This window comes from Streptomyces sp. 1331.2 (assembly GCF_900199205.1).
Lineage (GTDB): Bacteria > Actinomycetota > Actinomycetes > Streptomycetales > Streptomycetaceae > Kitasatospora.
The window spans coordinates 6,083,163-6,310,222 of the sequence record NZ_OBMJ01000001.1 but is presented as its reverse complement, the minus strand read 5'-3'; the positions used below and the strand labels follow the sequence as shown (position 1 = coordinate 6,310,222).

Sequence of the window (227,060 nt, the reverse complement as noted above, 5' to 3'; positions counted from 1 at the left end):
TTCGCGCTCAACGGCTACTACGTCGCGCGCTGGCAGCTCCAGCCGTACGACATACCCGTCGGGACGGACCAGCTCAGCGTCGAGGCGACGGTCACCCAACAGGACCCGAACACCGGGCGCCTGGCGGGCGACGTCAACTACCAGTGGATCGTCGAGCGGGACGCGGACCAGAACTACTTCGTCTGCGGCTGGCTCAACCAGCGCTGACCGCCGCCCGCGGGCATGTCAGGCCGGCCGCCCGGCGAGCCGCGCACGGCAGCAGTCGGCGAAGCAGTCGGAACTGAAGCAGACCCCGGTGCGGTCGTCGAAGAACCCGACGGTCGCCGGGTTGTCGAACAGTGGCGGCCGGAACGCGGTGAGCGTCCGGTCCCCCACGTCGATGGACTGACCCGGGTTGAGCAGGTAGATCCGGTCCATGGGCAGCGGATGCTCCGTCGATATGATCCCGGCGCCCACGAAGGTGGTGATCACCCGCGCCTGCGGGGCGGCGTCGCAGCACGCGCCTCGAACTGGAGCTCAGGGATCCGGTGGCCTCGCCTGGACCGTCAGTCGGTGACGCCGGCCAGATGGCGAGCGAAGTAGGCGGTGAGTTTGCCGACAGCGGGGTCGATGTACTCGGCCTTGTCGTAGAGGTCGACGTGGCCGGGACTTCAGTCGTACGACTCAAGTCAGCGGATCTCGGTCGGTGCATCCGGACAGCCGCCCGCGCTTGGACGTCCTGAGGCTGAGGAAGCGGCCCTTTCACTGCTGCCTGGACACATGGAGCTGAAGGATCATCAGCCAGTTGTCATCGGATGTCAGGTGACGAGGTGCCGCCGCGCCATCTCGCCGAATGTGGGGTCTCGGTGTCGCCGCCTGCCGCGCAACGGACGGTCGAGCTGACGGAGCAGGAGAGCCGGATCGCCAGGCACGCACGGGACGGCCGTTCGAACGCGGAGATCGGAGCCGAGCTCTTCCTCAGTGCACGGACGGTCGAGTGGCACCTGCGCAAGGTGTTCACCAAACTCGGCATCAGCTCACGGCGGGAGTGGCACACCGTGCTGCCGTAGCCGTCCCACGGGCCCGCCGGGCATCGGCGATCACCGCATGGCGGTCACCGCTCCGACAAGGCGCCGTCGATCTCTCGACGGGAGGAGATCCCCATCTTGGCGAAGACCTTGCGCAGGTGCCACTCGACCGTACGAGGGCTGAGGAACAGGTGTGCGCCGATCTCCACGTTCGGGTGCCCTGCGGCCGCGAGGCGGGCGATCTGCGCCTCCTGCGGGGTCAGGACCGGCGCGCCGACGGTCCGCTTGCGCACCGTCTCACCGGTGGCGAGCAGCTCACGCCGGGCCCGCTCGGCGAACGCCTCCATGCCCATGCGCGCGGCCGCCTCGTACGCCGCCCGCAGCTCGGTACGGGCCTGCGCGCGCCGGTTCCGGCGGCGCAGCCACTCCCCGTACAGCAGTCGGGCCCGGGTCTCGAACACGCCGAGCCCGCCGCGGCCGAAGTGGTCGATGGCCTCGCGGTAACGGTCTTCGGCCCGCTCGGGCGCTCCGGTCAGGGCGTCGGCGACCGCATGCGCGCCCAGGGCCCAGGGCGTGCCGGCCCGGCTCCAGTCGGCGAGCCGCTCGCGCGCCCCGGCCGCCACGGCCGGCTCGCCGGCCCTGGTCGCGGCCTCGACCAGCTCGCTGCACGTCCAGAAGTGCACCACGAGGTCCTTGTGCCCTCCCCCGCGCAGCGCCGCTTCCATGGCGAGCGGATAGTTGCCCAGGCCGTTGTGGAGCACGGCCCGCTCGCACGCGGCTACGCGGATCAGCCGGCCCAGGCCACGCTGCTCGCCGTCCCGTTCCATGGCCCCGAGCAGTTCCAGGGCCTCTCGCTCCCGTCCCCGGTACGCGCCGATCAAGGCCGCCGTGGCCGTGCGCATCGCCACTCCGGTGGCCGTGTCCATGGCTGCGGCCTCGGCCAGCAGGTCCTCGGCTTCGGAGAGACGCCCCGCATGGCCCAGCGCGCCCGCCCGGTAGGGCAACGCCGTCGAGAGGACCGACAGCGTGCCCGTCGTCCGGGCGAAACGGACCGCCCGATCGGTGACGTCCAGCCATGCCTGGAGATCGCCCAGCTCCGCGGCAGCGTTCGTGGCCGCCCACAGGACGGACGGCTCCTCCTCGTCGGCGAGGGAGCGCAGCGCCCGCGCCAGTAGCGGGAAGGCGGCGGCCTGCCCGTCCGTGGTCCATGCGACCAGGGCACGGAGGAAGATTCCGGCCGGCTCGTCGCCGGGTGTCAGGCCACGAGCGACCTCGGCCGCTCGCCGTATTCCGCCTTCGTCGAGCGGCCAGGCCCAGATGGCCGCGTCGAACGCCGCGAGGCAGGTCTCCCGCGCGACGGCCGGGTCGAGGTCCCTGAACTGGCGCGCCGCGTCGAGCAACGGCTGCACCGCGCCCTTCCCCGAGTCGGTCATGGACGACGCCTTGGCCCGCAGCCGGCCGGCATGGGCCTGCTGCAACCGGTCCAGCGGCCCCAGCTCCGCGGCGGCGAGCAGGTCGGGCACCCGGGTCGGCAGGCCGGCGGCGACGTTGGCCGCTGCGGCCGCCAGTGCGCGCCGCGCCCGCTCCTTCCGGTCGGGGGTGAGCGCGGCGGCCCGTTCCAGGAAGGAGGCGGCGGCCGCCCGCCCACCGCGCGCCAGGGCCCGATCGGCGGAGCCCTCCAGTGCGGTGGCGACCTGCTCGTCCGGCCCGACCGCGGCATGGGCCCGGTGCCAGGCCCGCCGGTCGGGGTCGCGCTCGGCGTCGGTGGCCTCGGCCAGGGCGCGGTGCGCCTCCCGCAGCTCGGCGGGCTCCGCGCCCCGCCAGACGGCGGAGCGCACCAGCGGGTGCCGGAACCGCACCGAGGCTCCCAGCGTGATCAGGTCCGCGGCCTCGGCTGCCGCCGCTGCCTCCGGACCGACTCCCAGCAGGCGCAGAGCACGCCACAACAGCGACCCGTCGCCGACCGGTTCGACCGCCGCGACCAGCAGCAGGGCGCGGGTGTCGCCCGGCAGCGCGTCCACGCGCCGACGGAAGCCGTCTTCGAGCCGGGTCGCCAACGGGCCGGCGCCGGGCCCGCCGAAGCCGAACGCCAACTCCGCCGGCGACAGGCCCCGGGTCAACTCCAGCAGGGCGAGCGGATTCCCGCCGGTCTCGGCGACGATCCGGTCCCGCACCCGGGCGTCGACCGGCCCCGGCAGCACGCCGTCCAGCAGCGCCCGGGCGTCGGCATCGGCCAGCCCGCCCAGAGGAAGGTCCAGCAGACCGGAAAGGCCCTCGTCCTCCGCCTTCCCGTCCGTGATCCGCTCGGCGAACACCAACGCCACCGATTCCGCGTCCAGCCGGCGTCCGACGAACGCCAGGATCCGCTGGGACATCAGGTCCAGCCACTGCGCGTCGTCGACCAGGCACACCAGCGGAGACCGGGCCGCCGCCTCGGCGAACAGGCCGAGGACCGCCATCCCGACCAGCAGCATCTCGGGAGGGTTCCCCGCGCTCAGGCCGAACGCGACCCGCAGTGCGTCCTGCTGCACCTCCGGCAGCCTGTCGAGGTGCGACAACAGCGGGGCGCACAGCCGTTGCAGAGCCGAGTACGCGAACTCAGCCTCGGCCTCAACGCCGGCCGCGCGCACGACCTGCCACGGCCCCGCCTGACCGGCCAGATGGTCGAGCAGCGCCGACTTGCCGACGCCGGCCTCACCCCGCAGCACCAACACCCGGCTGCGCCCGTCGCCCACCTCGCGCAGCAAGCCGGCCAGCACGTCCAACTCCCGGGCGCGCCCGAGCAGCTGGTGTTTCGCGCGCTGTGCCATGAATCCTCCGGTACGAGTTCCTCCCGGAGGAGCTACACCCATCCTACGAAGAGCGGGGCCGGCTGAGCCGCACGGATCCGGTCGTCCCCGGCCGTCCCCGGGCCGGTGGCGCGGGAGGTACGGACACGGTGTGTCCCTTCGGGGCGGGCGTGCGTTCTCCGTCGTCGGTTCCGCACCACCGTTCGACATCGGTCATTTGACGGTACGTCCGCTCCGTCAAGCCCCGAACCAGGCCCGCTCACCCCCCGGCCGTGGCTCACCGCCCGACGTGCAACCGACGCGATCAACCAGTCGGCTCCCGCAGTCAGATGACTGATGTGCCGACGCGCGGCGGTGAAGCACGGTTGGCCAGCGGTTCCGCTCGATGCGTCGTGCCCCCTCTGCCCGACCGTACCCCTCGATGGCCGCGCGCAAGCAATGTCACCCAGCCTGTATCGGCTCTACAGGCCGACCCCCGAAAGCGAGTTCCACCATGGCCCGCACATCCCTCCGGCTGAAGTCCGCCGCCGTCGCGACCGCCCTCGCCGGCGCGGCGCTGATCGCCACGGCGACTCCGGCGTCCGCGGCGAACCCGCCCTACGACGGCTGCCCCGCGTGGGCGCTCTGCCTCTACCAGCACGAGGGCGGGACGGGTTCGAAGGCGATCGTCACGCCTCCCCCGGCCGGTGGCAACGCGGCGATCGTGCGCCTCACGCAGGTCCACTTCCTGAACGGGGAGATCGCCGACAACCAGGTGTCGTCCTGGATCAACAACTCGCAGTGCTCGGTCAAGTTCATGGACGACCCGTACGGCGAGCTCCACCCCTCCGACCTGGACTACACCGAGACGTGGCACTGGGGTGCGACGGCCGACTACGGCACCGGAAGCTCCAAGTACTACGTCAACGACCGGATCTCCTCCCTCCAGTTCTGGTGCCCATAGCAGCAGAGTCCGGCCCGAGAGCGGTGCCTGACGGATCCGCCCCGCTCGCCACTGCCCCCGGCACCCGCCCCGGAACCATCCGATGACACGGAAGGAACTCCCATCAAACGTCTTCGACCAGCGGCCGCGCTGCTGTCCGGCCTGCTGCTCTCCCTCACCGTCCCGGCCCTCGCCTCGGCTGCGCCCGTCCTCGAAGCGGCAGCCCCCGCCACCGCGGTGACGGCCGGCCCCGGGGCCGACGGCCCGGACCTGAGCTTCGCCAACCGCACGTCGCCGCCCCCCGGGATGCCGGACTGGTCCCGCGTGGGCTTCCGGGGCGGCCAGCAGCTGCCCAGTGACGGTGACCTGACCGACGATCCCGGTTGCCGCATCACCCCGGACGTGCTCGCCGCCCGATACGGCGTGCGGGCGAACGACGGCGCCGACGACACCGCCGGGCTGCAGAAGGCCATCGACGAGGTCAAGGCCAACTGCTCGCCGAACGCCAACTTCAACCGGCTCTCGCTCATCTCCCTGCCGGCCGGGCGGATCGACGTGTCCCGGCAGATCTACGTCGACGCCGACTACCTGGTCCTGCGCGGGCAGGGCTCCGGCGACGGCGGCACCCGGCTGGTGTTCCGGCCGGACGTCAACACCCGCTACGACACCCTGGTCAACGGCCGCTGGGACCAGGACAGCATGAAGGCCGGCAGCGGCAGCGACGTCGGCACCGGCGGCTGGATCTGGCCCGGCCGCGGCCTGTTCCGGGTGCAGACCCACGACATCGCCGACCGCTACCAGGACGACTGGGCGGCCGCCCCCACCAACCGCAAGGACATCTTCGAGGGCAGCGTCAACCAGCACTGGGCCTCCGGCATCAAGGTCGCCGCCCCGGCCGCCGACCCCGGCTACGCGGCCCGCCAGGGCCAGAGCACCGTGCAGCTGGACGCCAAGGCGGACATGAAGAAGTTCTCCCCGGGCGGCTACGTCTGGGTCGGAGCGGCCAACAGCGTCAAGTTCTACGAGCAGCAGGGCGTGTCCGACCGCAGCCAGATGGACAACCTGCACATGCGCCAGCAGATGTTCCGGGTCAACTCCCTGGACGCGGCGGCCAAGACCGTCACTCTGGACCGCCCGCTGGAGTGGGACCTGCCCGTCGACTCCACCTCCGACGGCTCCCCCGCCCTGGGCGACAAGCCGTACGCCAGCAAGGTCACCCCGCTCAAGGTCGTCCAGGGCGTCGGCTTCGAGGACTTCGCCTTCACCCAGGACATGAACGGCCTGCCCAAGCTCGGCGGCGGCACCTACCAGCTGACCCCCGACCAGGCCGTGCACAACTACGGCAACATGGCCCCCGAGTACGCGATGCACGGCATCGTCTTCAAGTGGGCCGCCAACGACTGGGTACGCGGTCTGAAGGCCGAGATGACCGGCTCGCACCCGATCGTCACCGAGGACGCCCGCAACCTCCAGATCGAGCGCAACAGCTTCGACGGTGCCTGGAACAAGGGCAAGGGCGGCAACGGCTACCTGCGCGGCAGCCGCGTCTGGGACTCGCTGTACGCCTACAACCTCAGCCGCAACCTGCGCCACTTCACCTTCCAGTGGTCGGCCAGCGGCAACGTCGCCTTCCGCAACGACCTCGACTCGGACCTGAACCTGCACGGGGGCTGGGAACACAACAACCTCTTCGAGCAGAACAAACTGAGGGTCCCGTACGAGCACCGCTCGGGCAGCTGCCAGACCAACTGCGGTGGCGAGGGCGGCGAGGTCGACGAAGGCACCTGGTACCCGATCTGGTGGGCGGCCGGCCCCAAGGCGGTCAAGTGGTCCGGTTCCTCGGGCCCGCAGAACGTCTTCCACGACAACACGATGGTCAAGCAGACCACACCGGGCGGGGCGTACGAGCCCTACGCGCCCTACGGCACGCAGTCCGGCACGGCCTTCCAGTTCGGCTCCGCCGCCGGCGCCCCCGACCGGTTCCAGCCGCTGAGCCAGGACGGCCAGGCGATCCCGGACTGGGGCGGCCGGGAGACCCTCGACTACACGAACAAGGGTGTCGTGCCCCTCGACACGGGCAAGCGGCCGTCGCTGTTCCTGGCGGACACCGGCGGACTCGAACCGCGCGACGACAACACGCGCAAGGTCGCCACCTGGAACATGCAGGGGGCGGACACCCCCGACGCCAACGGCAACAAGTACGCCAACGACCTGCCACAGCTGTACGGGCGCGGCTTCGGGCAGGCCGGAGCCGACGTCATCGCCCTGCAGGAGGCCGGCGCTCCGCCCCGCGGCGCCACGTTCCTGGGGGACATCGCGACCGCCAACACCCAGTGGTTCGACAACGGTGGATTCACCGTTCCGGTCCAGGAGTACCGGATCGGCAGCGCCGCCCGGCCCACGGGGTTCCTGTACTGGCTGCACACGGACACCAGTCCCAGGCCGGGAACGGTCGGGCGGGTGAACATGGCAGTCTTCAGCCGCACCCGGGTCGACCGCAACGGCGTGTACACCACCCGGGAGGGCAGGATCACCGACGGCACGGACTCCCGCCCCGCGCTCGGCATCAACGTCGGCGGCGTCGTCTACTTCTCGGTGCACGGATCCTCGGGCAGCGGCAGCGACGACCCCCAGCTCCTGCACAACATCCGGGAGCAGTTGAGGGGCACCGACCTGCCCTGGATCGCGATGGGCGACTACAACCGCGCCGTGGACAGCCTGCAGGCCGCGATCGCCCCGGACTTCACCATCCACTCCCAGCAACTGCCCACGCGCCCGACGCCGCTGGTCACCAGCACGGCGCCGTCCTCGACCATCGACTACGCGGTCGTTCCCGCGGTCCAGGCGCAGCCCAGCGTCACCGGAGCCGTGCGGGTCAACCTGACCACGTCGGACCACTACCCCGTCGTCTTCACCCTCGCCAACCTGCCCGACCAGCAGGCGCCGGCGCAGCAGCAGGCCGCGCAGGCCGTGCCCGCCCAGGTCGTGGTGCGCAGCGCCGCCACCACCAACGTGGCCGGCCCCTCCGGCACCAGCCACGTGGTCGCCGATCAGCCGATCGACCAGGCGAACCTCCCGTCGCAGGTGTTCAGCCTGACGCCCGACCCCGAGTACCCCGGCTACTACCGCCTGTTCCACGCGAACGTTCCCTTCAGCGGCCGCTACCTGGGGCAGGAGGGCGGCACCCGAAACGCGCGGACGGTGCTGTGGCCGAACGCGGCACTGGACCAGCTCTGGGCGCCGGTCGACCAGCTCGACGGCACCTGGACCCTGCAGAACTACGTCACCCGGCAGTTCCTCACCGACGTCGGCAGCGGCCAGGCGCTGGCCGGCCGCGACTACGACGGCTCGGCCGCCCAGCGCTGGTTCCTCCAGGACCCCCGCGAGGCCGCGGGCCTCAACGAGATCGTCTCCGGGGACAACGGGTCCCAGCCCTCGGCGCTCACGGTGGACGATCTGGAGACCGCGCCCCACCCGCTGTTCTTCGCCCCGAACGGGCACAACGGCAACCAGCGGTTCGGTACGGTCTCCGCGGGTCGGATCGGCTCGGACGCCTGCTTCTACCTGGTCAACCAGGGGCAGTACGTCAACTCGACGGCGGCCCATCCGGGGCAGCCGCTGGACGGCAGCGCCGTCACCATGGGCGGCTTCCGCCCCAACGACGACGGCTACCTGTGGTGCGCGACACCCGACGGCTCGAACGGGACCCTCCTGACCAACCGCACCACCCCCGTGGAGCAGCTGAACCTCACCCGGAGCGCGTCCTCCGACGTGGCGACGATCAGCAGCCCCGCGTCCACCGCACCCAAGCTCCACTGGAGCTTCCTGCCGGTCACCGGCTGACCCCCGTGGCGCCCGGCCTCCCCCGGGCGCCACAGCATCTCCCCACCTCCGGCCGCTCTCCGCGGCCGGCCCCGAGCGTCCGCCCCGCCGGCTGCAGTCATACGAACACCGCGGTCGGCTGAGCTGCACGGATTCAGTCACGCTCGACCTGGCCGGCATCGCGGACTCAGCGTCATATGACGGATGTGCGACGGATTCACCGCACGGGACAGTGATGACCGATGGTCTCACCACAGACAGAAGGGGCTTGACATGACTCGCACGTGGTTGATCACCGGCGCGTCCCGGGGCTTCGGGCGGCGCCTGACCGAAGCGGTTCTGGAGAACGGAGAGCAGGTCCTGGCGACGGCTCGGCGACCGGAGCAGCTGGCGGACCAGGTCTCCCGCTACGGGGCGCAGGTCCGCACCGCGGCCTTGGATGTGACCGACGCGGCTGCGGCCCGTGCCGCGGTGGACAGCGCGGTCACGGCGTTCGGGCGGCTGGACGTGGTGGTGAACAACGCCGGATACGCCAACAGCGGCCCGATCGAGGAGATGACGGACCAGGACTTCCGCGAGCAGTTCGAGGCGAACTTCTTCGGGGTCGTCAACGTCACCCGGGCCGCGCTGCCGGTGCTGCGCGAGCAGCGGTCGGGAGTGTTCGTGCAGTTCTCGTCTCTGGGCGGCCGGGTCGGAGGCACCCCGGGCATGGGCGCCTACCAGAGCGCGAAATTCGCCGTCGAGGGCTTCTCCGAAGTACTGGCCGGCGAGGTCGCCCCGTTCGGGGTGAAGGTGGTCATCGTCGAGCCCGGAGCCTTCCGAACGGACTGGCAGGGCTCGTCCATGGAGCTGCACCCGGTGGGGCCCGACTACGAGGAGACCGTCGGCGCCATGAACCGGTACCGGCGGGAGAACACCGGCACGCAGCCCGGCGACCCGGCCCGCGCCGCCCAGGTGATCATCGACGTCGTCGGCCACGACGACCCGCCGCGCCGGCTACTGCTCGGCGCCCAGGCCGTGACCGTCGCCCTGGCCGCCGGTGAGGCGCGCGCGGAGGAGACGCGGAAGTGGGCCGAGGCGAGCGCCGCCGCCGACTTCCCGGCGGGGCAGTGAGCTACCGGTGCCCGCACGGCCTCGGCGCCACCGGTACAGGCCCCGGCAGACAGCCGGGCCTCCGGGCAACACCGACCCCAATGCCGTCACAGGCCGTCGCGGCGGCCGACCAGGAGCAGACGTGAACAGCAGCCAACTTTTCGACGGTGTCGCACACCACCCCCGGCAGCACGCTTCTCCCGCCACCGGTCGCGCGGGCTCACCGCTGCGCGACTACGTCCTGTGCAGCCTTCCCGCCGCCCTCAGCGACCTCTCGGCAGGACGCCTGACATATGATCAACTCACCGACTCGTACGAGCAGATGCTCCGGAAAGTCACTCCGCAGTGCCTCTCCGAGGACGACGAGCGGACCGCGCGGCTCCTCCAGCTCGATCTGCTCTTCCTGCTCAGCGGCTACGCGCCCGCAGGGCCGCACGCCGCGCCCCGCGCCCTGGCCGAGCTGATATCCGCCCAGTGCGCCAGGTTCCCCGCCCTGGATCCCCATCTGAGCTATGAACTCCTGATCGACGTCAACTGCGAGGAATACCGGCGCAGCGGGGACATCCGGGTGTTCTCCGCAGGCCGGGACGCCGCGCTCGAACGGGACTTCTACCTCGGCCACCACCTCTCCGAACCATGGGCCAAATCGGCCGCCTACGGCCTGCGCTCGCTGGTCCTGCCGGCGGCCGCCGCCCGACCGGCCGCGGTCCTGGACGACGTCGTCGAGTACCTTGCGGAGTTCACGCGGCACATGGCCAGGTACCGCAAGCTGTCGCAGCAGGCGTTCAACCGGTTCCGCCCCTACCACATGGGCCATCCCGGCGGCCCGCGCGGCGCGAGCGGTGCGTTCATGCCCAGTGTCCACCTCCTCGAACTGGCCCTGCTGCCGCCGTCGAAGGAGTACGGCATCTTCCTGGACCAGTCGATGTCCTACTTCCCCTCATGGTCCCGGCCCGTCATCGCGCGGTGGCGGGGGGACTCCATCCGCGGGGCGAACGTGTCCCAGCAGCTGCGGGACGGACGGCTGGTGCTCGACCCCGCGGGCCGCGACCGGTTGGTCAGGGTGATCGACAAGTTCGTGGACTTCCGGATGGCGCACCTGGGCGTCACCCGGCACGCGCTCCCCGAGGCGTTCCGGGAGCGGACCGGGCTGACCCGTCGCGACATCCGCGAGCAGGGCGGCGAACACGACATCCTGGACGGCCGGGACCCCGGCACGTCGGGGTTCAGTGTCCGGAACGTGCTCACCAATGCGGTGTACCGGCTCCTCGCGCTTCGCGCCGATCTCGCCCGCCCCGGCTCCACTCCGGCCAACCAGTAGGCAGGCAACCGATGTCAGCATTCCGTGTCGCGGTCGTCGACGCGTTCGGCACGTCCTTCGGGTTCACCGGCGCGTTCGCCTCGGTGGGCGGCGAGGTGATCCAGGTCCGGAGCTCGCCCGCTCCTCCGGTCGGAGTCGATCCGGTGGACAACCGGGCCTTCGCACATGTGCTGCTCCACGACGGCGAGTTGGACGTCCTGGCCGCGCGGCTGGCCGCGCTGGGGCCGGCCGCGGTCGTGGCCGGTCGCGAGACCGGCGTGGAGCTCGCCGACGCCCTCTCCGAGCGGCTGGGGCTGGCCTCCAACGGCACGGCCCTGAGCAGCGCCCGACGCGACAAGTACGTGCAGATCGAAACGATCAAGGCGCAGGGCGTCCCCGGCATGCGGCAGCTGCGCACCGGCGACGAAGCCGAACTACTGGCCTGGCACGAGAAAGCGGGCGGGACCGTGGTCGTCAAGCCCCTGCGCGGCTACTGGGGTGCCGGCGTGTCGTTCTGCGACCTGCCGCAGGACTCGGTCGCCGCGCTGCGCAGGCTGCGCAGCCGCCGTACGGTGCTGGGCGAGCCGATCACCGAGGTCGTCGCCCAGGAGTACCTGGTGGGCGCCGAGTACATCGTGAACACGGTCAGTTGCGCGGGTGTGCACCAGCTGACCGACGCCTGGCGCACCGAGCGGATCCAGGCCAACGGGGTGCGTGACCTGGTGACCGCGCAGGTGCTGCTGCGCTCCGACGAACAGCCGGTCGGCGAGCTCTTCGGCTACGGCCGCCGGGTGCTGGACGCCCTCGGCATCCGGTACGGCGCGGCGCACCTGGAGATCAAGCTGACTCCGGACGGCCCACGGCTGGTCGAGGTGGGCGCCCGCGTTTCGGGGCTGCCGTACTACACGGCCGACGTCCTGGGCGAGGGCCAGCTGGAGTGGACCGTCGACGCCTACGTCCGGCCCGAGCGGTTCCGCGCCCGGGCGGGCCGGCCCTACCAGCGGCGGCACGCGTTCGCCTGGGCGGCGCTGGTCGCTCCCGCTTCGGGCCGGCTCCGGGGCTACCGCGCGCTGGACCAGCTCAAGCAGCTGGCGAGCTTCCGCTCCCTCACCGTGCTGGTGAAGCCCGACGACGCGATCACCGCGACAACCTACGATCGCGAATACCCGGCTACCCTGACGCTCAGCCACCCGGTGGACGCCGTCCTGCAGCGCGACCTCAACACGGTGCGCTACCTGGACGGCCCCGGGATGTACGAGATCGCCCCGGCGGCCGACTGACAGGTTCGCCGTCCAGATCGCCATCACCCCGACGGCCGGCTCGAAGGCCCGTTCTCCGCGCGGCCGGACAGCACGCCGCTGCGGTCGACCGCGGCGGTAGTTGCACAGGCAGGCACGCAGCACGGTGCGTCAGGGACGGACGAGTTCGGCCAGCAGGCGCGACTCGCGGCGGAACACCTGGTGGATCATCGCCATATCGCGGGTGCAGGTGGACGGTGGCATCGGAGGAGTTGCTCGACGTCATGACACCCAGTCTTCGGAGCCCGGTTGCAGGGCACTTGCACCCGACCTGCCGCGCTGCACCGGTCGCCGCAGACCGCCGCGCTGGTGGCGGGAGCGGCGGTGGGCATCCCCGTCCGGCTGCTACGCGGCCGGTCGATGGGAGTGCGGCGCGGGACGGTCGGGCACCGAGACCCGCGATGCGGGGGGCTCAGGCCGGCGGCAGGGCCCGGGCGAGGTCCTCGGCCTCGCGCAACTGCTCGACGCCCAGCCGCCGGAGGTCCCGGAGCAGCAGGGCGGCGTCGGTGACGGCCTCGCCCGGCGCCGGGGCGGCCGCCGGCAGCGGGAGGCCGAGGACCGCGGCGAGGTCCGCCGCGGGCAGGGCCAGCACGGTGGCGAGGTCGGCGACCAGCTCCGGGGTCAACTCGGCCTCGCCGGACGCGATCCGGCCGTAGGCGGTGGCCATCCGGGAACGGCCGGTCAGTAGCTGGACGACCTTCGCCGCGCCGTTCCAGCCGAGGTTGCGGTTGGCGACCATCCGCATCAGCAGGTTCCCCGGCGTGTGCCGGTCCGGGAGGGCGGCGGGCAGGCCCTCGATCCGCCCGCGGTGCCGTGCGGACGGCAGCTCGGCGACGCCGGCGCGGAGTTCGGCCCGGGACGCGGGCGGCAGCGCGAGGACGAGCCGCACCAAACCGGTGATCGAGGTGGTGGCCATGCCACCGGCCGGGGCGAGGTCCTCCGGCAGCGGGAGGGCGGCGAACTCGAAGAGGTCGGCGGCGTCCAGGCCGAGGGCGGGCGCGAGCCGGCGCAGCAGCGCGGGTCCGGGCGCGGCGCCGGCGAGGACCGCAGCCACCTCGGGCTCGGCGGCCTCCGCCCGCCGGGCCAGGTCGGCGGGCGCCAGGCCCCGGTGGTCCAGCAGACGGGCCAGCAGGACGGCGAAGCCGGGGAGCTCGATCATGGCCCCAGCCTAGGGCGCGGCGGGTCCGGCCGGCGCGGACGGGCGCGGCGGGAGGCGACCGGACGTAACCGGCCGCCGGCCGGGCGTGCCCGCACGGGGGAGGTTCCGGTCGGGTCATTCGGCAGTGCCCCCTCCCTGCGCCCCGTCCGGGCGCAGTACCAGGGCGGGGTCGAGTTCGAGCAGCCGCTGACGATGTTCTTGATGGTTCGTGCTTGCGGCGCGCGGGGTTGCCCGTGCGCACCTGGCCCTCCTTCACGGGCGCTGAAGCCGCAGGAGTCCCTGCCCGAGGCCGCAACCCGCACCGATCCCTGAGGAACAACCCCTAAGGGCGTAGACACGCCGGCTGGCGGGCATGGCACGGTCGTCATCAAATGCCATCGGCCGTGAGAAGGTAGCAAGAATGAGTACAGTGAAATTCATCCTGAATGTCATCTGGTTGATTTTCTGCGGCATTTGGATGGCTCTTGCCTACGCGGTCGCCGGAATCATCTGCTGTCTGCTCATCATCACCATCCCATTCGGCATTGCTTCGTTTCGGATCGCCGGCTTCATCCTCTGGCCGTTCGGACGAGCAGCGGTGGAGCGGCCGGACGCCGGGGCGGCGTCCTGCGTCGGCAACGTGATCTGGCTGGTCTTCGCCGGCTGGTGGCTGGCGCTCGCGCACCTGATCACCAGCGTTCCGCTGTTCCTGTCGATCATCGGGATCCCCTTCGGCTGGGCCAACCTCAAGATGATCCCGGTCTCCCTCACACCGCTGGGCCGCGAGATCGTCTCCACCGACAAGGAATGGGGCACCTTCTAGCCGGCCGCCGCGAGCAACGATGGCCGGCGAGGGCGGGGTCCTCGCCGGCCGTCGGCGTTCGTGCGCTCAGTCCCGGCGGGCGAGGGCCCGGCGGAGGCCGTACGCGGCGGCGCCGAGGGCGAGCACCGTGGCGCCCCACAGGACGGAGGTCGCCGGAAGGGCGAACGCGAGGGCCAGGCAGCCGGCCGTACCGACGATGGGGACGGCCCGCGGCGGGCGCCCCTCGGCGCGGGTGAGGGTCCAGGCGGAGGCGTTGGCGACCGCGTAGTAGGCGAGCACGCCGAAGGAGGAGAAGCCGATCGCGCCGCGCACGTCACCGACGGCCGCGACCGCGGCGACCACCGCGCCGACGGCCAGTTCGGCGCGGTGCGGGACGCCGAAGCGGGGGTGGACGGCGGCGAGCGAGTGCGGCAGGTGCCGGTCGCGGGCCATCGCGAGGGTGGTCCGGGAGACGCCCAGGATCAGCGCGAGCAGCGAGCCGAGGGCGGCCACCGCGGCACCGGCGCGCACCACCGGGACGAGGCCGGCCGCCCCGGCGGCCCGGACGGCGTCGGCGAGCGGAGCCCCGGCGTGGGCGAGGCGTTCGGGGCCGAGGACGGCCAGGGCGGCGAGCGCGACGGCCGTGTAGACGACCAGGGCGATGCCGAGCGCGAGCGGGATCGCCCGGGGGATCGTCCGCCGCGGGTCGCGGACCTCCTCGCCGAGGGTGGCGATCCGGGCGTAGCCGGCGAAGGCGAAGAACAGCAGCCCGGCGGCCTGCAGCACGCCGTGCGGGCCGGCGTCGGTGCCGACCGCCCAGCGGCCGGTGTCGGCGTCGCCGCTGGTCAGACAGGTGACGACCACGGCGGCGAGCACGGCCAGCACGACGGCGACGATCGCCCTGGTCAGCCAGGCGGCCTTCTGTACGCCGGCGTAGTTCACCGCCGTCAGCGCCACGACGGCGGCGACCGCGACGGCGTGGGCCTGAGCCGGCCAGAGGTAGGAGCCGACGGTGAGCGCCATCGCCGCGCAGGAGGCGGTCTTGCCGACGACGAAGCCCCACCCGGCGAGGTAGCCCCAGAAGGCGCCGAGCCGTTCCCGGCCGTAGACGTAGGTGCCGCCGGACTGCGGGTAGCGGGCGGCGAGCCGGGCGGAGGAGGTCGCGTTGCAGTACGCCACCACGCCGGCCAGCGCCAGCCCTGGCAGCAGCCCGGACCCGGCGGCGGCCGCCGCCGGCGCCATCGCGGCGAACACGCCCGCACCGACCATCGAGCCCAGCCCGATCACCACGGCGTCGAACACGCCCAGGTGCCGCCGCAGCTCCCCCGGAGCCGTACTCGTCACTGCAGCCCCAGGATCCGCAGCGCCGCCTCGCGCATCTCGACCTTGCGGATCTTCCCGGTGACCGTCATCGGGAACTCCTCGACCACGTGCACGTAACGCGGGATCTTGAAGTGGGCGAGCCGGCCCGCGCAGTACTCCCGGACGGCCTCGGCGGTCAGTGGCGCGGCGCCCGCCCGCATCCGCACCCAGGCCATCAGCTCCTCCCCGTACTTGGCGTCGGGGACGCCGATGACCTGGACGTCGAGGATGTCCGGGTGGGCGTGCAGGAACTCCTCGATCTCGCGCGGGTAGAGGTTCTCCCCGCCGCGGATGACCATGTCCTTGATCCGGCCCGTGACGGCGAGGTACCCGTCCTCGTCCATCACCGCGAGGTCCCCGGTGTGCATCCAGCGGGCGTTGTCCACGGCTTCGGCGGTGCGCTCGGGGTCGTTCCAGTACCCGAGCATCACGGAGTAGCCGCGGGTGCACAGCTCGCCCGGTTCGCCGCGCGGCACGGTGCGGCCGGTGGCCGGGTCGACGACCTTGACCTCCAGGTGCGGGCCGACCCGGCCGACGGTGGAGACCCGGCGCTCGACCGGGTCGTCCACCCGGGTCTGGGTGGAGACCGGCGAGGTCTCGGTCATGCCGTAGCAGATGGAGACCTCGGCCATGCCCATCCGCTCGATGACCTCCTTCATCACCTCGCTCGGGCAGGGCGAACCGGCCATGATGCCGGTGCGCAGGCTGCCGAGGTCGTGGCGCTCGAAGTCGGGGTCGGCGAGTTCGGCGATGAACATGGTCGGCACGCCGTACAGCGAGGTGCAGCGTTCGGCGGCGACGGCGGCCAGGGTGGCACCGGGGTCGAAGGACGGGGCGGGGATGACCGCGCAGGCGCCGTGGGAGGTGGCGGCGAGATTGCCCATCACCATGCCGAAGCAGTGGTAGAACGGCACCGGGATGCAGATCCGGTCCTGCTCGGTGTAGTTGAGCAGCTCGCCGACGAAGTACCCGTTGTTGAGGATGTTGTGGTGCGACAGGGTCGCGCCCTTGGGGAAACCGGTGGTCCCCGAGGTGTACTGGATGTTGATCGGGTCGTCGGGCGCCAACTCGCCCTGGCGCCGGGCGAATTCCGCGCGCAGCGCCTGGTCGGCACGACGGCCGGCCGCCAGCGCCTCCTCCCAGGCGGGGCTGCCGGTGAGCAGGACGCGCTCCAACTCTGGGCAGCGCGGCCGGACTTCCTCGATCATCGCGGCGTAGTCGGAGGTCTTGAAGCGTTCCGCGGCGACCAGCAGCCGGATCCCGGCCTGGTTCAGCACGTACTCCAGCTCGTGGGCGCGGTAGGCCGGGTTGACGGTGACCAGGATCGCGCCGAGCTTGGCGGTGGCGTACTGGGTGAGGGTCCACTCGGCGCAGTTCGGCGCCCAGATGCCGACCCGGTCGCCCTTGGCGATGCCGAGCTCCAGCAGGCCCAGGGCCAGGGCGTCGACGTCGGCGGCGAGCTCGGCGTACGTCCAGCGGCGGGCGGTGGGACGGTCGACCAGGGCGTCACGGTCGGGGAAGGTGCGGACCGCGCGGTCCAGGTTCTCCCCGATGGTGTCACCGAGCAGCGGGACGCCGGAGGCGCCGGAGGCGTAGCTGCGCGGGGTCGGCGTGGTCGGCACGTTCTGACTCCTGGGTACGGCGGTGCGGGTCGGGGACCATGGTCCCGGTCCCGCGGCCGTACCGCCACCCCCGAACGGGGGTACCGGGGCCAGGCACGAGCACGACACCGGGGCCGCCCGTCGTCTCCGACGGACGGCCCCGGCGCTGGGGTCAGGCGTTGATGCAGGTGTTGCCGAAGGCCGGGTTCAGGATCGAGATGATGCCGATCGAGTTGCCGCAGACGTTGAGCTCGGCGTTGATCGGGATCTGGATCAGGTTGCCGGACAGGACACCCGGCGAGCCGGCGGCAACACCGTTGGCGGTGGCACTGCCGGCGGCGGCGGTACCGGCACCGGCAACGACGCACACCGCGGCGACGGCCGTGGCGGCGAGGTAGGTGCGAATACGCATTTGCGTCACTCCTTGAGAGGGTGGCGGAACTCCGTGTGACGATCACACTCGCACCGATCGAAACCGACCGCAGGCCGGGAGCGTCCGAATTGGTCACTCAGAGGGCGTGTCGCTCTCCCGTCCCGCCGCCGCGACCCCGCCGGAACCGGCCACGCTGAGTGATTCCAGCAGCTCACGCGCCTGGTTCAGGCCCGGCTCGGCCTCCAGCGCCCCGCGCAACCGACACCGCGCGGCGGCCGCGTCCCCGGCCTCCAGGGCGTCCAGCGCCCGGTTGTAGTCGATCCGAGCGGCGTAACGCAGCCGGAACAGCACCGACAGGTCCTCCCGGCAGGAGGGGCAGCACAGGCTCTGGCGGTCCGCCGCGACCCGGCACAGCGGGCAGGAGACCTCCGGCTCGGTCAGGGTGCTCATCGCGGCCCCGCCTCCTCCGGGCGCACCGGGCCGAGCGACTCCGCGGTCGGCTCGCTGCCGAGCTCCCGCTGCGCCTGCGCGTACAGCGCCAGCAGGTTCGACATGTGCCTGTTGACCTCCTCCATGTTGGGCGCCTCCACGGCGGCGTCCAGGCCGCGCAGCTCGGCCATGATCAGCTGCGCCAGGGCGGGCGAGACCATGTTCTGGGTCACGTACACGTTGCACATGGTCAGCATCCGCATGGTGTGCCCGAGCGAGTCGCAGAGCTCGTCCGCCCGCTGGGCGGCGCGCATCGCGCCCTCCCAGTCGGCCGCCTCGCGGCGCAGCCGCAGCTCGGCGGAGACCGAGCGGAGCCGGTCCAGGTCGCTCGGGTCCAGGTGCTTCTCGCAGTAGTGGATGAACAGGCTCAGGTACGCCTCCGAGCCGCGCACCCAGCGCTGAGCCTTGAGCTGCAGCTGGGCCCGCTCCAGCGCCTCGTCCACCGACCGGCCGCGGGTCTGGCCGGCCGCCAGGTCGTCCAGGGTGTCCATCAGGCGCTGGGCCTCGCGCATCTCGGCCTCGGTCAGCTCGCCGCCCCAGCGGTCGGTGAAGGACTCGATCTGTCGCTGCTGCTCCTCCACCTGGACCTTCAGCTCGGGGTCGAGGGTGACCCGCTCCAGCTTGACGGTCTTCTCGGCGCCGCCCTGGATCCGTACGGACAGGGTGATGGTGCGGTCGCGGTCGAGGCCGAAGGAGACCTCCACCGGGGTGCGGCCGCCCAGGCCCTCGGGCAGGCGCAGGGTGAGGTGGCCGATGAGCTCGTTCTGCTGGGCGATCTCGTGCTCTCCCTCGTAGACCGCGATCTCCAGGCGCTGGCGGCCGCTGCCGGAGACCACGAACTCCCGGCTCACCGGCGAACTCGTCGGGTAGCTGGTGTTCTTGGGGATGATGACGGCGAGGCGGCCGTCGTTGAGCTCGATGCCGAGGTTCTTCGGGGTGATGTCGAAGGGGTTGGTGACCTGCATCAGCTCGCCGCAGCCGGTGCAGACCTCGGTGCCGGGCGGGTTGACCACCGCGCAGGAACCGCAGCGCAGACCGACGTCCTCGGCGGCCGTCGAGGACACCCTGGTCCCGCCCGGGGCGGCCGAGTTGAGCGGTTCGCCGCAGAGTTCGCAGGCGGTGACGCCGGGGGCGGCCGGGGTGCCGCAGCGCGGGCAGTTGTCGCTGCGGACCACGGTGGTGGCCTGCGCCTGCTTCGGGACGGTCGGCCCGGAGCCGCCCGAACCGTCCATGGACTGACCGCACTTGGGGCAGTCGGCGGCCTCGGAGTCCACCGGGATGTGGCAGGTCGGGCAGGGGACGCGGTCCCCGCCCAGCAGGGTGGTCGCGCAGTTGGCGCAGTTGGAGGCGGACAGGTCGCCGGGGGCCCGGCACTCGGGGCACTCCACCTCGCCGACCAGCGCGGACTGCACGGCCGCGCCGAGCGCCACGCACTGCATCGGGTTGACCCCGCGCCGGATCCGACGCGGGCCGAACACCTCGCCGAGCCGCCGGGCGACCAGCGGGATCGCGGTGGAGCCGCCGACCAGCACCACCTCGTCGATGTCCCCGACGGTCAGGTTGGCCTGCATGATGGCCTTGTGGGTCAGCTCGATGGTGCGCTCGATCCGGGCCTCGATCAGGTCCTCGAAGCGGGCGCGCTCGAACTCCGTCTCCAGCACCAGCTGTCCGGCGCCCAGGCCGGGCAGGATCACCTCGGAGGCCTCCTGGTTGGAGAGCTCGATCTTGATGGTCTCGGCGGTGGAGGCGATCTTCGGGCGGTCGCGCAGGTCGGGCTGGTAGTCCGAGCCGTACTCCTCGCGGATGTCCTCCAGCAGCGCGGTGGTGATCGCCCGGTCGAAGTCGTCGCCGCCGAGCAGGTTGTCGCCCTCGATGCCGAGCACCGACACCGAACCGGGCACCAGCAGCAGGATGGAGATGTCGAAGGTGCCGCCGCCGAGGTCGTAGACCAGGACGGTGCGGCCCTCGTCGCCCGCCTCGGAGGTGATCCCGTACGCGAGCGCGGCGGCGGTCGGCTCGTTGATGATCCGCAGCACGTGCAGGCCGGCCATCCGGCCCGCCTCCTGGGTCGCCGCGACCTGCCGCTCGCCGAAGTAGGCGGGCACGGTGATCACGGCCCGGTGGAAGGGCTCGCCGAAGCGCTGCTCGGCGTCCTCCTTGAGCCGGTGCAGGATGATCGCGGAGATCTCGATCGGCGTGTAGGAGCGGCCGTTGAACCAGACGTTGACGTCGCCGTCGGTGCCCGCGGTGACCTTGTAGTCGACCTCCTTGAGGGCTGCCTGGACCTGCGGGTCCTTGAACTTGCGGCCCATGAAGCGCTTCACCGAGCGGATCACGTTGGCGCCGTCGATGGCGATCCGGCTGCGCGCGGTGGAGCCCACCAGCAGCTCGCCCTTGCGGCCGCTGCCGACCACGGAGGGCGTGGCCTCCTGGTTCTGCCGGTTGAAGATGATCTCCGGCTCGCCCCGGCGCAGGTGGGCGACCACGGAGTTGGTGGTGCCCAGGTCGATGCCGAGTGTGCGGTACATGTCGTTCCCCTCTTGCCCCTCGTGGTCCTGGCTACTTCTTGCGCTTGGCCCGCTTGCCCGCGGCGCCCTTGCGGCGGGCCCGGGGCGGGGCCGCCTTGGGCCGGGCGCGGGTGACCGGCGCGGCGGCTTCGGCTTCCGCTTCGGCGTCGGCTTCGGGCTCGGGCGTCGGTTCCGGCGTCGCTTCGGGCGTCGACGCGGGCGCCTCGGCCGCGGGCAGCTCCCACGGCTTCTCCGACTCCGGTGCGGCGACGACCACTTGGGCCCGGCGCAGCACCTCGTCCTCCCAGAAGAACCCGGTGAGCACCGTCCGCACCACCGTCTCCGGGGCCACCCCGGGCCGGGCCTCCGTCCCGACGATCTCGGTGAGGTCCGGGTCCGCCGTCATGCCCTCCAGCCGCATCGGGCGGACCTTGGCCTTGGCGAGCTGCCCGAGCAGCCGCCGCCGGGTGGCCTCGATCCCGGCCCCCCGCCCGAGCGCCACCAGCTCGCCGTCCAGCCCGAGGGCGGCGAGCGCGTCGTCCACCTCGACCAGGATGCCCAGCAGTTCGCGCTGCTCGGCCCGGGCGGCCTGCCGCTGCTCGGTCAACTTGCTGCCCAGCAGCGAGGCCCGGAAGAGCAGCTGCCCGAACTTCCGCTCCAGATCGACCTCTTCGACACCCGGCGGGATCTCCAGCCGCCGGTGGCCGTCGAGCAGGGGTGCGGCCGGTTCGGTGGGCGCGGTCGGCGCGGTCGGTGCGTCGGTCATTCGGGAACCTCGATCTGCGGCAGGACGGACAGGTCGGCCGCGTAGCGGGCGTGGACGGGCGGTTCGGGGTCGGCGCCGGACGGGGCCGGATCGGCGTAGTCGGCGGCGAGTTCGGCGCGGTGCAGGGCCGGCAGGGCGGAGGCGGGCGGCAGTGGCGGGCGCTCGATCACCAGCAGCGGTTCGGCGAGGGCGGGGGCGAGCAGGTCGGCGGCCTGGTCGACCGGCTCCGGCGGGAGGGGCTGTTGGAGGTCGGCCTCCAGCCGCCGGTCCGGGTTGCGCAGCAGTGCGGCGGCCTCCTGGACCTGCTGGCGGGTGTAGCGGCCCGCCCTCGTCGCCGTTCCGACGGCGAGGTTGATCTCGCGCACACCGGCCGTGAGCGGGATGCCCAGGACCTCGTACGGCGACGGTTCGTGCAGTGGCATGGCGGGCGGCCCCTCTCCTCACGGCGACTGGAACGGCGGTACTGCGGTATGGCGGTGCGGCTGAGCGGCGCGGCGATGACAGGTCCTACGGCTGAAGGACGATGCCGACTGCCGTGCGGTTGCCGTCAGTAGAGCCCGTTGATACGCCGCTGCATGGCGCGCAGCTCGGCGTCCTCCGGGCTGTGCTCGACGGCCTGGCGGGCCAGCTCGCGGGCCTCCCGCAGTCGGCGGGCGTTGGCGCTCTGGACGGCGTACGAGCCGTAGACGATGCCGAGTTCGCGGTGCAGCTTGGCGACGTCCTCCGGTGTGCGGGAGAGGCCGAGCGCCTCCTCCAGCAGTCGGATCGCCTGCACGTAGCTGCGGGCCTCGTAGTGGCCGATGGCCTCGCCGCGCCAGACGCTGACCATCAGTCGGCGGATGTCGTCGGAGTCGTCGTAGGACTTGGCCTTCTGCAGCAGGGCGGCCTGGGTGGTGAACGGCTTGTCCTGCAGGGCGTCCACGACGTGGTTGGCGAGCATCACCGCGACCCGGCGCGGGGCCTCGCGGCGGGCGTCGCCCTCCCATTCCGGGTCGGCGTCCAGGGCTTCGGCCATCCGCTCCACGGCGCGGACGCGGTCGTCGGCGAAGGCGGCGGAGCGGGCGAGGTGGCGCAGGACGAAGGCGAGGCCGAGCCTGTTGTCGGGGTCGGGTTTGAGCGCGATCAGGGCCCGCCAGGCGTCGGCGGCCTCTTCCAGTTCGGCGTCGGTGGCTTCGGGGTGGCTGAGCTGTCCGGCCCGGTTGCCGAGGGCGGCTTCGAGGAAGTGCCGGGCGGTCGGGTCGCCGGGGACGAGGTCGAGGCTCTTCTGCAGCAGGTCGAGGGCCCGGGTGTAGTCCTTGTCCTCGTTGTTGATCTTGCGGGCCCACTGGGCGTAGGTGGCGCCGAGGTCGCCCCGGACCTCGGGGTCGTCGGGGGCCAACGCCAGGGCCTTCTCCAGGAGTTCGGCCGCTCCGGGCTGGTCGTCCAGGCTGTTCTTGAGCAGGGCGCGCGCTGCCCGGACGCCGGACTCGGCGGCGATGGCGGCGGCGTCGGCGGGCAGCACGGCGCCGGGGACGGCCCGGGCGCGGGTGAGGCAGTCCAGGGCCTCGCGCCAGTCCTGGTTGCGGTGGTGCTCGCGGGCCTGGGCGACCAGGGAGTCGCGGAGCAGGGCCTGCCATGCCTCGCCGCGCTCGTTCTCGGCCACCGCGTCCAGGGCGGCGACGGCGGCGGCCTGACGGCCCTGGAGCTGCAGGTAGTACTGCGGGCCGAGGGCGCCGAAGAGGCTGAGGGCCCGGGTGAGCGGTGCTGCGCCGGGGCCGGGGGCGCTCTGCCGCCAGGGCCGTACGGCCCGGTCGAAGGCCTCGGCCCACCCGGTGGGGCCGGATTCGGCTGCGCCTGGCTCGGCCTGTCCGGACTCGGCCGCGCCGGGTCGGGCGCGGAGCAGCCGGTCGAGGGTGGGGCCGGCGGTCAGCCGGCGGGCGGGGCGGCCGGGAAGGGTGATCCGGACGTCCTCTTGGGCGAAGGCGTCGGCGCCGTGGGCCTCCATGCCGAGGCGCAGCGTCCAGGCGGTGATCTCGTCGCCACCGCGCCCGGCCGCCCGGTCGAGGGCGCGCAGGTCGTCGCGGAGGCGGTCGATCAGCCCGGCCCGGGCGGCGGCCAGCCGCTGCGGTTCGGCGGTGCGGCCGGTGGTCCGGGCGGTTTCGGCCCACAGCTCGGGCTGGTACAGGGCGGCGACGAGGCAGCCGAGCGTCCAGGCCCAGACCTCCTCGTCCGCCGTGCCGGGCCCGTCGGGTGCGCCTGCGGCGGCCGCGAGGCGGTAGCCCGCCAGGCCGAGGGCGTGCAGCAGCCGGGGGTGGGCCGGGTCCTGGCGCAGCAGTGTGCGGTAGGCCTCCCAGGCCTCGCGGTGGCGGCCGTCGAGGGCGTGCTGGTGGGCCTCGTGCTCGGCGAGCAGCACCAGGGCGCCGGCCGCCTGCGGGTGGTCCGGGGTGAGGGCGAGGGCCTGGCGCAGGTCGACGGCGGCCTGGCCGGGCCGGTCGGCGGCGAGGGCGGCGCCGGCCCGGCGGACCAGGACGGCGGCGCGCAGGGCGGTGGCGTCCGGCGGGAGGTCGGCCAGTGCCTCGTCGTGGCGGCCGAGTTCGGCGCGCAGCAGGGCGAGGTCGAGGCGGACGGGCGCGGCAGCGGTGCCGTCGCCGTCGCCGTCGCCGAGGACAGTGGCCCAGGCGGCGAGGACGGGCTCGGCCTGGTCGGGGGTGCCCGCGCGGCGGGCGCAGTCCAGGACGGCGCGCAGCGCGGGGCCGGCGCAGCGGATGCAGCGGGGTGAGGCGGTGCCTTCGGGGGCGTACAGGTGGTCGGTGCAGGCCTCGCGGCCGCAGCCGCCGCAGGCGCCGGTGGCGGGGCGGTCGCAGCCGGTGCAGTCGCCGAAGGCGGGCGGGGCGTCGTCCCGGGGGGCCGTACCGGCGGACAGGAAGTGTCGGTACCAGTCCAGGGCGACGGCCCAGTTGCCGGCCCGTTCGGCGAGCAGGGCGCGCAGTCGGGCGGTCGCCGGGTCGCCGGCCGGGTCGGGCGGGCCGAGCAGGGCGATCGTCTGGGCCGGGCGGCCGGCCAGCAGGGCGACGGCGGCCAGGTGGTAGCGGTCGCGCAGGCCGCCGGTGGCATCCAGCAGGGTGCTGACGGGTTCGGTCGTACCGTCGGCCAGGGCCAGGGCTGCGCGCAGCCGGGCCTGACGGTGGGTGAGGGCGCCGGGCAGGGTGTCGGCGAGGGCGAGCGCGGCGGTGGCGCCGTGGCGCTGCTCGGGGCGGTCGCGGCCGGTGACCAGCAGGTGGGCGGCCTCGCGCAGGGCGGCCTCGCGCAGCGCGGCGCGGTAGCCGGGGGCGGCCGGGTGTTCGGCGGCGGCCTGCTGCCAGAGTTCGCGGGCGGCGGCGGGGTCGGTGGCCAGGCGGGTGCGGGCGAGCCGGTCGCGGGCCAGGGCCCGGCGTTCGCGCAGGTCGGCGTCGTCCAGCGGCTCCCAGCGGGCGAGGGCGCCGGCCGGGTCGTCGGTGCGGGCCAGGGCGAGGCCGTGGTGGAAGGCGGCGATCGTGGTCCAGCGGGTGCCCGGTTCGGTGTCGGCTTCGGCGCGCAGGACCGGCTCGGCCTCGGCGGGCCGGCCGGCGGCGAGCAGGGCGGCGCCGAGCCGGATGCGGGCGGGGCGCCAGTGGGGGGCCTGGTCGAGGCCGGTGCGGTAGTCGGCGGCGGCCTCGGCGGGGCGGTCGGCGCGCTCGTGCACCAGGGCGAGGCCGAACCGGGCCGGGGCGAAGGAGGGTTGGACGGTCAGGGCGGCGGTGAACTGGTCCCGGGCCTGGTCGTCGGCGCCGAGCAGCAGGGCGAGCCGGCCGAGGGCGTAGCGGGGGCGGGGGTCGGTGGGGGTCTCCACGGCGGCGGCGGCGAGGTCGCCCCAGGCCGCCTCGGTGGCGCCGAGCCGCTGGCGGGCGAGGCCGCGGAAGAGCAGGGTGTCGGTGCGCAGCGCCGGGCCGCGGCCCCACGGGGAGGGTTCGCCGGGGCCGCGGCGCAGGGCCTCGTCGAAGGCGGTGACGGCGGGTTCGTCCCGGTGCAGGGTGTACAGCTGGGCGCCCCAGCGGAACCAGAGTTCGCCGCTGCCGCCGGGGGCGGTGGCGGCGAGCAGGGCCTCGGCTTCGGCGGCCCGGTCGGTGTCGCGCAGCAGGGCGGCGCGGGCGAGGACCGGCCAGTCGCGGCCGGGCAGGGCGGCGAGGGCGCGGGCGGTGGTCTCCTCGCGCTGCGCGGGGGTGCCTTCGCGGCAGCGGCGCTGCAGCCAGTCCAGGGTGCGGGCGGCGGTGTCGGCTTCCTCGCCGGGTTCGGCGCCGGCGGCGGTGGCCTGGAGGAAGGCGAGCGGTGCGGCGAGGGCGAGCGGGTCTGTGGGGGTGCGCGGTGCGGCGGGGTCGAGCGGTGTGGCGGGGTCGGGCGACGGCGCGAGGTCGCCGTCCGCGGTCCGTATCCGTTCCTCGGCGAGCTGGCGCAGGCTCCACCGGGGCAGTTGGCGGGCCGGGTCGGCGAGCAGCGGGAAGGCCTCGCGGTGCAGGGCGAGGGTGGCCTGCCGGTCGCCGGTGGGGATGGTGGCCTCGGCCTGGCCGAGCAGGGCCAGGCCGCGTTGCGGGCGCAGTTCCGCGGGCCCGGTGGCGAGTTGTCGGGCCAGTCGCGCGTAGCGGCGGCGGGCCTGGGCGGCCTTGCCGGCGGCAAGCCGTTCGGCGGCCGTGGCCAGGGCTTTCGCCACCGCCTCGGCGTCCGGGGAGGTTCTGCGGCGGACCAGTACGACGGTGGCCGCACCGGCCAGTGCCACCACGATCAGCAGCACCGCTAGTAGCGCCATGCACCGTCCCCCTGTGGTCGGATTCCGCCACTCCATGATCAAAAACCGTCGGGCAATCATGAGTTGACGTCGTGTCGTGATGTTGCTCGGGCGCCATCAGAATAGGCCCTCGCCCGGACAGACGAACAGGAAAGAGCACTATCCTGGGCGGCGCACCACCTGTCCATTCACCTGTCCAATCACCTGTCCGTGCACAAGGGCGTCAACAGCGGTCAGAACCGTCGGGGGTCGTGTGTCCGAGTCGCGTTGGGTGCCCGGGCTCCGGTTCGGGCCGGAGTTCGACCCCGAGCAGTACGAACTCCTGGAGTTCCACCACCGGGGCGGCGAGGCCGAGGTGTGGCGGGCGGTGCGCACCGGCCACAACGGGCGCAAGGAGCTGGTCGCCGCCAAGATCATGCTGGAGCGCGACCCGTCCGAGGTGCGGCGCTGGCTCGGCCGCTGGGACGACGTCTCGCACAACGCGCACCGACTGGGCGTCACCGACCTGGTCGTGCCCAGCTTCCTGCTCGGCCCCTCCCCGCACCGGCCCGGCACGGTGCCCTCCGGCGGGCTGCTGGGCTACCAGATCTCGCCCTGGGTCGAGGGCGTGCCGCTGCACACCTGGGCCCGCACCCAGCGCGGCGGGCCGCCGGCGGTGGCCGAGGTGCTGACCCGGCTCTGCCGGATCGTCGACGAGCTGCACCGCAAGCGCTGGGTGCACCGCGACATCTCCCCCGCCAACGTCCTGGTGGACGGCCAGGGGCAGGTCAAACTGATCGACCTGACCTTCCTCGCCCCGCTCGACCACACCCTGACCGTCGCGGTGTTCACCCCCGGACACGTACCGCCGGAGGCCGAGCAGGTCGGCGGGTTCCCCACTACCGCCAAGGACCTGTTCGCAGTCGGCACCCTCGCCCGCACCCTGCTGCTGCCCGACCACGGCCGGCTCGACCACCGGCTCGCCGCCGAACAGGCCCGCGCCGAACTCCTCGCGGCGGGCTACGGCGAGGAGTTGACGCGCTGGGCCTGCGAACCGCTGGCCCGCGACCCGGACCGCCGCCCCGCCCCGCTCGGCCCCTGGGTCGGCCGCGGCCGCGAACTGCTGCGCGCCCACCGGCCGGTGGCCCGCACCGCGGGCCTGACCGTGCTGCCCGACCGGGCCGGGCGCCCGCTGCTCGTCACCGGCGGCGCCGACGGCACCGCCCTGGCCGGCCCCGGCGGCACCGGCCGGCGCCTGCCCACCGGCCAGGGGCCTGGCGCCGTACGGGAGTTGACGGCCGGCTGGGCCGGGCGCCAGGACGAGCTGGTGGTCTGCGTCGAAGACCGCGGCGGCTCCCTCTGGGTCGGCACCGCGGGCGGTTGGTGGGAGGCGGCGCGCGGGGTCAGCGGCCTGGCGGGAGCGGTCAGCCCGGCCGGGGAGATGACGGTCTGGACGGCCGCCGGCGGGGCACTGCGCTCCTACCGCTGGGCGCCCGGCCTCACCCTCACCGGCCAGGAACTGCCCGGCTGCCCCGCCGACCGCGTCCTCGCGGCCGTCGAGGAACGCCCCGGCAGCTGGCTGCTCCTGGTCGAGCACCGCGAACGGGTGCTCAGCTGGCGGCCCGGCGCCACCGAACCGCCGCTCCCGCTCGGCCCGGCCGGCCCGCTGCGCGCCGGGGCCCTGGCCCGCACCTCCGCCGGACCGCAGGCCGCCACCCTGCGCCCGGACGGCTCCGTCCAGCTGCACACCCTCGGAACCGCCGGGCCCGGCACCGAGATCGGTGACGGCGAACCCTCCCTCGACATCGCCATGGTGGGCCACCGCGGCGGCCCGACCGTCGCCCTGGCCGGCGCGGGCGGCGTCCGGCTGCGGCTGCCGGCCGGCGGCGCCTCCCGCCGCCCGCGCTGGTGGCGCCCCACCCTGCGCCCGGCCACCCGGGTCGCGCTCGCGATGGGCGACGACTGGCGGCTCTGCCTGGCCGCGGTGGTGGAGGGCGAGCTGCAGGTCTGGCAGGAGGACGCGGCGTACCGCTGGCAGGCGGTGGAGCTGCCGGAGGAGGCGTGAGGCCTGGGGTTCGCTGCGGGGTTCACCTCGGGGGTTCGCTGCGGGGTTCACCTCGGGGGTTCACCGCGGGGTTCGCTGCGGGGTTCACCGCGGGGTTCGCGCCGGGGTTCGCACGGCACGGGCGGGGCGGGATCCTTTCGGCCGCCGAGCGAGTTGGTACCCCCGATCGGGCCCGCACGGGGCCCCGACGGAGGGGGCGTGAAGCCGGATGGAAATCGGGACGGGACGCGGGACGGAACGCCGGAGGGTGCCGGACAACCCGGCGCAGCGGCAGGTCGAGGCGCTCCTGGCTGAGGTCACCGGCTCCGGGGCGGAGCTCGGCGTACAGGTCGCCGCGTGGCTGGACGGCGAGTTGGTCGTGGACGCCTGGGCGGGCGTGGCCGATACCGCCTCGGGCTGCCCGATGGGGCCGGACACACTGGTCCCGGCCTGGTCCACCGGGAAGGGCGTGGCGGCCGCCCTGGTCGCGGTCCTGGTGGACCGGGGCGTGCTGGCGTACGAGGAACCGGTGGCCCGGTACTGGCCGGAGTTCGGCGCGGCCGGCAAGGAGCGGATCACGCTCGGGCAGGTGCTCTCCCACACGGCCGGACTGCCGCAGTTGCCGGCCGACATCACCCCCGAGCGACTGCTGGACCTCCCGGCCACGGCCGACTGGCTGGCCCGGCAGCAGCCGCTGTGGGAGCCCGGCAGCGCGGTCGGCTACCACGCCTGGACGTACGGGGTGCTGGTCGCCGAGATCCTGCGCCGCGCCACCGGCCGGAGCTGCGCGGAGCTGCTGCGGGAGGAGCTGGCCGGGCCGCTGGGGATCGCCGACGACCTGCTCTTCCACGTCCCCGAGCACCTGTCGGCGCGGGTGGCCACCTGCTACGACGGCGGCTGGGCGGCCCGGCTGGAGGGGATCCCGGCCGGGGCGCCGTTCTTCGTCTGCGCCCCGCCCGCCGTGCTCCCGGTGGCCGCGCTGGCCAACCGCGCCGACTTCCGGCGCACCGCGCTACCGGCCAACGGCGTGATGACCGCGCGTGCGGTCGCCCGGCTGTACGCGGCACTGGCCTGCGGCGGCGAGCCGGGGGGGTGCAGTTGCTCTCCCCGGCGACCCTGAAGGCGGCGACCACCGGCCGGGCCGGCGGCGTGGACCGGATGCTGGGCATCCCCTGGACGATGGGCCTCGGCTTCGTGGTCGGGGACGACTCCGGGGCGCCGGTGCGCCCGGCGGACGGCTTCGGGACCAGCGGGTCGGGCGGCAGCACGGCCTTCGCCGACCCGACGCACCGGTTCTCCTTCGCGCTCGTCAAGAACCGGATGACCGTCGGCGGGCTCGACGCCCGGCTGGTCGGCGGGATCCGGACGGCGCTGGGCATCGCGGACGGCTGAGCGGGCGGTCTGCCGGCGGCGTCGCGGGCGGTCTCGCGTCAGGCCTCGCGTCCGGTCGGGGAGCGGCGGTCCGCCGGACACACCGCGGGCCCCGGCACCGCTGGGTAGCGGTTCCGGGGCCCTGGGGGCCAGCGGTGGAGGGCCTGGGGGCCTGCGCCTGGGAGGCTCAGCGGAAGCGGCGCAACCGGAGGCTGTTGCCGACCACGAAGACCGAGGAGAAGGCCATCGCCGCTCCCGCGATCATCGGGTTGAGGAGGCCGGCGGCGGCCAGCGGCAGGGCGGCGACGTTGTAGCCGAAGGCCCAGAACAGGTTGCTCTTGATGGTGCCGAGGGTGCGGCGGGAGAGCCGGATGGCGTCCGCCGCGGCCAGCAGGTCGCCGCGGACCAGGGTGAGGTCACCGGCCTCGATGGCGGCGTCGGTGCCGGTGCCCATGGCCAGGCCCAGGTCGGCCTGGGCGAGCGCGGCCGCGTCGTTGACGCCGTCGCCGACCATCGCCACGACCCGGCCCTCGGCCTGCAGCCGCTTGACGGTGTCGACCTTGTCCTGCGGCATGACCTCGGCGATCACGTGCTCCGGCGCGATGCCGACCTCGGCCGCCACCGCCTCGGCGACCAGCCGGTTGTCCCCGGTCAACAGCACCGGGGTCAGGCCCAGTTCGCGCAGCCGGGCGATCGCCTCGGCGCTGGTCGGCTTGACCGCGTCGGCCACCTCCAGGACGGCCCGCGCCTCGCCGTCCCAGCCGACCGCGATCACCGTACGGCCGGCCGCCTCGGCGTTGAGCTTGATCTCGGCCAGGCCCTCCGACAGGTACTGCGACCACTGGTTCAGCAGCGCCTCCCGGCCGGCCACCACGGCGTGACCGTCCACCACGCCCTGGACACCCAGGCCCGGGACGTTCTCGAAGCCCTCGACGGCGGGCAGTTCACCGGCCCTGGCGGCGGCGTCGGCGATCGCCCGGGCGATCGGGTGCTCGGAGGCGTGCTCCAGGGCGCCGGCCAGACGCAGCACCTCGGCCTCGGTGGTGCCGGCGGCGGTGTGGACCGCGAGCAGGGTCATCCGGCCGGTGGTGACGGTGCCGGTCTTGTCGAGCACGATGGTGTCGACCTTGCGGGTGGACTCCAGCACCTCCGGGCCCTTGATCAGGACGCCCAGCTGGGCGCCGCGGCCGGTGCCGACCATGAGGGCGGTCGGGGTGGCCAGGCCCAGGGCGCACGGGCAGGCGATGATCAGCACGGCCACGGCGGCCGTGAAGGCGGCGGTCCAGCCCTCGCCGGTGCCCAGCCAGTAGCCGAGGGTGGCCACCGCGAGGGTGATCACGATCGGGACGAAGACGGCGGAGATCCGGTCGGCGAGCCGCTGCGCGGCGGCCTTGCCGTTCTGCGCGTCCTCCACCAGCTTGGCCATCCGGGCGAGTTGGGTGTCGGCGCCGACCCGGGTGGCCTCGACCACCAGCCGTCCTCCCGCGTTGACGGTCGCACCGGTGACACTGTCGCCGGCCCCGACCTCGACCGGGACGGACTCGCCGGTCAGCATCGAGGCGTCCACCGCCGAGGCGCCGTCGACCACCGTGCCGTCGGTGGCGATCTTCTCCCCGGGCCGGACCACGAAGCGGTCGCCGACGGCGAGTTCGGCGACCGGGATGCGCACCTCGGCCCCGCCGCGCAGCACCGTCACGTCCTTGGCGCCCAGCTCCAGCAGCGCCTTGAGCGCAGCACCGGCGGTGCGCTTGGAGCGGGCCTCGAAGTAGCGGCCGGCCAGGATGAAGGCAGTGACGCCGGCCGCCGCCTCCAGGTAGATGTTGGAGGCGCCGTCGCTGCGGGCGATGGTGAACTCGAAGCCGTGCCGCATGCCCGGCATCCCGGCGTCGCCGAAGAACAGTGCCCACAGCGACCACAGGAACGCGGCTCCCGTACCGAGCGAGACCAGGGTGTCCATCGTCGCGGCGCCGTGCCGGGCGTTGGTCCAGGCGGCCTTGTGGAACGGCCAGGCGGCGTAGGTGACGACCGGGGCGGCCAGGGTCAGGGACAGCCACTGCCAGTTGTCGAACTGCAGCGCGGGCACCATCGCCATCGCGATCACCGGCACGGCGAGCGCCAGCGCGGTGAACAGCCGCTGCCTCAGCGGGGCCAGTACGTCGGCCGGCTCGGCCGGCTCCTTGCCCTGCCCCCGGCCCTGCTCGGCCGGAGGCCTGGGCACGGCGGCGGTGTAGCCGGTGGCCTCGACGGTGGCGATCAGGTCGGCGACCTCGACGCCGTCCTCGAAGGCGACCTTCGCCTTCTCGGTGGCGTAGTTGACGCTGGCGGTGACCCCGTCCATTCGGTTGAGCTTCTTCTCGATGCGGGCCGCGCACGAGGCGCACGTCATTCCGCCGATGGAGAGTTCCACCTCCGCGGAGGCGGGTGCCTGCGTAGTCATCGTTGCTCCTCGTGACGTTCCGGGGCCGGTACCGGGGTGGGGTATCGGGTGGTGTTGCCGGTGGTGCCGAGATCCATTTATACCCCCGAGGGGTATCTGCAGCAAGCCTTGACCGATACCCCGGGGCGGTATTTTTCCCCGGCCCGATCGGGCTTGACCTGATACCCCCATGGGGTATTCACTCAAGGCACCCCACCCACCACCGGAACCCGAGGAGGCACGCATGACCGGCTACCGCACCGAGAAGGACCAGCTCCTGCGCAGACTGCGCCGCGTCGAGGGCCAGATCCGCGGCCTCCAGCGCATGGTCGACACCGACACCTACTGCATCGACGTCCTCACCCAGGTCTCGGCCGCCACCAAGGCCCTCCAGTCCGTCGCCCTGCACCTGCTCGACGGCCACCTCGCGCACTGCGTCCAGGACGCCATCGCGGGCGGCGCCGGCAACGACGAGGCCGACACCAAGATCACCGAGGCCACCCAGGCCATCGCCCGGCTCATGCGCACCTGAGCCGGCATCCGTGACGCCCCCTTTACGCCCCGAGGAGCACCCCGCCATGAACACCGCGCTGCGCGTCACCGCCTTCACCGCCGGCCTCGCCGCCGCCTTCGGCCTCGCCCTCGGCGTCGGCCACGCCACCGGCAGCGGCCCCTCCGCCGGGCCTGCCCCTGCCACCCACGCCGCCGGCCACGCTGCGCACGCCGAACACTCCGAGGACGGCCCGGGCGCCGACCACCTCCCCGGCGGGCTGGAGATCTCCGAACGCGGCTACACCCTCAACCTGGACAGCCCCTTCGTCACCGCCGGCTCCCCCACCGACCTGCGGTTCCGCATCCTCGGCACGGACGGCAAGCCGGTCACCGCGTACCAGCAGCAGCACGAGAAGGAGCTGCACCTGATCGTCGCCCCGCGCGACCTGTCCACCTTCCAGCACCTGCACCCCACCCTCGCCGCCGACGGCACCTGGAGCGCCCCGACCGCCGTACCCGCCGCCGGCGAGTACCGGGTCTTCGCCGACTTCACCCCCGCCGGCGCCGCCGAAGGCCTCACCCTCGGCGCCGACCTCCACGCCGCCGGCGACCTCCGCCCCGCGCCCCTACCGCAGACCGGCCGCACTGCCACCGTCGACGGCTACACCGTCACCCTCACCGGCGACCTCACCCCCGGCCGCAGCAGCCGACTCACCCTGAACGTCAGCCGGGACGGCAAGCCCGTCACCGACCTCCAGCCCTACCTGGGTGCGTACGGCCACCTGGTCGCACTGCGCGCCGGCGACCTCGCCTACCTCCACGTCCACCCGGACACCAGCACCCCCGGCCCCGAGATCGCCTTCACCACCACCGCCCCGAGCGCGGGAAGCTACCGCCTCTTCCTGGACTTCCAGCACGGGGACACCGTCCACACGGCGGCGTTCACCGTGACCACCGGGCAGGCGTAGCCGGAAGGTGCCGGGCGGTCCCTGCGGGGGTCCGCCCGGCACCTTCCGTTGTCCGTTCACGCGAGCGGGTTGCGGGCGGCGGCCTGCCGGAGCACGGCGCGAAGGAGGGCTTCGGCGTTGCCCGGGGTGGCCGCCCAGCGCTGCATCTCGGTGTGGGCGGCATGGCGGCGGGGGCTGATGGCGCGGATCGGGCGGGAGAACTGGGCCTTGAGGCACCACCACATCTCGATCCGCGTCCAGCTGAGTCGCCGCCCGGTCAGGCGGGCGCCGCCGCACACAGGTAGATCGGATGGATCGATTCGATGCCGATGTAGGCGATCGCGCACACCACGCCGAACTCGACCAACCGGTGGGCGATCCGGGCGGCAGAGGCCTCGCCGAAGAGGTCGGCGAGGTAGGCGGACTGATCGTCGTCCAGCGGGAGCCGGGCGAGGCTGGCACGGATGGCAGCCAGGGCGTCGGAGAGCTCGGTGAAGGTGGCGACCTCGGTGACGCCCTTGATCTCCACGGTGACAGGGAACGGGAGTTCGGGGAGTTCGACGTTCACTCCGTACCCCCGTCGATCAGCGCCCACATCACCTTGCCGATGCCACCCACCCGCGGGCAGCAGCCCCAGCCGGCAGCGAGCTGGGAGACGAACCAGAGCCCCCGCCCCGTCTCGTCCTCCTCGGAGACGGGACGCGGCACCGAGGGTCGGTTGGAGTCCGCGTCGTGCACCTCGATGCGGAGGGCGTCCGGGCGGAACTCGAACTGGACGTAGATGAGCCGCCCCCTGGGGGACTTGGCATGCAGGACCGCGTTGGTGACGAGCTCGCCGAGCACCAACTCACCGGTGTCGAGAAACCGTTCACCGTCGGGCTGGGCGGTGAGGAAGGTTCGGAGCAACCGCCGGGCGAACCCGGCGGACTTGTGGTGCCTGGGCAACCACCAGGAGAACGGATTGGTGGGGGCGGGCGGCTTCTCCAACATTCCGGGCATGGCGGGGCCTCCTCCGGGGGTGGTGGGAAAGATCGCGATCCGAAGGACGGCGGAGGGCAAGGGAATGCCCGAGCAATGAGCCGCGAGGATCACGCTGCGTGGTGACTTGCACCACACTTCGTAAGCATGCTCCTTGGCGGTGGATCGGTGCAACGCGATCCATCAAAGTGCATATGCTTCTTCGGACCTGATGTGACGAAACCACTTCCGCTACGCCAGACTGACGCGACGACAGAGCGCGACGAGGGGAGGCCGGAGCGTGGCCGCAACGCCAACGGTGCGCCGCCGAATGCTGGGCGCGGAGCTTCGAAGGATCCGAGAAGGACTCAACCTCAAGGTCGATGACGTGGCAGCACGTCTCGGATGGCACCAGTCCAAGGTCAGCAGGCTGGAGAACGGCCGCCACGGAGTACGAGCGAACGAAGTCGGGATACTGCTCGACGTCTACGAGGTCACCGATCCGGAAACCCGGGAGGCACTCGCAACGCTGGCACGCGAGGGCAAGCGCAGAGTGTGGTGGCAGCCGTACTCGGATGTGATCTCGCAGCGCTATGCCTCGTTCATCAGCTTCGAGGCGGAGGCCGTGTCGATCCGGAACTTCGAATCGTCTCTGATCCCTGGATTGCTTCAGACCGCCGACTACGCACGGGCGGTGACTCGAAAGCTCCAGCCAGAGGGCACAGCCGACGAGGTCAACGCCCTGGTCGACGTGCGCATGGCGCGGCAGAACGCCGCGCTACGGCGGGAGGAACCACTCAAGCTCTGGGCGATCGTAGACGAAGCCGCACTTCGACGGGTCGTCGGCAGCAAGGCCATCATGTCGAAACAACTGCAACAGCTCATCGCAGCCTCCAAGGAACCGAACGTGACCTTGCAGGTCGTGCCGTTCGAGGCCGGCGCACATCCCGGCGTTCTGGGCTCGTTCGTGATCATGGAGTTCCCCGTTCGGAACGATCTCGATGTGGTGTACACCGAGGCTCTGACGAGTAGCCTCTACCTCGAACGGGATGACGATGTAACAGCCTACGACCAGGCCTTCGACCGGCTTCGGGCAGCGGCCCTCGACGTAGGACCGTCGCGGCGGCTCGTCACACAGATTGCAAAGGAACTCGAATGATCGACCCTGGTCGGGACAGCCTGAAGTACGCGGCTTGGCGCAAGAGCAAGTTCAGTGGCAACCAGGGAAACTGCATCGAAGTCGCCGACGGCTTCACCGGCATCGTTCCGGTCCGGGACTCGAAGGACCCCAGCGGGCCGGCGCTCGTCTTCCCCACCGACGCGTGGACGGCCTTCGTCGCCGCCATCAAGAACGGCGAACTCCCCACCGCCTGAACCATCATGTGCGCGAGAAGTCGGCCAGGCCGACTTCTCGTGCACACCTCTCCACTTCGAGCGACTAATCAAAATCTGCTTCGAACCGGGCCAGGGCAGTCCAGTCCAGCGATCGCACGATCTCGGCCAACCGGCCGAAGGGGTCATCGCCGGCCCGCTGGAACCACACCACGGACAGTTCGCTGTGACCGGGGTCGGTCACCCCGTCGGGGCACCAGGGCGCGCTCAGCCGGGCGTGCACCCTGATCCGTGGCAGCCAGGTGTCCACCCGCGCCGCGGCGTCGGCCCGGATGCCGTCCAGGTCGTGCACGTACATGCCCGGCGTCTTTGCGAGCTGCTTCTCCAACTGCATGACCCTGAACCGGCGGTGCAGGTACGGCGTGCCCTCGATCATCCCTTCGAGGTCGTCCGACATGTTCAGCCCGCGCAACTCGGCGTGCATCTCGCCCACCTGAAACGTACGCAACTCAAGATTCCCGGTCACGACCTCAGCCTAGGCCGTGCGTCAAAAGTGAATCTTGACGCGTGAATCAGTGGGCGACACTGGAGGGGCTGTGACCACGCTCGACCTTGAGCAGAGGGCGGACGGGCCGGACGAGGCATCACCCCACCCGGCCCGTCCGCGCTTTCAGCACGGTCGCAACAGACCCTGATCTGGGCGGTCAGGCGGTCAGCGCAGCAAGCTCCGCGTTGGCTCGCTCGGTGACCAGGGCGAGGACGCGGCCGGCGGCGGCCAGGTCCTCGGCGGGTATCCCGCCCCAGATGCGTGCGGTGATCGGGGCGGTCTCCGCGTCGACGGCGGCGATCAGCTCGCGCCCGGCGTCCGTGGGACGAAGGCGCGCGCCGTCCGCGACGAGCAGCTGCTTGGCCAGCAGTTCGTCGAGAGTGGCGTGGATGTCGGCCGGATCGGCCTTGAGGGAGCCCCGGACCTGGGTAACGAGATCGTCCGGCGTCTGCGGGGCATCGACGGTGATCGCGGCGCGTAGCGCGATCTGCTGCGGGAACGTGATGCCGTGCCGGGTCAGAACGTGCTCCAGGACACCGCGGGCGGCGTAGTGGGCCAGGCCGAGGGCGCGGCCGTCGGCGACGGATGCGGTGGTGAAGTCGGTGGTGGTCATGATGTTGTCCCCTGAGTGGTCTCGTCGTTCGGTACGGATGGTGCGAGAGGCGCGTCGAGCAGAGTCGTCAGCTCGTCGGTGAACGCGCGCGTCCGTGGGGCGTCGAGGCCGCCGAGCGGTTCCAGCAACTGCTGGAGCAGGTCCTGCACCACCGCGATGGCCCGCCGCGTGACGGCCTGGCCCTGCTCGGTGAGGGCGAGCTGTACGGCGCGCGGGTCGCGGGGATCGCGGGCACGCTCGATCAGGCCGGCCGACTCCAAGGTGCGCGCCAGCTTCGAGACGTACAGCGCCTCCAGGCCGGTGCGGTCGGCGAGTTGGCGCTGACTGGGCCGCTCGCCGGCGCGCTGCATGCCGTACAGCGACGCGACCAGTGCGTACTGCGCGTGCGTGAGGCCCAGCGGAGCCACCGCGCGATCGACTGCGACGCGCCACTTGTTGGCGAGCCGCCATACCAGGAAGCCGGGCGTGGGACCCAGTGAACCCTTGCTCATGTCGAATAGAGTACATGGATACTATGTCCATGGCTACTATTTTCTGGCGGACGCGACGGCACCCCTCGCGCGCAACGGCTGGTATTACTGGGGCATGCAGGAAGAGACGGCACGCTCCGCGATCGACACGTTCATCTCCGCGTTCAACGCCTCGGACGACAGCTATGTGACTGCCCTGCTCTCCCAGGCCCTGACCTCGGACGTGGTCTTCTGGGGGCCGTTGGGCCGCAGCGAAGGACTCGCGGCGGTCGAACGGTTCGTGCTGGACATCCGGCGCCACCCGGCGGGGACCGGCACGATGGCGCGCTGCTCGGCGGTGGACATGCCTGACGAGTGGGCCCGGTACCGGTGGGTCTTCACCACACCGGACGGAGGCCCCCGCCTGGCGGGAACGGACGTCGTCCATCTGCGGCGGAACCTCATCGACCAGATCATCGTCTTCGCGGGGGAGATGGAGCCGTCCGCCTCCGGGCCGTCCGCCTCCGAGTCGCCCTCCTGAGTCGTCCTTCTGGCGCTGTCCTCCTCGTGAGGTCGTCCCTGTCGGTCACCGCACCGGCGGCTACTCAGAGCCGCATGAGCCCGGCGGCGGTCGGCCGGAATCCGCACTGGCCGTAGAAGGACTCCAGATGCGGCTCGTAGTCGACGTGCAGCCACTCGGCGCCGCGTGCCCGCGCCTCCTCGGCAGCCGCACGCACCAGCCGCATCCCGAGCCCCTGCCGGCGCTCGTCCGGGTGCACCGTCGTGTCCAGGACGAAGGCGTGCGCACCGCCGTCGCCGACGACGTTGACGAAACCGACCAGCCGACCGCCCCGACGCGCCGCGATCCAGGCCAGACTGCGGGCCAGCACCGGCACGAAGGACGTCGACCGGTGGTCCGGCCACGACGCGCCGAACAACTCGTTGAGCTCGGCATCCGTCAGCTCGGGACACACCACCAACACCTCGTCACCAACCTGCGACGCATCACTGATCACCATGCGGAGCAGCCTGCCATGCGTCCGGGGCCGTGATCACCCCTCCTTCGATCGGTGCGCGGGAAGTCGGCCGGGGCGGCCTCGATCGTCGCCGACGGTGCTCTGGTGTCGCTGGGGTAACTCTGACACCATTCTCAGCTGAGGTGAACGAACTGTTCGCAGGGGTTCACTTCAGCTCAATCAATCCCCCGTGCGCGTAGCGCGTCGAGAAGAAGCGAGACAGACCTTGAAGACCTTACGGAACCACTTCCCGAAGCTGCTGACGGTCGTGTTGATGCTGCTGGGCACGGTGACCGTCGCGACCGCGCAGGCTCAGGCGGCGCCGCAGCGGGTCACCGGCAGCATGACCGTCTGCTCCAACTCGCCCATTCCGGCGGGGTGGGTCATCACGAACTCCTACAGCAGCTTCAACTGTCCCGGCACCGGTGTCTCGTACACCATCACCGATTCGAACGGGCAGACCAGTCTGGGCGTGTGTTCCTTCTCGCCCATCCCGGCGGGCTGGGTCGTCACCAGCTCCTACGGCGGTGCGGTCAACTGCGCGGGCAGCGGCGTGAATTACTCCATCATGAACTCCGCCAACCAGACGAACCTGGGCGTCTGCTCCTTCTCGCCCATTCCGGCGGGCTGGGTCGTCACCACCTCCTACGGCGGCGCCAACAACTGCGCGGGCAGCGGCGTCGCGTACACCATCCTCAACGCCGCCAACCAGACCTATCTGGCCGTGTGCTCCTTCTCGCCGATTCCGACCGGATGGGTCGTCACCAGCTACTACAGCACCACCACCTGCGCCGGGAGCGGCGTCGCCTACTCCATTCGCAAGGCCTGACGGGCCGCAGCGGCCACCGGACGCGTCAGTGGTGGTCGTGCGCATGGTGGGCGGACTCCGGCGAGCCGCCCATCATGCGCAGCATGGCCGCGCCGCCCGTGCGGAAGAAGCGGACCAGCAGGGCGGCGGCGAGCAGGAGGAAGGCGATGTTGAGCCAGGTGGTGTAGTTCCACTCGACGCCTGACATGGGGACTTCGGCCGTCCGCTGGTCGGGGATCAGCCCGAGCCCGCCGAAGAGGAGTTCGACGGCGTACCCGGCCAGGACCATCGCCGTGTAGAAGGTGCCGAGGAGGAAGAGGGCCGTCCGGCGGCCGTAGTACTTCCGGTAGATGGTGAGGATCGGCAGGATCAGCAGGTCGGCGAAGATGAACGCGACCACACCGCCGAAGCTGATGCCGCCATTCCAGAGGACCACGGCCAGCGGCACGTTGCCGATCGAGCAGACGAAGGACGCGATCGCGACCAGCGGACCGATCAGTGGACCCCAGAGTTTGCCGGCGAGGGGGTGGTCGGCGAAGAAGAAGGCCTGCCAGAAGGAGTCGGGCACCCAGGCGGCGATGGCGCCGGCGATGAGCAGGCCGAGGACGAGGTCGCGCAGGATCGCCGCCCACTCCATGACGAAGACGTGCGCGACGGACGTGACGCCCTGGCGGGACCGCAGCCGGCGCACGAAGGAGCCCTCCCCGGCGACCGACATGTCCATCGCCGCGTGGCCCTCCATCGCGCCCGCCCGGCCGAACTCGGCCTCGTGGCGGGCCTGGCGGACCAGGGAGTCGCGCAGCAGGAGCCGGAAGAGGACGGCGAGCACCAGGATCATCACCGGTCCGCCGACGAACTCGGCCGCGGTGAACTGCCAGCCGAGCAACAGGGCCAGGATGACGCCGAGTTCGACGACCAGGTTGGTGGAGGCGATCTCGAAGGCCATCGCGGCGGTGAAGTTCGCGCCCTTGCGGAACAGCGAGCGCGCCAGGGCGACGGCCGCGTACGAGCAGGAGGAGGACGCCGCTCCGAGGGCGGCGGCGACGGCGAGGGTGCGCGGGCGGTCGTCGGCGAGCAGACGGACGACGGTGGACTTGTGGACCACGGCCTGGACGACGGCGGAGAGCAGGAAGCCGAGGATCAGGGCCCAGGTGATCTGCCAGGTCATCGCTCCGGCGATGGACAGTGCGTGCAGGATCGCGTGCATGGCGGTCCGCCTTCCCCGCGGCGTGGTGGGACTCGATCGGCGCGGCCACACCATATACCCATGCGGGGTATCCAAGCCCATGGCGCGCCGCGAGGCATTCAGGGGCCATCAGAAACTCGTGGATACCCTAGGGGGGTAAGGTATGTTCAGAAGCGAAGCAGCCGCCGGGGCCTACTCCCCGTGCGGCGCCGGGCACTTGACGACAGAGGGAGCACACCCATGAGCGAGACCACCGCCACCGTCCAGCCGGCCACAGTCGAGGCCTCCTCCTGCTGCGGCTCGTGCAGCACCGGCGCCGCCGAGGCCCCCGCCGCGCCGTCCGCGTCCGCCCTGAGCTCGGCCTTCCAGGTCAAGGGCATGACCTGCGGACACTGCGTCAGCTCCGTCACCGCCGAGCTGAAGAAGCTCGACGGTGTCACCGATGTCGCCGTGGACCTCGCCACCGGCAAGGTCACCGTCGGCAGCACCCGGCCGCTCGTCGACGCCGACGTGGCTGCCGCCGTCGACGAGGCCGGCTACGACCTGATTGGCCGCCTGGACGGCTGATCGCCCAGTCGTCGGCCCGGGCGACCCCCACGCCCGTCCGGGCCGACTCCCCTTCCCTCACACGCCGGTAGGGTGGAGAACCGCCTCACCGCACAGGAACCGGTCCGATCCGGCCGCTTGCGGGTACGGGGTGGGGGTATCGGGGGGTATCCAAGGGAGGGCGGCCCACAGTGCCGGGAATCGAGTTCGTTCGCCGCCTGGACGGCCTGGTCTACCACTTCGTCCCGGACGGCACCTTCAACGGCCGGCCGTCGTTCAAGCGCACCGACCTGGACGTCTGGTGCCGCTGGCTCCCCGAACGCGGCTGGTGCACCGTCGGCGCCGACGGGGTGCCCAACTCCGCGCCACTGCCGGGCGGAACGGCCGGGGAGCCGTTCCCGCCGCTCTGCCCGTGGCGCAGCTGGAAGGCCGGCAAGTCGTACCTCTACGACCTGCGGCACGCTGTCGCATAGGAGTTGACGAGACGTCAACTCTCTGACGGTGCCCGCAGCAGCGGCATGACGACCTCGTCCAGGACCTCCGCCACCACCCGGTCGGACGGCACGGTGCCGCCCGTCAGGAACGCGTCCCGCAGCAGGTCGAGCGGGAGCGAGACGACCCGCGGGGTGACCCGGGCGGGGTTGATCTCGCCCCGGTCGGCGGCGCGGCGCATCATCGCGCCCAGGCTGTCGACCGGCCCTCGGGCGGTCAGCCCGTGGGTGAATCCGGCCCGTAGTTCGGGGTCGCGCAGCAGGTCGACCAGGAAGCCGTGGACGGCGTCGGTCGGCAGGTCGTCGAAGCGGTGCAGCAGGCTGCCCAGGAAGAGCGCCAGGTCCGCCCGCAACTCGCCGGTGTCCGGCGGCTCCTGGTAGTCGGGGGCGTTGCGGCCGAGGGCGGCGATGACGAGCGCGGCCCGGTTGGGCCAGCGGCGGTAGAGCACCGGTTTGCTGGTGCGGGCGCGGGCGGCGACGCCTTCCATGGTGAGCCGGTCGTAGCCGTGATCGGCGAGTTCGGCCCAGACGGCGTCCAGGATCGCCCGCTCCAGTTCGTCACCGCGCCGCCGCGAGGCGCCCGATGCGCCCGAGGTGCCTGATGCCTCCGAGGTGCCCACCCGCTCGTTCATCCCGACCCTCCCGCGCCGACTCTCGTAGATACGTTGCGTTTCTTACCGGGCCGAGTCTACAGTCGAAGACAAGAAACGCGCCGTATCTTATGACCGAATGGCCAGGGGGAGTCCGCCTTGCACACCGCCATGCACACCCACGATCAGACGAACACCATCGACGTCCTGGTGGTCGGCGCCGGCCCGGTGGGCCTCGCGCTCGCCCTCGGGCTGGCCCGCGCCGGGGTGGGCTGCCGCGTGATCGAGCGGGAGCCGCGCTTTCGCGACCGCGGCGTCCGCGGCAAGGGCGTCAACCCGCGCACGCTGGAGGTCTTCGACGATCTCGGCGTCGTGGACGCGATCCTCGACCGCGGCGCGCTCGACCTCAAGGTCCGGACGTACGAGGGGAGTCGCCTCCTCGGCGAGGTCGACCCGGCGGCCGGCAACCGCCCGGCCCCCGACCGCCCGTACCCCGGCATGCTGCTGCTCAGCCAGCACCACACCGAGGAGGTGCTGCGCTCACGGCTCGCCGGGTACGGCGTCACCGTCGAGACGGGCACCGAGCTGATCGACTACACCCAGGACGCGGACGGCGTGCTCGCCACCGTCCACCGCGCCACCGGCCGCGACAACGACGGCCGCGACACCGCCGGCCGGACCGAGCAACTGGCCGCCCGCTACCTGGTCGGCTGCGACGGCGGGCGCAGCACCGTCCGCAAGCTGGCCGGCATCCCCTTCCTCGGCGAGACCTGGGAGGAGGAACGGTTCCTCATGGCCTCCATGGACGTCGACGGCCTGGACACCGACGCCATGCACATCTGGAACGACCCCCGGCTCGGCGTCGGCGCGCTGGCGATGATCCCGATGCGGGCGGACGCCAACTGGGCCGTCCACCTCTCCGTCGCCCCGGACGAGCACGGCGCGATCCCGGCCCCGACCGGGGACACCTTCCGTCGGCTCTTCGCCGAACGGGCCGGCCTGCCCGGGATCACGCTGCACGAGCCGGTCTGGTCCACCGTCTGGCGGCCCACGGTCCGGATGGTCGAGCGCTACCGCGACGGCCGGGTGCTGCTCGCCGGGGACGCCGCGCACTGCCACTCCGCGGCCGGCGGCCAGGGCATGAACACCGGCATCCAGGACGCGCACAACCTGAGCTGGAAGCTCGCCGCCGTGCTGCGCGGGGCCGCGGACAGGCTGCTCGACAGCTACCAGGCCGAACGGCTTCCCGTCGCCCGGGCCGTCCTCGCCGCCACCTCCGCCCAGCACCGGGTGCTGTTCGGCGCCGACGGCGCCCGCGCGCTGACCGAGCAGTTCGTCCACCTGGCCGCCGCCGGGAACGACTTCACCGGGCTCTCCGTCGGCTACCGGGGCGGGCCGCTCGGCCGCGATCTCGACGACACCACCGGCATCCGGGCCGGCGACCGCGCCCCCGACGCCCCCTGCACCACCGCCGACGGCACCCCGACCCGACTGTTCGACCTCTTCCGCGGCCCGCACTTCACCCTGCTGACCGTCGGCGCCCACCCGGCGCCGGAGACCTCCGCCCCGCTGCCCGTCGCCACGCCGCTGCGGCGGGCCGCGGTGCTGGACCCCGGGGGCCACGTGGCCCGGGCGTACGGGCTGCGCGGCCCCGCCGTCGTCCTGGTCCGGCCGGACGGCTACGTCGCGCTCACCGGCGCCACCGCCGATCCGGGCACCCTCGCCGAGCAGCTGCTGAGCTACGGCGCGCGCTACGCCCCGGTGGCGTGAGCCGGGGCGGCAGCCCGCGCCCGCTCGTCGGCGCCGGAGAGCCGGAAGTACACCGGGGCGAGCCCGAGTTCGATCCCCATGAGCACCAGCTGGAACGCGTGCGGCCGGCCGTCCACCGCGAGGGACAGCACCCGCCCGAGGCCGCCGAGCAGCAACACCGCCGCCAGCCACCGCACCGCCCGGGCGGGCACCGGCGTCTGCCGGGCGACCGCGATCCAGGCCGCGCCGTACCCGGCGAAGACCGCCCCCATGAAGCGGCCGAAGCTGCCGACCGTCGGGCCGGCGCCCGGGGTGTGAAGACACGCCCCGGGGCTGTGACGCTTAGGGCCTGTCCGGCGGATCTTGCCGGGCGCACGACGCCGGATCATCCCGCCTGGACGCACGCCCGAATCGTCCAAGTACACCCAGTACGAGGGCGATTCGGGCGCACGCCCAGACGGGCGCCCGACGCCGCGCGCTGATCCGACAAGATCCGCCGGACAGGCCCTAGCATCGGTCCGTAACGGGAAATACCGCCTGAAGCCTCCAACTGCGGTTGAAAATATGACAGTTGAAGGCGAAGGCCGCACCTCACCCGAAGGGCCCCATGGACTCCGCCGCAGCCGACACCCGGACCACCCTCCCGCCGCTCCACCGGCTCCCCGTCTCCCCCGCCCGGCCACCCCACCCGACCACCCTCCCCGACGGCACCCCCGCCTGGCTGGTCACCCGCTACCACGACGTCCGGCAGGTCCTCGGCGACCCCCGGATCACCCGGGCCGACCTGCACGACGTCGGCACCGCCGGCACCACCGCCGACGTCGCCGCCAACCCGGCGTCCCTGTTCAACCAGGACGGCCCCGCCCACCGTCGCCTGCGCGGCACCGTCCAACGCGCCTTCACCCCGCGCGCCATCGCCGGTTGGCAGCCCTGGGTCGCGGCCGCCGTCCAGCAGTCCGTGGACGCGCTGGTCGCCGCCGGACCCCCGCCGACCTGGTCACCGCCTTCACCCGGCCGGTGCCCTTCGCCGTCACCACCCGGCTGATGGGGCTCGACGGCGACGGGCCCGACCGCCTGGACGAGGCCCGGCTGCAGCGCTGGACCCTCGCGCTGCTCGCCCAAGGTGACGGCGAGAACCAGGGCAGCAGCGCCGCCGACCACGCCGAAGCCCTCGCCGAGTACGGCGAGTTCACCACCGAGCTGATCCGACGCCGCCGCCGCGAACCCGGCGACGACCTGGTCAGCCGACTCGTCCAGGCCGCCGACCAGGCCGGTGGCCACGACGACAGCCAGGACGGCGGGATCCCCGAGGAATCACTCGTCTACCTCACCGCCGGACTCACCGCCAGCGGCAACGAGAGCGTCGCCGGCGCCCTCGGCAACGCCCTCCTCTACCTCCTCGGCGAACGCCCCGACCACTGGCCCCGCCTCGCCGACCCGGACACCGCCGAGCGCACCGCCGAACGGCTGCTGCACTTCATCCCGCTCGGCGACGACGAGGCCACCATCCGCCGCGCCACCGCACCCGTCGAACTCGGCGGCACCACCATCCCGGCCGGCTCCGTCGTCGCCATCAGCCTCGGCAGCGCCAACCGCGACCCCGCCGTCCACCCCGAAGGCCTGGACGCCGACCTCGACCTCCCGCTCGCCGCCCCCACCCTCGCCTTCAGCGCCGGGCCGCACTACTGCATCGGCGCCTGGCGGGTCCGGCTCGAAATGCGCGAATCCCTCCACCGCCTCGCCACCGCCCTGCCCGGCCTGCGGCTCACCACCCCGGTCGCGGACATCGCGTGGCAGCTCGGCGGCACCACCCGGAGCCCGGCCCGGATCCCCGTCGACTGGTGACGCCGCCGGGCCGTGCCGCCGGGTCAGAACAGCCACGGCGGCACGGCCCGGACGCTCAACCGAACAGCCCCTCCCCCAGCACCCGCCCCTCCGGCGCCCCCGGCAGGACGTACGCCACCGCCGACGCCGTGTGCTCCAGGAACGGGTTCAGCGCGTCCCGCGCCGCAAGCCGGGTCTGCACCCGGGTGAACTGGGCCGGATCCCGGACGAAAGCGCAGAACAGCAGGCCCCGGTCGCCCGGCCCGTCGTCGTAGCTGTAGCCGCGCCGCAGCATCCGGGCGCCGCCGTCCAGCCGGGGGCTGGAGAGCCGGACGTGCGCGGAGGCGGGGATGACGTACGAGCCGTCCGGGTTCTTCGCGTAGATGTCCGGCTCGTCGTGCTCCGCCGTCCCGGTGAGCGGCGCGCCGTCGCCCGACCGGCGGCCCATCGCCAGGCCCTGCCGGTCCGCGGGCAGGGCCGCGAAGGCGCCGGTGTCCATCCGGATCCGCCGGTAGACCAGCACCGTGCCGTGCTCGTACGGCCCCGGCGGGCCCCAGACCCACTGCCGGGCGGCCTCCTCGTCCGGGTTCGCCGTACCGTCCTTGAAGCCGAACAGGTTCCTGGGCGTCGCGCCGCCGGCCGTGCGGGGCAGGAAGCCGGACTGCGTCCACCGCATGGAGGCCCCCGCCGCCGTGGCCGCCGCGGCAAGCTGCTCGGCGACGACGGACAGCGGCCACCGGTCCGCCGCGCACAGCTGGACCAGCAGATCGCCGCCGCCGCGCGCCGGGTCCAGCCGGTCCCCGGGGAAGGCGGGCAGCTCGGTGAGGACCGGCGCCGGAACGTTCAGCCCCAGCCGGGCGGCGAGCCCCGGGCCGACGCCCACCAGGCCGGTGAGCCGGGCCGGCTCCCCGCCCCGCAACCGCTGGTCCGCCGAGGTCCCGCCGGCCGCCTCGGCGAGCACCCGGGTCACCTCTGCCAGCAGACCCCGCAGGGCGGTTCGGCCGTCCGAGATCGCGGCGGGGGCCAGGTCGAAGGCGAACAGCTGAGTGGCCGGCTGCTGCGGGGCCGTCACCCCGGCCTGCCGTTCGCCGTGGAAGGGGACGGCCGGCTCGGGCGGCGGCGCCGCGGCCGGTGCACCGTCGCCGCCGCGGGCCAGCGCCGCGACCCCGGCCCCCACCCCCGCGCCGACCCCGGCGGCCAGCACCGCCCCGCCCGCGAGCAGGGCCCTGCGGTCCACGCCGCCTCCGACAGTTCGTGGCCGGTCCTGCGCCTTTCCGGTTTCGGCATGCATGGGCGACATTGGAGACGATAGAACACGCATTATGCAACTTTTGACCACACGTCACTTTCCTCGCCCCACAACACCCGCACCCAGGCGGGGAGTCCGGGCACTGATTCCCGCTCTGCTCACCTCCGCCGCCCTCGTCATCTCGACCGCCGTCTCCGGCTGCGCGTCGGCCGGTTCGACCTCGTCCGACGCAAAACATCCCGAAGGCACGGTCGTTCGCGTGCCGCAGCACTTCCCGACCATCCAGCGGGCCGTGGACGTCGCCCGCGAGGGGGACACCGTGCTGGTCGACCCGGGCACCTACCGCGAGAGCGTCCGGATCACCAAGCCCCGGATCGTGCTGCGCGGCAGCGACCGCAACGCCGTGGTCCTGGACGGCGGCGTGCGCCTGGTCAACGGCGTCACCGTCACCGGGCCCGGGTCGGTGGTCGAGAACCTCACCGTCCACGGCTACCTGGCCAACGGCGTCCTGTTCACCGGCGTCACCGACGAGAAGCTGCAGCAGCGCGGCGCCGGCGGCTCCGCCTACGACCCGCTGGACACCGCCCGCTTCCCCGTCGTCCAGGGCTTCCGCGCGACGCGCGTCACCGCCTACGACAACGGCCTGTACGGCATCTACGCCTTCGACGCGCGCGGCGGAGTCATCGAGGAGTCGTACGCCTCCGGCCAGGCCGACTCCGGCATCTACGTCGGCCAGTGCAGGCCCTGCGACACCCTGGTGCGCGGCAACACCGTCGAGCGCAACGCCGTCGGCATCGAACTCACCAACGCCTCCGACGGATTGACGATCCTCGGCAACCGCGTCACCGGCAACCGGGTCGGTGTCACCGTCAACTCCAACGACCTCGAAGCCCTCGCTCCGCAGCACGGCGCGGTCATCGCGGGCAACGTCGTCGCCGACAACAACGCCGCCGACACCCCCGAACAGGCCGACGGCGGTTTCGGCATCGGCATCGGCATCGGCGGCGGCACGGCCAACCGGGTGCAGCGCAACCTCGTCCAGGGCAACCGCGCGGTCGGCATCATCGTCACCGACCCGCCCGGCCACCCGGCGAGCGGCAACCGCATCGAGGGCAACCGCGCCACCGGCAACGGCACCGACCTCACCCTGGCCTCCGTCGACCCGGGCAACTGCTTCACCGGCAACCTGCCCGCCGTCCAGAGCCCGGAGAACCTGGAGACCCTGGCGGCCTGCGGGGTCCAGGGCGGAGCCCAGGGCCGCGGGCCCGTGCCGGCCGGCCACACCAGCCCGGTCCAGGCGCCCCCCGGCATCCCCTTCAGCCAGGTGCCCGCCCCACCCGCCCAGCCGTCTCTGCCCGACCCGGCCGCCCCGGGCCGCCCCGCCACCGACCTCCCGGGCCCGGTCGACCCCGACGCCTACCCCCTCCCGACGAGCACCGACACCGTCCCGACACCCTGACCGCCCCCGCGCCGCCGCGTCCACAACCGCCGGGGCCCGTCTCCGGACCCCCGTCGTCCACCGGGGGTCCGGAGACGGGCCCCGGCCGCAGGAGTGCCACGCTCGTCAAGGGCGCCTCGGGGCTCGGACAGCCGGAGGCCCCGCCCGCACGGCCGCGAAGCCCCCGCCCGCACGGCCGCGAAGCCCCCGCCCGGACGGCCGCGAAGCCCCCGCCCGGACGGCCGTGAAGCCCCCAAGAGTTCGCAAACCCGCAGGACAGTCCGGGCGCCCCGGGGCGACCCGGACTTCCTTGCCGACACGGGCAGTTCGGGACAGCCCGGGCACTTCGGAATCCATCCCGACCGCCCTCCGCGGACATGACATACTGCCTCGGTGACCGCAGCAGACCTGGCCGAGAAGCCACCCAAAAGCCGTCCGCAACTGGGCCGGAAATTCACCCTGCTGTGGTCGGCCTCGGCGATCTCCTCGGTCGGCGACGGCATGCGGGACTCGGCCCTGCCGCTGCTCGCGGTGGCGGTGTCGGACTCGCCCAGCGCGGTCTCGGTGGTCTCCGTCGCCGGGTCGCTGCCCTTCCTGGTGATGTCCCTCTACGGCGGGGTGCTCGCCGACCGGAGCGACCGCCGCCGGCTGATGTGGACGATCGACGCCCTGCGCGCCGCCGTCGTCCTCGGCTTCGCCTGCTGGGTCTTCCTCGCCGACCCGCCGCTGATCACGCTCGCCGCCCTGGCCTTCCTGCTCGGCTGCGGCGAGACGGTCTTCTCCAACGCCGCCACCTCCGCCGTCCCGGAGGTCGTCCGCCCCGACCAGCTCGACGCCGCCAACGGCCGGATGCAGGCCAACATGCTGGTCGGCGGCAACCTGATCGGCCCGCTGCTGGGCTCCGCACTGTTCGCCGTCGCCGCCGGCTACCCCTTCACGGTGGACGGCATCTCCTTCGCCCTCGCCGCCGCCCTGGTCGCCGCCACCGGCCGCTCCACCGCCACCCGCGCCCGGACCGGCCGCCCCGTCCTCACCGAGATCCGCGAGGGCGTCAGCTGGCTGGCCCGCCACCGCGAGGTGCGGATGCTCGCCGTCCTCTCCACCCTCGGCGCGCTGACCTGCTTCATGGGCACCACCATGATGGTCCTGATGGTCACCAGGGTCATCCACGCCCCCGCCGCCTCCTACGGCATCGTCCTCGCCGCCGGCGCGATCGGCGGCACCGCCGCGAGCACCCTGGCCGGCCGGATCAGCCGCGTGCTCAGCCGCGGCACCCGGATCGCCCTCTCCTTCCTGCTGATGGGCGTCTCACTGATCCTGATGGCGTTCAGCACCTCGGTGTTCGAGGTCGCCGCCCTGTACGGCGTGATCGGCTTCGGCATCGTCACCTGGAACATCCAGGCCATCTCGCTGCGCCAGCAGGCCGTCCCGAAGGAACTCCTCGGCCGGGTCAACAGCTGCTACATGCTGCTGTCCCGACTCGGCATCATGACCGGCGCCGCCCTCAGCGGCTGGATCGCCTCCACCACCAGCATCCGCGTGCCCCTGCTGCTCGGCGGCGGCCTGCTGCTCGCCCTCCTGGTCGCCGTGCTGCTCCTGCTCCCCCGGATGACCGCCATGGAGTCCCGGGCCCAGACCGCCGAACCGGCCGCCGACCGGGCCGCCGCCGAGGACGTTTAGGACCAGCCCGAGGGCCCTGATAAATCGCTACCAGGCGGGCGGGGCGCGGTGATAGACATCCGGGGTGCACAAAACCCTGAACTTCGCTGACCACCTGCGGCTGATCGACGAGCGGTCGACCGTCTTCCGTGCTGCCCTCGCCGCCGCACCCGACCTGGACGCGCAGGTGCCCTCCTGCCCCGACTGGACGCTGTTCGACCTGGCGCAGCACATGGGCCAGAGCCGCCGGCGCTGGGCCGCCACCGTCGCCGCCGGGCCCGCCGACACCCCGCCGGCCGGGTTCGAGCCGGGGCGCGGCCCGGTCGCGCCGCGCGGCCGGGAGGAACTGCTCGCCTGGTCGGCCGAGTCGACGGAGCTGATGCTGGAGGCACTGCGGGAGGCCGGGCCGGATCGCGGCTGCTGGACGTGGTGGGGCAAATCGCTGTCGCCGCAGACCTCCGGTGCCGTCGCCCGGCACCAGTTGCTGGAGATCTCGGTGCACACCTACGACGCGCAGCTCACCCTGGGCGCCCCGCAGCCGCTGCCGGACGCCGTGGCGCTCGACGGGGTCGAGGATTTCCTGCACACCTGCAACGCGACCACGTCCCCGTGGCCGCACGAGCCGGCCGTCCTGGACTACCACATCGCCGGGGGCCGTTCCTGGCGCCTGCGGTTCGACGCCCAGGGCGCACGGCCGATCCTGCTGCCCGCGGAGGGCGAGGCCCCGGAGGCGGCCGACCTCTCGGCCCGCGGCACGGCCGACGAGCTGGTCATGACCATGTACGGCCGGGCCCCCTTGGAGTCCCTGAAGCTGGACGGCGACCGGCGGGTCCTGGACCGGCTGGTGGAGTGGGTGCCGGAGTGAGTCGACCCTGATCGACCATGATCGCCTGCGATCGAACGGGGGCGGAACCGACCGGTTCCGCCCCCTTCGCGTTCCCCGTTCAGCATTCGCAGCCCGAGAACCGTCGTATCCGACCTGTCCGGATCACGTCATGCCGGTTCCGGAAGCGCGGATCCCTTGAACGCCGTGGTCATGCCGAATGACGATGGTCGTCGCAGGAGCGACCCTCCGGCCGCGCCGAAAGGCCCGGGACCGGTACCTCCTGCCCTCCCCACGTGGTCTCCCTCACGTCGTCTGACACCCCACAGAACGGCTGGCTTCCGCATGGCGCTCGACGAACGGCACTACCGGTTCTTCCCCGTCCCGAAACTCGACGATTCCGTCCTCCGCGAATTCCCGACCCTGCCCGTGGACCGGTACTGCGACGGCAAGTTCCGCCACCGCCGGTTCTCCCAGTACCGGATCGCCCACTCCGCCACCGCCGGCTGGCAGTTGGAGCTGCTGCCGCACCGCCCGTTCTGCCAGGCGACCAAGTTCAACGGTGTGACGGGCGGCCAGCTGCGCGACTTCGACCCGCTGCGGATCGACCCCGGCCCGCTGGTGCGGGCGGGCGCGGAGGAGGTGCCACTGGACACCGCCACCGACTGGCAGGTGGACGTGCACCAGTGGCGGATCGTCTCGGACGACAGCACCCGCGGCGTCTCGGTGCCGGAGGGGCCGCACCAGGACGGGCACACGTTCAGCGTGATCGCGGTCATCGACCGGGTCAACATCACCGGCGGCGAGACCCAGTTGCTGCCGATGGACAGCGACGAACCCTTCGTGCGGACGGTCCTCCGGCCCGGGCAGGCCGTCGTGCTGGACGACCGGAAGATGCGGCACTACGCGACCGACATCGCCGCGCCGCCCGGCGAGCACGGGCACCGCGACATCTTCCTGCTCGCCTACAACACCTGGCCGGAGCGGCGCTACGGGGAGGCGTACGAGAAGGCCGTGCTGGCCGGAACCTGGTGCTAGGGCGTGCCTGACGACCCCTAGGGTCCGGTCCGCCGCAGGACAGCTTCCCGAGAGGACGCACGCCATGGCCCACCCCCCGTCCCCGCACCCTTCGCCGGCCCCGCAGCTGCCGGAGCACGACCCGGACGACCCCGTCGAGAACGCCGTCATCGCCCGGCTGGCCGGCAACTGGGCCCGGCGGGCCTCGGTGAAGCGGGCCGAGCCGGACCTGGACGACCTGTTCGAGCCCGACCGCCCGGACTACCCGGAGCACCTGCTCCCCTTCCACGACCACCCCGCCTACCTCGCCCTCGACGGCGGGCAGCGGGCCCGGCTGCTCGCCTGGGCCTGGGTGGCGTTCAACAAGAACGTGATGGACAACGAGCAGCGGGTGGTGAACCCGGGCTTCGAGCTGATCACCCGGGACGCCTTCGGCACCGGCCTGTCCGAGACCACCGTCCTGGCCGCGACCCAGGCCATGGTGGACGAGCAGTACCACACCCTGATGCACCTCAACGCCAGTGCGGTGACCCGGCGTCGGCGCGGCTGGCAGCTGCCGGAGAGCGCGCTGCCGGTGGCCCGCAAGGCCCGCCGGCACGCCGAGCGGCTGGCCGAGGCCGGGCAGCCGTGGCAGCGGGAGCTGACCACGCTGGCCTTCGCCACGGTGTCGGAGCTGTCCATCAACGCCTACCTGAACCTGATCGCCGAGGACCCGGAGGTCCAGCCGGTGAACCGGGCCACCGCGACCATGCACAACCGCGACGAGTACTGCCACTCCGCGATCTCCAAGGAGGTCGCCAAGGAGGTCTGCGCCGGCCTGGACGCCGAGCGCCGGGCGTACTTCCTGGACGCCGTGGGCGACGGCATGCGGGCGTTCGGCGCCAACGACTTCACCACCTGGCGCCGGGTGGTCCGGCTGGTCGGGGTGGCGGACGGCGAGCGGATGATGCGCGACGTCGAGCAGGACCAGGGGCGCACCATGCTCGTCCAGGACTACAGCGCGCTCTACGCGCTCTGCACCGAGCTGGGGGCACTGGAGGAGATCGACTTCGACTGGGGCGGGGTGACACTGCGATGACCGTCAACTCCGGTCGTACCAGGGTGAGTCAGCCCACCCTCCCGGTCCTGGACGGCACCTGGCTGCGCCCCGGCGATCCCGGCTACGACCGGGCCCGCCGGGTCTGGAACGGCATGCACGACCGCCGGCCCGCCCACATCGTCCGCTGCGCCAGCGTGGCGGACGTCCGCCGGGCGCTGCGCTTCGCCGCCGGGGCGGGGTACGAGGTGACGGTGCGCGGCGGCGGGCACAACGTGGCGGGGACGGCGGTGGCCGACGGCACCGTGATGGTCGACCTGTCGCTGCTGCGCGGTGTCGAGGTGGACCCGGCGGCCCGGACGGCGCGGGCGCAGGGCGGCTGCCTGCTCGGCGACCTGGACGCGGCGACCGAGCCGCACGGGCTGGTCTGCCCGACCGGGATCATCTCCCGCACCGGCCTGGCCGGGCTCGCCCTCGGCGGCGGGTACGGCTGGCTGAGCCGCCGCTGGGGCCTGACCTGCGACCACGTGCTTTCCGCCCAGGTGGTCCTGGCGGACGGCTCGGTGGTCGAGGCGACCGAGCGGGACCACCACGAGCTGCTGTGGGCGCTGCGCGGCGGCGGCGGGAACTTCGGGATCGTCACCCGGTTCACGCTGCGGCTGCGGCCGGCCGTCCCGGTGCACCGCCGCACCGGGGTGTACGAACTCGCCTCGGCCGAACAGGCGTTGGCGAACTACCGGGCGTTCGCGGGCGAGCTGTCGGCGGACCTGCACGTGGCCGGCGCGCTCAAGGTCGCGGGCCAGTACGGCGGTTACGAGACCTGGCTGCCCGAACGGCTGCGCGGCCGCCCCGCGCTCTACCTGACGGCGGTGTGGTTCGGCGCGCCCGAGCGGGCCGAGGCCGCCTCCGAGCCGCTGTTCGCCGCCCTGCCGCCGGCCGCCGCGAGCAGCGGGCCGATCGGCTACCGGCAGCTGCAGAGCGGCGGCGACCACGAACGCCCGGACGGCAACCGCTACTACACCAAGACCCGCTACCTGGCCGACGTCCCGGCGCCGGCCGCCGCCGAGATGGTCGACTCGCTGGCCGCGATGCCCTCCCCGCTGTCCTCGATCAACTTCGAGTACCTGCGCGGCGCGATCGCCGACGTCCCCGACCAGGACAGCGCCTTCCCCGGCCGGGAGGCGCCGTTCATCCACACCGTCTCCGCGCAGTGGAGCAGGCGGGCGCAGGACCTGGAGAACATCGCCTGGACCCGGCGCTCCGTCGAACGGCTCGACCCGTGGAGCCACACCGGCGCGTACGTCAACTACCTGGTGGACGAGCGCCCCGACCGGGTCCGGGAGGTGTACGGGGACGCGCGCTACCGGCGGCTGGCCGCCGTCAAGGCGGCGTACGACCCGGGCAACGCCCTGCACCACAACCAGAACATCCGCCCCGGCCAGGGGAACCCCGAGTGAGGAGCCTCGCATGCGCATCGCGGTAGTGGACGGCTTCTCGACCTCCCGGCTCCTGGTCGGACAGCTCGCCGAGCACGCGGTGGAGTGCGTCCACCTGCGCACCCAGCCGGCCTTCCGCGAGTCCTACACCCGCGGCTTCGACCCGGACGCCTACGCCGTCGACCTCGGCCACCTGCCGGAGGACGAGGCGGTCACCGCCCTGCGCCGGCTGGGGGTGGACCGGGTGATCGCGGGCGGCGAGTCCGGGGTGCTGCTCGCCGACGCCCTGGCGCACCGGCTCGGCCTGCCCGGCAACGACGTGCGCACCGCACCCGCCCGCCGGGACAAGGCCCGGATGGCGGAGCTGCTGCGCGCGGCCGGGCTGGCGGCGCCCTCCGGCACGCTCGCCGCCGACGCCGGGCAGGCCACGGCCTGGTTCACCGCGAACGGCGGCACCACCGTCGTGGTCAAGCCGCTCGCCAGCGCCGCGACCGACGGCGTCCGGGTCTGCACCACCGCCGCGCAGGTGCGCGAGGCCGCCGAGGACGTCCTCGGCCGGCCGAACTTCATCGGCGCCGCCAACCGGGCGGTGCTCGTCCAGGACTACCTGGAGGGCGACGAGTACATCGTCAACACCGTCTCCCGGGACGGTGTTCACAAGGTCGCCGAGATCCTCAAGTGCACCAAGAACAAGGGCCCTCACGGCTCGCCGGTGTACGACTACCACGAGCCGGTGCAGCGCTCCGACCCGCGCGGCGAGCAGGTAGTGGCGTACACCAAGGAGGCCGTCACGGCGCTCGGCATCGCGCACGGCGCGGCGCACAGCGAGGTGATGCTCACCCCTGCCGGGCCGGTGCTGATCGAGACCGGCGCACGGCTGATGGGATCCATCCACCCCTGGGTGCACGAGAAGTACCTTGGCACCTCGCACGTCCACCTGTACGCCCTGGCCCTGACCGACCCGGAGGCCTTCAAGGCCTTCCCGGACGAGGACCTGCGCTGGTCGCAGGAGCTGCGCCAGGTCTACCTGTCCAACCACCGGGCCGGGGTGGCCGGTTCGGACGCCTGGCAGGAGCGCTACCGCGCGCTGGAGTCCTTCGTGGAGCTGAGCGCGCCGCTCTCCCCCGGGCAGCCGGTGCCGCGGACCGTCGACCTGGCCACCGTCCCGGGCTACGTCTACCTCGCCGCGCCCTCGCTCGCGACGGTCGACCGCGACCGCGCCCGGATCCGGGCGTACGAGGACCAGGGCGTCTACGTCCTGCCGTGAAAGCGTCACCCCGTCCCTGCCCCACCCCGCCCTCGCCCCGCCCCGCAGACGCCTCCCGCACGCCCCCTCCGAAGGGAACCGCCATGCCCAGGCTGCTGATCGGCAACTGCTTCACCGACGAACTCGCCGGCGACCCGGCGCTGCTGCCGCAGGCGCACCTGCAGACGGCCGCCGCCTCCGCCCAGCTGCTCATCTGGTTCGCCCGGCCGGACGACATCGTCGTCCTGCCGCAGGAGCCCGAGGAGGAGCTGGTCGACTACATCACCGCCCTGACCGGCACCCCGCGCTCCTCCTTCCAGGTGCTGGTGCCCCCGCCCGGCGTGGTGGGCACCGACCTGCTCACCGCCGACCGGCTGGCCGACCCGGAGTTCCGCGGCGACCTCGCCAAGGCCATCGCCGACCGGCCCGTCGAGGACGTGATCCCGCTGACGCCGGAGGCCTCGGTGGTCGAACTGGGCCGCGCGCTCGGCTTCCTGCAGGCCGTCCCCGGCCACGCCTTCGTCGGCCAGGGCGGCGGGATGCTGCTCAACAGCAAGGCGGTCTTCCGCGCGGTGGCGGCCGGCTCCGGCGTGCCGCTGCCGGAGGGCGGGGTGTGCACCAGCAAGGTCGACGCCGAGGAGGTCATCGCCGGCCTCTTCGCCAAGGGCTACCCGGTGATGGTCAAGCGCGACTACTCCTGCGGCGGGCTGGGCAACGAGATCGTCAGCCCGGTCGACGGCTACCGCCCGGTCGGCGCCGAGCGGGTGCTCGTCCTGCCCGACCGCGCCGCGATCCGGGCCTACCTGGACGAGCGGTGGGAGTGGGCCACCAACGGCAGCCGCTACCCGGCCGTGGTCGAGCGCTACGTCCCCGACAGCCGGGGCATCTTCGTGGAGTTCGTCATCACCGACGACGGCCCGGTCTTCTCCGAGCACGGCGAGATGCTCTCCGCGCCGGTCGCCAACGCCCAGGTGATCCCCTCCCCCGGGCTGCCGCCCCGCGCGCTGCCCGAACTGGTCGCCGCCGGCGGCCGGTTGTGCGAGACGCTGCGGATGATGGGCTTCCGCGGGCAGTTCTGCGCCGACGCCATCGTGACCGGCACCGGCGAGGTGATGTTCACCGAGTACAACGGGCGGATCACCGGTTCCACCCACATCTACACCGTCATCGGCCGGCAACTGGTGGGGCCGGACTACGCCGACAGCCGGGTGCTCGTGGAGTACTGCAAGTGGCCGGTGCCCTCGTTCACGGCCGCCGCCGAGAAGCTCGCCGCGGCCGGCCTCGCCTACGACCGGGCCAGTCGCACCGGCGTCGTCCTGGTGAAGGCGTTCAGCCACGCCGACGGCACCGTGCGGTTCTGCGTGATCGCCGAGGACTTCGAGGCCGCCGAGGTGGTCCGCGAGCGGGTCGAGTCCCTGTTCCTGCCCACCCCGGCCTGACCGCGAGCCCGCACCCGCGCCCACGGCGCGTACCGACCTGACGAAGGATCAACCATGGCACTGCTGAACAGCTACGACGAGTGGTCGAGGCTGCGCGAGGTGGTCGTCGGCTCCGCCGAGAACTACACCTCGCACGAGCGCGAGCTCTCCTTCGACCTCTTCCACCACGACAACCTGATCCGCTCCGAGTGGTACTACCCCCGGCTGACCGCCCCCGGCTCCACCTCCGGCGCCGACGGCGGGGCGAACGGTGGCCAGGGCCCGGGCCGCCGGAGCGGCCAGTCGCCGATCAAGCAGCGCTACGTCGACGAGCTCACCGAGGACATCGAGGGCATCGCCGCCACCCTCCGCTCGCTCGGCGTGAAGGTGCTGCGCCCGCTCCCCCTCGACAAGGCCACCGTCGAAGTGCGCACCCCCGCCTGGTCGGCCGCCGTCGTACCGCCGCTCAACCTGCGGGACAACACCCTCGTCCTCGGCGACGAGATCGTCGAGACGCCGCCGATGATCCGCTCCCGCTACTTCGAGACCCAGCTGCTCACCCCGGTCTTCGCCGAGTACTTCGCCTCCGGCGCCCGCTGGACGGTCATGCCGCGCCCGCTGATGACGGACGCCTCCTTCGACCCGTCCTACGCCAACAGCACCATCGGCGGCCCCACCGAGCCGGTCCGCGACCCGCAGCCCTCCCCGTACGACGTCGGCTTCGAGATGATGTTCGACGGCGCGCAGTGCCTGCGGCTCGGCCGCGACGTCGTGGTCAACATCTCCACCGCCAACCACGCCCTCGCCGTCGACTGGCTGGAGCGCCACTTCGAGGGCCGGTTCCGCTTCCACCGGGTGCACCGGCTCAGCGACAGCCACATCGACAGCATGGTGCTCGCGCTGCGCCCGGGCACGCTACTGGTGCGCTCCGAGAAGGTCGCCGAGCTGCTGCCCGAGCCGCTGCGCACCTGGGACCTGATCGTCCCACCGGTGCCGGAAGTGAACAACTTCCCGCAGTACGAGGACGACGACCTCATCCTCACCAGCAAGTACATCGACCTCAACGTGCTCTCGGTGGACGAGGAGACCGTCCTGGTCAACGCCGCCTGCCCGGAGCTGATCCGCACCCTGGAGCAGGCCCGCTTCACCGTCGTCCCGGTGGTGCACCGCCACCGCCGGCTGTTCGGCGGCGGGTTCCACTGCTTCACCCTGGACACCGTGCGCGACGGCGGACCGGAGGACTACCTCGCATGAGCGCGATGCGCGAGACCCCAGAGGCCTACGAGGCCTACGACCACGACCGGGTGCTGGAGCGCTTCCACCTGATCGCCAACGGCCCCGCCCTGTTCAACGCGGTGGTGGCCGGCGCCGAACTGGGCGTCTTCGACCACCTGTCGCGGCACCCGAAGTCCTCCTTCGAGGAGATCCGCGCCGCCCTCGGCCTGCCCGCGCACCAGCTGCGGGTGCTGCTGTTCGCGCTGTGCACCACCGAACTGATCCGGCGCGACGGCGGCGCGTACCTGAACACCCCGGTCGCCGAGGACTTCTTCGCGGGCGAGGGCGAGGACGGCTGGCAGGACATCCTGCTCGGCTGGCAGCGGATCTACTACCCGGCCTTCGCCCACCTCACCGAGGCGCTGCGCACCGGCCGGAACACCGCCCTCGCCGCCTACCCCGGCAGCGAACCCACCCTCTACCAGCGGCTGGAGCACCGCCCCGAGCTGCAGGACGTGCTGCACCGCTCGATGACGGCGTTCACCCTGCGGTCGATGAGCGGCATCGTCGACCACCTGGACCTGGCCGGCGTGGACCACGTCCTGGACGTCGGCGGCGGCGACGGCACCACCGCCAAGGCGCTGGCCGCGGCCCACCCCGGCGTGCGGTTCACCGTCTTCGACATGCCGGGCGTCGCCGAGATCGGCACCCGCCGGATGGCCGCCCCGCTCGCCGACCGGGTCGCCCTGCAGCCCGGCGACATCTTCCACGACCCGTTCCCGCGCGACGCGCAGTGCGTGCTGTTCAGCCACTGCCTGGAGGTCTTCGACGCCGACCAGATCCTGGCCCTGCTGGCCAAGGCCCACGACGCCCTGCCGCCCGGCGGGATGGTCGCGGTGTACGGGTACCACGCGGCGCAGGACGAGCAGCGCGGCCTCTACGGCGCCCGGCTCTCGCTCTACCTCAACGTGCTGGCCACCGGCCAGGGGATGTCCTACCCGGCGGCCGACTACGAACGCTGGCTCGCCGAGGCCGGGTTCGTGGACATCGGCACCGTGCCGGACCTGCCGTACGAGCACGGGCTCGTCACCGGCGTCCGGCGGTGAGGTGTGCTGCGGTGAGGCGGCCTTCGGTGAGGCCTGCTGCGCTGAGGCGGCCGGCGGTGAGGCGGCCTTCGGCGGGCCCGTCACAGGAGGGGCGGCCGTGCGCTTCGGCATCGTGATCCTCCCCGAGCACCGCTGGCCCGAGGCCCGCGAACGGTGGCTGCGGGCCGAGGAGTTCGGATTCGACCACGCCTGGACGCACGACCACCTGAGCTGGCGGTGGCTGCGCGACGAGCCCTGGTTCGGCTGCCTGCCGACCCTGGCCGCCGCGGCCGCCGTCACCTCGCGGATCGGGCTGGGCACGCTGGTCGCCACCCCCGAGTTCCGCCACCCCGTCCCGTTCGCCAAGGAGGTCATGACGATCGACGACGTCTCCGGCGGCCGGATGATCTGCGGGCTCGGCGCGGGCGCGGGCGGCTTCGACGGGACGGTGCTGACCGGCCGGGAGCGACCGCCGGCCGAACGGGCCGACCGCTTCGCGGAGTTCCTGTACCTCACCGACCTGCTGCTGCGGCAGCCGGTCACCGACCACACCGGCCGCCACTACGGCGCGCACGGCGCCCGGATGATCCCCGGGTGCGTCCGGCGGCCCCGCGTCCCGCTCGCGGTGGCCGCCGGGGGCCGGCGCGCGCTGCGGCTGACCGCCGAGTACGCCGACCTCTGGATCACCAACGGCACCCCAGGCCGGTTCGACGCGCTCCCCTATCGCGAGGCCCTGCCGCTGCTCGCCCGGCAGCAGGCCGCGCTGGACGAGGCCTGCGCGGAGGTGGGACGCGATCCGGCGACCCTGCGCCGGCTGCTGCACACCGGCGCGACCGTCGGCGGCGTCCTCGACTCCCCGGCGGCCTTCGAGGACGCGGCCGGGAGCCTCGCCGAGCTCGGGTTCACCGACCTGGTGGTCAACTGGCCCCGGGAGCAGCACCCGTACGCCGGGTCCACCGCCGTACTGGAGAAGATCGCCGCCGAGCTGGCGCGGATCGCCACCGCCCTGCCGACCGACCCGCCGAGGTGACGCCCGTGTTGAGCATCGACGACCTGCACGCCAGCGTGTCGGACCCGCTCCTGGACACGATGAACTTCCTCAACGAGATCACCACCCGCTACCCGCAGGCGATCTCCTTCGCCCCCGGGCGGCCGTACGACGGTTTCTTCGACGTCGAGCAGGTCTTCACCCACCTGCGCCGCTACCTGCGCCACCTGGAGGAGACCGGCTGCTCCCCCGGGCAGGTGCGCGACGCGCTGTTCCAGTACGGCCCGACCGCCGGGCGGATCCGGGAGCTGATCGCCGACTCGCTGCGCAAGGACGAGGGGATCGACGTCCCGCCGGAGGCCGTGGTGGTCACGGTCGGCTGCCAGGAGGCGATGCTACTCGCGGTGCGCGCGCTGCACGCCCGCCCGCAGGACGTCCTGCTGGTGGCCGACCCGTGCTACGTGGGCATCGCCGGGGCCGCGCGGGTGCTCGGCGTCGAGACCGCGCCCGTCCCCGAGCGCGACGGCGGCTTCCACTGCGACGAACTGCGGGCCGCGGTGCTCGCCGCACGGGCCCGCGGGCTCCGGCCCCGTGCCTGCTACCTCGTCCCGGACCACGCCAATCCGCGCGGCACCACCGTCCCGCTCGCCACCCGGCGCGAACTGCTGGACCTGGCTGCCGAGTTCGACCTGCTGATCCTGGAGGACAGCCCCTACCGGATGGTCAGCCCCGGGCCGCGGATCCCCACCCTCAAGGCGCTGGACCGCGACCGGCGGGTGGTCCACCTCGGCTCCTACGCCAAGACGCTGTTCCCCGGCGCCCGGGTCGGCTACGCCGTCGCCGACCAGCCGGTGGCCGACCGGGCCGGGCGCACCGGGCTGCTGGCCGCCGAACTCACCAAGATCAAGAGCATGGTCACGGTGAACACCTCCCCGCTCAGCCAGGCCGTGGTCGCCGGGATGCTGCTCGCCGCCGACGGCCGCACCGCCGAGCTCAACACCAAGACCTCGGCGTACTACGGCGACACCCTGCGGGCCACCCTGCGCCGCCTGGACGCGTGCTTCCCGCCCGAGCGCCGCGACGCCCTCGGAGTGCGCTGGACCCGGCCCGAGGGCGGGTTCTTCCTGGCCCTGGACGTGCCCTTCGTCGCGGACAACGCGGCCCTGACCCGCTCGGCCCGGCAGTTCGGCGTGATCTGGACGCCGTTGTCCTACTTCCACCCGCACGGCGGCGGCACCCACGGCATCCGCCTGTCCACCAGCTACCTCACCGAACACGACATCGCCGAGGGCATCTCGCGTCTGGCCCGCTTCGTCGAGGCGGAGGCGGCGGAGGCGTCCGGTGAAGGAAGGCCTCTTCGTTGACCCCGGCACCCCGTATCCGCAGCCCCCGTACACCGCGCGGCACCCGCCGCCAGTGGGGATGGACCCTCCGATGACCCTCAGCACCGTCGATGCCGCCATCGATGACCCTGCCGACGTCCGCGACGACACGGCGGGCTCCACGGCCGTGCCGCCCCCTGCCGTCGCCGTGCGCCGCCACAGCCGGCCCTCGGTGCTGGCCGGGCCCGGCCGGCCGGGCCGCGCCCCGGCCGCGCCGCGCATCGCCGGGGTCGGCACGGCGGTGACGGCAGACTCGTACAGCCAGCGCGAACTGCTCGACATCTTCCGGATCGAGGACCCCAAGGTCCGCTCGGTCTTCCTGAACAGCGCCATCGAACGCCGCTACCTGACCATCCCGCCCCGGGACGAGGACGGCCGCTGCCAGCCCGAGTCCCAGGGCGAACTGCTCGCCAAGCACCGCCGGCTGGCCGTCGACATGGGCTCGCGGGCCCTGCTCGACTGCCTCGCCGACGCCGGACTCGGCCTCGCCGACATCGACTACCTGTGCTGCGTGACCACCACCGGCTACCTCACCCCCGGCCTGACCGCCCTGCTGATCCGCGAACTCGGGATCGCCCCGGACTGCCACCGGGTGGACGTCGTCGGCATGGGCTGCAACGCCGGGCTCAACGCCCTCAACGCGGTCTCCGCCTGGGCCGCCGCCCACCCCGGGCAGGTCGCCGTGATGGTCTGCGCCGAGGCCTGCTCGGCCGCGTACGCCTTCGACGACACCATGCGCACCGCCGTCGTGAACAGCCTGTTCGGCGACGGTGCGGCGGCGATCGCCGTGGTCGCGGGCGAGGAGGCCACCCCGGCCGGGGATCCCGCAGCGGAGCCGGTCCGGGCGCCGGGCCCGCGGATCCTCTCCTTCGCCAGCCACATCATCACCGACGCCCTCGGCGCGATGCGCTACGACTGGGACGACGAGCAGATCCGGTTCAGCTTCTTCCTCGACCCGGAGATCCCGTACGTGGTCGGCGCCAACGCCGAGCGGGTGGTGGACGGCCTGCTCTCCGGCGCGGGCCTGCGGCGCAGCGACGTCGCCCAGTGGCTGGTCCACTCCGGCGGCAAGAAGGTCATCGACGCCGTCCGGCTCAACCTCGGCCTCACCCGGTACGACGTCCGCCACACCACGGGCGTCCTGCGGGACTACGGCAACCTCTCCAGCGGCTCCTTCCTGTTCTCGTACCAGCGGCTGCTGCGCGAGCGGGTCGTGCAGCCCGGGGAGTACGGCGTGCTGATGACGATGGGCCCGGGCTCGACGATCGAGACGGCGCTGGTGCAGTGGTGACCGACGGAACGGGAAGGGCGACGGAGATGGACGACGCGACCGCAACGGACGTGGTGACCCTCGCGATCGACGGCACGCAGCCGCTGTCGGCGGCCTCGGTGGCCGCCGTGGCGCAGGCCTGCGACCGGGTCCAGCACGGCCCCGGAGCCCGGCTGGTGCTGCGCGTCGCGGGCACGCCGGGCCCCGGCTGGACGGACGGCCTGACGGTCGGCCTGGTGAGCAAGTGGGAGCGCGGACTGCGGCTGCTGGAGCGCCTGCCCGCGCTCACCGTGGCCGTGGCGGACGGCGACTGCGGCGGCACCGCCCTGGACGCCCTGCTCGCCGCCGACTACCGGATCGCCACCACCACCGCCCGGCTGGTCATGCCGGTGACCACCGGCGGCGCGAGCGGCACCTGGCCGGGCATGGCCCTGTACCGGCTCGCCCGGCAGGGCGCGGGCGTGGCGACCGTCCGCCGGGCGCTGCTGTTCGGCGAGCCGATCGACGCCTTCCGGGCCCGGTCGGTGCAGCTGGTGGACGAGGTCTCCGACGACGTGCCCGGCGCGCTGTCGGCCGCTCTGGGACGGCTCGGCGCATCGACCGGGACGCCGGCCGGCAGGCTCTGCGGGGCCGAACTCGCCATCCGGCGCCAGCTGATGTTCGACGCGGGCACCGTCTCCTTCGAGGAGGCGCTGGGCGTGCACCTGGCCGCCTGCGACCGGGTGCTGCGCCGGACCGCGGACGGGGGGACGGCGTGACCGACGTGACCGACGTGCGTGACGTACCCGACGCGGCCGGCTTCGCCGCGGAGCTCGCCGCCGTCCGGGGTGAACTCCCCGCCGCCCGCAAGGCGTTGGCCCTCGCCGCCGAACGCTGCGAGGCCCGCCTCGCCGTCCTGCGCCCGCCCGGCCGCCGCTCGGACGCCGACCGCGCCGCCGCGGCCGAGGCCCACGACGAGGCCCGCACCCTGCGCCACGCCTTCCTGACCGCCCACGTCGACGCCGTCCACGACGAACTGACCGCCGGCCGCACCGCACACCTGCGGATCGGCGAACTCGCCGCCGCGGCGGCCCTCGCCTTCCCCGGGCTGGTGCCCGGCGCCGACGCCCTCACCGCCGAACACGCCCTCCCGCAGGCCGAGAAGGAGGGCCGGGAGATCGACCAGGGCCTGTTCTTCCGGCACGTCCTGGCCTCGCCCACGGCCGGCCCCCACCTGCTGGACGCGATGCTGCGCCCCACCGACCGCGCCCTGGCCCTGCTGCCGGAGTTCACCGCCACCGGCCGCGCGGACCTCGGCTCCGTCCGGATCGAGCGCACCGACGGCGCCGCCCGGCTCACCATGGTGCGGGAGGACTGCCTCAACGCCGAGGACCCGCGCCAGGTCGAGGACATGGAGACCGCCGTCGACCTCGCCCTGCTCGACCCGGGCACCGAGGTCGGCCTGCTGCGCGGCGGCGTGATGAGCCACCCCCGGTACGCGGGCCGGCGGGTGTTCAGCGCGGGCATCAACCTCAAGGCCCTGCACGGCGGCGGCATCCCGCTGGTCGACTTCCTGCTGCGGCGCGAACTCGGCTACATCCACAAGCTGATCCGCGGCATCCTCCCCGCCGACGGCCCCGACGACGGCCCCGCAGGCCGCCCGCGCTGGGACCGCCGGACGGTGGAGAAGCCGTGGGTCGCCGCCGTGGACACCTTCGCGATCGGCGGCGGGGCACAGCTGCTGCTGGTCTTCGACCACGTGATCGCCGCCGCCGACGCCTTCTTCAGCGTGCCCGCCGCCCAGGAGGGCATCGTCCCGGGGGCGGCCAACTTCCGCCTCGGCCGGGCGATGGGCGCCCGGCAGTCCCGCTCGCTGGTGCTCGGCGGCCGCCGCATCCGGGCCGCCGAGCCGGACGCCCGGCTGTTCGCCGACGAGGTGGTCGAGCCCGCCGAGGTGGACGCGGCGGTGGAGCGGGCCCTGCGGGCGCTACGCGGCCCGGCGGTGCTCACCAACCGGCGGATGCTCAACCTGGCGGAGGAGCCGCAGGACGCGTTCCGCCTCTACATGGCGGAGTTCGCCCTCCAGCAGGCGCTGCGGCTGTTCGGCGAGGACGTCCTGGCGAAGGTCGGCCGCTTCTCGGCGCGCTCCGCCCCGCAGCCGTCGAACCCGGAGACGGCGGCGCCGTGACCGAACCCCCGCGCGTGCTCTACGCCAAGGACGGGCACGTCGCCCGGGTCACCGTCAACCGGCCGGAGGTCCTGAACGCGATGGACCTGCGCACCCACGCCGAGCTGGCCGAGGTGTGGGACGACGTCCAGGCCGACGACCGGATCCGGGTGGCCGTGCTGACCGGCGCGGGCGACCGCGCCTTCTCGGTCGGCCAGGACCTGCGCGAACGCGCCCGGCTCGACGCCGAGGGCACGCCGCGCAGCTCCTTCGGCAGCCGCGGCCTGCCCGGCCACCCGCGGCTGACCGAGCGCTTCGGACTGGTCAAACCGGTGATCGCCCGGGTGGACGGCTACGCGCTCGGCGGCGGCTTCGAACTCGCCCTCGCCTGCGACCTGGTGATCGCCTCCGACCGCGCCGTCTTCGCGCTGCCGGAGGCCGGTCTGGGCCTGATGCCGGGCGCGGGCGGCGTGTTCCGGCTGGTCCGCCAACTGCCCCTGAAGGCCGCGATGGGCCACCTGCTGACCGGCCGCCGGCTGGACGCCGCCACCGCGCTGCGCTTCGGCCTGGTGAACGAGGTCGCGCCGCCAGGGGAGCTCGACGCCCGGACCGAGGCCTGGGTGCAGGACGTGCTGCGCGGCGCGCCGCTGTCGCTCTACGCCATCAAGGAGGCGGCGCTGGCCTCCCTGGACATGCCGCTCCCGGAGGCCTTCGGCACCCGCTTCACCTGGGAGGAACGGCGCCGCCACAGCCGGGACGCCATCGAGGGGCCCCGCGCCTTCGCCGAGAGGCGCGAACCCCACTGGACCGGGCTGCCCGCCGACAGCCCGGAGTAGGAAGCCGACTTCCGGCGCCTTCGGGCGTCTTCGGGCGCCTTCAGTCGTCGGCGAGCGCCGGTGCCTGGGCGGAATCCGGTGCGGCCGCGCCCTGCTCGGAGGCCGCGCCCTGCTCGGAGGCCGTGCCCTGCCCTCCCGTGCCCTGCTCGGCGGGCTTCGGCTCGGCCATCCGGTAGCGGGTGAACTCGGGTGCCGCCTTGGCCAGCGCCAGCGCCCCGAGCACGCAGGCCACCCCGCCGGAGACCGCCGCGACCGCGGGCCCGACGGCCGCCGACACCAGGCCCGCCCGGACGTCGCCGAGCCGGGGGCCGCCGGCACCGACCACGGTGAGCACCCCGGAGGTCCGGCCGCGCAGCTCGTCGGGCGTCTCGTGCTGCAGGATCGAGGACCGCTCGACCGCGCTCACCGTGTCGGCGTAACCGGCGACCGCCAGCAGCAGCATCGCCGTCCACAGTGAGCCGGCCAGCCCGAGCGCCCCGAGCGAGAGGCCCCAGGCGAACACGGCCAGCAGCGCGGCCCGTCCGAGCCGGCGGACCTTGGGCATCCAGCCGCCGAACATCGAGCCCAGGAAGGCGCCGGCGGCCAGCGCCGCCGAGAGGTAGCCGGCCAGTTCGGGGCCGCCGTGGAAGCGCTCCACCGCGAGGATCGGGAACAGCGCCGTGGGCATCGCGAAGACCGTCGAGTTGAGGTCCAGGACGTAGCACATCCACAGCACCGGGCGGGACTTGAGGTACCGGATGCCCTCGACCACCGAGGACAGGTCGGCGCGGCGTCCGCCGCCCTCGGGCAGCACCGACGGCAGCCCGGAGATGAAGGTGATGGCGAGCAGGAAGCACACCACGTCCACCGCGTACGCGGCGCCGTACCCGCCGAGCGAGACGGCCGCGCTGGCCGCCAGCGGGCCGCCGACGATGCCGACGGTGAAGACCAGCAGCAGCAGGGCGTTGGCGGCGGGCAGGTCCTCCGGTGCGACGAGCCGGGGCAGCAGCGCCCGCCGGGTGGGCAGGTCGATCGCGAAGAACGCGGCCTGGACGGTGACGCAGGCGTACAGCACCCAGAGGCTGTCGGTGTGCACGAGCGCCTGGACGGTCAGGGCCACGCTCACCGCCGCCGAGCCGGTGGAGGTGATCAGGATCAGCCGGCGCCGGTCCATCGAGTCGGCGATCGCCCCGCCGTAGATGCCGAAGACGACGATCGGCAGCAGGGCGGCGAGGCCGACCAGGCCGAGCGCGACCGAGGAGTGGGAGGCCGAGTAGACCTGCCAGGGCACCGCCACCTGGGTCACCTGGCTGCCCACCATGGTCAGGCACTGGCCGACGAACAGTCTCCGGAACGCCGGGGACCGCCGCAGCGGTGTGACGTCGGCGAGCAGTTCCTTCATCGGTGCTTCCCCCTGTGCAGAGCGAGCGCGGGCGCGGACCAGTCTTCGGCCGTACGGCGGCCGACACATCGGGAGATCACGTCGTGTCGGGCGGGCGCCGGTGGGGCGGGGTAAGGGGCGGGTAAGGGCGTGCGCTCAGGGCTGCGGGGGCGGGCCGAGCAGGCGGCGGCGGTGGGCGGCGTCGACCGCCTCGGTCCGGCTGCCGGCGTCGAGCTTGGCCATCACCCGGGTCAGGTGGACGCTGACGGTCTTCTCGCTGATGAACAGCCGCTCGCCGACCTCCCGGTTGGTGAGGCCCTGGGCCACCAGGGCGAGCACCGACCGTTCCCGGCCGGTGAGCGGGCCGTCCGCTGCCTGCGGCGCCGCCGGCGACCGGACGCCGATCCGGCCGGCCAGGTCCTCGACGGCGGCCAGCAGCGGCGCCGCACCGAGGCGACGGGCGATCCGGCCGGCCTGGTCCAGGTCGGCGCCGGACTGCGCCCGCAGCGCCTGGCCCGCCCGGCGGCCGGCGCCCGCCGAGCGGGTGCGGACCAGCACCTCCGCCCGCCGCCAGAGCGCCTGCGCCCGGCGGTAGCGGTCGCCGCCACCGATCCCCTCCGGGGCGGGGAAGGCCGCGGGCGCGAAGGCCGCCGCGACCTCGGCCCACTGCTCGGCCGTGGCCTCGCCGAGCGCCGTCCGGTGCTCGGCGTCGATCCAGGCCAGCCAGCCCCGGGAGGGCGCGTCCCCGGCGCGCGAGCGGGCCCGCCGCGCCAGCGCGGCCACCCCGTCGGCGTCGCCGAGCCGGCCGTGGGCGGTCGCGCCCAGCGCGCACAGCGGCAGTTCCTCGGCCCGTCGGGCCGCCGAGTCCTCGCCGCAGTCGCGGTCGAGCGCCCGGCGGACCAGGTCGGCGGCCGCCTCCGGCCGGCCCTGCCAGAGCGCCGCCTCGGCCCGCGCCTGGGCGGCGAGCAGCGCGAGGTGCGGGGGCAGCGCCCCGTCGCCGAGCCCGGCCACCTCCTCACCCCTCGCCGCTGCCAGCACCGTTGCGGCAGCGTCCAGTTGACGAGTGATCAGCTTCGACCCCGGGACGTGCTCGGGTCGCAGTGCCCGGTCGGCCCCGGCCCAGTCGCCGGCCCGGAACAGCGCGAGCGCGCGGGCCGTCCGCAGCCGCAGCCCGTACTCGCTCCAGGTCGTCCCGGTCCGGTCGGCCCGCTCCTCGCCGGCCGCGAACTCGGCCACCGCCCCGGCCGGGTCGCCGGCCAGCAGCCTGGTCAGCCCCAGGCCGTAGTGGGCGCGCAGCTCTACCCCGAAGTGCCCGGACACACCGCCGTGTTGGCGCATGTCGGCCAGGACGGCGGCGGCGCCGGGGCGGCCCAGCCCGGCGAAGGCCAGCGTGATGCGCGCGTCGGCCTCCGCGCCCAGGGCGTCGCACTCCGGCCCGTACGGGTCCGTGCCGGGCGCGAACGCCTCCTGCGCACCCGCCGCCAGGGCGTCCCGGACGGCGCTCGCGGCCTGTTCGGCCGCCTCCTCGGCCCGGCCCAGCCGGTGCAGTGCGCGAGCGAGCAGCGCATGGCTCCAGGCCCGGTCGGCGGACGGCGGTGCGGGGGCCAGCAGGCGCAGCGCGATCTCGGCCTGGCGGGCGGCCCGTTCGGCCCGGCCGGGGAACTCCAGCAGGCGCAGCCCGTACCGCAGCCGGGTCGCGGCCGCGACCGCCGGATCGCCGTCCGCCTCGGCGAGTTCGACGGCCTTCTCCTGGAGCGCCAGGGCCCGTTCGGGTTCGCCGCTGTCGCCCGCGCCCATCGCGGCGAGCCTGGTCAGGCCGACGGCGCTCGCCCCGGTGACGGCGGCCGCATCGGGCACGGCCGGCCAGAGCTCCAGGGCGCGTTCGCCGTGCGCCAGGACCTCGCCGAAGGCGCCCCGGTGCGCGGCGTCCCGGGCGGCGCGCACGCTGGCATCGAGCGCCAGCGGGAGGTCGTGCGCGGCCAGCGCGTGGAAGGCCGTGTCCGCCGCGCTGCCGCCGGCCTGCTCCAGCAGGGCGGCGCACCGGGCGTGCAGGCGGGCGCGCGGGCCGGGGAGCAGCCGGTCGTACACCGCTTCGCGCAGCAGGGCGTGGCGGAAGCCGAAGTGCCGGACGGCGGCGGTGCGGGCCGCCGGGGCGGTCGTGGGGGGTGACTCCGGGATCAGCACGCCGTGGTCCAGGGCCTGTTGGAGTGCGTCGTCCAGGTTCGCGCCGTCCAGTTCGGCGAGCGCCCCCAGGGTGCCGGCGGGTGTCGGGTGGCCGATCACGGCGGCGGCCCGGAGCAGGAGCCGGGTCGGGTCCGCGAGGTGGTCGACCCGGGCGGCCAGCACCTCGGACAGGCCACCGGTCAGGGCGCTCGTCCCGGCCGTGACCAACTCCTCGGCGAAGAACGGGTTTCCGTCGCAGCGCCGGGCGATCCGTTCGAGCTCGGCGGCGCTCAGCGGTGGCCGTCCGGTCTCCGGGGCCGCCAGGGCGCGGACCAGGTCGAGGGTCTTCTCCCCGGTCAGCGGGGCGAGTCGGAGCCGGTGCACGCGCGGGAGCCGGTAGAGCTCGGCCAGCACCCGGCGCAGCGGGTGGTGCGGGCCCAGGTCGTCGCTGCGGTGGCTCACGACGGTCAGTACCGGCCCGATGCCCGGCCGGGAGAGCAGGTAGGACAGCAGGTCGAGGCTGGAGCGGTCGGCCCAGTGCAGGTCCTCGACCACCAGCACCACCAGGGTCTCCCGCGCCAGCTCCCGGACGGCCGCCTGCACCGCCGAGAACATCCGCACCCGGCCGGCGCCCGAGCGCTCGTCCTCGGGCGTCGGCCCGGCGGTCAACAGCCTGAGCGCGCCGCGCCGTTCGGGAAGTTCAGGTAGTTCGGAAGGTTCGGGAAGTTCGGGCAGCCGGCCGGCCGCCGCGGCCTGCTGCACCAGCTCGGCGAACGGCAGGTACGGCAGGGCCGAGCGGGTGTCCACGCAGCGTCCGGTCAGGACCAGCGCGCCTTCGCGCCCGGCGGCGGCCGCGAACTCCGTGATGAGCCGGGTCTTGCCGATGCCCGCCTCACCGGACACCAGGACCGCCCCGGGCTCTCCGGCCCCGGCACGGGCCAACGCGCCGAGCAGGTCGCGGAGTTCGCCGTCCCGCCCGACGAGTTCGGTCCCGGTCCGGCGTCGCAGCACGGCGTCGAGCATGGCACGGGCGCCGGAGGTGATCAACGAACCGCGCCCCTCACCGACCCGCTCCTTTCTGCTCCGACCCGCCCGTCACCGGTCCGACCCGCTCGTCACCGACCAGCCCGTCACGGGTCCAGCCAGCCCTCGCGCGAGGCCAGCGCCCCCGCCTGGAACCGGCTCCGGGCGCCGAGTTGGGTCATCAGCTTGCCCGCGATCCGGCCGACCGTGCGGCTGGAGATGCCCAGTTTGCGACCGGCCTGCTCGTCCGTGTAGCCCTCCTGCAGCAGTTGCAGCACGGCCCTGGTGTCCCCGGCCAGTTCGACCCGGGTGTCGCCGGCCTCCCGCTCCCGGTCCGGTGCCCCGAACGGCGCGGCCTGCTGCCAGGACTGGTCGAACAGCGAGGCCAGCGCCACGATCGCGGCCGTTCCCGGGCCGGAGAGCAGGATCGCGGCCTTGCCCTGCGCGTCGTCCGGGTCCACCGAGAGGAGTGCTTGCTCCTGGTCGAAGAGGATCATCCACGGCGGCAGCAGCGCGGTCGTCCGGACCTCGACCCCGCGTTCCTGGAGCCAGCGCAGATGGGCACGGGTGGCCGGGTCGTTGCAGGCGGTGTTCAGGTAGATGGACCGGGCCTCGACCCCGCGCGAGCGGAGGTCCTGGTGGGCGTCCCGACTGGTCACCAGCGCCTCCGGGGGCTGCGGCCCGCCCGGCACGAAGGCCAGGATCTCGTGCCGGGCCTCGCGGGAGAGCCGCCGCACCTGGTCGCAGACGGTGTCGGTGCCGGTGAACTCCTCCACGTCCATCGTCGTCAGCCGCCGGTCGGCGAACTCGCTGCGGAGCACCTGGAGCGCCGCGTTGCCCTCCTCGATCCGACTGCGGCTGCGCGCCAGCTCGACCCGCTGCCGGGTCAACAGGTCCTGCAGGCCCACCTCCGGGCTGACCGCGTAGAGCGTGTCCGGGGCGTCGTACGAGGGCCGAAGCAGGCCCAGGCCGGCGAGCTTGGCGATCTCGGCCGCCGTCCGGTTCTGGTCCCACCCGAGGCTGCCCGCGATCCGCGCGATGTCCGTGGCGGGATTGCGGAGCATCGTCAGGTAGAGGTTTTCGCTTTCCGGCCCGAGGCCGAACGGTTCAAGCATCAGGAAACCCCCGTGACACATCCCTGATAAACCCGATCTTCTCTATGCCTAACATCGGAGTCGAGACCTCCGCAATACCCGCACCTTGATCGTCGAATTCCGGGCTCGGTGTCCCGCCCGTCGACCGATCCGTCCGGATCCGGGCGCTATTCCCGTAACAACCCGATAATCATCCATTCGCACACCGGACTTGAGGTGTCTGCAACAAGCCATGTCCGGATCCGGAAGCCCCCGCTTCCTTGCCGCCACCCCGACTCCACGGCTACAAACGGCTATATGTCCAGAATTGCCGTCCAGACCCCCTCCGCCCCCACCCCGGTCGGCAGCTACTCCCAGGGTGCCCGCCGCGGCACCCTCCTCCAGGTCGCCGGCCAGGGCGGCACCGACCCGGCGACCGGAAAACTCGTCCCCGGCGGAGTCGCCGAACAGACCACTCGTACACTGCGCAACATCGAGGCCATTCTCCGCTCCGAGGGAGCGAGCTTCGCCGACGTCATCATGGTCCGCGTCCATATCGCACACGCGCACGATTTCCCCGCCATGGACGCCGCCTACGCCGCATTCCTCGGCCAGCCCTTTCCGGCCCGCACCACCGTGATCGTCGGCCTCCTCTCCGGAATGCTCGTGGAGATCGACGCCCTCGCCGCCCTCCCCGACCACTGACCCGGCGTGGATCCGTATGTCCGCCAGGACAGGCCCTACGGGAGCCGGACCGGCGGGAAGACGCCGGGCGGGGTGTCGGCGAGGGCGCCATCCAGGGCGTCGCGCCGGACGGGCCCGGCGAGGGTGCCGCCGAAGGCCTGGGGGACGATCGTTCCGCCGATGCGCCGGCCGTCCAGGGGCTTCGGGTTGTCGGTGTCGCTGACGACGGTCGCGCCGGCCATCTCGGGGTTGTAGCGCCGCGCGGCCGACCGTCTGCCGCTGCGCCTCCGCGACCTTCCGCGGATCGTCCCCCGCCTCGTCGACGAACACGTTCTTCACGTACTGGCGGACAGGGCGATGCCCGCCGCCACCACACCGGCGATCACGCTGATGCCGATCAGCCGCGCCCCGTGCCCGGTCCTCCGTACGCCCGTTCCCACCCGCTTCTCTGCCACGGGCCGGACCGTACGGGCACGTCATGAGGAAGCCGTAAGGATTCGACGCCGCATGGTCACGGCCGGGGCGACAGTCGGTTCCCGGCCGTCGCCCCGGCCGTCACCGCCGTTCGCGGGTGGTCAGGATCCTGTTGCCGCGCGCGGCTTGACGGCCGCCGCGCAGCGGTCGTCGATCACCGGGTGCCCGCCATCAACGGCGTCACCCGCTCCTCGCCGATCCGCGCCCGCAGCCCGCCGTCCGTGACGCCGAGGCCCGCCTCCGGGGCCAGGCAGAGGATGCCGACCTTGCCGGTGTGCCGGTTCTGCTGGATTGCGCGGGCGGCCTCGCCGACCGCCTCCAGCGGGTACGCCCCGGAGATGATCGGGAAGATCCGGCCCTGCTGGATCAGCCGGTTGGTCTGCCACTGTTCGTGCAGGTTGGCGCCGTGGCTGCCGACGATCTTCTTCAGCCGCATCCACAGGTAGCGGTTGTCGAAGGTGTGCTGGTAGCCGGTGCTGGACCCGCAGGTCACGATGGTGCCGCCGCGCCGGGCCACGAACACCGAGACGCCGAAGGTGTCCCGGCCGACGTGCTCGAAGACGATGTTGGGGTCCTCGCCGATCTTCTCCCGGATGATCCGCCCCAGGCGCTTGCCCGCCTTCAGGGTGACCTCCGGGTCGGCGGAGAGCTCCCCGATCTCGCGCCGGTCGATCACCAGCTCGCAGCCCAGGCGCTTCGCGATGTCGGCCTTCTCGTCCGAGCTGACGATCCCGACCGGGATGCCGCCCCCGTTGCGCACGAACTGGGCGGCGTACCCGCCGAGTCCGCCGGCCGCGCCCCAGATCAGCACGACGTCGCCCTGCCGCATGTTGGCGCCGCGCTCGCTGACCAGCATCCGGTAGGCCGTGCCGGCGCACAGCGGGTTGACGGCCGCCTCCTCCCAGCTCAGGTGGGCGGCCTTGGGCAGCAGCTGGCTGGCCCGCGCCACCGCGTAGTGGGCGAGGCCGCCGAAGTTGGTCTCGAACCCCCAGGCCCGCTGCTCCGCGCCGAGCATGCCGTCGGCGTGGGTGACCGGGTCCTGGTCGTCGACGTGCGCGGTCGCCACCACCACGTGGTCGCCGATCTTCACGTTGCGCACGCCGCTGCCGGCCCGCACGACCACGCCGGCCGCGTCCGAGCCGATCACGTGGTACGGCTGGTCGTGCCGCGCCGCCCAACCGCCCTGCTTGCCGTAGTACTGCAGGAAGTTGAAGCTGGGCAGCGGCTCGAAGGTCGCCGACCAGATGGTGTTGTAGTTCAGCGCGGAGGCCATCACCGCGATGAGCACCTCGTCGGGGGCGAGCTCCGGCATCGGGACCGGGCCCAGCCGGATCGACTGGCGGACGTCCTTGTCCTCCTGGCCGGAGAACAGGCCGACGTCCTCGATTCTCAGGTGGGCGGCCAGGTACTCGGCGGGGAGCGGCGTGCGCTCGATGACCTCGGGAGAGGCTCCTGTCACCACGGCGCGGGCGAGTTCGTCCATCATGTCCGTCCTGTCGTTGCGGTGTCTGTGGTGTGTGCGGGCTTTCACGCGGTTCGCTGTACGGGGTTCACGCGGTGCCCAGCCGGACCGGCAGGGAGACCAGCGAGCGGGCGATCAGGCTCGGCTGCCAGCGCAGTTCACCGGCGGGCACGGCGAGCGAGAGGTCGGGGAAGCGGTTCAGCAGGGCGGAGAGCCCGATCCGGGTGTCCACCCGGGCCAGGGCGGCGCCGGGGCAGCGGTGGATGCCGTGGCCGAAGGCGAGGTGCCGGTTGTCCGCGCGGTGCGGGTCCAGCTCGTGGGGCCGGTCGAACTGCCGGGGGTCGCGGTTGGCGGAGGCCACGGCGACCAGGAGGATCTGCCCGCCCTCGATGGTCCGCCCGCCGATCCGGACGGGTGCGGTCGTGAAGCGGTAGCTGGAGATGTTCCCCGAGCTCTCGTACCGCAGCACCTCCTCCAGGAACGCCGGCGTCAGGCCCGGCTCCCGCAGCAGCTGCGCGCGCAGCTCGGGGCGGTCCTGCAGCATCAGGACCGCGTTGCCGATCAGACCGGAGGTGGTCTCCTGGCTGCCGAGCAGGATGACGTTCACCATGGCGACGAGTTCGCGCCGGTCGAGCCGGTCGCCGTCGTCGGCCGGGGCCAGCAGCTCCGACATCAGGTCGTTGCCGCCCGTGCGCTCCCGGGCGTCGATGAGGCGGTTCACGTAGTTCCCGAAGGCGGCGGCCGCGGCGTGCCGTTCGGCCGCGTCCGCGGTGGACACCTGCGTGGTCAGGGACTTCTCGAACTCGCCGCGGTCGGCGGCGTCGATGCCGATCAGCTCGCAGATCACGGTGCAGGAGAACGGGTACGCGTACTCCGCCAGCAGGTCGACGGTCTCCTTGCCCTCGATGCCGTCGAGCAGTTCCTGCGCGATCCGCTCGATCCTGGGGGTGAAGTCGTGCACCACCCGGCTGGACAGCGCCTTCATGGCGGTCTTCCGCAGCCGGGCGTGGCGCGGCGGGTCGGAGTAGAGCATGTGGTCGTTGACCGGCGGGTCGAGCCGCAGCACGGCGTTGCCGTTGGCCTGCGCGAGCTCGCCGGCCGGGCCGTAGAGCTCCTTGCTGACGGTGGGGTCCGTCAGGGCCTGCTTGGCTTCCTCGTAGCCGGTGACGAGCCAGGCGCGCACGCCGCTGGGGAACTCCACCCGGTGGACCGGGCCGAGTTCGTTCAGCCGCCGGTACTCGGCGTGCGGGTCCTGGAAGAAGTCCTCCGTCAGCCGGTGCACGGAGTCCGCGGGTACGGAGTCCGCGTTCACGGTGCTGCTCATCGGTCTCCCGTCTTCGAAGAGTCGGTTGCTTCCGCAGTTGCCGTCGCAGTCGCCTTCGCGGAACGGAAGGCGAAGGTCCCCAGGAACGCCAGCGCGGCCATCACGGCGGCGGCGGCGAACGCTGCGGTGATGCCGCTGACCATGGCGTCCTTCGGGGTCCCGGTCGCGTCCCGGGAGTACGCCCCGAACACCGTGGTCAGGATGGCCACGCCGAGGGTGACCCCGGTCTGCTGGATGGTCTGCATCGCGCCGCCGGCGGACCCGGCCGCACTGGACGGCACCTTCGCCATGATGATCACGGCCAGCGGCATCAGCCCCAGGCCGGTGCCGCAGCCCATCAGCACGGTCGCCACGAACACCAGCGGGAAGTAGCCGGTGTCGACGGTCAGTCGGGTCAGCAGGAGCAGCCCGGCGAGCAGCAGCACGGTGCCGGTCATGGTCACCGGCTTCGGTCCGAAGCGCCGCAGCAGTGTGGGCGCCAGCCGGATCATCGCGAACATCAGCACGGCCGTCGGGAGGAACGCGAACCCGGTCGCCAGCGGGCCCGCGTCCCGTACGTCCTGCATGAACAGGGAGAGCACGAAGAACATCGACATGCTCGCCATGTAGCCGACGAACACGTTGGCGTAGGCGGTGGCGCGGTCGCGGTCGGCGAACAGCACCAGCGGCAGCAGGGGTTGGGCCGCCCGCTGCTCCACCAGGACGAAGGCCACGAGCAGGGCCGCGCCCGTGAGCAGCGAGAGGTCGATGCCCAGCCCGCCCCAGCCGTGCGTCGCGGCCTGGATGAAGCCGTAGACCAGGGCGGCGACCCCGCCCGTCGCGGTCAGCGCGCCCAGCAGGTCCAGCCGGCCCTCCCGCCGCGGCACGAGCGGCAGGTACCGCCAGGCCAGCAGGACCGCCGGGACGCCCAGCGGGACGTTGATGAACAGCACCGCCCGCCAGCCGAGCCACTGGGCCAGCAGTCCGCCGAGGATCAGTCCGACGGCGAAGCCGGCACTGGCCATCCCCGAGTACAGCGCCAGGGCGCGCATCCGCGCCTTCGGCTCGGTGAAGACCGTGTTCAGCAGGGCCAGCGCGTTCGGCCCGGCCATGGCGGCGCCCACGCCCTGGGCGACCCGGGCGCCCAGCAGCCAGCCCGGCGACTGTGCCAGGCCGCCGGCCAGCGAGGCGGCGGTGAACAGGGCGACACCCGTGATGAACAGCCGCCGCCGGCCGAAGAGGTCGCCCGCCCGGCCGCTGACCAGCAACAGCCCGCCGAAGGCCAGGGTGTAGGCGTCGAGGACCCAGGGCAGCGTGGTGGCACCGAAGTGCAGGTCGGCGCGGATGCGGGGCAGCACCACGTTCATGACCGTGACGTCGAGGACGATCAGCAACTGGCAGCTGAGCAGGGTGGCCAGCACGATGCCGGGGCGGAGCGGGCGGACGTCCCGGCCGGTTCCGGTGGCCGGGAGCGCTGCGACATCAGACATGGGGAGACTCCGAGAGGGGGGCGGTACCAGCGGGCGTCAACCGACCGAGATGCGGCGCAGCTTTCTCGGCGAGTCCGCGGGGTAGGCCGCGCGCGCGTGCACGACCCGCCGGTTGTCCATGACCAGCACCTGGCCGGCCTGCCACCGGTGCGGGTACATCACCTCGGGGGCGGTCAGCCAGCGGTCCAGCACCTCGAACAACGCGGTGCTCTGCTCCGGGGTGTAACCGCGTACGGCCGCACCGAAGTTGCGTTCCGGGTCCGGCGGGTAGTCCAGTCCGACCCACAGGGCGTCCCCGCCGGTGACCGGGTCCACCTGGACCGGCGCCACGACCGGGTTGCCGTCGGGCCGCTCCACGTAGAAGCCCGAGACCCGGGACCAGTACTCGATCTCCAGGCCGCGCAGGGTCTCCACCAGGTCGGCGGGGGCGGCGGCGAAGAACGCGGCGCTGCCGGCGACCAGCGTCTCGCCGCCCTCGTACGGGGCTTCCAGGCACTCCAGCCCGATGTAGCTGACCTTGTTGGCGTTCAGGTGCCCGTCGACGTGCATCGGGATGGCGCCGGTGCGGAACTGGGAGTTGTCCGTGCCGGGCCGCTGCTCCTGGATGAGCTGGCTGCCGAAGCCGTACGCCGCCCCCTCGCCGAGCGGCGCCATGATGTCCTCCAGGGACATCTGGTCCGGGCCCTCGGGCTCCAGGACGACGAAGCCGTGGCGTTGCAGCTTCTCCAGGTACGGCGAGGGCGCCGCCCGGCCGCAGCGGGCGTCGGCGGCGGCGAGCCGCATGTCGGTGGTGGGGTCCATGGTGTCCCTTCTTCGCGGATCGGTGACGGTCGGTGACGGTGCGTCAGGCCCTCGGCGTCCGGCCGCCGGTGAGCTCCGTCCGGGCGTAGCCGGCCGCGGCCGGGCCGAACTGGAGCGTCGCGTGGGAGCCCGCGGTGTGGATGTCGCGCCACAGCCGCTGCAGGACGGACCCGGTGCTGTGGCCTGCGGCGCCGGAGGCCCGCATCAGCCGGTCCACCGCGCCGACCAGCAGTTCGGCCGCGAAGGCGCAGTCCCGCTGGTTGCGCGCCACCTGGGCGCGGGTGACGGCCGGCGCGGTGTCGATCAGCTGCGCGATGCGGTCCAGCAGCAGGTCGGCTGCGTCGATCTCGGCGGAGCTGCGCGCGAGCACGTCCGCGAGGTGGGCGACCACCGGGTCGTAACCGGCCGGGCGGGCCTGCAGCTTGGCCGAGGTGAGCTCCTGCCAGTGCCGCAGTGCGCCGCGGGCGGCGCCGAGCATCGGCAGGCAGAACAGGAAGGTGTTCACGGCTTGCAGCGGCACCGCACGGCCGTCCGGGCCCGGCTGCGGGGCGTCCAGGTCGGCGAGGACGGCGACCGGGAAGGTCAGCTCCTCCGGGACGAAGACCTCCTCGACGACCACCGTGTGGCTGCCGGTCGCCTGCATCCCGACGTCGTCCCAGGTCCGCTCGATGCGGACCTCGGCGCGCGGCACCAGGCACACCAGCGGCCCGGCGGCGGCCCCGCCCGCGGTGGCTCCCTCCCCTGCGGCGGCGCTGTCGTTCCCCGCGAGGGCGAACAGCAGGATCCAGTCGGCCCGTTCCGAGGAGGAGACCAGCGGCCAGGCGCCCGACAGCAGCCGGCCGCCCGCCACCGGGACGGCGCTGCCCCGGGGCGTCACCCCGCCCGCGATCAGGGTGTCCGGCCCGTCCGCCCAGAGCCGCTGCTGCCCGGCGGGCGGCAGGTGGGCCGCGGTGCGGGTCATCAGCCCGGCCACGACCGTGCACCAGGCGGTCGCCGGGCAGGACGCGCCGAGGACGACGGCCGCCTGCTTCAGCTCCGCGAAGGTCCCGCCGGAGCCGCCGAAGGAGGCCGGTACGAAGTGGCGGGCGGCCCCGGCCGCGACGAGCGCGGTGACGACGTCGAGGTCCGGGGTGCGGGCGGCCTCGGCCTTCTCGGCCTGACGGCCGGCCAACTCGGCGATCTCTCCGGCTCGTTCGACCAGCAGCCGCAGGGGACGGATGGCGGTCACCGCGGCGCTCACCTGCGCACCGCCCGCTGCGCGTCGGTCTGCGCGTCGGCCTCCGCGTCGATCGGCTCGCCGATCTGCGCGTGGATCTCCGCGGCGAGGCGGGCGACCGTCACCGGCTCGCGGAAGAGCTCGGCGACGGCGAACTCGACGTCGAACTCCTCCTCCAGGACGGATAGCAGCCGGACCAGGTTCACCGAGTTGACCCCGGCGCCGACCAGGTCCGCCTCGTACTCCTCGGGAGCGATCCGGTAGCCCTGCCGCGCCAGTTGGTCCACGATCGTGCCGGTCACGTTCGGCTCGTTCGCTTCGTTCGCTTCGTTCACTGCCGTCACTGCCATCCGCCCTCGATCTCGTCCTGGACCCGCCGTACGTTCTCCGGCTCGAACACGTCGAAGTGCCCGCCCGTCAGCGCGACGGTGCGCACCGTCGGCGCCCACTCCCGCCAGGCCTGCGGGTCCGGCTCGGCCGGCCGTTCGGCGGCCCGGAACTGGACGAGCGGGACCGGCACCCGGCCCGGCTGCCAGTCGCGCAGCAGCAGCATGTTCTGCCGGTACACCTCGAACCTGCGGTGCAGCGCCGGGTCGCCGGCCACGTCGCCTTCCGACGCCACCACGCCGCCCGCCCGCCGGATGTCCTCCACGAACTCGGCCACCATCGCCGGGTCGGAGTCCGCGCAGCGGCGCGCCGCCTCCGACACCGGGGTGTCGAGCACGACGACCCGGGTGACCGGGTACGAGGAGGCCCGCGCGGCCTCGGCGGCGAGCGCACCGCCGAAGGACCAGCCGACCAACACGCACGGCACCTCCGGGTCCTCGATCCGGGCCTCCAGGTGCCGCAGGCACTGCTGGGCGGCCGCCGCCAGCGTCGGGGCCGCGTCGGGATCGAAGGGCCGGTCGAAGCCGAGCAGGTGGACGTCGAGGTCGCCCGGCAGGCTGCGGACCAGTCCGGCGTAGCAGGCGACGCCCCCGCCGACCGGCGGGAAGACGAGCACCCGGCCGCGCGGCTCGGCCACCGGGCGCGGGGTGAAGCTCCACACCGCCTCGCTCGCCGAGCCGCGCCCGGTCCGGCACAGCCGCGCCAGTCCGGTCACCGTCGGGTCGGCGAGGAAGCGACCGAAGGCGATGTCGTACCCGAACCTGCCGCGCAGCATCGACAGCAGCCGGATCGCGTCGAGCGAGGAGCCGCCGGACTCGAAGAACCCCTCCGTGCCGGGCGGGCGGCCCAGCAGTTCGGTCCAGCAGGCCGCCACCTCCTGGGCGTGCGGGCCCCGGTCGAGCGGCGCGGCGGCCGCGGCCGGCGCGGCGGGCGGCGGGGCCGCGGAGCGCAGCCGGCGGTGGTCGACCTTGCCGTTGGCGGTCAGCGGGATCTCGTCCAGGTCGACGAGTGCGAACGGCACCATGTAGGAGGGAAGTTGGTCGCGCAGCGCGGCGAGGCTGCGCTCGCGCCAGTCGGCGGGGGCGTCGGCGGCGAGCGTGACGTAGGCGAGCACGCCGCCGCCGTCCGGCGGGACGCAGACGGCGCTGCGGCCCACGTGTTCCATGGCGTTGAGCTGCGCCTCGATCTCGCCCAGCTCGACCCGGTAGCCGTTGACCTTGACCTGGGTGTCGGCCCGGCCGAGGAACTCCACCACGCCGTCCGGGCCGCGACGGCCGCGGTCGCCGGTGAGGTAGATCCACCCGTGCTGCGGGTCGTCGAGGAAGGCCTCCGCGGTGCGCTCCGGGTCGTTCAGGTACCCGTCGGCGACGCCGTCGCCCGCGATGTGGATCTCGCCGATGTGCCAGTCCGGGCAGACCCCGCGCCGGGGGTCCAGCACCAGGATGTCCTGGCCGGCCAGCGGCTTCCCGTACGGGATCGACCGGCCGGTGCAGTCGGCGGGCGTGATCCGGTGGTGGATCGACCAGATCGAGCCCTCGGTCGCGCCGCCCAGGCTGGTCACCTCCGCCCCGGGGGACAGCCGCTCCAGCCCGGCGGGGAGGTTCAGCGGGATCCAGTCGCCGCTCAGCAGGTAGGAGCGGATCGACGGCAGTGCGGCGCCCTCCTCGGCGAGCAGGGCGGCCAGCGCCGGGGCCGAGTTCCAGACCGTCACCGCGTGCTCCGTGACGGTCCTGGTCCAGGCCGACGGGGTGCGCGCGGTGTCCTCCGGCAGCATGACCACCGCGCCGCCGACGAGCAGCGGGCCGAAGACGTCCCACACCGACAGGTCGAAGCCGATCGAGGACACCGAGAGCACGCTGTCGGACGGCCCGAGCTTGACCAGGTCGTTGACGGCGTCGACGGTGTTCAGCACCGCGTGGTGGCGGATGACCACGCCCTTCGGCTCCCCGGTCGAGCCGGAGGTGAAGATCACGTAGGCGACGTCCGGCGCACCGCGCTCCGGCAGCCGGCGCCCGCCGCGGGCCGCGGCCTCCGCCTGGGTGGGCACGGCGATCGGCTCGACGCCGCGCTGCTGCCAGCCCTCGGCGGTCTTCCGTTCGTCGGCGGTCTTCGGTTCGCCGGCGGTCACGGCAAAGCGCAGCCGGGCCTGGCGGGTGATCCGGTCGAGCCGGCCCGGGGGCAGGCTCCAGTCCAGCGGGACGTACACGCAGCCGGCGAGCAGGGCGCCGAGGATCCCCACCACCTGGCCGCGGCCGCGCGGCAGGTGGATCGCGACGTGGTCGCCGACGACGGCGCCCGCGGCCGTCAGCCGCTGCGCCACCTCGGCGGCGGCGTCGGCCAGTTCGGCGTAGGTCAGCACGCCGTCGGCGTCCCGGACGGCCGGCGCGTCGGGGGTCCGGTCGACGGTCGCCAGCACGCGCTGCTGCAGCGTCGCGTCGCCGTGCAGCGCGGGGCGGGGGCGCTCGGGGCGGACGGCCGCCGGGAGGGCGGGCTCCTCCGGGAGGGTCCAGTCGGCCCCGTCGGCCGCCAGCCGCTCGACGGCCCGGGCGTACTGGTCCACGAAGTCGTCGAGGAAGCCCTCGTCGAAGGCGTCGGTGCGCCAGTCGAAGCCGAGCCGGATGGTGCCGTCCCGGTCCACGCCGACCTGGTGGTCCACCAGGACCTGCGGCACCCGCAGTTGCAGGGTGTCCCAGTCCCGTTGCAGGCCGAGCGCGGCCTCGCCCGGCGTGTCCAGTTCGGTCGCGGTGAACGCGAACGGGTACAGCAGCCGACGCCGGTCGCCGGCCGGGTCGGCCAGCCGGGCGATCTCGGGGCCGCTGAGCGAGGAGTGCAACGACTGCTCCAGGACGCGGCCCTGCACCTCCCGTGCGAGCGAGACGAAGTCGCGTCCCTCCAGCGCCGGTACCGCCACCGGGAGGGGGGTTCCGTGGTTGCCGAGCCGCCCGTCGCCCGCGGCCGGGTCCTGCTGGGAGCGCACCAGGGTGACGGTGTGCGGCCGGCCGCCGCCGACGCTGCCGAGCAGCGCCCCGTACACCGTGAGGAGCACCATCGGCACGGTCAGGCCGTGTTGCTGGGCCCGCCGGGTGACGGCCTCGGCGGTGGGGCGGTCGAGGTGCAGCATCCGGTGGGTCACGGCCCGGCCGACGTGCCGCCAGTCGGGGCGCAGCGGTGCCTCGACGGTCTCCGGCAGCGTCGGCGCCACGGCGCGCCAGTACCGTTCGTCCCGCTCCCGCCGCCGCCGGCCGACCGGCTGGGCGGCTCCGGCCTCGGCGTCGGCCGGTACGGAGTCGGACGGTACGGAGTCGGCCGGCTCGCCGTCGATGCCTTCGCCGGCCAGCGCCCGCAGGAAGCGGGCGAGGGAGGCGGCGTCCATCAGCCACAGCGCGTAGACGAGGTGGAGCCGGGCCCGCCCTCCGGAGCGCACCGCGGTGACCTTCAGCTGGGGCCAGGCGTCGAACTCCAGGGTGTCCGAGCGGAATTCGTCCCGGACCGCGCCGTCGACGGTGTCGAAGGCGGCCTCCGTCGCGTCCAGCACGGTGACCGGGACGACGGGCTCCTCGGTGACCGGCGTCCGGGTCAGGTCGGCCCCGACCCGGGTGCGCAGGATCGGGTTCTCCCGCACCAGCCGGTCCAGGCGCTGCTGGAGGGAGTCCACGGCGGACACCGGCAGCTCGCAGGCGAGGTAGTACCGGGCCGGGCCGCGCAGTTCGAGCCCGTCCTGGTCGCCGACCAGGTAGGCGCGCTGGAGCGGGCCGAGCCCGTGGTCCGCCGCCGCCGTCCCGGCCGGCAGCTCGGCGTGTTCGGACACGGCGTGTTCAGGCACGGCGTGTTCAGGCACGGCGTGTTCAGGCACCGGTCGCCTCCTCGCCGGAGCGGATCGCCCGCAGCAGTGCGCGGTGCACCCGCCCGATCTCGTCGGCGCCGGAGATCCCCTTGCGGTAGTAGTACGTCATGACCATCTCGGGCCCGGACATCTGAAGTTCCCCCTGCAGCTGGTAGCGCAGTGCACGGCCGAGTGCCCGCGGGCTCCACGCCCCCAGGTCGCGGGCCCGCAGGTCCCGCGGCATCGGCCGCTGGTTGAACAGGACCGTGGACAGCGGGAAGCGGCTCGTCGCGGCCAGTCCCAGGTCGGCGATGCGCTGGTCGAACTCCCAGTCGCCGTACCGCGTCCCGTCGGCGAGCTGGCTCGCCATGGCGCCGATGTTCTCCCGCAGCGAGGCCGCGCCCGGTCCGCGCACGATCAGGCTGGTGGTGAAGTTGCCGACCACGGCGGCGTCGCTGTCGCCGCGGTTCTGGCTCACCACGATGACGGCGGGGCGGTCGAGGCCGAAGGTGTCGGCGACGGCCCGCTCGAAGGCGGCCAGCGCGACGGTGAAGGCGGAGACGCCCGACTCCTGCGCGATCGTGTGGATCCGGCGGGTGCACACGGCGCCCAGCGGGAGGGAGAGCAGTTCGCCCTGTTCCGTTCCGGGGCCGGTGGCCTCGGGCAGCTCGACCTGGGTGGCGCCGGCCAGCAGGCTGCGCCAGTACGCGGCCGCCGGGCCCGGCTCGGTCTCCCGGGCCGTCGCCAGGCAGAACGCCCGGTAGCCGCCGCCGTCCCGGTCCCCACCGGAGTCCACACCGGAGTCCTCGCCACCGTCGAGGCTGCCGACCTCCGGCCCGCCGGACAGCGCGGCCCGCAGCTCGCCGGCCAGCACGTCCAGCCCCAGCCCGTCCACGAACAGGTGGTGCGCCACCAGGACGACCGAACTGCCGGTGCTCCCCCGGACGAGCGCTGCCCGGATCGCGGGCGCGGCCTCGGGGTCGATCGGCTCGGCGACCAGCGCGGTCCGAGTGGCCTGCACGCAGTCGCGGAAGGCCGGGGTGTCCGTCGCGGCGTCGGTGTCCACGACGCTGACGGCGCAGGACAGTTCCTCCGGCGCCGTCCAGGTCTGCTCCTGCCAGCCGGGGGCGAGCGCCAGCCCCAGCACGTCGTGCCGGGCGAGCAGCCGCCCGATCGCCTCGCCGAGCTCCGACTCGGAGGGCCGGTGCGGGAGGGGGATCTCTCGGGAGATGTTGCACCAGTTCGCGTTGCCGCCCGCCATGCAGACCCACATGTAGGCCAGTTGACGGGAGGACAGCGGGTAGCGCTCGGGCGCCGCCACTGTCGCGGCCGGGAGGGAGACCCGGTCGGTGCCGACGGCGCCGCCGCGCGGCCGCCGGCGGCGGTCGATCTCGCGGGCCAGCGCGGGAACGTCGCGCAGCCCGAAGGACTCCGCGACGGTCAGGCGCACTCCGTAGGCCCGGTGGACACTCGACACCGCCGCCAGCATGTCCAGCGAGGAGACCCCGGCGTCGACCAGGCTGAGGGTGCCCTCGTCGGTGCCCAGCAGGGCGTGCAGGTGCTGCTCGACCTCGTGCCCCTCGGCCGCGGCGGTCTCCTCGGCCGGCCCGGCGGCGAGCCGGTCCAGGGAGGCCAGCAGGGCCCGCCGGTCGATCTTGCCGCTGCGCAGCATCGGCAGGTCCGCCCGCAGCCGCAGGGTGAACCGCGGCAGCCGCCGGCCGCGGCCGAGCCCGTGGACGGTGGCGGCCAGCAGGTCCTCGGCGGGTGCCGCGCCCGGCACGGTGGTGACGAAGAGCTGCGGGCCCCCGTGGTCGACGACCACGCACTGCCGCACGCCGGGCAGCGCCTCGATGTCGTCGATCAGCGGCTGGAAGGAGACCCTGCGGCCGCCGAACTTGAGGTCGTTGCCGGCCCGGCCGACGATCACCAGGGCGCCGTCCTCGCTCCGGCGGCCGAGGTCGCCGGTGGGCAGCGGGACGGGGAACGGCGTCAGCTCGTGCCGGTCGCCGGTGGCGGCGCCCAGCAGGCCGAGCGCGGGCGCCGGTGAGGTGACGAGCACTTCGCCGACCCCGGTGTCGTCGGGGTCGCGCAGGTCCACCCGGACGCCGGGGCGCGGCACCCCGACGGGGATCGACCGCGCGTCGCCGTGGTCGAGGTCCTGGACGTCGCGCCGGTACAGCTGGGCGAGCGTGGCCTCGGTCTGGCCGTACAGGTTGACGATCTCGGCGCCGGGCGCGATGGCGGCCCACTGCTCCACCACCCGCCGGCCCAGGACCTCGCCGGCGAAGAAGAGCAGCCGCAGCCGGGGCAGTGCGGCCGGCCCGAGCCGCGGTTCCTCGGCCAGCCGGGTCGCGATGGACGGCACCAGGAAGGCCACCGTCGGGTCGCTGTCGACCAGGTGGTCGGCGAGCGCCGGCAGGTCGAGCTGGGCGTCGACGGGCGGCAGCGACAGCACGCCGCCCGCGCCGAGGACGCCGAACAGCTCCCGCAGCGAGGGGTCGAAGTTGACCCGGGTGACGGCGGCGCAGCGGTCCGTGTCGGTGAGCGCGAACTCCTCGCGGAACCAGTCGAGGAAGAGGTCCAGGCCGTGCCGGCTGCCGACGATGGCCTTGGGTTCGCCGGTCGAACCGGAGGTGGGGATGACGTAGCCGGCGTCCGGGTCCGGGAACCGCCGGGTCGGCCGGGCCGGCCGTTCGGTGGGCGGGGCGGCTTCGAGGAGGACGGCCCCGGTGGCGGAGTCGAGGACGAGCTCGGTCACTCCCCCGCTCGCCCCCCGGTACTGGTCGGCCGGGGTGGCGTCGTGGCTGACCACGGCGGCGGGGCAGGTGCGCTGTTCGAGCCAGCCGTACTGCTGCGCGGTCAGTCCGGCGTCCACCGGGACGGGCACCGCGCCGGCCCGCCAGGCGGCCTGCAGCCCGACCAGGTACGCGGGCGACAGCGGGCCCATGACCAGGACGCTCGCGCCCGCCGCGCCCGCTGCGGCCAGCCGCTCGGCCAGGGCGGCGACGGCGGCCTCCAGCTGCCCGTACGTCATCGACCGGCCGCACCACTGCACGGCGGTCCGCGCCGCCCGTTCGCTGCCGGTGGCCGGACATCGCAGGCCCGCGGCTTCCACGGTGGTCATACCGTGAGCACCCCTTCCTCCTGGAGGGCGCGCTTGACCGCCGCGTAGTCGGTCTTCCCGACCGGGGTCCGCGGCAGCGCGGCCGCGAAGCCGTACCGCTGGGGCAGCTGGTACGGGAGCAGGTGCGCGCCGGCCTGCCGGCGGACCGACTCCGGGTCGCACCCGGGCTCGGCCACGACCAGCGCGGCGACCTGTTCGCCGCCCTCCCCGTCGGGCAGCCCGACGACCCCGCAGTCGATGACGCCCTCGCACCTGCGCAGGGCCGTCTCGACCTCGATCGGCGCGACCTTGTTGCCGGTGACGTTGATGAAGGTGGACTTGCGCCCGCGGATGTACCAGCCCTCCGGCCGTGCCACCACGAGGTCGTGGGTGCGCAGCCAGCCGTCCACGAACATCGCCGACTCCGCCACCGGGTCGCGGTAGTACCCGCGGGCCATGGCCGGTCCACGCACCAGGAGTTCGCAGACCTGCTCCTCGCCGTCGGAGCCGTCGGAACCGTCGAGGCCGCCGCTGCCGTCGACCGGCTCCAGCTGCCACTCGATCCCCGGCAGCGGCAGCCCGATCGTGCCCGGTCCCGCGTTGTCGGCGTCGTAGGTGATGGTGCCGATCTCGCCCAGCCCGTAGCCCTGGCGCAGCGGCAGGCCGAAGCGCTCGCCGAAGCGCGCCTGGGTGTCGGCGGCGATGGGGGCGCTGCCGGTGAGGGCGAGCCGCAGCGAGCGCAGCATCGCCGGGTCGACCCCGTCGGCGGCGACCAGCATCTGGTACATCACCGGCAGGCCGCTGACGAGGGTGACCTCGTGGTCGGCGATGGCGCGGGCCAGGCCGCGGCCGGTCAGGTGCGAGCCGCGGGTGAAGACGACCTTGGCCCCGCTGAGCAGGCTGGGCAGCGTCAGCACGTCGATGCCGTGGCCGTGCCAGAGCGGCAGCGCGCACAGCACCACGTCCGAGGGCCCCAGGGCGCCCTTGCCGGCCCAGGAGCGGACCCGCTCCAGGACGGCCGCCTGGCTCATCACGATGCCCTTGGGCTCGCCGGTCGAGCCCGAGGTGCAGTGCACGACGAAGTCGGCGGGCAGGTACGCGTGCGGCAGCCGCGCCGTGGGGTCCGTGTCGCGGCCCGGGGCGGTCGGCTCCGCCGTGACGGAGCCGATGCCGTCGGGGCCGTCGCGCAGCACCGCGTCCAGGTCGAACTTGGCCGCGAGGCGGGCCGTCTCCTCGGGTGCCGCCCGGCCGTCCAGCAGCACGATGACCGACTCCGCCTTGGCGGCGGCGAAGTAGGCGGCGACGAAGGTCACCGGGTCGTCCAGTGCCAGGCCGAGGACGGAGCCGAGCCGGCCGGCGGCGAGCCGGTCGTAGCCGAGCCCGTCGGCGTCCAGCTGCTCGGCGATGGCGTCGGCGTGCTCCACGAGGCGTCCGTAGGAGACCTCGGTGCCGTCGTAGGACACCACGGCCGTCGCCCCGGGCCGGCGCCGGGCGACGCCGAGCAGTTCCTGATACAGCGTCATGAGGCGGCACTCGCCCCGTTCTTGGCCTCCGTGCCCAGCACGTTGTGGAAGTGCCCGTGCATCGCCTTCGCCGCGAAGGTCCGGCGGTGCACGGCCTTGGAGTCCTCGCGGCTCTGCTCCAGGGCGGCCCGCATCCGGCCGGTGAGCACGTGCTTGGTGGCCGAGAAGGCGACCTCGGGGTAGCGCGCCATCCGCCGGGCCCGCTGGAGGGCCCGGTCGAGCAGGAACTCCGGCTCGCAGGCCTCGTCGGCCATGCCCCAGCGCAGGGCGGTGTCGGCGGGGATCGGGCGGCAGCCCATGATGACGTGCCGGGCGATGTCGTACCCGGTGCTGGTGGAGAGGATGGTGGCGGCCATGGAGGCCCCGATGCCGTGCTCCAGCTCCGGCATCAGCAGGTTCGCCCGGGTGGACATGATCTTCCAGTCGAACATCATGGCCAGTTGGAATCCCAGGCCGACGGCGTAGCGGTCGATCGCCGCGATCGTCGGCTTGTGGGTGTCCAGGACCGACAGGTAGAGGTCGGTGCACCAGTCGATGGTCTCGTTGACGGCGTCGTCCGTCCCCAGCTGCAGGGCCTCGTTGAAGTTCCCGCCGGCGCTGAAGCTGCGGTCGTGGCCGCCGTGGACGACGATCGCGCCCACGGTGTCGTCCCCGTCCGCCTCGCGGACGGCGGCCATGAAGGCCTCGGCCATCTCCTTGCCGAACGGATTCGTCGGCTTCTCGTGGGCCAGGGTCAGGACCCGGACTCCTTCGACGTCCTCGATGTCGATCAATCCCACGACGTTCTCCCCCGTTCTCAGTGGTACTCGCGGACGTAGGCGGCCACTGCCGCCTCCAGGCACTTGTCCGAGTCGATCGGCTCGTGCGGTGAGTCGACGAGCGCGCCGGCCTGTTCGGTGGCGACGAGCTCGTAGAAGCGCTCCACGTCGACCTCGGCCCGGCCGATCAGCCGGGCCACCGCGCCGTCCAGGTTGGCCTGGACGCCGCTGCCGTGGTGCAGGGCCTGCTTGGGCCGCCAGGCGATCTGCGGCGGCAGCAGCGCCTCCGCGGCGACCCGCATGTGGCCCTTCTCCCGGTCGCGGTGGCGCATGACCAGCGGATCGGTGTCCAGGGCGGCCTGGATGACGGGCGTGTTCCAGTACATGTGGCGCAGCGTGTAGCCGTACGCCGCGGCCGCCACGCCGGACAGCTCGCCGGCCGCGGCCGCGTCGGCCAGGCACTGGGCGACGGCGCGCTGCAGGTCGGGCACGGTGCCGGCTTCGGTCCGCAGCCCGGAGTTGATGAAGTCGGCGCCGACGCCGGTCAGTACGGTGCCGGCGGGGATGCCGCCCTGGCGGTAGACCGCGACGAGGTTGACCCCGCCGGCGACCATCTCCCGGTTGGGGACGCCGAGCATCCGGACGGTCTCCGGGATCGCCCGGAGGATGTCCTCCTCGGAGAGCGCCAGGTGGCGCACGGGCAGGCCCAGGTGGGCGCCGAGCTCGTCGGCGGCGGCGTACTCGTCGCCCCACGGGGTGCCCAGGGTGGCCAGGTGGTCGAGGATCCCGGCCTGCTGGGCCAGCGCCGCGACGAGCCCGGAGTCCACGCCGCCGGAGACGATGGCGGTCACCGGCCCGGGCGTGCCGGAGGCGGCGATCTCCCGGCGCAGGGTCTCGATCTGCCGGGCGCCGGCCTCGACGGCGCTCTCGCCGGTGATCACGGCGGCCTGCCAACTCTGCGACACCGTCTCGGTGATGGCCGTCGGGCCGCCGTTCGCGGAGCGGGAGAGGACGACGGTGCGGCCGCCGCCGATCGCGCGGATCGAGGCGCGGACGGCGCGGATCTGCGCGACGCGGTCGGGTCGGGCGCCCTGCAGGGCGATGGCGCGCGCGGTGAGCTCGGCCAGGTCGGTGCCGATCAGGACGCGGCCGGTGCCCGGCTGCTGCCAGTGGCGCAGGATCGTGGGGTTCTGCCGGCTGGTGCGGACGGTGACCTGCTCACCGGTCCACTCGACGGTGTTGCAGTCGTCCACGCCGCCGGAGGGCAGTGCCTGCCCGCGGCCGAACTCCTCGACCACGAGTCGGCCGGTGTCGGGGAGTTGACCGGCACCGTCGAGCCGGATCACCAGGCCCGCGCGCTCGCTGCGGACGTCCAGAAGGAGCGAGGGAAACGTGTTCATCGTGCCGTCGCCGCTCAGGCGACCGACAGCCGGACCAGCTTGCGCGGCTGGTCGGGGAAGGCGGCACGACCGTGGACGACCTGCAGGTTGTCCTGGACGATCACCTCCCCGACCTGCCACTTGTGCGCGTAGAGCACGCTCGGCTGGTGCAGGACGGTCTTGATCCGGTCGAGCAGGTCGGCGCTCTCCTCGGCGCTGCGGCCCACGATCGCCGCGTCATGCGTGCGCATCGGGTCCTCGGGGTCGGTGAGGCCGATGACCAGCCGCTTCTTGCCGGTGACCGGGTCGTCCTGGATCGGGGCCACCCGGGGGTGGTCGCCATCGGCCCGGTCGCGGTAGTAGCCGGCGATCCGGTTGCGGTACTCGATGGTGACGCCCTGCATGTCCGCCAGCAGATCGGCCGGAGCCTGGGCGAAGAAGGCGTCGTTGCTGGCGATCAGCGTCTCGCCGCCGACCGCGGGCGCCGTCTCGCAGTACATGCCGATGTACCGGACGGCCGGCCCGGCGTTGAAGTTGCCGTCGGTGTGCAGCGGCATCGCGCGGGTGGTGAACTGCAGGTTGTCGGAGCCCTCCTTCGGCTGGAGGTCGAGCTTGGGGCCGAAGCCGTACTCCACGGGTTCGCCCAGCTCGCACATGATGTCGTCGAGGCTGCGGTCGTCGGCGCCGCCCGGCTGGAGGACGACGAACCCGTACTCGTCCAGCTTCTTCCGGAAGTCCTGGTGCTGTCCGGCGGGACAGAGCGCGTTGCGGGCGATGTCCCGCATGTCGAGCGAGTTGGCCATTTCCACTCCTAAGCGATCCGAAGCAACGCATGCGCGGCGCACCGACCCGGTGGACGTCCCTGACACCGGAGCGGCGATCCGTGAGCGAGTGAGTGAACGAACGAATGGACAGATGAACCGGCAGTACCGCCGGGGGGCAGGGCAACACGGCCTGGCCGCACCGGAGTTCACACGGCGCGAGCAGGAGCGGCGGCGGAGGCGGCAGCCGAGGCCCAGAGGCCTAGGACCTGGGAGTTCTCCCGGACGACGACCCGAACCGTACGCCCGGACACGACACCGACGCTCGTCCCATGATTCCCCCCGTGGTCATTGATGATGAACCGTCAACCAAGATCCGTGAAAAGCGCCCCGTTGTCCCCACGGATCCTCGAATACCCCTGACGGGCAATGCCCCGCCGCGGTCGGGGAGTTGACCCGACCCTTCATACCTGGGGTGCTCTCTCCCGCCGGGCGACCGCGCTCGGCAGGATCGATCACCACCGTAAGCGCCCCGATCGCATACCGTCAAGGAACTCATGCACGACATGACGTGCCATCACCTCGGCCGTGGCACAGTCGAAGTGACGCATCCGACAGCGCACTTGACACAGCTCGCGGACCCGGCCGGCTCACCGCCGCTCGACCGCCGCGCAGACCGCCTCCAGGGCCCGCCGCTCGTCCTCCCCGGCCTGCCGGAGCAGCCGGCGGGCGGCGTCGAGGAACACCGCGCTCTCCGCGTGCAGGAACTGCAGCGCCCTCATCCGCAGCAGCCCGACCGTGGTCACTCCGTCCCGCCCGCGGCCATCTGCCGGGCCAGGGAGCGGATTTCACCGAGCAGGTCGGCCGGCCCGCGGCCGAGGTCCAGCGCGTGCTGGTGGAGGACGATGCCGGCGTGCCGCACCCGGTGGGCGGCGTGCGGGGCGTTGCCCTTGGCGTAGATCAGGTGCCCTTCCCGCAGGTGGAGGGCGGTGCAGTAGGCCAGCATCTGGTAGAGGTCGCCGTCGGGGTAGCCGCCGGACTTCTCGGCCTTGTACTTGGCGTCGGCCACCGCCTGCGGTTCGCCGTCCGGGCCGTACAGGACGAAGTCGGGCTTCATCCGGATCCCGCCCGCCTCGTCGAGGTGGTGCGGATCCTGGAACCGGCAGGTGCGGTCCGTGCCCCGGAACGCCTCGCGCAGGGCGACCGTCACGAAGTCCTCGAAGAGCTTGTTCATGTCGAACAGGAAGCCGTCGATGCGCAGTTCACCGGCCACGTGCCCGGGTGACGATCCGTCGAGGACCACACCGGCCAGCTGGAGGGCGTGCTGGTAGCGGGAGTTGAGCCGGGTGGCGTGCCATTCCGGCAGCTCCTGGCCGCGCACCAGCGGGGTGACGTCCGCGAGGCGTACCCGCTGGTGCAGCAGGCGGCGGCGCACGTCCTGGGGTACGCCCGGCAGGCGGAGCAGGCGTTCGACCGCGGCCCGCAGGATGCGGTTCTCCGCGATGTCGGTGGTGAACTCGTCGTACGCGATCTCCACGGGCAGGGCGGCGCCGAACCTGCGGCGTATCTGCTCGGCTTCACGGATCCGGCCCCGGACCACGAGCGCGGACTCCTCGACCGCGGTGTATCCCTGCAGGAGGCCCTGGCGCAGCGCCCGGTCCACCTGGCGCTCCACGGCGTGGGCGAGGGCCGGCAGGAGTTCGTCGTGGTCACCGGCCTCGACGTCGCCGTCCCGCCAGCCGCGCGGGTCGAGGCTGTACCCGATGAGGAAGAACAGGCGGGCGATCGGCACCTTGGGAGTGATCCGCACGGTGACCGGGTCGCCGCCCGGCACCGGCAGGCTCACCGCGCCGACCTTGCTGCCGGCCCGCAGCGTCCAGTGGCCCGTCCGGTACGGATCGGGGGCGGCGGTGTCGAGGATGCGGGAGGCGGCGACGGCGCGGCCGGCGGCGTCCGGGAGGGGAACGGACACCGCCGGGGCGTGCTCGGTCAGGTGGACGACGGTCACGACTCGGCCGGGGACTGGCCGTCCCACCGGATGTCGCCCGGCTGCACGGCGAACCTGGAGCGCTTCGCGGCCACATCGGCCTGCAGCGCTTCGAGGCCGTACCGCTTCTCGATGTCGACGCCCTCGCCGTAGTGGTGCTCCTCCAGCAGGGGAAGGATCTTGGTCCGCCAGGTGCGCTCCAGACCGCCCTCGCGGTAGACACCCGGCTTCATCAGGTACGAGGGCCCGATCCGGAAGTCCGCGTCGTCGATCCGGGCGTTGAGCGCGGCCAGCAGGTCGGCCGGTTCGCCGTCGCGCTCCTGTGCCGCGAGCCAGCGCCGCAGCAGGCCGCTGGTCGGCTCGGTCCGCGGCGACAGTTCGACGAACGCGAACCGGCGCCGCATCGCCGCGTCGACCAGGGCGATGGAGCGGTCGGCGGTGTTCATGGTGCCGATGACGAACAGGTTCGGCGGGAGGGCGAAGTCGTCGCCGGAGTAGGTGAGCCGGACGGCCTTGTTGCGGTACTCCAGGAGGAAGTACAGCTCGCCGAAGACCTTCGCCAGGTTGGCCCGGTTGATCTCGTCGATGATCAGGAAGTGCGGCACGTGCCGGTTGCCCTCGCGGGAGGCGAGGTCGGCGAGTTCGCGCAGCGGGCCGGCGGTGAGGCGGAAGGCGACCTCGCGGGTCTCCGGGTCCTCCTTGGGGCGGAAGCCCTCGAAGAAGTCCTCGTAGGCGTAGGAGGGGTGGAACTGGACGAGCTTGACCTGCTCGGGCCCGCCGCCCAGGAACTCCGCGAGCTTCTGCGCGAGGTACGTCTTGCCGGTCCCCGGAGGGCCGTAGAGGACCAGCTGGCGCTCGTCCCAGAGGAGGTCGCGGACCTCCCGGAGCCATGCCACGTCGTGGACGAGCAGGTCCCGGGCGAGCTCGGGGGTCGGCTCGGGCAGCTCCAACTCCCGCCGGGCGATGAGGATCTCCGCACTCGGGTCACGCTCGGTGGCCTCGGCCTCCTCCGCCAGCTCCTGGTCGCTCACCCCGAGGCCCTTGACCAGGGCCTGTACGGAGGTGAGGTCCACGACGTCGTGCTGCACCGAGAGCCTCTGTTGAAGCTCCTCGGGCAGCTGGGAGTACGGGTACCCCTCGCTCTGCCACTCCACCGGCCGGCGCAGGTTGGACCGCCCGTCCTCCGACGCCGTCTGCTCCACCGGCCCGGTCACCTCGCCCACGTGGAGCCGGCCGCCGGACAGGGTGCACACGGTGTCACCGGGCTTGATCCGGGACAGGAAGGCGTGCAACTCCTCGACCAGGTCCTGCTTCTGGCTGTACGTGGCCGTGGACTCGTAGTCCTCCTGCACGAACGCGCGCAGCCTCTCCTTGCTCTCGCCCTTCTCGACGCCCTGCCGCAGCCGGGACGCGGCCAGCGTGACCAGCCCCTCGGGAAGCCACAGCCCCTGGACGAGGTCGAGGCCCGAGACATTGGAGCCGCGGACCAGCCAGGCCCGGTTCGGGCCCATCCAGACGCCCGGCATGAACTCCGACAACGGCCGGTCGTCGTCCTCCGTCCGCCACCGCGACCACCCGTTGGCCGCACGGCCCATCAGGATCTCGGCGGCGGCGGACGGCGAGCCGCACTCCACGTCCGCGACCAGTTCGAGGTGCCCGGGCCACCGTTCGGAGGGCCGCAGCCTCCCGTCCTCGATCAGCTGCGTCCGGAGCCGATGCGAGGACGCGTTCCGCACCGAGAAGGACGGCACCACGCTCCCCCGAGCCGGCGCCCCCGCGTACACCAGGAACTTCTGACTCCCGTTACTGCCCTTCTCCGGCAACAGCCGCCCCCGCGCCACCGGCCCCCCGTTGGGCAACCGCAGCCGAAACTCCTGCTCCTCGTCCTGCACGGACAACTCCCGCCCCTCGTCCTCAGAGATCCCGTACGCACCATAGGCCCTACCCCTGACAAGAAGGCAGGCGGATCACGAGGTCCGAGGACACCCGCACGGGGAGTGCGCGGCGGTCGGCGGGCGGACGGCGGGTCAGCGTTCCCGGCCGCGCGGCTTCAGGGGTAGTGCGGGGAGGTCCGGAGCAGGCAGTCGGGCCCCGTCGTAGCCGTGCACCTCGCCGAAGCGGGTGCCGGCCGTCCAGTCGGCGCGGGCCCGGGCGATGTCCTCGGTGGTGCGCCCGATGAAGTTCCACCACATGAGGATCTTCTCCTCGAAGGGCTCGCCGCCGAGCAGCAGGACGGCCGCGTCGGTGTGGGCGCGGAGCGGGAGGTGGGGGCGGCCGCAGCCGAGGTAGAGCATGGTGCCGGGCTCGACGGGGACGCCGTCGACGTCGACCCGGCCGGACATGGCGAGGACGGCGTACTCGAAGTCGGGGACGAGCGGGAGCCGCAGGTCGGCGCCCTCGGTGAGGGCGAGGTCGGCGCCGACGAGAGGGGTGTGGGTGGTGCCGGGGGAGGTGGCGGTGTCGAGGGTGCCGAGGATGACGGTGGCGCGCAGGCCGCCGGCGGTGACCACGGGCAGGTCGGGGTGGTGCTCGAAGCGGGGTTCGGTGTGCCGGTGGGCGTCCGGGAGGGCGACCCAGAGCTGGGCGCCGTGCAGGTAGCGGGCGTGCGGGCGCGGGGACTCCTCGGAGTGGGAGATCGCCCGGCCGGAGGTCATCAGGCCCAGTTCGTACGGCCGGACGGTCTGCAGGCTGCCGAGGCTGTCGCGGTGCAGCACCTCGCCCTCGTGCAGCCAGCTGACCGTCTGCAGGCCCATGTGCGGGTGCGGCGGGACCTGCATGCCGGGTTCGTCGGCGATGTCGTCCGGGCCGTAGTGGTCGACGAAGCACCAGGCGCCGACCATCCGGCGGCCCAGGTTGGGAAGCAGTCGGCGGACCACCGTGCTTTCGCCGAGCGGGACGTGACGTGGCGCCAGCAGATCCCGTACCGGGCCGCCGCCGGCCTCGCGGCCGCAGACGGTCGGGGTGGGCTTGAGGTCGAGGTTGCTCATCGCGGTTCCACCACCGTACGAGGAGGGCCGGGCGGGGAGTGAAGGGGTCCGTCACCGATCATGCGCCACGATCGGCGGTTCCTCCACCCACGCCCGGCCGTCCGGCGGTCCTGCCGCGCCGAGGAGACGGGGAGCCGGGAGCCGGCCTCAGTGCTCGCAGGCCCACCAGGCGTCCGCCGAGGCCTTGTCGGCGAGCTCCCGCAGGTTGCGGACGGCCGCCGCCGGGTCCTGCGCCCCGTACACGGCCGAGCCGGCCACGAAGACGTCCGCGCCCGCCTCGGCGCAGCGCTCGACGGTACTGGCAGCCACGCCGCCGTCCACCTGGAGCCAGAGCTCCAGGTCGTGCTTGGCGATCAGCTCCCGGGTGCGGCGGATCTTCGGCAGCATGATGTCCAGGAACGCCTGGCCGCCGAAGCCGGGTTCGACGGTCATGATCAGCACCATGTCGAGCTCGGGCAGCAGGTCCTCGTAGGGCTCGATCGGCGTGCCCGGCTTGAGCGCCATGGAGGCCCGGGCGCCCTTGGCGCGGATCTCGCGGGCGAGCCGGACGGGCGCGGCGGCGGCCTCGACGTGGAAGGTGACGGAGCCGGCACCGGCCTCGACGTACTGGGGGGCCCAGCGGTCCGGGTCCTCGATCATCAGGTGGCAGTCGAGCGGGATGTCGGTGGCGCGGGCCAGCGACTCGACGATCGGGACACCCAGGGTCAGGTTGGGCACGAAGTGGTTGTCCATGACGTCCACGTGCAGCCAGTCGGAACCCCGGACGGCCTCGGCCTCGTCGGCGAGCCGGGCGAAGTCCGCGGACAGGATGCTGGGGTTGATCTGGGCCATGACCGACTACCTTCACATGAGGGCTGGGGCGCCCCGGGATCGGGCACCTCGTCCCATCATCTCGCGCCGCGCAAGCGCCGACCGCCCCACCCCCGGCCCGGCCCGCCACCGCCGCGCCCCGCCGACCCCCGCCCGCCCGGGTCCGCGCGTGACCGTCATCACACCCCGCCCGGGGTTACCGGGCCCCCCGCCGTGGTCATCAGCACTTGAGCGGTCCTCGCACCCGCCCCGCACGGTCCGCGACCCGGGCCGTCCCGGCGCCCGTCGGGCCGTGCCCGTCCAGCCGAGCCCCCGCTCCGTCGGGGAGCTCCGTCCGAGGAAGGTCTGCCGATGACCGATCTCGTCCACCCCGCCCGCGCCCTGTGGTGGCTCTTCGAGCCGGTGCACGCCGTCTCCGGCTTCCAGCCCGAGACCCGCGAGGCCTACGAGGCCGCCGGGCTGCACGGCGCCTGGCGCGGCTACTTCGCCGGGCGCTCGGCCCCGCTGGGCGCGGTGGACGCTCCGCCGGTGATCGCCGCCTTCTTCAACTTCGCCCCGTCGCTGGTCGAGCGCGTGCTGCCGGAGGCGTGGACGCACGCCGGCCCGGAGGAGGTGCTGACCGCCCGGCTGAAGGGCGCGGCGGCGACGCTGGCCCGGCTGCTGGAGCACGTGGACCAGGAGCAGGTCGAGCAGGTCACGCAGACCCTGGAGCAGGCCGCGGCGCGGCTGGACTGCGCGGGCCGGGTGCTGGCCGCCGCCAACGCCGCGCTCCCCCGGCCGACCGGCCTGTACGAACGGCTCTGGCAGGCCGCCACCGTGATGCGGGAGCACCGCGGGGACGGCCATGTCGCCGCCCTGGTGGCGGCCGGGCTGGACGGCTGCGAGGCACTGGTGGTCCGGTGCGCGATGGACATGCGGCGGGAGATGCTGCAGCCGCTGCGCGGGTGGACGGACGCCGAGTGGGAGGCCGCCACGGGGCGGCTGGTGGAGCGCGGCTGGCTGACGGCGCAGGGCGCGGTCACCGAGCTCGGCCGGATCCGCCACCAGGGCCTGGAGGCGGCCACCGACCTGGCCGCCGCCCGGGTCTGGGAGGACTACCCGCGCGCCGAACTCGACCTGCTGGCCGCGGCGTTGAAGCCGATATCGGCGCTCTGTCGCGGCGCACTGCCGGTCAACCCGATGGGGCTGCCGGACAAGATCTGACCGGCAGCCCCGAAGTCCACTGCTACCGGCCGCCGGGCGGCCCGAGCACGATCCCCCGCCCGGCGTAGAACTGCCCGAACGAGCGCCACGGCACCCGCGCGAAGGCCTGCGACTCCCCCGGGAACCCGGACGGGTTGTGGACCAGCAGCGCGGTGTCCGTGGCGCCGACCGCCAGCACCAGGTGCCCGCCGCGCCGCACCGGCTCGGGCCCGCCCGGCTCCCGGATCGAAGGGTGCACCGACACCATCACCAGCCGCCCGCCGACCACCTCGGCCGCCACCTCCTCGGGCGTCAACTCCGCTTCCTGCGCGGCCAGTCCCCAGCGCCGGCGGACGTACCCGGCGAACGGCGCGTGGATCAGCCCGCGCAGGCTGTCGCCGTCCCGCACGTACGCGCCGGCCGCCACGCACTCGCCCGCGAGCGCCATCGCCGTCGGCGTCACGCCCCACCAGTGCTCCAGCGCCATCCGCAGGCAGGCCACCCCGCACAGCCGCCAGGACCACCACGCGTACTCCTCCGGGGTCGCCGCCCCGGACTGCCCCCAGCGCGGGTCCGCCGCCGCGTCCAGCCGCCCGTCCACGATCTCCCGGACGAGTTCCGCGGACTCCCACTGCGCGCGGTACGGCACCTCGTGCACCACCCGCGCCCCCTGTACGGCGCGGGCCGGCCGCTCCGGCCGGCCCGCCCGCACGCTGCCCTGATCAACCATCCCCCGACGCTCTCACGCGGCGGCGGCCGGACGACTCACGACACTCCCTGGGCGCCGCCCGTGTCCCCCACGGGCTCGCCGACCTGCGCACCGGCGGCGGCCTCCGCACCGGCAGTGGCCTCCGCACCGGCCGCGACCGGCGCGCCCGCCGCGTTCGGCTCCCCCGCCGCACCCGCCGCACCCGCCGCACCCGCCGCGGCTTTCCGGCCCGACCGGTACGCCAGGCGCTGCGCCGCACGCCGGCCGCGCTGCTCCACCGGGATCGCGCCGGTGGCGCCGGCCAGGCCGAACGGCGGCATGTCGAAGTAGATCGACTCGTACCCGCCCTCCGGCACGATGTACGTCTCGTGCCAGAGCCCGACGTGCCCGCGGGTCCTGCCCTCCGCCAGCTTGCGGTTGGCGATGCTCCACGCCCGGTGGTGGAAGCCGTCCGGCGCGGTCGCGTAGTCGTACAGCTTCTCCTTGGACTCCCAGTACTGGACGACGTAGTAGGTGCGCGGCGAGGCGGTGAGCAGGATGCGGCCGAGCATCCCGCGTTCGGGGCCGCGGCTCAGCTCGTACAGCATCCGGAACATCGCGAACATCACCGGGCCCCACTGGTGCACCGCCCAGAACCGGTTGATCCGCATGCCGATGAGCAGCACCACGGTGTCGCCGCTCGCGGCGGCGGTGGTGAAGCCCGGCAGCGGCTTGACGAACAACGGCATCTGCGCCTCCCCGTACGGCTGATGTAATCGGTGATTACATCAGCGCGCGATACCCCGGTCAAGGCACGCCACAGGCACAATTCGGCTACGGGACAAGCGGGTTGACCGCCATGGACAAGTTGACGGCCATCGCCGGGTCGGCGGCCACACGCCAGCCGGCGTCTACGGCGCAGGCCGGTTGGCGATGCCCTGGCCGAAGCTGTCGAGCACCCGACCGGCCACCTCCTCCGCCTTCTCGGCCGGCAGGTAGCCGTCCACGATCATCTGCGCCAGCCCGTACACCAGCGCCTGCCCCGCCAGCGCGACCAGCGCCGGGTCACCGGGGCGCAGCCGGCCCGCCTCCTGGTCCGCGACGATCAGGTCGGTGAACGCCCGGTCGATCCCGTCCAGTTGCTCGCGCAGCTCGGGCTCCCGGGTGGCCGTGAACACCCGCGAGCGCACCAGCTCGAACCGCTGCGGATGGCGCACCGCGTACCGGACGAACCCCATCCCGATCGCCCGCATCACCGACCTGCCGTCCGGGCCGGCCGCCGCGACCTGCGCCTCCTGCCAGCGGGTGAAGTCCGCCAGCACCCGGTCCGCCAGCGCGGTCAACAGCGCCTGCCGGTCGGCGAAGTGCCGGAACGGCGCCCCCGCCGACACCCCCGCCCGCCGCGCCACCTCCCGGACGCTCACCTTCTCCAGCCCCTGCTCGTCCAACACCTCGAACGCCGCCGTCACCAACGCCTCCGGCAACGCCCCGTGGTGGTAGCCACCCCGCTCTCCGGCGCTTTCCCTGATCTCCCTCATGTCTGTCTTGCTACCACAACCGGCCGGCACCGCCTTCTCCCCGAAGGCGGTGCCGGAGCCGGACGCCGAACCGCACGTTCTACCAGGCGTAGTCCTCCGGGGCGGGCCGGTGCCCGGGGAAGAGTTCGTCGAGGCGGTCGAGGGTCTTCTGGTCGAGCTTCAGGTCGAGCGCCACCAGGGCGGCGTCCAGGTGGGCCGGGGTGCGGGGGCCGATGATCGGGGCGGTGACGGCGGGGCGGGAGAGCAGCCAGGCGAGGGCGAGGTCGGCCGGGTCGACGCCGAGTTCGTCGGCGAAGTCCTCGTAGGCCTGGAGCCGGTCGCGGTGCTTGGCGAGGAGTTCACTCGCGTAGCCCATGGCGCTGCGCGCCCGGGTGCCCTCGCGCTCCTTGCGCAGGACGCCGCCGAGCAGGCCGCTGCGCAGCGGGGACCACGGGATGAGCCCGAGGCCGTAGTGCTGGAGGGCGGGGATGACCTCCAGCTCGATCGCGCGGTCGAGCAGGTTGTAGAGGGACTGCTCGCTGACCAGGCCGAAGAAGTGGCGGGAGCGGGCGGCTTCCTGGGCCTGGGCGATGTGCCAGCCGGCGAAGTTGCTGGAGCCGACATAGATGATCTTCCCCTGGGCGACCAGGACCTCCATCGCCTGCCAGATCTCCTCCCAGGGCGTGGCCCGGTCGATGTGGTGCATCTGGTACAGGTCGATGTGGTCGGTCTGCAGGCGGCGCAGGCTGGCCTCGACGGCCCGGCGGATGGCGAGCGCGGAGAGCTTGCCGTCGTTGGGCCAGTCGCTCATGTTCGCGTAGGCCTTGGTGGCGAGGACGGTCCGCTCGCGGCGGCCGCCGCCCTGGGCGAACCAGCGGCCGATGATCTCCTCGGTGCGGCCCTGGAGCCTGCCCTCGCTGTCGCGGCCGTAGGAGTTGGCGGTGTCGAAGAAGTTGATGCCGCGCTCGTGGGCGGTGTCCATGAGGTGGTGGGCGTCGGCCTCTTCGGTGTGCGGGCCGAAGTTCATGGTGCCGAGGCAGAGGCGGGAGACGGTCAGGCCGGTACGGCCGAGGTGGGTGTACTCCATGGGGCCCACCTTCGGCCGCACCGGGCCCGGTGTCCAGCACATTTCACGTCCGGACGGGGCGAACGAGCCGGACGAGCCGGACCAGCCGGACCAGCCGGACCAGCGGGTCACCGCCCGTGCGTGGCGAACTTCCGTACGGCCAGCGGCCCGCAGACCGCGAGCAGAAGTCCGCTCCAGAGCAGCGTGGCCAGGACGGCGTGCTGCATCGGCCAGGCGGCGCCGGGTGCGGACGGGTTGCCGAAGAGCCCGCGGGCGGCCTCGACGACGGAGCTGATCGGGTTCCAGTCGGCGACCGTCCGCAGCCAGCCGGGCATGCCGCCGGTGGGCACGTACGCGTTGGTGACCATCGCCAACGGGAAGACCACAACGGAGAGTTGGCCGGCTGCCTCCTCCTTGCCGACGGCCAGGCCGAGCAGCGTGCCGAGCCAGGTCATCACGAACCGGAACAGCAGCAGCAGCGCGAACGCCCCCAGCGCGTCGGCGACTCCGTGCCGGGCGCGCCAGCCGGCGGCGAGTCCGACCAGGGCGAGCAGGGCCAGGACGACCACGCTGACCAGCAGGTCGGCGAGGGTCTGCCCGAGCAGCAGCCCGGTACGCGAGACCGGCATGGAGCGCAGCCGGTCGGTGACCCCGCGCCCGACGTCCCGGGCGGCGCCGACCATGGTGGGCATGACGCCGTTGGTGGCGACCATGGCGAACAGCCCGGGCATCAGGAACTCCCGGTAGTCACCGCCGCCCGGCACCTGCATGGCACTGCCGAAGACGTACCCGAAGACCACCACCATGACCACCGGGACGCCCAGCGAGGCGGCCAACAGGCCCGGCGAGTGGCGGTAGTTGAGCAGAACGCGGAGCATCGACGTCCAGGTGTCGGAGGCCAGCCGGCCCCCGACCGAGGGGCGCCCGGCGCCGTACGCGGCGGTTTTGACGGTGTTGGCCATCAGGCGGCCCTCCCCATCGCAGCGGCGGACTCCTTGGTCAGCGCGAGGAACACGTCGTCCAGCGAGGGCGCCCGCACCGCGACGTCCTCCGCCAGGACGCCTGCGCCGTCCAACTCCCTCACCAGCGAGGGCAGCTGGACGGACACCCCGGGCACCGTCAGCACCGTGACGGTGCGCTCGGCCACGTCCACCTGCGCGTCGCCGCCGGTCAGGGCGGACAACACCACCGCGGTGGAGGCGAGTTGGTCCGGGTTGGCCAGGGTGACGGAGACCTGGCTGCCGATCGCCGCCTTGAGCCGGTCGGGCGGGCCGGTGGCGATGGCGGCGCCGTGGTCGACGACCACGATCTCGTCGGCGAGCCGGTCGGCCTCCTCCAGGTACTGGGTGGTGAGCAGCACGGTGGTGCCGCCGTCCGCCAACTCCTTGACGGTGTCCCAGATCTCCAGTCGGCTGCGCGGGTCGAGCCCGGTGGTGGGCTCGTCCAGGAAGAGCACGGGCGGGCTGGTGACGAGGCTGGCGATGAGGTCGAGGCGTCGGCGCATGCCGCCGGAGTAGGTGCGGACCAGCCGGTCCCCGGCGTCGGCGAGGCCGAAGCGGGTGAGCAGTTCTTCGGCGCGCTGCCGGGCCCGGCGGGCGCCGAGGCGGTGCAGCCGGCCGAAGAGGTGGAGGTTGTCGCGGCCGGTGATGCCCTCGTCCAGGGCGGCGTGCTGCCCGGCGAGGCCGATCGCCCGCCGGACCTCCTCGGGGTGGCGGACGGCGTCGTGCCCGGCGACCCGAACGGCGCCCCGGTCGGGGGCGATGAGGGTGGCGAGAACGTGCACGGCGGTGGTCTTGCCGGCGCCGTTGGGGCCGAGGAGGCCGCAGACGGTGCCGGTGGGGACGGCGAGGTCGAGGCCGCGCAGGGCCTCCGTGGCACCGAACCGTTTCTCCACACCCGCCATCTCGATGGCCGGTCGACTGGCTTCGGACATGGCTGATCCCTCTCTCTAGGTACAGCGTACGTAGAAGCGCGCGCAAGCGCATCCTACTACGTACGCCGTACGTATCTAAGATGGGGAACCGAGGTGATCTTCCAGTGCCGTCCAGCAAGCCCAGCCCGTCCGGCGACGCCAGCCCGTCCGGCAAGCCCGGCCCGTCCGGCCCGTCCGGCCCGTCCAACGAGCCCCGCCCGTCCAGCCCCTCCGCCAGGCCCACGCCCCCCGAGGCGCCCGAACTGATCTGGCTGCGCCCCGAGCGCACCGGCCGCGGACCGCGCCCGGCCCACAGCCGCGAATCGATCGCCGCCGCGGCGATCGCGATCGCCGACGCCGAGGGCCTGGACGCCGCCTCCATGCGCCGGGTCGCGGCCGCGCTCGGCGCGGGCACCATGTCGCTGTACAACTACGTGCCGAAGAAGGAGCACCTGCTCGACCTGATGCTCGACGCCGTCATCGGCGAGTACCGGCTTCCGGCCGAGCCGAGCGGCGACGTCCGGGCCGACCTCACCCGCCTCGCCCACGAGCAGCTGGCCATCCTCCGCCGCCACCCCTGGGTGCCCGCCGTGGTCCTGGCCCGCCCCGGCATCGGCCCCAACGCCCTGCGCTACACCGACCACTTCCTCGCCGTCACCGCCCCCACCGGCCTCGACGGCGCTGCCCGGATGGAGGCGATGTCCCTGTTCAACGGCTTCCTCACCCAGTACGCGCAGTACGAGCAGACGGCGGCCGCGGGCGCCAAGTGGCAGGCGGAGCTGGTCGGTTACCTCACCCAGGCGGCGACGAGCGGCGAATACCCGCACCTGGCCCAGGCATTCGCCACCTCGGGGCCGCCCGCCGACCCGGACCGGACCTTCGACCGCGTCCTGGAACGGGTCATCTCCGCCGTCCTGGCCTCGGCGGCGGGGCACTGAGGGCAGGGGCTCGGGGGGTTGATCACCCGTCCGAGTGGTTTGAGGGGCGCGCCACCGGAACCCCAGAGGCTTGGCACGCCAGACTGAGCCGCTGTTGCAGAGATCAACTCCCCTCACCCATGGAGGCTTTCGATGGCCGGCTGGGACTACTCCGACGTCGGGCTGCCGACGGACCCGCTACAGATCACCAGCATCACCGTCACCCCGGACCCACCCCTCCCGGGTAAGACCAACGTCTTCACCATCAACGCCACCGCCCAGGAAGAGATTCAGGACGGTGCCTACCTCGACGTCGTCATCAAGCTGGGCCTGATCAAGCTGATGGCCAAGAAGTTCGACCTCCTCGCCGAACTGCGCGGCGAGGGCAGCCTCCAACTGGCCTGCAGCACCAGCGACGGCAAGAGCCCGATCCCGAAGGGCCCCACGACGCTGACCCTCACCCTGGACCTGTCGAGGGAGACACCGCGGGCGAAGTTCAGCATCAACGTCCGGGGCTACACGGTGGACGACGACGACCTGCTGGGACTCGACGTCAAGGTCGACTTCCTGACCGCCTGACCGCCTGACCCGCGACGCCGCAGGACGCGTCTCTATCCGACGGCCAGAGCCGCCCTCGGCAGCACCGCCGCGACCCGTCCGTCCACCAGCACCGCCACCCCGGGCCGTGCCTCCCCCAGCGCCGCCCGCGCCTCGGCCGGCGACTGCCCGACACCCACCGTCGGCAGCGCCGGCCCGAGCAGCGCACCGCCCACCGGGTCCCCCAGCGGGTCGCCCGGCTTTGCGGAGCCGTCCGTGAGCGCCGCCGCCAGCTCCGCCCGCTCCACCGAGCCGACCACCTCCGCCGCGGCCACCCCGAACGGCCGCGAGGCCCGCGCGAGCACGACCGGCGCCAGCCCGCCCGGCGCGTCGCGCAGCGCCTCCAGCGCCTCGCCGACGGTCGCCCCGGCGTCCACGGCCACCAACCGGCCCCCGTCGAGCAGGCCCCGCAGGCTCTCTCCCTCCTCTTCCAGGAACCCCCACTGCCGCATCCAGGCGTCGCTGTGCACCTTCGACAGGTACGAACGCCCCGAGTCCGGCAGCAGCACCACGACCAGGTCCTCCGGCCCGAGCTCCCGCGCCACCCGCAGCGCCGCCGCCACCGCCGTCCCGGAGGACGGACCGGCCAGGATGCCCTCCTCCCGCGCCAGCCGGCGCGCGGTCAGCAGCGATTCACGGTCCGGAATCCGCTCGAAGGCGTCGACCACCTCCGGCCGGTAGGCCTGCGGCCAGCGGTCCTCGACGGTCTCGGGGTGCAGGAAGTGCCCGATGCTCTCGACGTACCAGGGGCTCCCGTCGCCGCCCCCGTACATCGAGGACTCCGGGTCCGCGCCGACGACCCTCACCGCACCGCCCGAGGCCTCCTTCAGGTACGAGCCGGTGCCGGTGACGGTGCCGCCGGTTCCGACCCCCGCGACGAAGTGGGTGATCCTCCCCTCGGTCTGCTCCCAGATCTCGGGGCCGGTGGTTCGCACATGGGCATCGGGGTTGGCCAGGTTGTCGTACTGGTTGGCCAGCCAGGCGCCGGGGATCTCCTCCTCCAGCCGCCGGACCAGGTTGAACAGGTGCTGCGGGTCCTCCTGCGGCACGGAGGTCGTCGCGTGCACCACCTCCGCGCCGTACGCCCGCAGGATGTCGGACTTCTCCGCCGACGACTTGTCGGACACCCCGACGATCACCCGGTACCCGCGCTGCCGCCCGACGATGGTCAGGCCGATGCCGGTGTTCCCGGAGGTCGCCTCGATGATCGTCCCGCCGGGCTTCAGCAGACCGTCCCGCTCGGCGGCCAGGATCATGGAGAGCGCGGCGCGGTCCTTGACGCTGCCGCCGATGTTGAGGAATTCGGCCTTGGCATAGATCGGCGCGGCGCTGTCCGCGCCCAGCCGGGCGAGGCGGAACAGCGGCGTCCCGCCGATCCCGTCGAGAACGGATTCGTGAACTGCGGCCATCTGGCGGCCCCTTTCGCTAGTCGTCCGCCCCAGACTGCCCAGGCCGGCGGCCCGTTATTGAGGCTTCGCCACATTGTCGGTGGCGGCAGGTCGCGGGAATGAATCACAGGACCTCGTGGCTGTCGGATCACGTCGGGGTGATCACAGTGCCCCGACCCCGTGTGAGCAGTCTTGAGGGAGTGTCAGCGTCATGTCCGATACACAGCCTGCCGCCGAGCGCGTGCGCGTCTCCGCGGAGCCCGACTGGTACGAGTCGGCCGGCATATCGCTCGGCGTCCGGGTCGGGAACCTGGTCTTCACCTCGGGGCAGGCGCCGATCGATGCCCAGGGCGCCACGGTCGGCGCCGGGGATTTCGAGGCGCAAGCCCGTCAGGCGCTCGCCAATCTGTCGACGGTCCTGACGAACGCAGGTTCCAGCCTGGCCGAGGTGGTCAAGGCGACGGTGTTCGTCACCGACATCACCCAGCAGGACGTCTTCGCCAAGCTGCGCGCGGAGCACTTCCCGGACAAGCCCCACCCCGCGGAGTCGTTCGTGGAGGTCTCCTCACTCGCCGACCCTGCGTGGATGATCGAGATCGAGGCCATCGGACTCGTCCGGTGATGCCGGGCGTCGACACCCGTCTCTGCCTCTGGGCGTGAACAGGGGCGCGCGGCCGCCCGTACGCGCCCTGCAGCTCAGCCGCACTCCAAGGTGCGCAACGCTGCGGCCCGCGCCCGCCCCACCGACGGGGTGTGTGCAGAGAGTGACCGATCGTCAGATCAACGGACCGAAGACACCGCGCTCCCAGTGGCCGAGCCAGGAGGCCGTACGGGAGGGCAACTCCTCGTCCTCCGTGGACTCGTCGTAGGGGAGCATGGCGGTCGGCGCGAACCAGCCCTCGCGCGGCTCGATGCGGATCCGCAGCAGGCCGACCGGCTTGTGCTGGGACAGGCACATCCGCAGGTCTTCGGTGTGCGGGTGGTGGGTCTCGTAACGGTCGCGCACGGTACGGCAGATCGACAGGATGTTGCTGGTCGAGAGGAGCAGGTACCGGGTGCCGGGGCCGAGGTTGACGCAGAGCCGGCGGCGGGAGGTCCGGCGCTCGGCGTACGGCAGGTTCTCGTGGTGGTCGATGTGCACGCCGGGGCGCAGGCCGGACTCGGGAAGGCGGTGGGTGACGGGCTCACCGGGCGGGTCGTCGGTCTCGCCGAGGGGGACGGGGTGGGGGTCGCCGAGCTCGCCGACCAGGGCGGCGAGTGAGTGGCGGTCGGTGACGGTGTCGGGGAGGCGGAAGAACTCGACCAGGCCGCTGTCCTGGGTGAAGATGCTCGGCGCGTACCGCTCGGGGTGGTCCTCGGGCAGCGGGGACCAGTCGCCGGCGGGCAGCACGGCACCGCTCTCGTAGCCGGGTTCGAGGTGGAGGCGCTGTCGGACGCCGCCGATCTCGCACCGGTCCAGGAAGGCGGCGGGGTCGCGGAAGGCGATCGCGGCGGGGTGGATGTTGACCATGGGTCTTCCTCGGTCAATCGTCGTGGTCGGAACGGTCGTTACGGTCGTTGGGGTCGTTACGGTCGTCGTCGTTGCGGCGGGTGATGCCGGTCATGAGGGCGGCGGCCAGGGTGGTCCACCAGACGACGTCGGCGGTGGCCGGCTCGCGCGCGGGGACGAGGTCCGAGGCGAAGCAGGCGAGGGCGAGGCTGGCGACGGTGATCGCAGCCGTGGACGTGACCTTGATCGGGCTCAACTCCTGAGCAGGACGCGCGCCCAGACCCGCTTGCCCGCGTCACGGCGGGCGATGACGCCGAAGTCGAAGGCGAGCTGACGGACGAGTTCGATGCCGCGGCCGCCTTCGGTGAAGCGGCACGGCCGGGGCCGGCGGAGCGAGAGGTCGCCGCGCGGATCCCAGACTTCGAGGCGGCAGTCGCCGTCGAACTCCTGGAGGTAGAGGCGGACTTCGCCGTGCCCCTGACAGGCGTGCACGACGGCGTTGGTCACGAGCTCGGAGGCGATGAGGACGAGGTCGTCCACGGGTTCGCCGCTCCAGCCCCAGGAGGTCAGTTGGGCGTGGATGAGGCGGCGGGCGGTACGGACCGAGGTCGAGTGCTCGGTGAGGACGGTCTCCCAGGTCTGGAGGACCGGGTTACGCATGGTGGACATGGGTCACCCCACACCTTCAGTGGCGTGTTCGTGCGGTCACGTTGAGTGTGGGGCACCTCAATTCGAACCTGCAACCCGAACGGAACAACAAATCCGTGGATCTTGAAACGAGTTGAGCCACCTGCGCATCATGGCGACACTGGACCCACACTCAGAGGGAGGGGCGCCACTTGAGCAAGGACCTGTCAGCGATCAGGCAGATCCGCCTCGGCGACGAGCTGCGAAACTGGCGGCTGGACAACAACAAGACCCTTGCCGATGCCACAGCAGGCCTGAAGGGTTGGAACCCCGCCCGTCTCAGTAGAATCGAGCGCGCCCACCAGCAGATCAGCGCGGCTGACTTGAAGACGCTGTTGGATCACTACGGCCTCGAAGGGCAAGAACGCGAGGACTTCGAGGTCCTGCTCAATGATCGTCCTACCAAGCGCTGGTGGCGTGGACTGGACTTTGCTGACAGCATCACCGCAGCCTTCGCGGAGTATCTCGACCTCGAAGCCGATGCCTCACACATCTCCGAGTACTTCCCTGCAGCGTTCCCTGGTCTGCTCCAGACCGAGGGCTATGCAACCGAAATGATCGCAGCCAGCCTCAGCGCGCCCAATGACGAGCAGATTGAAGCAGCGACAGAGCTTCGGATTCGTCGCCAGCGCAGGCTAACCGACAGCCACCCAGTCAACTTCGATGCGTACTTCGGAGAGGTCGCCCTACTGGTGGCCGGGGACCGGCAAGTTCTGGCCGATCAGATCCGGCATGTCATCAAGGTCGCTCAGTACCCCAACGTCAGCGTTCGCATGGTGCCACTCAGTGCAGGACGGCCCGGGATTCTGGCGTCAGGTGTGGTGCTGATGCGCTTCCCTGGAGAGCCAGAAGGAGGCTTCGTCTTCATCGAAGCGGTCGGCGGTATGCTCCCACGCAGAACGGGACGCGACGTACGACGAGCCGAGCGGGCCATCGCCCGAGTTGAACGCCACGCGCTGTCACCCGAGGACACCATCGCTGCCCTTGAACGCAAGCTGGAAGAGCTGACGTGAGCAACCTGAACGACCCCTATGACCACAAGCCCGCCGACGCCGAATGGGTCAAGTCCCCGTTCTCTGCTGACGACAACGGCAGCTGCGTGATGATCGCCCGCTTCCCCAACGGTGACGTCTGGGTCGGCGACGACAAGAACCCCGACCGCCCCCACCTCGCCTTCGACCAGGCCGAATGGACCGCCTTCGTCCAAGCCATCGAAGCCCGCGACCCCCGCTTCACCGCCTGACAGCCTGCCCGGAGTGGGAAGTCGGACCCGCCGACTTCCCACTCCCCCGCCCGGGGGTGCCGCCCGGTCCCCGCGCATGACGCCCGCACTGCCCGCGGTACCGCAGAGTGAAGTCGACGACACCGACGGCACCGAAGTGGGCGGGCATGGCTCCCCAGTTGGCACTCCGTTTGGCACCGAAGACCGCGCGCAGCGCCGTCCCCCTGGCGGGCGCCCTCGCGCTCCCCTACATCGCGCTGAAGACGTACTGGGCGGCGGGCGGCCGGGCAGGCGTGGCCGACGGCTTCGACGTGGCGGACGAGTTCGCACGCAACGGCGCGCCCACCGCCCTGGTCTGGCTGGAGCGCCACGGCGTCGACTTCACCGCCGTCCTCGCGCTGATCGGCGTCGCGCTCGCCCCGGCCTGGGCCGGCACTCTGCTGATCCCGTACGGCCCGCTCACCGGCTGGGTGGCTCCGGTCGGAGCCGCCGCCTTCGTCGGCATCGGTACGGCGCTGGGCATCGCCACATGGTCGCACCGCCCGTCGGCCGGGGGATGACCATCCGTCACCACCGTCCCGGATTCGGCGAATACCGCTTCCATCTGCTCGGGATCTGCCCTGCGGCGCAGGGCAGATCCCGAGCCGTGGTCACCGTGCGCGGGGCGTGTCACCTCCGGTACCGCTGCGCCACTGCGGCGAAGGCGGCCTTGGGTTCCCATTCCATGTCGGGGTAGGTCTGTCCCCGGCGCCCTTCGAGGAGTTTGACGATGCCCAGACCGGCCCGGTCGAGGTCGTCCCGGGGGTCGCCGTCCGGGCGGTGGGGGTAGCCGGGCAAGGCGAACAGGAACACGAACGCGCTGTCCACGCCCTCGGTCTCGAAGATCTCCAGCAGTTCGCTCAGGTATGCAGCCTGGCCGGCCTCGTCACGCTCGTACACGCCGTTCAGCCGTACCGGGGCCTTGGTCTCCGGGTCATGCTCGACCACTTCCAGTACCCGCCCACCGCGGTCTCCCGCGCCGCGGTAGGCCGCGGTGCCGAACCCGGTGATGGCGAGTGGCTTCGGGCCCTGGGCCAGGGTGCGCACCGCTTCCCGGAACCGGTCGGCGACCTCGGCGGAGCGGATCAGCTCGAACGTCATCATGTCGAAGGGGGTCCAGTCGACCTGTTCGAACTGGATGGATGCGTAGGTGAGCTTGCCCTGGAAGTGCTCGCGGACCGTGGCCGCGGCGTCGCGGAGGAATGCGTTGATGCGCACGCCGAGTTCGCGCATCGCAACGGATCGCTGCTCGGGTCGGCTCATCAGCTGCTCGACCCGCTCCTCGGGGCTCTCTCCGGGCAGGAACCCGCGGTTCATCACGCTCAGCTCGACCCCTGCGACGAACACGACGGTGGCCCCCTGCTGCCGGAGCCGTTCCGCGCGCTCGGCGCAGTCGCGGAAGAGCGTGAGGATCTGGTGCGGATTCAGCTCCAGCGGATAGGGCGAGAACCAGACCTCCAGGCCGAGTTCGGCGGCGGCATCGGCGGCCAGTTCCATTCGGTCCGGGTCGCCGCCGATGATCTGGACCGCGTTGCAGTGCAGGTCGTCGCGGATGATGGCGAGTTCACGCCGGACCACCGCGGGGTCTAAGTGCTCGCGGGATGTCTGGCCGTGCACGACGAATCCGGTGTCGTAGGTCATTCCTCTTGCTCGCATGGCGACGTCCTCTCGGTCGGTCTCGGTCGGGTCGAGGCTGACAGGGAACTTGCGTGCGCGCAAGTTTGCGTGCACGCATCCCTGTGTGGAACGCTGGCACCGTGACGACACCACCACCAGGGCTGCGGGAGCGGAAGAAGCAGGCCACGCGCGAGGCGCTACGCGAGGCGGCCCTGCGCCTGGCTGTTGAGCGCGGACTGGACCAGGTGCGGGTCGAGGACATCGCGGGGGCGGCCGGGGTCTCGCCGCGCACCTACAACAACTACTTCGCCAGCCGCGAGCAGGCGATCGTCTCCGCTGTCACCGCGGACCGGGAGGCGCGCATCGCGGCATCCGTCGCGGCCCGGCCCGCAGGAGCCCGCCTGGCTGACGCCGTCACCGAAGCAGTGGTCGAGCAGTACACGAACACCGGTGAGCACGAACACGAGGCGCTGCTGCTGATCACCACCCAGCCCGCGCTGCGCGACGCGTTCCTCGACGCCACCGCCGGCATCGAGCCCCCTCTCACGGCGGTGATCGCCGAACGCCTGGCTGACACCGGAGCACACACAGCCCGCGTGCTCGCGGCGAGCGTGGCCGCGGCGGTTCGCATCGCACTGGAAGGCTGGCTCCAGCCGGCCGGGAGCGCAGGGGCCGCCGGGAGTTTCTGCGCCGGAGGACTGGTCGTGCCCTCCGGCTCACTGCCCGACCAGCTCCGCACGGCACTGGCCCCGCTCGCACCCGCGTTCGACGCCGCCGAGCGACGCACCCAGCGGTGAAGTCGACCCACCTGGGGCATCCGCTGGACAGACAACCTGCCGCTTCAACGTAGATGATGGTCGCCGGGCACCGAGGCGGCCACGCTGATCGTGCCGAGCCTGGCCGGCTCCCTGCGGGCCGTCCTCGACCAGCGCAAGGTCCTGGAGAAGCGGATCCAGGAACTGCTGGACGAGCACCCGCTGTCCAAGATCCTCACGTCCATCCCGGGCATCGGGACCAGGACCGGTGCCCGGGTCCTGAACGACGTCGGCGACGCGAGCGCCTTCCCGACCGCCGCCCACCTCGCCTCCTACGCCGGGCTTGCCGCCGCGACCCGCAGTTCCGGCTCCTCCATACGCGGCGAGCACCCCTCGCGCCGGGGCAACAAGCAGCTGAAACGGGCGTTCTTCCTGGCTGCGTTCGCCTCGCTCAGCGACCCGGCCTCCCGCGCCTACTACGACAAGAAGATCGGCCAAGGAAAACGGCACACCCAGGCCCTCCTCTGCCTGGCCAGACGCCGGGTCGACGTCCTGTTCGCGATGCTCCGCGACGGAACCTTCTACGAATCCCGGGTGGCGGCAGAGGTCAGCTGAACTGCGGGTCCGCCATCAGCACCACGCGATCGGCCGCGGGGTCAAACCCGAGCACCGGGTTCCCGTAGTCGCCTTCGGCGGTCATGGCCACCGGCTTGCCCAGTCGCCGACCGACCGCCGCCAGGAACCGGCACAGAGTGTCCACTCCCTCCTGGCCCTGCAGCTCGCGAAGGTCGACATCGAAGTCGATCTCCTCGGCAGACATCGGACGGAAGATCGCCAGCACGCCCGGAACCGGCCAGACCTGAAGGTTGACCGTCTCGGCGCCGGCCGGACGCGACAACACCTCCGCTGCGGGAGGCAGCGGCACGGCGACGCGGCCCTCCAAGTACTCCCACGCCCAACCGCTCGACCGGACCAGATCGAACACCGCCTGCCAGTCATCCACCGAAGTGCCTTCCACGGACACGTCCGGCAGAGCACCCATCAGGTCAGGATCGAAGAAGTTCCTGACGTCGTCCCACAGCAGATCCGGCATCCCGCCATGCTGCCCTCCAACGCCACCCGAACGCAGCCCGATTTTCCTTGACGAACCCCATAGAGGCGCCCCCGGCGAGGAGTGGGAAGTCGGACCCGCCGACTTCCCACTCCCCCGCCCGGGGGTGCCGCCCGGTCCCCGCGCAGGACGCCCGCACTGCCATCGAGCCTGCAGGGTGAAGTAAGGCCCTTCGTCGGCATAGGAACGGCAAGGCATGCCGAAGGGCGGCCCCGGCCGGTTTGCCGGGGCCGCCGAAATCACCTGTCCTGTCCGTGACTCCACGGATCCGCAGGGACCTTCCCGAGCAGCGCGCCGGCGTCAGGCCATCCGGATCCGATCCCGCCGCTCCGACCGCGCCTCGAACCCACCACTACCAGCGGCAAGCCGCCCGAGCGTCATAGACCACCTTCAAGCACGTGGGCTAACGTTGGTCGCATGTCGGGAGAACCGCCGGAGCTGCGAGCCTCGCACGCGGACCGGGATCAGGCCGTGGACGTCCTGCGTCTGGCCGCCGGCGACGGCCGGCTGAGTACCGATGAGCTCGAAACCCGTGTGGAAGCCGCGCTTTCGGCTCGGACCATCGGCGAACTCGCCTCGCTCACCTCTGACTTACCGGCCGCCAAGCAGGCCGAGGAGGTGCTCCACATCAACCAGCGCTTCGGCCGGTTCGAACGCACCGGCCGATGGACCGTGCCTCGGCGGATCGCGTTCGGCACCCACTTCTGCCGCGTCATCCTCGACTTCACCGAAGCAGAGATCACTCATAGCACCCTGCACATCGACATCGATGCGCAGGGCGGGAAGCTAGTCCTGGTCACCAAACCCGGCATAGTGGTGGACACCACCGAGCTCAATGTGGAGTTCGGCAAGATCAAGGTCAGGCCGCCCGTCGACTCAGGCATACCACTCCTGGTCCGTATCGAACTGGTTGGCGCGGCCCGCCACATCCGCGTTGTGGAGCAGTTCGTCACATCCGAGGTGGCGCGCAGGGCCCGGCGCACATAACGATCTACGGCAGCCGCACCTTCCCGAGCGCCGTCGTCGCTACCCCGGACGCCTGCGCGTACCGGACCGGGCAGCACTCGCGGGCGTGATGTACGTGCTGCGTATCGGCGTTGCCGGCGGCGGCTCCGCCTCCACCCGGTAGGCTTCTGTTACAACTACTGGTCCCGCCAGGAGACTTCAGCACATGCGGCGGTCCAACCGGCTCGTGGGCACGGCACTTCTCCCCACGGCCGGCCTCGCGACCGCACGCACCGGCGGCGGCACCGCACCTCAGGGCGGAGACGGGCCGTGGGCCTTGAACGGGCTCGTCGCCACGTCCGCCAGTGAGCCGATCCAGCGCAGCATCGATGCGCGGCCGTCCATGGGGGCTGCGAAGGTCCTTGGGATTGCCGGGATTTCGGGCACCGACGCGATCCTCTCGGTGAGGGACGGTGCCTGCCAGGTGGCGCTCCTGCCGGACTCCCTGACCGAGCCGACCACGACCGCTCCGACGTCGCTCGGATCACCTCGACCGACTGGCCGTACCGGATAGAAGTCAGGTGATTCGCTGCAGTTCTGGCGGGAAGCCCAGGACGCGGTGCTCGCCGTCGGCCTCCCCGAGGCCATCCATCGGCCGGCCCCGTAGCACAGCAGCTCCTGAGGAACCCTGGCCAACCCGCACACCCCTCCCGATCGCCGCCCGAGTCCGTCACACCCGCCCCACCCGCCCCGACGTGGCGAAATCCCCTCGTCACGACCGCTCCGCTCCCGTAGCGTGGTCCGGTCGATCTTGAGGTCAGAACGGGGCACCACATCATGCAGCAGTACCAGGGCTGGGCCGACGAGCGCTTCGGTGCCGTCGCCGACGTCTTCGCGCGCAACTTCGCCGAGTTCCCCGAACTGGGCGCCGCCGTCACCGTCTTCGTCGGCGGCCGCAAGGTGGTGGAGCTGTGGGGCGGCACCGCCGACGAGCGGACCGGGCGGGCCTGGACGCAGGACACCCTCGTACCCGTCTTCTCCTGCGCCAAGGGCGCGGTGAGCATCAGCGCCCACCTGCTCGCCCAGCAGGGCCGCCTGGACCTGGACGCCCCGGTCGCGCGCTACTGGCCCGAGTTCGCGCGAAGCGGCAAGCAGGAGATCACCACCCGGATGATCCTCGGCCACCGCGCGGGCATCCCGGCCCTGGACGCGGTGCTCTCCTTCGAGGAGATCGCCGCGTGGACGCCGGTGATCCGGGCGATCGAGGCGCAGCAGCCGCTCTGGGAGCCGGGGACGACGTACGAGTACCACGGCCATGTGCTCGGCTTCGCGGTCGGCGAGGTGATCCGCCGGATCACCGGCCTCACCCCGGGGGCGTTCCTGCGCAAGGAGATCGCCGAACCGCTCGGCGGACTGCCGGTCTGGATCGGCCTTCCGGAGAGCGAACTCCGGCACGTGGCCCGGCTGGTGGAAGCCGAGGGCCGTCGTCCGATGCCCGGCCCGGAGCACCTGCTGACCCGGATCGTGACGATGAACGGCGCGCTGGTCTTCCCCGGCCTGGACGTTCCGCACGGGTGGAACGACCCGGCGCTGCACGCGATCGAGCTGCCCGGTGCGGGGGCCGTCGCCTCCGCGACGGGGCTGGCCGGCCTGTACGCGGCGGCGGTGACCGGCCTGGACGGCTCGCCCCGGCTGCTCTCCCGCGAGACGGTGACCGACGCGGTGCGCGAAGTCTCCGCCGGTGCGGGCTTCCTGGGCTTCGACATGGGGGCCCGCTGGGGTTCCGGGGTGCTGCTCGACTCCCCCGCCTTCCGCAGGCTGCTCGGCGCGCGCAGCTTCGGCAATGACGGCGCCGGCGGCCAGTTCGCCTTCGGTGACGACGAGTTCGGCGTCGGCTTCGCCTACGTCGCCAACCGGATGATCGGCCACGGCGACGCCCGGGCGAACCGGCTGATCGAGGCGGTGCGCGAGTGCCTGGGGTGACGGACTTCCTCGGCCGGCTGACCGCGCTCGCCCTCACCGGCGGCCTCGGCGATCTGCGCTACGACGCCTCGCTGCCCGAACTCGCCGCCCGCTACGGCGATCCGTGGGACGGCGGGCGGGTCCACAAGGAGTCGCGCTGGCCGCACGCCTTCGGCTGGGGAGACGCCCAGACGGTGTTCTGCCGCTGCCGCCGGCTCCGCAGTCTCTCCCTGCCCACCTGGCACGGAGAACTCGAACTCCCGGAGGGCGACGGCGGGTTCGGCACGCTGGACACCCGTGTCACCGAGTCCGCCCTGGTCGCCGCGCTCACCGCCGCCGGCTGCACCTGGGAGACGGTGACCTACGAGAACATCCCCGGCCAGCGCACCCTGGAGGTGGCCCCGGCCGAGCAGCTGCGGGTCGCCTTCGTCCTCGTGGACCGGATCGGCCACGACGAACCGCCCCTGGGCGACTGGCTGTTGCACAAGACCGGCCTCTGGGGTTACGACCACCCCGACTGCCCCGAGCCGGACCGTACGCTGCCTGACGACGGCTGGGGCGCGGCCGAATCCTGAGCCGACGGCGGGCCGTTCCCACCCCCGTGAGGAACGGCCCGCCGCCTGGCCCGGTACGGGGGCCCTACTTCAGGAGGAAGTCGTACACCGCCTGTCGCCCGGCCGGGTTCGCCGCCCGGGACTGCACCGAGTGCGCCGCCCCGGGAACGATCACGATCTGCGGGTCGTGCGCCTGCGCGGCCTCCTCGTACAGCCACTCGTACGGCGTGGAGAGGTCCCGGTCACCGCCGATCAGCAGCACCGGCACGTTGGGCAGCTTGCGGTGCGCGGGCGGCGTCGGCGGCACCGGTTCGCGCGGCCAGTCCAGGCAGACCAGCAGGCTGCCGAGCCCGGTGGCGGTCGCCGCGTCGTACGGCCAGGTCTGTTCGGTGGTCAGCCGCTGCCGGGTGCGTTCCAGTGCGGCCGCCCGGCCGGCGACCGGGGTGTCGGTGGTGCCCCACGGGAAGTGCGAGTCGGCGCACAGGGTGGCGGCGTGCAGGCCCTGGCTGAGGAATTCGGCGGGCGCGGCGTCGTTCTTGTGCACCTCGTCGATGAAGGCCTGGAGCTTGGCCGGCTGCCCGGCGGCGGCCTCGTGCAGGGCTTCCGGCACCCCGCCGTAGTCGGGGTCGGCGAACTCGTAGCTGGTGAGCGCGTCGAGGATCTGCGCCCCGTTGCCGTACCTGCGGACGGTGGCGGCGAGGTCGGCGGCCGGGTCGGTGGTGCAGCCGGTGGCCTGGCAGGCGGTGTGCAGGACGCGGGCGGTGGCGGGCAGCGCGCCCAGGTCGAGCGGGTCGAAGCCGCGTTGCGGCACCACCGAGTCGAGCACCAGGCGGGCCACGTGGGCCGGGTGGGCGAGGGCGTACCGCTCGGCGACGAAGGTGCCGTAGGAGACGCCGTCGATGGTGAGGCGGCGGTCGCCGAGGGCCTGGCGCAGGAGGTCCATGTCGCCGACGGTGTCCGCGGTGCCGTAGTGGCGGGCGTTCGGGCCGAGGGCGGCGGCGCAGTCGGCGATGGACTGCTTGCGGGGCACGGCGAGGTCGGAGGAGCCCATGTCCTCCTGCAGCCCGGGGCACTGCAACGCGCGTTCACCGGTGCCGCGCTGGTCGAACATGACCAGGCGGTAGTCCTTGAGGACGGGCGTCAGCTTGCTCGCGACCCGCCGGATCAGCGGTACGCCGGGCTGGCCGGGTCCGCCGGTGAGGAACAGCAGGTCGCCCTTGGGGGCGTCGGCGTTGCCGGTCATCGCCACGTCGAGCTGGAGGGAGCCGGGGGTGGCGCCGCTGTGGTCGAGCGGCACGGTGATGGTCCCGCAGGTGAACTCGGGCGCCCCCTGGCAGGGCGCCTGCCCGGTGATCCCGCCGGACTGCCCGGTGATCCCGCCGCCGGGCCGGGCCGCTCCTGCGGCCGGCGCCGCGACGGCGGGGGCGGCCAGGGTGGTGCCGGCGACCACCGCGGCAGCGCCCAGCAGGGCGGCGACACGGCCGCGCGTGCTCGTCATGTTCGTCCTTCCGTTCGCACCGCGTCCGTGCTGACGCGGTCACGGAAAACAGCTTGAGCCGGGGCGGTCCCGAACGCGAGCATTCGTGTCAGGATTCGACCAGAGTCGAAAGGTCGGAGCCGAAAGGGCGCCGCACGGCAGTCGAATCCGGCGGTCCCCAGGCGATCTCCCACGGACAGGACGGCATGATCCGACTCACCATCGACTCGGCCGGGCTCGCCCGCACCCGCTTCGTGGTCTCACCGCTGCACGAGGCCGTCAACACCCTGATGGCCTTCTCGCTCAACTCCCGTACCGGCCCGTACGCCTGGGTCGGCCGCACCCGCCGGGTGCTGCGCCGGGAGAAGCTGGAGCTGCTGTCGGGGCTGGCCCTGGACCAGCCGGGCGGCTACATCCCGGACTTCCTCTCCCCGCACCCGGCCGGGCCGGAGCCGACGGTGGCGGAGCAGCTGGAGGCCGTCCGCCGGGCCGACCCGGAGCGGGTGCGGGCGGAGCTGGAGACCGTCCGGCACGGCCTGCCCGCCGCCAACCTGGTCGGCCGTCAGGTGCCGGACGTGGTGCTGCGCGCCGTGCAGCGCGGCCCGCGCTACTTCGCCGAGCGGGTCGCCGACGAGCTGGGCCGGTACTGGGAGGCGGCGCTCGCACCGTACTGGCCGGACGCCCGGGCGGTGCTGGACGCCGAGGTCGACGAGCGGGGCCGCTTCCTGGCCCGGTACGGGACCGGTTCGCTGTTCAACTCGCTCTCCCCGGAGCTCTCCTGGGCGGACGGGCTGATCCGGTTGGAGAGCCGCTTCGAGGTGACGATGCCGGCCCGGATGGTGCTGCTGATGCCGACGCTGGTGAGCCGGCAGATCCACGTCATCCTGGACCCGGTCGACGGCTGCCACCGGGCGCCGACCCTGATGTACCCGGTCGCCAAGCCGCCGGCCGTCCCGCGTACCCCCACTCCGGCGCTGGCCCAACTGCTCGGGCCGACACGGGCGGACCTGCTCGCCGCCCTGGTCGACCCGACGACCACCGTCGACCTGGCAGCCCGGCACTTCCTGAGCGCGGGCACCGTCTCGTACCACCTGGGCGTGCTGCACCGCTCGGGTCTGGTCAGCCGGATGCGCAGCGGCCGGGAGGTGCTGTACCGGCGGACGCCGCGCGGCGAGGAGCTGCTGGCGACCCGCTGACGCCGCAACCGGTCCCGGGCGTTCCGTCGCGTCAGGCCGGCGCCCGCCCGCGGCTTCAGGCCAGCGCCCGCGGCAGGACCACCCGCACCCACTCCTCCGGCTGCGACAGGTGCGGGGCGTGCCCGGCGCCGACGTACAGGTGCCGCTCCGCCTTCGGCAGGGCGAGGTCGATGAGGTCCAGCACCTCCCCGAACATCGGGGCGCTGTCGTCGCTCTGCGTCAGCAGGGCCGGGTCGGGGTAGCGGGCCAGCCCGGTGAGGTCGAGGTCGAGCGCGTCCGGGTCGCGCAGCTCGTCGAGGTAGGTCGGCGCGTTGCGGATGTAGGTGTGCCGGATCGGCGCGGGCAGCTGCTCCCAGGCGCCGGGCCCGAAGGCGAGGCTGTCCACGTACAGTTCGGCGGCCGCGGCCGATTCGGCCTGTTCCAGCAGCTCGCGGACGGCGGCGATCCGGTCGGCGAAGGCGGTGCCGATCGGGCGCAGGTCCGGGTCGGCGAGCAGGATGCCGGTGCCCGGCGGCTCGTGCCCGGCGATGCCGCGGAGCAGGTCGGGGCGGGCGGCGGCGAGCCGGAGCGTGACCAGCGCGCCGTAGGAGTCCCCGTAGACGAAGGCGGGCCCGAGGCCGAGCTCGTGGATCAGCCCGGCCAGGTCGGCCGCGTCCTCGTGGACCGAGCCCTGGGTGAGGGAGTCCTCGCTGCGGCTGTGTCCCCGGCGGTCGTAGGCGACGACGGTGGTGGACTCGGACAGGCCCGGCATCACCCGCGCCCAGGAGTCCCCGTCGCTCCACGAACCGTGCACCAGGACGACACCGGGGCCCTGCCCGCGGGCCTCGTAGTGCAGCGTCACCCCGTTCACGCTGATCTCGGCCATCAGAGCCTCCCGATCTCGGCGGTGCTCCCCCACCAGCCTGACACAACCGCCCGGAAGGCTCAGGTCCCGCCGGTGGGAGGCCTGCTCCCGCGTACCGGGGAGGACCGGGACGAAGATCATCCTCACGTGTGATCCCGCTGCGTCACGGCCGTGCCAGGCTCGGTGCATGCCCTACGTCGTACGCCGGATCGCCGCCGAGGAGTGGCGGGAACTCCGCGAGATCACGCTGGAGGCGCTGCAGGACTCCCCCGGCGCCTTCCACCTCTCCTATGCCGACGCCGCCGCCCGGCCCGACGGCCACTGGCAGCGGCAGGCCGCCGCCGAGGCCACGGCCGAAAACGGCTCCGCCACCCTCACGGTCCGTGACGAGGCCGGGAGCTGGGTGGGAATCGCGGGGGTCGAACCCGTCCCCGACGTCCCCGACACCGTGTGCGTCCGCTCCGTCTACGTCGCCCCGGCCCACCGCGGCGCCGCCGGCCCCGCCGTCGACCTCGTGCACGCGACGATCCGCCACGCGCGGGACCACACGGACGCACGGTGGCTGACCCTCGGGGTCAACGAGAGCAACGGGCGGGCGCTGGCCTTCTACCGGCGGCTGGGCTTCGAGGACACCGGCAAGGTGATTCCTTACGTGCGGAACCCGGCCGAGCGGGTCTTCATCCTGGGCTACCCGGACTTCCGGTCCTGACCCGTCCTCGCGTCACCCGGCGTCACCAGGTCACCCGCGTCACCCGGCGTCACCTGGTCCCCCGGCACCACCGCGTCACCCGGCACCACCCGCAACGGGCCCTCAGCCCATCCCGCGCACCGGCGGCTCGTCCCGCGTCCCGTCCTCCGCCACCACCGCGAACCGGTCCGGCCCCGCGACCGACAGGTCCACCGGGTAGAGCGAGGACGTGCCGTTCACGTCCAGCTCGGCGCTGCGCCGTCCGGTCGCCGCGTCGACCCGGACGATCCGGCCGCGCGTCATCGCCCACACCGAGCTCCCGTCCACCACCAGGCCGGTCACCTGGTCGTCCAGCCCCGCCGTCCACCGCTGCCCGCCGTCGGCGAGCGAGTACGCCACGAGGCGGCCGGTGGCGCTGCGGCTCGGGTGCTTGCCGCCGCTGATGGTGACGTCGCCGGGCTTCTCGCCCGGCACGATGAACAGGTCGCCGACGACCACTCCGCCGAACAGCGGCCGGGCGTCGAACTCGTCGAAGGCGTGCAGCCCGCCCAGCATCACGTCCAGGTCGTACTCCTCGCCGGAGACCGGGATCGACGCCCGCTGCCGCCCGTCCCGGTCGTAGCCGAGCACCGCGTGCGTCCCGCGCTCGCCCTGGGCGTCGACCCAGACCGCGAGCGGGTCGACCGACACCACGGCGAGGTTCTTCAGGCCGCCGTCCGCCGGCAGGGCGATCCGCGACCGCTCCTGCCCGTCGACGGCCGCCAGCGACCGCAGCACGGGCGGCGCGGCGCCGCACTGCGCGACCGTCACCACGTCCTGCGCCCCGCCCGCGACCTGCAGCGGGGCGCAGCCGGGGTCGGCCGTACCGCGCCACAGGTCCGCGCCGTCCGCCAGGCGGACCGCCCGCCAGCCGTCCTTCTCCTGCAGGACGGCCTGCGGCCCGGCGACGGCGACCACGTCCGGCGCCGCCGAGTCCCCGTCCCGGGCGGGCGTGTCCACGGCGGCGGTCCAGCCCTCCTTGCCGTCGGTGAGGCCGAGTGCGGTCACCGCCGCGCACGGCTTGTCGTGCGGCGAGTGGCCGATCAGCCCGATCCCGCCGGCCTCGCCCTGCCCCGTCCCCCGGCTCATCGCGCACACCGAGTCCTGCCCGGGCGGGGTCCACCGCCACACCACGGCGCCGGTGGCGCTCCGGTACGCCACCACCAGGTCGGGCCGGACCCGCACCACCAGGTCCCCGGCCGTCCAGCTGCCCAGCGCGCGGGTCGTGGACGGCCGGTCCAGCGGTGCCGTCCAGGTGTCGTTGACGCCGTCCCCGGCGAAGCAGAGGAAGATCCCCAGCCCGAGCAGTGCTCCCACGGCGGCCGACGGAAACCCGACCCGGGGGTGAATCAAAGCCCAGACGAAGCCCGCACCGCAGGGCATCAGCCCGAGGATGCTGATGATGCCCATGAACGCGAGGCTGTCGCCGCCGAACCCGTTCGCCGGCCCGAACAGCACCGCCAGCCCCATGCTGACGAACATGGCCCCCAGCACCCCGCCGGAGACCACCATCCAGGTCTCCTTGTCCCAGGCGAACCTGTTGCCCCAGGCGAACCTGGCCCTCCACCCCGCCCGGACGACACTGTCCTCGGGCCCACCGGCCATGCCCGTCTCTCCCCTGCGACGCGTCGCCCACCGCAACGAGGCGACGATCTTCGGATCGTCGCAGAGCCCGCCATGATCCGAAACAAAGAGCAGGGAAAACCCCAGCCATCACCTGCACATGAAAGGCCCAAGGTGGGGTGATCCGCACGAATCCCCACTCCGCCCGCGCAGCTCCGCCGGCGCTCCTACCAACGAAAACGGGCCAATCTTGGCCCCTCAGCCTGGGCCGCCCAACCCGCTGGACTGCCGCGCTCCGCAGCCGAGGAGAGTCCGCCATCAGCGACCCTGCCCGCCGCCTGACCCGACCGCGCGCACCCGGGGAACCCGCTGGATCCCCTGGTCACCGACCGGGTCCCCTGGCCCCGGCCGGCGCACCGCGCCCCGTCGCCGGAACCGTAGAATCCGCCTGTACACATCAGGGAGGATTTCGCGTGTTCCGAGCGCAGCGTCCGCGCACCGCAGAGTTGACCCCCCGGCAGGGGGACGGGCCCGTCAACGGCGTCGCCCTGCTGCTACCGGGCGGGTTCATCCGGAGCCACAGCGGACCGCTGAAGGTCGCCGAACGCGGCCTGCGCGACCTCGCCGTCGAACTCACCGACCGCGGCCGACCGCACGGCACCGCCGTCCACCTGCTGCGCTACCGGTACAGCGGCTGGAACGGCGCGGACGCCGACACCGCCGTCGACACCCGGTGGGCGCTCGACGAACTCGCCCGCCGGTACGGCGACGTACCGGTGGTCCTGATCGGCAACTCGCTCGGCGGGCGCGCCGCGTTCTGGTGCGCCGGGCACCCGTCCGTCGTCGGCGTCGCCGGGATCGCCCCCTGGCTGCCCAGCGGCGACGCGGTCGACCAGCTGGCCGGGCGGCGGGTCCTGATCGTCCACGGCACCGGCGACCACAGCGCGGCCAACGCCACCCAGTCCCTGGAGTACGGGCTGCGCGCCCGCGAGGTCGTCCCGGACCTCGCCCGCTACGAGGCCCCGGGCGCCAACCACTACCTGCTCCGCGAGGCCCGCGACATCAGCGCGCTCACCACCGCCTTCACCCTCGCCGCCCTCGGCGCCGAACCCGCCCCGCTCGCGACGGGCAGCGTCTGCACTCGCCTCCCCGTCCGGGTCTGACCCACCCCGACTCCCGGGCCTCCCCTGCCGATCGGCAGGGGAGGCCCGCCGCATTTCCCGCCGGATTCCTGCCGATCGGCACATACGCAACCGCCCCCCCGAACCCCCACCCTTGACACCACCAAGCCCAGTCAAGGAGCCCCCATCATGCGCCCTACCCCCACCCCCACTCCCCGCCTCTCAGCCCACCACCACCGGCCGACGCATCACCTCCTCCAGCCAGCCATCACCCCACCCCAGCACCCCCGTCGCGGCCGCCACCCACCACTCTCCACCCCTCCCCCTCTCCACCCACCGGCCCCAACGCCGCCGGAGGCGCGGGCGGGTTCACCTTCGCCTGCTCCGCGAGGAGGTCCGCGAAGGCGACCGTGAGCGGGTCGGGCCGGGTGCGGGTGTAGGCGGTGAGGGTGCGACGGATCGGCGGGTCCGGGCGGAGCAGGGCGCCGTCGAAGTGCGGCGGCACGATGTTGGCGGGCACCAGGGCGGGGCCCAACCCTGCCGCGGCCAACAGCGGTGCGGCGGAGGTCTGTTCGGCGCGGACGGCCGCGCGGGGCTGGAATCCGGCCCGGGCACCGACGCGGTCGAGCAGGTCTGCGAGGCCGTTGTCGGGGGCGTAGTGGACCCAGTCCCGGTCCGCGAGCCGGGCCGGATCCACCGTGCCGCCGGGGCTGTCGGCCAGCGGGTCGTCCGCGGGCAGGACGATCACGAACTCCTCGACCCCGAGTTCGCGGATCGGCCCCTCCCAGCCGGTCGGGGCAGGGCCGATGGCGACGTCGGCGCGGCCCGCGCTCATCGCGGCCTGGAGGCGATCGGCGTGCGGGTACTCGCGCAGTCGGATCCGCACGCCGGGGTGCCGGCGCCGCCAGGCCCGCAGCACGGGCGGCAGGATGCCGAGGCTGACGGAGTAGACGGCCGCGACCTCCAGCTCGCCCTCCTCCAGCCCCGCCGTACGCCGGGCCACGGTGCGCAGGCGTTCCGCTTCGGCGAGCGCGGCACGGGCGTGCGGCAGCACCGCCCGCCCCATCGGGGTGAGCCGTACCGTGCGCGGCAGGCGTTCCAGCAACGGGCCACCGACGGCCTTCTCCAGGGCCCGGATCTGGTGGGAGAGCGCGGGCTGGGTGACGTGCAGCTGCTCGGCCGCGCGTGTGAAGGAGCCGGTGTCGACCACCGTGACCAGGTATTCGAGCTGCCTGAGCGTTGCCATGAACACATTTTATCGTCGGCGTAGAAAACAATCCTTGGACTCATCACCGCAGCTCAGGCGAGGCTCATGGGGTACCGCCGCCGCCCGCAGAACAGCAAAGCGGCGGCTCCTGACCCGAACCGAAAGGAACACTCCCGTGTCCGAGCTCCCCGACCTCCCCAACCCCAGCACCCCCACCGCCCTCACGGGCCGGCGCCTCATCGTCGTCGGCGCCGGCTCCCGCACCGGCCGTGCTCTCGCCAGGGCCGCGTCCGCCGCCGGTGCCGAGCTCGTGCTGGCCGGTCCGGATCCGCGCAAGCTGGAGTGGACGGCCGGTGAGCTGTCCGGCCCGTCCGAGGTGCTCGCCCTCGACCTCGCGGAGGAGCGGTCGATCGCCGAATTCGCCGCCCGGGCCGGCCGGTTCGACCACCTGGTGTCCACCGCCGCGATACCGGCCAACGGCCCGCTGCAGGAGCTCGAAGTGGCCGACGTGCAGCGGGCGTTCTCGGCCAAGGTGATCGGCCCACTGCTGCTGGCCAAGCACCTGGCCGGGCAGGTGTCCGAGGACGGCTCGTTCACCTTCTTCTCCGGTGTGGCCGCCTGGCGCCCGTCCCCCGGCCGCACCGTGATGGCCACCACCAACGGCGCCCTGGCCTTCCTGGTCCAGGCGTTGGCGGTGGAGCTCGCGCCGGTGCGGGTCAACGCGGTCTCCCCCGGCATCGTCGACACCGGTTCCTGGGACGGCCTGGGCTCCGACAAGGAGGCGTTCCTGCGCGGCGTCGCGACTCGCAATCCGGCCCGCCGCGTGGGCAGCCCGGAGGACCTGCTCAAGGCCGTGTTCTACGCGATCGACAACCCGTACGTCACCGGCACCGTGCTGCACGTCGACGGGGGTGGCCGCCTTGTCTGAGCCCCGGCCCGGCACCGCCGCCACCACCACCGCCAGCTCCGCCACCGCCAGCTCCGCCACCCGCCGGCGCCTCGCGCCGCGCACCGCCGCCGTGGCCGCTGCCTTGACCGTCCTGCTGGGCACCACCGCCGCCGCTGCCCCGGCCCACTCGCCCACCCACTCGCCCACCCATCACCCCGACCCACAGCCCTGGCCCCAGCGCCTGGTCGACCGCTCGCCCGACCTGGTCCAGCCGAAGGCGCTCACCGTGGACCGCTCCCTCGGCGCCCGGCGCGCAGCCCAGGAGGTGCACCTGGCCCAGCAGTTGTACACCTTCTGGAACACCGGGCAGCAGCGGTACCTGGACGCGGCGATCAGCCCGGCCTTCCGGGACAACACGCTCCCGCCCGGCCGCCCGCAGGGCCCCACCGGCCCGGTCCTGGCCTCCCGGACCTTCCGGGCCGCCGTGCCGGACCTGACCTGCGAGCTGTCCGAGGCCCTGGTCACCGGGGACCGGATCACCGCCCGGCTGGTCTTCCGCGGTCACTTCACCGGCACCTTCGACGGTGTCCGGGGCAGCGGCCAGCGCATCGAGTTCAACGCCATCGACATCCAGCACGTCGGCACCGACCGGATCGTGGAGGACTGGCACATCGAGGACAACACGGCCCTGCTGTCCCAACTGGGCGTCACCGGCTGACGCCCGCCTCCCCGACGAGCGGCCGCCGACCGACGCACCGCCACACCGCCACACCGGCGAAATCGCATTGGCGGTCGGCGGCCCCTCCTGCCTATCGTCGGGAGATGACCACCCGAACCTTCCGCATCATGGTGCGCGGCGTCTTCGACGGCCTCACCGAGGAGCAGCGCGCCGAACTCGTCGCCGCCGCGCCCGAGCACGACGTCCTGCGCGCCGCCTTCACCCGTGAGGGCCACCTCAGCTACGACCTCTCCGCCCGCACCGCCTTCACGTTCCGCTTCCTGGACGAGGGCGAGGCCGAGGAGGACATCCTGGAGGCCACCGAACGGGCCGAGCAGTCCGCAGAGAACTGGCTGACCGAACGCGGCTACGGCTACAAGAACCTGCGTTCCCAGGCGGAGGACCTCTCCCAGGCGCCGCTCGGCAAGCGACAGCGCCGCGCCGCCTCCACCATCCGCTGATCCGACCCCCCTCCCCCTCCGCCACCTCCTTGGCGGCTCCCTCCGGGGATATACTTGAGCAGTCAAGGAGGTGGCAATGACAGAGCGCACAACCGACCGTACGACCGAGCACACCGAAACCGACCCGAGCCCCGACCCGCTGGACACCGCCCTGCGGCTGGTCCGCGCCCAGACCGCCCTGGTCAAACGATTCGACGCGAGCCTCAGCGGCCTGCACGGCGTGAGCCTGTCCGACTTCACCATGCTGCTCCACCTCGCCCAGGCCCCCGGCGGCAGAATGCGCCGGGTCGACCTCGCCGAAGCACTCGGCCTCACCGCCTCCGGTGTGACCCGCGGCCTCGCCCCACTGGAACGGATCGGCCTGGTCACCCGCGAGGCCGCCGCCCGCGACGCCCGCGTGGCGTACGCCGCCCTCACCCCCACCGGCCGCGACCGGCTCGCCGAGATGCTGCACACCGCCCGCCAGGTCGCCGCCGACCACTTCGCCGCCGCCCAGTGGAGCCCCGACGACCTCACCCGCCTGTCCGCCCTGCTCACCCGCCTCGGCGGCACCGCCCCCGGCCAACGCCTCACCTGACCACCACCCTCCGACGCCACCCCCACCCGACGCCGCCCCTCACCCGCCACGCCGCCTAGGCTGAACCCCCATGACCCGCCCCATTACCACCCCCGACCTCACCGTCGACGGCACCGGCCTGCTCTGCGTCCAGCTCCTGCTCCGACTGCGCGCCCACATCGCCCACCTCCCGGCCGGCGCGGTGGTCCACATCCTCACCACCGACCCCGCCGCCCCACTCGACCTGCCCGCCTGGTGCCACCTCACCGGCCACGACTACCTCGGCCAGGTCCCCCACGAGGCCCCCGGCCATGAGATCTACGCCCTCCGCCTCACCTCCACCCCCACTCCCACGCACCCCACCCGCCCCTGGCACCCCACCCCCACCCCCACCACCCCCTGACGCCCCCACACCCCAGCTCCCCAGCCCCACCTCCCCGACGGAAAAATCCCCGCGCACCCACCCCGACCGCCGGTGCAGACGTCCGCCATGCCCGCCGCCGGCCCACCGGGTGATCGCCGAGCACGGCGTCACCGTCCTGACTACCGTCCGCTGCGGAACGTCTGGCAACGGGCCCGAGAACGGCTCAGTCCCGACTTCCGTCGGCCGCCCGGTGTGCCACGATGAGGGAACACGAACGGCCCATGCCCACAGGGAGGTTGACCACCATGGACCCGACCCTCCACTGCCACTGGCACGACAAGAACGGTCAGTGGGCGCTGACCGTCAGCCACAACGGTCACGACTGGGAGCTGTTCGCCGCCACACCCTTCGGGTCCGAGTCCCTACCGTTCGCCGACCCGGACGAGGTCCGCCAGCTCGCCCAGGCCCTGCTGGACCTGCCCGCCGAGCCCGAGCCCTACGAGTTCGAATGGGAACTCTCCCGAACCGAGAGCGCCCGGACGGAGCGCGAGCGCACCCGCTTCGCGACCTTCGCCGTCGGGCTCGACCCCACCGACGACCACCGGCCGTACCTCGCCTACCAGTCCTACACCCACACGGGCCAGGCGACCGCACTCGACCTGGAGGCGGTCTGCGAGGACCCGCCGGTCGACGAACTCCGCGCCCAGGCCCACGCCTTCCTCACCAACCTCCCCTGCCCACCCCCGACACAGCCGAAGCAGAAGCCGAAGCCGTAGCCGCAACCGAGCCGCCACCACCACCGCCCACGGCGCGCACCGCCCACTCCACCTCCGCAGCCCAACTCTCCGGCGCAGCCCACCCGTTGACCACCGCCAGCAGCTCCAGGTACCGCTCCCGCCGCGGATCCGCCATGGCCCGCAGCCGCTCTCCCAGCCGGCCCCGCAGCACCCCGGCAGAGCCCGGAACCATCTCCCCGTACCGCTCCAGCAGCTCCGCGACGACCCGCGCCGCCGTCTCCGACCCGGGCTCCGCCGCCACGGCGACCGCAGGCCTCGCCAACTCCCGTACCATCACCGCCAGTCCAGGCCCCGGCAGCCCCCCGCTTGCCTCCGCCGCTTCCGCCTCGACGAGCCCGCGCAGCAGCGCCCGGAACTCCACGTCCCCCGCCAGCTGCGCCAACTCCACCCACGCCTCGACCTGTTCGGCCGACGGGTCTTCCGGCAACTCCGGCGTCAACGAGCGCGCCGCGGCCGCGAACCGGCCACCGGGCCCACCACCCCCAGGCCCACCACCACCGAACACCCCCGCCAGGAACTCCCCGATCAGGCGCCCCCGTTCGTCCTCCGACAGCCGGGCCAACCGATGCACGAACGTCAACTCCTCGGGTGAAGACCCGCGCCTGGCCACCGCCCCCAGCACAGCCCGTCGCAGCCGCAGCACCCGAATCTGCATGTCCAGCGCCTCGGCATGCGCCGCCGCCACGGCGGGCAGCGCGAGTTGGCGCTCCAGCACTCCCCGGATCGCGGGCAGTCCGAGCCCGAGTTCCCGCAGGGTGCGGACGAGTTCCAGGCGTGCGACGGCGTCCGCGCCGTACCGCCGATGGCCGGCCGGGTTGCGGTCGGCCGGCGACACGATCCCCTGGTCCGAGTAGAAGCGGACGGTCTTGACCGTCACCCCCGCCCGCCGGGCCAGCTCACCGATGGTGTACGTCGCGTCGCCGTTCATGGCCACCACCCTGCCGCCTCCCCCTACGGGAGATGCAACCACCCGCTACCGATCAGGCCGTCCGCCGCAGCAGCGCCAGGTACATCGCGTCCGTCCCGTGCAGGTGCGGCCACAGCTGCACGTCCGGCCCGTCCCCGAGCGCCGGGACGCCGGGCAGCAGCGGGCGCGCGTCGATCCACTCGACCCGGCCGCCCTCCTCCCGCAGCACGTCGTCCACGACCGCCCGGGTCTCCGCCAGGTGCGGCGAGCAGGTCGCGTAGCCGACCACGCCGCCGACCCGGGTGGCCTCGATCGCCGAGCGCAGCAGGTCCCGCTGGAGCGGCCCGAAGGCCGCGACGTCCGCCGGGCGCCGCCGCCAGCGCGCCTCCGGGCGGCGGCGCAGCGCGCCGAGTCCGGAGCATGGCACGTCGACCAGCACCCGGTCGAAGCCGCCGGCCTGCCAGGCCGGGCGCGTTCCGTCCGCCGCGATCACCGTGTACGGGCCGGGGTTGCCCTCCAGCGCCCGCGCCACGAGCCGGGCCCGGTGCGGCTGCTTCTCGCTCGCGACGAGCGCCGCCCCGCGCTCGGCGGCCAGCGCGCCGAGCAGTGCGGCCTTGCCGCCGGGGCCGGCGCAGCCGTCCAGCCAGAGCCGGTCCGGGCCGTCCACCGGCGCCGTGGCCAGCGCCAGCGCGACCAGCTGGCTGCCCTCGTCCTGCACGCCGGCCCGGTTCTCCCGGACCGCGTCGATCGAGGCCGGGTCGCCGCCTTCGGCGAGCCGCAGCGCGAACGGGGACCAGCGCCCGGGCTGGGCCTCGGGCAGCGCGTCGGCCAGTTCGCCGACGGTGGACCGGCCGGGGCGGGCGACCAGGGTGACCTCGGGCCGCTCGTTGTCGGCCCGCAGCAGTTCCTCGACGGCGCTGCGCCCGGAGGCGTCCGGCTGCCAGCGGCCGAGCGAGTCCCACAGCGCGGCGACCACCCAGCGCGGGTGCGAGTGGACGACCGCCAGGTGGTCCTCGGCGTCCTGGTCGTACGGCGGGGCGACCTGCTCGATCCAGGCGTCCAGGTCGTGGGCGCTGATCCGGCGCAGCACGGCGTTGACGAACTTGGCCTTGCCGTCGCCGAGCACCACCCGGGCGAGTTCGACGGTCGCCGAGACGGCGGCGTGGCTGGGGATGCGGGTGGTGAGCAGCTGGTGGGCGCCGAGCGAGAGCACGTCCAGGACCGGCGGGTCGACCTTGCTGAGCGGCCGGTCGATGCAGGCCGCGATGATCGCGTCATAGGTGCCCTGCAGGCGCAGGGTGCCGTAGACGAGTTCGGTGGCGAGGGCGGCGTCGCGCCGGTCCATGCCCTTCTGCTCGGCTTCGCGCAGGAGCGAGGGCAGGATCAGGTTGGCGTACGCGTCGCGCTCGTCGACGGCGCGCAGCGCGCGGAACGCGACGATCCGGGCCGGGTCCTTCTTCGGACGGCGGTGCGGACGGGGGGCGCGCTTGGCGCCGGGGGTGGGGGTGCTCACTGGTGCCTCGACTGCTTCAAAGTGCTGCGGTGGTTATCGGGGTCAACGATATCCCCTGCGAGATGCCCGACTGCGCGATGCCCGACTGTGAGACGTCCGGCCCCCTCTCGCCCGACAGGTCCGACCCCCTCTCGCCTGAGAGGTCCGGCCCATTCTCCCCGAAGGGGCCGGCCTCCCGTCCCGGACGGCTCGTCAGTCCGCCTCGCAGAGGGCGAGCGCCCGGGCTCCGTCGATGCCCACCGCGATGACCTCCCAGGTGTTGTTCTTGTCGACCGACGGTGCGTTCCGCTCCACCACCAGGGCCGGCGGCGAACCGCTGGAGGAATCGACCTGGACGGTCCCCAGGTCGTAGCCGCCCGAGATCAGGTGGTGGTCCGCCGGGCAGGTGGCGGAGGAGAGCGTGCCCGTGGCGGCCGGGTCGCCGGCGACCACCGTGGTGGTCACGGCACCGGCCGGTGGAGCGGTCGCCAGCCCGTAGGTCGCGGTCACCAGCAGTGCACCGGCCACGGCGGTCCAGGTGCGCGGGCTCGTCCAGGTGAGTCGGGCCATGGGGATCAGCCTTCCTGGTGAGGAACCCCCCACTCGGACCAAGGTAGGCCCGCCCGCACCACCCCGCGCGGCGAATCTCAGCGCCCCGGACGAACCGCCCCCGAGCCCTCAGCCCACGGGTGGGCCCTCAGCTCGCCGCCCCGAACCGCTCCCCCGCCGCCAGCCGGGCGCCCCGGGCCCAGTCCGCGGCCCGCATCTCCTTCTTGCCCTGTGGGCGGACCTCCCCCAGCTCGATGTCGTGGCTGCCGGTCCCGACCCGCACGCTGTTCTTGCCGACCATCGCAACCTCGCCGGGCGCCAGCTCGGCCGACTCCGCCAGCAGCTTCACCGGCCCGGTGACCTTCAGCCGCTCGCCCCGGAACTCCGTCCACGCCCCGGGCGCCGGCGCGCAGCCGCGCACCACGCGGTCGATCCGCAGCGCGGGGTGGTTCCACTCGATCCGGGCGTCCTCGACGGTGATCTTCGGAGCGAGCGTGATGCCTTCGGCGGGCTGCGGCACGGCGTGCAGGGAGCCGTCCGCGATGCCGTCCATGGTGGCCGCGAGCAGCCGGGCGCCGGAGACGGAGAGCCGGGTGAGCAGTTCGCCGCTGGTGTCGGTCGGGCGGACCTCCTCGGTGATGACGCCGTAGACCGGGCCGGAGTCCAGGCCCTGCTCGATCAGGAAGGTGGACGCGCCGGTGACCTCGTCGCCGGCCAGCACCGCGTGCTGGACGGGGGCCGCGCCGCGCCAGGCGGGCAGCAGCGAGAAGTGCAGGTTGACCCAGCCGTGCTTGGGGATCTCCAGGGTGCCGGGGCGCAGCAGCGCACCGTAGGCGACCACCGGGCAGCAGTCGGGGGCGAGTTCGGTGAGCCGCGCGACGAACTCCGGGTCGCTGGGCTTCGCCGGCTTGAGGACCTCGATCCCGGCCTCCTCGGCGCGCTGCGCGACGGGGCTGGCGACCAGCTTGCGGCCGCGCCCGGCGGGGGCGTCGGGGCGGGTGACCACCGCGACGACCTCGTGCCGGTCGGAGGCGAGCAGAGCGTCCAGGGCGGGAACGGCGACCTCGGGGGTGCCGGCGAACACGAGGCGCATCAAGTGCCTTTCTGTAAAAGGGAATTCAGGAAATCAGCGCGCAGCGCCGAAGGTGCTGTGCGGCGAGACCTTGACGACCGGAGCCGGCCCGCCGCCCCAGTCCGCCTCCCGGATCGCCTTCAGCGCGGCCTTGCGCTGCTCGCCGTCGAGGCGGTCGATGAAGATGATGCCGTCCAGGTGGTCGGTCTCGTGCTGGATGCACCGGGCGAGCAGCTGGGTGCCCTCCAACGTCACCGGATCGCCGTACATGTTGAAGCCCTTGGCGACCACGCCGTACGCGCGCCTGGTGTCGTAGCGCAGGCCGGGCAGCGAGAGGCAGCCCTCGGGGCCCTCCTGCTCGTCCTCGCTCAGCGACAGGTCCGGGTTGATCAGGTGCCCGGTGACGCCGTCCACGTGGTACGTGAACACCCGCAGCGAGACACCGAGTTGGGGCGCGGCGAGGCCGGCGCCGGGGGCGGCCGTCATGGTGTCGGTCAGGTCGCGGACCAGGTTGCGCAGTTCCTTGTCGAACACGGTCACCGGCTGGGCGGTGGCCCGCAGGACGGGGTCTCCGAAGAGACGGATCGGCTGGATCGCCACGGGGTACGGGTCCTGTCCGTCGAGGTGTCGGGAGTCGCTCGGGGGCTGCGGGCAACGGCTGTTCGGCCAAGTCTATGCAACGCGCCGACCCCGCCCCCCATGCCCTCGGACCATGCCCCGGCCACACCCCGGAGCATGCCCCGGAGCCTGCCCTCGGACCGACCGAACACCCGCTGGCATATCCCGAGTCCGGCGAGCCGCGTTACCCCGGCCCCCGATTCGGCGTTGGTCAAGAGAGATTGACCGGGGCCGGGCGCACGGGACACCGCGCCCCGGCCGAGCTGAACCGTACGGAAGGTGGCACGTAGGCCATGGCCGAGCAGATCAACCACGACGCCCGGGCGCGGGCGAGCCTGCACCTGCTGGTGCGGGACATCGAGCGGGTGAGGCGCCAGGTCGACGCGCTGCGGACGCTCACCGCCCAGCTGGGCAACGTCTACCGACCGCGGCGCCCCAGCACCTCGGCCGGCTTCGTGGTGTACGGGCGGGCTCCGGCGCCGACCGTGCGACTGGCGCAGGAGTTGCGGGAGAGCGTGGAGACCCTGGTGGCGGCGGCGGTCGAGTTCGACCGCGCGCTGGGCTTCTCCTGGGACTCGGTGGGCTCCGCCCTCGGGGTCACCAAGCAGGCCGTGCACCGCCGCTACGGCATGCGCCGCCCGACCAGCGAACTCCTCGCCGCCAGCGGCGCCGTCCCGGGCCCGAGCCGCCCGGATCGCTCCGAGGACCTCCCCACCACTCCGGCCGGCGGCCTGACCCCCACCGTCCCCGCCGCCCGCCAGGGCGGCCTGGACCGCAGCAGCCTGGACCGCACCCCCATGGAGCGCAGCAGCCTGGACCGCAGCACCTTGGACCGCCCCGCGCTCGACCGCACCCCCGTCGACCGCCCCCAGCCCGACCGCACCACCCCCGTCGACCGCACCGGCATCCCCCTGCGCGGCTGACGGGCACCACCGCACGCACCACCGGCCGTCCGGGGCGGGGTGGCCCACTCACCCCGCCCCACCGGCGCCGCACGCGCCCCTCCCGGCGCCGCACGCCCTCCACGCCCCCACCGGCGCCCGGCGCCGCACGCGCCCCTCCCCGAAGCACGCCCCTCCCCGAAGCCCTCCCGAGACCCCGCCCGCGCCGCTCCCCGGCCCGACCTCAGCCGATGTCCGTCGGATCCACCCGCACCCGCACCGGTTCCGCCGTCCGCAGCGCGATCCGCGCGATCTGCGCCGCCTTGAGCGCCGCCGCCAGCGCCGCCCCCTGCCCGGGCGACACCCGCAGCAGCGCCCGCTCCTGCTCCTCCCCCCGCAGCGCCGGCACCGGCACCGGCCCGAGCACGTCCGCCCCCTCCGGCAGCCGGATCAGCCCCAGCAGGTCGGCGACGGCCGCCGGGCTGCCGCTGACCGACGCCATCCGCGACACCGGCGGGAAGTGCAGCTGCGCCCGCTCGTCCCGCTCCAGCCCGGCGTGCCCCAGCGGGTCCCACCGCACCAGCGCCTGCACCGGTCGGGCGGAGGGCTCGGCGACCACGACCACCGTGCCGCCCTCGGTCGAGGGCCGCACCAGCGCGGCGGCCGCCAGCCAGAGCCGCAGCGCCTCCTCCCCGGCCCGCAGGTCGGGCCGGCTCAGCAGCGCCCACCCGTCCAGCAGCAGCGCGGCCCCGTACCCGGAGCCGCCCTCCACCAGGGGCTCCGCACCCGGTGTGGAGATCACCAGCGAGGGCTCGTCCGGCACGGTGGCCAGCACCGCGTCCCGGCCCGAGGTCCGCACCGGGATCCGCGGGAACGCCTTGCCCAGTTCCTCCGCCGTCCGCCGGGCGCCGACCACCTGGGCCCGCAGCCGGAACGACCCGCACTCGGGGCAGTGCCAGTCGTCCTCCGTCTGCCCGCACCACCCGCAGGTCAGCAGGGCGTCCGCCGAGGGCGCCTCCAGCGGCCCCTCGCAGCGCCGGCACCGCGCCGGGGTCCGGCAGCGCCCGCAGGCCAGCCGGGGTACGTAGCCGCGCCGGGGCACCTGGATCAGCACCGGGTGTCCGGCCGCCAACGCCTCCCGGGCGGCCTCCCAGGCGACGGAGGGCAGCCGGGCGGCCTGCGCCGCCGCGTCCCGGTGCTGGTCCTGGTCGGTGACGGTCCGCACCCTGGGCGCGACCTGCCGCACCGTCTCCCGGTCCGCGACGAGCGGGCGGGCCCAACCGGTGCTGACCAGCTGCGCGCCCTCCACCGTCACCGCGTGCCCGCCCAGCAGCACCGCCGCGCCCTCCTCGGCGGCGCGCAGCAGCGCCACCTCCCGCACGTGCGGGTGCGGGGCGCGCGGGTCGCTGTGGCTGCTGTCCCCGTCGGACCAGACGACGACCAGCCCGAGGTCGCGCACCGGGGCGAACATGGTGGCGCGGGTGCCGATCGCGGCGTGCACCGAGCCCCGGCTCACCGCGAGCCAGCGCTTGTAGCGCTCGCGCGGGCCGAGCTCGGCCTCCAGCGCCACGTGCGTCCCGGGGCCGAGCAGTTCGGTGAGCGCCTGGTCGACCTGGGCGAGCGAGCGCCCGTCCGGCACGACGACCAGCGCCCCGCGCCCGCCTGCCAGCGTCGCCGCCACCGCCCGCGCGATCTCGTACGGCCAGCCGGGCCCGGGCAGCGCCGTCCACACCGCGCGCGGCGAGCCGCCCCCGGCCAGTGCGGCGAGGAAGTCCGGCCCGGCCGGGTAGCGCTGCCAGCCGCCGGGGGCCGGGGCGGCCGGGCGCGGCTGCGGCGGCGGGGAGGGCTCGGCCTCGGCCTTGGCGTGCCGGGGCGGGACGGCCAGCTGGAGCACGTCGGCGAGCGTCCCGGCGTAGCGGTCGGCGACGGTTCGGCAGAGCCGCAGCAGCTGCGGGGTGAGCACCGGCTCGGGAGAGAGCACCTGCGCCAGCGGGGCGAGCGGCCCGGGGAAGTCGCTCTTCTCCAGCCGGGCGACGATGAACCCGTCGTGCAGCTCGCCGCCCTCGCGCTGGCCCTTCACCACGCGCGCGCCGAACCGCACCCGCACCCGCACCCCGGGGCGGGCCTCCTCGGCCATGGCGGCCGGCACCTCGTAGTCGAAGAACTTGTCGATGGTGAGCACGCCCTTGTCCACCACGACCCGGGCCACCGGCAGGTGCTCGGCCCGCTTCGCCCCGCGCCAGCTGCGCGGCTTGGCGCGCTTGACCGTCTCCCGGATGAAGGCCAGCTGCTCCGGCTCCGCGGCCCCGTTCTCCCCTGTGCTGCTCATCGCTCCCAAGTACTACCAGGTCACACCGACAACGCACACACACCGACGACCCACACGGCCGACCCGCCCGCACACGGAAGCGGCGCCCGCCCCGAAGGGACGGGCGCCGCCTCACGACGTCCGGACGTCAGTCCTGCACGGCAGCCTTCAGCTGCTCCACCCGGTCGGTGCGCTCCCAGGTGAAGTCCGGCAGCTCACGGCCGAAGTGGCCGTACGCGGCGGTCTGGGAATAGATCGGCCGCAGCAGGTCCAGGTCGCGGATGATCGCGGCCGGGCGCAGGTCGAAGACCTCGGAGACGGCCTTCTGGATGCTGAGGACCGGCACGGTCTCGGTGCCGAAGGTCTCCACGAAGAGGCCGACCGGCTCGGCCTTGCCGATCGCGTACGCGACCTGCACCTCGGCGCGGCGGGCGAGGCCGGCGGCGACGATGTTCTTCGCCACCCAGCGCATCGCGTACGCGGCCGAGCGGTCCACCTTGGACGGGTCCTTGCCCGAGAAGGCGCCGCCACCGTGGCGGGCCATGCCGCCGTAGGTGTCGATGATGATCTTGCGGCCGGTGAGGCCGGCGTCGCCCATCGGGCCGCCGATCTCGAAGCGGCCGGTCGGGTTGACCAGCAGGCGGTAGCCGTCGGTGGTCAGCTTGATGCCCTGCTCGGCGAGCGCCTTGAGCTCGGGCTCCACCACGAACTCCCGGATGTCCGGGGTGAGCAGCGACTCCAGGTCGATGTCACTGGCGTGCTGGGTGGAGACGACCACGGTGTCGAGGCGGACGGCCTTGTCGCCGTCGTACTCGATGGTGACCTGGGTCTTGCCGTCGGGGCGCAGGTAGGGGATGGTCCCGTTCTTGCGAACCTCGGTCAGCCGGCGCGAGAGGCGGTGGGCCAGCGTGATCGGCAGCGGCATGAGCTCGGGCGTCTCGTCGGACGCGTAGCCGAACATCAGGCCCTGGTCACCGGCGCCCTGCTTGTCCAGGTCGTCGTCGTCACCCTCGACCCGGGCCTCGTACGCGGTGTCGACGCCCTGCGCGATGTCGGGCGACTGGGCACCGATGGACACCGAGACGCCGCAGGAGGCGCCGTCGAAGCCCTTCTTGGAGCTGTCGTAGCCGATCTCCAGGATCTTGTCCCGGACGAGCTGGGCGATCGGCGCGTACGCCTTGGTGGTCACCTCGCCGGCCACGTGCACCTGGCCGGTGGTGATGAGCGTCTCCACGGCGACCCGGGAAGTCGGGTCCTCACGCAGGAGAGCGTCAAGGATGGTGTCGCTGATCTGGTCAGCGATCTTGTCGGGGTGTCCCTCGGTGACGGACTCCGAGGTGAACAGGCGGCGAGACACAGCGCTCCCTGGGGTTGCAGCGGCTGCTGACTGAAGTTCCCCGGGTGGACCGGGAGACTCCGGAAAGACTTGATTCCTGGATTCTAACGGTCTGGTTCCGTCGAACGTCACCCGCTTCTGGAATTCTCGAACGTTCTGAGATCGATTTCGATCAGTTGCCGCCCGTTTCCAGCCGCTTTGCGACGAGGTCCCAGACCACGTCCGCAAGGACCTCCTTCGGGCCGACCGGAACGGCCGTCTCACTGCCGTCCGAGCCCAGGACGACGGCCTCGTTGACGTCCGTGCCGAAGGCCTTGCCGTTGCCCACCTCGTTGACGACGAGCAGGTCACACCCCTTGCGGGCGAGCTTGGCGCGGCCGTTGGCGAGCACGTCGTCGGTCTCCGCAGCGAAACCCACGACCAGTTGACCCGAACGGGGCCGGTGGGCCGACAGCTCGGCCAGGATGTCGGGATTGCGCACCAGTGCGACGGGCGCCGGCTCGATCCCCTCGACCTTCTTGATCTTGCCGGTCGCGTACTCGGCGGGTCGGAAGTCGGCCACGGCGGCGGCCATCACCACCGCGTCCGCGTCCGCGGCGGCCTTGAGCGCCGCCTCGCGCAGCTCCAGCGCGGTCGAGACGTGCACCACGTCCACCCCGGCCGGCTCCGGCAGCTCGGCGTTGGCCGAGAGCAGGGTCACCCGGGCCCCGCGGGCCGCGGCCGTCACCGCGAGCGCATAGCCCTGCTTGCCGGAGGAGCGGTTGCCGAGGAAGCGCACCGGGTCCAGCGGCTCCCGGGTGCCGCCGGCCGAGACCACCACGTGCCGGCCCGCCAGGTCGGTCGCGACCGCCCCGCCGCGGCGCAGCACGGCCCGGCAGGCGTCGAAGATCGCGGCCGGCTCGGGCAGCCGCCCCTTGCCGGTGTCCTTGCCGGTGAGCCGCCCGACGGCCGGCTCCAGCACGATCACGCCCCGGCGGCGCAGCGTGGCGACGTTGTCCCGGGTGGCGGGGTGCTCCCACATCTCGGTGTGCATGGCGGGCGCCACCACGACCGGGCAGCGGGCGGTGAGCAGGGTGTTGGTCAGCAGGTCGTCGGCCAGGCCGTGGGCGGCCTTGGCGATCAGGTCGGCGGTGGCCGGGGCGACCACGACCAGGTCGGCCTGCTGCCCGATCCGCACGTGCGGCACCTCGTGGACGCGCTCCCAGGTCTCGGTGGCGGCCGGGCGGCCGGACAGCGCGGCCCAGGTCGCCTCGCCGACGAAGTGCAGCGCGGCCTCGGTGGGCACCACGGTGACCTGGTGGCCGGACTCGGTGAACCGGCGCAGCAGTTCGCACGCCTTGTAGGCGGCGATCCCGCCGCTCACACCGAGGACCACGCGGGGGGCGTCCGCTGGAGCGCTCATGTACCGACCTTTCTCCGCATCGGGAACCCGCCCACCCTACGGCCCCTCAGCCGCCGCCTGCGCGGTGCCCCACCCCCTACCGGCGGCCACCGACAGCGAGCGGAAACGCCGGAGGGCCCGGCGGAAACGATTCCGCCGGGCCCTCCCGGAAACCACGAAGCTACCGACCGCCTCAGGCGGCCTCGACCGCCTCGGCGGTCAGCATGCCCGCGTTGATCTCGCGCAGCGCGATCGACAGCGGCTTCTCGTGCACGTGGGTGTCGACCAGCGGGCCGACGTACTCCAGCAGACCCTCACCGAGCTGGGAGTAGTACGCGTTGATCTGGCGCGCGCGCTTGGCGGCGTAGATCACGAGGCTGTACTTGGAGTCGGTGGCCTCAAGCAGCTCGTCGATCGGCGGGTTGATGATGCCCTCGGGCGCGGTCATGGAAGAGGACACGCGAAAACCTTCCGAAAGGGTGGAAAAGACAGACAGGTCAGGCTACACCGAGCAAGGCTAGCAGTTCGGCCGCTACCTGCTCGACGGAGGTGTTGACCAGGGTCGTGTCGAACTCGGGCTCGGCAGCGAGCTCGATCTTGGCGGCGGCGAGCCGCTTCTCGATCACGTCCTGCGGCTCGGTGCCCCGGCCGGTCAGCCGGCGGACCAGCTCGTCCCAGCTCGGCGGGGCCAGGAAGACCAGCTGGGCGTCGGACATCGACTCGCGCACCTGCCGGGCGCCCTGGAGGTCGATCTCCAGCAGCACGGGCTCGCCGCGCTCCAGCTTCTCCAGCACGGCCGCACGCGGGGTGCCGTAGCGGTTCCCGGCGAACTCGGCCCACTCCAGCAGTTCGCCGTTGGCGACCAGCTTGTCGAACTCGTCGTTGTCGACGAAGTGGTACTGGACCCCGTTCTTCTCGCCGGGCCTGGGGTGGCGGGTCGTCGCCGACACCGAGAGCCAGACCTCGGGGTGCATCTTCCTCATATGAGCGACGACCGTGCTCTTGCCGACCCCCGAGGGGCCGGAGAGCACGGTCAGCCGCGGACGCTCACTCATGCACCGATTATCCCGGATCGCGGAGCTTCCCGGGACCACCGGGTCACGGTCAGGCGGCACCCCCGCCGAACTCCCGCTCCAGGGAGGCGATCTGGTTGGTGCCGAGGCCCCGGACGCGCCGGCTCTCGCTGATGCCGAGGCGCTCCATGATCTGCTTGGCGCGGACCTTGCCGACACCCGGAAGGGATTCGAGCAGGGCCGAGACCTTCATCTTGCCGATCACGTCGTTGTCGGCCTTGCCGGCCTTGATCACCTCGTGCAGGGAGGCGCCGGAGTGCTTGAGCCGGTTCTTGACCTCGGCGCGCTCCCGGCGAGCCTCGGCGGCCTTGGCGAGCGCGGCGGTGCGCTGTTCAGGGGTAAGGGGCGGAAGAGCCACGCCGTTCACCTCAGGTGTGGATGGAAGGGATTGAGCTAGGACTGGTTCGGTACCGAGGACACCGTCCGCAAGGGGGAACCACAAGGCCCTGACCTGCGGGAGACGCGTGAATCGCGGCTCGCCGATGACCTATCGCCGGACACTACCCGGATTGCGGCGCCACGTCAGGAAAAGAACACGAAAAGTCCTGGTCAGCCAAGGCCGACCAGGACTTTCCCGGGCAAATTGACCGCGATTGCGAGACTTTGACACGGTCGATGTGACGGCGCTCACGTCGACTCCGCGACGGCGCCGCCGTCCTGCGGACACTCCACAGGGTCACCGCGCCGCTACCAGAACCGCGCCTTCCGCAACCGGGCGGACACCTCCCGTCACCCGACGGCGTCCGCCACCCGATCCGCCACGCGATCCGTCACGCGATCCGTCACGCGAGGACGACCGTCACTTGACGGCGTCCGCGAACTCCCCGACGAAGCGGTCCGCCGCCTCCCGCAGGGCCGCCACCGAGGGGCCGTGCTTGAGGACGTCCCGGCTCACGCTCGGCACCACGTTCAGCACCGAGGCGCCGAACACCCGCGGCAGGTCCGCCATGGTCGCGCCCTGGGCGCCGATCCCGGGGGCCAGCAGCGGGCCGTTGATGGCCAGGTCCACGCCCGCGTCGGCCAGCGTCGCGCCGACCACCGCGCCGAAGGAGCCCAGCGGCGCGGCGTCCGCGTTCTCGGCCGCCAGCTGCCGCAGCACCGAGGCCGCGACCGGCTCGCCGTCCGCGCCCACCGCGCGCTGCACCTCGGCGCCCTCCGGGTTGGAGGTGAGCGCCAGCGCGAAGACACCGCAGCCCTGCTCACGGGCCAGGTCCAGGGCCGGGCGCAGCGAGCCGAAGCCCAGGTAGGGGCTGACCGTCACGGCGTCCGAGAACAGCGGGCTGCCGGGCGACAGGAAGGCCTCGGCGTAGGCGGCCATGGTGGAGCCGATGTCGCCGCGCTTGGCGTCCATCAGGACCAGCGCGCCGGCCGCCCGGGCCTCCTCGACGGACTTCTCCAGCACCGCGACGCCCTTGCTGCCGAAGCGCTCGAAGAAGGCGGCCTGCGGCTTGAGCACGGCCACCCGGTCGGCCAGCGCCTCGACCACGGTGCGGCTGAAGGTCTCCAGCCCGGCGAGGTCGTCGCCGAGCCCCCAGGCGGCGAGCAGGGAGGCGTGCGGGTCGATGCCGACGCAGAGCTGGCCGCGGGTGTCGAGGGCCTGGCGCAGCCGGGCGCCGAACGGGGCGAGAGTCATGTCGTCCTTTCCAGAACCGGGGTTTCCGGAGCCGATGGGGGTGGTCACGAGCTGCGCACGGCGCTGCCGACGGCGGAGGCCAGGTCGCGGAAGCCCGCGGCCCGGAGCCGGGCGGAAAGGCCCTTGTGGATCTTCCGGCACCAGAACGGGCCCTCGTAGATGAAGGCGCTGTAGCCCTGGACCAGGTCGGCGCCGTGCACGATCCGCTGCCAGGCGTCCTCGGCGGTCTCGATGCCGCCGACCGAGACCAGGGTGAGCCGGCCCTCGGTACGGGCGCGCAGCCGCTGCATGACCTCCAGCGCGCGGGCCTTGAGCGGGGCGCCGGACAGGCCGCCCATGCCGATCTCCTCGACCCGGGCGGCGTCGGTGCGCAGGCCCTCGCGGCCGATCGTGGTGTTGGTGGCGATGATGCCGTCCAGGCCCAGCTCCAGCGCGAGGTCGGCGACGGCGTCGACGTCCTCGTCGGCCAGGTCGGGGGCGATCTTGACCAGCAGCGGCACGTGGTGCGCGGTGGTGCGGTCGGCGGCCTCGCGCACGGCGGCGAGCAGCGGGCGCAGGTGGTCCACGGCCTGCAGGTTGCGCAGCCCCGGGGTGTTCGGCGAGCTGACGTTGACCACCAGGTAGTCGGCGTACTTCGCCAGCCGCTCGGTGGACTTGACGTAGTCGGCGACGGCGTCGGCCTCCTCGACCACCTTGGTCTTGCCGATGTTGACGCCGATCACCGGGGTGGAGCTGGTGTGCGGGCGGGCGGCGAGCCGGGCGGCGACCCGGGCCGAGCCCTGGTTGTTGAAGCCCATCCGGTTGATCAGCGCGCGGTCCTCGACCAGGCGGAACAGCCGGGGCGTCGGGTTGCCGGGCTGGGGCTCGCCGGTGATGGTGCCGATCTCGACGTAGTCGAAGCCGAGCATGGCCAGGCCGTCGATGCCGACGCCGTTCTTGTCGAAGCCGGCCGCCAGGCCGAACGGGCCGGGCAGGTCCAGGCCGAGGGCGCCGGTGCGCAGGGCGCGGTCGCGCGGGGCGAGCACCAGCCGCACCAGGGTGCGCAGGCCGGGCACCGAGGAGGCGAGCCGGATCCAGAAGAAGGCCAGGTGGTGGGCCTTCTCGGGGTCCATCTTCTTGAAGACCAGGTCGAACAGAAGCTTGTACAAGGGCGGTTCAACTCCCGGAGCGGAGAAACGGATTCGGGCACACGAGTGGGGGGCACCCAACGGTTCCGGTGCCCCCCACTGCGGTGGTGCTACTTGCGGCCGGCGTTGATCAGCTCGGCGTGCTCCTGGAGCGACATCACCCCGACCTCGTCGCGCAGCAGCCGGTCGATGCCCTGGACGGCCGCGCCCATCGCCTGGACGGTGGTCAGGCAGGGCACCGCCCGGGCCACGGCCGCGGTGCGGATCTCGTAGCCGTCGAGGCGGCCGCCGGTGCCGTACGGCGTGTTGATGATGAGGTCGACCTCGCCGTCGTGGATCAGCTGGACGATCGTCTTCTCGCCGTTCGGGCCCTCGCCCTCGCTGTGCTTGCGCACCAGCGTGGACGGGATGCCGCCGCGCTGCAGCACCTCGGCGGTGCCGGCGGTGGCGAGCAGTTCGAAGCCGAGGCCGACCAGCGCGCGGGCCGGGAAGACCAGGTTGCGCTTGTCCCGGTTGGCGACGGAGACGAAGACCTTGCCCTTGGTCGGCAGCGCACCGTAGGCGCCGGTCTGCGCCTTGGCGTAGGCGGTGCCGAAGACCTTGTCGATGCCCATGACCTCACCGGTCGAGCGCATCTCCGGGCCGAGCACGGTGTCCACGCCGCGGCCGTGGATGTCGCGGAAGCGGCTCCACGGCATCACGGCCTCCTTGACGGCGATCGGCGCGTCGGCGGGCAGCGTGCCGCCGTCGCCCTCGGCCGGGAGCAGGCCCTCGGCGCGCAGCTCGGCGACGGTGGCGCCGAGCGAGATCCGGGCGGCGGCCTTGGCCAGCGGCACAGCGGTCGCCTTGGAGGTGAACGGGACGGTCCGGGAGGCGCGCGGGTTGGCCTCCAGGACGTACAGGATGTCGCCGGAGAGGGCGAACTGGATGTTGATCAGACCGCGGACCCCGACGCCGCGCGCGATGGCCTCGGTGGAGGCGCGCAGGCGCTTGATGTCGTGGCCGCCGAGGGTGATCGGGGGCAGCGCGCAGGCGGAGTCGCCGGAGTGGATGCCGGCCTCCTCGATGTGCTCCATGACGCCGCCGAGGTAGAGCTCGGTGCCGTCGTAGAGCGCGTCGACGTCGATCTCCACCGCGTCGTCCAGGAAGCGGTCGATGAGCACCGGGTGCTCGGAGATCAGGCCGGCGTGGCGCTCCAGGTAGGAGGCGAGCGAGGCCTCGTCGTAGACGATCTCCATGCCGCGGCCGCCGAGCACGTAGGACGGGCGGGCGAGCACCGGGTAGCCGATCTCGTCGGCGATCGCCTTGGCCTCCTCGAAGGAGAAGGCGGTGCCGTGCTTGGGGGCGGGCAGGCCGGCGTCGCGCAGGACGCGGCCGAAGGCGCCGCGCTCCTCGGCGAGGTCGATCGCCTCGGGCTGGGTGCCGACGATCGGCACGCCGTTGTCCTTGAGCGCCTGGGCCAGGCCGAGCGGGGTCTGGCCGCCGAGCTGGACGATCACGCCGGCCAGCGGGCCGGCCTGCTGCTCGGCGTGGACGATCTCCAGCACGTCCTCCAGGGTGAGCGGCTCGAAGTAGAGCCGGTCGGAGGTGTCGTAGTCGGTGGAGACGGTCTCCGGGTTGCAGTTGACCATGACGGTCTCGTACCCGGCGTCGGCGAGCGCGAAGGAGGCGTGCACGCAGGAGTAGTCGAACTCGATGCCCTGGCCGATGCGGTTCGGGCCGGAGCCCAGGATGATCACGGCGGGCTTGGAGCGCGGGGCGACCTCGCTCTCCTCGTCGTAGGACGAGTAGAAGTACGGGGTCTTGGCGGCGAACTCGGCGGCGCAGGTGTCGACGGTCTTGAACACCGGGCGGATGCCGAGGGCGTGGCGCACCTCGCGGACGACGTCCGGCTTGAGGCCGCGGATCTCCCCGACCTGCTGGTCGGAGAAGCCGTGCCGCTTGGCGTGGCGCAGCAGCTCGGGGGTGAGCTCGGCGGCGTCGGCCAGCTCGCCGGCGATCTCGTCCAGCAGGAACAGCTGGTCGACGAACCACGGGTCGATCTTGGTGGCCTCGAACACCTCCTCCGGGGTGGCGCCGGCCCGGATCGCGTCCATCACGGTGTTGATCCGGCCGTCGGTCGGCACGACCGCCTTGGCCAGCAGCTCCGCCTTGTCGCCGACGGGGCCGGTCCAGGAGAACTGGGAGCCCTTCTTCTCCAGCGAGCGCAGCGCCTTCTGCAGCGCCTCGGGGAAGTTGCGGCCCAGCGCCATGGCCTCGCCGACGGACTTCATGGTGGTGGTCAGCGTGGCGTCGGCGCTCGGGAACTTCTCGAACGCGAACCGCGGGACCTTGACCACGACGTAGTCGAGGGTCGGCTCGAAGGAGGCCGGGGTCTCCTCGGTGATGTCGTTGGGGATCTCGTCCAGGGTGTAGCCGACGGCCAGCTTGGCGGCGATCTTGGCGATCGGGAAGCCGGTGGCCTTGGAGGCGAGCGCCGAGGAGCGGGACACGCGCGGGTTCATCTCGATGACGATGACCCGGCCGTCCTCGGGGTTGACGGCGAACTGGATGTTGCAGCCGCCGGTGTCGACGCCGACCTCGCGGATGACGGCGATGCCGATGTCGCGCAGGATCTGGTACTCGCGGTCGGTCAGGGTCATCGCCGGGGCGACGGTGATCGAGTCACCGGTGTGCACGCCCATCGGGTCGAAGTTCTCGATGGAGCAGACGACCACGACGTTGTCCTGCTTGTCGCGCATCAGCTCCAGCTCGTACTCCTTCCAGCCGAGGATGGACTCCTCCAGGAGCACCTCGGTGGTCGGCGAGAGGGTCAGGCCCTGGCCGGCGATGCGGCGCAGGTCCTCCTCGTTGTGGGCGAAGCCGGAGCCGGCGCCGCCCATGGTGAAGGAGGGGCGCACGACGACGGGGTAGCCGCCGAGCGTGTCGACGCCGGCCAGCACCTCGTCCATGGTGTGGCAGATGACGGAGCGGGCGGACTCGCCGTAACCGATCTTGGCGTTGACGGCTTCGACGACGCCCTTGAACAGGTCGCGGTCCTCGCCCTTGTTGATCGCCTCGACGTCGGCGCCGATCAGCTCGACGCCGTACTTCTCCAGCGTGCCGGAGGCGTGCAGGGAGATCGCGGTGTTGAGCGCGGTCTGCCCGCCCAGGGTCGGCAGCAGCGCGTCGGGGCGCTCCTTGGCGATGATCTTCTCGACGAACTCCGGGGTGATCGGCTCGACGTAGGTGGCGTCGGCGATCTCCGGGTCGGTCATGATCGTGGCCGGGTTGGAGTTCACCAGCACGACCCGCAGGCCCTCGGCCTTGAGGACCCGGCAGGCCTGCGTACCCGAGTAGTCGAACTCGGCGGCCTGGCCGATGACGATCGGGCCGGAGCCGATGACCAGGACGGACTTGATGTCGGTGCGCTTAGGCACGCTGGCCCTCCATGAGGCTCACGAAACGGTCGAAGAGGTAGGCGGCGTCGTGCGGGCCGGCAGCGGCTTCGGGGTGGTACTGGACGCTGAAGGCGGGGACGTCGAGCGCCTGCAGGCCCTCGACCACGTCGTCGTTCAGGCAGACGTGGGAGACCTGGACCCGCCCGTACGGGGTGTCGCTCACCTTGTCCAGCGGGGCGTTCACGGCGAAGCCGTGGTTGTGCGCGGTCACCTCGACCTTGCCGGTGGTGCGGTCCTGCACCGGCTGGTTGATGCCGCGGTGGCCGTACTTGAGCTTGTAGGTGCCGAAGCCCAGGGCGCGGCCGAGGATCTGGTTGCCGAAGCAGATCCCGAAGAACGGGGTCTTGCGCTCCAGCACGCCCTGCGCCACGGCGACCTGGTGGTCGGCGGTGGCCGGGTCGCCCGGGCCGTTGGAGAAGAAGACGCCGTCCGGGTTGACGGCGTAGACGTCCTCCAGGGTGGAGTTGGCGGGGAGCACGTGCACCTCGATGCCGCGCTCGGCCATCCGCTGCGGGGTCATCGCCTTGATGCCGAGGTCCAGCGCGGCGACGGTGAAGCGCTTCTCACCGATCGCGGGCACCACGTACGGCTCGGTGGTGGCGACCTCGGCGCACAGGTCGGCGCCCTTCATCTCGGGCGCCTGCTGCACCCGGGCGAGCAGCTCGGCCTGGTCGGCCAGCGCCTCGCCGGAGAAGATGCCGCAGCGCATCGCGCCGCGCTCGCGCAGGTGGCGGGTCAGCGCGCGGGTGTCGATGCCGCTGATGCCGACGACGCCCTGGCGGACCAGTTCCTCGTCGAGCGAGCGGCGGGAGCGCCAGTTGGAGGCGACCCGGGCGGGGTCGCGCACGACGTAGCCGGCGACCCAGATCTGCTGGGACTCGTCGTCCTCGTCGTTCCAGCCGGTGTTGCCGATCTGCGGCGCGGTCATCGCGACCACCTGGCGGTGGTACGACGGGTCGGTCAGGGTCTCCTGGTAACCGGACATGCCGGTGTTGAAGACGGCCTCGCCGAAGGTCTCGCCGATCGCGCCGTAGGCCTGGCCGCGGAAGGTCCGGCCGTCCTCCAGGACGAGCACGGCGGGCACACGCTCCCGCCGTTGGCGCTGCGTGGTGGGGGCAGGTGCGGTCATTGCGCGGCCTCTTCCGTCATCTTCGTCTTCGTACGTGTGGCAAGGTGAGCGATCGCCTCGACCCAGGCGGCGTGCTCGTCGGGGTGGTCGGCCCGGAAGCCGGAGTCCAGCTCGGTGCCGATGGGGGTCCCCCGGCCGAAGGCTGGGGGAGCGTCCAGGTGACGACGAGCAGCCCGGACGGGACGACCTTGCCGGCGATCCCGGAGTCCGTACGGGCACCGGTCAGGTGCGCCGCCGGGATCCAGAAGTCGACGTCGCCGGGGCGCCGGACCAGCAGGCCGTCCTCGCCGAGGGTGAGGTCGGCCCTGCTGCGGGTGCCCAGGCCGTGCGCGACGACCCGGTCGAGCCAGTTCCCGGCGGTGGTCGTGCCGTGGTACCGGCCGCTGGTCTCCAGGATGGTCCGCCCGGCGCGCTCCGGCACGGCGGGCAGCGGCGGGATGCCGGACTGGAGGGTGCGCCGCCAGTTCCAGCCCTGGCGCATCAGCCAGTAGACGAGGCCGATGATGATCAGCAGGCCGACGGACCACCCGATGTACCCGGGCCAGTTGGTGACCTTCGCCTGCTCCTTGGCGAGCGTGGCGTAATCCATCACGCGGTGCCGTCCTGCTCGACCGGCTCGCCGGCCAGCACGGTGGCGCGCCCGCGCAGGAAGGTGGCGTGCACCCGTCCGGGCAGGTCAAGGCCCTTGTAGGGGGTGTTGCGGCTGCGGGTGGCGAAGCTGTCCGGGTTCACGGCACCACGGTACGCGGGATCGAACAGCACCAGGTTGGCGGGCTCACCCACCGAGACCGGCCGGCCGTGCCCGGTGAGACGGCCGATCCGGGCCGGGCGGTGCGACATCCGGTCGGCGACGCCCTCCCAGTTCAGCAGGCCGGTCTCGACCATGGTCTGCTGCACGACGGACAGCGCGGTCTCCAGGCCGACCATGCCCATGGCGGCCACGGCCCACTCGCAGTCCTTGTCCTCGGCCGGGTGCGGCGCGTGGTCGGTGGCGACGGCGTCGATGGTGCCGTCGGCGAGCGCGGCGCGCAGCGCCTGGACGTCCTCGGCGGTGCGCAGCGGCGGGTTCACCTTGTACACCGGGTCGTAGGAGCGGACCAGCTCGTCGGTGAGCAGCAGGTGGTGCGGGGTGACCTCGGCGGTCACGTCCCAGCCCTTGGCCTTGGCCCAGCGGATGATCTCGACCGAGCCGGCCGTGGAGACGTGGCAGACGTGCAGCCGGGAGCCGACGTGCGCGGCGAGCAGCACGTCGCGGGCGATGATCGACTCCTCGGCGACGGCCGGCCAGCCGCCGAGCCCGAGCTCGCCGGAGACCTGGCCCTCGTTCATCTGGGCGCCCTCGGTCAGCCGCGGCTCCTGCGCGTGCTGGGCGACGACGCCGTCGAAGGCCTTGACGTACTCCAGGGCGCGGCGCATCAGCACCGCGTCGTCCACGCACTTGCCGTCGTCGGAGAAGACCCGGACGTTCGCGGCGGACTCGTGCATCGCGCCGAGCTCGGCGAGCTTCTTGCCCTCCAGGCCGACGGTGACGGCGCCGACCGGCTGCACGTCGCAGTAGCCGGCCTCCTGGCCGAGCCGCCAGACCTGCTCGACGACGCCGGCGGTGTCGGCCACCGGGGTGGTGTTGGCCATCGCGTGCACGGCGGTGAAGCCGCCCATCGCGGCGGCCCGGGTGCCGGTGAGCACGGTCTCGGCGTCCTCGCGGCCGGGCTCGCGCAGGTGGGTGTGCAGGTCGACCAGGCCGGGCAGCACGAGCAGCCCGGTGGCGTCGATCTCGATGTCCGCCGCGGCCGCCAGGCCGGTGCCGATCTCCTTGATCACACCGTCGGCGAGGAGGAGGTCCTGCGGGGCGCCGCCCAGGATCTGAGCGTTGCGGATCAGGTAGCTGGTCACTGAGCGGTCTCCACGGAGTCGGTGCGGGGGGCGTCGGCGGGGGTGTCGGCGGGGGTGGCTCCGCCGAGCAGCAGGTACAGCACGGCCATCCGCACGGAGACGCCGTTGGCGACCTGCTCGACCGCGGTGCAGCGCGGCGAGTCGGCGACCTCGGCGGTGATCTCCATGCCGCGGACCATCGGACCGGGGTGCATCACGATGGCGTGCTCGGGCAGCTGGGCCAGCCGGAGGCCGTTCATGCCGTAGCGGCGGCTGTACTCGCGCTCGGTCGGGAAGAACGCGGCGTTCATCCGCTCGCGCTGCACCCGGAGCATCATCAGCGCGTCGGTCTTGGGCAGCACGCGGTCCAGGTCGTAGCTGATCTCGCAGGGCCAGTTCTCGATGCCGATCGGCAGCAGCGTCGGCGGGGCGACGAAGGTGACCTGCGCACCGAGGGTGGCCAGCAGGTGCACGTTGGAGCGGGCGACCCGGCTGTGCAGGACGTCGCCGACGATCGTGACCCGGCGGCCCGCGAGGTCGTGGCCGGCGCCGGGGTTGAGGTGGCGACGCATGGTGAAGGCGTCGAGCAGCGCCTGGGTGGGGTGCTCGTGGGTGCCGTCACCGGCGTTGATCACGCTGCCGTGCAGCCAGTCGGACTGGGCGAGGCGGGCCGGCGCGCCGGAGGCGTGGTGGCGGATGACCACCGCGTCGGCGCCCATGGCCTGCAGGGTCAGCGCGGTGTCCTTCAGGCTCTCGCCCTTGGAGACCGAGGAGCCCTTGGCGGAGAAGTTGATGACGTCGGCCGAGAGGCGCTTCTCGGCGACCTCGAAGGAGGTCTTGGTCCGGGTGGAGTCCTCGAAGAAGAGGTTGACGACGGTGCGGCCGCGCAGCGTGGGCAGCTTCTTGACGGCCCGGCCGGAGAGCTGGGCCAGCTCCTCGGCGGTGTCCAGGATCAGCAGCGCGTCGTCGCGGCTGAGATCGGCGGCGGAGACGAGGTGGCGCTTCACGCGGGTTACTCCGGGAGGTGCGGTTCGGTGGGCTTGGCGGCCATGGCCTGCGAGGACCGTGCGGTGAAGTCGCGGTCGCCGACCAGCACGGCGTCCACGCCGTCGCTGTCGGACAGGCGCACCTGGACGGCCTCGCGCAGCGAGGTGGGGAGGTTCTTGCCCACGTAGTCGGCGCGGATCGGCAGCTCGCGGTGGCCGCGGTCGACCAGGACGGCGAGCTGGACGGCGCGCGGCCGGCCGATGTCGTTGAGCGCGTCGAGCGCGGCGCGGATGGTGCGGCCGGAGAAGAGCACGTCGTCGACCAGGACGACGAGCTTGCCGTCGATGCCGCCGGGCGGGATCTCGGTGTGCTCCAGGGCGCGGGCGGGCTTCAGCCGCAGGTCGTCCCGGTACATGGTGATGTCCAGGGTGCCCAGTGGGATGTCGCGCCCGGTGATCTGGGCCAGCCTGGCGTGCAGGCGGCGGGCGAGGTGGACGCCCCTGGTGTGGATGCCGAGCAGCACGACGTCCTCCGCGCCCTTGGCGCGCTCGACGATCTCGTGCGCTATCCGGGTGATCACCCGGGCGATGTCCGTGCCGTCCAGCACCTGGTGCGGCGGCCGCGGCGTCGGTTCGTTGTGTGCGGTCATGCCGAAGCGGACCTCCTTCCCCGCCTCACTGGACGGGCCTTAAAGGATGTCGGGATGGCCCCCGCCGACTCGGCGCGGGCTTCGGGTCATCCTAGCAGTGCCCCGGCCGACAAACCGAAGTCCACCATTCCGCTTCCGCCGGTTAACACCCCGGACGCGCCGACGATGCGGGCCATTCGCACGACTGCCCCATTCGGCTTGACGCAACTACCTTACTCTACGTAACCTCACAGTGAGTTACGAGACGGACGTCGAACCCACCGGTAACGGCGTCGGCAATCGCCCGTGACCCACCACTGAACGCGAAGCAATCTCGTCCGGGGAGATCAATGTCCAGCGACTACGCGAAGCAACTCGGAGGCAAGCTCCGAGCGATCCGCACTCAGCAGGGTCTCTCCCTGCACGGTGTCGAGGAGAAGTCCCAGGGGCGCTGGAAGGCAGTCGTCGTCGGCTCGTACGAGCGCGGCGACCGTGCGGTCACCGTGCAGCGGCTGGCCGAGCTGGCCGAGTTCTACGGCGTCCCGGTACAGGAGCTGCTGCCCGGCGGCACCCCCGGCGGCGCGGCCGAGCCGCCGCCGCGCCTGGTCCTCGACCTGGAGAGACTGACCCAGGTCCCGTCCGAGAAGGCCGGCCCGCTGCAGCGCTACGCGGCGACCATCCAGAGCCAGCGCGGCGACTACAACGGCAAGGTGCTGTCGATCCGCCAGGACGACCTGCGCACCCTGGCCGTCATCTACGACCAGTCCCCGTCGATCCTCACCGAGCAGCTGATCTCCTGGGGCGTGCTGAACCCCGACGCGCGCCGTGCGGTGCGCGAGGAGGACGCGAGCTGAGGCTCACCGCACCGGCTTCCACCGGCGGGTCCTTGCAGTTCCCGACACTCGCTCCACCTGTGTCGGCAAGCAGAAACGTCACGGCGCGGCACCCCGATGGGGGCCGCGCCGCGGCGTGTGCGGGTACTGCCACCCCGCCTCCGAACGCTCGTCAGCAGACCGTTCCCAGGCTGTAGCCGGGCTGGGCCGCCACCCCGTCCAGCCGGACCGGCCGGGCCGCCGGCGCCCAGTCCTGACCGCCGCTCGACCAGGCCCAGGAGGCCGGCAGGTACTCCCCGCAGGAGGCGGCCGAGCCCTGCGAACCGTGCAGCACCGCCACGCCCGGCAGCTCCAGCGCCAGCCCCGTGCACAGCACCGCGCAGAGCAGCTCCAGGTCCTCGTCGTTGATCCGCACCACGCCGTCCTCCCACTGGAGCACCCGGGCCGCCGCGGTCAGCCGCCCGCCGGGGGCGTCCACCCGCAGGCGCAACTCGTACACGCCGGCGCCCGCGCCGACCAGCATCCGGCGGAACACCTCTCCCCCGCGCTGGTAGGCGGCGCGCACCCAGCGGGTGTGCTCGACGTCCGGCTCGTCCGCGCCCCCGTACAGGCCGCCGTCCAGCAGCAGGTCGACGTGGCAGAGCGTCAGCCCGTTCTCCCGGGCCCGGACCAGGCGGGGCAGGAAGTCCCCGGCCAGCTCCTCGCCCTGGTAGGCGAGCAGCTGGGACTGCAGCGGCGGGTTGACCAGGTAGCGGTCGCGGGCGCCGGGCGCGGCCGGGTCCAGCCCGTGCAGCAGGCAGAACTCCTCGAAGTCCTGCGGGTGGAACATCCGGGCCCGGACGGTGTCGAACCGCTCCAGCGCGTCGGCCAGCAGGTCGGCGGTGTCGGCCAGGTAGCGCTCGTGGTCGGGGGCGTCGGTGACCCCCCAGGCGCGGGCCCGCGCGAAGTCCGCCGGATTGGTCAGCACCCCGATGACGAACGCCTGCTCGGCGCCCTCGGCCCCCTGCGGCCGGTGCGACGCCCGGACTGCGGGCCGCGAGCCGCCGGCGGTGCAGTCGGAGTTACGGCGGGAGCGGCCATTTCGAGTCATCGGTGGCTCCTGGCATCGGCGGGTGACGGTCTGCGGCGGGCTCGCCGCTGACCGTCTTCCTCCCCAACCGCGCGCGCCGCACACGTACGGCGTGTCACAGGAATGTAACCACCGGTAATAGGACCGATGGCGGAGCCGGGACGGGCCTCGGGCCGACCCCTCGGGGCGAGTGCTACCGCGGCACCCGGGCCAGCTGGCGGGACTGCGCGACCAGGCGACCGGACTCGTCCCAGACCTCGGCGTCCTCCTCGAAGTACCCGCCGGCCAGGTTGCGGGTGGCGTGGGTGACCCGCAGCCAGCCCGGGACCGGCCTGGCGCGCAGGTGGACGGTCAGCTCGACGGTCGGGGCCCAGCCCGGCATGCCCAGGTCGAAGGTGACCGGGGGCAGCGCGTCGGCGACCAGCAGGAGCAGCAGCGGGTCGGGGTCGCGGCCGTCGGCGAGCCGGAACCAGCCCTGGATCCGCCCCTTGCCGGAGGGCTGTCCGAGCGCCCAGCCGACGGTGGCCGGGTCCAGCCGCAGGTCGAAGCGCTCCAGCAGGGCGGCCTGGGCGATCAGCTCCTTGGGCGCGTGCTCCACGCCGATGCACTGCTCCGGCGGCGGCAGCTGCGGCGGCACGGCGCTGGTGCGCACCTCGCCGTCGGTGGTGGAGAGGTCGCCGTGGCTGGCCACCACGCGCAACCGCTCGACGCCGTCCTGGCTGAGCGAGGCGGTGCCGGTGGACAGGCCCCGGCCGCTGCGCAGCACCTCGGTGCGGACGGTGGCCGGGCCGGGGGTGGAGGCGGACAGGTAGTAACCACTGATCGACACCGGGTCGGGGTGGGTGCCGTGTTCCAGCGACAGCGCGTGTCCGGCCACGGCGAGCAGCAGCCCGCCGTTGACCCCGCCGCCGATCTGCCAGCCGGCGCCGAGCTCGGCCTCGTAGCGGCCGGGCTCCTCGGGATGTCTGGTCAGGGCGATGCCCTGGTCGAACTCGCTGCGGATCGCGGTGGTCATGTGGGGGGACCTGCCCTTCGCGCCTGGTTCCGGGACGTCAAGTTACTGACGAGTAGGCCCCACCCTACGCCGACCGGGTGAAACGCGCGACGACCGGGAACACCGGACCGCCGGGAACACCCACCGCCGGGAACGCCGGACGGCCGCCGGTCCCGGGACTCGGGTCCGACGGCCGTCCGAAGGGCAGCATGTCCGGCTACCGGCGGATGCTCGGCTTCAGCTCCTGGAAGCGGGCGAGCATGCCGTTCACGAAGGCCGGGGAGTCGTCCGTGGAGAACTCCTTGGCGATCTCGACGGCCTCGTCCAGGACGACCGCGTCCGGGACGCCGTCCTCCCAGATCAGCTCGTACGCGCCGAGCCGCAGGACGTTGCGGTCCACGATCGGCATCCGGTCGAGGGTCCAGCCCACGGCGTACTGCGAGATCAGGTCGTCGATGCGACGGGCGTGCTGGACGTACCCCTCGATCAGCTCCATGGTGTACTCGGCCACCTGGGGGGTGCCCTCGTCGGGCTTGGGCTCGCGGGCGCGGGCCACCCAGTCGGCGAGGACCTGCTGCGGGTCGACCCCGCGGTGGTCGGCCTCGAAGAGGATCTGGAAGGCCCGGGTACGGGCCTTGCTGCGTGCGGCCGACACGGACTTACTTCACCCGGCCGAGGTAGCTGCCGTCGCGGGTGTCGACCTTGACCTTCTCGCCGGTGGTGACGAAGAGCGGGACCTGGATCTCGGCACCGGTCTCCAGGGTGGCCGGCTTGGTGCCACCGGTGGAGCGGTCGCCCTGGACGCCCGGCTCGGTCTCGGCGATGGTCAGCTCGACCGCGGCCGGGAGCTCGATGTACAGGACGGCGCCCTCGTTGGTGGCGACCAGGGCCTCGAAGCCCTCCAGCAGGTACTTGGCGGCGTCGCCGACGACGGCCGGCTCGACCGTGATCTGGTCGTAGGTGTCCATGTCCATGAACACGAAGTTCTCGCCGTCCTTGTACGAGAACTGCATGCCGCGCTTGTCGACGTTGGCGGTCTCGACCTTGGTCCCGGCGTTGAAGGTCTTGTCGACGACCTTGCCCGTCAGGACCTCCTTGAGCTTCGTACGCACGAAGGCCGGGCCCTTGCCGGGCTTGACGTGCTGGAACTCGACGACGGACCAGAGCTTGCCGCCCTCCAGCTTGAGGACCATGCCGTTCTTGAGATCGTTCGTGGAAGCCACGGGCGCACTAACTCCTGTATAGCTGTCAAGGAACCAAGGGTTTGCGTCCTGCCACCGACGGCCCACGGGGCCGCCGTCACAGGGCGAGGAGCTCCTTGGTGGTGATGGTGAGCAGCTCGGGCCCGCCCTCTTCGAGGGGGCGCACGACGAGCGTGTCCTCGATCCGGACCCCGCCCTTGCCCGGGAGGTGGACCCCTGGGCCGACGGTGACCGGCACGCGGCTGTCCAGTTTACCCATGTCCGACGGACCGAGGCGCGGCGCCTCCCGGATCTCCAGCCCGATGCCGTGCCCCACCGGGTGCGGCGAGGCCTCGGTGTGCCCCGCCGCCTCCAGGACCTGGCGGGCGGCCCGGTCGGGTACGCACTGCTCCACGCCCGGTCCGAGCGCCTCCCGGCCGGCCCGCTGGGCGCGGAAGACCAGCCGGTGCAGCTCCACCTGCCAGGGTGCGGGGGCGGCCCCGATCACGAAGGTCCGGGCGGTGGAGACGCCGTAGCCGCGGTACTGGGCGCCCATCACCACGGTCAGGAAGTCGCCCTCCTCCACCCGGCGGTCGGTCGGCTGGTGGGCGGCCTGGCCGGAGTGGCTGCCGGTGCCGACCGAGACCGGGAAGGAAGCCCGGTCGGCGCCGTGGTCGATCATCCGGCGCTCCAGCTCCATCGCCAGGTGCCGCTCGGTGCGGCCGACCAGGATCGACTCCAGCAGCTCGCCGAGCGCCTGGTCGGCGATCTCGGCCGCGATCCGCAGGTCGGCGATCTCGTGCTCGTCCTTGACCACCCGCAGCCGCTCGACCACCTGCCCCAGGTCGGCCAGCCGGGCCCGCCCGGCCAGGCCCGCCACCGCCCGGTGCCGGCTGACGGTCAGGTCGTGCTCCTCCACGGCGAGGCCCGTCACCCCGAAGCCCGCGGCGGCGGCCGCCGCGGCCAGCGCGGTGTCCGCCCCCGCCGAGACCGGCAGCTGCGTCACGTCCGGGGCGATCAGGTGCTCCCCGGAGTCGTCCGGCGGCAGGTCGTCCGGGACCGCGAGCAGCGCGCGTTCCCTGGTCAGCAGCAGGGTCGCCCCGCAGGGGGCGCAGCCCGTCAGATACCGCACGTTCGCCGCCCGGGTGATCAGCGCCGCATCGGCCCCGGCCGCGCTGCAGTGCTCCCTCACCCGCTCCCGCCGCCCCGCGTACGCATCCGCCATGCGTCGAGCCTACGAACCCCCACCCCAAAGCGCCCGCCGAGCACCCCCGACAGAACCCCCGGGTGCTCCCGCCCGCACCCGCCCGCGCCCCCGCACCACCGCCGAGGGAGCTCCGTTCCCTACCTCTCCCCCGGTCCGATCAGCCCGCGCCCCACCTCCTCCTCCCCCGTCCGCCACACGACCCACCGCCGGGAAGCCCCACACCCCCCGGCGGCACGCCCACCCACCCCCACACGGCGAACCGCCCCTACACCTCCCCCGGTCCGATCAGCCCGCGCCGGTAGGCCGGGACGAGGTTCTGCGGGACGAGCAGCTCGCGGCCGTCGACCGTGATCGGGACGAGCCTCGGCGGCGTCGCCTTCCACTGGGCCCGGCGGTGCCGGGTGTTGCTGCGGGAGGTCTTGCGCTTGGGTACGGCCATGGGTGGGCTCCTATCGGGTGGGACCGGAGGTGTACGGGAGGAGGGCCATCTCGCGGGCGTTCCTGATCGCCCGGGCCATAGCCCGCTGCTGCCGGACGGTGAGGCGGGTGACGCGGCGGCTGCGGATCTTCCCCCGGTCCGAGACGAAGCGGCGCAGCAGGTCGGTGTCCTTGTAGTCGATGTACTCGATGCCCGCCGCGAGCAGCGGGTTGGGCCGGTGCTTCGGCGGGGCGGTCGTTTTGCGCATGCGGGTGGGCACTTCCTCGTTCTTCAGTGGACGGGGTCGAGCAGGTCCTGGAAGGCGTCCGGCAGGGCCTTCCAGCCGGGTTCGCCGGCGGCGAGTTCGGCGTCGGTGAGCAGGCAGGAGTCGAGCAGGCCGGTGATGCCGTCGACGTCCAGCCCCTCCGCGGTGAAGCTGAGCTGCTGCACCCGGTCGCCGTGCAGGGGGTGCCAGTCGAGGGCGGCGGCCGCCCGCCGCGCGGGCGGGTAGAGCTCCCAGGCCGCGTCGGGCAGGGAGGTGAGCCAGGGCCCGCACTCCTCGACCGCGAGGTTGGCCCCGGCGGCGTCCCAGGCGAGCATCAGGTCCGGCCGGTTGGCCAGCCAGAACCGGCCCCGGCTGCGCTGCGCCGCCGGGACGAGCAGTTCCAGCGCCTCGTGCAGCCGCTGCGGGTGCAGCGGGCGGCGGCGTTCCCAGACCAGGGTGGCGACGCCCGCCTCGTCGCGGTCCTGCGGCAGCAGTGCGATCGCCGGGTTGACCCGGTCGCGGGCGGCGGCGACGTCGAAGCCGCCGAGCGCGGCCCGGGTGAGGGTACCGGTGCCGAGCCGGACCACCCGGGCGGTGGCGTGGAGCTGCCGCAGCAGCGCGAGCCCCGGCGTGTGCGCCGTGGCGCGCGGGACGGCGAGGGTGGTGGCGTACTCGATCTGGTGGGCGAGGGCTTCCGCGCGGGTCCGCTCGTCCTGGGCGGCGGTGTGCTCGCCGTGCTCCACCAGGTCGTCGGGGACGGAGAGTTCGGCGATCAGCCGGTCCGGGTCGACCGCCGTGACCACGCCCGCGAGCTCGACGACGTCGGCCAGGTCCCGGCCGTCCGACTCCCCTGCGGCGATCACCTCGACGGCCGGGTGCGGGTCGCTGCCGCCCCACAACTCGACGACGGCGAGCCCGTACCGGCCCTCGTCGGCGATCTCCAGCAGCCGGGGCAGCAGGTCCTCGCGCAGCGCGCAGCACGGGCAGTCGTTGGTCAGCGGCACGTCGTCGGTGTCGAACGCCCCTTCGGCGTCCCGCAGTTCGCGGTGGACGAGGCCGAGCGAGGCGTCCCGGAGGTCGTGCCGCAGCACCACCGCGTCCACCGCGGCGGCGGCCAGTTCCTCGACGGCGGCGCGGCGTTCGTCGGCGTGCAGGCCGGCGACGACGACCACCGGCAGCTTGATCCGCTCCGGGTGGCCGTCCACCCCGCTCACCAGCTCGCCTTGCGGACGCCCGGCAGGTGGCCGGCGTGGGCGTGGGCGCGCAGGTTGACCCGGGAGAGGCCGAAGGCGCGCAGGTAGCCGCGGGGTCGGCCGTCCACCGCGTCGCGGTTGCGGATCCGGGTGGCACTGGCGTCGCGCGGCTGGCGGGCGAGTTCGGCCTGCGCGGCGGCGCGCTCGACGGGGTCGGTGCCGGGGTGGGCGATGAGCCGCTTGAGTTCGGCCCGGCGCTCGGCGTAGCGGGCGACGACGGCGCGCCGCTGCTCGTTCTTGGCGATCTTGCTCTGCTTGGCCATCAGACCTTCTCCCCCCGGGCCCGGATGCGGGCGACGGCGGCCTCGATGCCGATCGTGTCGACGGTACGGATGCCCTTGGCGCTCAGCACGAGCCGGACGTACCGGCCTTCGCTGGGCAGCCAGTAGCGCTTGCGCTGGATGTTGGGGTCGAAGCGGCGGCGGGTGCGGCGGTGCGAGTGCGAGATCGCGTTGCCGAAGCCGGGCCGACGGCCGGTGAGCTGGCAGTGCGCGGACATGGGTGCTCCCTGGCGTCCGGGAATGGGCAGGACCGGGCTCACGTTACACCAAATGAAAATGACATCCATTTCGGTGTACGGTTCCATCCAGCACCCACCCAGCACCGCCAGACCGCCAGGAGGACGCCCCATGGCCCGCAGCGAACTGCGCCCCGTCATCAAGCTCCGCTCCACCGCCGGCACCGGATTCACGTACGTGACCCGCAAGAACCGCCGCAACGACCCGGACCGGATGGTCCTGCGCAAGTACGACCCGGTCGCGGGCCGGCACGTCGACTTCCGCGAAGAGCGCTGACCGCCCCCAGAGAGGAGCCCTCCCATGAAGCCCGGCATCCACCCCGCCTACCGCCCGGTCGTCTTCCGCGACAAGGTCGGCGGCCTCGCCTTCCTCACCAGGTCGACGGTCACCAGCGACCGCACCGTCGACTGGGAGGACGGCCACACCTACCCGGTGATCGACGTCGAGATCTCCTCGGCGAGCCACCCCTTCTACACCGGCCAGTCCCGCGTGCTCGACACCGCGGGCCGGGTCGAGCGCTTCCGCCAGCGCTACGGCGACCGGCACTGAAAAGCCCGAACGGCGCCTCCCCGGGATGGGGAGGCGCCGTTCGGCACGTACGGACGGAGGTCAGCGCGGCGGCGGGACGGAGACCACCATGGCCAGCCGCACCGCCCGCTCCCCCGCGTTGCGGTAGACGTGCTGATAGGAGGCGTCGAAGGAGACGGTGCTGCCGGCCGGCACCCGGTGCTCGCGCTCGTCGTGCTCCAGGGTCAGCTCCCCCTCCTCGACCCGGATGATCTCCACCGTCCCCGCCGGGTGCGGCTCCGAGGAGTACTCCTCACCCGGCTCGATCCGCCACTCCCACAGCTCCAGCGGCCCGGGCGCCTCGATCCCGTGCAGCAGCGTGCCGGTGCCGCCGGACGGGCCCGACCAGAGCGGCACGGCCTGGTCGCCCGGCACGATCCGGACGTCCGGCCCCTTCTCGTAGTCGAGCAGCGTGGCGATCGAGACGCCGAGCGCGTCGCCCAACCGCACGACGGTGGCCACGCTCGGGTTGGTGCGGCCCTGCTCGATCTGGACGATCATGCCGCGGCTCACGCCGGAGCGGGCGGCGAGAGCGTCCAGGGTGTGGCCTCGCTCGGCACGCAGCCGCTTGAGGTTCCGGGCGAGGGCCCGGGCGACGAGGTCGGGGTCCGGCACGCGGTCAGTCCTCCGGTGTCTTTCCGTCCACTGGTCGAAACGGTACGGAATATTGTTCGGAAAGTTCAGTTCACTGCACTACGCTGCCGGTCTCGGCAACGAGTCCATCCGACTGTACTTCGGAGTGCATTGTGCTGCCCTCATCACCCGTCCTCCCCGCCGCGCCCGCCGACCCCTCGGGAGGCCGGCCGTGACCGTGCTGCTCGCCCTCTCCGCCAGCCTGCTCTGGGGGCTCGCCGACTTCGGCGGCGGCGCACTCGCCCGGCGGCTGCCCGCGCTCGCCGTGGTCGTCGCCTCCCAGGTGGCGGCAGCCGCCGTCCTGCTGGCCGCCGTCATCGCCACCGGCGGCTGGGCCGCCGCCTCCCCCGTGCTCTGGTACGCCGTCGCGGCCGGGGTGATCGGCCCGTTCGCGATGCTCGCCTTCTACCGCGCGCTCGCGCTCGGCCCGATGGGCGTGGTCTCCCCGCTGACCACCGTCTCCGTGGTGGTACCGGTCGGCGTCGGCCTCGCGCTCGGCGACCGCCCCGGGCCCGGCCAGGTCGCCGGGATCGCGGTGGCCGTGGCCGGCGTGGTGCTGGCCGCCGGTCCGGAGCGCGGCGGCCCGGCCGCCGCCCGCAGCGCCCTGCTGCTCACCCTGGGCGCCGCCGTCGGCTTCGGCACCGTGATGGCCCTGATCGCCCACGCCTCGACCGGCGGCGGGCTGCTGCTGGCGCTCTGCGTCCAGCGGGTCTGCAACGTCGCCGTCGGCGGCGCCGCCCTGCTCACCGGCCCGCGCGGCGCCGGCGGGAGCGGCACCGGCCGGCTACTGCCCGGGCTGCGGGCCCGGCTGCCCGCGCTCACCGCGATCGGGCTCGCCGACGTCGCCGCCAACGCGCTCTTCGCGATGGCCTCGCACCGCGGCTCGGCCACCGTTGCCGCCGTCCTGTCCTCGCTCTACCCGGTGGTCACCGCACTGATGGCCCGCGGGGTGTTCAAGGAACGGCTGCGCCCGGTCCAGGTGCTCGGCGCCGGGCTGGCCGTCGCGGGCACCCTGCTGCTCGCGGCCGCATGAGCAACGCTCATGGGGGCGCCCCCATGAGCGAACCTCATGCCCCCACCCCATGAGCCCCGCTCATGCCCTCCCGGCTCACTCCCCCTGGGGGGTCCAGCGCTTCTCGACCCGGGCCAGCTTCCAGTACCCGATCGCCAACGCCCAGACCACCACGAACAGCCCGGCGATCGCGTAGCCGACGTTGTCCAGCGAGATGTCCGCGATCCAGCCGGTCACCGGGTCGGTCAGGTCGAGCTTCTCGTGCAGCACCCCGACCAGCTCGATGGTGCCGATGATGAAGGCCACCGCGATCGACAGCCCAGTGATGGTCAGGTTGTAGTACACCTTCCGCACCGGGTTGGAGAACGCCCACTGGTACGCGAAGTTCATGAAGGTCCCGTCCAGCGTGTCGAACAGGCTCATCCCGGCCGCGAACAGCAGCGGCAGGCAGACGATGGCGTACCAGGGCAGCCCGGCGGCCGCCCCCGAGCCGGCCATCACCATCAGGGTGACCTCGGTCGCGGTGTCGAAGCCCAGACCCAGCACCATGCCGACCGGGAACATCTGCCCGGGCCGGGTGATCGAGCGGGTCGCCCGGTTCAGCACCCGGGCCATGAAGCCGCGCGAGTCCAGGTGCGCCTCCAGCTCCGCCTCGTCGAACTGCCCCGCCCGCATCGACCGGAACACCTTGAGGATGCCGAGCAGCGCCGCCAGGTTGAGCGCGCCGATCAGGTAGAGGAACACGCCGGAGGTGGTGGTCCCGATCACGCCGAGCCACTTGTGGGTGGCCGACTCGTCGTCCATCAGCGTGTTCGCCAGCTGCGCACCGCCCGCGACCAGGGCGGCCATGATGACCACCATCGAGGAGTGCCCGAGCGCGAACCAGAAACCCACCGAGACCGGCCGCTTGCCGTCCGCCATCAGCTTGCGGGTGGTGTTGTCGATCACCGCGATGTGGTCGGCGTCGAAGGCGTGCCGCATCCCGAGCGTGTACGCGGTGATACCCAGGCCCACCCCGAAGACCTGGGTACCGACCGCGTACCGCTCGGGTGCGACCAGGAAGATGAGCGTCCCGAAGGCCACCACGTGCATGGCCAGGATCACCCCCATCAGCCCGGCCGTACGGACGGTGTCCTCGCGCCTCCATCTGAACGTCGGCAGCACGGACGGGGCCGTCTTCGCCCCGTCGGCAATGGTTTCGGGCAGGGTCATCTCAGGATCACGCTCCAACACCTCGTGGAAAGACTTCGTGAAGCGCCGTGGCCGGTCTCCTGGCTTACGGGACGTCCGGGCCCGCCTTCCCAGGCGCGCGAGGCACCCAGTGGCGTCATGGACCCGAACGGCATTCCGTCGCGGACGAAGGAATGACCCGATCACAGTGGCGAGGGCCGCTCCGGAATCCGGACCCCTGAGGGTCCGTCACCGGTCTTCCCGAGCACCACGGCGGGGAACACCGTAGGGGTCGCGCCCCGACCCATGCAAGGCTGCGCACCTGCGCAGGTGTCCAGGATCACAGGCCCTCGCCTGCAAGAATGTGCGCATGCATCTCGTACCGGCCGACCGCGCGGGCCACCGCACCATCGACGGACACCGGGTCTGCGAGGCCATCGCCGCCATCGGCGACACCGCGCACGTCCGGTCCTGGTCCGAGCGGTTCTCCCTGCTCGCCGACCCCGGGCGGCTCGCCCTGCTGCTCGCCCTGCACCGCGCCGGCCCGCTCGCCGTCAGCGACCTCGCCGTCGCCACCGGCATGCGCGACCCCGCCGTCTCCCAGGCCCTGCGCCTGCTCCGCACGGCCGGCGTGGTCACCGGCGACAAGGACGGACGCGTGGTGCGCTACCGGCTCGTGGACGAGAGCATGCGCCCCCTCCTCGACGAGTGCGCCGCCGCCGAACACCACGAGCCCACCGCAGCCGCCGGCTGACCGACACTCGGGGAACAGCACCCGGGCGGCAGCCCGGATGAGTACGATCATGGCGTGCCGTCCCACCCCCACGTCTGGCCCGCCGACCGGTGGAACACCCGACCGGTCAAGGCCCGCGTGCTGGCGGTCGCCCGCACCCTCACCTCGGCCACCCGGGTCCTGGACGTCCTCGCCCTGCTCGACCCGGACGGCGTCGAACGGTACTTCACCGTCAACCCCGGCTCCGTCTTCGCCGACCGCGCCCTGGACGACTACCTGCACGCCCTGCCCGGCTTCACCGTGCTGGACTGGGAGGACGCCGTCCGGCGCCGCTTCGACCTCGCCGTCGCCTGCGCCGTCCACTCCTCCATGCACCGCCTGGACGCCGGCCTCGTCGTCCTCCCGCACGGCGCCGGCTACAACCGCCTGGTGACCGAGTCCACCCGCGACACGGTCAGCTCCGCCGGCCTCTCCCGGCACGAACTCACCCACCACGGGCGGGTGTTCGTCGACGTCCTCGGCCTGTCCCACCCCGAACAGCTGGACCGCCTCCGGACCTCCTGCCCCGAGGCACTGGACGTCGCCCGAGTGGTCGGCGACCCGTGCTTCGACCGGATGCTCGCCAGCCTGCGCTCCCGCGACGCCTACCGCGCCGCACTCGGCGCCGTCGACGGCCGCCGCCTCGTCGTCGTCGACTCCACCTGGAGCGAGCACTCGTTATTCGGCCGGCACCCCGATCTGCCCCGGCACCTGGTCCGCCGACTGCCCGCCGACGAGTACACGGTGGCCGTCGTCCTGCACCCCAACATCTGGAGCCGGCACGACCCCGAGGCCCTGCTCGACACCGCCTGCCGGATGGGTCTGCGCCTGATCCCGCCCCACCAGGGCTGGCAGGCCGCCCTGGTCGCCGCCGACTGCCTGATCGGCGACCACGGCTCGGTCTCCGTCTACGGCGCCGCCCTGGAACGGCCCACCCTGCTCGCCGCCACCGGCGCCGCGGAACTCGACCCGGGCTCCCCCAGCTACGCCTTCGGCCAGGCCGCACCCCCGCTCGACCCCGACGGCGACCTCGCCGCCCAGATCGAACTGGCCCTGCAGAAGCAGGACCCGGCCGCACTGCGCACCGTCACCGACCGCTCACTGAGCCGGCGCGGCCACTCCGCCGAACTGCTGCGCCCGCTGCTCTACTCCTTCCTGGAGCACCTGGACGAACCCGAGCACGCACCGCTCCTGCCGCCCTACCCCAAGCCCGTCCCGCGCCCCGACACCACCGACGCTCCCACGGCGTACGACGTCGAGGGCGAGAGCGAGGGCACCGAAGTCACCCTGCGCCGCTACCCCTTCGACCCCCGTGACCACACCCCGCGCGGCTTCCACGCGCTCAGCGACGACCACCCCGGCGACGAACTGCGCTACACCGCCGAGGTCCTGGCCCGCACCGAGGTCCACGCCGAACGCCCCGCCACCCGCTGGCTCGCCGACGCCGCCGCCGAACTCCCCGGCCTCGCCGTCGCGGTGGCCGCCCTCGGCCCGGCCCGCCACCTGCTCCGGCTGCACACCGGCCTGCTGCTGGAGGCCTGCGCCGAACGCGACTGGAGCAGCCCCGAACCCCGCCTCGACCCGCTGCTGCTCGGCTCCGCCGTGGCCTGCTGGCTCGCCGACGGCGGCGACCCGGCCGGCCTCCCCGAGCACGGCCTCACCATCCGCACCGGCGAGCACCGCACCCGGGTCTCCTTCACCACCGGGCCCTAGTAGGGCTTGGTCAGGTCGGTGCCGTGGTGGCGTGTCCTGGGGAGTAGGTGGCGCGTTGTTGGTGTGTGACACCTGGGGAGATGGCCGAGGTCCGGGAGGACCTGGAGGCGTTCACGGCGGGGTTGTTCGAAGCGTTCACGCGCGCTGACCAGCGGCGTTGGGGGCAGGCGTACGTGCGTGGGCTGCTCCTGGACGGCAAGCGGAAGTCGGTGGAGCCGATGGCCGCGCGGCTCGGGGAGGACGGAAACCGGCAGGCTCTCGCGCACTTCGTCACGACAAGCCCCTGGGATCCGGCACATGTCCGGGCCCGTTTGTCCTGGAGGATGCAGGACGCCATCGATCCGACCGCGCTGATCATCGACGACACGGGGTTCCTCAAGGACGGCGACGCGTCGGCGTGTGTGTCGCGGCAGTACACCGGAACCGCGGGCAAGGTCACCAACTGCCAAGTGGGCGTCTCGCTCCACTTGGCCCGTGACCACGCCTCGGCGCCGGTCAACTGGCGGCTGTTCCTCCCCGCGTCCTGGGACCCCGAATCGACGAAGGCCGACCCGGACAAGGTCGCCCGGCGAGACCGGTGCGGCATCCCCGCAGGCCTGGGCCACGTGGAGAAGTGGCAGCTGGCCCTGGACATGATCGACGAGACCCGGTGCTGGGGTGTCCACGTCCCGCTCGCCATCGCCGACGCCGGATACGGCGACGCCGCGGCCTTCCGCCTCGGCCTCCAGCAACGCGGCCTGCACTACGTGCTGGGGATCTCCACCACGCCGACCGCGCACCCTGCCGAAGCCCGGCCCGTCACGCCCGCCTACAGCGGCACCGGCCGGCCGCCGGTGGCGAAGTACCCGGACAAGGCCCGCAGTGTGAAGGACCTGGCCATCGCTGCCGGGCCGAAAGCGGCCAGGCCGGTGTCGTGGCGGGAGGGGTCGCGCCCAGGCAAGGCGAAGAGCGGCTTCAAGCGGATGTATTCGCGCTTCGTGGCGCTGCGGATCCGCCCGGCCGGACGCGAGATCCGCGACGCCACCGAGGGCGTGGAGCTGGCCGAGTGCTGGCTGCTGGCCGAATGGCCCGCCAAGGAAGCCGAGCCGGTCCAGTTCTGGCTCTCGAACCTGCCCGCCGACACCCCGCTGACCACTCTGGTGCGAATGGCCAAGCTCCGCTGGCGGATCGAGCACGACTACCGGGAGATGAAACAGGCCCTCGGCCTGGCCCACTTCGAGGGCCGCACGTTCACCGGCTGGCATCACCACGTCACGCTCGTCTCTCTCGCCCACGCGTTCTGCACCCTGCGCAGACTGGCCACCGCCCCAAAAGACGCGGGGCCGGCCTGAGCCTCTACCAAGTCGTCCGCGAGCTCCAGATCCTTCTGGCGACCTGGGCCGGCGCCTGCCCCACCTGCCACCGCGACATACCCACACGAAAACAGACCTGACCAAGCCCTACTAGAGCCCCAGCTCCCGCAGTCGCGCACGACTGCGCTCCGCCAAGTCCTCGTCGCCCAGCTCCTCGGCGAGGGCGACCAGCAGGGTGTGCGCCTGGCCCTCCTTGGCGTACTGCTTCAGCTCCTCGGCCTTCCGGACGCAGGCACCGGCGTCCTCGACCGCGAGATCGAGCCGCCCGAGCGCCCGGTGCGCGCGGGCCCGCACCAGCGGCAGCTTCATCACCATGTCGTGGTCCTCCGTGGCCTCGGCCCGCGCAGCCGCCTCGGCCAGGACGAGCAGCGCCTGCTCCGGACGCCCGTCGGCGGTCAGCGCCTGGGCGAGGTGGTAGCGCTGCACGATCTCGCCGTGGTCGTCGCCCCGGTTCTCCTCCAGGGCCAGCGTGAACCGCTCCACCGCCTGGCCGGTCCGCCCGTCCGCCAGGCAGAGCAGGCCGTCCGTCTCGTACAGCACCCCCACGACGATCCGGTTGGTCACCAGCGGAACCAACTCGGTGGCCCGCGCCAACTGCTCGGCGGCGAGCCCGTACTCCTTGCGCTCGTAGTGGGCACGGGCGAGCTGGTTGCGCAACCGGACCACCGCATTCGGCTGGTTGTCCCACTGGGCCGACTCGACCCCGAGCCGATGGGTGGCGATCAGGTCCTGGTAGTGCTTGCGGTTGTGGTAGAGCGGCCAGAGCGACTCGCAGAGCCGCCACACCTCGCCGTGCCACTGCTCCTCGGCCGCCGCCTCCACCACGGCGCGCAGATTGGCCCGCTCCGCCTGCAGCCACTCCAGCGCCTCCGGGTACGAGGCGAAGCCCGGCAGGTCCTCACCGCTCGGCTCCTGCAGCCGCACCCGCGTCCCCATCGCGCGGTCGGCCAGCGACGCCCGCCCCCGGAAGTACGCCACCACGCGGGCCAGGAGCCGGGCCCGGTCGGGGAGTTCGCGCGCCCGGTCGTGGGCGTGCAACCGCACGACGTCGTGCGCCCGGAACCGCTCCTCCGGATCGTCGTCCACCACATCGTCCAGCAGGTGCACGGCGCGCAGCTCGTCCAGCGCCGCCACGGCCCGCTCCACGCCCACCGCACGGGCGAGTTCGGCCGACACGAAGGGGCCCGGGTGGACCCCGATCAGGTGGTAGAGGGCCCGGCCCTCCGGCGGAAGCCGCTCGTAGACCAGGTCGTAGGTCGGACGGAGGTTCCCCTCTTCGCTGTCCAGGATGACCGACTTCCCCTCCCGGTCGTGCAGTTCGGCCACCACCCGGCCGACTGCCAGCCGATCGCGGTCCAGCAGCCGGCTCCCGATCGCGTTCAGCGCCAGGGGCAGCCCGCCGCACATCTCGACCAGCTCCGCCAACTCGCGGTCGGTACCCCGTTCGGCGCCCAGCCATGCCCGCACCAGGTCGGAGCCCGCCGTCAGGCTCAGCGGCCCGAGCTGTCGCACCTCGGCGCCGTCCGTCCGCAGCGCGGGCAGCCGTCGGCGGCTCGCGACCACCACCAGGCCGCTGGAGGGGAGCAGGGCCCGGACCTCCGCGGCGTGCTCGACGTTGTCCAGGAAGAACAGGCACCGACGCTCGGCGGTGACCGTACGGAACTTCGTGAACCGCTCCGCCTCGACCGGCGGAGCCTCCGTCCCGAGGGCCCGCAGGAAGCCCGCCACGATCTCGGAGAGGTCCACTCCGCCCTGGTGCCGGTAGGCCTGGAAGTCGGCGTAGAGGTCTCCGTCCGGGAACCGCGACCGGTAGTCCCGGGCGAACCTGGCGATCAGCTCCGTCTTCCCGACCCCGCCGAGCCCGGTGAACACCACGATCCCGGGCCGGCCCGCCGCGGCCCGCTCCAAGGCGCCCACCAGTGCAGCGAGTTCGGGTTCACGATTGACGAAGCTCTCGCGCGGCGGCCGCACCTGGTGCGGGATCGGCACCCTGGGCTGCTGCTGGACCGTGATGCTCCCGCCCTGGATCACGTTCCCGTACACCGTGCCCGACACCTCGTTGGACACCTCGTAGTCGTCCACCCGTACGCTCCCTCCGGCCGGCCCGGGCCCAGCCTACGGGCTACCGGCCGTGCCGGACCTGAGCCCGCCTCAGGCCGCCTGGCAGGTCGGGCACCAGAAGAGGTTGCGCGCGGCGTGCTCCTCCGTGCGCACGTCCGTGCCGCAGACCAGGCAGGGCATGGCCGCGCGGCGGTAGACGTAGACCTCGCCGCCGTGGTCGTCCACGCGGGGCGGGCGGCCCATCGCCTCGGGGGTGTGCTCGGGGCGGACGGTGTCGATGCGGCCGGCCGTGACGCCCTCGCGCATCAGGGCGGCCAGGTCGGCCCAGATCACGTCCCATTCTCGGCGGGTGAGGTCGCGCCCGGCCCGGTGCGGGGCGATGCCGTGGCGGAACAGCACCTCGGCCCGGTAGACGTTGCCGACCCCGGCCAGCACCTTCTGGTCCATCAGCAGCGCGGCGACGGTGGTCCGGCTGCCGGATATCCGGCGCCAGGCGGCTTCCGGGTCGGCGTCGGCGCGCAGCGGGTCCGGGCCGAGGCGGTCGGCGACGGCGGCCTTCTCGGCGTCGGTGACGAGGGCGCAGGTGTTGGGGCCGCGCAGGTCGGCGTAGCCGTCCTCGTTCTCCAGCCGCAGCCGGACCAGGCCGACCGGCTCGGGTGCGGGGCCGGCGCCGAAGGTGAAGCCGCCGTAGAGCCCGAGGTGGACGTGCACCCAGGCGCCCTCCTCGAAGCCGAGGAAGAGGTGCTTGCCGGTGGCCTCGGCGCCGGTGAGCAGCTGCCCGTCGATCACCTTGGCCTCGTCGGCGAACCGGCCCTGCGGGCTGGAGGCCCGGACGGGGCGGCCGCCGAAGGCCTTCCGGTTCTCGGCGGCGAGGCGGTGGATGATGTGGCCTTCCGGCACGGGCGTCAGCTCCCCCGGGTGGTTCGACAGGACGGGCCGACGGGCGGGCCCAAGGACTCGTCCATCATCGCAGCCGGCTCCGACAGCACCACGAACGCCCTGGTCAGCGGACCGGCATGCCCATCAGCCGGGCGAGGATGACGCGGTCCAGCTCGGCGGCCGTCCCGGCGACGTCCAGGGAGGAGTTGTCGATGATCGGCAGCCCGGAGTTGTACCAGCCGGCCATCCGCCCGTGGATGCGTGCCACCTCTTCGTCGCCGAGGCGCCGGTTGCCGCCGCGCCGGGCGTTGCGGCGCAGCACCGAGTCCAAGCTCGGCAACAGCACGACGGGGATCATGCCGGGGCCGATGTGCCGCTTCCAGCCGCCGAGGCCGATGGCCGGGCGGTCGGGGAAGACGGCGTCGTCGATGATGCAGGAGATGCCGTTGGCCAGGTAGTTGCGGCAGGCGAAGCCGCAGGTGCGGCGGGCCAGCCGGTACTGCGCCTCGGAGGCGTTGTTCCAGCCGGACTGCGGGTTGGCGAAGCCGGACTGCACCCATTCGCGGACGTCGTCCAGGCTGATGTGCGCGGTCGGGGTGGGCCGGCGTTCGGCCCAGTACCGGGCGACGGTGGTCTTGCCGGCCCCGGCGGGCCCGATCAGCAGGACGGCGATCGGCCCGGTGGGCGCGTGCTGGCGCGGCGGGTGCGCGGGCAGTTGCACGGGCGTCCCGGAGGGCAGCACGAAGTGCCCGGTGCCTCCGGCCGGGACGGGCGCGCTGGGCGCCGGAGCGGGTGCCACAGGCGCAGGCGCCACAGGAACAGGAGCAGGAGCAGGCGCAGGCGCAGAATTCGGCACCGGCCGCACCGACGGCGGAGGAGGCGGCGGCGGAACCGGCGCGCCCGACGGATTCGCCGACAGGCTCGCCCCCGACACGGCCGCCCCCGACGGGCTCGCCCCCGCACCGCCCGGCGGCACCGGCGGAGCGGCGGGACGCGGCGGGACCTGCCCGCCTCCGGCGTACTGCGTCACGGCACCCTCCCGACACCTCTCAGCGGGGACACTACACGTCGGCCCGGCGGCGGGCACAGTCCGCCGCCGGGCCGTGGGCCCGTGCCTCAGCGCGTGGTGAGCTGCTCGGCGAGCGCGCGCAGCGCCAGCTCGTACGAGCCGATCCCGAATCCGGCGATGGTGCCGGAGGCCACCGCGGCGATCACCGAGGTGTGCCGGAAGGTCTCGCGGGCGTACGGGTTGGAGATGTGCACCTCGATCAGCGGCGCGGTGCGCTGCGCGGCGGCGTCCCGCATGGCGTACGAGTAGTGCGTGAACGCGGCCGGGTTGATCACCACCGGCACCTGCCCGTCGGCCGCCTCGTGCAGCCAGGCCACCATCTGCTGCTCGGAGTTGGTCTCGTGCACCTCGACCTCGAAGCCGAGCTCCTTGCCGAGCGCGGTGCAGCGCTCGACCAGCCCTGCGTACGAGGTGGCGCCGTAGACGTCCGGTTCGCGGCTGCCGAGCCGGCCGAGGTTGGGGCCGTTGAGCACCATCACCCGGGTCACGCCGAGACCTCCGCGTAGGCGGCGACCAGCAGGGACGGGTCGGGGCCCTCCAGGACGGAGGTCTTGCCGAGGCCGTCCAGGACGATGAAGCGGATCAGGTCGCCGCGCGACTTCTTGTCGATCTTCATCGCGTCCAGCAGCTTCGGCCAGGCGTCCGCCCGGTAGCTCAGCGGCAGACCGACGGAGGCCAGCACGGTGCGGTGCCGGTCGGCCGTCTCGTCGTCCAACCGCCCGGCCAGGCGGCCGAGTTCGGCGGCGTAGACCATGCCGATGGAGATCGCGGCGCCGTGCCGCCACTTGTACCGCTCGTTGCGCTCGATGGCGTGGCCGAGGGTGTGGCCGTAGTTGAGGATCTCGCGCCGGCCGGCTTCCTTGAGGTCGCCGGAGACGACGTCGGCCTTGACCTGGATGGCCCGGCGGATCAGTTCGACGGTGTGCGGGCCGGCCGGCGACTTCGCGCCCTCCGGGTCGGCCTCGACGAGGTCGAGGATGACCGGGTCGGCGATGAAGCCGCACTTGATGACCTCGGCGAGACCGGAGACGTAGTCGTGCTTGGGCACGGTCTCCAGGGTGTCGAGGTCGGCCAGCACACCCACCGGCGGGTGGAAGGCGCCGACCATGTTCTTGCCCTCGGCGATGTTGATGCCGGTCTTGCCGCCGACCGCCGCGTCGACCATGCCGAGCAGCGTGGTGGGCATGGAGATCCAGCGCACCCCGCGCAGCCAGGTGGCGGCGACGAAGCCGGCCAGGTCGGTGGTGGCACCGCCGCCGAGGCCGACGACGACGTCACTGCGGGTGAAGCCGGTCTGGCCGAGCACCGACCAGCAGTACGCGGCGACCTCGGCGCTCTTGGCGTCCTCGGCGTTGGGCACCTGCAGCGCGATCGCCTCGTAGCCCTCGCCGGCCAGGTCCTCGCGGATGGCGTCGGCGGTGGCGGCCAGCGCCTCCGGGTGGATGATCGCGACCCGCTTCGCCCGGGTGCCGATGAGCGGCGACAGCTCTCCGAGCAGCTGGTGCCCGATCAGCACGTCGTACGGGTCGTGGCCGGCGCTGCCGCCGACGTGGATCCTGACGGTGGTGTCAGTCATGGGGGGTCTTCAGCTCCAGTGCTTCCAGTACGGCGTCCGCGACCTGCTCCGGGCTGCGCCCGGCGGTGTCGACCACGGCGGTGGCCACCTCCAGGTAGAGGGGGCGGCGGGCGTCCATCAGCTCGCGCCAGCGGGCCCGCGGGTTGACGGCGAGCAGCGGGCGGGGGGCGTCCAGGCCGACCCGCTTGACGGCGTCCGCCGGCGGGACCTCCAGGAAGACCACCGGCAGCTCGCGCAGCAGCTCGCGGGTGGCCTCGGCCGTCACCGCGCCGCCGCCGAGTGCCAGCACCCCGTCGTGTCCGGTGGCGGCGGCGCGGACGGCCGCCACCTCCAGCGCGCGGAAGTGCGGCTCGCCCTCGTCGATGAAGATCTCCGGGATGGGCCGGCCGGCCGTCGTCTCGATGTCGGTGTCGGTGTCCCGGAAGCCGACGCCCAGGCGCTCGGCCAGGACCCGCCCGACGGTGGACTTGCCACTGCCGGGCGGGCCGACCAGCACGACCACGGGAGAGGTCATCGGACGATCAGGTTGTCGAGGTAGCCCTGCACGTTGCGGCGCGTCTCGGAGACGTGGTCGCCGCCGAACTTCTCGATCACCGCGTCGGCCAGCACCAGCGCCACCATCGCCTCGGCGACGATGCCCGCCGCCGGCACCGCGCAGACGTCCGAGCGCTGGTGGTGCGCCTTGGCCGGCTCGCCGGTGCGCACGTCCAGCGTCTGCAGCGCCCGCGGCACGGTGGCGATCGGCTTCATCGCGGCGCGCACCCGCAGCACCTCGCCGGTGGACAGGCCGCCCTCGGTGCCGCCGGAACGGCCGGAGGTGCGCCTGACGCCCTCGGGGGTCGGGACGATCTCGTCGTGCGCCTGGGAGCCCGGCACCCGGGCCAGTTCGAAGCCGTCGCCGACCTCGACGCCCTTGATCGCCTGGATGCCCATCAGCGCGGCGGCCAGCCGCGCGTCCAGGCGACGGTCCCAGTGCACGTGCGAGCCGAGGCCCACCGGCACGCCGTACGCCAGGACCTCGACCACGCCGCCGAGGGTGTCGCCGTCCTTGTGGGCCTGGTCGATCTCGGCGACCATCGCCTTCGAGGCGTCCGCGTCCAGGCAGCGCACCGGGTCGGCGTCCAGCCGGGCCTCGTCCGAGGGCAGCGGGACCACACCGGCGGGCGCCTTCGCGGCGGCCAGCTCGACCACGTGGCTGACGATCTCGATCCCGGCCACCTCGCGCAGGTACGCACGGGCGACGGCGCCCAGCGCGACCCGGGCGGCCGTCTCCCGGGCGCTGGCGCGCTCCAGGATCGGCCGGGCCTCCTCGATCGAGTACTTCTGCATGCCGGCCAGGTCGGCGTGGCCGGGCCGGGGGCGGGTCAGCGCCTCGTTGCGGGCCAGGCCCGCCAGCACCTCGGGGTCGACCGGGTCGGCCGACATGACCTGCTCCCACTTCGGCCACTCGGTGTTGCCGACCATGATCGCGACCGGGCTGCCCATGGTCAGACCGTGCCGGACGCCGCCGAGGAAGGTCACCTCGTCCTGCTCGAACTTCATCCGCGCCCCGCGGCCGTAACCGAGCCGGCGGCGCGCCAGCGCGTCGGCCACCACGTCGGTGGTGACCGGTACACCGGCGGGCAGGCCTTCCAGCGTCGCGACGAGTGCGGGGCCGTGCGACTCCCCCGCCGTCAGCCAGCGCAACGTACCCAACGGAGCTCCTTCATCAGCGGACCGGCCCACGGCACCGCCGCGGCCCGCCCGGGCGTGCCTTGTCCCTGAATCCTTTCATGACCCGGCAGCGCCCGGGGGCACAGTCCGCGTGACGGACGGCAACCGGCCACGATCCGGCCGGGATCCCCTCCCGGAACCGTCCGAAGGGCGGGCCGCAGCCCCCGCCGAAGGCCCGGACCCGGGCCGGGGTCCGGGTCAGCCTCAGCGCCCGGCGAGCGCCTTCTCCCCCGCCTCGCGCATCGCCGCCAGCGGCCCGGGCGCCCGCCCGGTGAAGGCCTCGCTCTGCAGCACCGCCTGGTGCACCAGCAGGTCCAGCCCGCCCAGGACGGTCGCCCCGCGCTCGGCGCAGGCGGCGGCCAGCGCCGTCGGCCACGGGTGGTACAGCACGTCGAACAGCGCCCCCGGCGCGGCGGTCAGCGAGGAGGCGAAGGCGTCGGTCGCGCCGACCGGCGTGGTGGAGACGGTCAGCGGCCGGGCCAGCGCCTCGGCGCCGCGCTCCCAGTCGGCGGTGCGGACGGCCACGCCCAGCCGCTCACCCAGCTCGGCCATCTCCCGGGCCCGCTCGGCGCTGCGCACGTAGACCGTCACCTCGCCGGTGCAGATCCGGGCGAGCGCCGCCAGCGCCGAGGAGGCGGTGGCCCCGGCGCCCAGCACGGCCGCCTCGGGCACCTCGGTGATCCCCCGCTCACGCAGCGCGTTGACCAGCCCGGGGATGTCGGTGTTGTCCCCGGTGCGCCGGCCGTCGGCGGTGAACACCACGGTGTTCACCGCGTCCACCGAGCGCGCCGTCTCGCTGACCTCGTCCAGCAGCGGCACGATCGCCCGCTTCAGCGGCATGGTCAGCGACAACCCGGCCCACTCGGCCTCGTCCAGTCCGGCGACGAAGCCGGGCAGGCCGGCCTCGTCGACCTCGAAGCGGTCGTAGCGCCAGCCGTCCAGCCCGAGCGCCGCGAAGGCGGCCCGGTGCAGGTCGGGCGAGAGCGAGTGGGCGATCGGCGAGCCGAGGACGGCCGCCCGGTGTCTGGTGGTCAACGCTGCCTCTCCGTGAACGTCTCGGTGAACGTCCCCGTGAACGTCTCCGTGAACCTCTTCTTGAAGCTCTCCGTGAACTGCCTTCCGGCCCGGGCTACTTGCTGCAGTGCACGGCTTCCTTGTCGAACTTCAGGCCCTGCTGCGCGCAGTAGTCCGCGACGTTCTTCTTGTGCTCCTCGTCGGTCTCGGCGAAGAGCGTGCTGGTCGGGGACATCGCGATGAAGTACAGCCACTTGCCGTCCGCCGGGTGCAGCACCGCGCTGAGCGCCTCGTCGCCGGGGTTGGCGATCGGCGTCGGCGGCAGGCCCGGGTTGATGTAGGTGTTGTACTTGTTGGAGCCGTCGTTGATCTCCTTCGACGTCAGCTCCTTCTTGCCCAGCGAGTACTGCAGGGTGGTGTCCATCCCCAGGCGGTGCTTGATCACGCCGTCGGCGGCCAGCCGGTTCTGGATCGTCCGCGCCATCTTGGCGAAGTCGCCCGGGTTGTTGCCCTCGCGCTGCAGGATGCTCGCCTCGATCACGACCTCGTAGCCGTTCTTGAGGCCCACCGAGGCGGCCTGCCCGTCCAGGTTCGCGTACTTGTCGATGGCGTTCTTGATCATCTGCTTCAGCAGCTCCTCGGGCTTCATGCCGTCGGAGATGTTGTAGCGGGTCGGCCAGAGGAAGCCCTCGATGTTGTTGTTCGCGTACGAGGGCAGGCCGAGGCTCGGCAGCTGCGCCTTGGCGACGCCCGCCGTGGTGCCCGGCGCCAGCTTCAGCTTGGTGTCGATCAGGGCGTAGATCTCGGTGGAGTTCTTGCCCTCGGGGATCACCAGACCGGCGCCGCCGGCCCCGGCGAGCAGGTCGTTGAGCGCGGTCGCCGCCGGCAGCTCCTTCTTCATGGTGTAGAAGCCGGGCTGGATGGTCTTGCACTTGGGCTCGGCGTCGCAGGCCTTGCTGAAGGCGTCGACGCTCTTGACCACGCCCGCGTTCTTCAGCGCGAGGCCGATCTGTCCGCCGACCGCGTTCTGCTTGACCTCGACCTGGACGGACCCGGTGCCCTCGCCCGTGAAGTCCGGCGGCGGGCCGAAGTGGTCCTGGTAGAAGCCGTAGCCCCACCAGCCGGCCCCGCCCACGGCGCCGAGCAGCACCAGCGCGACCAGCAGACAGGCGCCGCCGTTGCGGCGGCCCGACTTCTTGCCCTTCTCCTTGCGCTTCTTCTTCGCCTCGCGGGAGTCGTCCTGCTCGCCGAGGAAGCCGCCGGTCTCATGCGGCTCGACGTCCTCGCCCGGGTGCGTGCCGTCCTCGTGGTGACCGTCGTCGTGGCCGTCCCACCCGTCCGTCCCGTCCTCGCGCACACCGCCGACCGGGTCGGCCCCGGCCTCCAGGGCGGCGGCCTCGGCCTCCCAGTCGATGCCGTCCGGCCCGGGGCCCGAGGCGGGAGCGGGTGCCGGAGCCGCCTGCGGCCGGGCCTGCTGCTGCGCCGTCTGGTGCTGCGGCGGAACCGCCTGCTGCTGGGCGCCGGGCTGCTGCGGCATCCCCGGCTGCTGCTGAGCGCCCGGGTACCCCTGCTGCTGGTACCCCTGCTGCATCTGCTGCTGCGGGTAGCCCTGCTGCTGCATCGGCTGCTGGGGCATCTGCTGCTGCGGATACCCCTGCTGCGGCATCTGTTGCTGGGGCATCTGCTGCTGGTACCCCTGCGGCGTCATCTGCTGCTGCGGGTACCCCTGCTGCTGGTACCCGTGCTGCATCTGCTGCTGGGGGTAGCCCTGCTGCGGCATCTGCTGCTGCTGCGGATACCCCTGCTGCACGTCGCCGTACTGCTGCTGGCCCTGCTGGCCCTGCTGCGGGTACTGCTGCTGCCACTGGCCGTCCTGCTGGCCGGGGACCGGCTGTCGGCCGTCGTACCCGGGATCACCGGGGTGCCACGGCTCGCCCTGGGGGTTGTAGCCCCCGCCCAGATCGGTCATTGATCCCCTTAACCGACGGTGACGGCCGGAGGATCGGACCGGCCGTCCGGGACGACACGGTCCCGGCTGATTCTCGAACCGGCGTGCTAGCGCAGCGCCTGGAGGGAGACGTTACCGTACCGCAGCCTTACCCCCGCCCGGGTGGACGCACCGTCAGTGGGCGACCTCACCGACGGCACACACCGCCGTCACGGAGTCGCCGCACCGGAGCCGCCCGCCGCACCGGAGCCCGCCGACCCGCCGGAAGCCGGCCCCGACGCCGCGCCCGAGGCGGAAGCCGAGCCCGAGCCCGAGGCGCTCGGCTTCGCCGCCGCGCGGTTGGCGTTGAACTCCGCCACGTTGCGCTGCTGCACGTCGAAGCTGTCGGTGAACCGGGTGTCCCCGGGCTTCACGGTGACGAAGTAGAGCCAGTCCCCCGGCGTCGGGTCCAGCGCCGCCATGATCGCCTGCCGCCCCGGGTTGGAGATCGGGGTCGGCGGCAGCCCGGGGTGCAGGTAGGTGTTGTACGGGGAGTCCAGCCTGGTCTCGGTCACCGTCGTGTTCAGGGTGGAGCGGCCGAGCGCGTAGTTGATCGTGGAGTCCAGCTGCAGCGGCATGCCCTTGGCCAGCCGGTTGTAGATGACCCGGGCCACCTTGCCCATGTCCGCGGTGTTGTCGGCCTCGCCCTGGACCATGCTGGCCACGGTGACCAGCCCGTACATGGTCTGCCCGAGGTTCTGGGCGACGACCCCGGCATCGTCCCGGCTGAACTCCTTGCCGGCCCGCTCCACCATCTGCTTCAGCAGGTCGAGCGCGGTGGTGCCGTCGGTGACGCTGTACGTCGCCGGGAAGAGGTAGCCCTCGGGGCTGCCGTTGGTGAAGTCCGGCAGGCCGAGTTCGGCGCCCTGTTCCTGGGCGGTGCGCTGGGCGGTGCCCTCGGGCAGGCCGAGCTTCTTGTCGATGGCCGCGTAGATCTGGTAGCCGCGCCAGCCCTCGGGGATGGTCAGGCCGTTGGCGTTGGCCGGGTCGATCAGGATGGCCAGCGCCGCCGCGGCCGACATCTTCTGCTTCAGCGTGTACGTCCCGGGCTGGATCCGCCCGGCGGCCGCCGCGCTGCCCTTCGCGGCCCGGGTGAAGGCGAGCGAGCTGGCCACCACCCCGTTGCGGACCAGCGCGGACGCGATCTGGGACAGGCCGGCGCCCTCCGGCACCGAGACCTGGACGCTGCCGGTGCCCTGCCCGCCGAAGTCGGCCGCGGCCGGGGGCTTGCGCTGCGCCTGGAACCAGGTGTAGCCGGTGAGCCCGATCCCGCCGAACACGGCGATCAGCGCGAACGCGGTGAGCCCGCAGGCCAGTCCGTTACGCCGTCGGTGCGGATCCGGTGCATCGGGGCGCGGACGGGGCGCGGACGGCGGACGGCCCTCCGGTTCCAGTACCGGCGCACCCAGGTGCCCGGGTGTGAGCCCCGGGTAGTAGTCCTGGTCGATCATGGCTCGCGTCCCCTCGACGGTCCCAGATCGCCTCGGATCGATCGATTTCGATCGATATCGACCCGAAACGGTCTCGAAAGCGAACGAAGAGGGGTCCGTGCGGACGCGTCCGCACGGACCCCTCGAACCGGGACGTTAGATCAGGCTCCTCAGCCGACCGCCTCGACGCTCTCACCGGGCGGGCGTCCGCTCACCCGTTCGGACTCAAGGGCGGTCTGCAGGATCACCACCGCGGCGGCCTGGTCGACCACCGAGCGGCCCTTCTTCGCCTTGACCCCCGAGGCCCGCAGCCCGTGGGTCGCGGTGACGGTCGTCATCCGCTCGTCCACCAGCCGCACCGGCACCGGGTAGAGCCGGTTCGCCAGCCGCGCCGCGTACGCCCGCACCTTCTCCGCCGCCGGGCCCTCCTTGCCGCTCAACGAGCGCGGCAGCCCGACGATCACCTCCATCGCGCCGTACTCCTCGACGATGGCGGCGAGCCTGGCCTGCGACTTCACACCGGCCGGCACGGTCTCCACGGGCGTGGCGAGCACCCCGTCGGGGTCGCAGGACGCGACCCCGATCCGGGCGTCCCCGACGTCGACGGCGATCCGCCGCCCCCGCCGGAAGGGCTTCTCCTCGAACTCCATCAGGACTCCATCAGCTGGCGCGCTCCGCGACCAGGCCGTGCACCGCGGCGATGGCCTCGCCGACCGCCGCCGGGTTGGAGCCGCCGCCCTGGGCGACGTCGTCCTTGCCGCCACCGCCGCCGCCGAGGGTCTTGGCAGCGGTCCGGACCAGCTCGCCGGCCTTGATGCCGCGGCCGCGGGCGTCCTCGTTGGTGGCGATGACGGTCAGCGGGCGGTCGTTGGCCACGGTGAAGGCGGCGACCACGGCCGGGCGCGAACCGAGCCGGCCGCGCACGTCCAGGACCAGCTTGCGCAGCTCGTCCGCGCCCACGCCGTCGGCGACCTGCGCGGCGACCACGGCGATGCCGTGCACGTCCTCGGCCGAGTCGGCCAGGCCCGCCGCGGCGGCCAGGACCTTCTCGGCGCGGAAGCGCTCGATCTCCTTCTCGGCGTCCTTGAGCTTGGCGAGCATGCCCGAGATCTTCTCCGGCAGCTCCTCCGGGCGGCCCTTGACCAACTCGGTGAGCTGGGAGACCACGGTGTGCTCCCGGGCCAGGAACTTGTACGCGTCGACGCCGACCAGCGCCTCCACGCGGCGCACCCCGGAGCCGATCGAGGACTCGCCGAGCAGCTTCACCAGGCCCAGCTGGGCGGTGTTGCCGACGTGGGTGCCACCGCACAGCTCCTTGGAGAAGTCGCCGATGGTGACGACCCGGACCTCGTCGCCGTACTTCTCGCCGAACATCGCGATGGCGCCGGCCTTGCGGGCCTGGTCCATCGTCATGACCTCGGCGGTGACGTCGAGCTCGCGGCCCAGCACGTCGTTGATCTTCTGCTCGACGTCGACCAGCACGCTGCCCGGGACGGCGGCGGGCGAGCCGAAGTCGAAGCGGAAGCGGCCGGGGGCGTTCTCGGAGCCGGCCTGGGCGGCCGTCGGGCCGAGCGCGTCGCGCAGCGCCTGGTGGGTCAGGTGGGTGGCCGAGTGGGCGCGGGCGATCGCCCGGCGGCGCTCGGTGTCGATCGTGGCGTACGCCGAGGCGCCCAGCACGACCTCGCCGAACAGCACCCCGCCGGAGTGCACGACGACGCCCGGGACGGGCTGCTGCACGTCGCGGATCTCCACCACCGCGCCGGACTCCAGCCGGATCCGGCCGTGGTCGGCGAGCTGGCCGCCGCCCTCGGCGTAGAACGGGGTGCGGTCGAGGATGATCTCGACCTCGTCGCCCTCGGTGGCGGCCGGCGAGGGGACGCCGTCCACCAGCAGGCCGACCACGGTGGCCTCGCCCTCGGTGCGGGTGTAGCCGGTGAAGACGCTGGCGCCGGACTTGTCGGCGACCTCGCGGTACGCGGCGACGTCGGCGTGGCCCATCTTCTTCGCCTTGGCGTCCGCCTTGGCGCGGTCCCGCTGCTCCTGCATCAAGCGGCGGAAGCCGGCCTCGTCGACCTGGAGGCCCTGCTCCTCGGCCATCTCCAGGGTCAGGTCGATCGGGAAGCCGTAGGTGTCGTGCAGCTTGAACGCCTGGTCGCCGGAGAGGACGGCGCCGCCGGCCTGCTTGGTCTCGGTGACCGCGGCGTCCAGCAGGCTGGTGCCGGCCTTCAGGGTCTGGAGGAAGGCCGCCTCCTCGCCGACGACGACCGTCTCGATGCGCTTGCGGTCGGTCTCCAGCTCCGGGTACTGCGGGGCCATCGCCTTGATGGCGGTGTCCGTGAGGTCCTTGGCCACCACGCCGGTCGCGCCCAGCAGGCGCATGTTGCGGATGGCGCGGCGCAGGATGCGGCGCAGCACGTAGCCGCGGCCCTCGTTGCCGGGGGTGACGCCGTCGCCGATCAGCATCAGCGCGGTGCGGATGTGGTCGGTGACCACGCGCAGCGAGACGTCCGACTTGTGGTCGGCGCCGTAGGTGTGGCCGGTGAGCTCGGCGGCGCGGTCGAGGATCATCCGGCTGGTGTCGATCTCGAAGAGGTTGTCGACGCCCTGCAGGATGGCGGCGAGGCGCTCCAGGCCGAGGCCGGTGTCGATGTTCTTGCTCGGCAGGTCGCCGAGGATCTCGAAGCCGTCCTTCCCGTCGCCGTGGCCGCGCTCGTACTGCATGAAGACCAGGTTCCAGATCTCCAGGTAGCGCTCGCCGTTGACGGCCGGGCCGCCCTCCTCGCCGTACGCGGGGCCGCGGTCGTAGTTGATCTCCGAGCACGGGCCGCACGGGCCGGGGACGCCCATCGACCAGAAGTTGTCCTTCATGCCGAGGCGCTGGATGCGCTCGGAGGGGACGCCGATGACGTCACGCCAGATCTGCTCGGCCTCGTCGTCGTCCTTGTAGACGGTGATCCAGAGCTTCTCCTTCTCCAGGCCGTAGCCACCGTCCGCGACGGGGGTGGTGAGCAGCTCCCACGCGAACTTGATGGCTCCTTCCTTGAAGTAGTCACCGAAGGAGAAGTTGCCGCACATCTGGAAGAAGGAGCCGTGCCGGGTGGTCTTCCCGACCTCCTCGATGTCCAGGGTGCGCACGCACTTCTGGACGCTGGTGGCGCGCGAGAACTGCGGCTTGACCTCGCCCAGGAAGTACGGCTTGAACGGCACCATGCCGGCGTTGACGAGCAGCAGGGTGGGGTCGTCGGCGACCAGGGACGCCGACGGAACGACGGTGTGGCCGCGCTCCTCGAAGAAGCGCAGCCAGCGGCGGCGGATCTCTGCCGACTCCATTAGTGGTCCTTCCGGTTCGGGGTGCCGCCCCGCGGCGGCAGGGCGCGGCGGGGCGTTTCTTCAGTGGTCTGGGGGATGGTGCGGCCCCTGCCGTTGGGCAGGGCGCCGGACGGAGGCAGGGCGGCGGCCGGGCTGCCGGGCGCCGCCGAGATAGCTCGGTACTGCGGCTCGCCTCTGAGCACTCGGCGCTGCCGGGGCTCCACCACGGCGGTGCCGTGCAGGCCGAGGTCGTCCTTCAGCTGTTCCTCGCGCTCGGCCATGCCGGCCTTCACGTCCAGGGCGAACTGCTTGGCCAGGTCGCCCAGGTGCAGCGCCCCGCGTGCGGCGGTGCCGGAGAGGCTGTCCGGGGTGAGCCGGTGCACGGCCTCGTTGGCCTTGTTCATGGCCCAGACGGTGGCGCCGGCGCCGACCGCCATCCAGAAGATGCGTCGCACCATGCCGTCAGCCCCTCACCGCTCGCCGGACCCGGGAGAGCAGGCCGCCGCGCGGCGCGCTCGCGGCGCGCACCTCGGCCCGGATCAGCCGGGCCAGCTCCTCGCGCTCGCCGCTCTGCAGCGGTACGGACGGCAGGTGGCCCTGCTGCTTGGCGACGGCCTTGCGGACGCCGTAGCTGAAGGCCGCGACCTTCACCAGCGGTCCGCCCAGGGTGGCGGCCACGGTGGAGGAGAGCGCGTTGGCGTTGGCGGCGGCGTCCTGCACGTTGGCGGTGATCTCGTCCACCCGCTCCAGCTGCTGGTTGGCGCTGCGCACCGCGGCGCCCGCGTCGGTCAGCAGCGGCACGGCCTGCTCGGTGACCGCGGAGACCAGGACGGCGGCCTCCTTCAGGACCCGGGAGAGGCGGACCAGCACGACGGCGAGCAGGGTGACCAGGACCGCCCAGAAAACGGCGACGAGCAATCCGGCCAGCTCTCCCACGGACACCTTTGCGCGCTCCCTCGCCTCACTGTTCTCCAGACGGAACCCTATCGCGCCGACGCCCGGTTTCCGGACCGGGTTCTCCGCGCGGGCGATCCGACCGGGTGTACGATCCGCGCGCGTAACCTACCGGCCGGTCACCTCGTTCTGCCAGGCAGGCCGTCGCCCGTACGGCCCGATGCACGTCCGGACCGCGACGGTCCGGCCTGGAACACGGGGAGCAGCGCTTGGCCGGCGACTGGACAGCACAGCCGCGGGAGCCCGCGGCGGGGCCGCGCGAGCCGGAGCCCGGCCGGCTGCCGGCCGAGGTGACCGGCTTCGTCGGGCGGCAGCGGGAACTGGCCGAGGTGGCGGAGCTGCTGGCCGCCGCCCGGCTGGTGACCGTCACCGGGGCGGGCGGGGTGGGCAAGAGCCGGCTGGCGGTGCGCGCGGCGGCCCACGCGGGCGAGGCGTTCCCGGACGGCGCCTGGCTGGTGGACGTGGCGCCGGTGCAGGACCCGCTGCTGCTCGGCCACGCCCTCCTGGAGGCCCTGCGGCTGACCGACGGCACCGCCCGTCCGCCGCTGGACGTCCTGACCGAGCGGCTGGCCGGCCGGCGCCTGCTGCTGGTGCTGGACGGCTGCGAGCACCTGGTGGAGGCCTGCGCCGAACTGGCGGACGCGCTGCTGCGGGCGCTGCCCGGGCTGCGGCTGCTGGCCACCAGCCGCACCGCCCTGCGGGCCTCGGGCGAGCACCTGCTGACGCTCGCGCCGCTGCCGGTCGGGCCGCTGCCCGAGGGCCGACTCTCCGGGAGCCTGCTCTCCGAAGGCCCGCTCCCCGAAGGCCCACGGCCTGCAGGCCCGCCGCCCGACGGCCCGCTGCCGGTGGGCGAACTCCCGGACGCGGTACGGCTGTTCGCCGAGCGGGCCCGGGCGGTGCTGCCCTCCTTCGAGGTGACTGCGGCCAACGCGGAGGCGGTCGGCCTGCTCTGCCGCCGGCTGGACGGGATCCCGCTGGCCGTGGAGCTGGCCGCCGGCCGGCTGCGCGCACTGTCGGTGGAGCAGATCACCGCCCGGCTGGACGACCGCTTCCGGCTGCTCACCGGAGGCTCCCGCACGGCCCTGCCGCGGCACCAGACCCTGCGGACGACGATCGGCTGGAGTCATGAGCTCTGCACCGTGCAGGAACGTTTACTCTGGGCCCGCCTGTCGGTCTTCGCCGGCAGCTTCGACCTGGAGGCCGCCGAGTACGTCTGCGCCGGCGAGGGCATCGAGACCGAGGACGTGCTCGACCTGCTGGACGAACTGGTCGCCAAGTCGGTCGTCCTGCGCGAGGACAGCGCCTTCGGCGTCCGCTTCCGCCTGCTGGACACCCTGCGCGAGTACGGCGGCCACTGGCTGCGCGCCGCCGGCGAGGAGCCGCGGCTGCTGCGCCGCCACCGGGACTGGTACCTGGGCGTCGCCACCTGGGGCGAGGTCGAGTGGTTCGGCCCCCGCCAGGCGGAGACCGCCGAACGCACCGAGCTGGCGCACACCAACCTCCGCGCGGCGCTGGAGTTCTGCCTCGCCGAGCCCGGCGAGGAGCAGATCGCCCTGCTGATGGCCGGCACGCTCTGGTTCTACTGGGTCGGCTGCGGCCACCTCGGCGAGGGCCGGTACTGGCTGGACCGCGCGCTCGCCCTGGACCGCGAACCCACCGAAGCCCGCGCCAAGGCGCTCTGGGTGACCGGCTACATGGCCACGCTCCAGGGGGACCTGGGCGCCGCCCGCCCGGCCCTGGAGGAGTGCCGCCGCCAGGCCCTGGACACCGGCGACGACCGCGCCCTCGCCTACTCCGTCCACCGGCAGGGCTGCGCCGCGCTGATCGGCGACGACCCGGACCGCGCCGCCGACCTGTTCGAGGAGGCGCTCTGGCACTACCGGACCATCGGCGAGCTCAACAGCAACGTGGTGATGGCGATGCTGGAGCTGGGCCTGGCCTACCTCTTCCAGGGCGACCTGGACAGCGGCGAGCTCTGGTTCGGCCGGGCCCGCGAGCTGTGCGAGGAGCACGGCGAGCAGTGGGCGTACGCGTACGTGCTGTTCGCGATGGCGTACTCGCACTGGCTGGACGGCGCCGTCCAGCCGGCCCGCGCGCTGGCCAGGGAGTGCGTCCGGCTGAACCACCGTTTCCACGACCTGCTGGGCATCGTGCTGGGGATCGACCTGCTGGCCCTGCTGGAGACCGAGCCGAACGGCCCGGGCGAGCCGGGCGACCTGCGCGAGGCCCGGGTGCTGCAGGGCGCCGCGCACCGGATCTGGCGCGCGGTCGGCACGCCGTTCCTGGGCTCGCGGAACTTCTTCGGCACGCACCGGGAGTGCGCCGAGCGGGCCCGGGCCGGGCTGACCGAGCAGGAGTACGAGGAGTGCTACCAGGCCGGTACCCGGCTGGACCTGGACGCCGCCGTCTCCCGGGCGCTCGGCGGCGGGGGCCCGGCGGACGGCTCGGAGCCGGGGCCGGGGCCCTGTTCGGTGCCGCCCGCTCCGGCGCCCTCACCGGTCCGGAACAGCTGAGCGCCGGCCGTGACGGCCGACCCGCGACGGCCGACCCGGAATAGTTGAAACTTGTCCATTGCTTGAGGAGGCAAGGAACCACCCGGAAGGAGCACCATGGCCGCCCACACCGCAGCCGACGAGTACCGCATGGCGAAGTTCTACTTCGACTCCAAGGCGTACTCCGACGCCGCCCGCATGCTCGAAGGCGTACTGGCCGAGGAGCCGGCCAACCTCTCCGTCCGGCTGCTGCTCGCCCGCAGCTACTACCACTCCGCCCAACTCGGCCGCGCCGAGGCCGAGTTGCTCCGGATCCTGGAGGCCGACCCGGCCGAGGACTACGCCCGGCTGATGCTCGGCCGCACCCTGGAGCGCCAGGGCCGCGCCGAGGAGGCCCGCCCGCACCTGCGGCTGGCCGCCGCGATGACCGGCGAGACCCCGTAGGTACGGGCGAGACCCCGTAGGCACCGGCGAGACCCGGTCAGCGGGAACCGGAAAAGGGGCGAGCCCCCGCCGCCTCGAAAGGCGACGGGGGCTCGCTGGGTACTGCAGGTGCCGGAACGGCGGCGGGTCAGCGCGAGTAGTACTCGACGACCAGCTGCTCGTCACAGATCACCGGGACCTCCTTGCGCTGCGGCGCACGGTCCAGGCGGAAGGCCAGGGCCTTCAGGTTGACCTCAAGGTACTTCGGGGTCTGGCCCTCGCCCGCGTAGCCACCCTCACGGGCGACCTGGAACGGGACCTTCTCCTTGCTGCGCTCGCGGACGGTCACCACGTAGCCCGGCTTCATCTGGAACGACGGCTTGTTGACCTTGCCACCGTTGACCTCGATGTGGCCGTGGACGACCATCTGGCGGGCCTGGTAGATGGTGCGGGCGATGCCCGAACGCAGGACCAGGGAGTCCAGACGGGTCTCCAGGTCGGCGACGAGCGCCTCACCGGTCTTGCCCTCGGCCTTCTTCGCGCGGTCGAACGCGCGCGCCATCTGCTTCTCGCTCAGGTCGTACTGAGCGCGCAGACGCTGCTTCTCCATCAGACGGACCTTGTAGTCCGAGTTCTGCTTGCGACCACGGCCGTGCTGGCCGGGCGGGTACGGGCGGGCCTCGAAGTACTTGACGGACTTCGGGGTCAGCGGCACGCCGAGCGCACGCGCGATCTTGACCTTGGGACGCTTCTGGTTCGCCATGAACCAAACCTTCCTTGCTTACGAATACGGCTTCACCAGGTGTTGACGGAGGTCGCATCTCGCGACCCGGAGAAAACCCCGCCGCCTGCACGGTGGGATCAGCCGCTCTCCGGAGCCGGGCACGAAAGTGCTGGTCACACGGGCCGACCCGGAATCCGGGCTGCCCGCGACACCGAAACGGTGCGCGACGCTCCTGGTGCGGGCCCCTCGAAAGAGGGGCCTACGGCCGGTGCCCCGCTGGTGCGGCCGGTCGGTGGGGTCTCCCCCGCCGCCGTCCCGGGACACGGCACTCCGATCGAGTATACCGGGGTGATCGACCACCCGTGTCACCCGCCCGTCACTCGCCCCTGAGCCTGGCCCTCGTCCACTCCACGACGTCCGCGTACCGGGCCTCGCCGCCGCGCCTGGTCGGCTGGTAGTACTCCCGGCCGTGCACCGCGTCCGGCGCGTACTGCTGGGTGGCGATGCCCTCCGGCAGGTCGTGCGGGTACTGGTAGCCCTTGCCGTGGCCGAGCTTGCCCGCGCCGCCGTAGTGCGCGTCCCGCAGGTGCGCCGGCACCGCGCCCGCCAGGCCCTGCCGGACGTCCGCCAGGGCCGCGTCGATGGCCAGGTAGGCCGCGTTGGACTTGGGCGCGAGGGCGAGCGCGATCGCCGCCTGGGAGAGGATGATCCGCGCCTCCGGGAAGCCGATCAGCGCCACCGCCTGCGCGGCGGCGACGGCCGTCTGCAGCGCCGTCGGGTCCGCCAGGCCGACGTCCTCGCTGGCCGAGATCATCAGCCGGCGGGCGATGAACCGCGGGTCCTCGCCCGCCTCGATCATCCGGGCCAGGTAGTGCAGGGTGGCGTCCACGTCGCTGCCGCGGATCGACTTGATCAGCGCGCTCGCCACGTCGTAGTGCTGGTCGCCGTCCTTGTCGTAGCGCACCGCCGCCTGGTTGACGGCCGTCTCGGTGGTGGCCAGCGTGATGGCCGGCTCGCCCTTCTCCAGCGCGGCCCCGGCCGCCGCCTCCAGCGTGGTGAGCGCCCGCCGGGCGTCCCCGCCGGCGAGGCGCACCAAGTGGTCCTCGGCCTCCTCGGTCAGCTCCAGCGCGCCCTCCAGGCCGCGCTCGTCGGCGACCGCGCGGCGCAGCAGCGCACGGATGTCATCGTCGGTCAGCGACTCCAGCGTGAGCAGCAGCGAACGGGACAGCAGCGGGGAGATCACCGAGAAGTACGGGTTCTCGGTGGTCGCCGCGATCAGGGTGACCCAGCGGTTCTCCACGGCCGGCAGCAGCGAGTCCTGCTGGGCCTTGGAGAAGCGGTGGATCTCGTCCAGGAAGAGCACCGTCTCCCGGCCCGACATCCCGACCGCCCGCCGGGCGCCGTCGATCACCGCCCGGACCTCCTTGACCCCGGCGGTGATCGCGGACAGCTCGACGAAGCGCCCCTCGACGGCCTGGCTGATCACGTGCGCCAGGGTGGTCTTGCCGGTGCCGGGCGGTCCCCAGAGGATGACCGAGCTGGTCGCGGCCGGGCCGCGCGAGCCCGCGACCAGCCGCCGCAGCGGCGAGCCGGGCTTCAGCAGCTGCCGCTGCCCGGCCACCTCGTCCAGGGTGCGCGGGCGCATCCGCACGGCCAGGGGCGCCCGCCCTGGCTCCTTGGCCTGGCGTTCCTCGGCGGCGGCGGTGAAGAGGTCCGGTTCGTCCACACCGGAAGCCTATGCGAGGCCTCCGACACTCCTCACTGCTGCGGCGCCCGGCGGTCCAGCACGACGACCTCGAACTCCTCCAGCGACCGCAGGGTGCCGCCCAGCGTGGTCAACGCCTTCGCCCGGGAGTCGGCCGTCGGCCCCCGCGAGGCGTCGAAGGTCGCCTGGTCCGCGTAGATCGCGCCCACGGAGAGCCGGCCGGTCGCGCGGTCGGCCAGCATCGCGCCGGTCACGAAGCCGGGCTGCTTCGCCAGCACCGGCAGCACCCGGTCGCGGAAGACCTCGGCGGCCGTGTCCACCGTGGCCGGGTCGACGTCGGACCGCGACAGCCGGAACCTCGCGCCGGGCCCGGCCACACCGGGCGGCGCCGTCGCCACGGCCTCCCAGACCTCGGTGGTCACCGTGCCGGCCAGCGGCGCCAGCAGCTCGCGGCGGCGCTCACCGAGCGCCTCGTCACTGGCGCGCTCGGCCTCCTCGGACTCCCACCACGAGCCCATCGTGATCTTGCCGACGCTCCGGTCCGCGAACAGGCCGTAGCCGCGGTACCCGGGTTGGCCGGAGAGCAGCTCGACGGCCTCGGTGGCCAGGCCGTCGAGGGTCCGGTCGATCCGGTCCGGGTCGCCGGTGGCGTAGACGGTACGGACGAACATGAGCGCGCCTCCTGTGGACGCCCGGGCGCCACGCGGGGCCGGTCTCGGTAGCAGCGCCCGGTGAGCCCCGTCTACTCCAGTCTGGCAGCGTGGTCCGGAACGTACTTCTGCAGATCGCGCGGCGGCCGCTGGTAGCCGCGCGGGGCCGGGCGGGGCGGCAGCTCGATCCGCGGCGCCATGATCTCCTGGTACGGCACGGTGGAGAGCAGGTGGGCGATCATGTTGATCCGGGCCCGGCGCTTGTCGTCGCTCTCCACCACGTGCCAGGGCGAGTCCGGGACGTCCGTGTGGACGAACATCTCGTCCTTGGCCCGCGAGTAGTCCTCCCAGTGGGTGATCGACTCGACGTCCATCGGGGAGAGCTTCCAGCGCTTCATCGGGTCCTCCAGCCGGTCCCGGAAGCGGCGCTCCTGCTCGGTGTCGCTCACCGAGAACCAGTACTTGCGCAGCAGGATGCCCGCCTCGGTCAGCATCCGCTCGAAGGTCGGGCACTGGTGCAGGAACTGCCAGTACTCCTCGTCGGTGCAGAAGCCCATCACCCGCTCGACCCCGGCGCGGTTGTACCAGCTGCGGTCGAACAGCACGATCTCCCCGGCCGCCGGCAGGTGCTCGACGTACCGCTGGAAGTACCACTCGGACTTCTGCCGCTCGGTCGGCGTGGGCAGCGCCGCGACCCGGGCGATGCGCGGGTTGAGGTACTCCGTGACCCGCTTGATCGCTCCGCCCTTGCCCGCGGCGTCACGCCCCTCGAAGACCACCACGAGCCGGGCGCCCTCGACCCGCACCCACTCCTGGAGCTTCACCAGCTCCTGCTGCAGCCGCAGCAGCTCCCGCTCGTACGGCTTCCTCCCCAGTCGCTCCGGCTTCGCGGTCCGCTGCTTCTCGGCCACCCTCTGACCCTCCGTCCGGCTGCTGCTGATGCACCCTCACCGTAGGCGCAGCACGGCGAGCCCGCAGGCCGGACCGGACCGCAGGAAGGAAGCGGGAGCTCAGACCGCGACGACGAAGGGCTCGGGGTAGCGGCAGAGCCCGCGCGGGCCGCCGTCGTACGCCGCCAGCGGCAGCGCCTGGAAGTAGGCCTCCGGCACCTCGAACGGGCCGACGACCTCGTGCCGCCCGGCCGGCGTGAAGCCGAACCGCGCGTAGTACGCCGGGTCGCCGAGGACCACCACGAGCTTCTCCCCCGCCTCCTCGGCCTCCGACAGCGCGGCCCGGACGACGAGTTCACCGACGCCCCTGCGCTGCCACTCGGGCGCCACCGCGACCGGCGCGAGCGCCAGCGCCTCGCCGTCCCCGACCCGCAGCCGGGTCAGCAGCGCGTGTCCGACCACCAGCCCGGTCTCGTCGACGGCGACCAGCGAGAACCCGGGCAGCCAGGCGGGATCGCGGCGCAGCGCGTCCACCAGGTCCGCCTCGTCCGGGCCGGGGAACGCGGCCATGTGGACGCGTCTGGTGGCCGGGGCGTCCTGCGGACATTCGACTCTCGTAGTGACCTGCATGAGTCACCCTCCCTGTGTCTCACACCGTTGTGGACCGGCCCCGGACGGTGGGTGGACCGTCCGGGGCCGTTGCAGGCTAGCGGATGACGAGGCGTCAGGCCTTGGGCTGCGCCTCGGACTTGGCGTCCTCGCGGACCTTGGGCTGGGCGTCCACGCCGGCCTCGCGGCGCTGCGCCGGGGTGATCGGGGTCGGGGCGCCGGTCAGCGGGTCGCCACCGGTGGACGTCTTCGGGAAGGCGATGACGTCGCGGATGGTGTCGTAGCCGCCGAGCAGGGTGACGATGCGGTCCAGGCCGAAGGCGACGCCACCGTGCGGCGGCGGGCCGTAGTTGAAGGCGTCCAGCAGGAAGCCGAACTGCGAGGCCGCCTCCTCCTCGGAGAGGCCGATCGCGTCGAACGCCCGCTTCTGCACGTCGCGCTGGTGGATACGGATCGAACCGCCGCCCAGCTCCGAGCCGTTGAGGACCAGGTCGTAGGCGTTGGACAGCGCCGCGCCCGGGTCGGTGTCGAAGGTGTCCAGCGACTCCGGGGTCGGAGCGGTGAACGGGTGGTGCACCGCGTGCCAGCCCTGGAACGCGCCCTTGTCGTCCTCGATCGGCTCGAACATCGGGAAGTCGACGACCCAGAGGAACGCCCACTTGGACTCGTCGATCAGGCCGCAGCGGCGGCCGATCTCCAGGCGGGCGGCGCCCAGCAGCTCCTGCGAGGCGCGCTCCTTGCCGGCCGCGAAGAACACCGCGTCGCCGTTCTTGGCGCCGGCGGCGGCGGCCAGGCCGGCCAGGTGCTCCTCGGAGAGGTTCTTGGCGACGGGGCCGCGCAGCTCGCCGGTCTCGGCGTCGATGAGCACGTAGGCCAGGCCCTTGGCGCCGCGCGCCTTGGCCCAGTCCTGCCAGGCGTCCAGCTGCTTGCGCGGCTGCGAGGCACCGCCGGGCATGACCACGGCGCCGACGTACGGGGCCTGGAAGACGCGGAACTCGGTGCCCTTGAAGTACTCGGTGAGGTCGGTGAGTTCCTGGCCGAAGCGGACGTCCGGCTTGTCGGAGCCGTAGCGGCCCATGGCGTCGGCGTAGGTCATCCGCGGCAGCGGGTTGGGGACCTCGTAGCCGTGCACCTCGCGCCAGATGGCGCCGATGATCTTCTCGCCGAGGGCCAGGATGTCCTCCTGGTCGACGAAGGAGGCCTCGATGTCCAGCTGGGTGAACTCCGGCTGGCGGTCGGCGCGGAAGTCCTCGTCGCGGAAGCAGCGGGCGATCTGGTAGTAGCGCTCCATGCCGGCCACCATGAGCAGCTGCTTGAACAGCTGGGGCGACTGCGGCAGCGCGTACCAGTGGCCGGGCTGCAGGCGGACCGGGACGAGGAAGTCGCGGGCGCCCTCGGGGGTGGAGCGGGTGAGGTACGGGGTCTCGATGTCGAGGAAGTCGTTCTCCTCCATCACCCGGCGGATGATGTTGTTGACCTTCGAGCGCAGCCGCAGGCCCTTGGCCGGGCCCTCGCGGCGCAGGTCCAGGTAGCGGTAGCGCAGCCGGACCTCCTCGTTGACCGTGCCCGGCTCGTACTCGGCGACGGGGAAGGGCAGCGGGGCGGCCTCGGAGAGCACCTCGATCGCGCTGACGACGACCTCGACCGCGCCGGTCGGGATGTCCGGGTTCTCGTTGCCCTCGGGGCGGACCCGGACGTCGCCGACGACCTTGACGCAGTACTCGGCGCGCAGGCCGTGGACGGAGTCCAGGTCGCGGACCACGATCTGCACGGTGCCGGAGGCGTCGCGCAGGTCGATGAAGGCCACGCCGCCGTGGTCGCGGCGGCGGGCGACCCAGCCGGCCAGGGTGACGGTGGTGCCTGCGTGCTCCGGGCGGAGCGTGCCCGCGTCGTGCGTGCGGATCACAGCTGCTTCTCCTTCAGGGTGGTGACGAGTGCGTCGAGGGCGACGGGGGTCTGCTCGCCGGTGCTCATGTCCTTGAGCTGGACGACGCCCTCGGCGAGGTCCCGGTCCCCGGCGATCAGGGCGAAGCGGGCGCCGGACCGGTCGGCGGACTTCATGGCGTTCTTGATGCTCTTGACGCCGAAGGCGAGGTCGGTGGCCACGCCGGCCCGGCGCAGCTCGATCACCTTGGCGAACAGGACGTTCTTGGCCTCCTCGCCCAGCGCGACCGCGTACACGGCGGTGGCCGGCGGCAGGTCGAGGGTGACGCCCTCGGCCTCCAGGGCGAGGTAGGTGCGGTCCACTCCGAGGGCCCAGCCGACGGACGGCAGCGCCGGGCCGCCGATCATCTCGGACAGGCCGTCGTAGCGGCCGCCGCCGCCGATCGCGGACTGCGCGCCGAGGCCGTTGTGCACGAACTCGAAGGTGGTGCGGGTGTAGTAGTCCAGGCCGCGGACCAGCTTCGGGTCGTCGACGAAGGCCACGCCGGCCGCGGTGAGCAGCTCGCGGACCTTCTCGTCGTAGGCCTTGCACTCCTCGCAGAGGAAGTCGCGCAGCATCGGGGCGTCGGTGAGCTGGGCCTGCACCGACTCGCGCTTGTCGTCCAGCACGCGCAGCGGGTTGATCTCGGCGCGGCGGCGGGTGTCCTCGTCCAGGTCCAGGCCGGAGAGGAACTCGATCAGCGCGGCGCGGTAGACCGGGCGGCACTGCTTGTCGCCGAGGCTGTTGAGCAGCAGCGAGTAGTTGCTCAGGCCCAGCGAGCGGAAGGCGTCGTCGGCCAGGATGATCAGCTCGGCGTCCAGCGCCGGGTCCTCGGCGCCGATCGCCTCCGCGCCGACCTGGGAGAACTGGCGGTAGCGGCCCTTCTGGGCGCGCTCGTAGCGGTAGTACGAGCCGGAGTACCAGAGCTTGACCGGCAGGTTGCCCTGCTTGTGCAGGTTGGCCTGGAGCGCGGCGCGCAGGACCGAGGCGGTGCCCTCCGGGCGCAGCGCGAGCTCGTCGCCGCCCTTGGTGGTGAGGGTGTACATCTCCTTGCTGACGATGTCGGTGGACTCGCCGACGCCGCGGGAGAACAGCTTCACGTCCTCGAAGACCGGGGTCTCGACGTAGCCGTAACCGGCCCGCCGGGCGGGCGCGGCGATGCGCTCGCGGATCGCCAGGAAGGTCGCGGAGCTGGGGGGCAGCAGGTCGTAGGTGCCCTTGGGGGCGGTGAAGGTGCTCAACTTCTCTATCCGTCACATTCCTCGTCGCGGGAAAGCCGGGGCGCCGACCGCCCCCGCTGCCTGTCGGAGGTAGGGGTTGGTGGCGCGCTCACGGCCGATGGTGGTCTGTCCGCCATGGCCGGAGAGGACCACGGTGGTGTCGTCGAGGGGCAGGCACACCCGGGCCAGCGACGTCATGATCGCCTCGCTGTCCCCGCCCGGGAGGTCGGTACGCCCGATGGAGCCGGCGAACAGCAGGTCGCCCGAGAACAGCACCGGGGGGAGGTCCTCGGCACCGGGCGTCCGGAAGGTCACCGACCCCTTGGTATGGCCCGGGGCGTGGTCCACGGTGAGCTGCAGGCCGGCCAGCTCCAGCACGCTGCCGTCGGTGAGTTCGCGCACGTCGTCGGGTTCGCCGACGGTGAGCTCGCCCATCAGCTGGGTGCCCAGGGAGCGGCCGAGCGCCTTCTCCGGGTCGGACATCATGTACCGGTCCTCGGGGTGGATCCAGGCCGGGACGCCGCGGGCGCCGCAGACCGGGACCACCGAGGCCACGTGGTCGATGTGCCCGTGCGTGAGCAGCACGGCGACGGGCTTCAGCCGGTGCTCGCGGACCATCTCCTCGACGCCGCGCGCCGCTTGGTGCCCGGGGTCGACGATGACGCACTCCTCGCCCGCCGCCGGAGCGACCAGGTAGCAGTTGGTGCCCCAGGCTCCAGCGGGGAATCCGGCGATGAACACGCGCGTCCTTCGGGTGTGCGGCGGTCGGTCGGCGAGGACCACCAGGAGTGATGCTGCGAATCAGTTGTCCAGGGGCAGCCTACCGGCGGTCCGGTCCCGGTAGCGAACCAGATAGCGGGCCTGGCGCGGCCGTCCGACGGGTTCACCACCGGGTTCACCGTGTTCTTACGGCCCCGGTCCCTACACTTGGCCGCCGATGGATGCGATGATCCGCTCCGGAATCCATCCACTTTTCCCGCACATCCGTAGGAGACACGGCCGGTGGTCAGCAGCGAACAGCGGCGGCGGCAGCTCGCCCGCGACAAGTACGAGCGCCAGATGCAGCGCCGCGCCGAGGCGGCGGCCGCGCGCAAGCGCCGCAACACGATCCTGGGCGCCTCGCTCGCCGTCGTGGTCCTGGCCGGCGGCGGAACGCTGTTCGCCACCGGCGCGTTCAGCTCGGACGACAAGGGCAAGTCGGCCTCGGCGGCCGACTCCGCGCAGGCGGCGCCGACCAAGGCCACCGAGCCGACGACGCCCACCCGCAAGCCGGTCGAGGGCTGCACCGACCCGGCGCCGGGTGCGCCCAACGGCAAGCAGTGGCAGGCCGAACCGGCCATGTCGATCGACCCCAGCGGCTCGTACACCATGGCGCTGGACACCAACTGCGGCAAGGTGACGATCGCGCTGGACGCGGCCAAGGCCCCGCACACGGTCAACTCCTTCGCCTTCCTGGCCGGCGAGAAGTACCTCGACCACACCAAGTGCCACCGCCTCACCACCGACGGCATCTTCGTGCTGCAGTGCGGCGACCCGACCGCCAGCGCGACCGTCCCCGGCGGCACCGGCGGCCCCGGCTACAAGTTCGCGGACGAGAACCTGACCGGCGCGACCTACCCGGCGGGCACCGTGGCAATGGCCAACTCCGGTCCGGGCACCAACGGCAGCCAGTTCTTCCTGGTCTACAAGGACACCCAGCTGCCGCCGAAGTACACCCCCTTCGGCAAGATCACCGGCGGCCTGGACGTGGTGCAGAAGATCGCCGCCGCCGGCACCCTGGAAGGTTCCCCGGACGGCCACCCGATGGCCGACGTCACCTTCAACTCGGCTACGGTGTCGAAGGGTTGACCAGCCCCGGGGCCGCCGGCGAGCGATGTCCGCGACATCCCCGCCCGGCCCCGGCCCGAAATCGCCCGGCCCGGATGCGGACAGCACCGGGCCTGGTCGCCTATGTTGGCGTTGTATAGGGTGCCCGGACCCGCCTGGCCGTCACCCTCGGCAGAAAGGCACGGCGGACGGGGACGGCGGACTCATCGGTCCGCCGCACATCAACTGTGGACGACGGACGCGCGCCGCCCCGGCGCGGGCGCGACGTCATGTGGAGGACGCGCTATGAGCAGCGACCCGTGGGGCCGTGTGGACGAGCAGGGCACGGTCTACGTCAGGACGGCCGACGGCGAACGCGTCGTGGGTTCCTGGCAGGCCGGCTCGCCCGAGGAGGCCCTCGCCTACTTCGAGCGCAAGTACCAGGGCATCGAGGTGGAGATCGGCCTGCTGGAGAAGCGGGTGCGCACCACCGACCTGGCCGCCAAGGACGCCCTGACCGCGCTGGAGCACCTGCGCGCCCAGGTGGTCGAGGGGCACGCGGTCGGTGACCTGGAGGCCCTGGCCAAGCGGCTGGACACGCTCGCAGGCGAGATCGAGAGCCGGCGCGAGGAGCGCAAGGCCGCTCGCGCCAAGGCCCAGGACGAGGCCCGCGCGGCCAAGGAGGCGCTGGTCTCCGAGGCCGAGCAGCTCGCCGAGTCCACCCAGTGGCGGGAGGCCGGGGACCGGCTGCGTGCGCTGGTGGACACCTGGAAGGGCCTGCCGCGGCTGGACCGCAAGAGCGACGACGAGCTGTGGCACCGCTTCTCGCACGCCCGCTCGGTCTTCTCCAAGCACCGCAAGGCCCACTTCGCCACCCTGGACGCCGAGCGCGACCGGGCGCGGCAGACCAAGGAGGCGCTGGTCGCCGAGGCCGAGGCGCTGTCCTCGTCCACGGACTGGGGCAGCACCGCGGCCGCCTACCGCGACCTGATGGCGCGCTGGAAGGCCGCCGGCCGGGCCCAGCGCGACATCGAGGACGAGCTGTGGGCGCGGTTCCGCGGCGCGCAGGACGTCTTCTTCCAGGCCCGTTCCGCGGTGTTCAGCGAGCGGGACGCCGAGCAGGTGGAGAACCAGAAGCTCAAGGAGGCGCTGGCCGCCGAGGCCGAGGCGATCCTGCCGATCACCGACCTGAAGGCCGCCAAGGCCGCGCTGCGCGAGGTCAACGAGCGCTGGGAGGCGATCGGGCACGTGCCGCGCGAGGTCCGCCCGAAGCTGGACGGCCGGCTGAACGCGGTCGAGCGGGCCATCCGCGAGGCCGAGGACGCCGAGTGGAAGCGCTCCAACCCGGAGGCCAAGGCCCGCGCGGCCGGCATGGTCGGCCTCTTCCAGGCCAAGGCCGACAAGCTCCAGGCCGACCTGGCCAAGGCCCGCGCGGCCGGCAACGCCGGCCGGACCGCCAAGCTGGAGTCCGAGCTGGCCGGCGTGCAGACCCTGCTGGAGCAGGCGCACAAGAGCCAGGAGGAGTTCAGCGGCTGATCCCGCATGGACGACGAAGGCCCCCGGGGAAACCTCCCCGGGGGCCTTCCTCATGCCGTCGTCACTTGCGGGCGGAGGTGACGCGGTAGACGTCGTACACGCCCTCGACGCCGCGCACCGCCTTGAGCACGTGGCCGAGGTGCTTCGGGTCGCCCATCTCGAAGGTGAAGCGGCTCATCGCCACCCGGTCGCGGGAGGTCTGGACCGCCGCCGACAGGATGTTGACGTGCTGGTCGGAGAGGACCCGGGTGACGTCCGAGAGCAGCCGGGAGCGGTCCAGCGCCTCGACCTGGATGGCCACCAGGAACACCGAGGACTGGGTGGCCGCCCACTCGACGTCGATCATGCGTTCCGGCTGCTGGCTGAGCGCCTCCACGTTGACGCAGTCGGCGCGATGCACCGAGACGCCGTTGCCGCGGGTGACGAAGCCGACGATCGGGTCGCCCGGCACCGGGGTGCAGCAGCGGGACAGCTTGACCCAGACGTCCTCGACGCCCTTGACGATCACGCCCGGGTCGCCCTTGGCCCGGCGGCGCACCGCACGGCGGTTGTCGTGCGTCGGGGTGGCGGTCTCCGCCAGGTCCTCCGTCGCGCCCTCCTCGCCGCCGAGCGCCTGGACCAGCTTCTGCACGATGTTCTGCGCGGCGACGTGGCCCTCGCCGATCGCGGCGTAGAGCGAGGAGATGTCGGGGTAGCGCATCTCGTGGGCCAGGGTGACCAGCGAGTCGCCGGTGAGGATCCGCTGGATCGGCAGGCCCTGCTTGCGCATCGCCCGGACGATCGCCTCCTTGCCGTGCTCGATCGCCTCCTCGCGGCGCTCCTTGGAGAACCAGGCGCGGATCTTGTTGCGGGCGCGCGGCGACTTGACGAAGCCCAGCCAGTCCCGGGACGGCCCGGCGTTCTCCGCCTTGGAGGTGAACACCTCGACGGTGTCGCCGTTCTCCAGCGTCGACTCCAGCGGCACCAGCCGCCCGTTCACCCGGGCGCCTATCGTCCGGTAGCCGACCTCGGTGTGCACCGCGAAGGCGAAGTCCACGGGGGTGGCGCCGGCCGGCAGGGCTATCACGTCGCCCTTGGGGGTGAAGACGAAGACCTCGTTGCTGGCCAGGTCGAAGCGCAGCGACTCCAGGAACTCACCCGGGTCGGCGGTCTCCTTCTGCCAGTCCAGCAGCTGCCGCAGCCAGGCCATCTCGTTGACGGCGCCGGCCTTGTCGTCCTTGCGGACCTGGGTCGGGGTGTCGGTGCGGACCTTGGACGCCCCGGCGACCGCGCGCTGCTTGTACTTCCAGTGCGCGGCGATGCCGTACTCGGCCCGCCGGTGCATGTCGAAGGTGCGGATCTGGAGTTCGACGGGCTTGCCGCCGGGGCCGATCACCGTCGTGTGCAGCGACTGGTACATGTTGAACTTGGGCATCGCGATGTAGTCCTTGAACCGCCCCGGCACCGGGTTCCACCGCGCGTGGATGGTGCCCAGCGCCGCGTAGCAGTCGCGGACGGTGTCGACCAGGACCCGGATGCCCACCAGGTCGTAGATCTCCGCGAAGTCCCGGCCCCGGACGATCATCTTCTGGTAGACCGAGTAGTAGTGCTTCGGCCGGCCGGTGACGGAGGCGGTGATCCGGGCGCCGCGCAGGTCCGCCTGGACCTGGTCGATGACGGTCGCCAGGTACTCGTCCCGCTTGGGGGCCCGCTCGGCGACCAGCCGGACGATCTCGTCGTACATCTTGGGGTAGAGGATCGCGAAGGCGAGGTCCTCCAGCTCCCACTTGATGGTGTTCATGCCCAGCCGGTGCGCCAGCGGGGCGTAGATCTCCAGCGTCTCGCGGGCCTTCTTCTCCTGCTTCTCCCGCTTGAGGTAGCGCATCGTGCGCATGTTGTGCAGGCGGTCGGCCAGCTTGATCACCAGGACCCGCGGGTCCTTGGCCATCGCCACGACCATCTTGCGGACGGTCTCGGCCTGGGCCGCCTCGCCGAACTTGACCCGGTCCAGCTTGGTGACGCCGTCCACCAGCAGGGCCACCGAGTCGCCGAAGTCCTTGCGCAGGGTCTCCAGGCCGTAGTCGGTGTCCTCGACGGTGTCGTGCAGCAGCCCGGCCATCAGCGTCGGGGCGTCCATGCCGAGCTCGGCGAGGATCGTCGCGACGGCGAGCGGATGCGTGATGTACGGGTCGCCGCTCTTGCGCTTCTGCCCGCGGTGCCACTTCTCGGCCACCGCGTACGCCTTCTCGATGTCACGCAGCAGCGCCGGGTCGGCCTTGGGATCGTTGGCCCGGATCGAGCGGAACAGCGGCTCCAGGACGGGGTTGAGCACGCTGGAGCGCTGGCCGCCGAGGCGGGCCAGCCGGGCCCGCATGCCGCCGGTGGAGCCGCGGCCGGACGGGGCGAGCGAACGCGAGGAGGTCGGCGCCGGGCGTGCCGGGGTGGCCCCCGAGGGCGTGGGACGGTTTTCGGGGGCGGCCGCTGCGGCCGTGGGCACAACCTCGTCGGGCAAGGACAACTCCTCGGGGCACCGGGCCGGCCCCTGCCGGGGCCCGAACGGACGGGGACAACCGGGAGGGGATGAATCTTCATGGTACCGAGCCGGGCGGCCCGGTGTTCATCCGGCCGGGCCCGGAAACGGAAGGGGCGGCGGCCGGGTGTCCCGACCGCCGCCCCTTCGCACACGTACCTCAGACCGTGACCAGCGTCTCCAGCGGAGCGCCCGCCAGGTGCCCGGCCAGCCGCTCGCGGCCGTCCAGGAAGCCCAGCTCCATCAGCACCACGACGCCCGCCAGCTCGGCCCCGGCCTCCTTGACCAGGTCCAGCGAGGCGCCGATGGTCCCGCCGGTGGCCAGCACGTCGTCCACCACCAGCACCCGCTCACCGGGTGCGAAGGCGTCGCACTGCACCTCCAGCGTCGCCGAGCCGTACTCCAGCTCGTACGAGCGCCGGAACACCTCGCCGGGCAGCTTGCCCTGCTTGCGGATCGGCACGAAGCCGAGCCCGGCCGCGAAGGCCGCCGGGGCCGCCAGCACGAAGCCGCGGGCCTCCAGGCCCACCACCTTGGTCGCTCCGAGCTCCTTGGCCCGGTCCGCCAGCGCCCGGGTGAGGGCGCCGAAGGCCTCGGCGTCGGCGAGCAGCGGCGCGATGTCCTTGAACAGCACACCCGGCTTCGGGTAGTCCGGGACGTCCCGGATGCGGCTGTTCAGCAGCTCGGCCAGTGCGATGTCGGCGGTGGTCACGGTGTGTCCTCGGGGTTCGTGGTGCGGATCAGCGCTTGGTGGACGGACGGCCCTTGGCACGCGAGGTGCCGGCCGCCCGGCCGCGCTGACCGACCATACCCGCAGGCTGGCCGTCCTCCGCGAGCTCGCCCTCGGACACCGCGTCCGCGACCTCGCCCTTGGCGGCCGCGGCGGCCCGGTGCTGCAGGACGCGCTTGCGCAGCGCCTTCAGCTCCGGCTGCTCCTCCTTGAGCTGCGCCAGCAGCGGGGTGGCGACGCAGATCGAGGAGTAGGCACCGGCCGCGAGGCCGATGAACAGCGCCAGCGAGATGTCGTTCAGCGTGCCGGCGCCCAGGAGGCCACCGCCGATGAACAGCAGTGCGGCGACCGGCAGCAGCGCGACCACGGTGGTGTTGAGCGAACGCACCAGGGTCTGGTTGAGGCCCGCGTTGGCGGCCTCGCTGTAGGTGAGCTTGTTCTGCTTGGTGAGCCCCTTGGTGTTCTCCTTCACGGTGTCGAAGACGACGACCGTGTCGTAGAGGGAGTAACCGAGGATCGTCAGGAAGCCGATCACCGTACCCGGGGTGACCTCGAAGCCGACCAGGGCGTAGACGCCGATGGTGATCAGGAGGTCGTGGATGAGGGCGACCAGGGCGGCCACCGCCATCCGCCACTCGAAGGCGATCGCCAGGTAGGCCGTCACCAGGATCATGAAGATGATCAGGCCGGTGAGCGCCTTGTTGGAGATCTGCTTGCCCCAGCTCGGGCCGATCACCTGGGCCTCGACGGTGTCCAGCGGAACGCCGATCTTCTCGGCGAGCTGCGAACGCACCTCGTCGGAGCTCTTCGGCTCCTCGGTGCTGACCTGGATCCGGATCTTGCCGTTGTCCGTCGACTGCACCAGCGGGTGCGAGGAGACGACCTGGTCGGCCTTCTCCTGCGCCTGCGAGACGGTCAGACCGGGCTTGGCCACGGTGTAGACCGAGCCGCCCTTGAACTCGATGCCCAGGTGCAGGCCCATGGCCAGGCCGATCGCCGCGACCAGCACGATCACGCCGGAGATGGAGTACCAGAGCTTGCGGCGCCCGACGAAGTCGAAACTGACCTCGCCCTGGTAGAGCCGGTGGCCCAGATTGGAGAAGCGCGACACGGTGTCAGGCCTCCTTCACGGCGGCAGAGGAGGAGCTACGGCGACGGCTGCTGCGCAGCGGCGGGCGGGCGCCCAGCCGCTTCGGGTCCAGGCCGGACCACGGGTGGCCGTCCAGGAAGAACTTGCGACGGGCCAGCAGCGTGATCAGCGGCTTGGTGAAGAGGAAGATCACCACCACGTCGAGCGCGGTGGTCAGGCCCAGCGTGAACGCGAAGCCCTGGACCTTGCCGACCGAGACCACGTAGAGCACGGCGGCACAGAGGAAGGAGACGAAGTCCGAGACCAGGATGGTGCGCCGGGCGCGCGGCCAGGCCCGCTGGACCGCCGGGCGCAGCGGGGCGCCCTCGCGGACCTCGTCGCGGATGCGCTCGAAGTACACGATGAAGGAGTCGGCGGTGATGCCGATCGCGACGATCGCACCGCAGACCGCGGGCAGGTTCAGCGCGAAGCCGATCCCGCCGCCGAGCAGGCTCATGATCGAGTAGGTCAGGATCGCCGAGACGACCAGACCGGCGATCGAGACCAGGCCGAGGCCGCGGTAGTAGACCAGCGAGTAGGCGACCACCAGCAGCATGCCGATCGCGCCGGCCACCAGGCCGGCCTTGAGCTGGTCGCTGCCGAGCGCCGGGGAGACGGTGGTGATGTCGCTCTTGACGAACTCCAGCGGCAGGGCGCCGTAGCTCAGCACGTTGGACAGGTCCTGCGCCTCGGCCTGGGTGAAGCCGCCGGTGATGACCGCGGTGCCGCCCGGGATCGGGCCGTTGACCTGCGGGTGCGAGACGACCTGGTTGTCCAGCACGATGGCGAACTGGTTGGTCGGCGGGGTCTGGCTGGCCAGCTGGCCGGTGACCTTGGCGAAGGCGTCGGTGCCGGTGCCGTTGAACTGCAGCTGGACCTGCCAGCCCTGAGCGGTCTGGGTGTCGAAGGTGGCCTGGGCCTTGGAGACGTCCGCGCCCTTCACGGCCGCCGGGCCGAGCGCCAGCTTCTCGTAGTAGCCGTTCTTGCCCGCCTTCTGGGAGCAGGCGACGACGGCCTTGTCCTCGGGGCCGGTCTGCGCGGCGCGGACCTCGGGCTTGGAGCAGTCGAGGGCGGCGAAGGCGGCGGACAGCTCCGGCGGCACGGTGCCCTGGGTCATCGCGGCGCTGAGGTCGGCGGCGCTCGGCGGGGTGGCCGCGGCGCTCGGGGCGCCGGTGGCGGCGGCCGACGGCGCGCCGGCCGCGGGGGCGGACGGGGCCGTGCTCGCGCCGGTGGCGGCGGCCGACGGGCTGGCGCCCTCGGCGGCCAGTGCCTCGCCGACGGTGCGGCCCTGCTTGGTGGCGCTCGCGGTCGCGGACGGCGTGCCGGTCGCGGCGCCGGCGGCGGCCGACGGGGTCGCGGCCGGGGTGCCGGAGGCACCGGCGGACGGGGTGCCGGTGGGCGCCGGGACGGTGACGCCGCTGGGCGCCACGGCCAGGACCGGACGGAAGAACAGCTTGGCGGTGGTACCGACCTGGTCCGCCGCGTTCTGCCGGTCGCCACCCTTGGGGATGTTCACGATGATCGTGTTCTCGCCCTGGGTCTGGACCTCCGCCTCGGAGACACCCATCCCGTTGACACGGCGCTCGATGATCCCGGTGGCGATGTCCATGTTGGACTTGTTGATCGCCTTGGGGTCGGTCGACTTCGCGGTCAGCGTGATGCTGGTGCCGCCGGCGAGGTCGATCCCGAGCCGGGGCTTGGTGTTGCCCGTCCCGAACATGAGGGCGACCAGTCCGACGGTGACGACCAGGATGAGGGCCAGCGCCCGTCCTGGGTAGCCGTCGCGCGGGCGCGACTTGGGTGTTGCCACCTTGCTCGTTTCTCCCTGTCCATGCCACTTCCCCGACCGGACCCCCGTCCGGCTCGTGGCGGAACGGGGGTCCGGCGGTTCTGCGGCCCTGAGGTCCTGTGGGCTCGCGGCACTGCGCCGCGCGGCCGGGCGGGTTGCCCGTCCGTACTACTTGCTCGCGGGAGCCCCGCCCTCGGCATCGCCCTTCGCGGCGCTGTCCTTGGTCAGCGTCAGCGGCTTGTCCTCGACCGGCGCGGCGTCGGCGTCCTCGGCCTCCGGCTCGGGGAGCTCGTCGTCGGCGGGGCGGCCGTTGATGATCGCGTCGTACTCCTGGGGGTCCAGGACGGCCGCGATCGCGCTCTTGGTGAAGTGGGTGACCACGCCGGGCGCGATCTCCAGCTCGACGGTCTCGTCGTTGACCGCCTTCACCTGGGCGTACAGACCGCCGATGGTGCGCACTCCGGCCCCCGGCTCCAGCGCCGTCTGCATCTGCTGCATCTGCGACTGGCGCTTCTTCTGCGACCGGAACATGAGCACGATCGCGATGATCGGGAGGAGAAGGATGATGAGGTTCACTGCAGCCAGGGTCCTTTACGGGCCGCCGGCCGGCGGCCTGTGTGGTATTGGTCGGCCCGTCAGGTGAGAGGGGCGGTCCGGCGGAGTCTAGGCGACCCCGATTCGATCGGACAACGCCAAGCATCGCATCCTGCCGCCGAAAGTGGCGAGCCTCCGCCTGCACTGTTTCCCCGGGCTTCGATCCCGGCTCCTCCATGCGGCGCGGCGCCGCCGCCGGGCGGGAACCTCCGGGTCCGACTCACCCGTTCAGCCGACGGCGGTCAACTTTCGTCGGCGGGGAACAGCTCCGACTGGGCCGGCACGCTGCCGCGCGAGGTCTGGGCCGACCCTGCCTGGGCCGGCGGGGTCAGGCCCAGGTGCTGCCAGGCGGCGGCGGTGGCGATCCGCCCGCGCGGGGTCCGGGCGAGCAGGCCCTCGCGCACCAGGAAGGGCTCCGCCACCTCCTCGACCGTCTCGGACTCCTCCCCCACGGCGACCGCGAGTGTCGACAAACCGACCGGGCCGCCGCCGAACAGCCGCAGCAGCGCGTCCAGCACCGCACGGTCCAGCCGGTCCAGACCACGGGCGTCCACCTCGTAGACGTCCAGCGCCTGGGCGGCGATCTCGGGAGTGACCACGCCGTCGTGCCGCACCTGCGCGTAGTCGCGGACCCGGCGCAGCAGCCGGTTGGCGATGCGCGGGGTGCCACGCGAGCGCCCGGCGATCTCGGCGGCGCCGGCCGGGTCTATCTCGACGTCCAGCAGGGCCGCCGAGCGGTGCACCACCCGCTGCAGCTCGCTCGGGGCGTAGAACTCCATGTGCCCGGTGAAGCCGAAGCGGTCCCGCAGCGGGGGCGGCAGCAGGCCGGCCCGGGTGGTGGCGCCGACCAGGGTGAAGGGCGGCAGCTCCAGCGGGATGGCGGTCGCGCCCGGGCCCTTGCCGACGATCACGTCGACCCGGAAGTCCTCCATCGCCATGTAGAGCATCTCCTCGGCCGGCCGGGACATCCGGTGGATCTCGTCGAGGAAGAGCACCTCGCCCTCGGTGAGCGAGGAGAGGATCGCCGCGAGGTCCCCCGCGTGCTGGATGGCCGGGCCGGAGGTGATCCGGATCGGGGCGCCCAGCTCGGCGGCGATGATCATGGACAGGGTGGTCTTGCCCAGCCCGGGCGGCCCGCTCAGCAGCACGTGGTCGGGTGCGCTGCCGCGCTTGCGGGCGGCCTGGAGCACCAGGGACAGCTGCTCGCGCACCCGCTCCTGGCCGATGAACTCGTCCAGCAGCTTGGGGCGCAGCGCCGCCTCCACCGCCTGGTCCTCACCATCGGCGGCCGCCGTGACCAGCCGGTCGGCGGGTTCCGAGTCGTACATCGTCGCGGGCTCCCAAGTCTCCGTGGTCGACGTGGTCGACACGGTCGATACCGTCGATACGGTCGACAAATGGACAGATCGTCAGTTGGCCTCAGCGGGCCCGGTTGAGGCCGCGCAGCGCGAGCCGCAGCAGCGCCCCGACGTCCGGCGTCTGCTGCGCCTCCGCCTCCGGGGTGACGGCCGCGACCGCCTCGTCCGCCTCGCGCGGGGCGTAGCCGAGACCGGTCAGCGCGGAGTGCAGCTGCTCGCTCCACGGCGCCGGGCCGGCCGCGAGCGGCTTCTGCGCGGGCACCGCGCCGTGCGGGGCGCCGAGCTTGTCCTTGTATTCCAGCAACAGCTTGGCCGCCTTGGCCTTGCCGATGCCGGGCACGGCGACCAGCGCCTTCTCGTCCCCGCCGGCGACCGCGGCCCGCAGCGCGTCGGGGCTGTGCACCCCGAGGATCGCCTGCGCCAGCTTGGGGCCGACACCCGGCGCGGCCTGCAGGATCTCGAAGACGGCGCGCTCGTCGTCGTCCGCGAACCCGAAGAGGGTCAGCGAGTCCTCCCGGACCACCAGCGAGGTCGCCAGCCGGGCCGGCTCGCCCAGCCGCAGGCCGGCCAGGGTGTTCGGAGTGCACTGCACCGCCATGCCCACCCCGCCGACCTCGACCACCGCCGTCCCGGCGGAGATGGCCGCCACGGGCCCTTGCACGAAGGCGATCACCGGATTGTTCCTCTCAGGGGCGTGGAGCGCGGGGTGGAGCGGGGCGTGGCGCGGGCGGCCAGGACGGCAGCCTCAAGCCGGTTGGTCGCCCCGCCGCGCCAGATGTGGCAGATCGCCAGCGCCAGGGCGTCGGCGGCGTCCGCGGGCTTGGGCGGGGCGTCCAGCCGCAGCAGGCGCTGCACCATGGCCGTGACCTGGGCCTTGTCGGCCCGGCCGGAGCCGGTGACGGCTGCCTTGACCTCGCTCGGGGTGTGCAGGGTGACGGGGATGCCGCGGCGCGTCGCGCAGAGCATCGCGACCGCGCTGGCCTGCGCGGTGCCCATCACGGTGCGCACGTTGTGCTGGGCGAAGACCCGCTCGACGGCGACCAGGTCGGGCTGGTGCTCGTCCAGCCAGGCCTCGATCCCCTGCTCGACCAGGAGCAGCCGCTGCCCGATCTCGGCCTCGGCGGGCGTGCGCACCACGCCGACCCCGGCCATCCGCAACGGCCGGCCCGGCGCGCCCTCGACCACGCCGACCCCGCACCTGGTCAGCCCCGGGTCCACGCCCAGTACCCGCACCACAGCTCTGCCTCCCGTCGACTCGCCACTCACCGGAGTGACCTGCGCAGGCTATCGTTCGGGTCCGACAACGCGACCGACGACACCGGCCCGGCGGTCCTGGGACCACCGGGCCGGGCAGTGAGAACGATCACTCACCGTCGATCGATCGATGCCGTGTCACTCGGCGTCGAGCTGCGCACCGACCTCGTCGGAGATGTCGAAGTTGGCGAAGACGTTCTGCACGTCGTCGCTGTCCTCCAGGGCGTCGATCAGCTTGAGGATCTTGCGGGCGCCGTCGACGTCCAGCTCGACCTGCATGCTCGGGAGGAAGTTGGCCTCGGCCGAGTCGTAGTCGACGCCGGCGTCCACCAGCGCGGTGCGCACGGCGACCATCTTGGAGGCCTCGGAGACGATCTCGAACGAGTCGCCGAGGTCGTTGATCTCCTCGGGCTCCTGGTCGAGGACGACCTCGAAGAGCTTGTCCTCGTCCACGCCGTCGGCCTTGGGGACGATGACGACACCCTTGCGGGTGAACAGGTACGACACCGAGCCCGGGTCGGCCATCGAGCCGCCGTTGCGGGTCATCGCGACGCGCACGTCGGAGGCGGCGCGGTTGCGGTTGTCGGTGAGGCACTCGATCAGGACCGCGACGCCGTTCGGGCCGTAGCCCTCGTACATGATGGTCTGGTAGTCGGCGCCGCCGGCCTCCAGACCGCCACCGCGCTTGACGGCGCGGTTGATGTTGTCGATCGGGACCGAGCTCTTCTTCGCCTTCTGGATGGCGTCGTAGAGGGTCGGGTTGCCCGCCGGGTCGGGACCGCCGGTGCGCGCCGCCACCTCGATGTTCTTGATCATCTTGGCGAAGAGCTTGCCGCGCTTGGCGTCGATCACGGCCTTCTTGTGCTTGGTGGTAGCCCACTTAGAGTGGCCGGACATCGCCAGCTCCTTTACGTCGCCAAAGGGAAATGAACAGAAGAGATCTTACCGGTGTCGCCACCGGTGGTAGGACCGCCGTCACTTCGCGGCGCTGAGGTGCTCCTCGACCATCCGCACGAAGTACCCGTGCACCCGGTGGTCGCCGGTCAGCTCCGGGTGGAAGGAGGTGGCCAGCAGGTTGCCCTGGCGCACGGCGACGATCCGGCTCTCCGGGCCGTCCGCGGCGGGCAGCTCGGCCAGGACCTCGACGCCCGCGCCGACCGCCTCGACCCAGGGGGCGCGGATGAAGACGCCGTGCACCGGCGCGTCGTCCATGCCCTTGAAGGCGATCCCGGACTCGAAGGACTCGTTCTGCCGGCCGAAGGCGTTGCGGCGCACCGTCATGTCGATGCCGCCGACGGTCTCCTGGTCCTCGCGGCCGTCGAGGATCTTGTCCGCCAGCATGATCATGCCCGCGCAGGTGCCGTACACCGGCATCCCGGCGGCGACGCGCTCGCGCAGCGGGCCCATCACGCCGAACAGCAGCGCCAGCTTGGACATGGTGGTCGACTCCCCGCCGGGGATCACCAGCGCGTCGACCTCGGCCAGTTCCTCGGCACGGCGCACCGGGCGGGCGAGCGCGTCGGCCTCGGCCAGCGCCACGAGGTGCTCGCGGACGTCGCCCTGCAGGGCGAGGACGCCGATGACTGGAGTGCTCACGGTCTTCAACCTCAATCGATCGTTACTACGGGAGTACGTGGCGCGGCCCGCCGCAGGCGCCGAGGCGCTGCGGCGGGCCGACTCGGAAGCTGCGGGATTACCAGCCGCGGTTGGCGTAGCGCTCGGTCTCCGGCAGGGTGTCGCAGTTGATGCCGACCATGGCCTCGCCGAGGTTGCGGGAGGCGTCCGCGATGATCTTCGGGTCGTCGAAGAAGGTGGTGGCCTTCACGATGGCGGCGGCGCGCTTGGCCGGGTCGCCCGACTTGAAGATGCCGGAGCCGACGAAGACGCCCTCGGCGCCCAGCTGGCGCATCAGCGCGGCGTCGGCCGGGGTGGCCACGCCACCGGCGGAGAACAGCACGACCGGCAGCTTGCCGAGCTCGGCGACCTCCTTGACCAGCTCGTACGGGGCGCGCAGCTCCTTGGCGGCGGCGTACAGCTCGTTGTTGTCGAAGCCGCGCAGCTTGGCGATCTCGTTCTTGATCTGGCGCAGGTGGCGGACGGCCTCGACCACGTTGCCGGTGCCGGCCTCACCCTTCGAACGGATCATGGCCGCACCCTCGGCGATGCGGCGCAGGGCCTCGCCCAGGTTGGTGGCGCCGCAGACGAAGGGAGTGGTGAAGGCCCACTTGTCCGAGTGGTTGACCTCGTCGGCCGGGGTCAGCACCTCGGACTCGTCGATGTAGTCGACACCCAGCGACTGCAGGACCTGGGCCTCGACGAAGTGACCGATGCGGGACTTGGCCATCACCGGGATGGAGACCGCCTCGATGATCTCCTCGATCATGTTCGGGTCGGACATGCGGGCCACGCCGCCATCCTTGCGGATGTCGGCCGGAACCCGCTCAAGCGCCATGACGGCCACCGCGCCGGCGTCCTCGGCGATCTTGGCCTGCTCGGCGTTGACCACGTCCATGATCACACCGCCCTTGAGCTGCTCGGCCATGCCGCGCTTGACCCGGGCGGTGCCGATCTGCGGCTGGTCTGCGGTGGTGGGGGTGGTGGACACGTGAGACCTCACTCGAAGATGAACCAGTGCTATCGCCCTATGGTAGGCGGACGGAGTGGCACCTCCATGTGCCACCCAGTCCAGCCCGAACGACGGGACACGACAAACGGGCCGTATCCGTGGAACACCCTAAGCAGGCGCCCCCTCGGGCGTGAGGGCGGGCGGCGGGGCGTCGTCCATCTCGAAGGCCATCGGGAACGGGGCCTTCCCGGCCAACCGGAAATACCGCACCAACCGGTGCTCGCGCACCGCCCGCGCCGCCCGCACCGCGTCGTTGTGGAACCGCCGGGCCATCGGCACCCGGCGCACCGCGGCCGTCAGATCACGAACCGCGTCCTCGCCACCCGGCTCCGCCACCAGCGCCGCCACCTGCTCCGGCTCCTCCAGCACCGCCCGCAGCGCCAGGCTCAACTGGCTCTCCGCCACCTCGCGCTGCTCGTCGTCGGCCTGCCGGGCCGCGTGCGCCGCGTCCAGCAGCAGCAGCGAGGCCGCCGGGTCCAGCAGCGAGGACGTCGCCAGCTCCATCGCCACCGAGGCCCGACGCACCAGCTGCGCGTCCAGCGCCGCCCGCGCGGCGTCGATCCGGGCGTGCAGCCGGTCCAAGCGGCCGGCCGTCCAACTCAGGTACATGCCGAAGAGCACCACGGCCACGCCGGCCCAGATCCAGGTAGTCACGGGGCGCAACGCTACCGGGTGTCACCGGCTCAGCCTGCGGCGGTCGTGCTGCGGTAGCTCTCCCGATCGATGTCCGAGATGTTCACCGCGGTGTACAGCCGGGTGCCGGCCGCCGGCGCGACGTGCTCGGCCAGCAGCGCCAGTACGCCCTCGCTGAGCGCCGCCTTCGCCTCCGGCGTGCGGCCCGGGAAGATCTGGAACTCGACGTACACCTGCGCGGCGGGCTCCTCGGCCTCCCCCACCACGAAGTCGTCGCTCGCCCGGAACAGCGTCTTGCACGCCTCCGGCTTGGCGTCGATCGTCTTCACCGCGAGCCGGTTGATCGCCAGGCCCAGCGCCCGGCGGTCGAAGGAACCGGCCAGGCCGGACGAGTAGTCGACGGAGATCTGCGGCATCGTTGCCCCCATGGTTCACAGCGGTACGGTCGCCCGACCCTAACCCCGCGGACAGCCGGGGTCAGTCCCGGGCCAACCCGAACCGGCTCCACCGCCCGCTGCGCTCGTCCTCCTCGACCACCGCTGCGGCCCCCGCCGTGACCGTCTCGTACACCGCCAGGATGTCCGCGCCGACCGTCGACCAGTCGAACCGCCGCACGTGCCGCGAGGCCGCCTTCCGCAGCTCCTCCAGCCGCGCCGGATCGCCCAGCAACCGCAGCGCCGTACGGGCCAGCGCGTCCGCGTCCTCCACCGGGAACAGCTCGCCGGCGTCCCCGCCGTCGAGCACCTGCTTGAACGCGTCCAGGTCGCTCGCCAGCACCGGGGCGCCCGCCGACATCGCCTCGACCAGGATGATCCCGAAGCTCTCGCCCCCGGTGTTCGGCGCCACGTACAGGTCCACGCTGCGCAGCAGCCGGGCCTTCTCCTCGTCGCTCACCATCCCGAGGAACTCCACCTGCCGGCGCACCTCCGGCGCCAGGCCCGCGACGGCCTCCTCCTCGTCGCCCTTGCCCGCCACCAGCAGCCGCACCCCCGGACGCTCGGCCAGGATCCCGGGCAGCGCCGCCAGCAGCGTCGGCAGGCCCTTGCGCGGTTCGTTGATCCGGCCGATGAAGCCGATCGTGCCCGGCTCCCCCTTCGCCGCGTGGCCCATCCAGCGCCCGTCCGGCTCCGCGTCCGCGAAGAAGCCCACGTCCACGCCGTTGGGGATCACCACCGCGTCCCCGCCCAGGTGCTCCACCAGGGTCCGGCGGGCGTACTCCGACACCGCGATCCGGGCCCGCATCTTCTCCAGGCCGGGCTGCAGGATCGGCGAGGCCGCGATCATCGCCCGCGAGCGCGGGTTGGAGGTGTGGAAGGTCCCCACCATCGGCCCGGTCGCCGACCAGGCGGCCAGCATCGACAGGCTCGGCGAGGCCGGCTCGTGCACGTGCAGGATGTCGAAGCGCCCGTCGTGCAGCCACCGCCGCACCCGCGCCGCCGACAGGATGCCGAAGCTCAGCCGCGCCACCGACCCGTTGTACGGCACCGCCACCGCCCGCCCGGCCGAGACCACGTACGGCGGCAGCGCCTCGTCGTCCTCGGCCGGCGCCAGCACCGACACCTCGTGCCCCAGGCCGATCAGATGCTCGGCCAAGTCCCGGATGTGGAACTGGACCCCACCGGGGACGTCCCAGTCGTACGGGCAGACGATGCCGATCTTCACGGGTTCCTCAAGCTCCTTCGGACAGTCGTACCGGCTCAGCACCGGCCGGAACAGCGACCGGACGGGTTTCAGGACCCGGAGGCCTCGGCCGCCGGCTCCGGAGCCGCCTCCGTGCGCACCGCGGCCGCCTCCTTCACCGTCTCACGGACGGGAAGGTCGGCGAGCCAGAACTTCTGCAGCATGTGCCAGTCCTGCGGGTACTCGCGGATCCCGCGCTCCCACACGTCCGCCATCGCCTGGGTCATCGCCTGCGTGCGCTCCTTGCGGTTGCCCTCCTCGGGCACCGCCACCTCGGGGTGGATCCGCGCCCTCATCACCGGACCGTCGTACCAGAGCGTCACCGGCAGCAGCGCCGCCCCGGTCCGCTGGCACAGCGCCGCCGGACCGGCCGGCATCCGGGTCGCCTCGCCGAAGAACGACACCCCGATGCCCGCCTCCGACAGGTCCCGGTCCCCCACCAGGCACACCAGCCGGCCCTCGCGCAGCCGCCGCGCCAGCGTGCCGATCACGTTCACCCCGCCACCGGTCAACGCCAGGACCTCCATGCCCTGGCCCTCCCGGAACGCCACGAACCGGTCGAACAGCCGCTCCGGCTTCAACCGCTCGGCGACCGTGGTGAACGGGTAGCCCTGCTGCGCGACCCAGGTACCCGCCAGGTCCCAGTTCCCCATGTGCGGCAGCGCTATCACCGCGCCCCGCCCGGCCTCCATCGGCGCCCGCAGGTGCTCGAAGCCCTCCACCCGGACGTCCCGCGCCACCCGCTCCCGGCTCCACACCGGCAGCCGGAACGACTCCATCCAGTACCGCAGGTAGGAGCGCATCCCGGCCCGCGACAGCGACCGCAGCGCCGCCTCCTCCAGCCCCGGCCGGACCCGGCGCAGGTTCGCCTCCAGCTGCAGCACCCGCTTGCCGCGCTTGCGCCACGCGTAGTCCGCCAGCCGGTCGAACAGCCCCCGCGCCACCGGCTCCGGCAGGTGCTTCAGCACCCCCCAGCCCAGCGCGTACGCCCAGTACACCAGTCGGTCCGTCACCGCAGGACGCCCCCCATCAGCTCCCGGCCGCCGCTCGGTCGGCCTCGAACGCCTCGCGGCGCACGGTCAGCATCCGCTGGAACACCGTCACCAGGCTGCCCGCCGCGACCAGCCACAGCGCCACCGGCAGCAGCCACTCCACGTACGGCACACCGAACTTGTGCAGACCCGCGACCCCGGCCGCCACCAGGCTCGCCACCAGCCGCTCGGCCCGCTCCACCAGCCCCGACACATCACACGGCAGGCCCTGGCTCTCCGCCCGCGCCTTGGTGTACGACACCACCAGTCCGCTCGCCAGGCAGAAGATCGCCACCGCGCACAGCAGGTTGTCGTCACCCTTGCCCGCGTACCACATCGCCAGCCCGCCGAAGATCGCCGCATCCGCGACCCGGTCCAGCGTGGAGTCCAGGAACGCCCCCCACTTGCTGGTCCGGCCCAGCTGGCGGGCCATGTTCCCGTCCACCAGGTCGGAGAAGATGAACAGCGTGATCGTGATGGTGCCCCAGAAGAACTCCCCACGCGGGAAGAACACCAGCGCACCGGCCACCGAACCGGCGGTACCGATCAGCGTCACGGCGTCCGGGCTCACGCCCAGCCGGATCAGGAACGCGGCGAACGGGGTCAGAACACGTGTGAAGAAGGCACGCGCGTATTTGTTGAGCATGGCCTTCCCAGCCGCTCCGATCTACCGGATACCCGCCTGGCGCAGCACGCGCGGCAGACGGCCGAACGGATCAGCCCGTCCGGCGCACCCATCGTAGCCACGCCGACGACACGCTCCGCCGCACGCACCGCGGCGCACCGGCCCCCGCCCACCGCACGCATCCGTCCGGTCACCGAGTGGCCGACCGACCAGCCCTACGACACGCGCCGCCGTGACACCCGCCCCTAGACTGCGATGGACAGCCTCGGCGCCACGGGAGGAGACCCCGATGCCCGACCGCAGCACGGCACGAGCCGGCCAGGCACCCGCCGTCACCGGCCCCCGGGACCTGCGCAACGTCGTCCTGATCGGTTCCAGCGGTGTGGGCAAGACCACCCTCGCCGAATCCCTCGCCCTCGCCGCCGGCGCCACCGGCCGGGCCGGCCGCGTCACCGACGGCACCACCGTCTCCGACCACGAGGACATCGAGCACCAGCAGCAGCGTTCCGTCCAGCTCTCGCTGCTCCCGCTCGAATGGAAGGGCGTCAAGATCAACCTGCTCGACCCGCCCGGCCACCCCGACTTCACCGCCGACCTGCGCGCCGCCCTGCACGCCGCCGACGCCGCCGTCTTCGTCGTCTCCGCCACCGACCCGGTCACCGCCCCCACCCGCGCCCTGTGGCGCGAGTGCGCCGCCGAGGGCATCCCCCGCGCCGTCGCCGTCGCCAAACTCGACCTCGCCCGCACGAGCTTCGACGACATCCTCACCGCCTGCCACGACGCCTTCGACCTGGGCCCCGACACCCTCCGCCCGCTCTTCCTGCCCGTCCTCCACGACGGCCGGCCCGACGGCAGCGTCGACCTGCTCACCGGCGACACCTACGGCGACGCCAGCCCGCTCCCCGAGACCGGCCCCGCCCACGACAGCCTCGTCGAGGCCATCTCCGGCCAGGACGACACCCTCATGGAGCGCTACCTCGCCGGCGACACCCTCGACACCGACTCCCTCGAAGCCGGCCTGCGCCGCGAAGTCCTCGCCTGCGCCCTCCACCCCGCCGTCCCCACCAGCGAGAACGGCCTGGGCGCGACCGAACTCCTCGACCTCATCGCGCACACCTTCCCCGACCCCACCGAACGCACCCGCCCGGCCCCCGACTGCGACCCCGACGCCCCGCTCGCCGCCCAGGTCGTCCGCATCACCGGCGACGCCTACGTCGGCCGGATCAGCCTGCTGCGCCTGTACGCCGGCACCCTGCGCCCCGACACCAAGATCCACCTGCTCGGCCCGGCCCACACCGCCGGCCAGGACGGCGACGAACGCGTCACCGCCCTCACCAGCCCCTTCGGCAAGCTCCAGCGCCCCGTCCCGCACGCCGTCGCCGGCGACCTCGTCTGCGCCGCCAAACTCACCACCGCCCGGGCCGGCGACACCGTCCACGACCCCGGACACCCCGTCGAACTCGACGGCTGGACGCTCCCCGAACCCCTGCTCCCGATCGCCGTCGAAGCCCACAGCAAGGCCGACGACGACAAGCTCTCCCAGGCCCTCACCCGCCTCAGCGCCGAGGACCCGGCGCTACGCCTCGAACAGAACCCCGACACCCACCAGCTCGTCCTCTGGTGCACCGGCGAGGCCCACGCCGAGGTCGTCCTCGACCGCCTCCGCACCCGCCACGGCGTCCACGTCGACACCGTCGAACCCAAGGTCGCCCTGCGCGAGACCTTCGGCACCGCCGCCGCCGGCCACGGCCGCCTCGTCAAACAGTCCGGCGGCCACGGCCAGTACGCCATCTGCGACCTGGAGGTCGAACCCCTCCCGGCCGGCTCGGGCTTCGAGTTCCAGGAGCACGTCGTCGGCGGCGCCGTCCCCAAGCACTTCATCCCCTCCGTCGAGAAGGGCGTCCGCGCCCAGCTCGCCAAGGGCATCGCCACCGGACACCCGCTCGTCGACGTCCGGGTCACCCTCACCGACGGCAAGGCCCACTCCGTCGACTCCTCCGACGCGTCCTTCCAGAACGCCGCCGCCCTCGCCCTGCGCGACGCCGCCGAACACGCCGTCATCCGCCTGCTCGAACCCGTCGCCGCCGTCAGCGTCCTGCTGCCCGACGACTACCTCGGCGCCGTCCTCGGCGACCTCTCCGCCCGCCGCGGCCGCGTCCTCGGCACCGAGACCGGCGGCCACGGCCTCACCCTGCTGCGCGCCGAGGTCCCCGAACTCGAACTCGTCCGCTACCCGGTCGACCTGCGCTCCCTCACCCACGGCACCGCCGAGTTCTCCCGCGCCTACCTGCGCCACGAACCCATGCCCGCCGCCCTGGCCGAGCGCTACACCGACTGAGCAGCCCCGGGCCGGTTCGGCAGCGCGCACGCCGCCGTACCCCCCGGCAGCCGGTGCCGGTTGCGCGCCACCCACCGGTAGGCCAGCGCCGCCACCGGCCGCACCGGCGCCGCCGTCAACACCGCGCCCAGGTACGCCCACGCCCCGCCGGAGCGCATCAGCAGCCGCGCGACCGCCTGCGCGCCCCCGTACACCCGCCCGGTCGGCGTCACCCACAGCACCTCGCGCTCCGCCCGCTCGGCCGACACCTCACCCCGGCCGCCCGCGAGCGCGTCCAGCCCCGCCAGATCCGCGAACTGGAACGCCACCGCCTCCCAGCCCCCCGAGGCCAGCGTCTGCCGCAGGTACCGCTCGGCCCACCGCACACAGGACGAACAGAACGCGCAGTCCCCGTCGAAGACCAGCACCGGATCCTTCACCGCGGCTCCCCTTTCCTCGATTCCCCCACCATCCTCCTCCACCCCGTCCCGGCCCGCCCCGGCGGGTATCGACCGCCCTCCAACCGGGCATCATGCCTCCCGGGCCCGGCACGGCTCGATCGTGACGGTACTTCAGACGATCATCGGCGCCGGGGTGGCGCGGCACGGTAACCTGCCGCTGACAAGGGGAGGAGGGGACGCCACCGTGACCACGCTCGACATGACCCCGGGTGCGCAGATACCCCGAACGGACGCCGGCCCGCAGACCGCCGTCACCCAGGCGCTCTCCTCGGCCGCCTACCGCGACGGCGAGGTCGGCGCCTTCGTGGAGGCCGTCACCGACGCCACGGAGAAGAAGGGCCGCTTCGCCCTCTTCCGCCCCAACGCCGGCGAGGCCTTCAGCAAGGCGCTCGTCTCCCGCGCCCTCGGCAGCAAGCGCAAACCCCTCGTCCCGTCCTTCGGCGTCGACACCCGCCAGGTCGTCGAGCACTGCCTGGCCGCCGAGGAACTGCGCCACACCCGCGACCGCAAGCTCACCGGCATCACCCTCCTCACCGGCCTGCTCGCCCTGCCCGGCACCGTGCTCTGGCTCGCCGCCTTCCAGGTCCGGGCCTGGCTCAAGCGGGACAACCCGAAGAACGCGGCCGTCTACGGCGCCATCACCCTCGTGCTGGCCGCCGTCCTGGCCGTCATCCTCACGGTGCGCCCGCCGGCCACCGGCCCGCTGGGCGTCTACCTGCGGGTCACCATGCTCGCCCCGGTCATCGGCTGGTACCTCGCCCGCCGGGTGGTCCTGCGCTCCGCCAAGGACCTGCGCGCCCGCTGGCAGTCCCTGGTCGAGGGCAGCGCCGTGGCCGCCACCGTCGCCAAGGCCGTCCCGCGCGACGACCTCGACAAGAAGGCCGTCGACCTGCGCGACAAGCTGGGTCGGCTGGACGCCGAGCAGGAGACCAACGTCCAGCACTACGCCGTCCCCAAGGGCATCCTGGGCGCCGGCCGCCGCTGGGGCGAGTGGCGCCTGGCCGACACCCTCCACCCCGCCGAGGGTCACGCCGACTTCCGCGCCTTCCACCCCTGGGACCTGGTCCGCCGGATCTCCTCCCACCTCAAGGGCCTCGGCGTCAGCCACGTCGCCAACAGCGGCATCCCCAACGTGGCGATCAAGCAGTGGGTGGTCTTCGACATCGGCGCCGGCGCCGACGAGATCAGCCGCCCCGGCAACGCCGACATGGACGGCGACCGGATGCGCGACTTCGCCGTGCAGAGCATCGCCGACAAGCAGACCTTCCCGGGCGGCCCCCGGCACTACCTCGCCACCCAATTCATCACCCACGACGGCAAGCTGGTCATCACCTTCACCGTCACGGTCACCCTGCTCGCCAACGTGCTGACCATCTCGGTGGCCGGCTACGCGCTCGGCCCGGTCAAGGGCGTCTTCTTCGACAAGCCCAAGGACAAGGAGAAGACGGTCAACAAGACCGTGAAGTTCTGGGAGGAGCGGACGGTCAAGCTCCCCCTGATCGACAACGACGAGGTCGTCCGCCAGGCCGTCCGGGCCCCCTTCTACCGGATGCCCGGCCTGCTCGGCTGGCTCGGCGGCGGGCTCGGCCTGCCCGAGCCGTTCGGCCTGCGGCACGTCTGGGTCGGCCGTGCCTGGGACAGCCGCACCATGATCGACAACGCCATGAACGCCTCCGTGCCGGTCCTCAACGCGGTCCACACCGCCACGCTGGAGTTCCTGCAGGAGCACGACCTCGACGCCGACCGCTTCTTCAAGAACCGCACCTCGATCATCAAGTCCGAGGCGCAGGGCAGCCGGCCGTACGACGTCGACACCTTCAACGCCGGCTGAGCCCGTACGCACACCCGCACGCACGGAGAGGGGCCCGCCACCGAACGTCTCGGTGACGGGCCCCTCCTCGTACCCGGGGTCAGCCCTGCGGCCAGACCTCGGCCAGCATCTTGCGGGTGTCCGCCAGCAGCTGCGGCAGCACCTTGGTGTGGCCCACCACCGGCATGAAGTTGGTGTCCCCGCCCCAGCGCGGCACCACGTGCTGGTGCAGGTGCGCCGCGATCCCGGCGCCGGCCGCGGCGCCCTGGTTCATCCCGATGTTGAACCCGTGCGCCCCGGAGGCCGCGCGCAGCGCGGTCATCGCCTTCTTGGTGAAGTCGGCCAGCTCGGCCGTCTCCGCCTCGTCCAGGTCGGTGTAGTCGGCCACGTGCCGGTACGGGACCACCATCAAGTGGCCGCCGTTGTACGGGTACAGGTTCAGCACCGCGAACACGGCGCTCCCCCGGGCGATGACGAGCCCGTCCTCGTCGCTCAGCGACGGGATCGAGCAGAACGGACAACCGTCGTCCGGAGCCGGGCCGGTGGGCTTGTTCTCACCCTGGATGTACGCCATCCGATGGGGGGTCCACAGGCGGCGGAAGCCGTCCGGCTCACCGACGCCCCGCTGCAGTTCCGGCTCAGTCGTCATGCTGATCAGCATATTCGCCCGACCGGGCTTGCAAAGCCGCGCGGGGCAGACTCATCGAGAGCCTGCCCCGCACATCCCCGCCAGGGCGGGGCCTGCCGCACCTGTCGGATCTCCACGATCCAACTCGACGGATTTCCCCCGCTCAGACGGGGACCACGTCACACCTGGACACGGCGCGCCACAGCATCGACGATTTCGGCGATGGCCTCGTCACGGGGCACGCCGTTCTTCTGCTCGCCGTTGCGGTAGCGGAAGGAGACCGCACCCGCCTCGACGTCGTCGTTGCCGGCGATCAGCATGAACGGGACCTTGGTCTTCTGCGCGTTGCGGATCTTCTTCTGCATGCGGTCGTCCGAGGTGTCGACCTCGACCCGGATCCCGTGCTTCTTGAGCTCGGCCGCAACCTCCAGCAGGTACGGCACGTGCTCGTCGGTGATCGGGATGCCGGTCACGGTGACCGGGGCCAGCCACGGCGGCATGGCGCCGGCGTAGTGCTCCAGCAGCACCGCGAAGAACCGCTCGATCGAGCCGAAGAGCGCGCGGTGGATCATGACCGGCCGCTGACGCGAGCCGTCCGCCGCCGTGTACTCAAGATCGAAACGTTCGGGCAGGTTGAAGTCCAGCTGAATCGTGCTCATTTGCCACGTCCGGCCGATGGCGTCCCGCGCCTGCACCGAGATCTTCGGGCCGTAGAAGGCCGCGCCGCCCGGGTCCGGAACCAGCGGCAGCCCCTGCTTCTCGGCCACGCTCGCCAGGACGGCGGTGGCCTCCTCCCAGGTCTCGTCGCTGCCGACGTACTTGACCGGGTCCTTGGTCGACAGCTCCAGGTAGAAGTCGGTCAGACCGTAGTCGCGAAGGAGGTTGAGCACGAAGGTCAGCGTGGAGTCGAGCTCCTCCGCCATCTGCTCGCGGGTGCAGTAGATGTGAGCGTCGTCCTGCGTGAAGCCGCGGGCGCGGGTCAGGCCGTGCACGACGCCGGACTTCTCGTAGCGGTACACCGTCCCGAACTCGAAGAGGCGCAGCGGCAGTTCGCGGTAGGAGCGGCCGCGCGCATCGAAGATCAGATTGTGCATCGGGCAGTTCATCGGCTTGAGGTAGTAGTCCACGCCCTCGTCGAGCTGCATGGGCGGGTACATGCCGTCCGCATACCAGTCGAGGTGGCCGCTCTTCTCGAAGAGCTTCCCCTTGGTGGCGTGCGGGGTGTAGACGAACTCGTAGCCCTCTTCCTCGTGCCGCTTGCGCGAGTAGTCCTCCATCGCCCGGCGGATGATGCCGCCCTTGGGGTGGAAGACGGCGAGGCCGGAGCCGATCTCCTCGGGGATGGAGAAGAGGTCGAGCTCGTTGCCGAGCTTGCGGTGGTCGCGCTTCTCGGCCTCGACCAGGAAGTCGAGGTGGGCCTTCAGCTCGTCCTTGGTCGGCCAGGCGGTGCCGTAGATGCGCTGGAGCATCGGGTTCTTCTCGCTGCCGCGCCAGTAGGCGGCCGCGTTGCGCATCAGCTTGAACGCCGGGATGTGGCGGGTGCTGGGCAGGTGCGGGCCGCGGCAGAGGTCGCCCCAGCACTGCTCGCCGCTCTTGGCGTCCAGGTTGTCGTAGATGGTGAGCTCGCCCGCGCCGACCTCGACGTCGGCGCCCTCGCCGGCGGTGGCCGCGGAGCCCTTGAGGCCGATCAGCTCCAGCTTGTACGGCTCGGCGGCCAGCTCCTCGCGGGCGTCCTCGTCGGTGACCACGCGGCGGGAGAACTTCTGCCCGCGCTTGATGATCTCCTGCATCTTCTTCTCGATGGCCTTGAGGTCATCGGGGTGGAACGGCTTCTCGACGTCGAAGTCGTAGTAGAAGCCGTCCTTGACCGGCGGGCCGATGCCGAGCTTGGCCTCGGGGTAGAGCTGCTGCACGGCCTGGGCCATGACGTGCGCGGTGGAGTGGCGCAGGATGTCGAGGCCGTCCTTGCTGTCGATCGCGACCGGCTCGACCTCGTCGCCGTCCTGGACGGCGTACGCGAGGTCCTTGAGCTGGCCGCCGACGCGGGCGGCGATGATCGAGCGGTCGTCGGCGAAGAGCTCGGCGGCCGTGGTGCCCGTCGTCACCACGCGCTCTTCCCGATCGGGTTCGCGGCTGATGATTACCCGGACGTCCGTCACCGGTCTCTCCTGACGTGCTGGATTTCAGAGGACGCAACACTGCGCTGCGCGTGACGATGGTACCGAGAGCGCCGCCCCCACCGTCCACCTACGTCCCCGCTCCCCCTTCCTCGCCCGCCTCGCCGAGCGACTTCAGCAGCCGCTCCCGGTCGCCCTCCTCCCAGCCGCACAGTTCCAGGCCGTGCGCGCGGGTGAGCCGGCGGAAGCCGCCGTGCCGCTCCAGCCGCCCCGAGACCCGCACCGGCAGGCCCGCGAGGTGGGCTTCGGCGGCCAGCCGGTAGTCGGGGTCGGGCAGGCGGAGCTTGAGGTCGCGGACCTCGGCGCCGCCGAGCACGCGCAGCCGGACCGAGCCGGGCCCGGCAGGGTCGTTGCGCTTGAGCCGGGTGACCACCCCGATCACGGTGACGGCGACGGCGGGCTCGATCCGCTCCAGCAGCTCGGCGGCCTCGGTGAGGGCGGGCAGGTCCCCGGGGGAGAAGTCGAGGACGATCCGGCGGTCCCCGAAGCCGCCCGGGATCCCGGCGGCGGGCGACCAGGCGACGGAGAGCCGGGCCGCCGTGGCATCGCGGACCAGTTCCTCGACGGACTGGACGAGTTCCCGGCTGACCCCGGCCTGGACGGCGTTCTCGAAGGCCTCCGGCCCGCCGCTGACCCGGCGGTAGTCGACCGCGTCTCGCAGCGACTCCAGGGCGCGGACGAGGGTGGTGACGGCGGCGCGGCCCTCGGGGGCGGGGGTGTACGCAGTGAGGGCGGCGCCCTGTTCGACCACCAGGACGCGGTCCAGGAAGTCCCCGGCCAGGGCGTCCAGCCGGGCGCCGAAGTAGGCGGCCCGGGTGCGGGCAGCCTTGGCCCCGGCGGCGAGCATCCCGCGGGCCGCCTGCCGGAGCCGCTCGGCGTCGTCCCAGGAGGCGACGTCGGCGGGGCCGGGCGGTTCGCGGTGCCAGCGCAGTTCGTCGCCGGGGACGGCGAGGGCGAGCAGGATCGAGCGGGCGGAGGGGGTGCGGGAGCGGGAGAGCGCCGTGACGGCGTCGGCGAGGAGTTCGACCGCGTCGTCGAAGCCGTCGCCGGCCGGGACGAGCAGGCTGGTGCCCGGTTCGCCGTCGGGCGGGGTCCAGCGTCCGTACCGCGCCGCCGGGCCGCCGCGGCGGACCCAGCCGTGCCGGGCGAGCAGGGTGGCCAGCACCGCGGGGTCGACGGTGGCCGGGTCGGGCAGGGGGCGGGCCGGCTCGCCCGGTCCGTGCGGCGGTGTCATGGGGTCGACTCCTCGCTGCCTGGGCCGGGCCGTCACGGGCTGCCGCCCGCGCCGACCCTGGCCATGATGTCGCAGAGCGCCCGGTCGTCGAAGACCTTGTCGGTGGGCACCCGGACGTTGGTGCGCCGCTGTCCGGTGACCGGGTGGCCGGCCAGGTTGACCCAGTAGCAGCAGTGACGCAGTTCCAGGGCGTCCGGGCGGGCCCGGAGCCAGTGGTCGACCCGGCTCGGCAGCAGCATCACGACCAGGATCCGGGGGACGGCGACCCGGGCCCGGGCGAGCTTGCGCAGGTGGTCGTTGTCCAGGGTGAAGCTGAAGAACCGTCCGGCCGGGTCGGGGGCGATCTGCTGGGTGGCCTTGAGCTGGATCTTGATGGTGACCTCGTCGTCCACCTGGTGCGCCCGGGAGCCGTGGTTGACCTGCCAGTCGATGCCGTTGTCCGGGAACGGCTGGGAGAGCGAGCAGCCGGCCGCGGCGGCGACCGCGTGCAGGTAGCCGACCTGCAGGGTCTCCATGCAGGCGGTGACCGCGAGGTTGCCCCGCAGGACGGCCGCCGCCCCCTCGGGCTGCGGCTGTGTCAGTGCCATCGCCCCCGTCGCCTCCCCCGGCTCCGGGCCCGTCCGGATTCGAACGGCGCCAGTCATGCGAAACGGGACGGTCATGGGCAGGATCCCCGGCGGGGCCTGGGCCAAACGGGTTGAAGCGGCGTCAGAACCGGGTATCAACCGGGCGCGGCAACGCTCGTCTGAGGGGCAGTCATGCAGCAGCTCTGGTACACCGGCCCACTCGCCTCCTTCGACACCGAGACCACCGGCGTGGACGTCGAGACCGATCGGATCGTCTCGGCCGCCCTGGTCGTCCAACTCGCCCCGGGCGCACCGGTGCGGACCACCACCTGGCTCGCCGATCCGGGCGTCCCGATCCCGGACGGCGCCCGCGCGGTGCACGGCATCTCCGACGAGCAGGTGCGCGCCCACGGCCGCCCGGCCCGGGCGGTGGTGGCGGAGGTCACCCGCGCGCTGGCGGCCGAGGCCCGGGCCGGGCATCCGCTGGTGGTGATGAACGCGCCGTACGATCTGACGCTGCTGGACCGGGAGTTGCGCCGCCATCACGGGCTGACGCTGGGCGGCGGGCTGGAGGGGTGCAGCCTGCTGGTGGTGGATCCACGGGTGCTGGACAAGCACGTGGACCGCTACCGCAAGGGCCGCCGAACGCTGACCGACCTGTGCGCCCACTACGGCGTGGAGCTGGCCGGGGCGCACGACGCGGCGGCGGACGCGACGGCCTCGCTGACGCTGACCCGGCGGATAGGCGCCCGCTACCCGGCGGCGCTCGGCGGTCTGACGGCGGCCGAACTGCACCTGCGGCAGACGGTCTGGCACGCGGCGCAGGCGCGCGGGCTGCAGAGCTGGTTCGACCGCTCGGGCGCGACGGAGCGGGTGGACCTGTCCTGGCCGCTGCGACCGGCCCGGTGCGGCTGCGGGCGCCGGCTGGAGCAGGAGCACGTGTGCGAGGCGGCGGCCTAGCCTGGCGACTCCCGGGCCTCCGGCCCCTGGACGCGCCGCAGGCCCTGACCGGTTTCCTGGTCAGGGCCTGCGTGCTGTCCGGTGGGCGATACTGGGATCGAACCAGTGACCCCTTCGGTGTGAACGAAGTGCTCTCCCGCTGAGCTAATCGCCCGGGCAACGAGAAGAACCATAGCACCATTCGGGGGTCGTCGTACAACTCGCCCCTTCCGGGGTGCGGCCGGCACATCCGCAGAACTCGCGCTCCACGCGGAAGATGACTGTGCCTCAGCCGATTACGGACGGCCCTTCAGGAGGATTCCGGAAATACACGTGAGGCCCAGCCGATAATCGGCTGGGCCTCACGTATCACAATGCATTCCGGTGGGCGATACTGGGATCGAACCAGTGACCCCTTCGGTGTGAACGAAGTGCTCTCCCGCTGAGCTAATCGCCCGGGTGCAGGGAAAACATTACCGCATCCCGGAGGGTGGTCCGAACACCCTCCCGGCCCACGGCCCCGGGCCCTGGCGGCTCACCTCTCGTCCAGCCTCCAGGGCACGACCAGGCCGTACCGGGCGAGGTACCAGCCGCCCGCGCCGACGAGGACGGCCAGCCCGATCGCGGTGACCGTCAGGTTGCGGCGGCGCACCCGCGGATCCATGGCCCGGTGGGCGGCCTCGGCGACCTTGCGGCGGGTCCAGCGCAGGACCAGCCGGGCCCAGGCGAACTCGGTGGCCCAGATCCCCATGCCCAGGAAGATCACCACCCAGCCGGGTCCGGGCAGCGGCAGCATGACCACGCCGAGCCCCACCACCGCGAGGCCGGCCAGGAACACCGCCACCTGCCAGGCCCGGTGCAGCGCCGGGGAGCGACGGACGAAGGCCGGAGCCCGCGAGCCCGCCGCCCGGCCACCGCCGACCGCCGCGTCATCCGCCGCAGCCGGTTCACCCGTTCTCGTGTTCCCGCCCGTCTTGTCGTTTCGCACAGTCATGCCAGGAAACTAACCAAGAAGTACCTCGCTAATGCCGGGCCCGGCCGCACCGCGGCGATTCCGCAATGCGCCGTAAGGGGTACGACTCGCGCCCGAATCGGGACAGAGGGGTTTACATCGGTCTTGGGGGTGGGATGGTCCGTTCGCCGACGTGCGATTCCCCGAGCGCACACTGAGCGAAAGGCCATGGCGCTTATGAACACCACGGTCAGCTGCGAGCTGCACCTGCGCCTCATCGTGTCCAGCGAGTCCTCACTGCCCGTCCCCGCGGGCCTGCGCTACGACACCGCCGACCCCTATGCCGTGCACGCCACGTTCCACACGGGCGCCGACGAGACCGTGGAGTGGGTGTTCGCCCGAGATCTCCTCGCGGAGGGGCTGCACCGACCCACCGGTACCGGCGACGTCCGGGTGTGGCCGTCGCGCAGCCACGGGCAAGGGGTGGTCTGCATCGCACTGAGCTCTCCGGAAGGAGAGGCCCTGCTGGAGGCCCCGGCCCGGGCGCTTGAGTCGTTCCTCAAGCGGACGGACGCCGCCGTGCCCCCCGGCACCGAACACCGTCACTTCGACCTCGACCGGGAGCTGTCCCACATCCTCGCCGAAAGCTGACCCCGCCCGGAGGCGGTCACGCCCCGCCGTCGGCGGGGCCGCACCCCCTGCCGTCATCGCAGCCGTCCTACTCGGGGGCACGGCAGCGGACTCAGCCGCGCACGACGCGGTCTCGGGGCCCGGTGGCGGCCCGCTCCCACCGGAGCGGGTCCGCAGCACCGAAGGCGCCCGGCACCGAGGCCGGTCATCCGTACGGGTGGCCGGCCTCGGTGCCGGGCGCCGACGTCTTTCCGGGGCCGCCCGCAGCCACCCGGTCGGGCGCCGCTTCGAAACCGGGTACCGGGGCGGCGCCCGGTTTCGGATGCTCTGCCGGGATCCCGCACAAGCCTTCGAAAGAACACGCCGCCCTTCTGGCACAAGGCCCGGTATGGTCTGGGGTAACCGTGGACGCGGGGTATCGGAGTCCCCCTGCGCGAGGAGCCCCCAACGTGCTGATCACCCATGACACCGAGTGCGCGCTGAGCATCCTCGTGGAGCTGCTCAACACCGCACCCGAGGTGTGCGGCGCCGAGCGGCTGCCGGACGTCGCCGCCCTGGACGCCTTCGTGGTCGGCCAGGAGATCAGCGAGATCGACTCGCTGACCGAGGACGACCTGCAGCGGGTGCACGAGCTGCGCACCCGGCTGCGCGAGGTGTTCCGGACGGAGTCCACCGAGGAGGCCGCCGAACTCGTCAACGCGATCGTCGCCGCCGCCGGCACCACGCCCCGGCTCACCGACCACGACGGCCACGACTGGCACATCCACTACTTCGCGCCGCACGCCGCGCTCGGCGACCACCTGGCGGCGGAGCTGGGCATGGCGCTGGCCTTCATCCTCATGGCGGGCGAGCGGGAGCGGCTGCGCCGGTGCGAGGCGCCGGACTGCGCGCGGGTCTTCGTCGACCTCTCCCGCAACCGCTCCCGGCGCTACTGCGACAGCCGCACCTGCGGCAACCGGCTGCACGTCGCCGCCTACCGGGCGCGGCAGCGCTCGGCGGAGGCCGTCCCCTCCGCCTGAGGGCCGGCCGGCCGCGCGCTCAGATCCCGCGCTTGCGGAGGATCTCCTCGATGTCGGCGAAGTCGCCGAGGCCGTCGTTCCGCTTGTCTCCGGCCTGCTTCCCGGCCGCCTTGGGCGCCTGGGGCTTCGGCGCCAGTGCGGGGCGATCGGGTGCCGGGCCGGCGGCCGCGGGGCGCTCGGGCGCGCTCTCCGGCGCGGTGCCGCGGCGGCCCACCCAGCGGGTGGTGACCAGCAGGAGCGCGGAGACGCCCAGCAGCACGATGCCGGACCACACCGGGGGGTCGAGGACCAGCTTCGCCGCCCAGTCGGTGAACGCCCGGCCGATCGTGCTCGCCAGCGGGAACAGGCCGGTCAGGTAGAGCCCGGCAGGCAGCAGGGCCACCGCGAACCAGCGGGTCGCCGAGAGGAAGCGCCGCCGGTAGGCCCGCAGGCCCGCGACGGCCACCCCGCCCGCCGTGAGGATGAAGCTGATCGTCGCACTCAGCACGAGGCCACCCCTTCGCGTCCGGTCTTCCTGGTCATCGGTGCCTCCCTGTCGGTCCGCCCGCGGGCGCACCGCCGGCCGGAGCGGACGCCCACAGGTGGAACACTGGGGGAATGATCGATGGTTCCCTCCCCCGCCTTGAGTTCTGGTGCGACCTCCAGTGCCCGGACTGCCGCACCGCGCTGGACGACGTACGGGCGCTGCGTGCGCAGTACGGCGACGCACTGCCCGTGGAGCTGCGGCACTTCCCGCTGGAGAAGCACAAGCACGCCTACGCCGCCGCCGAGGCGGCCGAGGAGGCGTTCGCCCAGGGGCTGGGCTGGCCGTTCGTGGAAGCCCTGCTGGCCCGGGTCGAGGAGCTGGACGCGCGCGGGCAGCAGGTGCTGCTGGACGTCGCCCGCGAGGTCGGGGCGGACGTCGAGGAGGTCGACACCGCGCTGATCGACGGCCGGCACATGCTGACCGTGGACGCCGACCAGGCCGAGGGGAAGGCGATCGGGGTCAGCGGCACGCCGACGTACGTGATCGGCGGCAAGCGGTTCGACGGCGGGCAGAGCCAGGACGGGCTGAGGGACGCGATCGTGGCCGTCATCGAGGCGGCGAAGGCTTCCTGACGTCATGTCAGGTCACAGCTGCTTGCCGTAGACGCGCTCGGTGACCCGGTAGCCGAGCGAGGTGTAGAGCCGGATGGCGTTCTGATTGCCGGGAAAGACGTTGAGGCCGACGTTGCGCACGCCGACGGCCAGGCACTCGCGTTCGGCGAGCAGCATCAGGGTGCGTCCGTGCCCCTGGCCCCGGCGGGCCGGGGGCACCTCGACCATCATCACCCAGGCGAGCGGTTCACCGTTCGGCAGGTCGCGCACGCGCAGCTGCACCCAGAGCGAACCGTACGACCCCTCGGCCGCATCGGCGCCGAAAAGGTGGCCGAGGACCACGCCGGGGGTGTCCGCGCCCAGCGGCAGGAGGTTCTCCGGTCCGCCGGCCGCGCGGGCGCGGGCCTGCTCCTCGGTGAGGCCGGAGTTCACCAGCCAGCGGACGTACCGCTCGGTGGAGCGGTGGAGCCAGGCCTGGAGCTCGGCCGGCCGGTCGAAGGGGCGCACGCCCACCCCGGCGGGGAGGCCGGGGGCGGCGACCAGCTGCTTGGACATGATCAGGGCCCGCTCGACGTAGCCGAGGGTCACGGCGAGTGCGCGGGCCGTCGGTGCCGACTCGGGGATGTTGACGTCGACCCGGGTGCAGCCCCAGGTGCGCAGCACCTCCTCGGCGGCCAGCCCGCCGAAGGTGCCGCGCCCCCGACCGCGCCCCTCGGTGACCTCCAACTCGGATATTTTTCCCCCGAGTTGACTACCCAACGGATCGGCGGTGGTGCGCAGCGCACCGACCGGGTGGCCGTTGGACAGGATCCGCCAGCGTCTGGTGCGGCCGCCGGCCGCGGTGGGTGTCTCCGGGCCCTCGGGGCGCAGCGTGGTGGTCATGCGGTGGTCCTTTCCCCCTGCCGGGGAGGTTATCCACGGGCATGCCCACGCGGCCGGTCCGGCCTCCCGGGGCGTGCGGATCAGGGGTCGAGGTCGTCGCCGCTGCGCTCGGTGAAGACGGCCATGGCCTTGGCGGTGACGGGGCCGATGCCGGGCAGTTCGCGGTCGTCGACGCGGGTGACGGCCTGGACGTCGCGGGTGGTGGAGGTCAGGAAGATCTCCTCGGCGTCCTGGAGGACGTCGAGCGGGAGGTCGGCCTCCTCGGCGTCGCACCAGTCGATGACGAGCTGCCGGGTGATGCCGGCCAGGCAGCCGGAGCCGAGGGTGGGGGTGAGCAGACGGCCGTCGATGACCACGAAGACGTTGGAGCCGGTGCCCTCGCAGAGCCGGCCGGCGGTGTTGGCGAACAGGGCCTCGGAGGCGCCGACGCGGTGGGCAGCGGCCAGGGCGACGACGTTCTCGGCGTACGAGGTGGTCTTGAGGCCGGCGACGGCGCTGTGCTCGTTGCGGCGCCAGGGGACGACGGCGGCGGCGGTCTCGTCCGGTCGGCGATTGAGGGCGCCGAGGGCGACGACCAGGGTGGGGCCGTCGGTGCCGCGCTCGGAGCCGAGCGGGGCGTTGCCGCCGGTGTAGGTGACCCGCAGGCGCCCGAGCGGCTCGGGGTTGGCGGCGAGGACCTGGGCGCAGGCCTCGCGGACCAGGTCGTGGTCGGGGTCGGGCAGGCCGAGGCCGCGGGCGGAGCGGGTGAGCCGGTCGAGGTGGCGGGTGACCGCGAAGGCCTCGCCGTCGACGGCCTTCATGGTCTCGAAGACGCCGTCGCCGGTGGTGAGGCCGTGGTCGAGGACCGAGACGGCGGCGTCGGCGGAGTCGACGAGAGTGCCGTTGACCCAGCTCGTGGTGCGCTTGTGCATCGGGGGCTGCTCCTCAGCGGTGGGGCTCACGACCCGGTCGGGTCGGGTTCGCTGCCCGACGCTATCGCGACCAGGCGGGCGGCCTTCAGTTCGGTTTCCGCCCACTCGCGTTCGGGGTCGGAGCCCCAGGTGATGCCGGCGCCGGTCCCGAAGCGCAGGACGGGCGCACCGGGGTCCGTCCGGTCGAGCCAGAAGGTGCGGATGCCGACGGCGAGTTCGGCCTCGCCGCGGTCGGCGTCGACCCAGCCGACGGCGCCGCAGTAGGGGCCGCGCGGGGCGGTCTCCAGGGCCTCGATGATCCGCAGGGCGCTGGACTTGGGGGCGCCGGTGACGGAGCCGGGCGGGAAGGTGGCGGCG

At 72.9% G+C, this 227,060-nt stretch carries 211 protein-coding genes, 2 tRNA genes, 6 pseudogenes and 1 riboswitch (2 of these 220 cut by a window edge); of the genes and pseudogenes, 78 read left to right on the top strand and 141 right to left on the bottom strand.

Translation table 11 applies throughout. From position 1 onward, the window contains the following. Positions 1–207: the 3' portion of a serine/threonine-protein kinase gene (locus CRP52_RS39880; protein ID WP_257032877.1), read on the top strand. It extends 1,263 nt beyond the left edge of the window; 207 of the gene's 1,470 nt are visible here — the last part of the coding sequence; its start codon lies off the left edge, out of view; its stop codon occupies positions 205–207. Positions 208–267: 60 nt separating this feature from the next. On the opposite strand, the pseudogene CRP52_RS27500 reads toward CRP52_RS39880, so the two are convergent. Continuing rightward, positions 268–489: pseudogene (locus CRP52_RS27500) on the bottom strand (MBL fold metallo-hydrolase); the annotation flags it as partial. 389 nt (positions 490–878) lie between these two features. On the opposite strand from CRP52_RS27500, the pseudogene CRP52_RS27495 reads away from it, so the two are divergent. After that, positions 879–1,049 (top strand): annotated as a pseudogene (locus CRP52_RS27495) (response regulator transcription factor); the annotation flags it as partial. A gap of 44 nt (positions 1,050–1,093) precedes the next feature. On the opposite strand, the gene CRP52_RS27490 reads toward CRP52_RS27495, so the two are convergent. Then, positions 1,094–3,817: an ATP-binding protein gene (locus CRP52_RS27490; RefSeq protein ID WP_097238845.1), complete on the bottom strand. Its 2,724-nt coding sequence runs from the start codon at positions 3,815–3,817 to the stop codon at positions 1,094–1,096. Positions 3,818–4,289: 472 nt separating this feature from the next. Here CRP52_RS27490 and CRP52_RS27485 point away from each other — a divergent pair, with 472 nt between their 5' ends. The 5 genes from CRP52_RS27485 to CRP52_RS38495 all read left to right on the top strand — a co-directional run bounded on the left by CRP52_RS27485 (position 4,290) and on the right by CRP52_RS38495 (position 12,212). Next, positions 4,290–4,739 carry a peptidase inhibitor family I36 protein gene (locus CRP52_RS27485; RefSeq protein ID WP_179852937.1) on the top strand — a complete coding sequence of 150 codons (450 nt, stop codon included), beginning with the start codon at positions 4,290–4,292 and terminating at the stop codon, positions 4,737–4,739. Between the two features lie 216 nt (positions 4,740–4,955). Beyond that, on the top strand, positions 4,956–8,561 hold the full coding sequence (locus CRP52_RS27480) for an endonuclease/exonuclease/phosphatase family protein (RefSeq protein WP_097238843.1): 3,606 nt from the start codon (positions 4,956–4,958) through the stop codon (positions 8,559–8,561). A gap of 252 nt (positions 8,562–8,813) precedes the next feature. Further along, positions 8,814–9,653 carry an oxidoreductase gene (locus CRP52_RS27475; RefSeq protein ID WP_097238842.1) on the top strand — a complete coding sequence of 280 codons (840 nt, stop codon included), beginning with the start codon at positions 8,814–8,816 and terminating at the stop codon, positions 9,651–9,653. A gap of 121 nt (positions 9,654–9,774) precedes the next feature. Continuing rightward, a complete protein-coding gene (locus tag CRP52_RS38500; protein ID WP_179852936.1) occupies positions 9,775–10,953 on the top strand; it encodes a hypothetical protein in 1,179 nt (392 codons plus the stop codon). Positions 10,954–10,964: 11 nt separating this feature from the next. Further along, positions 10,965–12,212 (top strand): ATP-grasp domain-containing protein, encoded by a 1,248-nt coding sequence (locus CRP52_RS38495; protein WP_179852935.1) that lies wholly within the window; start codon positions 10,965–10,967, stop codon positions 12,210–12,212. A 430-nt stretch (positions 12,213–12,642) separates the two neighbouring features. Here the strand turns inward: CRP52_RS38495 and CRP52_RS27460 are convergent, their stop codons facing one another. Beyond that, entirely contained in the window at positions 12,643–13,389 is a 747-nt protein-coding gene (locus CRP52_RS27460; protein ID WP_097238839.1) for a hypothetical protein, read from the bottom strand. Between the two features lie 400 nt (positions 13,390–13,789). Here CRP52_RS27460 and CRP52_RS27455 point away from each other — a divergent pair, with 400 nt between their 5' ends. Further along, on the top strand, positions 13,790–14,191 hold the full coding sequence (locus tag CRP52_RS27455; protein ID WP_097238838.1) for a YccF domain-containing protein: 402 nt from the start codon (positions 13,790–13,792) through the stop codon (positions 14,189–14,191). A gap of 66 nt (positions 14,192–14,257) precedes the next feature. On the opposite strand, the gene CRP52_RS27450 is transcribed toward CRP52_RS27455, so the two are convergent. The 8 genes from CRP52_RS27450 to CRP52_RS27415 all read right to left on the bottom strand — a co-directional run bounded on the left by CRP52_RS27450 (position 14,258) and on the right by CRP52_RS27415 (position 26,066). Continuing rightward, on the bottom strand, positions 14,258–15,514 hold the full coding sequence (locus CRP52_RS27450) for an APC family permease (RefSeq protein ID WP_218893120.1): 1,257 nt from the start codon (positions 15,512–15,514) through the stop codon (positions 14,258–14,260). Beyond that, positions 15,511–17,154, bottom strand: coding sequence for an AMP-binding protein (locus CRP52_RS27445; RefSeq protein WP_097238836.1), 1,644 nt, complete (start codon positions 17,152–17,154; stop codon positions 15,511–15,513). Before CRP52_RS27445 ends, CRP52_RS27450 begins: the two co-directional genes overlap by 4 nt. Positions 17,155–17,305: 151 nt before the next feature. Continuing rightward, positions 17,306–17,545, bottom strand: coding sequence for a chaplin (locus tag CRP52_RS27440; protein ID WP_097238835.1), 240 nt, complete (start codon positions 17,543–17,545; stop codon positions 17,306–17,308). Positions 17,546–17,638: 93 nt separating this feature from the next. Then, positions 17,639–17,956, bottom strand: a complete 318-nt coding sequence (locus CRP52_RS27435; protein ID WP_097238834.1) for a hypothetical protein — start codon at positions 17,954–17,956, stop codon at positions 17,639–17,641. Further along, positions 17,953–20,523, bottom strand: a complete 2,571-nt coding sequence (locus tag CRP52_RS27430) for an Hsp70 family protein (protein WP_097238833.1) — start codon at positions 20,521–20,523, stop codon at positions 17,953–17,955. Before CRP52_RS27430 ends, CRP52_RS27435 begins: the two co-directional genes overlap by 4 nt. A 31-nt stretch (positions 20,524–20,554) precedes the next feature. Then, positions 20,555–21,268 carry a nucleotide exchange factor GrpE gene (locus CRP52_RS27425; RefSeq protein ID WP_097238832.1) on the bottom strand — a complete coding sequence of 238 codons (714 nt, stop codon included), beginning with the start codon at positions 21,266–21,268 and terminating at the stop codon, positions 20,555–20,557. Next, positions 21,265–21,690, bottom strand: coding sequence for a hypothetical protein (locus CRP52_RS27420; protein ID WP_097238831.1), 426 nt, complete (start codon positions 21,688–21,690; stop codon positions 21,265–21,267). Before CRP52_RS27420 ends, CRP52_RS27425 begins: the two co-directional genes overlap by 4 nt. Positions 21,691–21,815: 125 nt before the next feature. Then, positions 21,816–26,066, bottom strand: coding sequence for a hypothetical protein (locus CRP52_RS27415; RefSeq protein WP_143685833.1), 4,251 nt, complete (start codon positions 26,064–26,066; stop codon positions 21,816–21,818). A 232-nt stretch (positions 26,067–26,298) separates the two neighbouring features. On the opposite strand from CRP52_RS27415, the gene CRP52_RS27410 reads away from it, so the two are divergent. The 3 genes from CRP52_RS27410 to CRP52_RS27400 all read left to right on the top strand — a co-directional run bounded on the left by CRP52_RS27410 (position 26,299) and on the right by CRP52_RS27400 (position 29,460). Beyond that, complete coding sequence (locus CRP52_RS27410) at positions 26,299–28,089, top strand: serine/threonine protein kinase (RefSeq protein ID WP_179852934.1); 1,791 nt, start codon at positions 26,299–26,301, stop codon at positions 28,087–28,089. A gap of 247 nt (positions 28,090–28,336) precedes the next feature. Continuing rightward, a complete protein-coding gene (locus CRP52_RS27405; protein ID WP_179852933.1) occupies positions 28,337–29,188 on the top strand; it encodes a serine hydrolase domain-containing protein in 852 nt (283 codons plus the stop codon). Then, complete coding sequence (locus CRP52_RS27400; RefSeq protein ID WP_097238827.1) at positions 29,161–29,460, top strand: serine hydrolase; 300 nt, start codon at positions 29,161–29,163, stop codon at positions 29,458–29,460. The genes CRP52_RS27405 and CRP52_RS27400 overlap by 28 nt, the downstream gene beginning before the upstream one ends. Positions 29,461–29,626: 166 nt before the next feature. Here the strand turns inward: CRP52_RS27400 and CRP52_RS27395 are convergent, their stop codons facing one another. Then, the gene (locus CRP52_RS27395) at positions 29,627–31,876 is read right to left on the bottom strand and encodes a heavy metal translocating P-type ATPase (RefSeq protein ID WP_097238826.1); all 2,250 of its coding nucleotides are present in this window, start codon (positions 31,874–31,876) and stop codon (positions 29,627–29,629) included. A gap of 169 nt (positions 31,877–32,045) precedes the next feature. On the opposite strand from CRP52_RS27395, the gene CRP52_RS27390 reads away from it, so the two are divergent. Together CRP52_RS27390 and CRP52_RS27385 are read left to right on the top strand one after the other, a co-directional pair. Further along, positions 32,046–32,387, top strand: a complete 342-nt coding sequence (locus CRP52_RS27390; protein WP_373560527.1) for a metal-sensitive transcriptional regulator — start codon at positions 32,046–32,048, stop codon at positions 32,385–32,387. Between the two features lie 46 nt (positions 32,388–32,433). Next, positions 32,434–33,315 (top strand): hypothetical protein, encoded by an 882-nt coding sequence (locus CRP52_RS27385; protein WP_097238824.1) that lies wholly within the window; start codon positions 32,434–32,436, stop codon positions 33,313–33,315. 56 nt (positions 33,316–33,371) lie between these two features. Here CRP52_RS27385 and CRP52_RS27380 read toward each other — a convergent pair whose 3' ends face one another. Genes CRP52_RS27380 through CRP52_RS27370 form a run of 3 tightly spaced genes read right to left on the bottom strand, consistent with a single transcriptional unit; the run spans position 33,372 to position 34,293 of the window. Next, positions 33,372–33,593: a hypothetical protein gene (locus tag CRP52_RS27380; protein ID WP_097238823.1), complete on the bottom strand. Its 222-nt coding sequence runs from the start codon at positions 33,591–33,593 to the stop codon at positions 33,372–33,374. Further along, entirely contained in the window at positions 33,572–33,862 is a 291-nt protein-coding gene (locus CRP52_RS27375) for a hypothetical protein (protein ID WP_097238822.1), read from the bottom strand. The genes CRP52_RS27380 and CRP52_RS27375 overlap by 22 nt, the downstream gene beginning before the upstream one ends. Further along, positions 33,859–34,293, bottom strand: coding sequence for an ATP-binding protein (locus CRP52_RS27370; protein ID WP_097238821.1), 435 nt, complete (start codon positions 34,291–34,293; stop codon positions 33,859–33,861). The genes CRP52_RS27375 and CRP52_RS27370 overlap by 4 nt, the downstream gene beginning before the upstream one ends. A 259-nt stretch (positions 34,294–34,552) precedes the next feature. On the opposite strand from CRP52_RS27370, the gene CRP52_RS27365 reads away from it, so the two are divergent. Together CRP52_RS27365 and CRP52_RS27360 are read left to right on the top strand one after the other, a co-directional pair. Then, a complete protein-coding gene (locus CRP52_RS27365) occupies positions 34,553–35,410 on the top strand; it encodes a helix-turn-helix domain-containing protein (RefSeq protein WP_097238820.1) in 858 nt (285 codons plus the stop codon). Further along, entirely contained in the window at positions 35,407–35,625 is a 219-nt protein-coding gene (locus CRP52_RS27360) for a DUF397 domain-containing protein (protein WP_097238819.1), read from the top strand. The genes CRP52_RS27365 and CRP52_RS27360 overlap by 4 nt, the downstream gene beginning before the upstream one ends. 64 nt (positions 35,626–35,689) lie before the next feature. On the opposite strand, the gene CRP52_RS27355 is transcribed toward CRP52_RS27360, so the two are convergent. From CRP52_RS27355 to CRP52_RS27345, 3 genes are all read right to left on the bottom strand, one after another. Further along, entirely contained in the window at positions 35,690–36,091 is a 402-nt protein-coding gene (locus CRP52_RS27355) for a hypothetical protein (protein WP_097238818.1), read from the bottom strand. 196 nt (positions 36,092–36,287) lie between these two features. Next, positions 36,288–36,743, bottom strand: coding sequence for a MarR family winged helix-turn-helix transcriptional regulator (locus CRP52_RS27350; protein ID WP_097238817.1), 456 nt, complete (start codon positions 36,741–36,743; stop codon positions 36,288–36,290). Beyond that, complete coding sequence (locus CRP52_RS27345) at positions 36,740–37,234, bottom strand: MarR family winged helix-turn-helix transcriptional regulator (RefSeq protein ID WP_097238816.1); 495 nt, start codon at positions 37,232–37,234, stop codon at positions 36,740–36,742. Before CRP52_RS27345 ends, CRP52_RS27350 begins: the two co-directional genes overlap by 4 nt. A gap of 94 nt (positions 37,235–37,328) precedes the next feature. Between CRP52_RS27345 and CRP52_RS27340 the strand changes: the two genes are divergently transcribed. Then, entirely contained in the window at positions 37,329–37,733 is a 405-nt protein-coding gene (locus CRP52_RS27340) for a nuclear transport factor 2 family protein (protein WP_097240379.1), read from the top strand. A 64-nt stretch (positions 37,734–37,797) separates the two neighbouring features. Here CRP52_RS27340 and CRP52_RS27335 read toward each other — a convergent pair whose 3' ends face one another. Then, positions 37,798–38,211: a GNAT family N-acetyltransferase gene (locus CRP52_RS27335; protein WP_097238815.1), complete on the bottom strand. Its 414-nt coding sequence runs from the start codon at positions 38,209–38,211 to the stop codon at positions 37,798–37,800. Between the two features lie 223 nt (positions 38,212–38,434). Between CRP52_RS27335 and CRP52_RS27330 the strand changes: the two genes are divergently transcribed. Further along, positions 38,435–39,037, top strand: coding sequence for a hypothetical protein (locus tag CRP52_RS27330; protein WP_097238814.1), 603 nt, complete (start codon positions 38,435–38,437; stop codon positions 39,035–39,037). A gap of 25 nt (positions 39,038–39,062) precedes the next feature. On the opposite strand, the gene CRP52_RS27325 is transcribed toward CRP52_RS27330, so the two are convergent. After that, a complete protein-coding gene (locus CRP52_RS27325; RefSeq protein WP_097238813.1) occupies positions 39,063–40,223 on the bottom strand; it encodes a permease in 1,161 nt (386 codons plus the stop codon). Positions 40,224–40,442: 219 nt separating this feature from the next. Here CRP52_RS27325 and CRP52_RS27320 point away from each other — a divergent pair, with 219 nt between their 5' ends. Both CRP52_RS27320 and CRP52_RS27315 read left to right on the top strand, forming a co-directional pair. Next, a complete protein-coding gene (locus tag CRP52_RS27320) occupies positions 40,443–40,769 on the top strand; it encodes a heavy-metal-associated domain-containing protein (protein WP_097238812.1) in 327 nt (108 codons plus the stop codon). Positions 40,770–40,939: 170 nt separating this feature from the next. After that, positions 40,940–41,221 (top strand): hypothetical protein, encoded by a 282-nt coding sequence (locus tag CRP52_RS27315; RefSeq protein ID WP_097238811.1) that lies wholly within the window; start codon positions 40,940–40,942, stop codon positions 41,219–41,221. A gap of 14 nt (positions 41,222–41,235) precedes the next feature. Here the strand turns inward: CRP52_RS27315 and CRP52_RS27310 are convergent, their stop codons facing one another. Beyond that, entirely contained in the window at positions 41,236–41,871 is a 636-nt protein-coding gene (locus CRP52_RS27310; RefSeq protein WP_097238810.1) for a TetR/AcrR family transcriptional regulator, read from the bottom strand. A gap of 117 nt (positions 41,872–41,988) precedes the next feature. Between CRP52_RS27310 and CRP52_RS27305 the strand changes: the two genes are divergently transcribed. Next, positions 41,989–43,599, top strand: coding sequence for an FAD-dependent monooxygenase (locus CRP52_RS27305; RefSeq protein ID WP_218893119.1), 1,611 nt, complete (start codon positions 41,989–41,991; stop codon positions 43,597–43,599). On the opposite strand, the gene CRP52_RS27300 is transcribed toward CRP52_RS27305, so the two are convergent. Beyond that, positions 43,581–43,967, bottom strand: a complete 387-nt coding sequence (locus CRP52_RS27300; protein WP_097238809.1) for a DUF4345 domain-containing protein — start codon at positions 43,965–43,967, stop codon at positions 43,581–43,583. The genes CRP52_RS27305 and CRP52_RS27300 overlap by 19 nt on opposite strands. A gap of 218 nt (positions 43,968–44,185) precedes the next feature. Here CRP52_RS27300 and CRP52_RS39875 point away from each other — a divergent pair, with 218 nt between their 5' ends. Then, the gene (locus CRP52_RS39875; RefSeq protein WP_257032876.1) at positions 44,186–44,623 is read left to right on the top strand and encodes a hypothetical protein; all 438 of its coding nucleotides are present in this window, start codon (positions 44,186–44,188) and stop codon (positions 44,621–44,623) included. Next, positions 44,596–45,423 (top strand): cytochrome P450, encoded by an 828-nt coding sequence (locus CRP52_RS27295; protein ID WP_257032875.1) that lies wholly within the window; start codon positions 44,596–44,598, stop codon positions 45,421–45,423. Before CRP52_RS39875 ends, CRP52_RS27295 begins: the two co-directional genes overlap by 28 nt. A gap of 55 nt (positions 45,424–45,478) precedes the next feature. On the opposite strand, the gene CRP52_RS27290 is transcribed toward CRP52_RS27295, so the two are convergent. Further along, positions 45,479–46,639, bottom strand: coding sequence for a Dyp-type peroxidase (locus tag CRP52_RS27290; RefSeq protein WP_257032874.1), 1,161 nt, complete (start codon positions 46,637–46,639; stop codon positions 45,479–45,481). Positions 46,640–46,910: 271 nt separating this feature from the next. Between CRP52_RS27290 and CRP52_RS27285 the strand changes: the two genes are divergently transcribed. The 16 genes from CRP52_RS27285 (at position 46,911) to dpgD (ending at position 65,646) form a co-directional block, all read left to right on the top strand. After that, positions 46,911–48,110 carry a right-handed parallel beta-helix repeat-containing protein gene (locus CRP52_RS27285; RefSeq protein WP_257032873.1) on the top strand — a complete coding sequence of 400 codons (1,200 nt, stop codon included), beginning with the start codon at positions 46,911–46,913 and terminating at the stop codon, positions 48,108–48,110. Between the two features lie 372 nt (positions 48,111–48,482). Further along, entirely contained in the window at positions 48,483–49,769 is a 1,287-nt protein-coding gene (locus tag CRP52_RS27280; protein ID WP_097238806.1) for an MFS transporter, read from the top strand. 64 nt (positions 49,770–49,833) lie between these two features. After that, positions 49,834–50,613, top strand: a complete 780-nt coding sequence (locus CRP52_RS27275) for a maleylpyruvate isomerase family mycothiol-dependent enzyme (protein WP_097238805.1) — start codon at positions 49,834–49,836, stop codon at positions 50,611–50,613. Between the two features lie 303 nt (positions 50,614–50,916). Next, positions 50,917–51,609 (top strand): 2OG-Fe dioxygenase family protein, encoded by a 693-nt coding sequence (locus tag CRP52_RS27270; protein WP_179852932.1) that lies wholly within the window; start codon positions 50,917–50,919, stop codon positions 51,607–51,609. Positions 51,610–51,673: 64 nt separating this feature from the next. Then, positions 51,674–52,666, top strand: a complete 993-nt coding sequence (locus CRP52_RS27265) for an AurF N-oxygenase family protein (protein ID WP_097238803.1) — start codon at positions 51,674–51,676, stop codon at positions 52,664–52,666. Then, the gene (locus tag CRP52_RS27260; RefSeq protein WP_097238802.1) at positions 52,663–54,081 is read left to right on the top strand and encodes an FAD-binding oxidoreductase; all 1,419 of its coding nucleotides are present in this window, start codon (positions 52,663–52,665) and stop codon (positions 54,079–54,081) included. Before CRP52_RS27265 ends, CRP52_RS27260 begins: the two co-directional genes overlap by 4 nt. A gap of 10 nt (positions 54,082–54,091) precedes the next feature. Further along, a complete protein-coding gene (locus CRP52_RS27255) occupies positions 54,092–55,327 on the top strand; it encodes an ATP-grasp domain-containing protein (protein WP_097238801.1) in 1,236 nt (411 codons plus the stop codon). A gap of 83 nt (positions 55,328–55,410) precedes the next feature. Continuing rightward, entirely contained in the window at positions 55,411–56,745 is a 1,335-nt protein-coding gene (locus CRP52_RS27250) for a peptide ligase PGM1-related protein (RefSeq protein WP_097238800.1), read from the top strand. 54 nt (positions 56,746–56,799) lie between these two features. Continuing rightward, positions 56,800–57,978 carry a glycine amidinotransferase gene (locus tag CRP52_RS27245; RefSeq protein ID WP_097238799.1) on the top strand — a complete coding sequence of 393 codons (1,179 nt, stop codon included), beginning with the start codon at positions 56,800–56,802 and terminating at the stop codon, positions 57,976–57,978. Beyond that, complete coding sequence (locus CRP52_RS27240) at positions 57,975–59,045, top strand: methyltransferase (protein WP_097238798.1); 1,071 nt, start codon at positions 57,975–57,977, stop codon at positions 59,043–59,045. Before CRP52_RS27245 ends, CRP52_RS27240 begins: the two co-directional genes overlap by 4 nt. 97 nt (positions 59,046–59,142) lie before the next feature. Further along, the gene (locus CRP52_RS27235; RefSeq protein ID WP_097238797.1) at positions 59,143–60,054 is read left to right on the top strand and encodes an LLM class flavin-dependent oxidoreductase; all 912 of its coding nucleotides are present in this window, start codon (positions 59,143–59,145) and stop codon (positions 60,052–60,054) included. An 8-nt stretch (positions 60,055–60,062) separates the two neighbouring features. After that, the gene (locus CRP52_RS27230; RefSeq protein ID WP_373560526.1) at positions 60,063–61,376 is read left to right on the top strand and encodes an aminotransferase-like domain-containing protein; all 1,314 of its coding nucleotides are present in this window, start codon (positions 60,063–60,065) and stop codon (positions 61,374–61,376) included. A gap of 70 nt (positions 61,377–61,446) precedes the next feature. Beyond that, entirely contained in the window at positions 61,447–62,685 is a 1,239-nt protein-coding gene (gene dpgA, locus CRP52_RS27225) for a 3,5-dihydroxyphenylacetyl-CoA synthase DpgA (RefSeq protein WP_097238796.1), read from the top strand. Between the two features lie 26 nt (positions 62,686–62,711). Then, positions 62,712–63,422, top strand: a complete 711-nt coding sequence (gene dpgB, locus CRP52_RS27220; RefSeq protein ID WP_097238795.1) for an enoyl-CoA-hydratase DpgB — start codon at positions 62,712–62,714, stop codon at positions 63,420–63,422. A gap of 95 nt (positions 63,423–63,517) precedes the next feature. Beyond that, the gene (gene dpgC, locus CRP52_RS27215) at positions 63,518–64,831 is read left to right on the top strand and encodes a (3,5-dihydroxyphenyl)acetyl-CoA 1,2-dioxygenase DpgC (RefSeq protein ID WP_257033140.1); all 1,314 of its coding nucleotides are present in this window, start codon (positions 63,518–63,520) and stop codon (positions 64,829–64,831) included. Further along, positions 64,828–65,646 (top strand): enoyl-CoA-hydratase DpgD, encoded by an 819-nt coding sequence (gene dpgD / locus CRP52_RS27210; RefSeq protein WP_097238794.1) that lies wholly within the window; start codon positions 64,828–64,830, stop codon positions 65,644–65,646. Before dpgC ends, dpgD begins: the two co-directional genes overlap by 4 nt. Before the next feature lie 40 nt (positions 65,647–65,686). On the opposite strand, the gene CRP52_RS27205 is transcribed toward dpgD, so the two are convergent. The 3 genes from CRP52_RS27205 to CRP52_RS27195 all read right to left on the bottom strand — a co-directional run bounded on the left by CRP52_RS27205 (position 65,687) and on the right by CRP52_RS27195 (position 71,307). Further along, on the bottom strand, positions 65,687–67,027 hold the full coding sequence (locus CRP52_RS27205; protein ID WP_179852931.1) for an MFS transporter: 1,341 nt from the start codon (positions 67,025–67,027) through the stop codon (positions 65,687–65,689). Positions 67,028–67,162: 135 nt separating this feature from the next. After that, a complete protein-coding gene (locus CRP52_RS27200; RefSeq protein ID WP_097238792.1) occupies positions 67,163–70,216 on the bottom strand; it encodes a helix-turn-helix transcriptional regulator in 3,054 nt (1,017 codons plus the stop codon). 83 nt (positions 70,217–70,299) lie between these two features. Continuing rightward, a complete protein-coding gene (locus CRP52_RS27195; protein ID WP_179852930.1) occupies positions 70,300–71,307 on the bottom strand; it encodes a helix-turn-helix domain-containing protein in 1,008 nt (335 codons plus the stop codon). Positions 71,308–71,583: 276 nt separating this feature from the next. On the opposite strand from CRP52_RS27195, the gene CRP52_RS27190 reads away from it, so the two are divergent. Next, positions 71,584–71,970 carry a RidA family protein gene (locus CRP52_RS27190; RefSeq protein ID WP_097238790.1) on the top strand — a complete coding sequence of 129 codons (387 nt, stop codon included), beginning with the start codon at positions 71,584–71,586 and terminating at the stop codon, positions 71,968–71,970. A gap of 35 nt (positions 71,971–72,005) precedes the next feature. Here the strand turns inward: CRP52_RS27190 and CRP52_RS27185 are convergent, their stop codons facing one another. The 18 genes from CRP52_RS27185 to rpe all read right to left on the bottom strand — a co-directional run bounded on the left by CRP52_RS27185 (position 72,006) and on the right by rpe (position 96,234). After that, positions 72,006–72,191 (bottom strand): hypothetical protein, encoded by a 186-nt coding sequence (locus CRP52_RS27185; RefSeq protein ID WP_097238789.1) that lies wholly within the window; start codon positions 72,189–72,191, stop codon positions 72,006–72,008. 386 nt (positions 72,192–72,577) lie between these two features. After that, positions 72,578–73,906: a crotonyl-CoA carboxylase/reductase gene (gene ccrA / locus CRP52_RS27180; RefSeq protein ID WP_097240375.1), complete on the bottom strand. Its 1,329-nt coding sequence runs from the start codon at positions 73,904–73,906 to the stop codon at positions 72,578–72,580. 67 nt (positions 73,907–73,973) lie between these two features. Beyond that, positions 73,974–75,209, bottom strand: coding sequence for a cytochrome P450 family protein (locus tag CRP52_RS27175; protein WP_097238788.1), 1,236 nt, complete (start codon positions 75,207–75,209; stop codon positions 73,974–73,976). Beyond that, complete coding sequence (locus CRP52_RS27170) at positions 75,206–76,678, bottom strand: MFS transporter (RefSeq protein ID WP_097238787.1); 1,473 nt, start codon at positions 76,676–76,678, stop codon at positions 75,206–75,208. Before CRP52_RS27170 ends, CRP52_RS27175 begins: the two co-directional genes overlap by 4 nt. A gap of 36 nt (positions 76,679–76,714) precedes the next feature. After that, the gene (locus tag CRP52_RS27165) at positions 76,715–77,479 is read right to left on the bottom strand and encodes a TauD/TfdA family dioxygenase (protein ID WP_097238786.1); all 765 of its coding nucleotides are present in this window, start codon (positions 77,477–77,479) and stop codon (positions 76,715–76,717) included. A gap of 43 nt (positions 77,480–77,522) precedes the next feature. After that, positions 77,523–78,707, bottom strand: a complete 1,185-nt coding sequence (locus CRP52_RS27160; RefSeq protein ID WP_097240374.1) for an acyl-CoA dehydrogenase family protein — start codon at positions 78,705–78,707, stop codon at positions 77,523–77,525. An 8-nt stretch (positions 78,708–78,715) separates the two neighbouring features. After that, positions 78,716–78,997, bottom strand: coding sequence for an acyl carrier protein (locus CRP52_RS27155; RefSeq protein WP_179852929.1), 282 nt, complete (start codon positions 78,995–78,997; stop codon positions 78,716–78,718). Positions 78,998–79,035: 38 nt separating this feature from the next. Continuing rightward, positions 79,036–82,890, bottom strand: a complete 3,855-nt coding sequence (locus tag CRP52_RS27150; protein ID WP_179852928.1) for a non-ribosomal peptide synthetase — start codon at positions 82,888–82,890, stop codon at positions 79,036–79,038. 37 nt (positions 82,891–82,927) lie between these two features. Continuing rightward, the gene (locus CRP52_RS27145) at positions 82,928–86,029 is read right to left on the bottom strand and encodes an AMP-binding protein (protein WP_097238783.1); all 3,102 of its coding nucleotides are present in this window, start codon (positions 86,027–86,029) and stop codon (positions 82,928–82,930) included. Further along, entirely contained in the window at positions 86,026–87,531 is a 1,506-nt protein-coding gene (locus CRP52_RS27140) for a class I adenylate-forming enzyme family protein (RefSeq protein ID WP_097238782.1), read from the bottom strand. The genes CRP52_RS27145 and CRP52_RS27140 overlap by 4 nt, the downstream gene beginning before the upstream one ends. Continuing rightward, entirely contained in the window at positions 87,528–88,310 is a 783-nt protein-coding gene (locus CRP52_RS38490) for an enoyl-CoA hydratase/isomerase family protein (RefSeq protein WP_179852927.1), read from the bottom strand. Before CRP52_RS38490 ends, CRP52_RS27140 begins: the two co-directional genes overlap by 4 nt. A 17-nt stretch (positions 88,311–88,327) precedes the next feature. Next, a complete protein-coding gene (locus CRP52_RS27130) occupies positions 88,328–89,689 on the bottom strand; it encodes an asparagine synthase-related protein (RefSeq protein ID WP_097238781.1) in 1,362 nt (453 codons plus the stop codon). Positions 89,690–89,703: 14 nt separating this feature from the next. Continuing rightward, positions 89,704–90,471: a TauD/TfdA dioxygenase family protein gene (locus CRP52_RS27125; protein WP_097238780.1), complete on the bottom strand. Its 768-nt coding sequence runs from the start codon at positions 90,469–90,471 to the stop codon at positions 89,704–89,706. Between the two features lie 608 nt (positions 90,472–91,079). Further along, positions 91,080–91,235: a hypothetical protein gene (locus CRP52_RS38485; RefSeq protein ID WP_179852926.1), complete on the bottom strand. Its 156-nt coding sequence runs from the start codon at positions 91,233–91,235 to the stop codon at positions 91,080–91,082. Continuing rightward, entirely contained in the window at positions 91,232–92,437 is a 1,206-nt protein-coding gene (locus CRP52_RS27120) for an McrC family protein (protein WP_097238779.1), read from the bottom strand. The genes CRP52_RS38485 and CRP52_RS27120 overlap by 4 nt, the downstream gene beginning before the upstream one ends. Next, positions 92,434–94,308, bottom strand: a complete 1,875-nt coding sequence (locus CRP52_RS27115) for a DUF4357 domain-containing protein (RefSeq protein WP_097240372.1) — start codon at positions 94,306–94,308, stop codon at positions 92,434–92,436. The genes CRP52_RS27120 and CRP52_RS27115 overlap by 4 nt, the downstream gene beginning before the upstream one ends. 135 nt (positions 94,309–94,443) lie before the next feature. Then, entirely contained in the window at positions 94,444–95,403 is a 960-nt protein-coding gene (locus CRP52_RS27110) for a pirin family protein (protein ID WP_097238778.1), read from the bottom strand. Between the two features lie 147 nt (positions 95,404–95,550). Next, positions 95,551–96,234, bottom strand: coding sequence for a ribulose-phosphate 3-epimerase (rpe, locus tag CRP52_RS27105; RefSeq protein ID WP_097238777.1), 684 nt, complete (start codon positions 96,232–96,234; stop codon positions 95,551–95,553). Positions 96,235–96,564: 330 nt separating this feature from the next. Between rpe and CRP52_RS27100 the strand changes: the two genes are divergently transcribed. Further along, the gene (locus tag CRP52_RS27100) at positions 96,565–97,416 is read left to right on the top strand and encodes an SCO6745 family protein (protein ID WP_097238776.1); all 852 of its coding nucleotides are present in this window, start codon (positions 96,565–96,567) and stop codon (positions 97,414–97,416) included. A gap of 22 nt (positions 97,417–97,438) precedes the next feature. Here CRP52_RS27100 and CRP52_RS27095 read toward each other — a convergent pair whose 3' ends face one another. The 6 genes and pseudogenes from CRP52_RS27095 to CRP52_RS27070 form a co-directional block, all read right to left on the bottom strand. Continuing rightward, positions 97,439–98,125: a C39 family peptidase gene (locus CRP52_RS27095; protein ID WP_097238775.1), complete on the bottom strand. Its 687-nt coding sequence runs from the start codon at positions 98,123–98,125 to the stop codon at positions 97,439–97,441. Positions 98,126–98,319: 194 nt separating this feature from the next. Continuing rightward, positions 98,320–98,832 (bottom strand): annotated as a pseudogene (locus CRP52_RS27090) (DUF4188 domain-containing protein); the annotation flags it as partial. A 162-nt stretch (positions 98,833–98,994) separates the two neighbouring features. Further along, positions 98,995–99,621, bottom strand: a complete 627-nt coding sequence (locus CRP52_RS40625) for a TetR/AcrR family transcriptional regulator (RefSeq protein WP_097238774.1) — start codon at positions 99,619–99,621, stop codon at positions 98,995–98,997. A 79-nt stretch (positions 99,622–99,700) separates the two neighbouring features. Further along, positions 99,701–100,687 (bottom strand): aldo/keto reductase, encoded by a 987-nt coding sequence (locus CRP52_RS27080; protein WP_097238773.1) that lies wholly within the window; start codon positions 100,685–100,687, stop codon positions 99,701–99,703. Positions 100,688–100,794: 107 nt separating this feature from the next. Further along, positions 100,795–101,628 carry an ABC transporter permease gene (locus CRP52_RS27075; protein ID WP_097238772.1) on the bottom strand — a complete coding sequence of 278 codons (834 nt, stop codon included), beginning with the start codon at positions 101,626–101,628 and terminating at the stop codon, positions 100,795–100,797. Beyond that, positions 101,628–102,599 carry an ATP-binding cassette domain-containing protein gene (locus CRP52_RS27070; protein WP_097238771.1) on the bottom strand — a complete coding sequence of 324 codons (972 nt, stop codon included), beginning with the start codon at positions 102,597–102,599 and terminating at the stop codon, positions 101,628–101,630. Before CRP52_RS27070 ends, CRP52_RS27075 begins: the two co-directional genes overlap by 1 nt. A gap of 104 nt (positions 102,600–102,703) precedes the next feature. Here CRP52_RS27070 and CRP52_RS27065 point away from each other — a divergent pair, with 104 nt between their 5' ends. After that, a complete protein-coding gene (locus tag CRP52_RS27065; RefSeq protein ID WP_306458891.1) occupies positions 102,704–103,516 on the top strand; it encodes a TetR/AcrR family transcriptional regulator in 813 nt (270 codons plus the stop codon). 132 nt (positions 103,517–103,648) lie between these two features. Beyond that, entirely contained in the window at positions 103,649–104,074 is a 426-nt protein-coding gene (locus CRP52_RS27060) for an ML domain-containing protein (RefSeq protein WP_097238769.1), read from the top strand. 32 nt (positions 104,075–104,106) lie between these two features. On the opposite strand, the gene CRP52_RS27055 is transcribed toward CRP52_RS27060, so the two are convergent. Beyond that, positions 104,107–105,501: a pyridoxal-phosphate dependent enzyme gene (locus tag CRP52_RS27055; protein ID WP_097238768.1), complete on the bottom strand. Its 1,395-nt coding sequence runs from the start codon at positions 105,499–105,501 to the stop codon at positions 104,107–104,109. A gap of 190 nt (positions 105,502–105,691) precedes the next feature. Here CRP52_RS27055 and CRP52_RS27050 point away from each other — a divergent pair, with 190 nt between their 5' ends. Continuing rightward, complete coding sequence (locus CRP52_RS27050) at positions 105,692–106,102, top strand: RidA family protein (RefSeq protein ID WP_097238767.1); 411 nt, start codon at positions 105,692–105,694, stop codon at positions 106,100–106,102. A 153-nt stretch (positions 106,103–106,255) separates the two neighbouring features. Here the strand turns inward: CRP52_RS27050 and CRP52_RS27045 are convergent, their stop codons facing one another. Genes CRP52_RS27045 through CRP52_RS27035 form a run of 3 tightly spaced genes read right to left on the bottom strand, consistent with a single transcriptional unit; the run spans position 106,256 to position 107,638 of the window. Next, positions 106,256–106,990: a hypothetical protein gene (locus CRP52_RS27045; RefSeq protein WP_097238766.1), complete on the bottom strand. Its 735-nt coding sequence runs from the start codon at positions 106,988–106,990 to the stop codon at positions 106,256–106,258. 13 nt (positions 106,991–107,003) lie between these two features. Then, positions 107,004–107,225: a hypothetical protein gene (locus tag CRP52_RS27040; RefSeq protein ID WP_097238765.1), complete on the bottom strand. Its 222-nt coding sequence runs from the start codon at positions 107,223–107,225 to the stop codon at positions 107,004–107,006. After that, on the bottom strand, positions 107,222–107,638 hold the full coding sequence (locus tag CRP52_RS27035) for an ATP-binding protein (protein WP_097238764.1): 417 nt from the start codon (positions 107,636–107,638) through the stop codon (positions 107,222–107,224). Before CRP52_RS27035 ends, CRP52_RS27040 begins: the two co-directional genes overlap by 4 nt. Before the next feature lie 170 nt (positions 107,639–107,808). Here CRP52_RS27035 and CRP52_RS27030 point away from each other — a divergent pair, with 170 nt between their 5' ends. From CRP52_RS27030 to CRP52_RS27020, 3 genes are all read left to right on the top strand, one after another. Beyond that, a complete protein-coding gene (locus tag CRP52_RS27030; RefSeq protein WP_097238763.1) occupies positions 107,809–108,669 on the top strand; it encodes a helix-turn-helix domain-containing protein in 861 nt (286 codons plus the stop codon). Beyond that, entirely contained in the window at positions 108,666–108,899 is a 234-nt protein-coding gene (locus CRP52_RS27025; protein ID WP_097238762.1) for a DUF397 domain-containing protein, read from the top strand. Before CRP52_RS27030 ends, CRP52_RS27025 begins: the two co-directional genes overlap by 4 nt. 146 nt (positions 108,900–109,045) lie before the next feature. Continuing rightward, entirely contained in the window at positions 109,046–109,438 is a 393-nt protein-coding gene (locus CRP52_RS27020; protein ID WP_143685830.1) for a hypothetical protein, read from the top strand. A 109-nt stretch (positions 109,439–109,547) separates the two neighbouring features. Here CRP52_RS27020 and CRP52_RS27015 read toward each other — a convergent pair whose 3' ends face one another. Beyond that, on the bottom strand, positions 109,548–110,558 hold the full coding sequence (locus CRP52_RS27015; protein ID WP_097238760.1) for a hypothetical protein: 1,011 nt from the start codon (positions 110,556–110,558) through the stop codon (positions 109,548–109,550). 116 nt (positions 110,559–110,674) lie between these two features. Between CRP52_RS27015 and CRP52_RS27010 the strand changes: the two genes are divergently transcribed. Beyond that, on the top strand, positions 110,675–111,331 hold the full coding sequence (locus CRP52_RS27010; RefSeq protein WP_097238759.1) for a TetR/AcrR family transcriptional regulator: 657 nt from the start codon (positions 110,675–110,677) through the stop codon (positions 111,329–111,331). A 63-nt stretch (positions 111,332–111,394) separates the two neighbouring features. Further along, a pseudogene (locus CRP52_RS27005) lies at positions 111,395–111,904 on the top strand (transposase); the annotation flags it as partial. Here CRP52_RS27005 and CRP52_RS27000 read toward each other — a convergent pair. After that, positions 111,897–112,382: a hypothetical protein gene (locus tag CRP52_RS27000; RefSeq protein ID WP_097238758.1), complete on the bottom strand. Its 486-nt coding sequence runs from the start codon at positions 112,380–112,382 to the stop codon at positions 111,897–111,899. The pseudogene CRP52_RS27005 and the gene CRP52_RS27000 overlap by 8 nt on opposite strands. Before the next feature lie 435 nt (positions 112,383–112,817). On the opposite strand from CRP52_RS27000, the gene CRP52_RS26995 reads away from it, so the two are divergent. The 3 genes from CRP52_RS26995 to CRP52_RS26980 all read left to right on the top strand — a co-directional run bounded on the left by CRP52_RS26995 (position 112,818) and on the right by CRP52_RS26980 (position 115,882). Further along, positions 112,818–113,387 carry a DUF1707 SHOCT-like domain-containing protein gene (locus CRP52_RS26995; protein WP_097238757.1) on the top strand — a complete coding sequence of 190 codons (570 nt, stop codon included), beginning with the start codon at positions 112,818–112,820 and terminating at the stop codon, positions 113,385–113,387. Between the two features lie 795 nt (positions 113,388–114,182). Further along, positions 114,183–115,328, top strand: coding sequence for a serine hydrolase domain-containing protein (locus CRP52_RS26985; protein ID WP_097238755.1), 1,146 nt, complete (start codon positions 114,183–114,185; stop codon positions 115,326–115,328). Next, complete coding sequence (locus CRP52_RS26980) at positions 115,316–115,882, top strand: hypothetical protein (RefSeq protein ID WP_143685829.1); 567 nt, start codon at positions 115,316–115,318, stop codon at positions 115,880–115,882. The genes CRP52_RS26985 and CRP52_RS26980 overlap by 13 nt, the downstream gene beginning before the upstream one ends. 64 nt (positions 115,883–115,946) lie before the next feature. Here CRP52_RS26980 and CRP52_RS26975 read toward each other — a convergent pair whose 3' ends face one another. Further along, a complete protein-coding gene (locus CRP52_RS26975; protein WP_097238753.1) occupies positions 115,947–117,359 on the bottom strand; it encodes an alpha/beta fold hydrolase in 1,413 nt (470 codons plus the stop codon). A gap of 185 nt (positions 117,360–117,544) precedes the next feature. Between CRP52_RS26975 and CRP52_RS26970 the strand changes: the two genes are divergently transcribed. Next, positions 117,545–118,534 carry an ArsR/SmtB family transcription factor gene (locus tag CRP52_RS26970; RefSeq protein ID WP_097238752.1) on the top strand — a complete coding sequence of 330 codons (990 nt, stop codon included), beginning with the start codon at positions 117,545–117,547 and terminating at the stop codon, positions 118,532–118,534. A gap of 55 nt (positions 118,535–118,589) precedes the next feature. Here CRP52_RS26970 and CRP52_RS26965 read toward each other — a convergent pair whose 3' ends face one another. Further along, complete coding sequence (locus CRP52_RS26965) at positions 118,590–119,399, bottom strand: alpha/beta fold hydrolase (protein ID WP_097238751.1); 810 nt, start codon at positions 119,397–119,399, stop codon at positions 118,590–118,592. A 166-nt stretch (positions 119,400–119,565) separates the two neighbouring features. Here CRP52_RS26965 and CRP52_RS40620 point away from each other — a divergent pair, with 166 nt between their 5' ends. Next, complete coding sequence (locus CRP52_RS40620) at positions 119,566–120,087, top strand: GNAT family N-acetyltransferase (RefSeq protein ID WP_097238750.1); 522 nt, start codon at positions 119,566–119,568, stop codon at positions 120,085–120,087. 102 nt (positions 120,088–120,189) lie between these two features. On the opposite strand, the gene CRP52_RS26955 is transcribed toward CRP52_RS40620, so the two are convergent. Further along, a complete protein-coding gene (locus tag CRP52_RS26955; RefSeq protein WP_097238749.1) occupies positions 120,190–121,710 on the bottom strand; it encodes an outer membrane protein assembly factor BamB family protein in 1,521 nt (506 codons plus the stop codon). Positions 121,711–122,141: 431 nt separating this feature from the next. Between CRP52_RS26955 and CRP52_RS26950 the strand changes: the two genes are divergently transcribed. After that, on the top strand, positions 122,142–122,831 hold the full coding sequence (locus tag CRP52_RS26950; protein WP_097238748.1) for an alpha/beta hydrolase: 690 nt from the start codon (positions 122,142–122,144) through the stop codon (positions 122,829–122,831). Positions 122,832–123,057: 226 nt separating this feature from the next. On the opposite strand, the gene CRP52_RS26945 is transcribed toward CRP52_RS26950, so the two are convergent. Further along, positions 123,058–124,035 carry a LysR family transcriptional regulator gene (locus CRP52_RS26945; protein WP_097238747.1) on the bottom strand — a complete coding sequence of 326 codons (978 nt, stop codon included), beginning with the start codon at positions 124,033–124,035 and terminating at the stop codon, positions 123,058–123,060. Between the two features lie 136 nt (positions 124,036–124,171). On the opposite strand from CRP52_RS26945, the gene CRP52_RS26940 reads away from it, so the two are divergent. The 6 genes from CRP52_RS26940 to CRP52_RS26915 all read left to right on the top strand — a co-directional run bounded on the left by CRP52_RS26940 (position 124,172) and on the right by CRP52_RS26915 (position 127,760). After that, positions 124,172–124,924: an SDR family oxidoreductase gene (locus CRP52_RS26940; protein WP_097238746.1), complete on the top strand. Its 753-nt coding sequence runs from the start codon at positions 124,172–124,174 to the stop codon at positions 124,922–124,924. Beyond that, on the top strand, positions 124,917–125,603 hold the full coding sequence (locus CRP52_RS26935) for an ester cyclase (RefSeq protein ID WP_257032872.1): 687 nt from the start codon (positions 124,917–124,919) through the stop codon (positions 125,601–125,603). Before CRP52_RS26940 ends, CRP52_RS26935 begins: the two co-directional genes overlap by 8 nt. 104 nt (positions 125,604–125,707) lie before the next feature. Further along, on the top strand, positions 125,708–126,064 hold the full coding sequence (locus tag CRP52_RS26930) for a DUF6204 family protein (RefSeq protein WP_097238745.1): 357 nt from the start codon (positions 125,708–125,710) through the stop codon (positions 126,062–126,064). A 76-nt stretch (positions 126,065–126,140) separates the two neighbouring features. After that, a complete protein-coding gene (locus CRP52_RS26925; protein ID WP_097238744.1) occupies positions 126,141–126,641 on the top strand; it encodes a MarR family winged helix-turn-helix transcriptional regulator in 501 nt (166 codons plus the stop codon). 70 nt (positions 126,642–126,711) lie between these two features. Next, a complete protein-coding gene (locus tag CRP52_RS26920; protein WP_097238743.1) occupies positions 126,712–127,023 on the top strand; it encodes a sulfurtransferase TusA family protein in 312 nt (103 codons plus the stop codon). A gap of 266 nt (positions 127,024–127,289) precedes the next feature. Next, positions 127,290–127,760 (top strand): hypothetical protein, encoded by a 471-nt coding sequence (locus CRP52_RS26915; RefSeq protein ID WP_097238742.1) that lies wholly within the window; start codon positions 127,290–127,292, stop codon positions 127,758–127,760. Here the strand turns inward: CRP52_RS26915 and CRP52_RS26910 are convergent. The 5 genes from CRP52_RS26910 to def all read right to left on the bottom strand — a co-directional run bounded on the left by CRP52_RS26910 (position 127,705) and on the right by def (position 132,401). Further along, entirely contained in the window at positions 127,705–128,709 is a 1,005-nt protein-coding gene (locus CRP52_RS26910; RefSeq protein ID WP_097240369.1) for a MerR family transcriptional regulator, read from the bottom strand. The genes CRP52_RS26915 and CRP52_RS26910 overlap by 56 nt on opposite strands. A 52-nt stretch (positions 128,710–128,761) precedes the next feature. Then, positions 128,762–130,201, bottom strand: a complete 1,440-nt coding sequence (locus CRP52_RS26905; RefSeq protein ID WP_097238741.1) for an RsmB/NOP family class I SAM-dependent RNA methyltransferase — start codon at positions 130,199–130,201, stop codon at positions 128,762–128,764. A gap of 192 nt (positions 130,202–130,393) precedes the next feature. Beyond that, positions 130,394–130,750 carry a hypothetical protein gene (locus CRP52_RS26900; RefSeq protein WP_097238740.1) on the bottom strand — a complete coding sequence of 119 codons (357 nt, stop codon included), beginning with the start codon at positions 130,748–130,750 and terminating at the stop codon, positions 130,394–130,396. Between the two features lie 127 nt (positions 130,751–130,877). After that, positions 130,878–131,822 carry a methionyl-tRNA formyltransferase gene (fmt, locus tag CRP52_RS26895; RefSeq protein ID WP_097238739.1) on the bottom strand — a complete coding sequence of 315 codons (945 nt, stop codon included), beginning with the start codon at positions 131,820–131,822 and terminating at the stop codon, positions 130,878–130,880. Between the two features lie 33 nt (positions 131,823–131,855). Next, complete coding sequence (gene def, locus CRP52_RS26890; protein ID WP_097238738.1) at positions 131,856–132,401, bottom strand: peptide deformylase; 546 nt, start codon at positions 132,399–132,401, stop codon at positions 131,856–131,858. A gap of 311 nt (positions 132,402–132,712) precedes the next feature. Here def and CRP52_RS40885 point away from each other — a divergent pair. Then, positions 132,713–133,058: pseudogene (locus CRP52_RS40885) on the top strand (hypothetical protein); the annotation flags it as partial. Positions 133,059–133,544: 486 nt separating this feature from the next. Here CRP52_RS40885 and CRP52_RS26880 read toward each other — a convergent pair. From CRP52_RS26880 to pyrR, 14 genes and pseudogenes are all read right to left on the bottom strand, one after another. After that, positions 133,545–135,629: a primosomal protein N' gene (locus CRP52_RS26880; protein WP_097238737.1), complete on the bottom strand. Its 2,085-nt coding sequence runs from the start codon at positions 135,627–135,629 to the stop codon at positions 133,545–133,547. A gap of 127 nt (positions 135,630–135,756) precedes the next feature. Further along, entirely contained in the window at positions 135,757–136,965 is a 1,209-nt protein-coding gene (gene metK / locus CRP52_RS26875; RefSeq protein ID WP_097238736.1) for a methionine adenosyltransferase, read from the bottom strand. 151 nt (positions 136,966–137,116) lie between these two features. Further along, positions 137,117–138,346 (bottom strand): bifunctional phosphopantothenoylcysteine decarboxylase/phosphopantothenate--cysteine ligase CoaBC, encoded by a 1,230-nt coding sequence (gene coaBC, locus CRP52_RS26870; RefSeq protein WP_097238735.1) that lies wholly within the window; start codon positions 138,344–138,346, stop codon positions 137,117–137,119. 172 nt (positions 138,347–138,518) lie between these two features. Continuing rightward, positions 138,519–138,785, bottom strand: a complete 267-nt coding sequence (rpoZ, locus tag CRP52_RS26865) for a DNA-directed RNA polymerase subunit omega (protein ID WP_030056185.1) — start codon at positions 138,783–138,785, stop codon at positions 138,519–138,521. Positions 138,786–138,822: 37 nt separating this feature from the next. Next, positions 138,823–139,380 carry a guanylate kinase gene (gene gmk / locus CRP52_RS26860; protein WP_097238734.1) on the bottom strand — a complete coding sequence of 186 codons (558 nt, stop codon included), beginning with the start codon at positions 139,378–139,380 and terminating at the stop codon, positions 138,823–138,825. 49 nt (positions 139,381–139,429) lie between these two features. Next, complete coding sequence (gene mihF / locus CRP52_RS26855; RefSeq protein ID WP_030056187.1) at positions 139,430–139,756, bottom strand: integration host factor, actinobacterial type; 327 nt, start codon at positions 139,754–139,756, stop codon at positions 139,430–139,432. 441 nt (positions 139,757–140,197) lie between these two features. Continuing rightward, positions 140,198–141,031, bottom strand: a complete 834-nt coding sequence (pyrF, locus tag CRP52_RS26850) for an orotidine-5'-phosphate decarboxylase (protein ID WP_097238733.1) — start codon at positions 141,029–141,031, stop codon at positions 140,198–140,200. A gap of 44 nt (positions 141,032–141,075) precedes the next feature. Further along, positions 141,076–142,179, bottom strand: coding sequence for a quinone-dependent dihydroorotate dehydrogenase (locus tag CRP52_RS26845; RefSeq protein ID WP_097238732.1), 1,104 nt, complete (start codon positions 142,177–142,179; stop codon positions 141,076–141,078). An 89-nt stretch (positions 142,180–142,268) separates the two neighbouring features. Continuing rightward, positions 142,269–145,577, bottom strand: a complete 3,309-nt coding sequence (carB, locus tag CRP52_RS26840) for a carbamoyl-phosphate synthase large subunit (protein ID WP_097238731.1) — start codon at positions 145,575–145,577, stop codon at positions 142,269–142,271. Beyond that, positions 145,570–146,727 (bottom strand): glutamine-hydrolyzing carbamoyl-phosphate synthase small subunit, encoded by a 1,158-nt coding sequence (gene carA / locus CRP52_RS26835; RefSeq protein ID WP_097238730.1) that lies wholly within the window; start codon positions 146,725–146,727, stop codon positions 145,570–145,572. The genes carB and carA overlap by 8 nt, the downstream gene beginning before the upstream one ends. Next, positions 146,724–147,316 (bottom strand): annotated as a pseudogene (locus tag CRP52_RS26830) (PH-like domain-containing protein). The gene carA and the pseudogene CRP52_RS26830 overlap by 4 nt, the downstream one beginning before the upstream one ends. Beyond that, a complete protein-coding gene (locus CRP52_RS26825) occupies positions 147,316–148,620 on the bottom strand; it encodes a dihydroorotase (protein WP_097238729.1) in 1,305 nt (434 codons plus the stop codon). The pseudogene CRP52_RS26830 and the gene CRP52_RS26825 overlap by 1 nt, the downstream one beginning before the upstream one ends. Continuing rightward, a complete protein-coding gene (locus tag CRP52_RS26820) occupies positions 148,617–149,606 on the bottom strand; it encodes an aspartate carbamoyltransferase catalytic subunit (protein ID WP_097238728.1) in 990 nt (329 codons plus the stop codon). The genes CRP52_RS26825 and CRP52_RS26820 overlap by 4 nt, the downstream gene beginning before the upstream one ends. Positions 149,607–149,611: 5 nt before the next feature. Beyond that, entirely contained in the window at positions 149,612–150,235 is a 624-nt protein-coding gene (gene pyrR, locus CRP52_RS26815; RefSeq protein WP_097238727.1) for a bifunctional pyr operon transcriptional regulator/uracil phosphoribosyltransferase PyrR, read from the bottom strand. A 329-nt stretch (positions 150,236–150,564) separates the two neighbouring features. On the opposite strand from pyrR, the gene bldD reads away from it, so the two are divergent. Then, on the top strand, positions 150,565–151,068 hold the full coding sequence (gene bldD, locus CRP52_RS26810; RefSeq protein ID WP_030056198.1) for a transcriptional regulator BldD: 504 nt from the start codon (positions 150,565–150,567) through the stop codon (positions 151,066–151,068). Between the two features lie 151 nt (positions 151,069–151,219). Here bldD and CRP52_RS26805 read toward each other — a convergent pair whose 3' ends face one another. The 10 genes from CRP52_RS26805 to rpmB form a co-directional block, all read right to left on the bottom strand. After that, positions 151,220–152,137 (bottom strand): hypothetical protein, encoded by a 918-nt coding sequence (locus CRP52_RS26805; protein ID WP_097238726.1) that lies wholly within the window; start codon positions 152,135–152,137, stop codon positions 151,220–151,222. A 172-nt stretch (positions 152,138–152,309) separates the two neighbouring features. After that, positions 152,310–153,131: a thioesterase family protein gene (locus tag CRP52_RS26800; RefSeq protein WP_097238725.1), complete on the bottom strand. Its 822-nt coding sequence runs from the start codon at positions 153,129–153,131 to the stop codon at positions 152,310–152,312. Between the two features lie 196 nt (positions 153,132–153,327). After that, positions 153,328–153,765, bottom strand: a complete 438-nt coding sequence (gene nusB, locus CRP52_RS26795) for a transcription antitermination factor NusB (protein ID WP_030056201.1) — start codon at positions 153,763–153,765, stop codon at positions 153,328–153,330. A gap of 4 nt (positions 153,766–153,769) precedes the next feature. Then, the gene (gene efp / locus CRP52_RS26790; protein ID WP_097238724.1) at positions 153,770–154,333 is read right to left on the bottom strand and encodes an elongation factor P; all 564 of its coding nucleotides are present in this window, start codon (positions 154,331–154,333) and stop codon (positions 153,770–153,772) included. Positions 154,334–154,409: 76 nt separating this feature from the next. Then, entirely contained in the window at positions 154,410–155,516 is a 1,107-nt protein-coding gene (locus tag CRP52_RS26785) for a M24 family metallopeptidase (protein ID WP_097238723.1), read from the bottom strand. A gap of 247 nt (positions 155,517–155,763) precedes the next feature. Beyond that, positions 155,764–155,937, bottom strand: a complete 174-nt coding sequence (rpmF, locus tag CRP52_RS26780) for a 50S ribosomal protein L32 (protein WP_097238722.1) — start codon at positions 155,935–155,937, stop codon at positions 155,764–155,766. Positions 155,938–155,947: 10 nt separating this feature from the next. Next, positions 155,948–156,184, bottom strand: a complete 237-nt coding sequence (gene rpsR / locus CRP52_RS26775) for a 30S ribosomal protein S18 (protein WP_097238721.1) — start codon at positions 156,182–156,184, stop codon at positions 155,948–155,950. Positions 156,185–156,207: 23 nt separating this feature from the next. Next, the gene (locus tag CRP52_RS26770; protein ID WP_257032870.1) at positions 156,208–157,395 is read right to left on the bottom strand and encodes a CobW family GTP-binding protein; all 1,188 of its coding nucleotides are present in this window, start codon (positions 157,393–157,395) and stop codon (positions 156,208–156,210) included. Continuing rightward, positions 157,392–157,697: a 30S ribosomal protein S14 gene (gene rpsN, locus CRP52_RS26765; protein ID WP_097238720.1), complete on the bottom strand. Its 306-nt coding sequence runs from the start codon at positions 157,695–157,697 to the stop codon at positions 157,392–157,394. Before rpsN ends, CRP52_RS26770 begins: the two co-directional genes overlap by 4 nt. Continuing rightward, complete coding sequence (gene rpmB, locus CRP52_RS26760) at positions 157,697–157,933, bottom strand: 50S ribosomal protein L28 (RefSeq protein ID WP_097238719.1); 237 nt, start codon at positions 157,931–157,933, stop codon at positions 157,697–157,699. Before rpmB ends, rpsN begins: the two co-directional genes overlap by 1 nt. A gap of 130 nt (positions 157,934–158,063) precedes the next feature. On the opposite strand from rpmB, the gene rpmG reads away from it, so the two are divergent. Together rpmG and CRP52_RS26750 are read left to right on the top strand one after the other, a co-directional pair. After that, positions 158,064–158,228, top strand: a complete 165-nt coding sequence (gene rpmG / locus CRP52_RS26755; protein ID WP_097238718.1) for a 50S ribosomal protein L33 — start codon at positions 158,064–158,066, stop codon at positions 158,226–158,228. Positions 158,229–158,252: 24 nt separating this feature from the next. Beyond that, a complete protein-coding gene (locus CRP52_RS26750; protein WP_097238717.1) occupies positions 158,253–158,501 on the top strand; it encodes a type B 50S ribosomal protein L31 in 249 nt (82 codons plus the stop codon). Positions 158,502–158,561: 60 nt separating this feature from the next. Here CRP52_RS26750 and CRP52_RS26745 read toward each other — a convergent pair whose 3' ends face one another. Further along, positions 158,562–159,134: a helix-turn-helix domain-containing protein gene (locus tag CRP52_RS26745; protein WP_097238716.1), complete on the bottom strand. Its 573-nt coding sequence runs from the start codon at positions 159,132–159,134 to the stop codon at positions 158,562–158,564. A gap of 190 nt (positions 159,135–159,324) precedes the next feature. Here CRP52_RS26745 and CRP52_RS26740 point away from each other — a divergent pair, with 190 nt between their 5' ends. After that, entirely contained in the window at positions 159,325–160,185 is an 861-nt protein-coding gene (locus tag CRP52_RS26740; protein WP_097238715.1) for a DMT family transporter, read from the top strand. Positions 160,186–160,260: 75 nt separating this feature from the next. Here CRP52_RS26740 and CRP52_RS26735 read toward each other — a convergent pair whose 3' ends face one another. After that, complete coding sequence (locus CRP52_RS26735) at positions 160,261–161,376, bottom strand: HoxN/HupN/NixA family nickel/cobalt transporter (RefSeq protein ID WP_097238714.1); 1,116 nt, start codon at positions 161,374–161,376, stop codon at positions 160,261–160,263. A 32-nt stretch (positions 161,377–161,408) separates the two neighbouring features. Continuing rightward, positions 161,409–161,622: riboswitch (cobalamin riboswitch) on the bottom strand. Between the two features lie 82 nt (positions 161,623–161,704). On the opposite strand from CRP52_RS26735, the gene CRP52_RS26730 reads away from it, so the two are divergent. The 3 genes from CRP52_RS26730 (at position 161,705) to CRP52_RS26720 (ending at position 165,150) form a co-directional block, all read left to right on the top strand. Next, entirely contained in the window at positions 161,705–162,088 is a 384-nt protein-coding gene (locus tag CRP52_RS26730) for an ArsR/SmtB family transcription factor (protein ID WP_051830108.1), read from the top strand. Positions 162,089–162,142: 54 nt separating this feature from the next. After that, on the top strand, positions 162,143–163,819 hold the full coding sequence (locus CRP52_RS26725; RefSeq protein WP_257032869.1) for a hypothetical protein: 1,677 nt from the start codon (positions 162,143–162,145) through the stop codon (positions 163,817–163,819). A gap of 80 nt (positions 163,820–163,899) precedes the next feature. Beyond that, on the top strand, positions 163,900–165,150 hold the full coding sequence (locus CRP52_RS26720) for an IS701 family transposase (RefSeq protein ID WP_179852681.1): 1,251 nt from the start codon (positions 163,900–163,902) through the stop codon (positions 165,148–165,150). A 111-nt stretch (positions 165,151–165,261) separates the two neighbouring features. Here CRP52_RS26720 and CRP52_RS26715 read toward each other — a convergent pair whose 3' ends face one another. From CRP52_RS26715 to CRP52_RS26645, 14 genes are all read right to left on the bottom strand, one after another. Next, positions 165,262–167,253 carry an AAA family ATPase gene (locus CRP52_RS26715; RefSeq protein WP_097238713.1) on the bottom strand — a complete coding sequence of 664 codons (1,992 nt, stop codon included), beginning with the start codon at positions 167,251–167,253 and terminating at the stop codon, positions 165,262–165,264. 69 nt (positions 167,254–167,322) lie between these two features. Continuing rightward, a complete protein-coding gene (locus CRP52_RS26710; protein WP_097238712.1) occupies positions 167,323–168,132 on the bottom strand; it encodes an Fpg/Nei family DNA glycosylase in 810 nt (269 codons plus the stop codon). Positions 168,133–168,235: 103 nt separating this feature from the next. Then, complete coding sequence (locus tag CRP52_RS26705; protein ID WP_373560525.1) at positions 168,236–169,141, bottom strand: AAA family ATPase; 906 nt, start codon at positions 169,139–169,141, stop codon at positions 168,236–168,238. A gap of 86 nt (positions 169,142–169,227) precedes the next feature. Continuing rightward, positions 169,228–169,656: a type II 3-dehydroquinate dehydratase gene (gene aroQ, locus CRP52_RS26700; protein ID WP_097240365.1), complete on the bottom strand. Its 429-nt coding sequence runs from the start codon at positions 169,654–169,656 to the stop codon at positions 169,228–169,230. 8 nt (positions 169,657–169,664) lie between these two features. After that, a complete protein-coding gene (aroB, locus tag CRP52_RS26695; RefSeq protein WP_097238711.1) occupies positions 169,665–170,756 on the bottom strand; it encodes a 3-dehydroquinate synthase in 1,092 nt (363 codons plus the stop codon). Beyond that, on the bottom strand, positions 170,749–171,270 hold the full coding sequence (locus CRP52_RS26690) for a shikimate kinase (RefSeq protein ID WP_097238710.1): 522 nt from the start codon (positions 171,268–171,270) through the stop codon (positions 170,749–170,751). The genes aroB and CRP52_RS26690 overlap by 8 nt, the downstream gene beginning before the upstream one ends. Then, positions 171,267–172,451 carry a chorismate synthase gene (gene aroC / locus CRP52_RS26685; protein WP_097238709.1) on the bottom strand — a complete coding sequence of 395 codons (1,185 nt, stop codon included), beginning with the start codon at positions 172,449–172,451 and terminating at the stop codon, positions 171,267–171,269. Before aroC ends, CRP52_RS26690 begins: the two co-directional genes overlap by 4 nt. Positions 172,452–172,673: 222 nt before the next feature. Next, positions 172,674–173,504, bottom strand: coding sequence for a shikimate dehydrogenase (locus tag CRP52_RS26680; RefSeq protein ID WP_097238708.1), 831 nt, complete (start codon positions 173,502–173,504; stop codon positions 172,674–172,676). A gap of 94 nt (positions 173,505–173,598) precedes the next feature. Then, a complete protein-coding gene (gene mltG, locus CRP52_RS38480; protein WP_179852925.1) occupies positions 173,599–175,452 on the bottom strand; it encodes an endolytic transglycosylase MltG in 1,854 nt (617 codons plus the stop codon). Positions 175,453–175,640: 188 nt separating this feature from the next. Continuing rightward, the gene (mltG, locus tag CRP52_RS26665) at positions 175,641–176,921 is read right to left on the bottom strand and encodes an endolytic transglycosylase MltG (protein ID WP_097238705.1); all 1,281 of its coding nucleotides are present in this window, start codon (positions 176,919–176,921) and stop codon (positions 175,641–175,643) included. A 149-nt stretch (positions 176,922–177,070) separates the two neighbouring features. Continuing rightward, positions 177,071–177,550 carry a Holliday junction resolvase RuvX gene (gene ruvX / locus CRP52_RS26660; RefSeq protein WP_097238704.1) on the bottom strand — a complete coding sequence of 160 codons (480 nt, stop codon included), beginning with the start codon at positions 177,548–177,550 and terminating at the stop codon, positions 177,071–177,073. 10 nt (positions 177,551–177,560) lie between these two features. Next, on the bottom strand, positions 177,561–180,230 hold the full coding sequence (alaS, locus tag CRP52_RS26655; protein ID WP_097238703.1) for an alanine--tRNA ligase: 2,670 nt from the start codon (positions 180,228–180,230) through the stop codon (positions 177,561–177,563). After that, positions 180,230–180,667, bottom strand: coding sequence for a DUF6167 family protein (locus CRP52_RS38475; protein WP_179852924.1), 438 nt, complete (start codon positions 180,665–180,667; stop codon positions 180,230–180,232). The genes alaS and CRP52_RS38475 overlap by 1 nt, the downstream gene beginning before the upstream one ends. A gap of 4 nt (positions 180,668–180,671) precedes the next feature. Then, on the bottom strand, positions 180,672–181,151 hold the full coding sequence (locus CRP52_RS26645) for a DUF948 domain-containing protein (RefSeq protein ID WP_097238702.1): 480 nt from the start codon (positions 181,149–181,151) through the stop codon (positions 180,672–180,674). A gap of 221 nt (positions 181,152–181,372) precedes the next feature. Between CRP52_RS26645 and CRP52_RS26640 the strand changes: the two genes are divergently transcribed. Both CRP52_RS26640 and CRP52_RS26635 read left to right on the top strand, forming a co-directional pair. Beyond that, positions 181,373–183,676, top strand: a complete 2,304-nt coding sequence (locus tag CRP52_RS26640; protein WP_179852923.1) for an ATP-binding protein — start codon at positions 181,373–181,375, stop codon at positions 183,674–183,676. A gap of 96 nt (positions 183,677–183,772) precedes the next feature. Beyond that, positions 183,773–184,099 carry a tetratricopeptide repeat protein gene (locus CRP52_RS26635; RefSeq protein ID WP_097238701.1) on the top strand — a complete coding sequence of 109 codons (327 nt, stop codon included), beginning with the start codon at positions 183,773–183,775 and terminating at the stop codon, positions 184,097–184,099. A gap of 127 nt (positions 184,100–184,226) precedes the next feature. Here the strand turns inward: CRP52_RS26635 and rpsD are convergent, their stop codons facing one another. From rpsD to CRP52_RS26595, 8 genes are all read right to left on the bottom strand, one after another. Next, a complete protein-coding gene (rpsD, locus tag CRP52_RS26630; protein WP_097238700.1) occupies positions 184,227–184,841 on the bottom strand; it encodes a 30S ribosomal protein S4 in 615 nt (204 codons plus the stop codon). Between the two features lie 337 nt (positions 184,842–185,178). Further along, positions 185,179–186,528: a replication-associated recombination protein A gene (locus CRP52_RS26625; RefSeq protein ID WP_097238699.1), complete on the bottom strand. Its 1,350-nt coding sequence runs from the start codon at positions 186,526–186,528 to the stop codon at positions 185,179–185,181. Between the two features lie 32 nt (positions 186,529–186,560). Continuing rightward, positions 186,561–187,178 (bottom strand): antibiotic biosynthesis monooxygenase, encoded by a 618-nt coding sequence (locus CRP52_RS26620; RefSeq protein WP_097238698.1) that lies wholly within the window; start codon positions 187,176–187,178, stop codon positions 186,561–186,563. A gap of 71 nt (positions 187,179–187,249) precedes the next feature. After that, the gene (ppk2, locus tag CRP52_RS26615) at positions 187,250–188,068 is read right to left on the bottom strand and encodes a polyphosphate kinase 2 (RefSeq protein WP_097238697.1); all 819 of its coding nucleotides are present in this window, start codon (positions 188,066–188,068) and stop codon (positions 187,250–187,252) included. Between the two features lie 99 nt (positions 188,069–188,167). After that, on the bottom strand, positions 188,168–188,677 hold the full coding sequence (locus CRP52_RS26610; protein WP_097238696.1) for a GNAT family N-acetyltransferase: 510 nt from the start codon (positions 188,675–188,677) through the stop codon (positions 188,168–188,170). Positions 188,678–188,771: 94 nt separating this feature from the next. Then, complete coding sequence (gene aspS, locus CRP52_RS26605) at positions 188,772–190,562, bottom strand: aspartate--tRNA ligase (protein WP_097238695.1); 1,791 nt, start codon at positions 190,560–190,562, stop codon at positions 188,772–188,774. Next, positions 190,559–191,821 carry a histidine--tRNA ligase gene (hisS, locus tag CRP52_RS26600; RefSeq protein WP_097238694.1) on the bottom strand — a complete coding sequence of 421 codons (1,263 nt, stop codon included), beginning with the start codon at positions 191,819–191,821 and terminating at the stop codon, positions 190,559–190,561. The genes aspS and hisS overlap by 4 nt, the downstream gene beginning before the upstream one ends. A gap of 12 nt (positions 191,822–191,833) precedes the next feature. Next, the gene (locus tag CRP52_RS26595; RefSeq protein ID WP_097238693.1) at positions 191,834–192,541 is read right to left on the bottom strand and encodes an MBL fold metallo-hydrolase; all 708 of its coding nucleotides are present in this window, start codon (positions 192,539–192,541) and stop codon (positions 191,834–191,836) included. 261 nt (positions 192,542–192,802) lie between these two features. Between CRP52_RS26595 and CRP52_RS26590 the strand changes: the two genes are divergently transcribed. After that, on the top strand, positions 192,803–193,648 hold the full coding sequence (locus CRP52_RS26590) for a peptidylprolyl isomerase (RefSeq protein WP_097238692.1): 846 nt from the start codon (positions 192,803–192,805) through the stop codon (positions 193,646–193,648). Positions 193,649–193,912: 264 nt separating this feature from the next. Continuing rightward, positions 193,913–195,142: a DUF349 domain-containing protein gene (locus CRP52_RS26585; protein ID WP_097238691.1), complete on the top strand. Its 1,230-nt coding sequence runs from the start codon at positions 193,913–193,915 to the stop codon at positions 195,140–195,142. A gap of 61 nt (positions 195,143–195,203) precedes the next feature. Here CRP52_RS26585 and CRP52_RS26580 read toward each other — a convergent pair whose 3' ends face one another. The 16 genes from CRP52_RS26580 to pgsA form a co-directional block, all read right to left on the bottom strand. Next, complete coding sequence (locus CRP52_RS26580; RefSeq protein ID WP_179852922.1) at positions 195,204–197,639, bottom strand: RelA/SpoT family protein; 2,436 nt, start codon at positions 197,637–197,639, stop codon at positions 195,204–195,206. A gap of 172 nt (positions 197,640–197,811) precedes the next feature. Beyond that, positions 197,812–198,363 carry an adenine phosphoribosyltransferase gene (locus tag CRP52_RS26575; RefSeq protein WP_097238690.1) on the bottom strand — a complete coding sequence of 184 codons (552 nt, stop codon included), beginning with the start codon at positions 198,361–198,363 and terminating at the stop codon, positions 197,812–197,814. 28 nt (positions 198,364–198,391) lie between these two features. Further along, positions 198,392–199,492 (bottom strand): protein translocase subunit SecF, encoded by a 1,101-nt coding sequence (gene secF, locus CRP52_RS26570; protein WP_097238689.1) that lies wholly within the window; start codon positions 199,490–199,492, stop codon positions 198,392–198,394. Between the two features lie 4 nt (positions 199,493–199,496). Then, on the bottom strand, positions 199,497–201,320 hold the full coding sequence (gene secD, locus CRP52_RS26565; protein ID WP_373560524.1) for a protein translocase subunit SecD: 1,824 nt from the start codon (positions 201,318–201,320) through the stop codon (positions 199,497–199,499). A gap of 147 nt (positions 201,321–201,467) precedes the next feature. Next, positions 201,468–201,875 carry a preprotein translocase subunit YajC gene (yajC, locus tag CRP52_RS26560; protein ID WP_097238688.1) on the bottom strand — a complete coding sequence of 136 codons (408 nt, stop codon included), beginning with the start codon at positions 201,873–201,875 and terminating at the stop codon, positions 201,468–201,470. Positions 201,876–202,135: 260 nt separating this feature from the next. Then, positions 202,136–203,221 carry a Holliday junction branch migration DNA helicase RuvB gene (ruvB, locus tag CRP52_RS26555; protein ID WP_097238687.1) on the bottom strand — a complete coding sequence of 362 codons (1,086 nt, stop codon included), beginning with the start codon at positions 203,219–203,221 and terminating at the stop codon, positions 202,136–202,138. Positions 203,222–203,312: 91 nt separating this feature from the next. Next, positions 203,313–203,924, bottom strand: coding sequence for a Holliday junction branch migration protein RuvA (gene ruvA, locus CRP52_RS26550; RefSeq protein WP_097238686.1), 612 nt, complete (start codon positions 203,922–203,924; stop codon positions 203,313–203,315). Beyond that, on the bottom strand, positions 203,921–204,484 hold the full coding sequence (gene ruvC / locus CRP52_RS26545) for a crossover junction endodeoxyribonuclease RuvC (RefSeq protein ID WP_097240362.1): 564 nt from the start codon (positions 204,482–204,484) through the stop codon (positions 203,921–203,923). Before ruvC ends, ruvA begins: the two co-directional genes overlap by 4 nt. Before the next feature lie 159 nt (positions 204,485–204,643). Further along, on the bottom strand, positions 204,644–205,402 hold the full coding sequence (locus CRP52_RS26540; protein ID WP_049651428.1) for a YebC/PmpR family DNA-binding transcriptional regulator: 759 nt from the start codon (positions 205,400–205,402) through the stop codon (positions 204,644–204,646). A 78-nt stretch (positions 205,403–205,480) separates the two neighbouring features. Further along, positions 205,481–206,101, bottom strand: a complete 621-nt coding sequence (gene pdxT / locus CRP52_RS26535; RefSeq protein ID WP_097240361.1) for a pyridoxal 5'-phosphate synthase glutaminase subunit PdxT — start codon at positions 206,099–206,101, stop codon at positions 205,481–205,483. 97 nt (positions 206,102–206,198) lie between these two features. Continuing rightward, positions 206,199–207,110 (bottom strand): pyridoxal 5'-phosphate synthase lyase subunit PdxS, encoded by a 912-nt coding sequence (gene pdxS, locus CRP52_RS26530; RefSeq protein ID WP_063346811.1) that lies wholly within the window; start codon positions 207,108–207,110, stop codon positions 206,199–206,201. Positions 207,111–207,239: 129 nt separating this feature from the next. Continuing rightward, positions 207,240–207,785, bottom strand: a complete 546-nt coding sequence (locus CRP52_RS26525; protein ID WP_257032868.1) for a hypothetical protein — start codon at positions 207,783–207,785, stop codon at positions 207,240–207,242. A gap of 29 nt (positions 207,786–207,814) precedes the next feature. Continuing rightward, positions 207,815–208,180, bottom strand: a complete 366-nt coding sequence (locus tag CRP52_RS26520; RefSeq protein ID WP_097238685.1) for a 5-carboxymethyl-2-hydroxymuconate Delta-isomerase — start codon at positions 208,178–208,180, stop codon at positions 207,815–207,817. Positions 208,181–208,241: 61 nt separating this feature from the next. Then, positions 208,242–209,426 carry a glycosyltransferase family 4 protein gene (locus CRP52_RS26515; protein ID WP_097238684.1) on the bottom strand — a complete coding sequence of 395 codons (1,185 nt, stop codon included), beginning with the start codon at positions 209,424–209,426 and terminating at the stop codon, positions 208,242–208,244. A gap of 68 nt (positions 209,427–209,494) precedes the next feature. Then, entirely contained in the window at positions 209,495–210,457 is a 963-nt protein-coding gene (locus CRP52_RS26510; RefSeq protein WP_257032867.1) for a phosphatidylinositol mannoside acyltransferase, read from the bottom strand. A gap of 16 nt (positions 210,458–210,473) precedes the next feature. Further along, on the bottom strand, positions 210,474–211,121 hold the full coding sequence (pgsA, locus tag CRP52_RS26505) for a phosphatidylinositol phosphate synthase (protein WP_097238683.1): 648 nt from the start codon (positions 211,119–211,121) through the stop codon (positions 210,474–210,476). 268 nt (positions 211,122–211,389) lie between these two features. Here pgsA and CRP52_RS26500 point away from each other — a divergent pair, with 268 nt between their 5' ends. Next, complete coding sequence (locus CRP52_RS26500; protein WP_097238682.1) at positions 211,390–213,438, top strand: elongation factor G-like protein EF-G2; 2,049 nt, start codon at positions 211,390–211,392, stop codon at positions 213,436–213,438. On the opposite strand, the gene CRP52_RS26495 is transcribed toward CRP52_RS26500, so the two are convergent. Then, positions 213,426–213,857 (bottom strand): thiol-disulfide oxidoreductase DCC family protein, encoded by a 432-nt coding sequence (locus CRP52_RS26495; RefSeq protein WP_097238681.1) that lies wholly within the window; start codon positions 213,855–213,857, stop codon positions 213,426–213,428. The two genes, CRP52_RS26500 and CRP52_RS26495, sit on opposite strands and share 13 nt — an antisense overlap. Positions 213,858–214,062: 205 nt before the next feature. Here CRP52_RS26495 and CRP52_RS26490 point away from each other — a divergent pair, with 205 nt between their 5' ends. Next, on the top strand, positions 214,063–215,709 hold the full coding sequence (locus CRP52_RS26490) for a hypothetical protein (protein ID WP_097238680.1): 1,647 nt from the start codon (positions 214,063–214,065) through the stop codon (positions 215,707–215,709). A 79-nt stretch (positions 215,710–215,788) separates the two neighbouring features. Here CRP52_RS26490 and CRP52_RS26485 read toward each other — a convergent pair whose 3' ends face one another. From CRP52_RS26485 to CRP52_RS26470, 4 genes are all read right to left on the bottom strand, one after another. After that, positions 215,789–216,349, bottom strand: a complete 561-nt coding sequence (locus tag CRP52_RS26485; protein ID WP_097238679.1) for an HIT family protein — start codon at positions 216,347–216,349, stop codon at positions 215,789–215,791. A 146-nt stretch (positions 216,350–216,495) separates the two neighbouring features. Beyond that, positions 216,496–218,475 (bottom strand): threonine--tRNA ligase, encoded by a 1,980-nt coding sequence (thrS, locus tag CRP52_RS26480; RefSeq protein WP_097238678.1) that lies wholly within the window; start codon positions 218,473–218,475, stop codon positions 216,496–216,498. An 88-nt stretch (positions 218,476–218,563) separates the two neighbouring features. Further along, the gene (locus tag CRP52_RS26475) at positions 218,564–219,727 is read right to left on the bottom strand and encodes a hypothetical protein (protein ID WP_097238677.1); all 1,164 of its coding nucleotides are present in this window, start codon (positions 219,725–219,727) and stop codon (positions 218,564–218,566) included. 32 nt (positions 219,728–219,759) lie between these two features. Further along, positions 219,760–220,314 (bottom strand): DUF4365 domain-containing protein, encoded by a 555-nt coding sequence (locus CRP52_RS26470; RefSeq protein WP_097238676.1) that lies wholly within the window; start codon positions 220,312–220,314, stop codon positions 219,760–219,762. A 171-nt stretch (positions 220,315–220,485) separates the two neighbouring features. Here CRP52_RS26470 and CRP52_RS26465 point away from each other — a divergent pair, with 171 nt between their 5' ends. Beyond that, positions 220,486–221,253: an exonuclease domain-containing protein gene (locus CRP52_RS26465; RefSeq protein WP_097238675.1), complete on the top strand. Its 768-nt coding sequence runs from the start codon at positions 220,486–220,488 to the stop codon at positions 221,251–221,253. Positions 221,254–221,335: 82 nt separating this feature from the next. Here the strand turns inward: CRP52_RS26465 and CRP52_RS26460 are convergent. The 3 genes from CRP52_RS26460 to CRP52_RS26450 form a co-directional block, all read right to left on the bottom strand. After that, positions 221,336–221,407 (bottom strand) — tRNA-Val (locus CRP52_RS26460). A 210-nt stretch (positions 221,408–221,617) separates the two neighbouring features. Then, a tRNA-Val gene (locus CRP52_RS26455) sits at positions 221,618–221,689 on the bottom strand. 78 nt (positions 221,690–221,767) lie between these two features. Then, positions 221,768–222,226 (bottom strand): TIGR02611 family protein, encoded by a 459-nt coding sequence (locus CRP52_RS26450; protein ID WP_097238674.1) that lies wholly within the window; start codon positions 222,224–222,226, stop codon positions 221,768–221,770. 195 nt (positions 222,227–222,421) lie between these two features. Here CRP52_RS26450 and CRP52_RS26445 point away from each other — a divergent pair, with 195 nt between their 5' ends. After that, positions 222,422–222,835: an SsgA family sporulation/cell division regulator gene (locus CRP52_RS26445; protein ID WP_030056266.1), complete on the top strand. Its 414-nt coding sequence runs from the start codon at positions 222,422–222,424 to the stop codon at positions 222,833–222,835. A 428-nt stretch (positions 222,836–223,263) separates the two neighbouring features. Then, positions 223,264–223,833: a CGNR zinc finger domain-containing protein gene (locus tag CRP52_RS26440; protein WP_097238673.1), complete on the top strand. Its 570-nt coding sequence runs from the start codon at positions 223,264–223,266 to the stop codon at positions 223,831–223,833. Positions 223,834–223,852: 19 nt separating this feature from the next. On the opposite strand, the gene CRP52_RS26435 is transcribed toward CRP52_RS26440, so the two are convergent. Continuing rightward, complete coding sequence (locus tag CRP52_RS26435) at positions 223,853–224,320, bottom strand: hypothetical protein (RefSeq protein ID WP_097238672.1); 468 nt, start codon at positions 224,318–224,320, stop codon at positions 223,853–223,855. Between the two features lie 110 nt (positions 224,321–224,430). Here CRP52_RS26435 and CRP52_RS26430 point away from each other — a divergent pair, with 110 nt between their 5' ends. After that, a complete protein-coding gene (locus CRP52_RS26430) occupies positions 224,431–224,931 on the top strand; it encodes a DsbA family protein (protein ID WP_097238671.1) in 501 nt (166 codons plus the stop codon). A gap of 12 nt (positions 224,932–224,943) precedes the next feature. Here CRP52_RS26430 and CRP52_RS26425 read toward each other — a convergent pair whose 3' ends face one another. The 3 genes from CRP52_RS26425 to CRP52_RS26415 all read right to left on the bottom strand — a co-directional run. Further along, positions 224,944–225,792 carry a GNAT family N-acetyltransferase gene (locus tag CRP52_RS26425; protein WP_097238670.1) on the bottom strand — a complete coding sequence of 283 codons (849 nt, stop codon included), beginning with the start codon at positions 225,790–225,792 and terminating at the stop codon, positions 224,944–224,946. A gap of 80 nt (positions 225,793–225,872) precedes the next feature. Beyond that, entirely contained in the window at positions 225,873–226,703 is an 831-nt protein-coding gene (locus tag CRP52_RS26420; protein ID WP_097238669.1) for an aminotransferase class IV, read from the bottom strand. Positions 226,704–226,729: 26 nt separating this feature from the next. Then, positions 226,730–227,060: the end of a chorismate-binding protein gene (locus CRP52_RS26415; protein ID WP_097238668.1), read on the bottom strand. It continues 731 nt past the right edge of the window; 331 of the gene's 1,062 nt are visible here — the last part of the coding sequence; its start codon lies beyond the right edge, outside the window; the stop codon is at positions 226,730–226,732.

Excerpts from the sequence above, each read along its gene's own strand:
- CRP52_RS27490 (WP_097238845.1), bottom strand. The coding sequence starts at position 3,817 with ATGGCACAGCGCGCGAAACACCAGCTGCTCGGGCGCGCCCGGGAGTTG.
- CRP52_RS27485 (WP_179852937.1), top strand. The coding sequence starts at position 4,290 with ATGGCCCGCACATCCCTCCGGCTGAAGTCCGCCGCCGTCGCGACCGCC.
- CRP52_RS27475 (WP_097238842.1), top strand. The coding sequence starts at position 8,814 with ATGACTCGCACGTGGTTGATCACCGGCGCGTCCCGGGGCTTCGGGCGG.
- CRP52_RS38495 (WP_179852935.1), top strand. The coding sequence starts at position 10,965 with ATGTCAGCATTCCGTGTCGCGGTCGTCGACGCGTTCGGCACGTCCTTC.
- CRP52_RS27460 (WP_097238839.1), bottom strand. The coding sequence starts at position 13,389 with ATGATCGAGCTCCCCGGCTTCGCCGTCCTGCTGGCCCGTCTGCTGGAC.
- CRP52_RS27455 (WP_097238838.1), top strand. The coding sequence starts at position 13,790 with ATGAGTACAGTGAAATTCATCCTGAATGTCATCTGGTTGATTTTCTGC.
- CRP52_RS27440 (WP_097238835.1), bottom strand. The coding sequence starts at position 17,545 with ATGCGTATTCGCACCTACCTCGCCGCCACGGCCGTCGCCGCGGTGTGC.
- CRP52_RS27435 (WP_097238834.1), bottom strand. The coding sequence starts at position 17,956 with ATGAGCACCCTGACCGAGCCGGAGGTCTCCTGCCCGCTGTGCCGGGTC.
- CRP52_RS27430 (WP_097238833.1), bottom strand. The coding sequence starts at position 20,523 with ATGTACCGCACACTCGGCATCGACCTGGGCACCACCAACTCCGTGGTC.
- CRP52_RS27425 (WP_097238832.1), bottom strand. The coding sequence starts at position 21,268 with ATGACCGACGCACCGACCGCGCCGACCGCGCCCACCGAACCGGCCGCA.
- CRP52_RS27420 (WP_097238831.1), bottom strand. The coding sequence starts at position 21,690 with ATGCCACTGCACGAACCGTCGCCGTACGAGGTCCTGGGCATCCCGCTC.
- CRP52_RS27415 (WP_143685833.1), bottom strand. The coding sequence starts at position 26,066 with ATGGCGCTACTAGCGGTGCTGCTGATCGTGGTGGCACTGGCCGGTGCG.
- CRP52_RS27395 (WP_097238826.1), bottom strand. The coding sequence starts at position 31,876 with ATGACTACGCAGGCACCCGCCTCCGCGGAGGTGGAACTCTCCATCGGC.
- CRP52_RS27390 (WP_373560527.1), top strand. The coding sequence starts at position 32,046 with ATGGGGTATTCACTCAAGGCACCCCACCCACCACCGGAACCCGAGGAG.
- CRP52_RS27385 (WP_097238824.1), top strand. The coding sequence starts at position 32,434 with ATGAACACCGCGCTGCGCGTCACCGCCTTCACCGCCGGCCTCGCCGCC.
- CRP52_RS27370 (WP_097238821.1), bottom strand. The coding sequence starts at position 34,293 with ATGCCCGGAATGTTGGAGAAGCCGCCCGCCCCCACCAATCCGTTCTCC.
- CRP52_RS27360 (WP_097238819.1), top strand. The coding sequence starts at position 35,407 with ATGATCGACCCTGGTCGGGACAGCCTGAAGTACGCGGCTTGGCGCAAG.
- CRP52_RS27350 (WP_097238817.1), bottom strand. The coding sequence starts at position 36,743 with ATGACCACCACCGACTTCACCACCGCATCCGTCGCCGACGGCCGCGCC.
- CRP52_RS27345 (WP_097238816.1), bottom strand. The coding sequence starts at position 37,234 with ATGAGCAAGGGTTCACTGGGTCCCACGCCCGGCTTCCTGGTATGGCGG.
- CRP52_RS27340 (WP_097240379.1), top strand. The coding sequence starts at position 37,329 with ATGCAGGAAGAGACGGCACGCTCCGCGATCGACACGTTCATCTCCGCG.
- CRP52_RS27335 (WP_097238815.1), bottom strand. The coding sequence starts at position 38,211 with ATGGTGATCAGTGATGCGTCGCAGGTTGGTGACGAGGTGTTGGTGGTG.
- CRP52_RS27325 (WP_097238813.1), bottom strand. The coding sequence starts at position 40,223 with ATGCACGCGATCCTGCACGCACTGTCCATCGCCGGAGCGATGACCTGG.
- CRP52_RS27320 (WP_097238812.1), top strand. The coding sequence starts at position 40,443 with ATGAGCGAGACCACCGCCACCGTCCAGCCGGCCACAGTCGAGGCCTCC.
- CRP52_RS27310 (WP_097238810.1), bottom strand. The coding sequence starts at position 41,871 with ATGAACGAGCGGGTGGGCACCTCGGAGGCATCAGGCACCTCGGGCGCA.
- CRP52_RS27300 (WP_097238809.1), bottom strand. The coding sequence starts at position 43,967 with ATGATCCGGCGTCGTGCGCCCGGCAAGATCCGCCGGACAGGCCCTAAG.
- CRP52_RS39875 (WP_257032876.1), top strand. The coding sequence starts at position 44,186 with ATGGACTCCGCCGCAGCCGACACCCGGACCACCCTCCCGCCGCTCCAC.
- CRP52_RS27270 (WP_179852932.1), top strand. The coding sequence starts at position 50,917 with ATGGCGCTCGACGAACGGCACTACCGGTTCTTCCCCGTCCCGAAACTC.
- CRP52_RS27265 (WP_097238803.1), top strand. The coding sequence starts at position 51,674 with ATGGCCCACCCCCCGTCCCCGCACCCTTCGCCGGCCCCGCAGCTGCCG.
- CRP52_RS27260 (WP_097238802.1), top strand. The coding sequence starts at position 52,663 with ATGACCGTCAACTCCGGTCGTACCAGGGTGAGTCAGCCCACCCTCCCG.
- CRP52_RS27255 (WP_097238801.1), top strand. The coding sequence starts at position 54,092 with ATGCGCATCGCGGTAGTGGACGGCTTCTCGACCTCCCGGCTCCTGGTC.
- CRP52_RS27250 (WP_097238800.1), top strand. The coding sequence starts at position 55,411 with ATGCCCAGGCTGCTGATCGGCAACTGCTTCACCGACGAACTCGCCGGC.
- CRP52_RS27245 (WP_097238799.1), top strand. The coding sequence starts at position 56,800 with ATGGCACTGCTGAACAGCTACGACGAGTGGTCGAGGCTGCGCGAGGTG.
- CRP52_RS27240 (WP_097238798.1), top strand. The coding sequence starts at position 57,975 with ATGAGCGCGATGCGCGAGACCCCAGAGGCCTACGAGGCCTACGACCAC.
- dpgA (WP_097238796.1), top strand. The coding sequence starts at position 61,447 with ATGACCCTCAGCACCGTCGATGCCGCCATCGATGACCCTGCCGACGTC.
- dpgB (WP_097238795.1), top strand. The coding sequence starts at position 62,712 with ATGGACGACGCGACCGCAACGGACGTGGTGACCCTCGCGATCGACGGC.
- CRP52_RS27205 (WP_179852931.1), bottom strand. The coding sequence starts at position 67,027 with ATGAAGGAACTGCTCGCCGACGTCACACCGCTGCGGCGGTCCCCGGCG.
- CRP52_RS27195 (WP_179852930.1), bottom strand. The coding sequence starts at position 71,307 with ATGCTTGAACCGTTCGGCCTCGGGCCGGAAAGCGAAAACCTCTACCTG.
- CRP52_RS27190 (WP_097238790.1), top strand. The coding sequence starts at position 71,584 with ATGTCCAGAATTGCCGTCCAGACCCCCTCCGCCCCCACCCCGGTCGGC.
- CRP52_RS27185 (WP_097238789.1), bottom strand. The coding sequence starts at position 72,191 with ATGGCCGGCGCGACCGTCGTCAGCGACACCGACAACCCGAAGCCCCTG.
- ccrA (WP_097240375.1), bottom strand. The coding sequence starts at position 73,906 with ATGGACGAACTCGCCCGCGCCGTGGTGACAGGAGCCTCTCCCGAGGTC.
- CRP52_RS27175 (WP_097238788.1), bottom strand. The coding sequence starts at position 75,209 with ATGAGCAGCACCGTGAACGCGGACTCCGTACCCGCGGACTCCGTGCAC.
- CRP52_RS27170 (WP_097238787.1), bottom strand. The coding sequence starts at position 76,678 with ATGTCTGATGTCGCAGCGCTCCCGGCCACCGGAACCGGCCGGGACGTC.
- CRP52_RS27165 (WP_097238786.1), bottom strand. The coding sequence starts at position 77,479 with ATGGACCCCACCACCGACATGCGGCTCGCCGCCGCCGACGCCCGCTGC.
- CRP52_RS27145 (WP_097238783.1), bottom strand. The coding sequence starts at position 86,029 with ATGACCACCGTGGAAGCCGCGGGCCTGCGATGTCCGGCCACCGGCAGC.
- CRP52_RS27140 (WP_097238782.1), bottom strand. The coding sequence starts at position 87,531 with ATGACGCTGTATCAGGAACTGCTCGGCGTCGCCCGGCGCCGGCCCGGG.
- CRP52_RS27130 (WP_097238781.1), bottom strand. The coding sequence starts at position 89,689 with ATGAACACGTTTCCCTCGCTCCTTCTGGACGTCCGCAGCGAGCGCGCG.
- CRP52_RS27125 (WP_097238780.1), bottom strand. The coding sequence starts at position 90,471 with ATGGCCAACTCGCTCGACATGCGGGACATCGCCCGCAACGCGCTCTGT.
- CRP52_RS27110 (WP_097238778.1), bottom strand. The coding sequence starts at position 95,403 with ATGAGCAACCTCGACCTCAAGCCCACCCCGACCGTCTGCGGCCGCGAG.
- rpe (WP_097238777.1), bottom strand. The coding sequence starts at position 96,234 with ATGGCCCAGATCAACCCCAGCATCCTGTCCGCGGACTTCGCCCGGCTC.
- CRP52_RS27100 (WP_097238776.1), top strand. The coding sequence starts at position 96,565 with ATGACCGATCTCGTCCACCCCGCCCGCGCCCTGTGGTGGCTCTTCGAG.
- CRP52_RS27095 (WP_097238775.1), bottom strand. The coding sequence starts at position 98,125 with ATGGTTGATCAGGGCAGCGTGCGGGCGGGCCGGCCGGAGCGGCCGGCC.
- CRP52_RS40625 (WP_097238774.1), bottom strand. The coding sequence starts at position 99,621 with ATGAGGGAGATCAGGGAAAGCGCCGGAGAGCGGGGTGGCTACCACCAC.
- CRP52_RS27080 (WP_097238773.1), bottom strand. The coding sequence starts at position 100,687 with ATGGAGTACACCCACCTCGGCCGTACCGGCCTGACCGTCTCCCGCCTC.
- CRP52_RS27075 (WP_097238772.1), bottom strand. The coding sequence starts at position 101,628 with ATGGCCAACACCGTCAAAACCGCCGCGTACGGCGCCGGGCGCCCCTCG.
- CRP52_RS27070 (WP_097238771.1), bottom strand. The coding sequence starts at position 102,599 with ATGTCCGAAGCCAGTCGACCGGCCATCGAGATGGCGGGTGTGGAGAAA.
- CRP52_RS27060 (WP_097238769.1), top strand. The coding sequence starts at position 103,649 with ATGGCCGGCTGGGACTACTCCGACGTCGGGCTGCCGACGGACCCGCTA.
- CRP52_RS27055 (WP_097238768.1), bottom strand. The coding sequence starts at position 105,501 with ATGGCCGCAGTTCACGAATCCGTTCTCGACGGGATCGGCGGGACGCCG.
- CRP52_RS27050 (WP_097238767.1), top strand. The coding sequence starts at position 105,692 with ATGTCCGATACACAGCCTGCCGCCGAGCGCGTGCGCGTCTCCGCGGAG.
- CRP52_RS27045 (WP_097238766.1), bottom strand. The coding sequence starts at position 106,990 with ATGGTCAACATCCACCCCGCCGCGATCGCCTTCCGCGACCCCGCCGCC.
- CRP52_RS27035 (WP_097238764.1), bottom strand. The coding sequence starts at position 107,638 with ATGTCCACCATGCGTAACCCGGTCCTCCAGACCTGGGAGACCGTCCTC.
- CRP52_RS27020 (WP_143685830.1), top strand. The coding sequence starts at position 109,046 with ATGGCTCCCCAGTTGGCACTCCGTTTGGCACCGAAGACCGCGCGCAGC.
- CRP52_RS27015 (WP_097238760.1), bottom strand. The coding sequence starts at position 110,558 with ATGACCTACGACACCGGATTCGTCGTGCACGGCCAGACATCCCGCGAG.
- CRP52_RS27000 (WP_097238758.1), bottom strand. The coding sequence starts at position 112,382 with ATGCCGGATCTGCTGTGGGACGACGTCAGGAACTTCTTCGATCCTGAC.
- CRP52_RS26995 (WP_097238757.1), top strand. The coding sequence starts at position 112,818 with ATGTCGGGAGAACCGCCGGAGCTGCGAGCCTCGCACGCGGACCGGGAT.
- CRP52_RS26985 (WP_097238755.1), top strand. The coding sequence starts at position 114,183 with ATGCAGCAGTACCAGGGCTGGGCCGACGAGCGCTTCGGTGCCGTCGCC.
- CRP52_RS26975 (WP_097238753.1), bottom strand. The coding sequence starts at position 117,359 with ATGACGAGCACGCGCGGCCGTGTCGCCGCCCTGCTGGGCGCTGCCGCG.
- CRP52_RS26970 (WP_097238752.1), top strand. The coding sequence starts at position 117,545 with ATGATCCGACTCACCATCGACTCGGCCGGGCTCGCCCGCACCCGCTTC.
- CRP52_RS26965 (WP_097238751.1), bottom strand. The coding sequence starts at position 119,399 with ATGGCCGAGATCAGCGTGAACGGGGTGACGCTGCACTACGAGGCCCGC.
- CRP52_RS40620 (WP_097238750.1), top strand. The coding sequence starts at position 119,566 with ATGCCCTACGTCGTACGCCGGATCGCCGCCGAGGAGTGGCGGGAACTC.
- CRP52_RS26955 (WP_097238749.1), bottom strand. The coding sequence starts at position 121,710 with ATGGCCGGTGGGCCCGAGGACAGTGTCGTCCGGGCGGGGTGGAGGGCC.
- CRP52_RS26945 (WP_097238747.1), bottom strand. The coding sequence starts at position 124,035 with ATGGCAACGCTCAGGCAGCTCGAATACCTGGTCACGGTGGTCGACACC.
- CRP52_RS26930 (WP_097238745.1), top strand. The coding sequence starts at position 125,708 with ATGACCACCCGAACCTTCCGCATCATGGTGCGCGGCGTCTTCGACGGC.
- CRP52_RS26925 (WP_097238744.1), top strand. The coding sequence starts at position 126,141 with ATGACAGAGCGCACAACCGACCGTACGACCGAGCACACCGAAACCGAC.
- CRP52_RS26920 (WP_097238743.1), top strand. The coding sequence starts at position 126,712 with ATGACCCGCCCCATTACCACCCCCGACCTCACCGTCGACGGCACCGGC.
- CRP52_RS26915 (WP_097238742.1), top strand. The coding sequence starts at position 127,290 with ATGGACCCGACCCTCCACTGCCACTGGCACGACAAGAACGGTCAGTGG.
- CRP52_RS26910 (WP_097240369.1), bottom strand. The coding sequence starts at position 128,709 with ATGAACGGCGACGCGACGTACACCATCGGTGAGCTGGCCCGGCGGGCG.
- CRP52_RS26900 (WP_097238740.1), bottom strand. The coding sequence starts at position 130,750 with ATGGCCCGACTCACCTGGACGAGCCCGCGCACCTGGACCGCCGTGGCC.
- fmt (WP_097238739.1), bottom strand. The coding sequence starts at position 131,822 with ATGCGCCTCGTGTTCGCCGGCACCCCCGAGGTCGCCGTTCCCGCCCTG.
- CRP52_RS26880 (WP_097238737.1), bottom strand. The coding sequence starts at position 135,629 with ATGAGCAGCACAGGGGAGAACGGGGCCGCGGAGCCGGAGCAGCTGGCC.
- coaBC (WP_097238735.1), bottom strand. The coding sequence starts at position 138,346 with ATGAGCGCTCCAGCGGACGCCCCCCGCGTGGTCCTCGGTGTGAGCGGC.
- gmk (WP_097238734.1), bottom strand. The coding sequence starts at position 139,380 with ATGAGTGAGCGTCCGCGGCTGACCGTGCTCTCCGGCCCCTCGGGGGTC.
- pyrF (WP_097238733.1), bottom strand. The coding sequence starts at position 141,031 with ATGACTCTCGCCCCGTTCGGCGCCCGGCTGCGCCAGGCCCTCGACACC.
- carA (WP_097238730.1), bottom strand. The coding sequence starts at position 146,727 with ATGACCGCACCTGCCCCCACCACGCAGCGCCAACGGCGGGAGCGTGTG.
- pyrR (WP_097238727.1), bottom strand. The coding sequence starts at position 150,235 with ATGACCGCACACAACGAACCGACGCCGCGGCCGCCGCACCAGGTGCTG.
- bldD (WP_030056198.1), top strand. The coding sequence starts at position 150,565 with ATGTCCAGCGACTACGCGAAGCAACTCGGAGGCAAGCTCCGAGCGATC.
- CRP52_RS26805 (WP_097238726.1), bottom strand. The coding sequence starts at position 152,137 with ATGACTCGAAATGGCCGCTCCCGCCGTAACTCCGACTGCACCGCCGGC.
- CRP52_RS26800 (WP_097238725.1), bottom strand. The coding sequence starts at position 153,131 with ATGACCACCGCGATCCGCAGCGAGTTCGACCAGGGCATCGCCCTGACC.
- CRP52_RS26785 (WP_097238723.1), bottom strand. The coding sequence starts at position 155,516 with ATGGCGGATGCGTACGCGGGGCGGCGGGAGCGGGTGAGGGAGCACTGC.
- rpmF (WP_097238722.1), bottom strand. The coding sequence starts at position 155,937 with ATGGCCGTACCCAAGCGCAAGACCTCCCGCAGCAACACCCGGCACCGC.
- rpsR (WP_097238721.1), bottom strand. The coding sequence starts at position 156,184 with ATGCGCAAAACGACCGCCCCGCCGAAGCACCGGCCCAACCCGCTGCTC.
- rpsN (WP_097238720.1), bottom strand. The coding sequence starts at position 157,697 with ATGGCCAAGCAGAGCAAGATCGCCAAGAACGAGCAGCGGCGCGCCGTC.
- rpmB (WP_097238719.1), bottom strand. The coding sequence starts at position 157,933 with ATGTCCGCGCACTGCCAGCTCACCGGCCGTCGGCCCGGCTTCGGCAAC.
- rpmG (WP_097238718.1), top strand. The coding sequence starts at position 158,064 with ATGGCCCGCAGCGAACTGCGCCCCGTCATCAAGCTCCGCTCCACCGCC.
- CRP52_RS26750 (WP_097238717.1), top strand. The coding sequence starts at position 158,253 with ATGAAGCCCGGCATCCACCCCGCCTACCGCCCGGTCGTCTTCCGCGAC.
- CRP52_RS26735 (WP_097238714.1), bottom strand. The coding sequence starts at position 161,376 with ATGACCCTGCCCGAAACCATTGCCGACGGGGCGAAGACGGCCCCGTCC.
- CRP52_RS26730 (WP_051830108.1), top strand. The coding sequence starts at position 161,705 with ATGCATCTCGTACCGGCCGACCGCGCGGGCCACCGCACCATCGACGGA.
- CRP52_RS26720 (WP_179852681.1), top strand. The coding sequence starts at position 163,900 with ATGGCCGAGGTCCGGGAGGACCTGGAGGCGTTCACGGCGGGGTTGTTC.
- aroQ (WP_097240365.1), bottom strand. The coding sequence starts at position 169,656 with ATGGTGCTCAACGGCCCCAACCTCGGCCGGCTCGGCAGCCGCGAACCG.
- aroB (WP_097238711.1), bottom strand. The coding sequence starts at position 170,756 with ATGACTGACACCACCGTCAGGATCCACGTCGGCGGCAGCGCCGGCCAC.
- CRP52_RS26690 (WP_097238710.1), bottom strand. The coding sequence starts at position 171,270 with ATGACCTCTCCCGTGGTCGTGCTGGTCGGCCCGCCCGGCAGTGGCAAG.
- mltG (WP_179852925.1), bottom strand. The coding sequence starts at position 175,452 with ATGACCGATCTGGGCGGGGGCTACAACCCCCAGGGCGAGCCGTGGCAC.
- mltG (WP_097238705.1), bottom strand. The coding sequence starts at position 176,921 with ATGATCGACCAGGACTACTACCCGGGGCTCACACCCGGGCACCTGGGT.
- ruvX (WP_097238704.1), bottom strand. The coding sequence starts at position 177,550 with ATGGAGTTCGAGGAGAAGCCCTTCCGGCGGGGGCGGCGGATCGCCGTC.
- alaS (WP_097238703.1), bottom strand. The coding sequence starts at position 180,230 with ATGGAGTCGGCAGAGATCCGCCGCCGCTGGCTGCGCTTCTTCGAGGAG.
- CRP52_RS38475 (WP_179852924.1), bottom strand. The coding sequence starts at position 180,667 with ATGGTGCGACGCATCTTCTGGATGGCGGTCGGCGCCGGCGCCACCGTC.
- CRP52_RS26635 (WP_097238701.1), top strand. The coding sequence starts at position 183,773 with ATGGCCGCCCACACCGCAGCCGACGAGTACCGCATGGCGAAGTTCTAC.
- rpsD (WP_097238700.1), bottom strand. The coding sequence starts at position 184,841 with ATGGCGAACCAGAAGCGTCCCAAGGTCAAGATCGCGCGTGCGCTCGGC.
- CRP52_RS26620 (WP_097238698.1), bottom strand. The coding sequence starts at position 187,178 with ATGTTCGTCCGTACCGTCTACGCCACCGGCGACCCGGACCGGATCGAC.
- CRP52_RS26610 (WP_097238696.1), bottom strand. The coding sequence starts at position 188,677 with ATGCAGGTCACTACGAGAGTCGAATGTCCGCAGGACGCCCCGGCCACC.
- CRP52_RS26585 (WP_097238691.1), top strand. The coding sequence starts at position 193,913 with ATGAGCAGCGACCCGTGGGGCCGTGTGGACGAGCAGGGCACGGTCTAC.
- ruvB (WP_097238687.1), bottom strand. The coding sequence starts at position 203,221 with ATGTACGACTCGGAACCCGCCGACCGGCTGGTCACGGCGGCCGCCGAT.
- CRP52_RS26540 (WP_049651428.1), bottom strand. The coding sequence starts at position 205,402 with ATGTCCGGCCACTCTAAGTGGGCTACCACCAAGCACAAGAAGGCCGTG.
- CRP52_RS26520 (WP_097238685.1), bottom strand. The coding sequence starts at position 208,180 with ATGCCGCAGATCTCCGTCGACTACTCGTCCGGCCTGGCCGGTTCCTTC.
- pgsA (WP_097238683.1), bottom strand. The coding sequence starts at position 211,121 with ATGCTCAACAAATACGCGCGTGCCTTCTTCACACGTGTTCTGACCCCG.
- CRP52_RS26500 (WP_097238682.1), top strand. The coding sequence starts at position 211,390 with ATGCCCGACCGCAGCACGGCACGAGCCGGCCAGGCACCCGCCGTCACC.
- CRP52_RS26485 (WP_097238679.1), bottom strand. The coding sequence starts at position 216,349 with ATGCTGATCAGCATGACGACTGAGCCGGAACTGCAGCGGGGCGTCGGT.
- CRP52_RS26475 (WP_097238677.1), bottom strand. The coding sequence starts at position 219,727 with ATGACACCGCCGCACGGACCGGGCGAGCCGGCCCGCCCCCTGCCCGAC.
- CRP52_RS26470 (WP_097238676.1), bottom strand. The coding sequence starts at position 220,314 with ATGGCACTGACACAGCCGCAGCCCGAGGGGGCGGCGGCCGTCCTGCGG.
- CRP52_RS26465 (WP_097238675.1), top strand. The coding sequence starts at position 220,486 with ATGCAGCAGCTCTGGTACACCGGCCCACTCGCCTCCTTCGACACCGAG.
- CRP52_RS26450 (WP_097238674.1), bottom strand. The coding sequence starts at position 222,226 with ATGACTGTGCGAAACGACAAGACGGGCGGGAACACGAGAACGGGTGAA.
- CRP52_RS26445 (WP_030056266.1), top strand. The coding sequence starts at position 222,422 with ATGAACACCACGGTCAGCTGCGAGCTGCACCTGCGCCTCATCGTGTCC.
- CRP52_RS26430 (WP_097238671.1), top strand. The coding sequence starts at position 224,431 with ATGATCGATGGTTCCCTCCCCCGCCTTGAGTTCTGGTGCGACCTCCAG.
- CRP52_RS26425 (WP_097238670.1), bottom strand. The coding sequence starts at position 225,792 with ATGACCACCACGCTGCGCCCCGAGGGCCCGGAGACACCCACCGCGGCC.
- CRP52_RS26420 (WP_097238669.1), bottom strand. The coding sequence starts at position 226,703 with ATGCACAAGCGCACCACGAGCTGGGTCAACGGCACTCTCGTCGACTCC.